Annotated in this window: 210 protein-coding genes and 5 pseudogenes (1 of these 215 running past the window's edge); 120 read left to right on the forward strand and 95 right to left on the reverse strand. The window is 67.7% G+C overall.

Annotated elements, in window-relative coordinates; all coding sequences use genetic code 11:
- Nucleotides 1-425 precede the first annotated feature (425 nt).
- Both ACIRRA_RS15150 and ACIRRA_RS15155 read right to left on the reverse strand, forming a co-directional pair.
- Entirely contained in the window at nucleotides 426-3,653 is a 3,228-nt protein-coding gene (locus tag ACIRRA_RS15150) for a beta strand repeat-containing protein (protein ID WP_402767650.1), read from the reverse strand.
- Between the two features lie 375 nt (nucleotides 3,654-4,028).
- Nucleotides 4,029-4,232 (reverse strand): recombinase family protein, encoded by a 204-nt coding sequence (locus tag ACIRRA_RS15155; RefSeq protein WP_402767652.1) that lies wholly within the window; start codon nucleotides 4,230-4,232, stop codon nucleotides 4,029-4,031.
- Between the two features lie 471 nt (nucleotides 4,233-4,703).
- On the opposite strand from ACIRRA_RS15155, the gene ACIRRA_RS15160 reads away from it, so the two are divergent.
- From ACIRRA_RS15160 to ACIRRA_RS15185, 6 genes are all read left to right on the forward strand, one after another.
- Entirely contained in the window at nucleotides 4,704-5,516 is an 813-nt protein-coding gene (locus ACIRRA_RS15160) for a GH25 family lysozyme (protein WP_402767654.1), read from the forward strand.
- A gap of 35 nt (nucleotides 5,517-5,551) precedes the next feature.
- Nucleotides 5,552-5,713: a hypothetical protein gene (locus ACIRRA_RS15165; protein WP_402767656.1), complete on the forward strand. Its 162-nt coding sequence runs from the start codon at nucleotides 5,552-5,554 to the stop codon at nucleotides 5,711-5,713.
- 130 nt (nucleotides 5,714-5,843) lie between these two features.
- Complete coding sequence (locus tag ACIRRA_RS15170; protein WP_402767658.1) at nucleotides 5,844-6,188, forward strand: hypothetical protein; 345 nt, start codon at nucleotides 5,844-5,846, stop codon at nucleotides 6,186-6,188.
- 553 nt (nucleotides 6,189-6,741) lie between these two features.
- Nucleotides 6,742-7,182, forward strand: coding sequence for a hypothetical protein (locus ACIRRA_RS15175; RefSeq protein WP_402767659.1), 441 nt, complete (start codon nucleotides 6,742-6,744; stop codon nucleotides 7,180-7,182).
- The gene (locus ACIRRA_RS15180; protein WP_357000110.1) at nucleotides 7,179-7,484 is read left to right on the forward strand and encodes a hypothetical protein; all 306 of its coding nucleotides are present in this window, start codon (nucleotides 7,179-7,181) and stop codon (nucleotides 7,482-7,484) included. The genes ACIRRA_RS15175 and ACIRRA_RS15180 overlap by 4 nt, the downstream gene beginning before the upstream one ends.
- A gap of 777 nt (nucleotides 7,485-8,261) precedes the next feature.
- On the forward strand, nucleotides 8,262-9,878 hold the full coding sequence (locus ACIRRA_RS15185; protein ID WP_402767661.1) for an FAD-dependent monooxygenase: 1,617 nt from the start codon (nucleotides 8,262-8,264) through the stop codon (nucleotides 9,876-9,878).
- A 129-nt stretch (nucleotides 9,879-10,007) separates the two neighbouring features.
- Here the strand turns inward: ACIRRA_RS15185 and ACIRRA_RS15190 are convergent, their stop codons facing one another.
- From ACIRRA_RS15190 to ACIRRA_RS15200, 3 genes are all read right to left on the reverse strand, one after another.
- Nucleotides 10,008-14,675 carry an HAD-IC family P-type ATPase gene (locus tag ACIRRA_RS15190; RefSeq protein ID WP_402767663.1) on the reverse strand — a complete coding sequence of 1,556 codons (4,668 nt, stop codon included), beginning with the start codon at nucleotides 14,673-14,675 and terminating at the stop codon, nucleotides 10,008-10,010.
- Nucleotides 14,676-14,677: 2 nt separating this feature from the next.
- Nucleotides 14,678-15,076 (reverse strand): hypothetical protein, encoded by a 399-nt coding sequence (locus ACIRRA_RS15195; protein WP_402767665.1) that lies wholly within the window; start codon nucleotides 15,074-15,076, stop codon nucleotides 14,678-14,680.
- 250 nt (nucleotides 15,077-15,326) lie between these two features.
- On the reverse strand, nucleotides 15,327-15,593 hold the full coding sequence (locus tag ACIRRA_RS15200) for a hypothetical protein (RefSeq protein ID WP_402767667.1): 267 nt from the start codon (nucleotides 15,591-15,593) through the stop codon (nucleotides 15,327-15,329).
- A gap of 66 nt (nucleotides 15,594-15,659) precedes the next feature.
- Here ACIRRA_RS15200 and ACIRRA_RS15205 point away from each other — a divergent pair, with 66 nt between their 5' ends.
- A complete protein-coding gene (locus ACIRRA_RS15205) occupies nucleotides 15,660-15,785 on the forward strand; it encodes an Rv1535 domain-containing protein (protein WP_402767668.1) in 126 nt (41 codons plus the stop codon).
- A 389-nt stretch (nucleotides 15,786-16,174) separates the two neighbouring features.
- The gene (locus ACIRRA_RS15210; protein ID WP_402767670.1) at nucleotides 16,175-16,552 is read left to right on the forward strand and encodes a hypothetical protein; all 378 of its coding nucleotides are present in this window, start codon (nucleotides 16,175-16,177) and stop codon (nucleotides 16,550-16,552) included.
- 350 nt (nucleotides 16,553-16,902) lie between these two features.
- Here ACIRRA_RS15210 and ACIRRA_RS15215 read toward each other — a convergent pair whose 3' ends face one another.
- Nucleotides 16,903-18,102, reverse strand: a complete 1,200-nt coding sequence (locus tag ACIRRA_RS15215) for a glutamate--cysteine ligase (RefSeq protein WP_402767672.1) — start codon at nucleotides 18,100-18,102, stop codon at nucleotides 16,903-16,905.
- Between the two features lie 206 nt (nucleotides 18,103-18,308).
- Entirely contained in the window at nucleotides 18,309-18,818 is a 510-nt protein-coding gene (locus ACIRRA_RS15220; protein ID WP_402767673.1) for a transglycosylase SLT domain-containing protein, read from the reverse strand.
- Nucleotides 18,819-19,148: 330 nt separating this feature from the next.
- On the opposite strand from ACIRRA_RS15220, the gene ACIRRA_RS15225 reads away from it, so the two are divergent.
- Nucleotides 19,149-19,820, forward strand: coding sequence for a cyclase family protein (locus tag ACIRRA_RS15225; protein ID WP_402767675.1), 672 nt, complete (start codon nucleotides 19,149-19,151; stop codon nucleotides 19,818-19,820).
- Between the two features lie 164 nt (nucleotides 19,821-19,984).
- On the opposite strand, the gene ACIRRA_RS15230 is transcribed toward ACIRRA_RS15225, so the two are convergent.
- Nucleotides 19,985-20,449, reverse strand: a complete 465-nt coding sequence (locus tag ACIRRA_RS15230; protein ID WP_402767677.1) for a recombinase family protein — start codon at nucleotides 20,447-20,449, stop codon at nucleotides 19,985-19,987.
- Nucleotides 20,450-21,241: 792 nt separating this feature from the next.
- Here ACIRRA_RS15230 and ACIRRA_RS15235 point away from each other — a divergent pair.
- The 4 genes from ACIRRA_RS15235 to ACIRRA_RS15250 are packed head-to-tail and all read left to right on the forward strand — an operon-like array spanning nucleotide 21,242 to nucleotide 24,806.
- Entirely contained in the window at nucleotides 21,242-21,394 is a 153-nt protein-coding gene (locus ACIRRA_RS15235; RefSeq protein ID WP_402767678.1) for a CopG family transcriptional regulator, read from the forward strand.
- A 45-nt stretch (nucleotides 21,395-21,439) separates the two neighbouring features.
- The gene (locus tag ACIRRA_RS15240) at nucleotides 21,440-22,924 is read left to right on the forward strand and encodes a DHA2 family efflux MFS transporter permease subunit (protein WP_402767679.1); all 1,485 of its coding nucleotides are present in this window, start codon (nucleotides 21,440-21,442) and stop codon (nucleotides 22,922-22,924) included.
- A 26-nt stretch (nucleotides 22,925-22,950) separates the two neighbouring features.
- Nucleotides 22,951-23,298, forward strand: a complete 348-nt coding sequence (locus ACIRRA_RS15245) for a VOC family protein (RefSeq protein WP_402767681.1) — start codon at nucleotides 22,951-22,953, stop codon at nucleotides 23,296-23,298.
- A gap of 53 nt (nucleotides 23,299-23,351) precedes the next feature.
- Nucleotides 23,352-24,806: an aldehyde dehydrogenase family protein gene (locus tag ACIRRA_RS15250; RefSeq protein WP_402767683.1), complete on the forward strand. Its 1,455-nt coding sequence runs from the start codon at nucleotides 23,352-23,354 to the stop codon at nucleotides 24,804-24,806.
- 550 nt (nucleotides 24,807-25,356) lie between these two features.
- Here ACIRRA_RS15250 and ACIRRA_RS15255 read toward each other — a convergent pair.
- The gene (locus ACIRRA_RS15255) at nucleotides 25,357-25,851 is read right to left on the reverse strand and encodes a winged helix-turn-helix transcriptional regulator (protein ID WP_402767685.1); all 495 of its coding nucleotides are present in this window, start codon (nucleotides 25,849-25,851) and stop codon (nucleotides 25,357-25,359) included.
- A gap of 94 nt (nucleotides 25,852-25,945) precedes the next feature.
- On the opposite strand from ACIRRA_RS15255, the gene ACIRRA_RS15260 reads away from it, so the two are divergent.
- A complete protein-coding gene (locus tag ACIRRA_RS15260; RefSeq protein WP_402767687.1) occupies nucleotides 25,946-26,455 on the forward strand; it encodes a hypothetical protein in 510 nt (169 codons plus the stop codon).
- A gap of 260 nt (nucleotides 26,456-26,715) precedes the next feature.
- Here the strand turns inward: ACIRRA_RS15260 and ACIRRA_RS15265 are convergent, their stop codons facing one another.
- On the reverse strand, nucleotides 26,716-27,225 hold the full coding sequence (locus ACIRRA_RS15265) for a transglycosylase SLT domain-containing protein (RefSeq protein WP_402767673.1): 510 nt from the start codon (nucleotides 27,223-27,225) through the stop codon (nucleotides 26,716-26,718).
- Between the two features lie 173 nt (nucleotides 27,226-27,398).
- On the opposite strand from ACIRRA_RS15265, the gene ACIRRA_RS15270 reads away from it, so the two are divergent.
- The 19 genes from ACIRRA_RS15270 to ACIRRA_RS15360 all read left to right on the forward strand — a co-directional run bounded on the left by ACIRRA_RS15270 (nucleotide 27,399) and on the right by ACIRRA_RS15360 (nucleotide 47,272).
- Nucleotides 27,399-30,866: a protein kinase gene (locus tag ACIRRA_RS15270; RefSeq protein ID WP_402767689.1), complete on the forward strand. Its 3,468-nt coding sequence runs from the start codon at nucleotides 27,399-27,401 to the stop codon at nucleotides 30,864-30,866.
- Nucleotides 30,867-30,941: 75 nt separating this feature from the next.
- Complete coding sequence (locus ACIRRA_RS15275; RefSeq protein ID WP_402767690.1) at nucleotides 30,942-31,625, forward strand: PAS and ANTAR domain-containing protein; 684 nt, start codon at nucleotides 30,942-30,944, stop codon at nucleotides 31,623-31,625.
- A 108-nt stretch (nucleotides 31,626-31,733) separates the two neighbouring features.
- On the forward strand, nucleotides 31,734-32,855 hold the full coding sequence (locus tag ACIRRA_RS15280; RefSeq protein ID WP_402767692.1) for a HoxN/HupN/NixA family nickel/cobalt transporter: 1,122 nt from the start codon (nucleotides 31,734-31,736) through the stop codon (nucleotides 32,853-32,855).
- A 106-nt stretch (nucleotides 32,856-32,961) separates the two neighbouring features.
- Nucleotides 32,962-33,336, forward strand: a complete 375-nt coding sequence (gene hypA / locus ACIRRA_RS15285) for a hydrogenase maturation nickel metallochaperone HypA (protein WP_402767694.1) — start codon at nucleotides 32,962-32,964, stop codon at nucleotides 33,334-33,336.
- A complete protein-coding gene (gene hypB, locus ACIRRA_RS15290; protein ID WP_402767696.1) occupies nucleotides 33,294-34,151 on the forward strand; it encodes a hydrogenase nickel incorporation protein HypB in 858 nt (285 codons plus the stop codon). The genes hypA and hypB overlap by 43 nt, the downstream gene beginning before the upstream one ends.
- A gap of 126 nt (nucleotides 34,152-34,277) precedes the next feature.
- A complete protein-coding gene (locus ACIRRA_RS15295) occupies nucleotides 34,278-35,333 on the forward strand; it encodes a hydrogenase expression protein HypE (RefSeq protein ID WP_357008970.1) in 1,056 nt (351 codons plus the stop codon).
- Nucleotides 35,334-35,346: 13 nt separating this feature from the next.
- The gene (locus ACIRRA_RS15300; protein ID WP_402767698.1) at nucleotides 35,347-37,143 is read left to right on the forward strand and encodes a nickel-dependent hydrogenase large subunit; all 1,797 of its coding nucleotides are present in this window, start codon (nucleotides 35,347-35,349) and stop codon (nucleotides 37,141-37,143) included.
- A gap of 30 nt (nucleotides 37,144-37,173) precedes the next feature.
- Complete coding sequence (locus ACIRRA_RS15305) at nucleotides 37,174-38,091, forward strand: NifU family protein (protein ID WP_402767700.1); 918 nt, start codon at nucleotides 37,174-37,176, stop codon at nucleotides 38,089-38,091.
- A complete protein-coding gene (locus ACIRRA_RS15310) occupies nucleotides 38,088-38,723 on the forward strand; it encodes a DUF5947 family protein (protein WP_402767702.1) in 636 nt (211 codons plus the stop codon). The genes ACIRRA_RS15305 and ACIRRA_RS15310 overlap by 4 nt, the downstream gene beginning before the upstream one ends.
- A complete protein-coding gene (locus tag ACIRRA_RS15315; protein WP_402767704.1) occupies nucleotides 38,720-39,364 on the forward strand; it encodes a DUF6084 family protein in 645 nt (214 codons plus the stop codon). Before ACIRRA_RS15310 ends, ACIRRA_RS15315 begins: the two co-directional genes overlap by 4 nt.
- A complete protein-coding gene (locus ACIRRA_RS15320) occupies nucleotides 39,364-40,689 on the forward strand; it encodes a hypothetical protein (protein WP_402767706.1) in 1,326 nt (441 codons plus the stop codon). Before ACIRRA_RS15315 ends, ACIRRA_RS15320 begins: the two co-directional genes overlap by 1 nt.
- A 15-nt stretch (nucleotides 40,690-40,704) precedes the next feature.
- A complete protein-coding gene (locus ACIRRA_RS15325; protein WP_402767708.1) occupies nucleotides 40,705-40,824 on the forward strand; it encodes a DUF6893 family small protein in 120 nt (39 codons plus the stop codon).
- 21 nt (nucleotides 40,825-40,845) lie between these two features.
- Nucleotides 40,846-41,304 carry a hydrogenase maturation protease gene (locus ACIRRA_RS15330; protein ID WP_402767710.1) on the forward strand — a complete coding sequence of 153 codons (459 nt, stop codon included), beginning with the start codon at nucleotides 40,846-40,848 and terminating at the stop codon, nucleotides 41,302-41,304.
- A gap of 3 nt (nucleotides 41,305-41,307) precedes the next feature.
- Nucleotides 41,308-41,550 (forward strand): HypC/HybG/HupF family hydrogenase formation chaperone, encoded by a 243-nt coding sequence (locus tag ACIRRA_RS15335; RefSeq protein WP_402767712.1) that lies wholly within the window; start codon nucleotides 41,308-41,310, stop codon nucleotides 41,548-41,550.
- Complete coding sequence (gene hypF, locus ACIRRA_RS15340; RefSeq protein WP_402767714.1) at nucleotides 41,547-43,868, forward strand: carbamoyltransferase HypF; 2,322 nt, start codon at nucleotides 41,547-41,549, stop codon at nucleotides 43,866-43,868. Before ACIRRA_RS15335 ends, hypF begins: the two co-directional genes overlap by 4 nt.
- A 16-nt stretch (nucleotides 43,869-43,884) precedes the next feature.
- Nucleotides 43,885-44,226 carry a HypC/HybG/HupF family hydrogenase formation chaperone gene (locus tag ACIRRA_RS15345; protein WP_402767716.1) on the forward strand — a complete coding sequence of 114 codons (342 nt, stop codon included), beginning with the start codon at nucleotides 43,885-43,887 and terminating at the stop codon, nucleotides 44,224-44,226.
- Nucleotides 44,223-45,335 (forward strand): hydrogenase formation protein HypD, encoded by a 1,113-nt coding sequence (hypD, locus tag ACIRRA_RS15350; protein ID WP_402767718.1) that lies wholly within the window; start codon nucleotides 44,223-44,225, stop codon nucleotides 45,333-45,335. The genes ACIRRA_RS15345 and hypD overlap by 4 nt, the downstream gene beginning before the upstream one ends.
- Nucleotides 45,328-46,398, forward strand: coding sequence for a hydrogenase expression/formation protein HypE (gene hypE, locus ACIRRA_RS15355; RefSeq protein ID WP_402767720.1), 1,071 nt, complete (start codon nucleotides 45,328-45,330; stop codon nucleotides 46,396-46,398). The genes hypD and hypE overlap by 8 nt, the downstream gene beginning before the upstream one ends.
- Before the next feature lie 127 nt (nucleotides 46,399-46,525).
- Nucleotides 46,526-47,272: a DUF6390 family protein gene (locus ACIRRA_RS15360; protein WP_402768157.1), complete on the forward strand. Its 747-nt coding sequence runs from the start codon at nucleotides 46,526-46,528 to the stop codon at nucleotides 47,270-47,272.
- Nucleotides 47,273-47,343: 71 nt separating this feature from the next.
- On the opposite strand, the gene ACIRRA_RS15365 is transcribed toward ACIRRA_RS15360, so the two are convergent.
- A complete protein-coding gene (locus ACIRRA_RS15365) occupies nucleotides 47,344-47,769 on the reverse strand; it encodes an SRPBCC family protein (protein WP_402767722.1) in 426 nt (141 codons plus the stop codon).
- 174 nt (nucleotides 47,770-47,943) lie between these two features.
- Entirely contained in the window at nucleotides 47,944-48,315 is a 372-nt protein-coding gene (locus ACIRRA_RS15370) for a nuclear transport factor 2 family protein (protein ID WP_402767724.1), read from the reverse strand.
- A gap of 602 nt (nucleotides 48,316-48,917) precedes the next feature.
- On the opposite strand from ACIRRA_RS15370, the gene ACIRRA_RS15375 reads away from it, so the two are divergent.
- On the forward strand, nucleotides 48,918-49,691 hold the full coding sequence (locus tag ACIRRA_RS15375) for an SDR family NAD(P)-dependent oxidoreductase (RefSeq protein ID WP_402767726.1): 774 nt from the start codon (nucleotides 48,918-48,920) through the stop codon (nucleotides 49,689-49,691).
- A gap of 28 nt (nucleotides 49,692-49,719) precedes the next feature.
- Here ACIRRA_RS15375 and ACIRRA_RS15380 read toward each other — a convergent pair whose 3' ends face one another.
- Entirely contained in the window at nucleotides 49,720-49,935 is a 216-nt protein-coding gene (locus tag ACIRRA_RS15380) for a three-helix bundle dimerization domain-containing protein (RefSeq protein WP_402767728.1), read from the reverse strand.
- 212 nt (nucleotides 49,936-50,147) lie between these two features.
- On the opposite strand from ACIRRA_RS15380, the gene ACIRRA_RS15385 reads away from it, so the two are divergent.
- Nucleotides 50,148-51,095 (forward strand): universal stress protein, encoded by a 948-nt coding sequence (locus tag ACIRRA_RS15385; protein ID WP_402767730.1) that lies wholly within the window; start codon nucleotides 50,148-50,150, stop codon nucleotides 51,093-51,095.
- Between the two features lie 78 nt (nucleotides 51,096-51,173).
- Entirely contained in the window at nucleotides 51,174-52,166 is a 993-nt protein-coding gene (locus ACIRRA_RS15390; protein ID WP_402767732.1) for an Acg family FMN-binding oxidoreductase, read from the forward strand.
- A 155-nt stretch (nucleotides 52,167-52,321) separates the two neighbouring features.
- On the opposite strand, the gene ACIRRA_RS15395 is transcribed toward ACIRRA_RS15390, so the two are convergent.
- A complete protein-coding gene (locus ACIRRA_RS15395; protein WP_402767734.1) occupies nucleotides 52,322-52,900 on the reverse strand; it encodes a TetR/AcrR family transcriptional regulator in 579 nt (192 codons plus the stop codon).
- 137 nt (nucleotides 52,901-53,037) lie between these two features.
- Between ACIRRA_RS15395 and ACIRRA_RS15400 the strand changes: the two genes are divergently transcribed.
- Nucleotides 53,038-54,432, forward strand: a complete 1,395-nt coding sequence (locus ACIRRA_RS15400; RefSeq protein ID WP_402767735.1) for a flavin monoamine oxidase family protein — start codon at nucleotides 53,038-53,040, stop codon at nucleotides 54,430-54,432.
- 43 nt (nucleotides 54,433-54,475) lie between these two features.
- Here the strand turns inward: ACIRRA_RS15400 and ACIRRA_RS15405 are convergent, their stop codons facing one another.
- Nucleotides 54,476-55,030 carry a flavodoxin domain-containing protein gene (locus ACIRRA_RS15405; protein WP_402767736.1) on the reverse strand — a complete coding sequence of 185 codons (555 nt, stop codon included), beginning with the start codon at nucleotides 55,028-55,030 and terminating at the stop codon, nucleotides 54,476-54,478.
- Between the two features lie 344 nt (nucleotides 55,031-55,374).
- On the opposite strand from ACIRRA_RS15405, the gene ACIRRA_RS15410 reads away from it, so the two are divergent.
- From ACIRRA_RS15410 to ACIRRA_RS15440, 7 genes and pseudogenes are all read left to right on the forward strand, one after another.
- Nucleotides 55,375-56,316 carry an ATP-binding cassette domain-containing protein gene (locus ACIRRA_RS15410; protein WP_402767738.1) on the forward strand — a complete coding sequence of 314 codons (942 nt, stop codon included), beginning with the start codon at nucleotides 55,375-55,377 and terminating at the stop codon, nucleotides 56,314-56,316.
- A gap of 373 nt (nucleotides 56,317-56,689) precedes the next feature.
- The gene (gene acsA, locus ACIRRA_RS15415; protein ID WP_402767740.1) at nucleotides 56,690-58,507 is read left to right on the forward strand and encodes an acetate--CoA ligase; all 1,818 of its coding nucleotides are present in this window, start codon (nucleotides 56,690-56,692) and stop codon (nucleotides 58,505-58,507) included.
- A gap of 134 nt (nucleotides 58,508-58,641) precedes the next feature.
- Nucleotides 58,642-59,586: a pyruvate dehydrogenase (acetyl-transferring) E1 component subunit alpha gene (gene pdhA, locus ACIRRA_RS15420; protein WP_402767742.1), complete on the forward strand. Its 945-nt coding sequence runs from the start codon at nucleotides 58,642-58,644 to the stop codon at nucleotides 59,584-59,586.
- Nucleotides 59,583-60,551, forward strand: a complete 969-nt coding sequence (locus tag ACIRRA_RS15425) for an alpha-ketoacid dehydrogenase subunit beta (protein ID WP_402767744.1) — start codon at nucleotides 59,583-59,585, stop codon at nucleotides 60,549-60,551. The genes pdhA and ACIRRA_RS15425 overlap by 4 nt, the downstream gene beginning before the upstream one ends.
- Nucleotides 60,552-62,276, forward strand: a complete 1,725-nt coding sequence (locus tag ACIRRA_RS15430; protein ID WP_402767746.1) for a 2-oxo acid dehydrogenase subunit E2 — start codon at nucleotides 60,552-60,554, stop codon at nucleotides 62,274-62,276.
- 156 nt (nucleotides 62,277-62,432) lie between these two features.
- On the forward strand, nucleotides 62,433-63,317 hold the full coding sequence (locus tag ACIRRA_RS15435) for a slipin family protein (protein ID WP_402767748.1): 885 nt from the start codon (nucleotides 62,433-62,435) through the stop codon (nucleotides 63,315-63,317).
- Nucleotides 63,308-64,092, forward strand: a pseudogene (locus ACIRRA_RS15440) (NAD-dependent epimerase/dehydratase family protein). Before ACIRRA_RS15435 ends, ACIRRA_RS15440 begins: the two are co-directional and overlap by 10 nt.
- Here ACIRRA_RS15440 and ACIRRA_RS15445 read toward each other — a convergent pair.
- Nucleotides 64,023-65,774, reverse strand: coding sequence for an adenosylcobalamin-dependent ribonucleoside-diphosphate reductase (locus tag ACIRRA_RS15445; RefSeq protein WP_402767750.1), 1,752 nt, complete (start codon nucleotides 65,772-65,774; stop codon nucleotides 64,023-64,025). The pseudogene ACIRRA_RS15440 and the gene ACIRRA_RS15445 overlap by 70 nt on opposite strands.
- The gene (locus tag ACIRRA_RS15450) at nucleotides 65,771-66,724 is read right to left on the reverse strand and encodes a universal stress protein (RefSeq protein WP_402767752.1); all 954 of its coding nucleotides are present in this window, start codon (nucleotides 66,722-66,724) and stop codon (nucleotides 65,771-65,773) included. Before ACIRRA_RS15450 ends, ACIRRA_RS15445 begins: the two co-directional genes overlap by 4 nt.
- 312 nt (nucleotides 66,725-67,036) lie before the next feature.
- Here ACIRRA_RS15450 and ACIRRA_RS15455 point away from each other — a divergent pair, with 312 nt between their 5' ends.
- From ACIRRA_RS15455 to ACIRRA_RS15480, 6 genes are all read left to right on the forward strand, one after another.
- Nucleotides 67,037-67,462 carry an Hsp20/alpha crystallin family protein gene (locus ACIRRA_RS15455; RefSeq protein ID WP_402767754.1) on the forward strand — a complete coding sequence of 142 codons (426 nt, stop codon included), beginning with the start codon at nucleotides 67,037-67,039 and terminating at the stop codon, nucleotides 67,460-67,462.
- 50 nt (nucleotides 67,463-67,512) lie between these two features.
- Nucleotides 67,513-68,505 (forward strand): 1-phosphofructokinase family hexose kinase, encoded by a 993-nt coding sequence (locus ACIRRA_RS15460; RefSeq protein WP_402767756.1) that lies wholly within the window; start codon nucleotides 67,513-67,515, stop codon nucleotides 68,503-68,505.
- The gene (locus ACIRRA_RS15465) at nucleotides 68,505-69,428 is read left to right on the forward strand and encodes a universal stress protein (RefSeq protein WP_402767758.1); all 924 of its coding nucleotides are present in this window, start codon (nucleotides 68,505-68,507) and stop codon (nucleotides 69,426-69,428) included. Before ACIRRA_RS15460 ends, ACIRRA_RS15465 begins: the two co-directional genes overlap by 1 nt.
- A gap of 29 nt (nucleotides 69,429-69,457) precedes the next feature.
- Nucleotides 69,458-70,405, forward strand: coding sequence for a universal stress protein (locus tag ACIRRA_RS15470; RefSeq protein ID WP_402767760.1), 948 nt, complete (start codon nucleotides 69,458-69,460; stop codon nucleotides 70,403-70,405).
- A 72-nt stretch (nucleotides 70,406-70,477) separates the two neighbouring features.
- The gene (locus ACIRRA_RS15475; RefSeq protein WP_402767762.1) at nucleotides 70,478-71,476 is read left to right on the forward strand and encodes an Acg family FMN-binding oxidoreductase; all 999 of its coding nucleotides are present in this window, start codon (nucleotides 70,478-70,480) and stop codon (nucleotides 71,474-71,476) included.
- Nucleotides 71,477-71,504: 28 nt separating this feature from the next.
- The gene (locus ACIRRA_RS15480) at nucleotides 71,505-72,404 is read left to right on the forward strand and encodes a universal stress protein (protein WP_402767764.1); all 900 of its coding nucleotides are present in this window, start codon (nucleotides 71,505-71,507) and stop codon (nucleotides 72,402-72,404) included.
- 27 nt (nucleotides 72,405-72,431) lie between these two features.
- On the opposite strand, the gene ACIRRA_RS15485 is transcribed toward ACIRRA_RS15480, so the two are convergent.
- The 8 genes from ACIRRA_RS15485 to ACIRRA_RS15520 form a co-directional block, all read right to left on the reverse strand.
- Entirely contained in the window at nucleotides 72,432-74,144 is a 1,713-nt protein-coding gene (locus tag ACIRRA_RS15485) for a GAF domain-containing protein (protein ID WP_402767766.1), read from the reverse strand.
- Between the two features lie 108 nt (nucleotides 74,145-74,252).
- The gene (gene ppsA / locus ACIRRA_RS15490) at nucleotides 74,253-76,559 is read right to left on the reverse strand and encodes a phosphoenolpyruvate synthase (RefSeq protein ID WP_402767768.1); all 2,307 of its coding nucleotides are present in this window, start codon (nucleotides 76,557-76,559) and stop codon (nucleotides 74,253-74,255) included.
- The gene (locus ACIRRA_RS15495) at nucleotides 76,552-76,728 is read right to left on the reverse strand and encodes a hypothetical protein (RefSeq protein WP_402767770.1); all 177 of its coding nucleotides are present in this window, start codon (nucleotides 76,726-76,728) and stop codon (nucleotides 76,552-76,554) included. The genes ppsA and ACIRRA_RS15495 overlap by 8 nt, the downstream gene beginning before the upstream one ends.
- Nucleotides 76,725-77,204, reverse strand: a complete 480-nt coding sequence (locus tag ACIRRA_RS15500; RefSeq protein ID WP_402767772.1) for a DUF2267 domain-containing protein — start codon at nucleotides 77,202-77,204, stop codon at nucleotides 76,725-76,727. Before ACIRRA_RS15500 ends, ACIRRA_RS15495 begins: the two co-directional genes overlap by 4 nt.
- 41 nt (nucleotides 77,205-77,245) lie before the next feature.
- Nucleotides 77,246-77,800, reverse strand: coding sequence for a flavodoxin domain-containing protein (locus tag ACIRRA_RS15505; RefSeq protein ID WP_402767774.1), 555 nt, complete (start codon nucleotides 77,798-77,800; stop codon nucleotides 77,246-77,248).
- Nucleotides 77,801-77,880: 80 nt separating this feature from the next.
- Nucleotides 77,881-78,759 (reverse strand): DUF302 domain-containing protein, encoded by an 879-nt coding sequence (locus tag ACIRRA_RS15510; RefSeq protein ID WP_402767776.1) that lies wholly within the window; start codon nucleotides 78,757-78,759, stop codon nucleotides 77,881-77,883.
- Nucleotides 78,760-78,914: 155 nt separating this feature from the next.
- Nucleotides 78,915-79,658 carry a phosphatase PAP2 family protein gene (locus ACIRRA_RS15515; RefSeq protein WP_402767778.1) on the reverse strand — a complete coding sequence of 248 codons (744 nt, stop codon included), beginning with the start codon at nucleotides 79,656-79,658 and terminating at the stop codon, nucleotides 78,915-78,917.
- Between the two features lie 2 nt (nucleotides 79,659-79,660).
- On the reverse strand, nucleotides 79,661-81,991 hold the full coding sequence (locus tag ACIRRA_RS15520; protein ID WP_402767780.1) for a heavy metal translocating P-type ATPase: 2,331 nt from the start codon (nucleotides 81,989-81,991) through the stop codon (nucleotides 79,661-79,663).
- 288 nt (nucleotides 81,992-82,279) lie between these two features.
- On the opposite strand from ACIRRA_RS15520, the gene ACIRRA_RS15525 reads away from it, so the two are divergent.
- Entirely contained in the window at nucleotides 82,280-82,726 is a 447-nt protein-coding gene (locus tag ACIRRA_RS15525) for a pyridoxamine 5'-phosphate oxidase family protein (RefSeq protein ID WP_402767782.1), read from the forward strand.
- A 524-nt stretch (nucleotides 82,727-83,250) separates the two neighbouring features.
- Here ACIRRA_RS15525 and ACIRRA_RS15530 read toward each other — a convergent pair.
- Nucleotides 83,251-83,898 (reverse strand): response regulator, encoded by a 648-nt coding sequence (locus ACIRRA_RS15530; protein WP_402767784.1) that lies wholly within the window; start codon nucleotides 83,896-83,898, stop codon nucleotides 83,251-83,253.
- 53 nt (nucleotides 83,899-83,951) lie between these two features.
- A complete protein-coding gene (locus tag ACIRRA_RS15535; RefSeq protein WP_402767786.1) occupies nucleotides 83,952-84,971 on the reverse strand; it encodes an Acg family FMN-binding oxidoreductase in 1,020 nt (339 codons plus the stop codon).
- 118 nt (nucleotides 84,972-85,089) lie between these two features.
- On the opposite strand from ACIRRA_RS15535, the gene otsB reads away from it, so the two are divergent.
- Entirely contained in the window at nucleotides 85,090-89,082 is a 3,993-nt protein-coding gene (gene otsB / locus ACIRRA_RS15540; protein ID WP_402768160.1) for a trehalose-phosphatase, read from the forward strand.
- On the opposite strand, the gene ACIRRA_RS15545 is transcribed toward otsB, so the two are convergent.
- A complete protein-coding gene (locus ACIRRA_RS15545) occupies nucleotides 89,063-89,269 on the reverse strand; it encodes a hypothetical protein (RefSeq protein WP_402767788.1) in 207 nt (68 codons plus the stop codon). The two genes, otsB and ACIRRA_RS15545, sit on opposite strands and share 20 nt — an antisense overlap.
- A 231-nt stretch (nucleotides 89,270-89,500) precedes the next feature.
- Between ACIRRA_RS15545 and ACIRRA_RS15550 the strand changes: the two genes are divergently transcribed.
- Together ACIRRA_RS15550 and ACIRRA_RS15555 are read left to right on the forward strand one after the other, a co-directional pair.
- On the forward strand, nucleotides 89,501-90,439 hold the full coding sequence (locus tag ACIRRA_RS15550) for a universal stress protein (RefSeq protein ID WP_402767790.1): 939 nt from the start codon (nucleotides 89,501-89,503) through the stop codon (nucleotides 90,437-90,439).
- Nucleotides 90,436-92,799, forward strand: a complete 2,364-nt coding sequence (locus tag ACIRRA_RS15555; protein WP_402767792.1) for a phosphoketolase — start codon at nucleotides 90,436-90,438, stop codon at nucleotides 92,797-92,799. Before ACIRRA_RS15550 ends, ACIRRA_RS15555 begins: the two co-directional genes overlap by 4 nt.
- Nucleotides 92,800-93,303: 504 nt before the next feature.
- Here ACIRRA_RS15555 and ACIRRA_RS15560 read toward each other — a convergent pair.
- Complete coding sequence (locus ACIRRA_RS15560) at nucleotides 93,304-94,341, reverse strand: Acg family FMN-binding oxidoreductase (RefSeq protein ID WP_402767794.1); 1,038 nt, start codon at nucleotides 94,339-94,341, stop codon at nucleotides 93,304-93,306.
- A 346-nt stretch (nucleotides 94,342-94,687) separates the two neighbouring features.
- On the opposite strand from ACIRRA_RS15560, the gene ACIRRA_RS15565 reads away from it, so the two are divergent.
- The 14 genes and pseudogenes from ACIRRA_RS15565 (at nucleotide 94,688) to ACIRRA_RS15630 (ending at nucleotide 109,464) form a co-directional block, all read left to right on the forward strand.
- Nucleotides 94,688-95,860, forward strand: coding sequence for an MFS transporter (locus ACIRRA_RS15565; protein ID WP_402767796.1), 1,173 nt, complete (start codon nucleotides 94,688-94,690; stop codon nucleotides 95,858-95,860).
- A complete protein-coding gene (locus tag ACIRRA_RS15570) occupies nucleotides 95,857-99,645 on the forward strand; it encodes a nitrate reductase subunit alpha (protein ID WP_402767798.1) in 3,789 nt (1,262 codons plus the stop codon). Before ACIRRA_RS15565 ends, ACIRRA_RS15570 begins: the two co-directional genes overlap by 4 nt.
- A complete protein-coding gene (narH, locus tag ACIRRA_RS15575; RefSeq protein WP_402767800.1) occupies nucleotides 99,645-101,330 on the forward strand; it encodes a nitrate reductase subunit beta in 1,686 nt (561 codons plus the stop codon). Before ACIRRA_RS15570 ends, narH begins: the two co-directional genes overlap by 1 nt.
- Entirely contained in the window at nucleotides 101,327-101,956 is a 630-nt protein-coding gene (gene narJ / locus ACIRRA_RS15580) for a nitrate reductase molybdenum cofactor assembly chaperone (protein ID WP_402767802.1), read from the forward strand. The genes narH and narJ overlap by 4 nt, the downstream gene beginning before the upstream one ends.
- Entirely contained in the window at nucleotides 101,953-102,714 is a 762-nt protein-coding gene (gene narI, locus ACIRRA_RS15585; protein WP_402767804.1) for a respiratory nitrate reductase subunit gamma, read from the forward strand. The genes narJ and narI overlap by 4 nt, the downstream gene beginning before the upstream one ends.
- A 25-nt stretch (nucleotides 102,715-102,739) precedes the next feature.
- Nucleotides 102,740-103,174: a hypothetical protein gene (locus ACIRRA_RS15590; RefSeq protein ID WP_402767806.1), complete on the forward strand. Its 435-nt coding sequence runs from the start codon at nucleotides 102,740-102,742 to the stop codon at nucleotides 103,172-103,174.
- A gap of 24 nt (nucleotides 103,175-103,198) precedes the next feature.
- Nucleotides 103,199-103,402 (forward strand): annotated as a pseudogene (locus tag ACIRRA_RS15595) (sodium-independent anion transporter); the annotation flags it as partial.
- 130 nt (nucleotides 103,403-103,532) lie between these two features.
- Nucleotides 103,533-104,120, forward strand: coding sequence for a hypothetical protein (locus tag ACIRRA_RS15600; protein WP_402767808.1), 588 nt, complete (start codon nucleotides 103,533-103,535; stop codon nucleotides 104,118-104,120).
- 30 nt (nucleotides 104,121-104,150) lie between these two features.
- On the forward strand, nucleotides 104,151-105,050 hold the full coding sequence (locus ACIRRA_RS15605) for a universal stress protein (RefSeq protein WP_402767810.1): 900 nt from the start codon (nucleotides 104,151-104,153) through the stop codon (nucleotides 105,048-105,050).
- Between the two features lie 20 nt (nucleotides 105,051-105,070).
- Entirely contained in the window at nucleotides 105,071-106,429 is a 1,359-nt protein-coding gene (locus ACIRRA_RS15610; RefSeq protein WP_402767812.1) for a wax ester/triacylglycerol synthase family O-acyltransferase, read from the forward strand.
- 204 nt (nucleotides 106,430-106,633) lie between these two features.
- Nucleotides 106,634-107,416 (forward strand): hypothetical protein, encoded by a 783-nt coding sequence (locus tag ACIRRA_RS15615; protein ID WP_402767814.1) that lies wholly within the window; start codon nucleotides 106,634-106,636, stop codon nucleotides 107,414-107,416.
- A gap of 75 nt (nucleotides 107,417-107,491) precedes the next feature.
- Nucleotides 107,492-108,157, forward strand: a pseudogene (locus ACIRRA_RS15620) (DUF4389 domain-containing protein); the annotation flags it as partial.
- Nucleotides 108,154-108,387 (forward strand): hypothetical protein, encoded by a 234-nt coding sequence (locus ACIRRA_RS15625; RefSeq protein ID WP_402767815.1) that lies wholly within the window; start codon nucleotides 108,154-108,156, stop codon nucleotides 108,385-108,387. The pseudogene ACIRRA_RS15620 and the gene ACIRRA_RS15625, both read left to right, overlap by 4 nt.
- Before the next feature lie 582 nt (nucleotides 108,388-108,969).
- The gene (locus ACIRRA_RS15630; RefSeq protein WP_402767817.1) at nucleotides 108,970-109,464 is read left to right on the forward strand and encodes a hypothetical protein; all 495 of its coding nucleotides are present in this window, start codon (nucleotides 108,970-108,972) and stop codon (nucleotides 109,462-109,464) included.
- Nucleotides 109,465-109,485: 21 nt separating this feature from the next.
- Here ACIRRA_RS15630 and ACIRRA_RS15635 read toward each other — a convergent pair whose 3' ends face one another.
- The 4 genes from ACIRRA_RS15635 to ACIRRA_RS15650 form a co-directional block, all read right to left on the reverse strand.
- Nucleotides 109,486-110,529 (reverse strand): zinc-dependent alcohol dehydrogenase family protein, encoded by a 1,044-nt coding sequence (locus ACIRRA_RS15635; protein WP_402767819.1) that lies wholly within the window; start codon nucleotides 110,527-110,529, stop codon nucleotides 109,486-109,488.
- Between the two features lie 115 nt (nucleotides 110,530-110,644).
- Entirely contained in the window at nucleotides 110,645-111,649 is a 1,005-nt protein-coding gene (locus ACIRRA_RS15640) for a hypothetical protein (RefSeq protein ID WP_402767821.1), read from the reverse strand.
- Between the two features lie 153 nt (nucleotides 111,650-111,802).
- Complete coding sequence (locus ACIRRA_RS15645) at nucleotides 111,803-112,804, reverse strand: Acg family FMN-binding oxidoreductase (protein ID WP_402767823.1); 1,002 nt, start codon at nucleotides 112,802-112,804, stop codon at nucleotides 111,803-111,805.
- The gene (locus ACIRRA_RS15650) at nucleotides 112,801-113,511 is read right to left on the reverse strand and encodes an SRPBCC family protein (protein WP_402767825.1); all 711 of its coding nucleotides are present in this window, start codon (nucleotides 113,509-113,511) and stop codon (nucleotides 112,801-112,803) included. The genes ACIRRA_RS15645 and ACIRRA_RS15650 overlap by 4 nt, the downstream gene beginning before the upstream one ends.
- A gap of 179 nt (nucleotides 113,512-113,690) precedes the next feature.
- Between ACIRRA_RS15650 and ACIRRA_RS15655 the strand changes: the two genes are divergently transcribed.
- The 4 genes from ACIRRA_RS15655 (at nucleotide 113,691) to ACIRRA_RS15670 (ending at nucleotide 117,540) form a co-directional block, all read left to right on the forward strand.
- Nucleotides 113,691-114,452 carry an SDR family NAD(P)-dependent oxidoreductase gene (locus ACIRRA_RS15655; protein WP_402767827.1) on the forward strand — a complete coding sequence of 254 codons (762 nt, stop codon included), beginning with the start codon at nucleotides 113,691-113,693 and terminating at the stop codon, nucleotides 114,450-114,452.
- Between the two features lie 30 nt (nucleotides 114,453-114,482).
- Nucleotides 114,483-114,743, forward strand: a complete 261-nt coding sequence (locus ACIRRA_RS15660) for an SHOCT domain-containing protein (RefSeq protein ID WP_402767829.1) — start codon at nucleotides 114,483-114,485, stop codon at nucleotides 114,741-114,743.
- Between the two features lie 18 nt (nucleotides 114,744-114,761).
- Nucleotides 114,762-115,664 carry a universal stress protein gene (locus ACIRRA_RS15665; protein ID WP_402767830.1) on the forward strand — a complete coding sequence of 301 codons (903 nt, stop codon included), beginning with the start codon at nucleotides 114,762-114,764 and terminating at the stop codon, nucleotides 115,662-115,664.
- A 172-nt stretch (nucleotides 115,665-115,836) separates the two neighbouring features.
- Nucleotides 115,837-117,540 (forward strand): SulP family inorganic anion transporter, encoded by a 1,704-nt coding sequence (locus ACIRRA_RS15670; RefSeq protein WP_402767832.1) that lies wholly within the window; start codon nucleotides 115,837-115,839, stop codon nucleotides 117,538-117,540.
- 19 nt (nucleotides 117,541-117,559) lie between these two features.
- On the opposite strand, the gene ACIRRA_RS15675 is transcribed toward ACIRRA_RS15670, so the two are convergent.
- The 3 genes from ACIRRA_RS15675 to ACIRRA_RS15685 all read right to left on the reverse strand — a co-directional run bounded on the left by ACIRRA_RS15675 (nucleotide 117,560) and on the right by ACIRRA_RS15685 (nucleotide 121,247).
- Nucleotides 117,560-118,711 (reverse strand): site-2 protease family protein, encoded by a 1,152-nt coding sequence (locus ACIRRA_RS15675; RefSeq protein ID WP_402767833.1) that lies wholly within the window; start codon nucleotides 118,709-118,711, stop codon nucleotides 117,560-117,562.
- Nucleotides 118,712-118,739: 28 nt separating this feature from the next.
- Nucleotides 118,740-119,387, reverse strand: coding sequence for a DUF2267 domain-containing protein (locus tag ACIRRA_RS15680; protein ID WP_402767835.1), 648 nt, complete (start codon nucleotides 119,385-119,387; stop codon nucleotides 118,740-118,742).
- A 240-nt stretch (nucleotides 119,388-119,627) separates the two neighbouring features.
- Nucleotides 119,628-121,247 (reverse strand): AAA family ATPase, encoded by a 1,620-nt coding sequence (locus ACIRRA_RS15685; protein WP_402767837.1) that lies wholly within the window; start codon nucleotides 121,245-121,247, stop codon nucleotides 119,628-119,630.
- A gap of 211 nt (nucleotides 121,248-121,458) precedes the next feature.
- On the opposite strand from ACIRRA_RS15685, the gene ACIRRA_RS15690 reads away from it, so the two are divergent.
- Complete coding sequence (locus ACIRRA_RS15690; RefSeq protein WP_402767839.1) at nucleotides 121,459-122,091, forward strand: flavodoxin domain-containing protein; 633 nt, start codon at nucleotides 121,459-121,461, stop codon at nucleotides 122,089-122,091.
- Between the two features lie 40 nt (nucleotides 122,092-122,131).
- On the opposite strand, the gene ACIRRA_RS15695 is transcribed toward ACIRRA_RS15690, so the two are convergent.
- From ACIRRA_RS15695 to ACIRRA_RS15710, 4 genes are all read right to left on the reverse strand, one after another.
- Nucleotides 122,132-123,160, reverse strand: a complete 1,029-nt coding sequence (locus ACIRRA_RS15695) for a TIGR03617 family F420-dependent LLM class oxidoreductase (protein WP_402767841.1) — start codon at nucleotides 123,158-123,160, stop codon at nucleotides 122,132-122,134.
- A gap of 338 nt (nucleotides 123,161-123,498) precedes the next feature.
- A complete protein-coding gene (locus tag ACIRRA_RS15700) occupies nucleotides 123,499-123,720 on the reverse strand; it encodes a hypothetical protein (RefSeq protein WP_402767843.1) in 222 nt (73 codons plus the stop codon).
- A 6-nt stretch (nucleotides 123,721-123,726) separates the two neighbouring features.
- Nucleotides 123,727-123,936, reverse strand: coding sequence for a DUF397 domain-containing protein (locus ACIRRA_RS15705; protein ID WP_402767845.1), 210 nt, complete (start codon nucleotides 123,934-123,936; stop codon nucleotides 123,727-123,729).
- Nucleotides 123,933-124,823, reverse strand: coding sequence for a helix-turn-helix domain-containing protein (locus tag ACIRRA_RS15710; RefSeq protein ID WP_402767847.1), 891 nt, complete (start codon nucleotides 124,821-124,823; stop codon nucleotides 123,933-123,935). Before ACIRRA_RS15710 ends, ACIRRA_RS15705 begins: the two co-directional genes overlap by 4 nt.
- A gap of 228 nt (nucleotides 124,824-125,051) precedes the next feature.
- On the opposite strand from ACIRRA_RS15710, the gene ACIRRA_RS15715 reads away from it, so the two are divergent.
- Nucleotides 125,052-125,444, forward strand: coding sequence for a hypothetical protein (locus ACIRRA_RS15715; protein WP_402767849.1), 393 nt, complete (start codon nucleotides 125,052-125,054; stop codon nucleotides 125,442-125,444).
- Nucleotides 125,431-125,736 (forward strand): hypothetical protein, encoded by a 306-nt coding sequence (locus ACIRRA_RS15720; protein ID WP_402767851.1) that lies wholly within the window; start codon nucleotides 125,431-125,433, stop codon nucleotides 125,734-125,736. The genes ACIRRA_RS15715 and ACIRRA_RS15720 overlap by 14 nt, the downstream gene beginning before the upstream one ends.
- Nucleotides 125,737-126,016: 280 nt before the next feature.
- Here ACIRRA_RS15720 and ACIRRA_RS15725 read toward each other — a convergent pair whose 3' ends face one another.
- Both ACIRRA_RS15725 and ACIRRA_RS15730 read right to left on the reverse strand, forming a co-directional pair.
- On the reverse strand, nucleotides 126,017-126,610 hold the full coding sequence (locus ACIRRA_RS15725) for a hypothetical protein (RefSeq protein ID WP_402767853.1): 594 nt from the start codon (nucleotides 126,608-126,610) through the stop codon (nucleotides 126,017-126,019).
- Between the two features lie 576 nt (nucleotides 126,611-127,186).
- The gene (locus tag ACIRRA_RS15730) at nucleotides 127,187-127,816 is read right to left on the reverse strand and encodes a DUF4232 domain-containing protein (RefSeq protein WP_402767854.1); all 630 of its coding nucleotides are present in this window, start codon (nucleotides 127,814-127,816) and stop codon (nucleotides 127,187-127,189) included.
- A 390-nt stretch (nucleotides 127,817-128,206) separates the two neighbouring features.
- Between ACIRRA_RS15730 and ACIRRA_RS15735 the strand changes: the two genes are divergently transcribed.
- Nucleotides 128,207-129,031, forward strand: a complete 825-nt coding sequence (locus tag ACIRRA_RS15735) for a carbon-nitrogen hydrolase family protein (RefSeq protein WP_402767855.1) — start codon at nucleotides 128,207-128,209, stop codon at nucleotides 129,029-129,031.
- A gap of 378 nt (nucleotides 129,032-129,409) precedes the next feature.
- Here ACIRRA_RS15735 and ACIRRA_RS15740 read toward each other — a convergent pair whose 3' ends face one another.
- From ACIRRA_RS15740 to ACIRRA_RS15760, 5 genes are all read right to left on the reverse strand, one after another.
- Nucleotides 129,410-130,279: a P1 family peptidase gene (locus ACIRRA_RS15740; protein ID WP_402767857.1), complete on the reverse strand. Its 870-nt coding sequence runs from the start codon at nucleotides 130,277-130,279 to the stop codon at nucleotides 129,410-129,412.
- Nucleotides 130,280-130,824: 545 nt separating this feature from the next.
- Nucleotides 130,825-131,388, reverse strand: coding sequence for a hypothetical protein (locus ACIRRA_RS15745; protein ID WP_402767859.1), 564 nt, complete (start codon nucleotides 131,386-131,388; stop codon nucleotides 130,825-130,827).
- A gap of 358 nt (nucleotides 131,389-131,746) precedes the next feature.
- Nucleotides 131,747-133,249, reverse strand: coding sequence for an alpha/beta fold hydrolase (locus ACIRRA_RS15750; RefSeq protein WP_402767860.1), 1,503 nt, complete (start codon nucleotides 133,247-133,249; stop codon nucleotides 131,747-131,749).
- A 460-nt stretch (nucleotides 133,250-133,709) separates the two neighbouring features.
- Complete coding sequence (locus ACIRRA_RS15755; protein ID WP_402767862.1) at nucleotides 133,710-134,540, reverse strand: transposase; 831 nt, start codon at nucleotides 134,538-134,540, stop codon at nucleotides 133,710-133,712.
- 308 nt (nucleotides 134,541-134,848) lie between these two features.
- Nucleotides 134,849-135,052 (reverse strand): cold-shock protein, encoded by a 204-nt coding sequence (locus tag ACIRRA_RS15760; protein WP_402767864.1) that lies wholly within the window; start codon nucleotides 135,050-135,052, stop codon nucleotides 134,849-134,851.
- Between the two features lie 386 nt (nucleotides 135,053-135,438).
- On the opposite strand from ACIRRA_RS15760, the pseudogene ACIRRA_RS15765 reads away from it, so the two are divergent.
- From ACIRRA_RS15765 to ACIRRA_RS15780, 4 genes and pseudogenes are all read left to right on the forward strand, one after another.
- Nucleotides 135,439-136,506, forward strand: a pseudogene (locus tag ACIRRA_RS15765) (RNA polymerase sigma factor); the annotation flags it as partial.
- Between the two features lie 336 nt (nucleotides 136,507-136,842).
- Nucleotides 136,843-137,034: a hypothetical protein gene (locus ACIRRA_RS15770; RefSeq protein WP_402767866.1), complete on the forward strand. Its 192-nt coding sequence runs from the start codon at nucleotides 136,843-136,845 to the stop codon at nucleotides 137,032-137,034.
- Between the two features lie 141 nt (nucleotides 137,035-137,175).
- Entirely contained in the window at nucleotides 137,176-137,379 is a 204-nt protein-coding gene (locus ACIRRA_RS15775; protein ID WP_402767868.1) for a cold-shock protein, read from the forward strand.
- A gap of 938 nt (nucleotides 137,380-138,317) precedes the next feature.
- Nucleotides 138,318-139,049, forward strand: a complete 732-nt coding sequence (locus tag ACIRRA_RS15780) for an SDR family NAD(P)-dependent oxidoreductase (protein WP_402767870.1) — start codon at nucleotides 138,318-138,320, stop codon at nucleotides 139,047-139,049.
- 368 nt (nucleotides 139,050-139,417) lie between these two features.
- Here ACIRRA_RS15780 and ACIRRA_RS15785 read toward each other — a convergent pair whose 3' ends face one another.
- The gene (locus ACIRRA_RS15785; protein WP_402767872.1) at nucleotides 139,418-140,071 is read right to left on the reverse strand and encodes a hypothetical protein; all 654 of its coding nucleotides are present in this window, start codon (nucleotides 140,069-140,071) and stop codon (nucleotides 139,418-139,420) included.
- A 50-nt stretch (nucleotides 140,072-140,121) separates the two neighbouring features.
- Between ACIRRA_RS15785 and ACIRRA_RS15790 the strand changes: the two genes are divergently transcribed.
- The 4 genes from ACIRRA_RS15790 to ACIRRA_RS15805 all read left to right on the forward strand — a co-directional run bounded on the left by ACIRRA_RS15790 (nucleotide 140,122) and on the right by ACIRRA_RS15805 (nucleotide 145,125).
- Nucleotides 140,122-140,685 (forward strand): TetR/AcrR family transcriptional regulator, encoded by a 564-nt coding sequence (locus ACIRRA_RS15790; RefSeq protein WP_402767874.1) that lies wholly within the window; start codon nucleotides 140,122-140,124, stop codon nucleotides 140,683-140,685.
- A 392-nt stretch (nucleotides 140,686-141,077) separates the two neighbouring features.
- Nucleotides 141,078-142,526 carry an FAD-binding protein gene (locus tag ACIRRA_RS15795; RefSeq protein ID WP_402768163.1) on the forward strand — a complete coding sequence of 483 codons (1,449 nt, stop codon included), beginning with the start codon at nucleotides 141,078-141,080 and terminating at the stop codon, nucleotides 142,524-142,526.
- A 394-nt stretch (nucleotides 142,527-142,920) separates the two neighbouring features.
- A complete protein-coding gene (locus ACIRRA_RS15800; protein ID WP_402767875.1) occupies nucleotides 142,921-143,370 on the forward strand; it encodes a hypothetical protein in 450 nt (149 codons plus the stop codon).
- A 114-nt stretch (nucleotides 143,371-143,484) separates the two neighbouring features.
- Entirely contained in the window at nucleotides 143,485-145,125 is a 1,641-nt protein-coding gene (locus ACIRRA_RS15805; RefSeq protein WP_402767876.1) for a hypothetical protein, read from the forward strand.
- A 224-nt stretch (nucleotides 145,126-145,349) separates the two neighbouring features.
- On the opposite strand, the gene ACIRRA_RS15810 is transcribed toward ACIRRA_RS15805, so the two are convergent.
- A complete protein-coding gene (locus tag ACIRRA_RS15810; RefSeq protein ID WP_402767878.1) occupies nucleotides 145,350-145,736 on the reverse strand; it encodes a hypothetical protein in 387 nt (128 codons plus the stop codon).
- Between the two features lie 144 nt (nucleotides 145,737-145,880).
- On the opposite strand from ACIRRA_RS15810, the gene ACIRRA_RS15815 reads away from it, so the two are divergent.
- The 3 genes from ACIRRA_RS15815 (at nucleotide 145,881) to ACIRRA_RS15825 (ending at nucleotide 148,205) form a co-directional block, all read left to right on the forward strand.
- A complete protein-coding gene (locus ACIRRA_RS15815) occupies nucleotides 145,881-146,879 on the forward strand; it encodes an NADP-dependent oxidoreductase (RefSeq protein ID WP_402767880.1) in 999 nt (332 codons plus the stop codon).
- Nucleotides 146,876-147,418, forward strand: a complete 543-nt coding sequence (locus ACIRRA_RS15820; protein WP_402767882.1) for a TetR/AcrR family transcriptional regulator — start codon at nucleotides 146,876-146,878, stop codon at nucleotides 147,416-147,418. Before ACIRRA_RS15815 ends, ACIRRA_RS15820 begins: the two co-directional genes overlap by 4 nt.
- Before the next feature lie 208 nt (nucleotides 147,419-147,626).
- A complete protein-coding gene (locus tag ACIRRA_RS15825) occupies nucleotides 147,627-148,205 on the forward strand; it encodes a ferredoxin (RefSeq protein WP_402767884.1) in 579 nt (192 codons plus the stop codon).
- Between the two features lie 70 nt (nucleotides 148,206-148,275).
- On the opposite strand, the gene ACIRRA_RS15830 is transcribed toward ACIRRA_RS15825, so the two are convergent.
- Complete coding sequence (locus ACIRRA_RS15830; RefSeq protein ID WP_402767886.1) at nucleotides 148,276-148,863, reverse strand: hypothetical protein; 588 nt, start codon at nucleotides 148,861-148,863, stop codon at nucleotides 148,276-148,278.
- Between the two features lie 235 nt (nucleotides 148,864-149,098).
- On the opposite strand from ACIRRA_RS15830, the gene ACIRRA_RS15835 reads away from it, so the two are divergent.
- On the forward strand, nucleotides 149,099-149,686 hold the full coding sequence (locus tag ACIRRA_RS15835) for a GrpB family protein (RefSeq protein ID WP_402767888.1): 588 nt from the start codon (nucleotides 149,099-149,101) through the stop codon (nucleotides 149,684-149,686).
- A gap of 91 nt (nucleotides 149,687-149,777) precedes the next feature.
- Here the strand turns inward: ACIRRA_RS15835 and ACIRRA_RS15840 are convergent, their stop codons facing one another.
- The 9 genes from ACIRRA_RS15840 to ACIRRA_RS15880 form a co-directional block, all read right to left on the reverse strand.
- Nucleotides 149,778-150,089 (reverse strand): hypothetical protein, encoded by a 312-nt coding sequence (locus tag ACIRRA_RS15840; protein WP_402767890.1) that lies wholly within the window; start codon nucleotides 150,087-150,089, stop codon nucleotides 149,778-149,780.
- Nucleotides 150,090-150,273: 184 nt separating this feature from the next.
- Nucleotides 150,274-150,684 (reverse strand): VOC family protein, encoded by a 411-nt coding sequence (locus ACIRRA_RS15845; protein WP_402767892.1) that lies wholly within the window; start codon nucleotides 150,682-150,684, stop codon nucleotides 150,274-150,276.
- 166 nt (nucleotides 150,685-150,850) lie between these two features.
- Nucleotides 150,851-151,780, reverse strand: a complete 930-nt coding sequence (locus ACIRRA_RS15850) for a methyltransferase domain-containing protein (protein WP_402767894.1) — start codon at nucleotides 151,778-151,780, stop codon at nucleotides 150,851-150,853.
- A 219-nt stretch (nucleotides 151,781-151,999) separates the two neighbouring features.
- Nucleotides 152,000-153,298 carry an IS110 family transposase gene (locus ACIRRA_RS15855; RefSeq protein WP_402767896.1) on the reverse strand — a complete coding sequence of 433 codons (1,299 nt, stop codon included), beginning with the start codon at nucleotides 153,296-153,298 and terminating at the stop codon, nucleotides 152,000-152,002.
- A gap of 290 nt (nucleotides 153,299-153,588) precedes the next feature.
- Nucleotides 153,589-154,293 (reverse strand): alpha/beta fold hydrolase, encoded by a 705-nt coding sequence (locus tag ACIRRA_RS15860; protein WP_402767899.1) that lies wholly within the window; start codon nucleotides 154,291-154,293, stop codon nucleotides 153,589-153,591.
- Between the two features lie 874 nt (nucleotides 154,294-155,167).
- Nucleotides 155,168-155,929 carry a lysophospholipid acyltransferase family protein gene (locus tag ACIRRA_RS15865; RefSeq protein WP_402767901.1) on the reverse strand — a complete coding sequence of 254 codons (762 nt, stop codon included), beginning with the start codon at nucleotides 155,927-155,929 and terminating at the stop codon, nucleotides 155,168-155,170.
- Between the two features lie 418 nt (nucleotides 155,930-156,347).
- The gene (locus ACIRRA_RS15870) at nucleotides 156,348-156,830 is read right to left on the reverse strand and encodes a hypothetical protein (RefSeq protein WP_402767902.1); all 483 of its coding nucleotides are present in this window, start codon (nucleotides 156,828-156,830) and stop codon (nucleotides 156,348-156,350) included.
- A 75-nt stretch (nucleotides 156,831-156,905) separates the two neighbouring features.
- The gene (locus ACIRRA_RS15875) at nucleotides 156,906-157,166 is read right to left on the reverse strand and encodes a hypothetical protein (protein WP_402767904.1); all 261 of its coding nucleotides are present in this window, start codon (nucleotides 157,164-157,166) and stop codon (nucleotides 156,906-156,908) included.
- A 485-nt stretch (nucleotides 157,167-157,651) separates the two neighbouring features.
- A complete protein-coding gene (locus ACIRRA_RS15880) occupies nucleotides 157,652-158,479 on the reverse strand; it encodes a DUF4253 domain-containing protein (protein WP_402767906.1) in 828 nt (275 codons plus the stop codon).
- 217 nt (nucleotides 158,480-158,696) lie between these two features.
- On the opposite strand from ACIRRA_RS15880, the gene ACIRRA_RS15885 reads away from it, so the two are divergent.
- A complete protein-coding gene (locus ACIRRA_RS15885; protein WP_402767908.1) occupies nucleotides 158,697-159,257 on the forward strand; it encodes a hypothetical protein in 561 nt (186 codons plus the stop codon).
- 326 nt (nucleotides 159,258-159,583) lie between these two features.
- Here ACIRRA_RS15885 and ACIRRA_RS15890 read toward each other — a convergent pair whose 3' ends face one another.
- Nucleotides 159,584-160,810: an alginate lyase family protein gene (locus ACIRRA_RS15890; RefSeq protein ID WP_402767910.1), complete on the reverse strand. Its 1,227-nt coding sequence runs from the start codon at nucleotides 160,808-160,810 to the stop codon at nucleotides 159,584-159,586.
- A gap of 111 nt (nucleotides 160,811-160,921) precedes the next feature.
- Here ACIRRA_RS15890 and ACIRRA_RS15895 point away from each other — a divergent pair, with 111 nt between their 5' ends.
- From ACIRRA_RS15895 to ACIRRA_RS15905, 3 genes are all read left to right on the forward strand, one after another.
- Entirely contained in the window at nucleotides 160,922-161,899 is a 978-nt protein-coding gene (locus tag ACIRRA_RS15895; RefSeq protein WP_402767912.1) for an acyl-CoA thioesterase, read from the forward strand.
- A 91-nt stretch (nucleotides 161,900-161,990) separates the two neighbouring features.
- Nucleotides 161,991-162,848 (forward strand): helix-turn-helix domain-containing protein, encoded by an 858-nt coding sequence (locus ACIRRA_RS15900; protein WP_402767914.1) that lies wholly within the window; start codon nucleotides 161,991-161,993, stop codon nucleotides 162,846-162,848.
- Between the two features lie 50 nt (nucleotides 162,849-162,898).
- Nucleotides 162,899-164,008 carry a serine hydrolase domain-containing protein gene (locus tag ACIRRA_RS15905; protein WP_402767916.1) on the forward strand — a complete coding sequence of 370 codons (1,110 nt, stop codon included), beginning with the start codon at nucleotides 162,899-162,901 and terminating at the stop codon, nucleotides 164,006-164,008.
- Nucleotides 164,009-164,112: 104 nt separating this feature from the next.
- On the opposite strand, the gene ACIRRA_RS15910 is transcribed toward ACIRRA_RS15905, so the two are convergent.
- The 3 genes from ACIRRA_RS15910 to ACIRRA_RS15920 form a co-directional block, all read right to left on the reverse strand.
- Entirely contained in the window at nucleotides 164,113-164,259 is a 147-nt protein-coding gene (locus ACIRRA_RS15910) for a DUF1059 domain-containing protein (protein ID WP_354845559.1), read from the reverse strand.
- A 98-nt stretch (nucleotides 164,260-164,357) separates the two neighbouring features.
- On the reverse strand, nucleotides 164,358-165,602 hold the full coding sequence (locus ACIRRA_RS15915; RefSeq protein WP_402767918.1) for a cytochrome P450: 1,245 nt from the start codon (nucleotides 165,600-165,602) through the stop codon (nucleotides 164,358-164,360).
- Nucleotides 165,603-165,646: 44 nt separating this feature from the next.
- The gene (locus ACIRRA_RS15920) at nucleotides 165,647-166,999 is read right to left on the reverse strand and encodes a cytochrome P450 (protein ID WP_402767920.1); all 1,353 of its coding nucleotides are present in this window, start codon (nucleotides 166,997-166,999) and stop codon (nucleotides 165,647-165,649) included.
- 352 nt (nucleotides 167,000-167,351) lie between these two features.
- Here ACIRRA_RS15920 and ACIRRA_RS15925 point away from each other — a divergent pair, with 352 nt between their 5' ends.
- Nucleotides 167,352-168,347, forward strand: a complete 996-nt coding sequence (locus ACIRRA_RS15925; RefSeq protein ID WP_402767922.1) for an alpha/beta hydrolase — start codon at nucleotides 167,352-167,354, stop codon at nucleotides 168,345-168,347.
- Between the two features lie 380 nt (nucleotides 168,348-168,727).
- Here the strand turns inward: ACIRRA_RS15925 and ACIRRA_RS15930 are convergent, their stop codons facing one another.
- From ACIRRA_RS15930 to ACIRRA_RS15945, 4 genes are all read right to left on the reverse strand, one after another.
- A complete protein-coding gene (locus ACIRRA_RS15930) occupies nucleotides 168,728-169,102 on the reverse strand; it encodes a carboxymuconolactone decarboxylase family protein (protein ID WP_402768165.1) in 375 nt (124 codons plus the stop codon).
- A 221-nt stretch (nucleotides 169,103-169,323) separates the two neighbouring features.
- Nucleotides 169,324-169,908, reverse strand: a complete 585-nt coding sequence (locus ACIRRA_RS15935; RefSeq protein WP_402767924.1) for a hypothetical protein — start codon at nucleotides 169,906-169,908, stop codon at nucleotides 169,324-169,326.
- A 251-nt stretch (nucleotides 169,909-170,159) separates the two neighbouring features.
- Nucleotides 170,160-171,875, reverse strand: coding sequence for a GAF domain-containing protein (locus ACIRRA_RS15940; protein ID WP_402767926.1), 1,716 nt, complete (start codon nucleotides 171,873-171,875; stop codon nucleotides 170,160-170,162).
- Nucleotides 171,876-171,989: 114 nt separating this feature from the next.
- Nucleotides 171,990-172,868 carry a DUF302 domain-containing protein gene (locus tag ACIRRA_RS15945; protein WP_402767928.1) on the reverse strand — a complete coding sequence of 293 codons (879 nt, stop codon included), beginning with the start codon at nucleotides 172,866-172,868 and terminating at the stop codon, nucleotides 171,990-171,992.
- A gap of 215 nt (nucleotides 172,869-173,083) precedes the next feature.
- On the opposite strand from ACIRRA_RS15945, the gene ACIRRA_RS15950 reads away from it, so the two are divergent.
- The 5 genes from ACIRRA_RS15950 to ACIRRA_RS15970 all read left to right on the forward strand — a co-directional run bounded on the left by ACIRRA_RS15950 (nucleotide 173,084) and on the right by ACIRRA_RS15970 (nucleotide 175,534).
- Nucleotides 173,084-173,566, forward strand: a complete 483-nt coding sequence (locus ACIRRA_RS15950) for a pyridoxamine 5'-phosphate oxidase family protein (protein WP_402767930.1) — start codon at nucleotides 173,084-173,086, stop codon at nucleotides 173,564-173,566.
- A 96-nt stretch (nucleotides 173,567-173,662) separates the two neighbouring features.
- Complete coding sequence (locus ACIRRA_RS15955) at nucleotides 173,663-173,794, forward strand: hypothetical protein (protein WP_402767932.1); 132 nt, start codon at nucleotides 173,663-173,665, stop codon at nucleotides 173,792-173,794.
- Between the two features lie 156 nt (nucleotides 173,795-173,950).
- Nucleotides 173,951-174,874 (forward strand): universal stress protein, encoded by a 924-nt coding sequence (locus ACIRRA_RS15960; protein WP_402767934.1) that lies wholly within the window; start codon nucleotides 173,951-173,953, stop codon nucleotides 174,872-174,874.
- Between the two features lie 106 nt (nucleotides 174,875-174,980).
- Entirely contained in the window at nucleotides 174,981-175,139 is a 159-nt protein-coding gene (locus tag ACIRRA_RS15965) for an ArsR/SmtB family transcription factor (protein WP_402767936.1), read from the forward strand.
- A gap of 5 nt (nucleotides 175,140-175,144) precedes the next feature.
- A complete protein-coding gene (locus ACIRRA_RS15970) occupies nucleotides 175,145-175,534 on the forward strand; it encodes a VOC family protein (protein WP_402767939.1) in 390 nt (129 codons plus the stop codon).
- 9 nt (nucleotides 175,535-175,543) lie between these two features.
- Here the strand turns inward: ACIRRA_RS15970 and ACIRRA_RS15975 are convergent, their stop codons facing one another.
- Entirely contained in the window at nucleotides 175,544-176,503 is a 960-nt protein-coding gene (locus tag ACIRRA_RS15975; RefSeq protein WP_402767941.1) for an acyl-ACP desaturase, read from the reverse strand.
- A gap of 252 nt (nucleotides 176,504-176,755) precedes the next feature.
- On the opposite strand from ACIRRA_RS15975, the gene ACIRRA_RS15980 reads away from it, so the two are divergent.
- Together ACIRRA_RS15980 and ACIRRA_RS15985 are read left to right on the forward strand one after the other, a co-directional pair.
- Nucleotides 176,756-177,529, forward strand: coding sequence for a sigma 54 modulation/S30EA ribosomal C-terminal domain-containing protein (locus ACIRRA_RS15980; protein WP_402767943.1), 774 nt, complete (start codon nucleotides 176,756-176,758; stop codon nucleotides 177,527-177,529).
- 115 nt (nucleotides 177,530-177,644) lie between these two features.
- Nucleotides 177,645-178,157 carry a DUF2231 domain-containing protein gene (locus tag ACIRRA_RS15985; RefSeq protein ID WP_402767945.1) on the forward strand — a complete coding sequence of 171 codons (513 nt, stop codon included), beginning with the start codon at nucleotides 177,645-177,647 and terminating at the stop codon, nucleotides 178,155-178,157.
- Between the two features lie 51 nt (nucleotides 178,158-178,208).
- Here the strand turns inward: ACIRRA_RS15985 and ACIRRA_RS15990 are convergent, their stop codons facing one another.
- Together ACIRRA_RS15990 and ACIRRA_RS15995 are read right to left on the reverse strand one after the other, a co-directional pair.
- Nucleotides 178,209-178,487 carry a hypothetical protein gene (locus tag ACIRRA_RS15990; protein ID WP_402767947.1) on the reverse strand — a complete coding sequence of 93 codons (279 nt, stop codon included), beginning with the start codon at nucleotides 178,485-178,487 and terminating at the stop codon, nucleotides 178,209-178,211.
- A 132-nt stretch (nucleotides 178,488-178,619) separates the two neighbouring features.
- Nucleotides 178,620-179,648 (reverse strand): hypothetical protein, encoded by a 1,029-nt coding sequence (locus tag ACIRRA_RS15995; protein ID WP_402767949.1) that lies wholly within the window; start codon nucleotides 179,646-179,648, stop codon nucleotides 178,620-178,622.
- Between the two features lie 691 nt (nucleotides 179,649-180,339).
- Between ACIRRA_RS15995 and ACIRRA_RS16000 the strand changes: the two genes are divergently transcribed.
- The gene (locus ACIRRA_RS16000) at nucleotides 180,340-180,690 is read left to right on the forward strand and encodes a hypothetical protein (protein ID WP_402767951.1); all 351 of its coding nucleotides are present in this window, start codon (nucleotides 180,340-180,342) and stop codon (nucleotides 180,688-180,690) included.
- Between the two features lie 539 nt (nucleotides 180,691-181,229).
- Complete coding sequence (locus ACIRRA_RS16005) at nucleotides 181,230-182,210, forward strand: helix-turn-helix domain-containing protein (protein WP_402767953.1); 981 nt, start codon at nucleotides 181,230-181,232, stop codon at nucleotides 182,208-182,210.
- A 196-nt stretch (nucleotides 182,211-182,406) separates the two neighbouring features.
- On the opposite strand, the gene ACIRRA_RS16010 is transcribed toward ACIRRA_RS16005, so the two are convergent.
- Entirely contained in the window at nucleotides 182,407-182,895 is a 489-nt protein-coding gene (locus ACIRRA_RS16010) for a MarR family transcriptional regulator (protein ID WP_357009397.1), read from the reverse strand.
- Nucleotides 182,896-183,098: 203 nt separating this feature from the next.
- Here ACIRRA_RS16010 and ACIRRA_RS16015 point away from each other — a divergent pair, with 203 nt between their 5' ends.
- The 4 genes from ACIRRA_RS16015 to ACIRRA_RS16030 all read left to right on the forward strand — a co-directional run bounded on the left by ACIRRA_RS16015 (nucleotide 183,099) and on the right by ACIRRA_RS16030 (nucleotide 188,535).
- Nucleotides 183,099-185,309: a hypothetical protein gene (locus tag ACIRRA_RS16015; protein ID WP_402767955.1), complete on the forward strand. Its 2,211-nt coding sequence runs from the start codon at nucleotides 183,099-183,101 to the stop codon at nucleotides 185,307-185,309.
- A 262-nt stretch (nucleotides 185,310-185,571) separates the two neighbouring features.
- A complete protein-coding gene (locus tag ACIRRA_RS16020) occupies nucleotides 185,572-186,228 on the forward strand; it encodes an arsenate reductase ArsC (RefSeq protein ID WP_402767957.1) in 657 nt (218 codons plus the stop codon).
- 46 nt (nucleotides 186,229-186,274) lie between these two features.
- Nucleotides 186,275-187,234 carry a LysR family transcriptional regulator gene (locus ACIRRA_RS16025; RefSeq protein WP_402767959.1) on the forward strand — a complete coding sequence of 320 codons (960 nt, stop codon included), beginning with the start codon at nucleotides 186,275-186,277 and terminating at the stop codon, nucleotides 187,232-187,234.
- A gap of 176 nt (nucleotides 187,235-187,410) precedes the next feature.
- Nucleotides 187,411-188,535 (forward strand): PLP-dependent cysteine synthase family protein, encoded by a 1,125-nt coding sequence (locus ACIRRA_RS16030; RefSeq protein ID WP_402767961.1) that lies wholly within the window; start codon nucleotides 187,411-187,413, stop codon nucleotides 188,533-188,535.
- A gap of 50 nt (nucleotides 188,536-188,585) precedes the next feature.
- Here the strand turns inward: ACIRRA_RS16030 and ACIRRA_RS16035 are convergent, their stop codons facing one another.
- Both ACIRRA_RS16035 and ACIRRA_RS16040 read right to left on the reverse strand, forming a co-directional pair.
- Nucleotides 188,586-189,299 (reverse strand): VIT family protein, encoded by a 714-nt coding sequence (locus ACIRRA_RS16035; RefSeq protein WP_402767963.1) that lies wholly within the window; start codon nucleotides 189,297-189,299, stop codon nucleotides 188,586-188,588.
- 204 nt (nucleotides 189,300-189,503) lie between these two features.
- Nucleotides 189,504-190,703, reverse strand: a complete 1,200-nt coding sequence (locus tag ACIRRA_RS16040) for an erythromycin esterase family protein (protein ID WP_402767965.1) — start codon at nucleotides 190,701-190,703, stop codon at nucleotides 189,504-189,506.
- Nucleotides 190,704-190,815: 112 nt separating this feature from the next.
- Between ACIRRA_RS16040 and ACIRRA_RS16045 the strand changes: the two genes are divergently transcribed.
- Entirely contained in the window at nucleotides 190,816-191,535 is a 720-nt protein-coding gene (locus ACIRRA_RS16045; RefSeq protein ID WP_402768168.1) for a MerR family transcriptional regulator, read from the forward strand.
- A gap of 410 nt (nucleotides 191,536-191,945) precedes the next feature.
- Here ACIRRA_RS16045 and ACIRRA_RS16050 read toward each other — a convergent pair whose 3' ends face one another.
- Both ACIRRA_RS16050 and ACIRRA_RS16055 read right to left on the reverse strand, forming a co-directional pair.
- Nucleotides 191,946-192,347 carry a nuclear transport factor 2 family protein gene (locus ACIRRA_RS16050; protein ID WP_402767967.1) on the reverse strand — a complete coding sequence of 134 codons (402 nt, stop codon included), beginning with the start codon at nucleotides 192,345-192,347 and terminating at the stop codon, nucleotides 191,946-191,948.
- A 50-nt stretch (nucleotides 192,348-192,397) separates the two neighbouring features.
- Nucleotides 192,398-192,976 (reverse strand): TetR/AcrR family transcriptional regulator, encoded by a 579-nt coding sequence (locus ACIRRA_RS16055; RefSeq protein ID WP_402767969.1) that lies wholly within the window; start codon nucleotides 192,974-192,976, stop codon nucleotides 192,398-192,400.
- 42 nt (nucleotides 192,977-193,018) lie between these two features.
- On the opposite strand from ACIRRA_RS16055, the gene ACIRRA_RS16060 reads away from it, so the two are divergent.
- On the forward strand, nucleotides 193,019-193,876 hold the full coding sequence (locus ACIRRA_RS16060) for a phytanoyl-CoA dioxygenase family protein (RefSeq protein ID WP_402767971.1): 858 nt from the start codon (nucleotides 193,019-193,021) through the stop codon (nucleotides 193,874-193,876).
- 3 nt (nucleotides 193,877-193,879) lie between these two features.
- On the opposite strand, the gene ACIRRA_RS16065 is transcribed toward ACIRRA_RS16060, so the two are convergent.
- From ACIRRA_RS16065 to ACIRRA_RS16095, 7 genes are all read right to left on the reverse strand, one after another.
- Nucleotides 193,880-194,044, reverse strand: a complete 165-nt coding sequence (locus ACIRRA_RS16065) for a hypothetical protein (protein ID WP_402767973.1) — start codon at nucleotides 194,042-194,044, stop codon at nucleotides 193,880-193,882.
- Nucleotides 194,045-194,254: 210 nt separating this feature from the next.
- The gene (locus tag ACIRRA_RS16070) at nucleotides 194,255-195,895 is read right to left on the reverse strand and encodes a DEAD/DEAH box helicase (RefSeq protein WP_402767974.1); all 1,641 of its coding nucleotides are present in this window, start codon (nucleotides 195,893-195,895) and stop codon (nucleotides 194,255-194,257) included.
- 128 nt (nucleotides 195,896-196,023) lie between these two features.
- Nucleotides 196,024-197,379, reverse strand: a complete 1,356-nt coding sequence (locus tag ACIRRA_RS16075) for a M1 family metallopeptidase (protein WP_402767976.1) — start codon at nucleotides 197,377-197,379, stop codon at nucleotides 196,024-196,026.
- The gene (locus ACIRRA_RS16080; RefSeq protein WP_402767978.1) at nucleotides 197,379-201,275 is read right to left on the reverse strand and encodes a Pls/PosA family non-ribosomal peptide synthetase; all 3,897 of its coding nucleotides are present in this window, start codon (nucleotides 201,273-201,275) and stop codon (nucleotides 197,379-197,381) included. Before ACIRRA_RS16080 ends, ACIRRA_RS16075 begins: the two co-directional genes overlap by 1 nt.
- Before the next feature lie 141 nt (nucleotides 201,276-201,416).
- A complete protein-coding gene (locus ACIRRA_RS16085) occupies nucleotides 201,417-202,361 on the reverse strand; it encodes an alpha/beta hydrolase family esterase (RefSeq protein WP_402767980.1) in 945 nt (314 codons plus the stop codon).
- Nucleotides 202,362-202,408: 47 nt separating this feature from the next.
- Nucleotides 202,409-202,945, reverse strand: a complete 537-nt coding sequence (locus tag ACIRRA_RS16090) for a gluconokinase (protein WP_402767982.1) — start codon at nucleotides 202,943-202,945, stop codon at nucleotides 202,409-202,411.
- An 8-nt stretch (nucleotides 202,946-202,953) separates the two neighbouring features.
- Nucleotides 202,954-204,363: a GntP family permease gene (locus tag ACIRRA_RS16095; protein ID WP_402767984.1), complete on the reverse strand. Its 1,410-nt coding sequence runs from the start codon at nucleotides 204,361-204,363 to the stop codon at nucleotides 202,954-202,956.
- Nucleotides 204,364-204,485: 122 nt separating this feature from the next.
- On the opposite strand from ACIRRA_RS16095, the gene ACIRRA_RS16100 reads away from it, so the two are divergent.
- The gene (locus ACIRRA_RS16100) at nucleotides 204,486-205,223 is read left to right on the forward strand and encodes a FadR/GntR family transcriptional regulator (RefSeq protein WP_402767986.1); all 738 of its coding nucleotides are present in this window, start codon (nucleotides 204,486-204,488) and stop codon (nucleotides 205,221-205,223) included.
- A gap of 8 nt (nucleotides 205,224-205,231) precedes the next feature.
- Here ACIRRA_RS16100 and ACIRRA_RS16105 read toward each other — a convergent pair whose 3' ends face one another.
- Complete coding sequence (locus ACIRRA_RS16105; protein ID WP_402767988.1) at nucleotides 205,232-205,675, reverse strand: hypothetical protein; 444 nt, start codon at nucleotides 205,673-205,675, stop codon at nucleotides 205,232-205,234.
- Nucleotides 205,676-205,927: 252 nt separating this feature from the next.
- Between ACIRRA_RS16105 and ACIRRA_RS16110 the strand changes: the two genes are divergently transcribed.
- The 3 genes from ACIRRA_RS16110 (at nucleotide 205,928) to ACIRRA_RS16120 (ending at nucleotide 210,063) form a co-directional block, all read left to right on the forward strand.
- Nucleotides 205,928-207,430 (forward strand): serine/threonine-protein kinase, encoded by a 1,503-nt coding sequence (locus ACIRRA_RS16110; RefSeq protein ID WP_402767990.1) that lies wholly within the window; start codon nucleotides 205,928-205,930, stop codon nucleotides 207,428-207,430.
- Between the two features lie 178 nt (nucleotides 207,431-207,608).
- Complete coding sequence (locus ACIRRA_RS16115; protein WP_402767992.1) at nucleotides 207,609-208,823, forward strand: cytochrome P450; 1,215 nt, start codon at nucleotides 207,609-207,611, stop codon at nucleotides 208,821-208,823.
- Nucleotides 208,824-208,833: 10 nt separating this feature from the next.
- The gene (locus tag ACIRRA_RS16120) at nucleotides 208,834-210,063 is read left to right on the forward strand and encodes a cytochrome P450 (RefSeq protein WP_402767994.1); all 1,230 of its coding nucleotides are present in this window, start codon (nucleotides 208,834-208,836) and stop codon (nucleotides 210,061-210,063) included.
- A gap of 94 nt (nucleotides 210,064-210,157) precedes the next feature.
- On the opposite strand, the gene ACIRRA_RS16125 is transcribed toward ACIRRA_RS16120, so the two are convergent.
- Nucleotides 210,158-211,576, reverse strand: a complete 1,419-nt coding sequence (locus tag ACIRRA_RS16125; RefSeq protein ID WP_402767996.1) for an amidase — start codon at nucleotides 211,574-211,576, stop codon at nucleotides 210,158-210,160.
- Nucleotides 211,577-211,843: 267 nt separating this feature from the next.
- Between ACIRRA_RS16125 and ACIRRA_RS16130 the strand changes: the two genes are divergently transcribed.
- Nucleotides 211,844-212,251 (forward strand): hypothetical protein, encoded by a 408-nt coding sequence (locus ACIRRA_RS16130; protein ID WP_402767997.1) that lies wholly within the window; start codon nucleotides 211,844-211,846, stop codon nucleotides 212,249-212,251.
- 51 nt (nucleotides 212,252-212,302) lie between these two features.
- Here ACIRRA_RS16130 and ACIRRA_RS16135 read toward each other — a convergent pair whose 3' ends face one another.
- Nucleotides 212,303-212,524: a hypothetical protein gene (locus ACIRRA_RS16135; protein ID WP_402767999.1), complete on the reverse strand. Its 222-nt coding sequence runs from the start codon at nucleotides 212,522-212,524 to the stop codon at nucleotides 212,303-212,305.
- Between the two features lie 47 nt (nucleotides 212,525-212,571).
- Here ACIRRA_RS16135 and ACIRRA_RS16140 point away from each other — a divergent pair, with 47 nt between their 5' ends.
- The gene (locus ACIRRA_RS16140) at nucleotides 212,572-213,597 is read left to right on the forward strand and encodes an alpha/beta hydrolase (protein WP_402768001.1); all 1,026 of its coding nucleotides are present in this window, start codon (nucleotides 212,572-212,574) and stop codon (nucleotides 213,595-213,597) included.
- A gap of 10 nt (nucleotides 213,598-213,607) precedes the next feature.
- Here ACIRRA_RS16140 and ACIRRA_RS16145 read toward each other — a convergent pair whose 3' ends face one another.
- Entirely contained in the window at nucleotides 213,608-214,132 is a 525-nt protein-coding gene (locus tag ACIRRA_RS16145) for a PadR family transcriptional regulator (RefSeq protein WP_402768003.1), read from the reverse strand.
- A gap of 119 nt (nucleotides 214,133-214,251) precedes the next feature.
- On the opposite strand from ACIRRA_RS16145, the gene ACIRRA_RS16150 reads away from it, so the two are divergent.
- Complete coding sequence (locus tag ACIRRA_RS16150; protein ID WP_402768004.1) at nucleotides 214,252-215,556, forward strand: carotenoid oxygenase family protein; 1,305 nt, start codon at nucleotides 214,252-214,254, stop codon at nucleotides 215,554-215,556.
- 225 nt (nucleotides 215,557-215,781) lie between these two features.
- Here ACIRRA_RS16150 and ACIRRA_RS16155 read toward each other — a convergent pair whose 3' ends face one another.
- Together ACIRRA_RS16155 and ACIRRA_RS16160 are read right to left on the reverse strand one after the other, a co-directional pair.
- On the reverse strand, nucleotides 215,782-216,408 hold the full coding sequence (locus ACIRRA_RS16155; RefSeq protein ID WP_402768006.1) for a hypothetical protein: 627 nt from the start codon (nucleotides 216,406-216,408) through the stop codon (nucleotides 215,782-215,784).
- Between the two features lie 238 nt (nucleotides 216,409-216,646).
- Nucleotides 216,647-216,883: a DUF732 domain-containing protein gene (locus ACIRRA_RS16160; protein WP_402768008.1), complete on the reverse strand. Its 237-nt coding sequence runs from the start codon at nucleotides 216,881-216,883 to the stop codon at nucleotides 216,647-216,649.
- Between the two features lie 464 nt (nucleotides 216,884-217,347).
- Between ACIRRA_RS16160 and ACIRRA_RS16165 the strand changes: the two genes are divergently transcribed.
- On the forward strand, nucleotides 217,348-218,979 hold the full coding sequence (locus tag ACIRRA_RS16165; RefSeq protein ID WP_402768009.1) for an ABC-F family ATP-binding cassette domain-containing protein: 1,632 nt from the start codon (nucleotides 217,348-217,350) through the stop codon (nucleotides 218,977-218,979).
- A gap of 130 nt (nucleotides 218,980-219,109) precedes the next feature.
- Nucleotides 219,110-219,355 carry a helix-turn-helix domain-containing protein gene (locus ACIRRA_RS16170; protein WP_033087059.1) on the forward strand — a complete coding sequence of 82 codons (246 nt, stop codon included), beginning with the start codon at nucleotides 219,110-219,112 and terminating at the stop codon, nucleotides 219,353-219,355.
- A 156-nt stretch (nucleotides 219,356-219,511) separates the two neighbouring features.
- Here the strand turns inward: ACIRRA_RS16170 and ACIRRA_RS16175 are convergent, their stop codons facing one another.
- The 4 genes from ACIRRA_RS16175 to ACIRRA_RS16190 form a co-directional block, all read right to left on the reverse strand.
- On the reverse strand, nucleotides 219,512-220,471 hold the full coding sequence (locus ACIRRA_RS16175; RefSeq protein ID WP_402768012.1) for a hypothetical protein: 960 nt from the start codon (nucleotides 220,469-220,471) through the stop codon (nucleotides 219,512-219,514).
- 11 nt (nucleotides 220,472-220,482) lie between these two features.
- On the reverse strand, nucleotides 220,483-220,947 hold the full coding sequence (locus ACIRRA_RS16180) for a hypothetical protein (RefSeq protein WP_402768013.1): 465 nt from the start codon (nucleotides 220,945-220,947) through the stop codon (nucleotides 220,483-220,485).
- A 192-nt stretch (nucleotides 220,948-221,139) separates the two neighbouring features.
- Entirely contained in the window at nucleotides 221,140-221,556 is a 417-nt protein-coding gene (locus ACIRRA_RS16185) for an acyl-CoA thioesterase (protein ID WP_402768015.1), read from the reverse strand.
- A 341-nt stretch (nucleotides 221,557-221,897) separates the two neighbouring features.
- On the reverse strand, nucleotides 221,898-222,395 hold the full coding sequence (locus ACIRRA_RS16190; RefSeq protein WP_402768017.1) for a cupin domain-containing protein: 498 nt from the start codon (nucleotides 222,393-222,395) through the stop codon (nucleotides 221,898-221,900).
- A gap of 71 nt (nucleotides 222,396-222,466) precedes the next feature.
- Between ACIRRA_RS16190 and ACIRRA_RS16195 the strand changes: the two genes are divergently transcribed.
- On the forward strand, nucleotides 222,467-222,973 hold the full coding sequence (locus ACIRRA_RS16195; protein ID WP_402768019.1) for a MarR family winged helix-turn-helix transcriptional regulator: 507 nt from the start codon (nucleotides 222,467-222,469) through the stop codon (nucleotides 222,971-222,973).
- 80 nt (nucleotides 222,974-223,053) lie between these two features.
- Nucleotides 223,054-223,221: pseudogene (locus ACIRRA_RS16200) on the forward strand (SfnB family sulfur acquisition oxidoreductase); the annotation flags it as partial.
- A 36-nt stretch (nucleotides 223,222-223,257) separates the two neighbouring features.
- Here ACIRRA_RS16200 and ACIRRA_RS16205 read toward each other — a convergent pair.
- Nucleotides 223,258-223,836, reverse strand: a complete 579-nt coding sequence (locus ACIRRA_RS16205) for a TetR family transcriptional regulator (RefSeq protein WP_402768021.1) — start codon at nucleotides 223,834-223,836, stop codon at nucleotides 223,258-223,260.
- Between the two features lie 86 nt (nucleotides 223,837-223,922).
- Here ACIRRA_RS16205 and ACIRRA_RS16210 point away from each other — a divergent pair, with 86 nt between their 5' ends.
- Nucleotides 223,923-224,246 carry a hypothetical protein gene (locus ACIRRA_RS16210; RefSeq protein ID WP_402768022.1) on the forward strand — a complete coding sequence of 108 codons (324 nt, stop codon included), beginning with the start codon at nucleotides 223,923-223,925 and terminating at the stop codon, nucleotides 224,244-224,246.
- A 43-nt stretch (nucleotides 224,247-224,289) separates the two neighbouring features.
- Here ACIRRA_RS16210 and ACIRRA_RS16215 read toward each other — a convergent pair whose 3' ends face one another.
- Both ACIRRA_RS16215 and acnA read right to left on the reverse strand, forming a co-directional pair.
- Nucleotides 224,290-224,856 carry a TetR/AcrR family transcriptional regulator gene (locus tag ACIRRA_RS16215; protein ID WP_402768023.1) on the reverse strand — a complete coding sequence of 189 codons (567 nt, stop codon included), beginning with the start codon at nucleotides 224,854-224,856 and terminating at the stop codon, nucleotides 224,290-224,292.
- Nucleotides 224,857-225,058: 202 nt separating this feature from the next.
- Nucleotides 225,059-226,925: the 3' portion of an aconitate hydratase AcnA gene (gene acnA / locus ACIRRA_RS16220; protein WP_402768024.1), read on the reverse strand. Its footprint extends 926 nt past the window's final position; the window shows 1,867 of its 2,793 coding nt (coding positions 927-2,793); its start codon lies off the right edge, out of view; it ends in the stop codon at nucleotides 225,059-225,061.

Below are 226,925 nucleotides of genomic sequence, written 5' to 3' on the forward strand. Positions count from 1 at the left end.
AGTTGGCGATCGGCTTGGTGACGATAGGTCAGCTCGCGATCGGCGTCGTGTGGGTCGGGGGAATCGGGATCGGCGCTACCCGCGGATTCGGCTTGACGCTCGGCCTGTTTCCTGAGACGGCGGTGAATTCCGCACGGGCGCACCTGCGGTGGCGGTGGAACCGACTCCGCGGGATTCCAGACGACCGGCCCGTCATAGAACCAGTTCCGCCTTGGCGAATCCTCGCCGCAACCCTGGGAACTGCCGCACTGTCTATCATGTGGTGGTTCATCGCGGGCCGGGCCATGATCGAGGCCGCCCGGGGTTGACCCGAATTGGTCACCGTCGACTCCAAGGGCTGGGACAGTGCTGACTGTGGGTTCGATCGCGGCGCGGCTGAGCCGCCGGCAGGCCATGGCCCACCGACGGTCCAGCCGCATTCGCTCTCAGACGTAGGTGAAGGCGACACCGTTGCTGGTGCCACCTCCGGTCGTGGCGGTGATCTGCACCGTCCCGGCCACCTCCGCCGGGGCGACGGCGGTGATCTGGATTGCGGAATCAACCGTGAACGAAGTCGCCGGTGTGCCACCGAAACTCACTGCCGTCGCACCGGTGAGGTTCGTCCCGGCGAGCACGACCGTCGTCCCGCCGGCCACCGAACCGGTGGTCGGCACCGCCGCGGTCAGGGTAGGAAGCGCGACGTAGGTGTAGGCGACGCCGTTGCTGGTTCCGCCTGCGGTGGTGGCGGTGATCTGTACCGTTCCCGCTGTCCCGGCCGGGGCAACCGCGGTGATCTGGGTGGCGGAGTTGACGGTGAACGAGGTTGCCGGTGTGCCACCGAAACTCACCGCCGTGGCGCCGGTGAGGTTCGTCCCGGTGAGCACGACGGTGGTTTCGCCGGTCGCCGGACCGACGTTCGGTACCGCCACCGTCAGCGTGGGTACCGCGACGTAGGTGTAGGCGACGCCGTTGCTGGTTCCGCCTGCGGTGGTGACGGTGATCACTACGGTCCCCGCTGTCCCGGCCGGTGCGATCGCGGTGATCTGGGTGGCGGAGTTGACGGTGAACGAGGTTGCCGGTGTGCCACCGAAACTCACCGCTGTGGCACCCGTGAGGGCGGTGCCGGTCAGGACGACCGATGTCCCGCCGGTCACCGGACCGACGTTCGGTACCGCCACCGTCAACGTGGGTACCGCGACATAGGTGAAGGCGACACCGTTACTGGTGCCACCTGCGGTGGTGGCGGTGATCTGCACCGTTCCCGCTGTCCCGGCCGGGGCAACCGCGGTGATCTGGGTGGCGGAGTTGACGGTGAACGAGGTTGCCGGTGTCCCACCGAAACTCACCGCTGTGGCGCCGGTCAGATTCGTCCCGGTCAGCACGACCGACGTCCCGCCCGTCACCGGACCGACGTTCGGCACCGCCACCGTCAACGTAGGTACCGCGACATAGGTGAAGGCGACACCGTTACTGGTGCCACCTGCGGTGGTGGCGGTGATCTGCACCGTTCCCGCTGTCCCGGCCGGGGCGACGGCGGTGATCTGGGTGGCGGAGTTCACGACGAACGAGACCGCCGGTGTCCCACCGAAACTCACCGCCGTCGCGCCCGTCAGATTCGTCCCGGTCAGCACGACCGTGGTTCCGCCGGCCACCGGTCCCACGTTCGGTACCGCCACCGTCAACGTAGGTACCGCGACATAGGTGAAGGCGACACCATTGCTGGTCCCACCCGCGGTGCTCACGGTGATCTGCACCGTCCCCGCCGAACCCGCCGGGGCGACGGCGGTGATCTGGGTGGCGGAGTTGACGGTGAACGAGGTTGCCGGTGTCCCACCGAAACTCACCGCTGTGGCGCCGGTCAGGTTCGTGCCGGTCAGAACGACCGTGGTTCCGCCGGCCACCGGTCCCACGTTCGGTACCGCAATGGTCAGGGTAGGAACCGCGACGTAGGTGAAGGCGACACCGTTACTGGTGCCACCCGCGGTGGTGACGGTGATCAGCACCGTCCCCGCTGTCCCGGCCGGAGCGACCGCGGTGATCTGGGTGGCGGAGTTGACGGTGAACGAGGTTGCCGGTGTCCCACCGAAACTCACCGCCGTCGCACCGGTCAGGTTCGTCCCGGTCAGCACGACCGACGTGCCGCCCGTCACCGGACCGACGTTCGGCACCGCAATGGTCAGGGTAGGAACCGCGACATAGGTGAAGGAAACACCATTGCTGGTCCCACCCGCGGTGGTGACAGTGATCTGCACCGCTCCGGCCCCCTCCGCCGGTGCGATCGCGGTGATCTGGGTGGCGGAGTTGACGGTGAACGAGGTTGCCGGTGTGCCACCGAAACTCACCGCTGTGGCACCGGTGAGGGCGGTGCCGGTCAGCACGACCGTCGTCCCGCCTGTCACCGGACCGACATTCGGAACCACGGTCGTCAACGTGGGTACCGCGACATAGGTGAAGGCGACACCGTTACTGGTGCCACCCGCGGTGGTGACGGTGATCAGCACCGTCCCCGCTGTCCCGGCCGGGGCAACCGCGGTGATCTGGGTGGCGGAGTTGACGGTGAACGAGGTCGCCGGTGTGCCACCGAAACTCACCGCTGTGGCACCGGTGAGGGCCGTGCCGGTGAGCACGACGGTGGTTCCGCCGGTCACTGGACCGATGTTGGGTACCGCGGTGGTCAGTGTGGGTACCGCGATATAGGTGAAGGCGACACCGTTACTGGTGCCACCCGCGGACGTGACGGTGACCTGCACCGTTCCGGCCGCATGGGCCGGGGCGACAGCGGTGATCTGGGTATCGGAGTTGACGGTGAACGAGGTTGCCGGTGTCCCACCGAAACTCACCGCCGTGGTGCCCGTGAGGGCGGTGCCGGTGAGAACGACCGTGGTTCCGCCCGTCACTGATCCTGAAGCGGGGGCGATGCTGGTCAGGGTTGGTACCGCGGCATAGGTGTAGGTGACACCGTTGCTGGTTCCGCCTGACGCGGTGACGGTCACCTGCACCGTCCCGGCCGCATGGGCGGGGGCGACGGCGGTGATCTGGGTGGCGGAGTTGATGGTGAATGTCGTTGCGGTCGCGCCGAATCGGACGGTCAACGGGCCGGTGAATCCGGTGCCGGTGATCGTCACGTTGTTGCCGCCCGTGGTGGGTCCGGAGGCCGGGGACAGGGAGGTGATGGCCGGAACGACGACGTAGACGTAGGTGACCGGATTGCTGGTGCCACCCGGTCCGGTGACGGTGACCGACACGATCCCGGTGCCCGCGGGGGCGACGGCGGTGATCTGGGTATCGGAGTTGACGGTGAACGAGGTCGCGGGTGTGCCACCGAAATTCACCGCGGTGACGCCGGTCAGACCCGACCCGGTCAGTGTCACCGTCGTCCCGCCCGCGGTCGTGCCTTGGCTGGGACTGATGCTGCTCAGCGCGGGCACCGCGAGGTAGGTGTAGGGCACCCCGTTGCTGGTGCCCGCCGAGGTGGTGACGGTGACCTGCACGGTACCGACCGAGCCGGCGGGGGCGATCGCGGTGATCTGCGTCGCGGAGTCCAGGGTGAAAGTCGTTGCGGTAGTGCCGAACAGCACGGTGGTCGGCCCCGTGAACCCGGTACCGGTGATGGTGACGCTGGTTCCCCCGGTCGTGGGCCCGGAGGTCGGGGACAGGGACGTGATGGTAGGCATGATGCTTGCCTCCTTACTGCTTGTGGTAATTCCTCGGTCGCAGCCGTGTGGTTGCCCGAGTTCTCATGGCGGCCCGCTACTTCCATTAACAACCCTGAAACACGCCGCTGACCGGCCCGGGGCGTTCGCTTTCGTTCGTTATCGGATTCGCTGAAGGATTCCGGTCGGTCGTCAAGCACCACCGGTCCTGCGTCCGCGTGCCGTGATCACGATGGCCGCGGGCTCGGCGAGGTTGGCGGTTCCGGATCGGGGACGTCCGCCGTCGTCAGTGGGGTAGAGGCGTACCGCGTTCGACACCGAAGATGTTCGTGACCCGCCGCCCGGTATGGCGGCCCTCGTCGTAGAGCCGCCGCGCGGTCTCGATCTGACCGCCGGTCAGCTTCGGCTGGTGCGGCCGCGCGCCCGGGCGGCGGCCACGCCGTTGCGGATGCCGGCGATGATCAGCTCGCGCTGGGATTCCGCCAGCACCAAGAGCATGCCGAACATGGCGCGGCCCCTGCGGTATCGGGGGAGCAGCGGGTGGTGGATCGGGTCGGCGGGATCGAAATCCGCATGAGCGTTTCGTCGACCCGGCGGCACCGCCGGTGTTGTTGATCATGGGTGCGGTTGTGCGGATCGACAACTGGCCGGAGGGCTTGCGCGCCGAGCTGATCGAGCGCGGGTTTGCATGTCATTCGGTTCGACAACTGTGACGCTGTGCCGAACGCGCCGAACATGGGGCGGCCGCGCAGCTGGGCGCTCAGGACGAAAAGCTGTGGGGGACAAGAACTATCACGATCGATGCGCCCGAGCTCGCCAGTGCCCGGGCCGGGCGTGATGCGGGCGATCACCGCCGATACGCGATCGCGCGCGGGCGGATCCGTGGGCGCGTCGATTGCATCGTCTCTCGGCCGGTGTCGGTGCGGCAAGGATCCGGAAAACGGACAAGAAAGGACCAGCAAAGGCGTTGCCAGGCCACCGGTTCGGGTCGTCAATGAAAGCAGCGGGTCACCAAGGTATTCCAGAGCATTCGAGCGCGAGAGGCGGTCGAGTTCGATGACTTTGTATGGGGTGGATATCTCGAACTGGCAGGCCGGTATCAGCATCCCGGGGGTCGCGGCTGCGGGTTTCTCGTGGGTCGAGGCCAAGGTGTCCGAGGGTGATTACCTGCAAGATCCGGCGTGGCCCGGATTCCTGGCCTCCGCGCAGAGGATCGGGTTGCCGATCATCGGCTATCACTACGCCATGGCCGACTGCGGCCCGGTGGCGCAGGTGCGGGCGTGGCTGGCCAACAATGGTGGTGCGGTCGTGATGATCGATTTCGAGGGTGGTGGGGGTGATATCGGCGATTTCTGGGCATTGGTGCGGGCTTTCGATGATGTCGGGGTGAAGGTTGTGCTTTCCTATCTGCCGCAATGGTATTGGGAGCAGATCGGGTCTCCTGATCTGTCGCAGGTGCCCGGGCTTGTCGCGTCGATGTACCCGGGTGGCAGTGGCTGTGCCCGCGACCTGTATGCCGCTGCCGGTGGCGATTGCGGCCAGGGATGGACACCCTACGGGGATGCGCAACCGCTGATCTGGCAGTTCAGCGATCAAGCCTCTGTCGCCGGGATGAGCGTGGACGCCAACGCATTCCGCGGCGACATCGACGACCTCACCGCATTGATCGGAGACGACATGACACCACAGCAAGCCCGGCAATTGCAAGACATCTGGGACCAGTTACGCGGTCCGGACGGTCAGGGCTGGCCGCAGCTCGGCCACAACAGCGAAGGCCAGAACCTCACGCCCGTCGATGCGCTCGCCGGGCTCATCGAGACTGTCAACGGTTTGGTTGCCGATGTGCGAGCACTGAAGGGAGCCACCAGCAATGAGCCTGGGTAGATATCAGCAGGCGATGGTGACCGTCCTGGGGTGAGGTGATCACCTTCGGTACGGCAGCGACGACGCTGTTGCTGACGGTGCAGCAGCAGTGGCATCCGGCGGCGGCCGTGGTCGCGGTCATGCTGGGCGTGCTGGGGATCGCCAAGACTCTGTACGCGGCACTGACCGGTCACCCTGCGCCGAGGCGCCGTATGTGACCAGGTCCGGCGACCTCGACCCTGCGAAATTCTGGTGGCGGGCCGAGGCCGCGATGCCCGCGCGTGATCGTCACGTCCGTTACATGGGCCGAATTTGCGGTGATCCAGGCGCACGGTCGGTGACGAATGTATGGTCGTGACCGACTTAGTTTTCGCTGACGCGAGCCCGATGCTGCTCGACCTCGACGACCTCGGTGCCGAAAGGCACCGGCATCTGCTCGACACGGCTGCGCATTTTCATGCCGCGGCCTGCCGGGTGATCGGTCGGCTGGTCGACCTCGATTCCGAAACAGACCTGCAGACAGTGCTGTTCGACGAGCTGGACCTACCGCAGACGCCCGACCGTGCCACCGACACGGCCGCGCTGTATGCCCTGCGGGACGAGCATCCACATCTGTTCCTGACCCATCTGCTCGCCTACCGCGCCATCCGTGCAATCAGCACCGCGCAGTGCCCAGGTGTCGGTCGCCTTTGAGCCGATCCGGTTTCGGCCCGTTGTCCGGATGCGCTGCCGGGAAGCCGAAGCCGGCACCGGGCGACGTGTAGTGCCTGTGCTGGCGCTGGTGCTGGTCAGCCGGACGACCTGCCATCAGCGGATCATTGCCGACAATGACCGTCGGGACGACGCAAGCACCGATGGGTTTCTCAGCAGTGAACGCGTGCCGGATGCGGTGGTGGTTGGGGTGTCTGGCAACAGGTGTGCGAAACCGGACGAAAGCGGATCGGCAGATGCGTTGCCGGGCAGCCGGTTCAGGAGTGTTAATGAAAGGGCCGGAGCCTTCGGCAGCATTCCACACCCTCTGGGGTGTGGGGCATCGATCGGACGCAGCAATCAGGAGGCGAGCATCGTGGCTACCTTCGCGTCGTTTTCTGTGTCGTCAGGACCTGCCGGCGGGAGGTCTCCGTGCTGGATGGGCTGTCCGCCGATGGGGTCGCTGACCGAAATCGGTTGGCCGTGTGGGCATCTCTACGGTCGTATTCGTGGGCGGGGCCGGTCGGGTTGCTGCTCGAGGTGGCGGTGACCCGGTATGAGGAGCGTGAAGCCGCCGACCCGCCACGACCCTTTCGAGGTTGTCCTGTGTGCTGTGTTCGGTATGTCGGCACTGGTGCAGTGTTTCCACGCTGGGCCTGCGAATTCCGCGGTCGCGACCCTGCCTGCGGGATTGCGGGTGTTGTGGCTGGGGTTGACGCTGGCGGGTGCTGTGGCGACTCTGGTCGGTGTATTCGCCCGGCGGGTATGGGGTTATCTGGTCGAGCAGATCGGTTTGGGGGCGCTGGGCTGGTCGCTGGTGGCCTCCGGTGTGCAGCTGTCGATGATGCAGGTCCATCGGCAATCCATCAGTGCGGCCGCGGTCGCGGGTGGTGTGCTGCCCGTCGCGGTGGGTGTCGCGTTTCTGTGGAAGCGTCGGCAGCTGTTGCAGGACCTGAAGGCGTTGCACGCGATCCGTGACAGGAGGGCCGCCTCGTGAATGCGTTCGCGTCCTCACCGTTGTTCTCCGCACTCATGCTGCTGGCCAGCTCTTCGGCGTTGTCGGCGGCGGTGACGGCGTGGTTCAAGCGAGGCGATGTCGATGCCAGCATGACCAAGAAGAAAGCCGACGCCGCGAAGGTGCTCAGCGACCTCGCCATCTCCGAAACCCAACGCATGTCGGAGCAGATGGGCGAATTCCGGATGGCGCTACGCGCGCATCGGGAGTGGGACCGGAAAATGGTCGCCCGCGCACGTCAAGCAGGCATCGACTTCGACGACCCTCCCGAGCTGTACCTGTAACGAACCACCAGGTGGACGGCAACAGACCAGCAATGCACGCCAAAGAGCTTCCGGCAGATCGACACCACGTATCTCTCTGGTCGCCGATTTCGCCGAAGCCCCGTGCTTCTGTTTTTGCTCGGCCGGCTCGGTCACGGGCCGAACGATTGCCGGGCTCCGAGCAGGGCCCACGGTCCATCGACCGTTGATCCGGACTCCAGCGAGCGACTCGGTTTCAAGGTCACAGTCGACATCCAGCTCTCTGACAACGGCCCCACGCCACAGCTAATCCGGAGATATCTGCGACCTTCCGTGCCTCGGCACTCTCGATTCGTGCCACCAGCGCGTATTCGGGCGCTCCGGCACAGGATCTCAGTAGGGTGCGGTGTGGGTGAGCTGATCGTGGAGCGTGGCGGGGACCTGGTTGCGGTTATCGCGCCGCATTCTCATTTCGGATCATCCGGCCGGGGTCAACGTGGACGCCCCCGGAATCGGTGGGCCGCTTCGCCAGCGCGAGCGGTGCATCGCGCTCGGCGGCCGGGTGGATCGGCCCCCTTTCGATCCACCCGGCCTGAGCAGCAGTGGACCGTCACAGTGGAAATGGTCGTTTGCTAGGGCAGGTTTGGATGCGCTGCGGTCGCTGGCCGGCCCGCTGCCGATCGACACCGCCGACGAAGGCATGGGCCGAGCCGGCGACACGATTCTTACCGGTGCTCGACCTTCGAAGAACGCGCCGCTGGGCAGCGGCGAATGTACCGTAGGTGAGGGGTTCAATTCGCTTGCGAGAGAAGCATGTTCATGACCGATGCGGCAAACGCTCCAGTTCTGATCGTCGGTGCCGGTGGGGCCGGTCTGTCGCTGGCGCTGCTGCTCGAGCAACACGGCGTGTCCTCGATATTGGTCGAGCGGCGGGGTGATGTGTCCTGGTTCCCCCGAGCGCGCAATCTCAATTTCCGTACGCTGGAGATCTTTCGGGGTCTCGGGCTGGAGAAAGAGGTTCTGGCGGCGGGCACGCAGGTGTCCCGCACCCTCCGCAAGGACAGCCTGGCCGCGTCCGGGCATCAGGACTTCCCGTCCATCGAGGACGCCCTGCGGATCACCGACCATCCCGAGGCGCTCAGTCCCGAGCCGATGTTCTGGTACTGCCCGCAAAGCGTGACCGAGCCGCTGCTGGGTGCGGCGGCCCGCGAACGCGGGTGCGATATCCGCTACGGGTTCGAACTCGAGTCGTTCACACAGGATTCGGCGGGCGTGACCGCCACGGTGAGCGATCGCGCCACGGGAGCGCGGACGGTGCTGCGGGCCGACTACCTGGTGGCGGCCGACGGCGCGCACAGCCATGTACGCGAGCAACTCGGCGTGCCCATGGTGGGGGAGGGCGTGCTGGAGGAGTACTACATCTTCGTCTACTTCCGTGCCCCCTGGGCCGACCTGGTTCGCGGCTACGAATCCGACGCCGTGTTCATCGACCGCCCGGGCGTTCGCGGGTTCTTCCTGATCACCGACCCCGATCGCGGCATGTTCCTGATCCAGCAGAATTTCGAGCAGGAGTACACACCCGAACGCTGCCGCGAATTGATCCTGGACGGCATTGGCGTGCCGGACATTCCGGTCGAGGTCGTCGAGATCGCGCACTGGCGTCCGGCCCAGCAAGTGGCCGAACGGTTCCGCGTCGGGCGGGTGTTCCTGGCCGGGGATGCGGCACACACCATGCCGCCGAAACTGGGCATGGGCGTGAACACCGCCATCGCGGGCATGCACAACCTGGCCTGGAAACTGGCAGCGGTCCTGCACGGGCAGGCGGGCGAGGCGCTCCTGGATACCTATGAGGCCGAGCGTCATCCGATCGCCGGTCTGATCTCCCGGCAGTCGCTGGTCGGCCCGGCCGCCACCTTGATCACCGGTGGCGAGGATGACGCCCTGCTCCCCGCCGAGGAGCGCGTGTCGATGTTCTCGTTGACCATCGGCAACCGCTATCGCTCCCGCGCCGTACTGTCCGAACACCCTGCGCCGGAGGGCCTCGAACTCCTGAACGGACCCGAGGACCTCTCCGGCACCCCGGGCACCCGCATCCCGCACGGCGGCCTGGCGCGCAACGGCGAGTCCATCTCGCCCCTGGACCTCTTCGACGGCAGATTCGTGCTGCTGACCGGCCCGCAGGGCGCGCCGTGGACCACCGCCGCATCCGAAGCGGCGGCCGCCACGGGCGTGCGCATGGCGGCCTACCGCCTCGGCCCCGATGCGGACCTACGCGATCCGGACGGAAAGTGGTGGGCGGCAACGGGTCTGCCCGCCGACGGAGTCCTCCTTGCCCGCCCCGACGGCATCGTCGCCTGGCGCACCGACGCCCTTCCCGCCGACCCCACCTCGGCCCTGACCGCGACCCTCACCGCCATCCTGGCCCGCGACACCTGATGTGTGGGCCTGTTCTGTCAAGTGGCAGGTGAAAGCGGTCCCGGCAATTGTGGGCGGCCCGCGCCGCCGAGGGTTTGCACCCACATCATGATTCGCGAATTTCGGGGTCGGCTGGGCGCCCGTGACTGCTCAGGGTGCGGCAAGCGCTGATTCCAGTTCGTGCTGGCGGGAATCCGAGACATTGTCGGGCCTGCAGATTGCCCGGTCCGTGTCAGCACTCTGCGAAAAGCAGGCCACGTCGGGCCGCGGCCCGGACAGCGCGCGGCCGGTGAGCAGGGCCGCGCAGGTGCCGGTTGCGGCACAGCCCAGCACGATCGACCACGCTACCGGCCCCAGTGGTACACACCCGAAGAACCGGTTCACTCCCGGCGCCATGATGATCACGGCGAGGAGTACGGAGCTGCCTGCCACAGTCGCCCAGACCAAGCTGCTGTGCCGGCCGATCACCAGGGTCTGCCCGAGCTGCGTGCCGATAAGGGCGGCCAGTGCCATCGTTTCCGCGCGGCGGCGCCGGCCGGTGGCGCGGCCGAGCAGCCAGGCCGCGCCGGCGCCGATGGTGGTGCAGGCGCCGCGCACGGCGACGGCTTGCAGGAAGTCGCTTCCGATCCCGGGCGGTGGCCCGAGTGTCCTGTCGGCCGTTTCGGTGTCGTCGGCGGGCCGGGTCTCCGAGAGTGTGAGCGCCATTGCCGGACCGAGGTCGGTGAGCAGGTTCACCACCAGGAATTGCCGGGTGCCGATCGGGGCTCGGCCGGACAGCAGCGTGCCCAGGACGGTGAACGCCACCTCACCAGCGTTGCCGCCGACCAGTACACCGATCGCGTCGCGGACTCGCTGCCACATGCCGCGGCCCTCGGCCAGTGCCTCCTGCAGCACGGTGAGGTCGAGGACAGAGCCGGTGTCGGTGAGGATCAGGTCCGCGGCCTCGCGTGCGGCGACCGACCCTCGAGCGGCCAGCCCGATACCGACATCGGCGGTGCGGATGGCGGCCGCATCGTTGCTGCCGTCGCCTGCCATCGCTACCGTGTGCCCGCGGCGCTGGAGCGCGGATACGATGCGCACTTTATGTTCGGGCGATACCCGCGCGAAAACTGTTGCCTGCTCGATGAGTTCGGCTTGGCCCTCCTCGTCCAGCAGGTCCAGATCGGCGCCGGTGACCACCGTGTCGGCGGGGATGGCGAGCTGTTCGGCGACCGCGCGCGCGGTGATCGGGTGATCACCGGTGATCATCCGCACGCTGATGTCGTTGCGGGCCAATTCGGCAAGTAGTTCCAGTGACTGTGGGCGCGGGCTGTCGGCAATGCCGAGGAAGCCGAGAAGGGTGAGTTGCTCGATCTCTTCGGTGAGGTCGTGCGGAGCGGAGGCGAAATCGCGCCGCGCCACCACCAGCACCCGCAACCCCTGCGCGGCCAGCCGTCGCACCGCCTCCTCCGCGTCGGCGCGGCACTCGGGCGTGAACGGCCGAGTCTGCCGCCGGCCTTCGTCATCGGTGCGCAGGACCTGATCACAATGTGGCAGCAGCACTTCCGGTGCGCCTTTGACGGCGAGCCGGATTTGCTGACCGGTGTTGCCCACCGCCGCGGAGTACCCGCGGAAGCTCTCGAACGGCAACTCCTCGATGGGAGCCCAGGCATGGGGCTGTCCGTGCCCCAGATATGCGTGTGCTGCCTCGACGACAGCTCGGTCGGTGGCGTGTACCAGTGGGGCATCGTCGGGGTTGGGGCAGGCGTAGGCGGCGGCGCGCAGGAGCCCGCGCGACTGTGGCGTGCTCGCGAGATGGTCGCTGTCCCACTTCTGATCGAGATCGGCAACCGCGACCAGCCGCAATTGTCCCTCGGTGAGGGTGCCGGTCTTGTCGAAGCACATGGTGTCGACGCGGCCGAGTGCCTCGATGGTGCGGCTGGAACGGACCAGCACGCCGCGGCGGGACAGGCGGCGGGTAGCGGCCAGTTGGGCGACCGTCGCCACCAGCGGCAGTCCCTCGGGGACGGCGGCGACGGCGACGGCCAGCCCGTCGGCGAGGGCCAGGCGCAGCGGCAGCCCACGCAGGAAACTGGTGACGGTAACGGCGGTTCCGCCGCCGAGGGTGAACGGCAGCACGCGTTCGGTCAAGCTGTGCAGCTGTTCCTGCACGCCGCCGCTGGGGGGCGGCCCGGCGGCGGCGAGGGCACGACCGGCCTCGGTTGCGGTTCCGACTGCCACCACTACCGCGGTCGCCTCGCCGCTGACCACGACGCTGCCCTCGAACACCATGCCGGTGCGTTCTGCGAGCAGGGCGCCGGGTGTGGCGGGGGTCTGCTTTTCCACGGTCACGGTCTCGCCGGTGAGGCCGGACTCGTCCACTTCCAGCCCATCGGTCTCCAGCAGCCGCGCATCCGCAGGGACTACCTCGCCGGTGGCCAGAGCGATCACGTCACCAGCCAGCAGACCATCTGCCGGAGTCTCGATTTCGCCGCCTTCGGTGAGCCGCCGAGCAGTCAAGCGCTCGCCGAGCAGGAGTTTGTCCAGCGACAGCCGGGCGCGGCGGCGCTGCAGGGCCGACACTGTGGCATTGAGCCCCAGCACCGTGCCGACGAGCACGGCGTCGGTAGGCGAGCCGAGCAGCGCGGAGGCGACCGCGCCGACACCCAGCAGTGGAGTCATCGGATCGGCTAGCTCGCGGCGCACATCTGCGACCAGACCGGCGAGACTCGTTGCGGGCGTGGCCAATCGCTGCGATATACGGCTGGCGACGGTGGTGACGTGCGAGCGCGGTGGCGCCGCCGCCCGGCGCGGGGCGGGTAGTCGGGCCAGCACCTCGTCCGGTTCCAGGGCATGCCACGGCACCAGCCGCACCTCGGCCGGCCCGGTCGCGCGGGCGGCCCGGCGCCCGCAGTTCAGGCCCGTTGTCAACCCCATCAGAGTGGCCGCCGTGACCGGGCTGGTGGCCCGCGCCGCCCGAGACCCAGCGGGACCGGACGCGAGCAACAGACCGCTGAGCGTGGCCGCCGACAGCGTCAGGACCCGGCCGCGCTCACTGACACTGCGTGCCTGGCCGGTAGCGGCGATGATCTGCCGTGCCGAACTCAGATCCGGGCACACCACATCCGCCTGCCAGGGGATCCGTGCCGAAGCGCCGGGAGTTCGGGAGGCGATACCGATGCCCAGATCGGCGGCACCCAGGGCGCGATGTGCCTCGCCGCTGACCACCGCCACCACATGCCCCTGCCGCTGCAGTCGCCGTACCAGCCCGGACACCGACCCGCCGGCCAGCACGAATTCATCGGCACTGCGCCGCAATTCGCCGGTGCCCTCGTCACCGATGAGTACCACCCGCAGGCCCGCCTGCCGGGCTGTGGCCAGCAGCCCGGCGGCGCCCGGATGTGGCTCGTTCCCGATCAGCACCCGCCCGACCACATGTCCGTGCTCATGCAGCAGGTGCCAGCCCGGGCCCGCCGGATCGCTTCCGGGGTCGGGAGGATCCGCGTCCATGCCGAGTCGCGGGCCGGCGTCGGTATCGATGGCCAGATGCAGATTCTCACGCTGATGCTCAGGTGGTGGTGGGATGGGTAGTTCCTCACCATCGCACCAGAGCAGTCGCTGGGCGGCGCTCCACACGTGTTCGACCGGCCAGCGGTCGTCGTGGGATTCGGCGTCGAGCACCATGGCCCCTTGACCGCGCACCGCGTCCCGGTCGACGACCACCGCGGAAACCCGGTCCAGGCGGCGCCACATGAACGGATCGAGGGTCAGTACGCCGCGCGCCGCCATGAGGGTCGACAGCGCACCGGCGAAGGTCTCGCGACCGGCCCGCGCAGCCTTCGGCACGCCCGCCGCCACGGCGTCGGCGGCATCGGCGACCGTGCGGCCGCCGGCCAGCGTTGCCGCCGACGCCAGTGCCGCAGCCGTACTGACCTGTTCGGTGCAGCGCTCGATCGGTCCATGCGGCAGCGGTACCGGCCGCGGCTCGGGCGCATCGTATACGTCGACGCCCGGCAGGTCCGGGTCGGCGATCAGCTGTTCCCAGCGCCGCCACTGCGCGAAGCGAGCGGCGGCCTCGACCAGCCGCACCGCCCGCTGCACCGCATCGGCGCACAGGCCGGTCACTTCCGAGTCCATGGCCTGGCCCAGGGCATTTCCGATCGCGATCACGGTATCGGTGCGGTGGCGGCCGAGCTGGGCTTCCAGTGCGCCGCGCAACCGCGGCTGTCCGTCCACCAGAGCCACCGCCCCCCGGACTACATGGGCCGGCGGTGGTGCCGGGAGCAACCGCCCCGTGACGGCCACACCGATCCCGATGAGATCGCCGGTCAGCTGCAGCGCCGAGGTCAATACCGGCTCCCGATCGGAGGGGTGCTCGACCCCGCGGCTCCACGGCTCCGCACTGGTTCCGGCGAGATCCTCGACGCGTTCCAGGATCGCTTCCAGCTGTGCGGGAGACAGGCGTTGCGGGTCCGCGGCCACCACGACCCGCCCGGTGGCGGCATTGACCTGGAACCAGCACACCTCCGGTTCCTGCTCGAGGTGTTTGCGCGCCAACTCGGCTACCCGAGCGCTCTGTGCCGACTGCAAGCCGCGAACCTCGGCGTGAATCCGGTTGGCATGCACCGTGAGACGCCGCTGCGTACGCATGCGCCGCGGGTCCGCAAGTGCGCTCAGTTCCCGGCCGATGCCCTCGGTGAGTTCGGCGACTGTTCGAGCGACTACTGGGTCCCCCAGCCGTGACGCTACCGCGACCGGCCGCCGGAGCAATCCCAGCGTGGCTCCGGTGGCCGCGAGGGGCAGCCGGACCGGCGCAGTGGCCAGACCGCGCAGGGACACCACTACTTCGCGGCGGTTCGCGACGGTCGCGAACCCGCGGTGGACTGCTTTGGCCGAGTACTCTTGCGCTGCTGCGGCTTTGGCCGTTCGGACGTGTCGTGATTCCCGGTCTCGGTCCTGCCGCGTCGCAACAGGTGCACCGCACCCGCGACGCCGCCCACCGCCACGGCCACCGGCCAATCGATCAGACCCGTCAGACCGGCTGCAACGACGCCCAGCACAGTGGCGGCAGGAATGTCCGTCCCGCTGCGAGCGCCGGATACGGCGCCCTCGACCGTGCCGCGCGCGGCGCCGGTCGCCGCGCCGATGATGGCTCCACCGGCCGCCTCGACCGCATGGACCGTCGCTGATGCCGCAACCTCGAGCGTCCTTACAGTGCCCGATGCAACGCTCATCATCACACCCCAGTCGTCGTAGGTAGTGCAAAGAACTTCCTGCGTAAACCAGTGCTTTGCCAGGATACTCCGCGATGTCCGAATCGGGGTCCTGTATGACCGAGATGAAAAGCGGCGCGTTCAAGTTGTCCGCAGGGCGAAGAGGCGGAAAAGAGCAGCTACAAGCGGTGTTGACACCGGTTCGTCCGTTACGGCGATGACACTTCCGTTACCCGGGCCACCGAAATAGCCAACAAGTCGCTAATGCAAATTGGATCTACGCCTCTTCGAGGGCTTCGCCGATCTGGTGGGCGATACGATTGTGCTGATCCTGTATCAGCCAATGACCCGTTGCGAGGATCAGTGCGACCGGCCATTCGATGATCTCCGCTGCGGCCAGCACGCCGAGTGCGCCGTAGTACGCCAAGTGCTCGGGCCGGGGGATGCGAACCCGACCGATCACCGGCAGATCTACTGCGAAACCCTGTGCAGCCAGCACACGGTCGACGGCGTTCCGGTGGCCGGTTGGTGATCTTTCGGCCATTTGTTGCCTCCCGGTCATGGTGTGTTCGAATGGTCGACGCCTGGGATCCGCAGGGTGGCGAGCGTGATGAGTACTGGTGTGGGTGGCGGGTCGGATCCATTGGCGGGGGCCCTGACGGAGGTGCTGGCAGTGCCGATGCGTGAGCTGTATGCAGTCCTGCTGCGCCTAGGTTTCATCGAGATCGTCGACTGATCATCCCGCTCGCAACCGCCGGTGGCGAATGGCCCAGGGGCGACGGCAGTAGCGGCAGCGACTATGGATAGCGTCCAGCAGCAGCCGGATCCGCATACTGGCCCAGTCTCACGGCAGCGGTCAACGTGTGGTCTGCGCGCGTCGTGCCTGTGCCGCGCTCTTGGGAGCGGGGATCACGCGATCGTCGCCTCGTAGCGCCGATCGATCACTTTCCGGCTGTGGTTCTCAGTCGCCGACACGACCGCTGACGCCGGGTGTCGGCAGTCTGCCCGATCGCTGCCCGAGCCGCTGGACCAGCAGAGCACGCCACCGGCGCCAGCACCAATTCGGACACGAACGAGCAGACCAGAGTTTACTCCCCGAGCAAGTCGTCTCGCCGACATCTGCCGATGCTCGAATACCTCATCGCACAAATCCGGTGCGGCGGCGTCGAGGGGCAGTGCGCGCCCGATTCGTTTCCGGAGGAAGTCGTTGCGGCCCTTGCGTATGGGAATTCCGTTGCGTTGGCGGATCAGTCATTGCATGGACTGCTCGGTGAGCGTTCGGCCGTTGCGGGTGGTGGGCGTGGGATCGAAGTGGGTGATACCGAGTTCGGGGTCGTTTCAGCCATGTCGGGCAACATGATTGATCTGGGCCAGCAGGTCGCTCGGGATGGCCCGTCGGTTCGAAGGTTGTTCATCGAGTCGCTTCTCCGGCCACAGTTTCAGCCGGCAGCGCAGATACATGTCGCGGGTGGCTGTCGCGGGCATGGCCACATCGGGATGTAATCAGCGAAGGTCGGTACTTGCCGCGATGCGGTTGCGGCGCTGGGCAATTCGTCGAGGGTGATGCCGAGGCGGTCGAGCAGGAGAACTGCCGCGGCGACGTTGTCGGCTGCTGTGTTCGTCATGCGTTAGTGCTGTCGGTCTGCGGTCACGAGTAGGCGGTCGTCGGTGCGATTCCGGCGATGCGCCGATCGGGTGCGGGGATCCGTAGATGGCAATGTGCAAGCACGCGGAGGCGTTGCGGTCAATCAGGATCAAACCTTCGAGTGCTCGATACGTCGCTTCCCACCCGGGCGCGTCGATCAGCGGCCTTGCCATGTTCCGGGGTTCATGCCGTCACTGTCCGGCCCAACTCAACGTGGGATCTGAGGCCTGCCTTCACCGGTTGATAGGTGGGAACAGTGGTGATCTGCGGTCGGTATGGCCCACGGATGAAAGTCGGCGGGGTGCCGGTGGCAGCCCTCCAAGGTAGCGGTCGCCAACTCGGTGATGACATCGCTGACATCTCGATGCTTGCGGAAGGCTTCGAGCTGGCGTCGGGCGCCGTTGCCGCGGGTGAGAACGGCCTTGATGGCACCGGTGACGAATTCGTGGTCGCCCAATTCCTCGAGTGCCGGCCCGATGTGATCGACGAGTTCGGTGAGCAGCACGCGAACTGGGATGACACGGCCGTCCGCCGGGTGGACACCATCGCCGTCGATACCGGTGCGGGCTGCCTTCCAGTACGCGGCGCGCAGCATCTCATCCTGGATCGGGGGCGCGATGATCCCTTGCTCCAACGACATTCGTGCGGTCATTACCGTGGCCCGCACCAGCGTGGCGAGCAGCGCCGTCTCCTCGACCGTCGCGGGTATATCGCTGACCCGGATCTCCACGGTGGGATACCTCGAGGAAGGGCGGACGTCCCAATACACCATCGTTTCGTCGAGAATGTTGCCGCTCGACAACAGCATGGCGACCATGGCGTCGTAATCGTCCGTCGACGCGAAATAGGGGGGAGGTCCCGCGCTGGGCCAGCGTTGCCACAGGATGTTTCGCCAGCTGGCGAACCCGCTGTCGGTATTACGGTAGATCGCGGAATTCGCCGTCAATGCCAGGAACAGCGGCAGCCAGGGGCGCAGGTGGTTGCTGACCTGCAGGGCGGTTTCCCGATCCGGAATCGCGACGTGAACATGGCAGCCGTTGAGTCCCTGTTCGTGGGCGAGCAGGCCGAAATTTTCCTCGATGCGCCGGTAGCGGGGTGTATCGGTGACGGGGAAATGGTGCGGCACGGTCGGCGGAATCGCCACCGCGAGCAGGCGGGCGTCGTTCTGCTCGGCGCAGGATGCCACACCGAGACGCAACTCGCGCAATTCCTGAATCAACTCGGCAGTGCTGGAGTGCACTCGGGTATTCGTCTCCACCTGGCAGCGGGTGAGTTCCAGCTTCAGGTTGATCCCGCTCTCGGCGGCAGTTCGTGCCACCTCGGCATTATTCGAGGCGGGCGCGCCTGTCCCCGGGTCCGCAAGCAGGAATTCTTCCTCAACACCGACGGTCGACGAGGCCGCGTCCATTGCCATGAGGTTACTCGCGGACCCGGTGCGGGAAGTCCGCGGGCGGATATTGACGGAGGGGACGTGAACGCCGACCTTCCGACCCGGTGAGGAGTGTGGACCCCGCCCGCGACACCGGTGGCGCTGATTGCGGGGCACACCCTTTGTTTTCCATGCGGGCCGGATCGGGAATTCGAGCTCGAACCACCGAGTCGGGTTTTCGGGGGTCAGTATGCGGAGTTGACGTTGTCCATTGATCCGTAGCGGGCGGCGGCGTAGTTGCAGGCGGCGGTGATGTTGGCTACGGGGTCGTAGATGTCCCAGGAGGTTCCGGTGACGTGGTAGGCCTGGAAGGTGGGGTCGATGACTTGGAGTAGGCCTTTGGATGGGGTGCCGTTGGCTGCGTTGGTGTCGTAGAGGTTGATGGCGGCGGGGTCTCCTCCGGATTCGCGCATGATGTTGCGGTGGATGGCGTCGTAGCTGCCGGGGATGCCGTGTGTGGCCATGATGTCGAGTGCTTGGCGGATCCAGTTGTCGAGGTTGGAGCCGTTGATGGTGGAGTCTGCGAGGATTTTTGTGGTGGGGAGGTTCGTGGCTGCTGGGGTGGTTCGTGCCGGCGGTTCGGGGACGAGTGCTGTGGCCTGGGCGGTTGCCGCGATCGACAGGGATGCGGCTACGGCGAGGTAGACGGCGAGACGGCGGGCGGTCCGGGTGCGGGGGCGGGGGCCGGTGGCCATGGAGTTCCTCCTCAGGAATTTCGTTGCCGAGTGCATGTCGCTTCGTTGCGGCGTGCGGGGTGTGTGGGGCCCTGGCGGTGTTTTCGGGTGCGCTCGGCAGTGGTGACAGCATCGGTTGCGGGGTTGTTCGGGCACGACGGCCGATCTCCCGCAGACATACCTATTTCTGCTTTTGCGGTAGAAGAGGGACGGCGGTATACGTCCCAGTGCTCGGCATCGCAGCGACGGCGCCGGGTCTCATCGTCGGCGATCATGCGGGTGAGCCGGCGTTGCCGACGAGCACCCTGCCGACGTCACCGTGAACAGCGGGATGGAGGTACGGTTCCTGGCATGAGCAAGACAACTGTGGAGTTGTCCCATCCGATCTCGGACGGCATGCTCACCTACCCGGGATTGACTGGACCGCGGGTCACCACAGATATTTCGCGTCAGCAGTCGCCACTGATCGGCATGGCTTATGACATCGCGCGGGTGGATATGGTCGGCAACACCGGGACGTATATCGATGCGCCCTTCCATTTCCATGCCGATGGCGCCGATATCGCCGAGTTGCCGCTGGAGCGGCTGTTCAACATACCGATCGTGATGATCCGCGCGGCGGGCCTTCGCGCGGTGGGACCGGATCTGCTCGGTGACCCGGCACGGCTGTGGGGCAAGGCGGTGCTCGTGCACACCGGTTGGTCGGCTCGGTGGGGGTCGCAGGCGTACCGGGGCCCCGGGCATCCGTTCCTGATCGGTGAGGTCGCGGATGCGCTGGTTGCCGCGAATGTCGCGGTGGTTGGAATCGACTCGCTCGATATCGACGACATCTCCCTGCCTACGCGTCCGTGTCACCACGCATTGCTCGGGGCGGGAATCCCGATCATCGAGCAGATGACGAACCTGGACGTGGTCCCCGACATCGGTGCCAGGCTGGTCGCACTGCCGGCGCCGGTGCGCGGGATGGGCTCGTTTCCGCTGCGCGCTATTGCCTGGACCGATCACGGCGGCACTATCAGCTGATCGGGCCTCGCTCCACGATCAGCGGGGACACCGGGTACGCACGCCAGTTCGACGACGAGATCCACCGCACCACTACGTCGGATGAAAAGCGCGGTATCGGCCCGGAAATCCTGAAGCTGGCCCCAGCCCCAAGGTAGAACTGTCGGTGGTCGACGGGGTGTGAGTCAGTTCGGGATTGCCGCCGGGTCTGTGGTGCGGTCGTGGTCGCGGAGCATACGTTGGACGGTGGCCGGGGAGGGGTGTTGGCCTTTCTTTTTGACCTTGGCGATGACGAGGCGGGCGGCGATGTCGCGCAGGCTGAGTTCTTGGGCGCGTAGGTGCACGGCGTGGGTGAGCGTGTCGTCGCCGACGACTGTGGCTCCGCCGATGGTTTTGCCGCGTTTTCGGGCGGATTCGTGGCCTTCGAGGGTGCGGTCGCGGATGTATTCGCGTTCCATCCCGGATAGTGCTGCGAGCACGGTGAACACGATCCCGGACGGGTCGTGTTGTCCTTGCAGCTCGCCGGTGAGGAAGTCAAGGCCGATGCCGGATCCCTTGAGCTGTTCGGCGAGTGCCGCCAGTTCGATGCCGCGGCCGAGCCGTTTGTGCTCGTGGACTACCAGGGTGACCGCGATCCCTGCCACACGCATCTCGCGGGCGGGAGCGACCGCGGCGTAACGGGCGGTGCCGTTTCATAGGCGACCGCCTATGAAACACACAACGCATCCAGGCGACGCCGTGCGACCGCGTGTCGTTTGCTCCCGTTGCGAGACCGCCACCTCGCCGGGTCGCGGGACCAGAGACCGCAGTGTGTGGAAATGGAACAGGTTATCGCGCAGCTGATCGGCCTTACGCTGAGTTCCCGAACGACCGGCATACGGCCAGTTGCGGACGTTCCGCCGGCGTCACCGGCATGAGATGACCTCGGGCTGTTGATCTTCAAGTCACGGCGTCTGGCCGCTTCGAACCGGTCTGGGCATCATCACGGGTTCCGGTAGAAGTCGCCGAGAATCCAACGAAGTTCGGCATATCCCCTGGCGGAGATGATCTATCGGTGGCGACGCCTCTTCGGGCCCGGCACCACGACCGATAGTGCCCTCAGCTGCGGTTACTCCGATATCTGACCGATTCTCGGCGAGTACTCCGGCAACTCCCCACTGGCGTGGCGACCTGTCGCACAAATAGTCGAAGTCGACCAATCGAATTCAACTTAAAGGAGGAGCCTGCCGCCCAGGCCACTGTTCAGTCCTCCCGCCCTGGCCATGCTGGGACTCCTGGCGGAAAGCGCGCGGCACCCGTATGCGATGCGAACCCTGTTGGGCTCGACCGCACTCTCAAGCTCAAGCGCGCGACGCTCTACGACCTGCTGCCCCGGCTGACGGCGGCCGGACTGGTCGAGAAACATTGCGTTGCTAGGTTGCTAGCATGCTAGCATTGGTCGTGTGGGTGAGAAGAATGTCAAACAGTTCAACGTGTATCTGCCGGTCGAGCTGATCAAGCAGGTCAAGTTCCGCTCGATCGACACGGGGCTGTCGCTGTCGGCTCTGGTCGAAGAGGCCTTGCGGGCATACCTCGCTGAAGACACCCGACGCTGAAGACCCTGGTCTTCGGTCGTATCGACACCCGGGATTGGAAAATCTGTGACTGGACAACGCAATCCGTGGCCGGCGCTGGGCGCGCTGATCATCGGATTCTTCATGATCCTGCTGGACTCGACCATCGTCTCGGTGGCCAACCCGATCATCATGCGGGACCTGCGCGCCGACATCACCCAGGTCATCTGGGTGACCAGCGCCTACCTGCTCACCTACGCGGTGCCCCTACTGGTGACCGGCAGACTCGGGGATCGATTGGGCCCCAAGAAGATCTATCTGATGGGTCTGGCGGTGTTCACCGCGGCATCGTTGTGGTGCGCGAGGTCCGGCAGCATCGAGATCCTCATCGCGGCCCGCGCCGTGCAGGGTCTCGGCGCGTCCATGATGACGCCGCAGACCATGGCCGTCATCACCCGCACCTTTCCGCCGGACCGCCGTGGCGCCGCCATGGGCGTGTGGGGTGCGGTGGCCGGCCTGGCCATGCTGGTCGGCCCGATCCTGGGCGGCGTGCTCGCCGACGAACTGGGGTGGAGCTGGATCTTCTACATCAACGTACCGATCGGGGTGATCGCCTTCGCGCTGGCGTGGCGGCTGGTACCCACCCTGGAAACCCATCCGCACCAATTCGATCGGGTCGGGGTCGCGCTGTCGGCGGCGGGCATGTTCCTGCTGGTGTTCGGCCTCCAGGAAGGCAACGGCTGGCACTGGAATGGTGCTATCTGGGCCATAATCGCTGCGGGACTGGCGATTTCGGTGCTGTTCGTGAAGAGTCAGGCGCGGACGACTGCCGAACCCTTGGTGCCGTTGCGGTTGTTCCGTGATCGCAACTTCGCGCTGTCGAGTGTCGCGGTCACGGCCATGGGCGTGGCGGTCACGTCGATGATGACCCCGTGGTACTTCTACCTCCAGGCGGTGCGCGACCTGTCGCCGATGCGGTCGGCACTGGTCTTGGCCCCGATGGCCATCGTCACCGCGATCACCGGACCGCTGATCGGCAAGGTCTCCGACCGGGTGCCGCCCCGCGTCGTGCCCACCGTCGGTTTCGCACTGTTCGCCACGTCGGTCTTCGGAATCGCCGCCGCGATGCGACCGAGTTCGCCGATCACGGTATTCCTGGTGGCGGGTGTGGTTGCCGGCCTAGCGAATTCCTGCATCTGGGCGTCACTGGCCTCGGTCGCCACCCGCAATCTGCCGATGCATCAGGCCGGCGCCGGGGCGGGTGTATACAACACCACCCGCCAACTGGGCTCGGTATTGGGTAGCGCGGCCGTCGCCGCGCTGATGTCCGCCCGCTTGACCGCTGCCGGCTTGGGCGATGGAGCCCTGTCCATCGGCGCCGCCGGACATCTGGCGCCCGGCGCGCTGGATCGGTTCAGCACAGCCCTCGGCCAGGCGATGATCCTCCCGGCCGCCGCCTTGGTGGTCGGCGCGCTCGCCGCGGCACTGTTCACCGGTTCGACGCCAACGCCCCACCGCGAGGCGCCAACAGAACTCCCTGTCCCGGTCGCCAATTCGAACGACCGCAACTGAAACATTCGGCAAGAAGGAGAAAATCCATGAGCACCAACGGTATCGAAATGATCTTCCTCGAGACCCACAACTGGGGCAAGGCGGCGAAGTTCTTCCAATCACTGGGCTACGAACTGGAATTCGACACCGGGCACAACTCCGGCCAGCTCCGGAACACGACCGGCCCCGCCATCTTCATCGCGGAGGTACCCGAAAGCAGGGAACCCGGGATGCAGTGCGTCCTCGGCGTAGACAACCTGGACGAGCTGCGAGTCGACCCCGACATCGACGTGGTGTCCCCGGCCGACGACACCCACTACGGCACCCGGGAGATGATCATCCGTGATCCCGATGGACGGACCTGGACACTGTCGTCTCCGCTGAAGAACGACTAGCCGCCGCCTGGCCGGGCATGCCACCGCCTCCATCGACATCAAAGGAGCCAGCTATGTCCGCTGACGCGAACCAGCCACTGGACATGAGCGCCGACCTGTTCATCGGCGGCTCGTGGATCAAGGGCAACGGAGGCAGCCGACCGAACGTCGATCCTGGCAACGGTTCGACCGTCGGCACGGTCACCACCGCCGACGCGGAGCAGGTCAAGAATGCTGTCGATGCCGCATCGGCGGCGTTCCCCTCCTGGAGTTCGACCATACCCAGCAAGCGGGGGTCGATCTTGAAAGAGGCGGCCCGGCTGCTGGCGGCGCGCTCGGAGGCGAGTGCGGTCTTGCTGGTCGAGACCGGCAAGACCCAGGCCGACGCCCGTGGCGAGATTCAGCGCGCCATCGACACGCTGCTGTGGAATGGCGAGCAGGCAGGACGCGTGCACGGGACCATCTTCCCGGGCATCTCCGACGCAAGCACCCGCCGCTCCACGCCGACCTCACTCGGTGTCGTCGTGGCCATCACCGCATGGAACTTCCCTGCGGTCCTGATCGCCCGCAAACTCGGCGCAGCTCTCGCGGCCGGCTGCACCGTGGTGTTGAAGGCATCGGACTTCTGCCCGGCCACCGCCAGGATCCTCATCGAAGTTCTCGTCGAGGCGGGGCTGCCCGACGGTGTGGTCAACCTCCTGTTCGGCGAGTCCCCAGCGGTGGCCGAGCAGCTGCTCGCCTCGCCCAAGGTGAAGGCGCTGACCTTCACCGGCTCCACCGCTGTCGGCAAGAAGCTTGCAGCCCTGGCAGCACCGAACCTCATCCGCCCGGTCATGGAGCTCGGCGGTCACGCACCCGTGATCGTGTGGGAGGACGCAGATGTCGAGCACGTCATTGCCACGACTTCGCGGGCAAAGTTCGGCTCCGCGGGGCAGTCCTGCGTTGCACTGAGTCGCTACTTCGTGCACGAGAGCCTCTACAGGGACTTCGTCGATGCCCTTGTGAAGAAGGCCGAGTCGTTCACACTCGGCCATGGCAACGACGGGGGCGTCACACTGGGGGCCGTCGCCCACCAGGGCCGGATCGACGTGCTGGACGCTCTGGTCCGCGATGCCGAAGCCAGGGGCGCAGTCGTCGAGACCGGCGGGGGCCGAGTGGACCGTCCGGGGTTCTACTACCGTCCGACCGTCCTGTCGGGGGTGTCCGCGGACGCCGAGATCATGTTCGAGGAGCCGTTCGGCCCCATATGCGCCGTTGTCCCGGTCTCCGATCTGGACACGACCATCGAACTGGCGAACTCCGCGCAATACTCTTTTGCCGCATACCTGTTCACCGATTCGCTGGCCGTAAGGAACGCCGTGGTCACAGGGCTGGATGCCTCCAACATCGGCATCAACCAGCTTGCTCCGTCCCTTCCCGACGTCCCGCTGGGGGGCCTGGGGAACAGCGGGTACGGGTACGAGGGCGGCCTCGAAGGCATCCTCGCCTTCACCCAGCTGCGCCTGGTCAGCGAAACCGCTCACGGCTAAAGCGTCACATCGAAGAAGCCCGCAGTGACACTTTCCCTCCAAGGGGATCCGCTGAGCATCCCCGTACCGGGGATGCTCGGCCTCGACGATCATGCCGCGGGCCTGGACCTGGGCCGCGCCCGCTCCGCTGGCGTCCTTCGGTCGCCTTCCGCCTGCGGTGGAGACCGCTATCAGCACCACATGGCATCCCACCCACCAGGAAACGCACAGACGTCGTAACCGAAACCGCCGCTGCGGCCCTGCACGATCTGCTGGACAACGCAGGCCAGAGCCACGCCGCGGCGATCAGCTACCGCGCAGACATCCCGGAATCGGCAATCCGGTAGGGAAACGGCCCTCGAGCTCGAAGAATTTCAGCAACAGACTGAAACCCAGGCGAGTCGCACCCGATTTGTTGCCCACCAACCGTCAGTCCTCGCCGACCAGCGTCCACGACCCGACCAAATCCTCGGTCGACCACTCCTGGCGCACGCCCGGCAACAGTAGACGCATCGGCTTGGGCGCGAAGCTGCTTTGGGGCTGGGGCCAGCTTCAGAATTCCCGGGCCGTATCAAGACGATTTCACGAATTGTGCGCCCGGGCCGGGGGTGCGGTGAATGGCCGATGGGGGTAGGTGGGCATGGCCCGCGGCGCATTCCAGGAAGAGTCGGACCGGGGCTTCGCAGTCGTGGTCGGCGCCGGGGGTGTGATGGCGGATCACCACCGACGGCCCCTGCGGGTCGGCCAGATACTTGTCGCCCCACTCCAGCAACGCCACCAGGGTCGGCCGCAGGTCCAGACCGCGCTCGGTGAGGCGGTACTCGTAGCGCTGCCGGGAACCCGGCTCCTGGTATGGGATGCGTTGCAGCACACCGGTTTCGACCAGACTGTCGAGCCGGGCGGAAAGCAGGTTGCTGGCGATACCCAAGCGGTCACGGAAGTCGTTGAAGCGAGTCGCGCCATCGATGGCCTCTCGAACGATCAGCAATGACCAGCGTTCCCCGACTACCGACAGCGCGCGTGCCACCGAGCAGTTGGCGGTGTCGATTCGACGATCCGGGTCCATGTGGCCACCCTATCGGTCTAGGTTGACAATCTCCACTCAGCGGCATTAGCGTTCGTCATCTGAGTTTAGAAATTAAATCTAGGAGGTAGTCGGCATGCCGATGCTCGATGTCTACATTCCGGAGGGCACCTTCACTGCCGAGCGGGAAGCGGCGCTGATGAACCAGATCACCGAAATCCTCATCCGCCATGAGGGATTCGACCCCGCCGATCCGGTCACGCGCTCGGTCTCATGGGTGTTCCTGCACCGCCCGGCAGCGGTCTACGTCGGCGGTGCACGTGCAGACATGCCCCGGTACAAAGTGGTCCCGTCAGTGCCGGAAGGACAACTGGACACTGCCAAGCGAGCCGGCGTCATCGCAGAGGTCACCGAGGCGATACTCGATGCGGAGGGCGGCGGGTGGCCGCGTGATCCCGGCCGAATCTGGGTGTTCCCCACCGAGATTCCCGAGGGACACTGGGGCGGATTCGGTGAGGTCAGGCCGTTGAGCCGTATTCTCGGCCGGCTGACCGGTGACGATGCCGAACGGGCCGCCCGGCTGGCGGCCGAGCGGATCGCCGCCAGCCGCGTCGAACGCACCACGCTCCCGCACAGCGCGCGCTGACCGTCCGGCAGCGGCGCCACCATATCGAGGCCGAACCGGCATCGACGGCCTGCCGCAACCGCTCGAATTATGGTGCGGCTTGGCCCGATTCGAGGCGGGAGCGCACGTCGGCCGGGGTGATCATCGGCAAAACCTTGCTCTTCGTCGGCTTCGTCAGCCAGAACTCCAGGCGAAACCAGCCGGCGCGGTCCCGCCGAGCCCGAACCCGCGCGCGGAGATATTTCATCCGGGCGCGGGTGTGGGAGTCGGGTTTTCGGGGGTCAGTATGCGGAGTTGACGTTGTCCATTGATCCGTAGCGGGCGGCGGCGTAGTTGCAGGCGGCGGTGATGTTGGCTACGGGGTCGTAGATGTCCCAGGAGGTTCCGGTGACGTGGTAGGCCTGGAAGGTGGGGTCGATGACTTGGAGTAGGCCTTTGGATGGGGTGCCGTTGGCTGCGTTGGTGTCGTAGAGGTTGATGGCGGCGGGGTCTCCTCCGGATTCGCGCATGATGTTGCGGTGGATGGCGTCGTAGCTGCCGGGGATGCCGTGTGTGGCCATGATGTCGAGTGCTTGGCGGATCCAGTTGTCGAGGTTGGAGCCGTTGATGGTGGAGTCTGCGAGGATTTTTGTGGTGGGGAGGTTCGTGGCTGCTGGGGTGGTTCGTGCCGGCGGTTCGGGGACGAGTGCTGTGGCCTGGGCGGTTGCCGCGATCGACAGGGATGCGGCTACGGCGAGGTAGACGGCGAGACGGCGGGCGGTCCGGGTGCGGGGGCGGGGGCCGGTGGCCATGGAGTTCCTCCTCAGGAATTTCGTTGCCGAGTGCATGTCGCTTCGTTGCGGCGTGCGGGGTGTGTGGGGCCCTGGCGGTGTTTTCGGGTGCGCTCGGCAGTGGTGACAGCATCGGTTGCGGGGTTGTTCGGGCACGACGGCCGATCTCCCGCAGACATACCTATTTCCGGGACTTGCCCTTTTCCGGCTCTTGCCTCGATCCGCCGATCCGCCGGCACCCGTGTCGGGCATGGCAGACGTTGTCACCCGGGAACCAACAGCATTCTCGGAGTGCGGTCACGGCCGGTCGCGAGCATTTTTTCGCAATGGTCCGACCACCCGCGTGGAGATATTCTGGCTGGTGTCCGCTGCTGGCGATTTGCGAGTTATCGATGTCTGAAAGTGATCCATTCGAAACGCAGCGTGATGCCGGTCCCGACGTCGTCACGGAGTTGAGTGCTGCCGGGTTCGTCGACGCCCACCAGATCGGCCGGGGTGGTCTCGGGGCTGTTTACCGGTGCACCCAAGTTGCCGCTGACCGCACGGTGGCGGTGAAGGTCCTCACCGGTGAACTGGAGGAGGACCGGGACCGGTTCCTTCGCGAGCAGCGGGCGATGGGTCCTCTCACCGGGCATCCGAACATTGTCAGCATGCTGGAGGTCGGGCAAACGGGCAGCGGCCGCCCCTACCTGGTCATGCCGTACTTTTCCCGGGGCTCGCTGGGTGGACGTATCCGGGACGACGGTCCACTGTCTCTCGCGGAAACGCTTCACATCGGGGTGAAGATCGCGGGGGCGCTGGAATCCGCACATCGAGCGGGAGTTCTCCACCGCGATATCAGGCCGGCGAACATTCTGCTCACCGACTACGACGAGCCGGTGTTGACCGACTTCGGTATCGCCCACGTCTCTGGCGAGTTCGAGACCGAAGCCGAGATCACCACCGGCTCGCCGGTCTTCACCGCGCCCGAGGTGCTGGGTGGACAGGCCCCCAGCCGTGGCTCGGACGTCTACGGGCTGGGAGCCACATTGCTCTGTGCGCTCACCGGCCACGTCGCGTTCGAACGCCGCAGTGGTGGGCAGGCGGTGGCCCGGTTCGTGCGGATCACCACCCCTTCGAATCCCGACCTCTGTGCAATCGGTATCCCCTGGGACGTACGCGCAGTGATCGATGCGGCCATGTCTCCCGACCCGCACAACCGTCCTGCCGCGGCGGTATTGGGCGAGCAACTGCGTCGAATACAGCTCGAGCACGGTTTCGCGGTCGACGACATGGCGGTGCGCGACGAATCGGGCTCCGAACCCGAATCGTTGGTGAGTTCGAAAACGTCCGTGCCGCAAGGAGTTCCGCGTATCCGCAGCGACGGATTGCACGAGGGCACCGGAAATCTGCCGCTCGAGCTGACCAGCTTCGTCGATCGACGGACCCAGTTGTCCGAGGTCGGCAATCTGCTGGCCGGGTCACGTCTGGTGACCTTGACCGGGATCGGCGGGGTCGGAAAGTCAAGGCTCGCACTGCGAGTCGCTCACAAGGTTCGGCAGAAGTTCGTGAACGGCGCGTGGCTGGTCGAGTTGGCGGAGCTGCGCGATGACGCATTGCTGCCCGATGTGGTGGCTGCTGTCTTCGGACTACGAAGCCAAGGTGTGATATCCGTGCTCGACACGCTGGTGGAGGCGCTGGCACCGCATGATCTGCTGGTGGTGCTGGACAACTGTGAGCACGTGATCGACGCGGCCGCGAAGCTGTCGGAGACGCTGCTGCTGGCGTGTCCGAATGTGCGAATTCTGGCGACCAGTCGCGAAGCACTGGGGATCGGCGGGGAAGCCGTGTATCCGCTTCAGCCGCTCGGGATTCCCGATTCGACCAATGAGCGGGCGCTGGCTCACAGCCACGCGGTGGCACTGTTCGTCGAGCGGGCCGCCGCGGCGGTGCCGGGGTTCGAGATGACCGAAGCGAACCAGCGCGGCATTGCCCAGATCTGCGCCAGGCTGGACGGATTGCCGTTGGCGATCGAGCTGGCCGCGGCGCGTCTGCGCACGATGTCGGTCGAGCAGATCCAGACCCGGCTGAGAGACCGGTACGCCCTGTTGACCCGGGGTGGCCGGGGAACGCCGAAGCGGCAGCAGACGCTGTGGTACTGCATCAGCTGGAGCTACGACCTGTGCACACCCGACGAGAAGCGGCTGTGGGCTTGCTTGTCCGTGTTCACCGGCGGCTTCGAACTCGACGCCGTCGAGCAGGTGTGCGCCGATGACATGACCGAGTCCCAGGTGCTCGATACGTTGTCCGCGCTGGTGGACAAATCCATCCTGGTCCGGCAGGAAGCCGGTGGGGCGGTGCGTTTCCGGATGCTCGAGTCGGTGCACGAATTCGGCCGGGAGAAGGCCGAGGAGTCCGGCCAGTTCCCGGGCCTGCACCGGCGGCATCGGGACTGGTGTGAACGACTGGTACGCGAGGCGGACGCCAATTTGATCGGTCCGCATCAACTGGCTTGGGTTGCCCGGCTCGAGCGGGAACTGCCGAATCTTCGAAAGGCCTTGGAATTCAGTTTGTCCGAGTCCGACGAAGGCGGGCTCGGGATGGTCACGAACCTGTACCTGTTCTGGGGCCTGCGAGGGCGGCTCCATGAGGGCCGTCGCTGGTATGAGCGCGTGCTCGGCCATTCGGTCGACGGCCGGACCACGGATCGAGCCAGGGCACTCTTCGCCGCCGGCAACATCGCGGGTTTGAACGGCGACCTGCAGACCGCGAGCGACCGGTTCGCGGAACTCCGCGTACTCGCCGAGCAGACGGTGGAGCCGCTGGTCGGAGCGTTGGTCAACCACGCCGAGGCAAATCAGGCGCTCGCCCGCGGCAACGTCGGTGAGTCCGACGCGGCTGCCCTCCTTACCGATGTGGTCCGCAGTTACGAGGCGGGCGGTGAGTTCGGAATGGAGTTGGATGCCCGACTCTCCCTCGGCTGGGCCTACGCCCTGGGGGGCGATGCTGCCCGGGCCGTCGCCTGCCACGAAAAGACGCTCGCCACGACAGCGGCCTGCGGCGAGACGATCTATCGATCATGGGCGTTGTTCGCGGCGGGCTTCGCCGTGTGGCGCTCCGGCGATGTCGAACGCGCCAAGCGCCTCTTGGAGGAAGGCGTTCGACTGTCCGCTCTGCTGGCCGATCCGCTCGTCGCCGCGGGTTGTCTGGAGACGCTGGCCTGGATTGCTGCCGACCGGCACGAAGCCCGCCGTGCGGCTGTCCTGGTGGGCGCGGCCGACAAGTTGAGGCGCCTCGCCGGCACCGCGACGCTCATGATCCGTGATCTGCTCGCATACCGTGCCGAGTGCGTGCGGAGCAGCCGCGATGCGCTCGGCGTGCGTGCCTTCGACCGGGCCCGCCAGGAAGGTTCCGCGATGAGTCTCGACTCGGCCGTACGGCTCGCGCTCGACGAACCTTCCCCCACGGCCGATAGTGCGCCGCAGCAGCTGACGAAGCGTGAACGGCAGGTCGCCGACCTCGTCGCGGAAGGTCTGACGAACAGGGCGATCGCGACCCGTCTTGTGATCTCACAGCGCACCGCACAGGGGCACGTCGAACACATCCTGGTCAAATTGGGATTCACCTCGCGCGCGCAGATAGCGGCCTGGGCGGCAGAGCATTCCGGCGGCAGTCCGGGATGACCGCCCGGCGTATCGCTGTGGTGTCGGTCGCGCCGAGTTGTCCCCCGAGTCGGTGGTGCGGCGAATAATTCGGCTGTGACACAAGGCGGTGAGCCTGCTCCGGACAATGCGCAGATCCTCGAACGGGTGATGGGCGCGGGTCGCCCACAGAGCGTCGGCAGCTTCCGCTTCTGGTTCGGTGACCAGCGGTGGGAATGGTCCGATGAGGTGGCCGTGATGCACGGGTACCAGCCGGGATCCGTGCTGCCGACCACTGATCTGCTGCTCTCACACAAGCATCCCGAGGATCGTGTCCTGGTCGCCGGTACGATCGCGCGTTCGGCGAACGATGCCATGCCGTTCTCGAGCCGGCACCGCATCATCGACACCGGGGGGAGCGTGCACGACGTGATCGTGGTGGGCGATCGGATGGTCGACGGCCAGGACCGAGTGGTCGGATCGGCCGGCTACTACATCGACGTGACCGAGGCTCTCGCCGAACACCGTCAGGAGGCCCTCGACGACAGCCTGCACGAGCTGTACGCCGCGCGCGCGGTGATCGAGCAGGCCAAGGGGGCGATCATGCTGGTCTACGGTGTCAGCGCCGAGGCGGCGTTCCGCGTGCTCACCTGGCGATCGCAGGAGACCAATACCAAGCTGCGCACGCTGGCCGCGCAATTGATGGAGGACCTGCAGGCCCTGGCGGATGGGGCGAAGCCGATTCGCACCCACTTCGACCATCTGCTGCTGACCGCCCACGAGCGAGTACCCGGGCGATGAACCCTGGCGGTTCCCGGGCCGCACCACGCGGTACGCGCACCATCGGTTGCTCGAACGGCGAGCGCGGGTTTACCGTCAGAGGATTCGGTTTGCGTCGATTGGCAGATCGTGGCATCAACAACGCGGCAGCGCAGGCCCTTTCGCTCGTTGACGAAGCGCCTGGCGCTGACCCGGCAGGAATCGCTGCGACTGGTGGCGATGGCCGGGGTGATCGTCGGCCTGCACGTGCTGGGCTGGTTCACGCTGGTCGCGTTCGTGGCCCCGCAGCATCTCAGCGTCGGCGACCGCACCCTCGGTATCGGAGTCGGCCTGACCGCATACACCCTGGGCATGCGGCACGCGTTCGACGCCGACCACATCGCCGCCATCGACAACACCACCCGCAAGCTCATGCACGATGGGCAACGGCCGCTGTCGGCGGGATTCTTCTTCTCCCTCGGACATTCCACGGTCGTCTTCGGGCTGGCCCTGCTGCTCTCGCTGGGCGTGCGGGTCGTCGTCGGGCCGGTCGAGAACGACTCCTCGGCGCTGCATCACTACACCGGACTGATCGGCACGACCGTATCCGGGATGTTCCTCTACCTCATCGCGATCCTGAATCTCGTTGTGCTGGTGGGTATTCTGCGGGTCTTCGGGCGGATGCGCGGCGGCTACGACGAGGCCGAGCTGGAGCAGCGGCTGGCGCAGCGCGGCCTGGTGAATCGGCTACTCGGGCCGATGACGAGGTCGGTGACCAAGCCCTGGCAGATGTATCCGATCGGGCTGCTGTTCGGTCTCGGCTTCGACACCGCCACCGAGGTCGCGCTGCTGGTATTGGCCGGCACCAGTGCGGCGGTGGGCCTGCCCTGGTACGCGATTCTGTGTCTGCCGATCCTGTTCGCCGCTGGTATGAGCCTGCTGGACACCATCGACGGCGGCTTCATGAACTTCGCCTACGGGTGGGCTTTCGCCAAACCTGTGCGCAGGGTCTACTACAACATCACCGTCACGGCGCTGTCCGTCGCGGTCGCGCTGATCATCGGCACCATCGAGCTGCTCGGCCTGCTCGTGGGCCAACTCGGGTGGACCGGTGGCGTCTGGGATTGGGTCGGCGGACTCGACCTCGAGCTGGTCGGGTTCCTGGTGGTCGGCCTGTTCGTCCTCACCTGGGCCATTGCGCTGCTGGCCTGGCACTACGGCCGCCTCGAGGAGAAATGGACCAGCGCGCGGCAACCGGGCGCCGAGGAATGAACCGCGAGGGCGCCGGTGGGCTGGGGTGGTGTGCGGGGAAAGGCTCGGGAGTAGCTTGGGAGGGGTCCTTCTCGGTAGGGGTCCTTCTCGACGAGACGAGTTCGTTGTGCACGAGATGGCGATTACCCAGAGTGTCATCGATGCCGTCGGCGAACACGCGGCCGGCCGCACCGTTCACAGCGTGACGCTCGAGATCGGCGAACTCTGTGCCGTCGTCCCCGATGCCCTGCGTTTCTGTTTCGAGCTGGCCGCCGAGGGAACCGTCGCGGCGGGCGCACGTCTGGATATCCGTCTCATTCCCGGCATGGCCCGGTGCCGGGCCTGCGGCCGGGACTTCGTTCTGCCCGATCCTGTGCTGCTGTGCCGTTGCGGCAGTGCGGATGTCGAGGTGACCGCCGGGCGGGAGCTGCGAATCCGATCCATGGAGGTGAGCGACCCATGTGTGCTACCTGCGGATGCGGTGGCGAGACGGGCGGACTGATCACCGTCCCGCACCAGCACGGCCCGGGCGACGATCACGCCCATGACGATCACGCCCATGACGACCATGCCCATGACGACCATACCCATCACGATCATGGGCACCCGAGGCACGACCATGCCGGACACGAACACGGCGCGGACCATGTGCACCTGCCGATCACCGAGACCGTGACGCTGGAACAGCGGGTCCTGGCCAAGAACGACCGGCAGGCACAGGAGAACCGGGCCTGGCTGGCCGAACGCGGCATCCTCGCGCTCAATATGACGAGTTCGCCGGGCGCGGGTAAGACCACGCTGCTGGTGCGTACCATCCGTGAACTCGGTGCGGGGCCGATCGCTGTCATCGAGGGGGATCAGGAGACCCTGCTCGACGCCGAGCGGATCATGGCCACCGGATGCAGGGTGGCACAGATCAATACCGGTGCCGGCTGTCACCTGGACGCGGCCATGACCCGGCGCGCCCTCGACATGCTCGCACCGGAGTCCGGCAGCCTGCTGTTCATCGAGAATGTCGGAAACCTGGTGTGCCCGGCGCTGTTCGATCTGGGGGAGAGGGGCAAAGTCGTGGTGATCTCGGTGACCGAGGGCACCGACAAGCCGCTGAAGTACCCGCACATGTTCTCGGTGGCGACCCTGGTGCTGATCAACAAGATCGACCTGTTGCCCTACGTCGACTTCGATCCGGTCCGCTTCGGTGAGCTCGCGCGATCGGTGAATCCCGGAGTCCGGATCCTGGAGATCTCGGCGTCCACCGGGGCGGGTCTCGGGCAGTGGTACGAATGGCTGTCCGCACAGCGCGTGCCGGTCCGGTGAACTCTTGAGGCGGTCTCGGGCCGGGCCTAAACTTACGTGATCAGGCTCACATCCCGGCCGGTCGTTTTCGAGAAAACGGCGACGTCCGACCGCCTTGCATTTCGCTTCGAAGGGTGGCACCTTTTCATGCCGACTAAAGAAGCAGTCAATGCGGAGCAGACGCTGATTCACGTTCTCTGGATCAACGCGGGACTCAGTTGTGATGGCGATTCGGTGGCCCTGACTGCCGCCACCCAGCCCAGTGTCGAGGAGATAGCTCTCGGATCCCTGCCTGGCCTGCCCAAGATCGCCGTTCATTGGCCACTCATCGATTACGAATGTGGCCCGGCCGGGGGAGCCGACGACTTCCTCGAGTGGTTCTTCAAGGCCGATCGGGGCGAGCTCGAGCCCTTCGTCCTGGTCGTCGAGGGGTCGATCCCGAACGAGCGCTTGCACGTCGAGGGCTACTGGTGCGGGTTCGGCAACAATCCCGAGACCGGTCAGCCCATGACCACCAGCGAATGGCTCGATCGGCTGACCCCGAAGGCGACCGCGGTGGTCGCGGCCGGCACCTGCGCGACCTACGGCGGCATCCACGCCATGGCCGGCAATCCGACCGGCGCCATGGGCGTCCCCGACTATCTGGGCTGGGAGTGGAAGAGCAAGGCCGGCATACCCATCGTGTGTGTGCCGGGTTGCCCGATTCAGCCCGACAATCTCTCCGAGACCCTGACCTACCTGCTCTACATGGCCACCGGCCAGGCCCCGATGATCCCGCTCGACGAGGCACTGCGCCCCAAGTGGCTTTTCGGTGCGACGGTGCACGAGGGCTGCGATCGCGCGGGCTATTACGAGCAGGGTGATTTCGCCACCGAATACGGCTCGCCGAAATGCATCGTGAAATTGGGCTGCTGGGGGCCGGTCGTGAAATGCAATGTACCCAAACGCGGTTGGATAAACGGCGTCGGCGGTTGCCCGAATGTCGGTGGCATCTGCATCGGTTGCACCATGCCGGGATTCCCGGACAAGTTCATGCCTTTCATGGACGAGCCACCCGGCGGCAAGCTCTCCTCCACCGCGTCGGGTTTGTACGGCTCGGTGATTCGCAGTCTGCGGCACATCACCGGTCGCACCGTGGACAAGGAGCCGAGCTGGCGGCACAAGGGAGACAAGCTGGATTCCGGCGCGGTCCGGACCTGGTAGGGAAGGCAATCCGATGACCGAGATCATTCCCGAGCCCTCGCACCGCACGATCGAACCGGATTCCCTCGTCGAGATGGCATGGGATCCGATCACCCGCATCGTAGGCAGTCTGGGCATCTACACCAAGATCGATTTCGAGAACCGGGAGGTGGTCGAGTGCCACAGCACCTCCTCGATCTTCCGTGGTTACTCGATCTTCATGCGCGGCAAGGATCCTCGTGACGCGCACTTCATCACCAGCCGCATCTGCGGCATCTGCGGTGACAACCACGCCACCTGTTCGTGCTACTGCCAGAACATGGCCTACGGGGTGAAGCCGCCGAATCTGGGCGAGTGGATCGTCAATATGGGCGAGGCCGCCGAGTACATGTTCGACCACAACATCTTCCAGGAGAATCTGGTCGGCGTGGACTTCTGCGAGAAGATGGTGTCCGAGACCAACCCGGGCGTGCTGGCCCTGGCCGAGAAGACCGAGGCGCCGCACGCGCAGGCGCACGGCTATCGCACCGTCGCCGACATCATGCGGGCGCTCAACCCCTTCACCGGCGAGTTCTATCGCGAGGCGCTGCAGGTCAGCCGCTACACGCGAGAGATGTTCTGCCTCATGGAGGGCCGGCACGTGCACCCGTCGACGCTGTACCCCGGCGGGGTCGGCACGGTCGCCACCATCCAGTTGATGACCGACTACGTGACGCGGCTCATGCGCTACGTCGAGTTCATGAAGAAGGTCGTGCCCATGCACGACGACCTGTTCGACTTCTTCTACGCGGCGCTGCCCGGCTACAACCGGGTCGGCCTGCGGCGCACGCTGCTGGGCTGCTGGGGCTCGTTCCAGAATCCGGAGGTGTGCAACTTCGCCTACAAGGACATGGAGAACTGGGGTAACGCGATGTTCGTGACCCCCGGCGTCATAGTGGACGGGAAACTGATCACCCACTCACTGCTGGACATCAATCTCGGTCTCCGAATCCTCTTGGGCAGTTCGTATTACGAGGACTGGACCGACCAGGAGATGTTCGTGAAGAACGATCCGCTGGGCAATCCGGTGGATCGCCGCCACCCCTGGAATCAGCACACCAACCCCAGCCCGCAGAAGCGCGACCTGGACGACAAGTACAGCTGGGTGATGTCGCCACGGTGGTTCGACGGCAAGGATCATCTCGCGCTCGACACCGGTGGCGGACCGCTGGCACGACTGTGGTCCACCGCCCTGGCGGGGCTGGTCGATATCGGCTATGTGAAGTCCACCGGCCACAGCGTGCAGATCAATCTGCCGAAGACGGCGCTCAAGGGTCCGGTCGAATTGGAGTGGACGATACCGACTTTCGGCAGCAACACCATCGAGCGCAATCGCGCCCGCACCTACTTCCAGGCCTACGCCGCGGCGTGCGCGTTGCACTTCGCGGAGAAGGCGCTCGAAGAGATCCGGGCCGGGCGGACCAAGACCTGGGAGCCGTTCGAGGTTCCGGACGCGAGCATCGGCTGCGGTTTCACCGAGGCCGTCCGCGGTGTGCTGTCGCACCACATGGTGATCCGGGACGGCAAGATCGCCAACTACCACCCGTATCCGCCCACACCCTGGAACGCCAGCCCGCGCGACAGTTTCGGAACCCCGGGACCGTACGAGGACGCGGTACAGGGACAGCCGATCTTCGAGGAGAACGATCGGGAGAACTTCAAGGGCATCGACATCATGCGGACCGTCCGCAGTTTCGATCCCTGCCTGCCCTGCGGCGTCCACATGTACCTGGGTGGTGGCAAGTCCTTGGACCTGCTCCACTCACCCACCCAGGCGCTGACCGCTGAGTAGCGGTCGAGCCGGTACCGGAAGGCGAGCGCGGTGAACGACCGATTCGACGACCACCGCGCTCAGGCCGCGGACACCGATCGCTGGCGCGAGGCCGGCGAGCGGATCGACACCCTGCTGGGTGCGATTTCCGCCGCCGGGCCCGTGGCGCGGGAGCGTGCCGAGGAACTGGTCGGCGAGATCGTCGGCCTGTACGGCGCGGGGCTGGAGCGGACCATCCGGCTGCTCGATCCCGAGACCCTCGAACGGCTGGCGGCCGACGAGCTGATCGCCAGCCTGCTGCTGGTGCACGGACTGCACCCGCACGACACGCTCACCCGGGTGCGTGCGGCGCTGGACGGGGTGCGCCCGTACCTGGGCTCGCACGGTGGCGACGTGACGGTGGTGGCGGTGACCGGCGGCGTGCTGCGGCTGGCCTTCACCGGCAGCTGCCGCAGTTGCCCGTCTTCCTCGGTGACCCTGGAGCTGGCGGTCGAGGACGCGGTGCGCGCCGCCGCGCCGGAAATCGAGACCATCGAAGTGGTTGCGGCCGAACCGGATTCGAATGCCGGGGTGATTCCGGCCGAGTCGCTGCTGGCCCGCGTCCACGGCGGCGGCGAGCACGGCGGACACTGGATCGGGGCGCCCGAACTGGCTCTGCTCGGCGCGGGCGAGGTGGGTGGTTTCGCGTTGGCCGGCGCGGCCGTCCTGGCCTGCCGGGTCGGCGACGAGCTGTTCGTCTACCGCGATCGCTGTGCGTCCTGCGGGAATTCGATGGCCGGAGCGGCGCTGCATCGCCGGGCCGGGTTCGGGGCCGGCGCGGCCGTGCTGCGCTGCCCCGTCTGCCGGGCACACTTCGACGTCGTGCACGCCGGTGCGCGCCTGGATGGTGACGGTCATCTGGAACCGCTCCCGGTCTTGATCCGTTCGGGCACACCGCAGGTGGCGGTGCCGGTGGAGGCGGCCGGATGAATCCCGCCTTCGGCGTGCTGCGCAGGCTCGCGACTTCCCGGCCCGTCCCGGCGCCGGCGGGGGAGCGGTGTGAGATGTGCGGTGAGGCCATCTCCGACACGCACAGCCATGTCGTGAATATCGAGGGCAGGCAGCTCATGTGCGTCTGCCGGGCCTGCTATCTGCTGTTCACCGACCGCACCGCGAACCTGCGGTATCGGGCGGTCCCGGATCGCTGCCTCGCCTTCCCCGGGGTCAGCATCGGCCCGGGGGAGTGGGATGCCCTCCAGATTCCGGTCGGCCTGGCCTTCTTCTTCCGCAACTCCGCCCTCGGGCGCACGGTGGCGTTCTATCCGGGTCCGGCCGGTGCCACCGAATCCGAGCTGCCGATGGACCAGTGGAGTGCGATCCTGGACCGGCATCCCGAACTCGCACAGGCCGACGACGATGTCGAGGCCGTGCTGATCCACCTGCCCGAGCGTGGCGGCGCCCCGACCTGCCTGCTGTTGCCGATCGACGCCTGCTACGAATTCGTCGGGCGCATGCGGTTGCTGTGGCGCGGATTCGACGGCGGGCAGGAGGCCCGCCGCTACATCGAGGAGTTCCTCGCCGCCATGACCGCCCGGGCCCGCGTCGCGGGAGGAACGTCGTGAGCCCGGCGTACTCGATCACCTTCGCGGTCCTGGGCATCCGGCCCGAACCGTATGCCGTGACGCCGACCCTGTCGGCGCGGATCGGCATCGCCGCGCTGTCCGAGGAGCCCGTGCACGCCATCGCCCTGCGCGCACAGGTGCGTATCGACCCGAACCGGCGCTCCTACACCGACGAGGAGGGTGCAGGCCTGACCGATCTGTTCGGTCCCCGGGAACGCTGGTTCGACACCCAACGCTCTTTTCTGTGGATGCATTGCGCGACAATGGTTCCCGGCTTCTCCAGCGGTGGCACCGAGGTGGATCTGCCGATGCTGTGCACCTACGACCTCGAGGTCGCGGGTTCGAAGTACCTGCACGCGCTGCGCGACGGCACGATACCGCTGTCGTTCCTGTTCAGTGGCACCGTGTTCATCAAGGGCGCAACCGGTTTCGCGGTGCAGCAGGTGCCCTGGGACCGCGACGACAGGTTCGACATGCCGGTGTCGGTGTGGCGGGATCTGATGGCCGCGCACTTCCCGGACACGGGCTGGGTGCGGTTGTCGCGCGAGACACTGGATGCGCTGTCCGCCTTCAAATCCGGTCGCGGCCTGCTCGGATACGACCAAGCGGTGCGCGAGTTGCTCGCCGCGGGAGGTGCGTGATGAGCGTCGACGGCGCGGCACGGGCGGCGGCGCGCGCGGTGGCCGACGCGGTGCTCTACGAGGGGTACCTGCTGTACCCGTACCGGGCGAGCGCCCGGAAGAACGTGTGCCGCTGGCAGTTCGGTGTGCTCGGGCCCGAGCGGGCGGCCGCCGACGGGCTCGGCGAGGATTCCGAGCTCGTGACGCAGTTCCCGGTCACGGCCGGCGAGTCGGCACGGATCAGCGTCGCGGTGCGGTTCCTGCACCGGCAGCGGCGCACGGTCCACAACCCGGACGGCGCCGCCGTCGCGGAACTCCATGCCGCCGGGCGGTCCTGGCTGAGCTGGGACGAGGCCGTCGAATACGAGCACGACATCGGCCCGATACCGCTGGTACACAGCGTTTTTCCGTTCACCGTCCCCGGCGCCGAGGAGAGTGCGGCGATCAGTGACGACACCGGTGGCGTGGTCGGCACGATGTCACGCACCCGGGAACCGCTCCGCGGCGAGCTCGAACTGTCGGTGGACGCCGTCGGCGGCTACCGCCGAGTGGGTATCGTCCTGCGCAACACCGGCGCGGCCGCCACGGATCCCGATGACGCCCTGGCCCGCTCGCTGCTGGGCGCGCACCTGATCGCCGAGCTCGACGGCGGGCTGTTCCATTCGCTCACCGATCCGCCCGCCGACGCCGCGGCTGTTGTCGAGAGCTGCTGCCACCACCGCTGTTTCCCGGTGCTGGCGGGCCCGCCCGGCCAGCAGGAGCTGCTGCTGGTCTCCCCGATCATCCTCTACGACCATCCCGAGATCGCCCCGCAGAGCCAGGGCCCGCTGTTCGACTCCACGGAGATCGACGAGATCCTGGCGCTGCGCGTGCTGACCATGACCGACGACGAGAAGCGGGAGGCGCGCGCCACCGACCCGCTCGCCGCCGAGATCATCGATCGCTGCGACAACCTCGACGCCGAGCGACTGGGATCCCTGCACGGAGTGCTGCGGGAGGACCCGTCCCCGCGGGTGCTGCCCACGCTGGCCGACGGTGTCGACTGGTGGGATCCGATGGCCGACGGTGCCGTCTCGCCCGACACCGACGCGGTGGCGGTGGCCGGGGTGCTGGTGCGCAAGGGCAGCCGGGTGCGGTTGCATCCCGGGCGCCGCGCCGACGCACAGGACCTCTTCTACGCCGGCCGCACCGCCAGGGTGGTCACGGTGCACGAGGACGTGGACGGTGGGGTGCACGTCGGCGTGGTCACCGAGGACGACCCCGCGGCCGAATTGCACCAATGGTACGGGCGCTACCTGTACTTCGCCCCCGATGAGATCGAGCCGCTGGACGGCTCGCCCGAGTGAAAGGAAGGGCCGAAGATGGCAACGGTAGGAGTGGTGGCGATAGCGATCGTCGCTGCGGCCGCGGTGGCCGCGGTCGCTGTGGGTGTCGTGTCCATCCCCGATATCCGCAGGTACTTCCGGATACGGCATATGTGAGCGGGTGATCGCACGACACGGGTGCTGGTCGCCGGGATCGGCAATATCTTCCTCGGCGACGACGGATTCGGACCGGAGGTGGTCCGGCGGCTGCCGCCGGACCACCACCCTGACGTGTGCGTCACCGACTACGGCATCCGGGGCCTGCACCTGGCCTACGACCTGCTCGACGGGTGGGACGCGCTGGTGCTGGTGGACGCGATCCCCGACCGCGGCGAACCCGGACGCGTGGAGGTCCTCCGTGCCGAATCCGGCGGCGGCGCTGCCGGATTCGACGGCCACGCCATGCATCCGGAGGCCGTCTTCGAGGCCGTGCGCGCACTCGGCGGCGGGGTGCCGCCGACGGTCGTGGTGGGCTGTCAGGTGTGCTCGGTCGCCGAGCGTATGGGACTGACCGAGGTGGTCGCCGCCGCCGTGCCCGCCGCGGTCGCCGCGGTCGGCGACGTACTGGCCGAACTGCTCGCCCGGCAGGAGGTGTGACCCGTGTGTCTCGGAATTCCCGGCCTGGTGGTGGAGATCCTCGAGGGCTATCACGACCAGATCGCGCTCGTCGACGTTTCCGGGGAGCGGCGGAAGGTGAATGTCGGCCTGCTGGACCAGGATCCGGTCCGGCCCGGTGACTGGGTGATCATTCACATGGGCCTGGCGGTGGAGAAGACCGACGCGGCCGGTGCGGCCGCGGCCCTGGACGGGCTGCGGCTGCTGCGCCAGGGGGACGCGCCGTGAGCGCCGGGCGCCGCCGCCGCCGCCGCGTGGTGGTCCGCGGCGTGGTTCAGGGCGTCGGCTTCCGGCCGTTCGTGTACACCACCGCCGCCGAACTGTCGCTGACCGGATCGGTGTCCAACGACAGCTGCGGTGTGATCATCGAAATCGAGGGCGCGACAGCGGATCTGGCGGAGTTCGTGCGGCGGATGCGGTCGGATCCGCCGCCGCTGGCGGTCGTCGAATCCGTCGAGTGCGCCGAGATTCCGGTGCGCGGCGGCACCGGCTTCCGTATCGCCGCGACCAGCCGGGACGGGACGGGGCGCACCCTGGCCTCACCCGATGTGGCGATCTGCGCCGAGTGCGTCGCCGATCTGTGCGATCCGGGCAACCGGCGCTACCGGCACCCCTTCGTGAACTGCACCAACTGCGGTCCCCGGTTCACCATCATCGCGAGCCTGCCCTACGACCGCGACCGCACCAGCATGGCCGGCTTCCCGATGTGCGCGCGGTGCGCCCGCGAGTACGCCGACCCGGCAGACCGGCGCTTCCACGCGCAGCCCATCGCCTGTCCCGACTGCGGTCCCCGGTTGTCCTACACCGGCCCCGGCGCCGGCGAGCCCGTCGCCGCCGCGCGAGAGCTGTTGCGCGACGGCGGAATTCTCGCCGTCAAGGGCATCGGCGGGTACCATCTGGCCTGCGACGCCGGGAACGAGACGGCGGTGGCCGAGCTGCGCCGCCGGAAACGCCGCGGGGACAAGCCGTTCGCCGTCATGACGCCGGACCTGGATACGGCACGGCGCATCACCGAGATCGACGAGACGGCCGCCGGGCTGCTCACCGGGCCCGCCCGGCCCATCGTGCTGCTGCCGCGCGCGGATCACACCGCAGATATCGAAATCGGTGGGCGCACTCCGGAATTCGCCATCGCGCCGTCGGTCGCCCCGCGCAACCCCGATCTCGGTGTGATGCTCGCCTATACGCCGCTGCATCTGCTGCTCTTCGGCCTGCCCGGCGACCCGCCCGGCCCCCGGGTGCTCGTCATGACCTCGGCGAACCTCGGTGGCGAACCCATCTGCTATGACGACACCGACGCCCGAACCCGGCTGACGGGTCTGGCCGACGCCTGGCTCGCGCACGACCGTCCCATCCTGGTGCCCTGCGACGATTCGGTACTGCGGGTGGTCGACGGCACGGAACTGCCGTTGCGTCGTTCCCGCGGCTTCGCTCCGCTGCCCCTGGCCCTTCCGCTGCCGGTCCAGCCCACGCTCGCGGTGGGGGCGGATCTCAAGAACACCTGTGCCGTCGGGGACGGGCGCTACGCCTGGCTCAGCCAGCACATCGGCGATATGGACGATCTGGCGACTCTGCGCGCCTTCACCGAGGCCGAACACCACCTCGAGGAGCTGACCGGCGTGCGACCGGTCGTGCTGGCCGCCGACGCCCACCCGCGCTACCGCTCGACCGCGTGGGCCCGGGAACAGGCGGGCGAGCGGCCGGTGCGCACCGTGCAACACCATCACGCGCACATCGCGGCGGTCATGGGCGAACACGGGCTCGATCCGGCCGCCGCCGTCCTCGGAATCGCCTTCGACGGCACCGGATTCGGGCCGGACGGCGCGATCTGGGGCGGTGAGGTGCTGGCCGCCGGATACAAGGGCTACCGGCGGCTGGCGCACCTGCGCTACGTACCGCTGGCCGGCGGCGATGTGAGCGTGCGCCGCCCCTACCGCATGGCGCTGGCGCACCTGCGGTCCGCCGGAATCGAATGGACCGAGGATCTTCCCGCGGTAGCTGCGTGCCCGCCCGCCGAGCGTGCCGTGCTCGCCCACCAGCTGGACACCGGATTGGGCAGCGCGCCGACGTCGAGCATGGGCCGGCTGTTCGACGCCGTCGCGGCACTGGCCGGGGTCCGGTTCGAGGTCGACTACGAGGCGCAGGCCGCGATCGAACTGGAATGGCATGCGCGCGGGGTCGATCCGGGGTCCGGACGTTACCGGTTCGCGAGGCCGGATCGAGACGGGGACGGTCCGTCGGTGTTCGACGCCGCCCCGGTGATCGGCGCCGTGATCGGCGATGTGCGGGCGGGCGTCCCGGTGGGGATCATCGCGGCGCGTTTCCACGACGCGGTCGCGCGGCTGGTCCTCGGCCTCGTGGCCGACTACGCCACCCCGGCCACCCCGATCGTCCTGACCGGCGGCGTGTTCCAGAACGCGCTGCTGCTGTCTGTCACACGTGGACTGTTGTCGGACAACGGTTTTCGAGTCTTGACCGCTCATCGGTTGCCGCCCAACGACGGCGGCCTGGCATTCGGGCAACTACTCGCCGCCGAGGCGGGTTGAGCGAAGGGAGCAGCAAATGTGCCTGGCAGTCCCGGGAAGGATTCTCAGCCTGCAAGAGCGCAATGGCACGCTGATGTCGATCGTGGATTTCGGCGGTGTGCAGAAGGACGTGTGCCTGCAATACATCCCCGACGCTGCGGTCGGCGACTACGTCGTCGTCCACGTCGGCTTCGCCATTCAGCGGCTCGACGAGGAATCCGCCCTGCGGACACTCGCCGAGTTCGAGCACCTCGGTGTTCTGAAGGAGGAATTCGGTAACGGATTCGCGATCGCGGCCGCGCAGGCGGGCCAGGCGAATCCCGAAACAGCGCAGGAATCGACAGGGCAGGAGTCGGATGAACCGGAGGTGGGGTCGTGAAGTACCTCGATGAATTCAGCAACCCGCAGCTCGCCGGGGTTCTCCTGGAGCGCATCCGGGAGAGCGCAACTCGCCGCTGGGCGATCATGGAAGTCTGTGGCGGGCAGACGCATTCGATCATCCGCCACGGCATCGACCAACTGCTGCCCGAGACGATCGAAATGATCCACGGCCCGGGCTGCCCGGTCTGCGTGACCCCGCTCGGCATGATCGACAAGGCCCTCGACATCGCCGCGCAGCCCGGCGTGATCTTCTGCTCGTTCGGCGACATGCTGCGGGTACCGGGCAGCTCCAAGGACCTGTTCCGGGTCAAGAGCGAAGGCGGGGATGTCCGGGTGGTGTACTCGCCGCTGGACGCGCTCGAGTTGGCGCAGGCCAATCCCGATCGGCAGGTGGTGTTCTTCGGCATCGGCTTCGAGACCACCGCGCCCGCCAACGCGATGACCGTGTACCAGGCGAAACGACTTGGCATACACAACTTCTCGCTGCTCGTCTCACACGTGCTGGTGCCGCCCGCCATCGCCGCGATCATGGAATCACCGTCGTGCCGGGTGCAGGGGTTCCTGGCCGCCGGACATGTCTGCACGGTGATGGGGACCCGCGAATACCCGCCGCTCGCCGAGAAGTACCGGGTTCCGGTCGTGGTCACCGGGTTCGAGCCGCTCGACATCCTCGAAGGCATCCGGCGCACCGTGATTCAGCTCGAATCCGGACGCCACGAGGTGGAGAACGCCTACCCGCGCGCCGTCGCCGAAGCGGGCAACCCGGTCGCGAAGGCGATGCTCGAAGACGTCTTCGAGGTCACCGACCGAGCCTGGCGCGGGATCGGCGTGATACCGAGCAGCGGGTGGCGGCTCTCGGATCGGTATCGCGAGTTCGACGCCGAACGGCGGTTCGCCGTCGGCGACCTGCACACCGCCGAGTCCTCGATCTGCCGTTCCGGTGAAGTGCTGCAGGGGCTGATAAAGCCGCACGAGTGCGCGGCCTTCGGCAAGCAATGCACGCCACGTAACCCCCTCGGAGCCACGATGGTCTCCTCCGAGGGCGCGTGCGCCGCCTACTACCTGTACCGGCGCCTGGACCTGCCCGCGGAGGTGGCACATGCGTGAGGAGATCTCGGCGCCCGTCGACCTGGCGAACTGGGTGTGCCCCATGCCATTACGGGATTCACCCACCATCGTCATGGGGCACGGTGGCGGCGGCGCGATGTCGGGCGAACTGGTCGAGCATCTGTTCCTGCCCGCGTTCGGCGCGGCCGCCGAGGCCGGCATGGGGGACTCGGCGGTGCTCACCGTCGGGGAGTCCAGGCTCGCCTTCAGCACCGACTCCTTCGTGGTCAAACCGATGGTGTTCCCGGGCGGATCGATCGGCGAGCTCGCGGTCAACGGCACGGTCAACGACCTGGCCATGGTCGGTGCGCGACCGCTGGCGCTGTCGACGGCGTTCATCCTCGAAGAGGGCACCCCGCTGGCCGAGATCGCCCAGATCGCCGGGGCGATGGGTACCGCTGCGCTCGGCGCGGGTGTCACCCTGGTCACCGGTGACACCAAGGTGGTCGACGCCGGGCACGGCGACCGGGTGTACATCAACACCACGGGTATCGGCGTGATCGACGAGGGTGTGGACATCCGTCCCCAGCGTGCGAGTGTCGGGGACGTGGTGATAGCGAGCGGCGATATCGGCTTGCACGGCGTCGCGGTGCTGAGCTGTCGCGAGGGACTGGAGTTCGGTACCACGGTGTGCAGCGATACCGCACCGCTGCACGGCCTGGTGGCTGCCATGCTGGCCACCGGCGCGGACGTGCACGTGCTGCGCGACCCCACTCGCGGCGGCCTGGCCGCATCGCTCAACGAGATCGCCCATACCGCGAAAGTCGGTGTGGCACTGGAGGAGAACAATATTCCCATTCCGGCCGAGATCCGCGACGCGTGTGGGCTGCTCGGGCTGGACCCGATGTACGTTGCCAATGAGGGCAAGCTGGTCGCCTTCGTCGCGGCCGAGGACGCGGACCGGGTGCTGGCCGCCATGCACGCCCATCCACTCGGGACGCGGGCCGCTGCGATCGGTGCCTGCGTGTCCGAGCATCCGGGCATGGTGGTGGCCAGGACCGCCCTCGGCGGTACCCGGGTGGTGGATCTGCCGGCCGGGGAACAGCTACCCAGAATCTGCTGAGGAGGAAGGGGATTCGCCCGCCATCGGGATACCGGGAGGTGACGTCATGGTCGGCATGGACCCGGACCGGATGAACATGGACCCGGTCCGCATGGATATGGACCCGGTCCGCATCGACGGGACCGAGATGTTCGCGCGCTACGCCTACGCGCCGAACGCGCTCGGCTACTGCGGGCCGCCCGACGCCGCCGGGCTGCGTGGCGGGTCGAGCGCGGTCGTGCGGGCGACGGCACCGCTGTTCTCCGGTGCGTGGCCGTACCTGTGCGTGATGGCCGCGCTCACCGGGATCGAGGATCCACTCGACGCCCGGCTGGTCGAATCCTATTGGCTCGGTGGCGGAGTCGGCGCCGCGCTGGATCCGGCCGAGTTCGGCGCCGCGCTGCTCGCTCGCATCGGGCCGGTGGCCGGACAGTATTGGGCGCACCTGGGCGACCGCCTGGCCGCGGAGGCCGCCCCGAACCACAGCTTCCACGTGCTCGGCGTCTATCCCTGGTCCCGGCTGCTCGATGCGGCGGGTGAAGGCCCGGCTCTGCGCATTCTCGACGACTGCCGGATCAGCTGGGCACGAGTGATCGACCGGAGCGGCTCGCAGGTTCTGGTCCGGTCCCGCCGGTTGAGCTGGAATGGGCTGAGCCTGGGCCTGTCCAGGACAGCGGACCGGAACCTGTCCGTCTGGCAGGACGGGTACGCCGCCGTGCCGGACGTCGAGGTCGGCGACATCCTCGCGGTGCATTGGAATCACCTGTGCGGGCGGCTGTCACCCGCGCAAGCCGCCGCGCTCGCTACCACGACCGTGCGCCAGATCAGGGTGACCAACGAGCGGCTGGCGTTCGACCGTTCCGCCGCGACGGTGGGCTCGAGGCCGGACGGGTGAATTCCCATCCGGACCTCGGCCACGTCGGCCTCCGTCGAAATTCGATGAGTGTCAGCGCAACTGGGACCTGATCAGAGCCGACCGAGGCGTTCGGCCAGGATCGTGGCGCGGGCCAGCTGGACCTTGCGGGCCTGGCCGGAGGCGAAGGCCGTCAATCCGATTGGGGTCCGGAGTTGGAGTTCGTCCTCGATACGTGTGCCCTCCGAGTCGGCGGTGAACTCGAAGCGGTAGGCCATGTGAACGCCGCCGGGGCTCTCGACCTCACCCCAGACCGCCTTGCCGGGTGTTCCCTGAAGCGACACCCGGATGCGGTTGTCGTACTTCAGCCCGAGGAGGCGGAACCGTTCGACGGCTACATACGAGCCTTCCTGGACGTCCTCGACCGCCACGACCAGCGGCGACAGACCGATGTAGTTCTCGGGCCGGATCAGATGCTCGAAGGCCGCTTGCACGGGAGCGGGGACGGTGAACGTGTTACGGAGAATCTTTTCCGGCATTCCCGAACTCTAGCGGTCGGGCTGGTATGGGCTCGGCGGTGACGATCAACCAGCAGGGCGAGGTCAGGCAGCACGCACCGGGCAAGATCCTGGTGTTCCGGAAACCGGAGTCGCATTCCGACCCGGCGGACCGATGACCCGGTGACCGTGCGGGCTGCCTCCCCGGAGCGCCGGTCAGGCCGGCGCGTGGATTTCGGTGACGATGGTGTACAGCTCGATGATGGTGCCGTGCTGGGTGCGGGCGATGTCCATGCCGACGATCACCGGGGACTGGCCCGCGGGACCGTAGTGGAAGCCGAGTTGGCCGATGTCGTCGAGTTCGAAGGCCGGGCCCGCCGGGCGGAAGACCCAGTCCGGGTTCTCGGCGCGCAACTCCTCGGCGCGGCATTCGAGTTCCTTGCGTCCGTGCATGATTTGGTCCGCCTCGTGCCAGATCACGTCCGCGGCATAGGTTTCGGAGATGGCCGCGGCGCGCCGCGCCGGGTCGGGCTCGTTGAAGACGTCGAGGAGATTGCGGCGCATGAGATCGGCGGGGGAAGGTATCACGGCGGGTCCTCTCATACGTGGTGGACATTGCGATTCGAGATCGAGTGTGCCCGTGCGGACCGATCCCGGGCCTCGGGTGCGAGCTCGGCCGGGGCGGTCTCACGACCCGGTGCGGCGGTGCCGGCCAGGAGCTGTCTGCCCGACGCTCGCTGCACGTCGAAGGCCTGGTGGATCATTTTTCCGACCCCGTTCGAGCCGGTGTGGTAGTCGGCGCTGACACCGGTGAGTACGGCGGCCTCTTCCGCGCGGAAACTCGGCCAGTTCGTTGCCGGTCATCATGACAGCCTACGCAGCGGACCGATCGGATCTGTCGTGACGCCACGCCACGGTTTCGAATCCCATCCCGGTCCGCCGTTGATCGGCAGGTATCCGGTGTCGAAGACGTCGATCGTGAGAGACATGGCAATTGCTTTCGCTCGCAAGGGGCAATCGGTGGTCCGGACGACCCGGAAGCCGGATCACGGCTCGAGCGTCCGGAGTCGGCTCCGGACGCTCCATCACCCGAATGTGACCCCGCCGCAGGGCCCTGATGGTGGTTCGAGAGCCGGCAGATCGAATGCAGGCTAATATGACCAAGCAGTTGCTTGGTCTAGGGAGGAACAGTGAGCGATGACTTCCGGGGACGCGACGGTGCCGCGCTGGTCGCGGGTGGCACCGGCGGGATAGGTGCCGCGGTCGTCCGCCTGCTGGCGCAACGGGGCAGCGATATCGGACTCACCTATCGCGCGAATCGAGACGCGGCCGAGCTGCTGACGAAAGATGTTGAGCGGGGCGGACGCTCATGCTGCGCCTGGGCGCTGGATCTCTCCGATCCGAGTGCGGTCGCGGATGTCGTCGCGCAGTTCGAGCAGCGATTCGGCAGTCTGCACACCGTGGTCTACGCCGCCGGACCCCACGTCCCGATGGTTCATCTGAGCAGCGTGTCGCCGGAGCAGTACCGGGACCAGTTGAATGCCGATGCCGCGGCGTTCTTCAACCTGATGCACGCCACGCTGCCGCTGCTACGCCGGTCGCGCGGCTCCGTCGTCGCGGTGACCACCGCCGCAACGCGACGCTATCCGGTCCGGGACGGGCTTTCCGCCGGCACCAAGGGCGCCGTGGAAGCCGTCGCCCGCGGTCTGGCGGCCGAGGAGGGTCGCTACGGCATCCGCGTCAACTGTGTGGGTCCGGGCATGCTGACCGACGGGATGGCCGAACGCCTGATCAATTCCGGCGACCTCGATCGAACCGCGCTCGACGTCGCCCGGCGCAATATTCCATTGCGCCGCTTCGGGAATGCGGACGACATCGCGGAAGCGGTCGCATTCCTCGCCTCGGACCGAGCGGACTTCATCTCCGGCCAGACCCTGGACGTCGACGGCGGTTACACGGTCTGAGGGCCGCACCGACCGAAAGCGGGCGGAACTACAGGGTCAGGATCGCGCCGGAGGTGACAGCGGACAGTTCGATGCGCGCTCGGCGTTCGACGAGCAGGGGTACGAATGTGCGTACCCTCGCGTCGGTCAGCGCTGCCTGGGCCCGCGCGATGATCTCGGCGATGATGCCCGGTGACACCTGCGGATAGTGCTCGCTGAGCCGGTCCCGCACGAATCGGATCTGAGTGGCCTCGTCGTTGCGCATGCAGAAATGGTCGGTCCGCGACGTATGAGCTTTGAAGGGGCGTTGTGCCCCAATCGGCCGGGAAGTCCGACCCTGGTGACGACCGGTGTGCGGTTCGCGGTATCGGGCATCGCGCGGGTGGGGGAGGATGGCCCGCCGAGGGATGACGTTGTTCTCTGTGGCCGGGGGCGCCCGTGCGCGATGCTCGGGGCATCGCCGAATCAGGAGACTTCATGGAAGAGAATGCTTTTCCCGCAACGGGTTTCGAGCACCCCGAGCACGAGGATCTGGGGATTGTCGTCGGCACCGACGGGTCCGAGATCTCCTATCAGGCGGTGGCGTGGGCTGCCGTGGAAGCCGGCATGCGGGGCTGCCCGCTGCATATCGTCACCTCGTATGCGAGCCCGATCGTGCCGGGGGCCCCGGAACTCGGCCCGGAGGACCTGCGTGATCTGCGGCTGCAGGGGCAACAGGTGCTGGCCGACGCCGCGAGCATCGCTGCCCACGCCGTACCGGGCGAGAGCTTGCACATCAGAACCGAACTCATCTTCGACATGATCACCGGTGCGCTGATCGAGCGCTCCCGCCGGGCCAGGCTGCTGGTGGTCGGCAATCGGGGGCTCGGCGCGATCCGGCGCGCGGTGCTCGGGTCGGTGAGTACCATGCTGGCCCGGCACGCGCACTGTCCGGTCGCGGTGGTGCACGGCGTTTCGGAGACGGACCCGGCGTCGGTGCCGAAACCGGTGGTGGTCGGAGTGGACGGGTCGCTGAACAGCGTGCCGGCCATCGAGCTCGCCTTCGAGGAAGCATCGCAGCGCAAGGTCGAGCTGATCGCGGTGCACGCCTGGAGCGATACCAGCGGCTTCGACCTGCCCGTGATGGGCTGGGACGCGATCCGCAAGACTCAGGATGTGGTGCTGGAAGCGGCGCTCGCCGGGTACGCCGAACGGTATCCCGATGTCACGGTGCGCCGGGTCGTCGCCTGCGATACGCCGGTGCGCGCGGTATTGGAGCAGGCCGAGAACGCGCAGCTCGTGGTGGTCGGCAGCCACGGCAGGGGCGGATTCGCCGGGATGGTGCTGGGGTCGGTGAGTACCGCGTTGTTGCATCTGGCGCAGTGCCCGGTGCTGGTGGTCCGTCGGCCATCGCAATCACGGGCCGAAGAACCCGCCGGACAGTGACTTTCGGCCGTCACCAACGGCCACCCATCGAGACATGCTGAACAGTACGAAGGTGCGAATCCCGAGGAAGGAATAGCGATGTCGAGGACGCATCCCGATACCGACACCATCCGCGCGGCACTTGCCCTGGCCGTGCGCGCCCCGTCGGTACACAACACGCAACCCTGGGAGTGGCGTATCGGGGAGAGCACCCTGCATCTGTACGCCGACGACACTCGCTGGCTGAAGCACACCGACCCCGACCGCCGCGAACTCGTGATCAGCTGCGGCGCGGCACTCCATCACCTGCGAGTGGCGATCGGCGCGTCCGGATGGGAGACGATGGTGCATCGGCTCCCGAATCGCGCGGATCCGCGCCATCTGGCCGCGATCGAATTTCACTCCGGGACCACCGATATCACGACGGTGCAGCTGGCGCAGGCCATCGCTCGACGCCGCAGCGACCGGCGGCACTTCACCTCTTGGGAGGTGCCCGCCGCGCACGCGGACAAAGTCATCGCCGCCGCCCGTGTCGTGGGCGTGGAAATTCGCGACGCCGACACCCTCGAGGCGCGTGAGGCACTGGCGCAGGCGTTCGAGCAAGCGTCGGCGAGCCACGCCCAAGACCCGGACTACATCGCGGAATTGCATGCCTGGAGCGGCCACCACGCCGCGGCATCCGGCGTCCCCGCCCGCAACGCCGTGGTCCCCACGGATCCGTCCGTCCGTCCGTTCTCCGACCCTCGGCTCCCTGAAGCCGTAGTCCGCGACACCGACGAATTCTCACGAATGCTGTTGCTCAGCACCGGATCCGACGATCCCCTGGCCTGGCTGCGCGCCGGCGAATCCACCAGCGCCGCCCTGCTGACCGCAACCGTCCGCGGCCTGGCCACCTGCGCTCTCACCGAACCTCTGGAACTGCCGGCCATCCGAGAACAGATCCGCACGAACATCCTCGGCGGCTTCGGCCACCCGCAACTGATCATCCGAATGGGCTGGGCGGCGACCAGCGCCGACCCGGTCCCGCCCAGCCCCCGCCTCGCGCTGGACGAGGTGGTCCACCCGCTGCAACCGGCAGAATCGGCCGACTGATCGCACTGACCACCGCCGGGATGGTCATTCCGCTCTGAGCTGTTCGCCCTGTTCTGGCGTCCGGTACGTCGAGTGTTCCGCCGGCGATGGCGATCCCACGTGGATGGCTGATGGGCGGCTCGGCCGTGATGGTAGGGCGGCGGTGTGCGATGTGGTCACCGCTTCCGTGACCTTCCGTGACGCGGCGACGCGGCCGGCGTGGTGAGGCCGTGCCGCATCACGGCGCTGAGGAAGTCGGGGGCTTGGCGGGCTCCCATGTGACCTTCGAGGGTGAGCTCCCACGCGGTTTCGGCCAGCCCGCAGAAGGTGGAGGCCAACCAGGTAGCGGGCATGTCGGCGCGGAGCACGCCCGCTTCCTGTCCGGCGGCCATCAGTGTGACGGTGTGGGCGAAGATCTCCTCGGCGCGGTCGGTGGCCTCGGGTGCACCGAGCACGTCGGGTTCGACGTAGACCAGATTCCACAGCTGGGCGAACGGGACGTATTCGGCGACGAGCCCGGTCAGGACCTCGTCGGTGACGCCGGGGTGGGCTCGAGCGCGGATCAAGGCCATTTCGCAGTCATCGAGGATCTTGGCGGCCATGGCCTGCACGAGTACCTGGCGGGTGGGGAACATGCGGGTCAATGTGGCGCGGCTGATACCCGCGCGGGTCGCGATAACCTGCATCGACGCTCCGCGGTCCTTGGCCAGGACCGGGATCGCCGAATCCAGCACCCCCGCCGCATCGGTACGCATCTGTGTATGAACTCCGTAAGCCTCGTTTGACACATTGATGTCTCAAAGTATTCTCTGATGTATCAAACATCTATTCTACGAGGTCGCAGCGACTCGCCCTGTGGGGCGCACGGTCGGCGACAGAGGGTTCGGTGGCCATGACGATGCACCGTCGCCGGTTCCTGCAGGCAACCGGATTGTCCGCACTGGCATTGCTGGGCGCGTCGGCCTGCGACGACGACTCCACCACCACACCGGCAGGCCAACGGCAAAAGGTGATCGTGGTCGGTGCCGGGATCGCCGGTCTGGCCGCCGCCCGCACCCTGGCCGACCGAGGGCACGACGCGGTGGTGCTCGAGGCGCGCGACCGTATCGGCGGCCGGATCTGGACCGACCGTCGATGGCCCGATGCCCCGGTCGATCTCGGCGCGTCCTGGATCCATGGCGTCGATTCCAACCCCATCGCCGAACTGGCTCGCAAAGCCGGGGCGCGCACCGTGTCGACCAGCTACGACAACGGCACCGATTACGGCACGAACGGCCATCGTCTCGACGAGGACGCCACCGACCAGATCGGACACTGGCGCGACACGATCGCCAAAGCCCTCACCAACGCCCAGGACGACGCAGACAACAACGATGACGAGCGGGATGCGTCGCTGCGGTCGGTGGCCGAGCGCGCCGTGAACTGGCCCGCACTACCCGGGGCGGACAAGGTATTGGTGGCTTCGGTGCTCAACGATTACGAACACGAGTACTCCGGCAGTGTCGATGATCTGTCGAGCCTGTACTTCGACGCCGACGCCAAGATCAAGGGCGCCGACGTGCTCTTCCCCGGCGGCTACGGAGCGATCACCGACTACCTGGCCAAGGGTCTGACCGTGCGCACCGGGCAGGTTGTCACCCGCATCGACTGGAACGACCACGGAGTCACCGTCACCACCAATACCGGCGCCGTCGCCGGTGATCACGTCGTGGTCACCCTCCCGCTCGGTGTGCTGCAAAGTGGCGCAGTCGAATTCGGTCCTGGCCTGGCCGAGGACAAGTCGGCCGCGATTGCGAAACTGGGCATGGGGGTACTCGACAAGTGCTACCTGCGATTCCCTGCCGAGTTCTGGCCCGACACCGACTGGCTGACCTACGCGCCGGGCCTCGACAAGGCCGGGCAGTGGAGCCAATGGATCAACTACTCCCGCGCCGCCGACCAGCCGATCCTGCTCGGATTCAACGCCGCCGACTTCGGCCGCACCAGCGAAACCTGGTCCGACGCCGACCTCGTCGCCGGCGCCATGAACACGCTGCGCACCATCTACGGGCCCACGATCCCCGCACCGACCGACTACCGGATCACCCGCTGGTCATCGGACCCCTATGCCCACGGCTCCTACTCGTTCAACAAACTCGGCTCCACCCCTGACATGCGCGACCACCTCGCCGCGAGCATCGACGACCGCGTCCATTTCGCCGGCGAAGCAACGGATCGCAAATCCTTCGGCACCGTCCACGGCGCCTACAACTCCGGCCTCCGCGCCGCGGGACAGATCACCGGGTGAGAACCCGAGCGCTCGGTGAGGCGGTCCGGCCACCGCGCGGCCGTCAGGGATGGATCGGAATGATGTGCGGTGCGTGCAGATTCAGAGCCTGCGCGATGGAATCCGAAAAGGTGCTGATGGCGGTCCAATCCCGCAGGTCGCCGTAGCGACCGCCGCCGAGCAGGCGGTAGAGGATGCGTGCGCCGAGGGAGACGCCGACGCGTTCGTAGTGCCCAGCGAAGGCCTGGTACCCACGCGGACTGATCGAGTCACGCACGGCGGCAATGCGTTTCGGCACCATCCGGCCGATCCGATGGCCGATCGGTCCGCGCAGCGCCGGCCCGATGCCGACACTGAAGAGCCAGACCGGCCGAGCGCTGAGTTCGTCGCGGTGGTACGCAACGTACTCCGCGACGGTGGGCAGCAGGGCCATATCGTGCACAGCGCTGCCGATGACCACGGCGTCGAAACGCGACAGATCCGGTGCGTGCTCGGCGTCGGCGACCTCGACGGTCGCACCACGGGCGGCGAGATCGTTGCCGATGTACTCGGCGATCGCCCGGGTCGACCCCTGAGCCGAAGCGAAAACGATGCTGACTGCGGGCTTGCGATTCTCCATATGCCGAGCGTGCGCCCCGTGGCGGTCCAGAATCAGAGGCCTCATACCCGGCCGGAGGGGACGATGGTCACCAGCCCGACGGCGGGACACGGAAGTCCCGCTCCTTCGGGACGAACGAGGGTCCCCGCGCAGGTACGTGAGGCACCACCGATTTCAGGCCGCGGCCCATTTCCGGGATTCGCCGCTGCCGGTGCGGGGGGCACAAGGTTCCGTGACCGGCGGGCCCAGGACCCGGGGACCGTCGACCCGGCCGGCAACTGATTCGACGACATTGGCCCATGGCCGGTGCCGGGACCGGAGCCGAGAATGGGGGAGCATTCCATCGCCGGTCGGAGGTAAGGACCATGGGTGTCATCGAGGCGCACGCAGTTACCAAGCGGTACCAATCCACTCTCGCGCTTGATCGTCTCGAACTCGACATCGAGGCAGGGGAGATCTACGGCTTCCTCGGCCCCAACGGCGCGGGCAAGACGACGACGATCCGGCTGCTGCTGGGCCTGCATCGTCCGACCTCGGGCACGGTGCGCATCGCGGGCCGGGACGCCTGGGCCGATCCGGTTGCCGCGCACCGGCATTGTGCGTACGTCGCCTCGGAAACGTTGCTGTGGCCGTCACTGACGGGCGCGGAAACCTTCGAATACCTGGAGAATCTGCGCGGCGGCTGCGATCGCGCATACCGCGACCGGCTGATCGAGCGCTTCGATTTCGATCCTGACAAGAAGGTTCGCACGCTGTCGAAGGGCAACCGGCAGAAGGTGCAGCTGGTGGCGGCGTTCGCGACCCGCGCCGAGATTCTTGTTCTCGACGAACCCACCTCCGGGTTGGATCCCTTGATGGAGGCCGCTTTTCGCGAGACCGTCGGTGAAGCCCGCGACCGCGGGCAGACGGTATTCCTGTCCTCGCACGTGCTCAGCGAGGTGGAGGCCCTGTGCGACCGGATCGGCATTCTGCGGGCGGGCCGGCTCATCGATGAGGGCACCCTGGCGCAACTGCGGCACCTGTCGGCGCGGACGGTGGAGGTGAGCTTCGCGCGGGACGGCGTCGATATCGCTCCGCTGCGCGCGGTCGCCGGGGTCGAGGTGGTCGATGCGAGGGATCACCATGTGGCACTGGAGGTCCGCGGTGAGATGGGACCGCTGCTGGCGGCGCTCACCAGGCTGCCGGTGACGACGATCGACAGCCGGGAACCGAGCTTGGAGGAGATCTTCCTGATCCATTATCACGATGGCGCGGGCGGCCGTACCCGGACCGGCCGGGCCGGGAGCGCAGCGGTGGCACGGCGATGAACTGAACGGCTACCCCTACGACATCGCCTCGCCCGCCGGTTGGGTGGCGTGGCGTGGCGGAGCATGACCAGCGTCGGGATCGTCATGGCCGTGTGGGCGGCGATCATCGCGACCGGTGCGTTGTGCCCGGTCGCTGGAGGTCTCGCCATTCCATGGCTTCGCCCGGATGCCCCTGCAGCATGTCGCCGTCGCGCCCGTCGCCGTGCTCACCACGCTCGGCCTGAGGTCGTTCGCGCTGGCGCTGCTCATCTTCCGCCGCCGCGATCTCGCGCTCGCCTGACGACCGGGCGGCGACGGAGGTCCTCAACGCGATGGACTTTGCGCACTGCCCGTCGCGGGGGGCGGCGTCGTTGACTGGGAGTGGGAGGTTTCCATGAAGACCGTCAACCATGAGAGCTCGCGGCCGTACCAGCCGACGCACTGGGACCCGATCGACAAGTCCGCGCTCGAGCGCGCCGCGGCCAATGCCACCGACTATGAGCTGTCCTGCCGGGAATTCACCTGGGAACTGGCGCGATCGAGTCTCGCGGGATTGCCCGGCGGCGGGCTGAACATCGCGTACGAGGCCGTGGATCAGCATCTGGGCACGCCGCTGGAGAACGCGCCCGCCCTGCGGTGGCTGGCCGTCACGGGCGGTGACACCACCCTCACCTACGCTGACCTCGCCACGCTCAGCAACCGGTTCGCCAATGTCCTGCGCGGGCTGGGGGTGCGACGCGGGGACCGGGTGTGTTTGCTACTCGGCCGCACACCCGAGCTCTACATCGCGGCGCTGGGCGCATGGAAGGCCGGATGCGTCGTTTCCCCGCTGTTCTCGGCCTTCGGCCCGGAACCGGTGCGGCAGCGCCTGGAACTGTCCGGCGCGACGACCCTGATCACCAGCTCGGACCTCTACCGCCGCAGAGTCGCATCGAACCGCTCCGCACTGCCGGCCCTGCGGCACGTGGTGCTCACCGACGCCGGAATCGACGACGACCCGATCGACGACACCGTTGGGCTCACCCTCGCCATGGCCATCGCCGATGACGAATTCCCGATCGTGCGAACCGGTCCCGAGGATCCCGCCCTGTTGCACTTCACCAGCGGCACCACCGGCCGGCCCAAGGGCGCGGTGCATGTGCACGGCGCGGTGCTGGCGCACCGGATCACCGCTCACTACGCCCTCGACCTGCGACCCGGGGACGTCTTCTGGTGCACGGCCGATCCCGGCTGGGTCACCGGCATGTCCTACGGGGTCATCGCTCCGTTGTGCCTGGGGGTCACGGTGATCAGCGACGAGGCAGAATTCGACGCCCAGCGCTGGTACGACATCCTGACCGCCGAGCGGGTCTCGGTCTGGTACACCGCACCGACCGCGTTGCGCATGCTCATGCGCCGCGGCGATGAACTGCCCGCCGGCACCGACCTGTCGTGCCTGCGCTTCGTCGCCAGTGTCGGTGAACCGCTCAATCCCGAGGCGGTGGTGTGGGGCGATCGGGTGCTGGGCCATCCGGTCCACGACAACTGGTGGCAGACGGAGACCGGCGCGATCATGATCGCCAATCTGGCGGCCGAACAGATCCGCCCGGGCTCGATGGGTCGGCCGTTGCCCGGTATCGAGGCCGCCATCCTGCGTCGCGGGCCGGACGGGCGTGCGGTCATCGCGGATGGCGATGTCGAGCACGCGGGCGTCGACGAGGTCGGCGAGCTGGCGGTGCGGGTGGGCTGGCCGTCGATGTTCCGCGGCTACTGGCACGAATCTGAAAGGTACGCACGGGCTTTCGCGGCGGGATGGTATCTCAGCGGCGATCTGGCCCGCCGCGACCCGGACGGCTACTACTGGTTCGTCGGACGTGCCGACGATGTCATCAAGTCCGCCGGGCATCTGATCGGGCCCTTCGAGGTGGAGAGCGCGTTGATGGCGCACCCGGCGGTCGCCGAGGCCGGCGTCATCGGTGCGCCGGATCCGGTCGCGGGGGAGCGGGTGAAGGCATTCGTGTTGCTGCGCCCGGGATTCGAACCCTCGGAGGAACTGCACGACGATCTGATCGCCTTCGGCCGGCGGCAGCTGGGCGTGGTGGCGCCGAAGGAGATCGTCTTCGCCGACAGTCTGCCGCACACCCGCAGCGGCAAGGTGATGCGCAGGCTGCTCAAGGCTCGCGACCTGGGGCTACCCGAGGGTGACGTGTCGACCCTGGAAGGTGTGTCGTGATGGCCGGCCGTCGGCCGGTGCGGCCGAAGAGTGCAGCCCAGACCACCGCGACGCCGGGGAACGGAGCGCGGCCGGGGCCGGCGCGCACGGGCTCCAAGGGTAAACGTGCGACCGAGCTGCCCGCGGACGAGCGAATGTCACTGTTACAGGACATGATTCGGATCCGTCGCTTCGAGGAGCGCTGCGTGCAGCTCTACAGCGCCGAGGCCATTCGCGGCTTCCTGCACCTGTACATCGGCGAGGAGGCGGTGGCGGCGGGCCTGCTCGGCGTTCTCGAGCCCGGAGACGCGGTGGTATCCACCTATCGAGAGCACGGTCACGCACTGGCGCGCGGCGTTCCGATGAACGCCATCATGGCCGAAATGTACGGCCGGGCAACCGGATGCAGTCACGGCCGGGGCGGATCCATGCATCTGTTCGACGCCGAGCGCCGTTTCTACGGCGGCAACGCCATCGTGGGAGGTGGCCTGCCGTTGGCGGTCGGGCTGGCGCTCGCGGACACACTGAGCAAACGGAATGTGGTGACGGTGTGCCTGTTCGGTGACGGCGCGGTCGCCGAGGGCGAGTTCCACGAGTGCCTCAATCTTGCGGCGCTATGGCAGCTGCCCCTGCTGTTCGCCTGCGAGAACAACCAATATGCGATGGGCACGGCGCTGAAACGTGAGCACGCCGTCACCGATCTGGCCCTGCGCGCCGCGGGGTACGGGCTGGCGTCGTGGCCGGTGGACGGCATGGACGCGGTCGCGGTGCGCCAGGCCGCCCGGCGCGCCGTGGAGTCCATCCACGGTGGCGGGGGACCGTGCTTCCTGGAATTGCGCACGTACCGCTTCCGGGCGCATTCCCTCTACGACGCCGATCGCTATCGGGACAAGGCCGAGATCGAATCATGGAAGGCACGCGACCCGATTCCGAGGCTGTTCGACGAGCTGTGCACGACCGGGGGCGCGAAGCCCGAGGATCGGGCGGGCCTCGAGTCGGCGGTCGATGCGGAGATCGACGCGGCCATCGCCGCCGCCGAGGCCGCACCTCTCGAACCGGTCGCCGATCTGACCCGGTACGTCTACGGAGGCTCGGCATGACGACCTATCGCGACGCGATGCGGGAAGCCCTGCGCGACGCCCTGATTCGCGACGACCGGGTGTTCCTCATGGGTGAGGATGTCGGGGCCTACGGTGGCTGTTTCGGCGTGAGCCGCGGGCTGCTAGAGGAATTCGGGCCCGTGCGGATCCGGGACACGCCGCTGAGTGAATCCGCGTTCGTCGGCGCGGGTATCGGTGCGGCACTGGGCGGGCTGCGCCCGGTCGTGGAGATCATGACCGTCAACTTCAGCCTGCTCGCTTTGGACCAGATTCTGAACAACGCGGCCACGCTGCGCCATATGTCCGGCGGGCAGCTCGGCGTCCCGCTGGTGATCCGCATGGCCACCGGTGCGGGCAGGCAACTGGCAGCACAGCATTCACACAGTCTCGAGGCGTTCTACGCGCACATCCCGGGACTGCGGGTGATCTCCCCGGCAACGGTGGCGGACGCCCGCGGCATGCTCTGGACCGCACTGCAGGACCCGGACCCCGTGCTCATCTTCGAACCGATCGCGCTCTACAACAGTGAGGGCGACCTGCCGCCCGACGCCGGCCCGGTCGATATCGACCGGGCGATCATCCGGCGCGCCGGAACCGACGTGACGCTGGTCGCCTACGGCGGAACGCTGCGGGTGGCGGAGGCCGCCGCGGACGAACTGGCGGGCGACGGCGTCGCCGCCGAAGTCATCGACCTGCGCAGCCTGCGCCCGCTCGACGAGACGACCGTGCTGGAGTCCATCGCCCGGACACACCGGCTCGTCATCGTGGACGAGGGCTGGCGCAGCGTCGGCATCGCAGCCGAAATCGCCGCCCGCGCAGCCGAACACGCCTACTACGACCTCGACGCGCCCATCGCGCGGATATGCACCGCCGAGGTGCCGATTCCCTACGCCCGCCAGCTCGAGGAGGCCGCCCTGCCGCAACCGGGCACGGTCGCCGACGCGGTGCGCAAGGTGGTGGGCTGAATGGGCGAGTTCCGGATGCCGTCGCTCGGTGCGGATATGACCGAGGGCACCCTGCTGGTCTGGCTGGTGCATCCGGGTGACACCGTGCACACCGGCGATGTTGTGGCCGAAGTGGATACGACGAAAGCCGCGATCGAAGTCGAATGCTTCGAGGACGGAGTCATCGGCGAGATCCTGGTCGACGAGGGCGTCACCGTTCCGGTCGGCACGCCGCTGGCGACGATCGAACCCGCCGGAACCCGGCCGCCGAGGCCGGAAGACGCGGCCGCTCAGCGTGTCTCGCCGGGGAACGGGTCGGGGCCGAAACTGGCCGTCGAGTCGCCGAAACCCGCTGCGGCCGCACCTGAGACGCCGAGAGCGCCGGTCGCGCACGACCACACGCTGCAAAGCGGTATTCGGGCGACACCGCTCGTTCGCAAGCTGGCCGCAGAGGCGGGGATCGATCTGGGCGAGCTGCACGGGTCCGCACCCGGTGGGCGGATCGTGCGTGCCGACGTGGAGCACGCTGTCGAGCGACAGCAGACCAAAACCTCCGCCGCCGCAGTGGCGGCGCCCCGGCAGTCGCCCCGAGTCGGGCGGGCCGGCCGCGCGTCGGGGTATGCGCGCCGGCTGGCCCGAGAGCTCGGTGTGGACGTGTCCGCCATCGTGGGCAGCGGTCCGGGTGGCGCTGTGCGTGCGGCCGATGTGCGAGCCGCCGCCTCGCCGGCCGCCGCATCGGAAACCGTCACCGCTGCTCCCGAATCCGTGCGGAAGCCTGCGGACCTGGCCGGTACCGGTCCGGTTGCCGAAGTGCCGCACCATGATCCGGTACAGGTGCGCAAGCTGATCGCGGCGGCGATGGAGAGATCCAAACGCACCGTGCCCCATTACTACCTGTCGAGCACCATCGATATGGACGCGGCGCTGCGCTGGCTGCGGGAGTTCAACCGTGGGGCTCCGGTAACCGCCCGGATCCTGCCCGCGGCACTGCTTCTGGTCGCGACGGCGCGGGCGGCCAAGGCGGTACCCGACCTGAACGGGCACTGGATCGACGACGAATTCCGTGCCGCCGCCGACGTCCATCTGGGCGTGGTGGTGTCGATGCGGGGCGGCGGCATCATCGTGCCGACGATCCCGGACGCCGACCGGCTGGTTCCGACGGACATGATGGCGGCCCTGCGCGGGGTCGCCGAACGCGCCCGGGCGGTCCGGCTGCGCGCCGCCGACGCCACTCCCGCCACCATCACCGTCACCAATCTCGGTGACCTGGGTGTGGACTCGGTCTACGGTGTGATCGCCGCACCTCAGGTCGCCATTGCCGGTTTCGGCGCGGTGACCGAACGGCCCTGTGCGATAGACGGATTGCTCGGGGTCCGCGCTCAGGTCACCGCCACCCTGTCCGCCGACCACCGCGCCACCGACGGCGCGATCGGCGCGCGGTTCCTGCACACACTGTCCGACCTGCTCCAGATCCAGAGGAGTTGTGAAGCCATGGCCACCACCCTGACTCGAGATGTCGCGGACGGCATCGTGCGCGGCGCCCTGCACGGGTTCGACACCCAGGCGAACCTCGCGGCGCTGGGCGAGGACGAACCGCTGCGCGCCACGCTGAACCTGGACTCGCTCGACTTCCTGACCTTCATCGAACGGCTGTCCGCCGCATGTGACCGCCGGATCGATGAGGACGACTATCCACGGTTGACCACGGTCCGCGCGTGCGTGGAGTATCTCGTTGAAACCCGTTGACGGCAAAGTGGTTTCGCGTGGCGCGACCCGGGGCCGCACGCTGACGGTGTCCTTGCGGGGCAGGGGACGAAAGTCAACGGCCGGCGGACCGAAAGACCGCATCGCGACCGCGCCGATCAGCGGATCGTGAGAGCCATCGGAGAGGAGATTCGAATCATGAACACAGCCGTCGCGGTAGCCGTGCTGGGTACGGTAGCGCTGCTCGTCATCGGAGCGCTGTCGATCCGGGTGGTGTTCCAGTACCAGAAGGGCGTGCTCTTCCGCCTCGGGCGGGTCGTCGCGGTCCGCGAACCCGGCCTGAACTTCGTCATCCCGATCATCGACCAGATGAAACGAGTGTCGATGCGCATCGTCACCATGCCGATCCAGTCGCAGGGCATCATCACCCGTGACAATGTCAGCGTCGACATCTCCGCCGTCGCCTACTTCCGGGTCGTCGACGCCCAGAAGTCGGTGGTCGCGATCGAAAACGTCTATGCGGCAATCGATCAGATCGCCCAGACCACGCTGCGCAAGGTGGTCGGCCAGCACACGCTCGATCAGGCGCTCGCCGAGACCGACGCCATCAATGCCGACATCCGCAAGATCCTCGACACCACCACCTTGGAATGGGGTGTCGAGGTGACACTGGTCGAACTGAAGGACATCCAGCTGCCCGACAGCATGAAACGGGCAATGGCCCGCCAGGCCGAGGCCGAACGCGAGAAGCGCGCGAAGATCATTGCCGCCGAAGGCGAATCGCTGGCCGCCACAGCGTTGGGCGATGCCTCGGACACCATGATGGCCCACCCGCTCGCCCTGCAGCTGCGCAACCTGCAGACCCTGGTGGAACTGGGCGTGGACAAGAACACGACTGTCGTCTTCCCGGCCCCGCTGATGAGCGCGATCGGTGACATCGGGGCCTTCTTCGCCCGCGAGACCGCCGCGGTCGGACAACCGGCCTCCGCGACCCGGCCGCCGATGATTCCGGGCCCGGCTGCCGACGGCTCATCCGCACACCAGCTGATGGCGACCGGGCAGGAGACCGAGACATGCGCGTAGCGGTGACCGGCGCGGCCGGTTTCATCGGTACCAACCTGGTGGACCGGCTGGCCGGGCTGGGTCACGACGTGGTCGCCATCGATCGCGCGGTGCCGGAACATCCGCACGCTCAACAGATTCGGTGGCAGCGCGGCGACGTGCTCGATCCGGCCTCGACGCGGTGATCTGCAATCCGACCGGGGTCTACGGCCCCGCCGATCACCCGCCGCTGTCCCGGATCAACGGGATCCTGCGTGACGCCGCCCGGGGCCGGGTCCCCATGCTGTTGCAGGGCGCGTTCGATCTGGTCGATGTTCGCGATGTCGTCGACGGCCTGATCGCCGCGGCCGACAAGGGGCGGACCGGAGAGAACTACCTGCTGCCGGGATCGATGGTCGCTCTGTTCGACGCCTGCGGCCAGGCTGCGGCGGTGGTGGGGCGGCGCGGCCCCGCCTTCGCGTTGCCGCTGTCGGTAGTCGACGCGGTCATTCCTCTGGCGGAACCGCTCGGTCGGCTCTTCGGCTCCGATCTCGTATCCCGGGCGTCCCTTGGCGCACTGCGGGTTTCGCCGACGGTCAGCGGTGTGAAAGCTCGGGCCGAGCTGGGCCACGTCGCGCGCCCCGCTGCCGAGACAATCCGTGACCTGGTGAGCTTCTTCGTATCGTCCGGACTGCTGGATCGGGCGCGACGGCTGCAGCTCCCCACGTCAGAGGAACGGTTCCCCGGTTACCGGCCCTCACACGACTCGGCGTCGGTACAACGCAGCACCTGGCCGGGGCGGGTACCGGGCCGGTAGACGGTGATGCCCTTCGCGCCGGCCTGCCAGGCGCGCTGGAAGACCCGGCGTACGTCGTCGGGGGTTGCTGATTCGGGGAGGTTGACCGTCTTCGAGACGGCGGCGTCGGTGTGGCGTTGGACGGCGGCCTGCATCCGGATGTGCCAGATCGGCTCGATTTCGTGTGCGGTGACAAAGGTACGGCGGAGCTCATCCGGCAATCCGGTTGCGTCGGAAGCTGTTCCCGTAGAGAGGATTTCGTCTTCCAGGACGGTGGACCACGCCCCTGCGGCCGTGGCGCGTGCCCGGAACAGGGGATCGATGTGCGGGAAGTCGCGTCCGAGAATGTGCTGGGTGTAGGCGAGGCCGTAGAGGGGTTCGATGCCGGCGGAGGTGCCTGCGATCAGCGAGATGGTGCCGGTGGGTGCGATCGAGGTGACCTGCGCGTGGCGCATGGGGGACCCGGTGGCCCAGCGGCTGTGGGGGAAGAGCGGGAACGGGCCGCGCTCGGCGGCCAGCTGCCGTGAGGCGGCGTGCGCCCAGCGGGCGATGCGCGCCATGAGCCCGCCGGTGAAGTGGACGGCGTCGGTGCTGTCGTACCGGAGGCCAAGGGCGGCAAGCATTTCCGCGAGGCCCATGACCCCGAGGCCGATCTTGCGGGTCGCACGCGCGGCGGCGGCCAGTTCGGGCACGGGATACTCGGACACGTCGAGCACGTCGTCGAGGAAGCGGACCGCGATCGCGACGACCTGTTCGAGGCGCTGTTCGTCGAGTCTCTCGCCGGTGACGAAGCGTGCGAGATTCACCGATCCGAGCGTGCAGGACTCGTACGGGGCCAGTGGTACCTCGCCGCACGGGTTGGTGGTCCGCAACGCGCCCAGCTCCGGTACCGGGTTGGCGCGGTTGACCGCGTCGAGGAACAGCAGGCCCGGTTCGCCTCCGCGCCAGGCGGATTCGGCGATCCGATCGAACAACTCGCGAGCCCGGACCTCCCGGACGAGGCGGCCGGAATGCGGATCGATGAGCCGATGCGCGCGATCCTGTTCCGCGGCGTGCAGAAACTCGTCGGTGACCGCCACCGACAGGTTGAACGTGGGCAGGGCCTCCCGGTCGGATTTGGCCGCGACGAACTCCTCGATGTCGGGGTGATGCGCGTCGAGCACCGCCATATTGGCCGCCCGGCGTCGCCCTCCCAGCCGGACCACCTGCGCCGCCGCGTTGTAGAGGCCGATGAACGACACCGGTCCGCTGGCGGTGCCGCCACTCGCGGTGCGTGCGCCGCGCGGGCGTAGTTCGGAGAAAGAGTATCCGGCACCCGCCCCGCTCCGGTGCAGCAACGCGGCGGTACGCAAGGTGGCGAAGATGGACTCCAGCGAATCGGCGATAGGGAGAACGAAGCAGCCCGAGAGCACGCCGAGCGAGGTCCCGGCGTTCATGAGAGTCGGTGAGTTGGGCAGGAATTCGCGAGCACGCAGCACCGCGGAGAAGCGCTCGGACCAGACGGCCGACTCTCCCGGCCGATATTCGTCCTCGGCGCGGGCCACATGGGCCGCCACGCGATCCATCATGCCGCCGGGGGTTTCGCGGACGACGCCGGCGTCGTCGCGGAGCAGGTAGCGCTCGGCGAGCACGGCCTGAGCCGCCGGATCGAGCCCGAGATCGTCGATCAGGGCGTGCGGGTTCCCGGCTCGGAGGTCGCTCATCGCGTGACGATCCGGGGGAAGGCCGTTGCCGTATCGCGGGATACGATCTCGGTTCCGGGCGGGTCCGGGACCACCAGCACCGGGCAGGGCGCGTGCCGGACGAGATCCTGGGTGAGGCTGCCCAGACGCGCCGTACGGGCGGACTCGGGATCATGCCCGATCACCACCAATTGCGCAGTGGCGCCGAGGCGTTCGACCACCGTGGCGGCATCGCCGACCACCGTGACGGGCCGCACCTCCACATCCGGGAAGTCACGCTGATACTGCCGCAGCTGGGCGTCGGGGACGACCGAGCTCGCCGTGTGGTGATCGGGCGGAAGCCCCGACCACATCGCGTAATCGGACGGTGACGCCCACTGCCGCCCCTGCCACACCCGCGCCACAGTGACGTCCGTGCCGCGATCCCGCGCCGCACGGAACCCGGCGAGCAGGGCCGCCCGGGCGGTGTACCAGGTGCCGACCACGACCAGGATCGAACCGTGCTCGGCTGCGGGCCGTCCGACCAGCGCGACCGGGCAACAGGCATCCCTGCTGACCGCCAGCGCGGTGGATCCCAGCACCAGGTGAGAGAGGAACCCGACGTCCCGGGCGCCCAGCGCGATGAGCATCGCCGACCGCGAGAGCTCGACGAGTACGCGATCGGCCTGCCCTCGCAGCATGGCGATGCTGATCTCGGGCGGGTCCGCATCCTCACCGGCGTGGTGCCGCGCGAGTATCGCGGAGCGCGCGTCCTCGAGTGCCGCGTGGGCCTCCCGGTACCGCTGCCCGCCCGGCCGGAATGCGGGCTTGTCGATCGCGGGCACGACAGAGACCAATCGCAGCGGGGCACGCCGGGCGGCGGCCTCGGCCGCGGCCCACTCGGCGGCGCGCACGGCCACCCGGGAGCCGTCGATGCCGGCGACGACCGGACCGGCTTCAGCGGTCACCGCGGTGGGGATGTTCGTCTCCATATAGCCAGGGTTCGCCGCGTCGCTCCCGCCGACTAGGGACCCCGCACCCGGGATCGCGGGACCAAAGCCCTCGGAACAGGAGGCTGGGTGACCCTCCGAACTGACCTCCCGTCGCGCCGACGAGGTCACCGACCGGCCCGAGACAAGGTCGCCGCCGTCGCCAGTACCCGCTGGCGGCCGCACCGAAGGACTTCCGTCACCGGCGAAAGGACCACCGTCCCCGGCAGCGACGACTCGATGCCCTACAGAACCGTTGATCGGGAGCGTGAAATCTAGTGTGTCAGAACAGTTTACCTCTCGAAAGGAGGGATCATGAGCCTGCTGTCCGTACATCGTCAGCCCGGTTCGCTGCTGCCCGACCTCGCCGAACTGTGGAACGCCGTGGCGCCGCCCGCCGTCCCGATGTTGGGCACCCACCTGATGCGCGTCGAGGACACCCTCGAGGAGGGTCGTTACCTGGTGCGTGCCGAGATTCCCGGTGTGGACCCGGCCAAGGACATCGAGGTGTCCGTGCATCAGGGGGAGCTGACCATCAAGGCCGAGCGGACCGAGAAACACGAGGCGAAGGGACATTCGGAGTTCACCTACGGCTCCTTCGTCCGCACTGTCGTACTGCCGCCGGGGGCTCAGGAGGACGGTATCGACGCGAGTTACGCCAAGGGCATCCTGACCGTCAGTGTTCCGATCGGTGAACCCGAATCCCCCGTCAAGACCGTCGAAGTCAAGTCCGCGGAGTGACATCCCGGCCCCGCGAACCGGACGGGCCCACACCCGAAAGAAGGCGGCCGATGCCGATCGTGACCCTGACCATGAATCCGGCGATCGACATCGCCGCCGGTGCGGACCATATCCGGCCGACCTCCAAGACCCGCTGCACGCCACCGCGATTCGATCCCGGTGGTGGCGGAATCAACGTCGCGCGAACCGTTGCGGCTCTCGGCGAGCCGGTGACCGCGATCTTCCCGGCGGGCGGCCCGCCGGGGCGGCAGCTCGAGGATCTGGTCCGTGACGCCGGAGTCCCGATGCGATCGATCCCGATCTCCGGCCATACCCGGGAGAACCTCGCTGTCACCGACAACGGAACCGGCGACCAGTTCCGTTTCGTGTTTCCGGGACCCCGGGTGACGGCGCCGGAACTGCATCTCTGCCTGAGTGAAATAGAACGCGAGGCAGCCGGTTCCCGCTATGTGGTCGCAAGCGGCAGTCTGCCGCCAGGTGTCCCGGACGACTTCTATCAGATTCTCGCCGACCTGCTGCGCGACCTGGGTGTCCGTCTGATCCTGGATACGTCGGGCGCGGCGCTGCGCGCGGTCCGGCGCGGGGTCCACCTCCTGAAACCGAGTGTGCGCGAGCTCGCCGAGCTCGCCGGTGACCCGCTGCCCGATCGCAAGTCGCAATTAGCGGCCGCGCGGGAGCTCATCCTGGCGGGAGTCTGCGAGATCGTGGTCGTGTCGCTGGGGGTGAGCGGCGCGCTCGCGGTGACGCGCCACGACGACGAGTGGTTCCCGTCGCTCGAGGTCACCGTCCGCAGCGGTATCGGGGCCGGCGACGCCATGGTGGGCGCCATGACGGTCGGCCTGTCGCGCGGCTACCCACTCGACGACGCGGTGCGGCTGGGCATCGCCGCCGCCACCGCCGCCCTGACCACGCCGGGTACCCGGCCCGGCCATCCCGCCCGCATCGCCGAGCTGTACCAGCAAGAACGTGAGACCCGGCCGAGCTGCCTCTCACCGGCCGACTCGGGCGGCCCCGAAACGCCTGTCCCACAGAGGAGGACGTGATGACACACGAGGACTATGACGATCCGCACCGATTGGCCTCGGCCGGTGTCGTGGTCGGAGTGGACGGATCGCTCGGATCGGAGCTCGCCCTGCGCTGGGCCGCGAGCTATGCCGCTCAACGGCGCCGGGAACTCCAGATCGTGCACGCCCTCGATCTGGGCGGAGTCAGTAGTTCCGGAAGCCCCTCCGGGGTGGTGCCGCCGTCGCTGATCGACACGGTGCGGGCGCGGGGGCAGCAGCTCGTTCGCGAGGCCGAGGAGATGGCGCTGCGGATCGAACCCGGATTGCGGACCGCGACACGGATTTCGGTGACCAATGCGAGCAGACTGCTGGTGGAACTGAGTTCGGCAGCCTACGCGGTCGTGCTCGGAGCGACCGGAAACGCTGGGACATTGATCCATCTGGGATCCACGCTGTTCGCCGTCACCTCCCATGCCCACAGTCCCGTGATCGTGGTGCGCCCGGATCCGGATGCGCACGATACCCTCCGCGAGACCGGACCGGTCGTCGTCGGCGTCGACGGCAGCCCGGTCAGCGAGGCCGCCATCGCCACGGCCTTCGCCGAAGCCGCCGAACGTCACGCCGACCTGGTCGCGGTACATGTCTGGAGCGATTGGGATTTCGGCGAATACCTCGGTGACCGAGCCCCCGCCGACCTCGTCGAGGTGGACGGACTCGAGCAAGCTCTCCTGACCGAACGACTCGCGGGCTTCCAGGAGAAATACCCGGACGTACAGGTGACTCGCCGCATCTATGTGTCCGCCCCGGCCGACAAGCTGCAAGGGTGGTCGAAACACGCGCAACTGGTGGTGGTCGGCAACCGCGGCCGCGGCGGCTTCACCGGCATGCTCCTGGGTTCCACGACGCACACGCTGGTGCAGCACGCCCATTGCCCGATCATGGTTGTCCGTCCGGCGGAGTGAGCCGAGTAGCCGCCGAATCAGGAGACGTCATGGAAGAGAATGCTGTTCCCACAACGATTTTCGCTCACTCGGATCACGGTGATCTGGGGATTGTCGTCGGCACGGATGGATCCGAGATCTCCTATCAGGCGGTCATGTGGGCCGCGATCGAAGCCGACATGCAGGGCTGCCCGCTGCATATCGTCACCTCGTACGCGAACCCGATCGTGGCGGGGGCGACGGAACAGAACCCCGATGACAGGCGTGACCTGAGGCAGCGAGGACGGCAGGTGCTCGCCGACGCCGCGCGTATCGCCGCCCACGCCGTGCCGGGGGCGCGCCTGCACATCAGGACCGAACTCATCTTCGACATGATCATCGGCGCGTTGATCGAGCGTTCGCGGCGTTCGCGGCTGCTGGTGGTCGGCAATCAGGGGCTCGGTGCGATAGGGCGGGCCGTGCTGGGGTCGGTGAGCACTGCGCTGGCCCGGCAGGCGCATTGTCCGGTCGCGGTCGTGCACGGTGTTTCGGAGACGGACCCGGCGTCGGCGTCGAAACCGGTGGTGGTCGGGGTGGACGGATCGGCGAACAGCGTGCCGGCCATCGAGCTCGCCTTCGGGGAGGCATCGCGGCGCAAGGCCGACCTGATCGCGGTGCGGGCGTGGCGTGATACGGGTGGCTTCGACCTGCCCGTGATGGGGTGGGGCGCGATCCGCGAGACCCAGGATGTGCTGCTGGAAGCGGCCCTCGCCGGCTACGCCGAGCGCTGTCCGGAGGTCACCGTGCACCGGGTCGTGTCCTCCGATACGCCGGTGCGCGCGCTGCTGGAGCAGGCCGAGAACGCGCAGCTCGTGGTGGTCGGCAGCCATGGCCGGGGCGGATTCGCCGGGATGGGGCTGGGCTCGGTGAGCACCGCGCTGCTGCATCTGGCGCAGTGCCCGGTGCTGGTGGTCCGTCGGCGACCGCAAAACCGGGCCGAAGAACCCGCCGGGCAGTGACTTTCGGCCGTCACCGGCGACCTGTCGCACTTGCCATGCTGAGGGCACGAGAATTCCGAGGAAGGACAGGCGATGTCGAGTCTCCCCGATCACGACACCATCCGCGCCGCCGTGGCGCTGGCGGTGCGGGCGCCGTCGGTGCACAATACCCAGCCGTGGCTGTGGCGGGTCGGCGACACCACGGTGCACCTCTACGCCGACGACAGCCGCCGGCTGCCCTACGCCGACCCGGACAGCCGGGAGCTGGTGGTGAGTTGTGGTGCGGCGCTGCATCATCTGCGCGTGGCATTGCGCGCGGTCGGCTGGGATACGGTCGTGCACCGGTTCCCGAACCCCGCTGAGCCGCGACATCTCGCCGCCCTGGAACTCCACCACGCCGAGCCCGACGCGTCCGCCACGCGTCTGGCGCGCGCTATTGCCCGGCGGCGCAGCGACCGTCGCCGGTTCACCTCATGGGAGGTGCCGCCCGCGCAGGTATCCGCGGTCGTCGCCGCGGGCGCGGCAGTACCGGGGGTGCAGGTCCGGGAGGTCGACACGACCGGGGAGCACGCGCGATTGGTGCGCGCTTTCGTCGACGCCGCGACCGCCCACCGCGGTGACGCCGGCTACAACGCCGAGCTGACGCAGTGGAGCGGTCACCACGCCAGCGCGCAGGGCGTACCCGCGCGCAACGCGGTTGTCCCCCCGGATGCGACAGTCCGGCCGTTCGGTGACCCCCGCCTGCCCGAGGCGGTCGTGAGCGACACCGAGGAGGCCGCGCGAATGCTGTTGGTGTGTACCGCCTCGGATGATCTGTGGGGCTGGCTGCGCGCCGGCGAGGTGGCGAGCGCGATACTGCTCGAGGCCACCGCGCGGGGGCTGGCCACCTGCGCGCTGAGCGAACCTCTCGAAGTCACCGGTGTGCGGACCCGGATCCGCCGGGATCTGCTGGGCGACTTCGGTTATCCGCAGCTGATCATCCGGATGGGCTGGGCGGCGACCAGTGCCGCACCGGTACCCACCACACCCCGGCTCCCGCTCGAGGACATCGTCCGTCCGCTCGAATCCCTGAGCCTGTCGGGTGAGCAATAGCGAAGACACCAGAGTCAGGAGCGAACAAATGACTGAAAACCTTGCCCCGCAGGTGGATCCGAATCCACCGATCGTCGTGGCCGTGGACGGTTCGGCCGTCTCCTACCAGGCGGTGGCCTGGGGGGCGCTGGATGCCGCGCGGCACGGGGCCCCCTTGCACATCGTCACATCGATCTGCACGCCGGCCGGGCTGCCGCCGACCGCCGTGCTCGATGCCCCCGACATGGCTTCGCTCGAACTGGACGGCGAACGCATCGTGGGTGAGGCGACCCGCATCGCGTCCGAGTCGCTGCCCGGCGAAGGGGTCGAGATGTCCTCGGAAGTCACCGAGGAGCCGATCATCACGCGCTTGATGGACCTGTCGCGGGACGCCCGGATGGTCGTGCTCGGCAGTCGCGGGCTCGGTGCGCTCCGGCGTGGGCTGCTGGGGTCGGTCGCCACCGCGGTGACCCACCACGCGCACTGTCCCGTTGCGGTCATCCATTCGACCGCGGCGGCGGACCCGGTATCGGCGCGGCAGCCGGTGCTGGTCGGTGTCGACGGCACGCCGAACAGCGTGGCGGCGCTGGAGCTCGCGTTCGAGGAGGCGTCGCTGCGCAAGACCGGCCTGACCGCACTGCACGCCTGGAGCGACGTCAGCGGACCCTACCTGCCGATGTCGGGGTGGGAGACCATCGCGGAGCAGGAGAAGGCGACCTTCGGAGAGGAGATGGCCGGATACGCCGAGCGGTATCCCGATGTCCCGGTGCGGCGAATCCTGGTGAAGGATCGCCCGGTTCGCTCGCTGCTGGACGAGTCCGAACACGCGCAGCTGGTGGTCGTCGGGAGCCATGGACGGGGCGGCTTCACCGGCATGCTCCTGGGTTCGACCAGCAGTGCCCTGCTGCACGGCGTCGACTGCCCGATCGTCATCGTGCGTGGCCAGTGACCGGATCACTCGGCGGCCGCCGCCGGTTCACCCCAGCGGTACCGCCCAGTGCAGCAAGGTTCCCTTTCCCTCGGGGTTGCGGCCGAAGGAGAAGGTTCCGCCCATCTCCTCGGCCCGGCGCTGCAGGTTCTGCAGCCCGCTCGGGGTGATGTTCTCGGGGATCCCGCAGCCGTCGTCGGCGACCAGCACGGTCAGATCGTCGGAGACGTCGATGGACACCGCGACGGTCTCCGCGGCGGCGTGCCGCACCACGTTGGAAACCGCTTCGCGCACAACGGCTTCGGCATGGTCGGCGAGTTCGGCCGCCACCACCGACAGCGGCCCGGTGATGCGCAACGAGGTGCGCAGGCCGGTATCGGCGGTGTGCGTGCGGATCACCTCCTCGATCCGCTGCCGCAGCCGGGTACTGTTCGCCGCGCCGCCGTGCAGGTCGAAGATCGAGGTGCGGATCTCCTGCACCACGTCCTGCAATTCGTTGATGACGTCCGAGATCCGGTCGCGCACTTCGGCCGAACGGGCGCGGGCGACGGTCCCCTGCAGGCTCAGACCGGCCGCGAAGAGCCGCTGGATGACATGGTCGTGCAGGTCGCGGGCGATGCGGTCGCGATCGGTCAGCACGTCGAGTTCGCGCATGCGTTGCTGGGCTTCGGCCAGCTGGATCGCCAGCGCGGCCTGATCGGTGAAAGCGCCTGCCAGTTCCTGTAATTCGTCCGCGAACGGGGGAGCGCCGGCCGGGCGGACCATGACCAGCACGCCGAAGGTCGACTCCTGGGCGTTGAGCGGCAGAATCAGCGCGGGTCCGGCGTCGAGCGCGGTGTCGAGGCCGAGTTCGTCGCTGTCGTCGAGGCGCAGGGCCACACCCTTGCGGAACGCCTGTCCGATCGCCGTCCCGGATGTGTGGACCAATCCGGTGTGATGGTGACCGTCCGGCCCGGCGCATTTGCTGATCCGCAGCCCCTCGGCGTCGGTGTGGTTGCTGTCGGGTTCCTCGTCGACGGCGAGGAACGCCCATTCCGATTCGGTGAGCGTGCGCGCGTGCGTGACCATGTGGGCGAGCACTTGCTCGGGATCCGTTCCCGCCAGGAATTCGGTGGCGATATCGCGGGTGGCTTCGATCCAGGCTTGGCGAGTGCGAGTGGACTGATAGAGCCGGGCGTTGTCGATCGCGGTTCCGGCGGCCGCGGCGAGGGCCTGCACGATGACCTCGTCGTCCTCGGTGAACGGCAGTCCGCCGGACTTCTCGGTGAGATACAGGTTGCCGAAGATCTCGTCGCGGATCCGGACGGGCACGCCGAGAAAGGTCCGCATCGGTGGATGGTGATCCGGAAAGCCGACGGACGAGGGGTGATCGCCGATGTTGTCCAGGCGGATCGGCTTGGGCTGGCTGATCAGCAGGCCCAGCACGCCGCGGCCCTCCGGGAGATCGCCGATCCGGGCTCGCATCTCCTCGTCGATGCCCTCGTAGATGAACTGTTCGAGCTGATCGTCCGCGCGGACGCCGAGCGCCCCGTAGCGGGCGTCAACGAGGCTGATGGCAGTGTGCACGATGGTGCGCAGGGTCTGGTCCAGATCGAGCCCCGAGGTCACCGACAGCATCGCCTCGACCAGGCCGTCCATGCGGTCGCGAGCGTCGATGATCTGTTCGACACGGTCCTTGACCTCGGTGAGCAATTCCCGCAGCCGCAGCTGGGAGAGAGTGTCACGTACCGAGTAGGAGCCGTCGGGAGGCTCAACGGTCATCTCGTGTTTTCCTGTACTCGTGTCGGGCGCGCGCGACCTGTTCTGTTACGGCTGTTCCATTTTAGGCGTGCGCCCGACGACGATGGTGCAGGTTGGTGGTCGGCAGTGTCACCGCCGGTCCGGCTGGGCAAGTGCGCGGTCCAGGAGCACGCGCCGTTCGGCGGCTGCGACGGCGTGCCGGGTGCGCTGGACCGCATCGGGCGAGACAGACACCGACGTGATGCCCGCGCGCACCAGATGCGCCACGAATTCCGGATGGGTGGAGGGCGCCTGGCCGCACAGCGACGAGGTGATGCCGAGCGACCGGGCGGTGGTGACGATCTGCTCGATGGCGTTCAGCACCGCCGCATCGGATTCGTCGAACAGTTCGGCGCACTCTTCGGAATCGCGGTCCACGCCCAGCATGAGCTGGGTCAGATCGTTGCTGCCGATGGAGATTCCGTCGATCCCCAGTTCGACGTACTCGGGTAGCCGGTAGATCACCGACGGCACCTCGGCCATGATCCAGCGGTGCAGGCCGCGCTGGCGTCCGAGCGGGCTCGCGTCGACGAGCTCGAGGCACTGCTCGAGTTCCCAGCGGGTGCGGACGAAGGGGATCATCAGGTGCACGTTCGGGGTCTGTTCGCGCACGCGTGCGAGCGCGGCCAGTTCGAGCCGGAACATCTCCGGCTGGCGTACGTAGCGGTAGCAGCCCCGGAACCCGATCATCGGGTTGTGCTCCCGGGGCTCGTAGCGGCTGCCGCCCTCGAGTGCCCGGAACTCGTTGCTGCGCATATCGCTTGCCCGATAGACGACCGGGCGCGGCGCGAAGGCGGAGCTGATCCGGTGTATTGAGGCGGTCACGCTCTCGATGAACTTCTCGTCCTCGCCGCGGGCGATGAGATCGCGAGGATGGCGGCCGCCGAGCGCCTGGGTCAGCAGGACCTCGGCGCGCAGCAGGCCCACTCCGTCGGCGCCGGTGGCCGCGACGCGTTCGGCGGCTTCGGGCAGCCCCAGATTCACGTAGACGCGGGTCCCGGTGGCCTCGGGTGCGGTGGTCTCGGGGACCGGGCGCGGGACCGCGGTGATCGTGGCCGGAAGCGGGTTTCCGTCGTACACCTGGCCCGCGGACCCGTCGACGGTGACCTCCTGACCCGTGGCCAGTTGCGCCGTGGCCGTGCGCGCTCCGACGATGCACGGGATACCGAGTTCGCGGGCCACGATGGCCGCGTGGCAGGTCATGCCGCCGCTGTCGGTCACCACCGCGGCGGCCCGCGACAGGGTGGGCAGCCAGTCCGGGTTCGTCATGGGCGCGACCAGGATCTCGCCGTCGCTCAGCGTGGATCCCTCTGCGGGCGAGCGTAATACGCGCACCGGACCGGTGGCGCGGCCGGGCGCCGCGGCCAGGCCGCGCACCAGCGCCCGACCTTCGACGGTGTGCGCTACCGGAGGTTTCGCCGCGGAGTCGCTGGGCAGCGTGGTGATCGGCCGCGCCTGGACCAGCCAGAGGTGCTCGTCGTCGAAGACCCATTCGACGTCCTGGGGGCGGCCGTGGTGCGCCTGCACCTCGAGCGCGAGCCGGGCCACGGCGACGGCCTGGTCGTCGCTGAGCGCCGGCGCCTCGGCCTCGGATTCGGAGAGCTGAATTCGCTGATCGCCGTCCGCGCCGGGCACGATGGCGAAGCTCTGGCTGCCGACCTGGCTGGTGAGCAGTGTCGGTCCGGCCGCGTCGAGGACATAGGTGTCGGGTGTGACGGCGCCGGACACCACCACCTCGCCCTGGCCGCGCGCTGCGTCGATGACGATGTGATCGAGCGAACCGGTGGCAGGGTCGGCGGTGAAGGCCACGCCGGCCGTGCGGGCGGCCACCATCCGCTGCACCACCACGGCCATCTCGGGTCGATTGTGCATGCCGCGCCGCGCCCGATAGGTCAGCACGCGCGGGGAGAACAGCGATGCCCAGCAGTCGGTCAGCGCGGTGATCAACTCTTCGTCACCGTGAATATTGGTGTGGGACACGTTCATTCCCGCGAACGACGCGGTCGCGCTGTCCTCGCCGACGGCCGAGGACCGTACGGCCACGGTAACCGCGTCGCCGAGCCGGTGGTAGGCCGACAGCACGGCGTCACGGACCGCCGGCGACATCGGGGTGTCGTGCACGAATTCCCGCATGCGGCGGCACAGCTCGTCGAGCTGCTGTGCCTCGTCGCGGGTCGCGCCCTGCGCCGCCGCGAGCCCTCGGGTGTGCAGCTCGTCGAGTTCCGGGCCGTGCGCACCCGCGCAGATCACCTCTTCGTAGGCGGATTTGAGCACCACGAACCCCGGCGGCACGGGCAGGTGCGCCGCGACCAGTTCGCCGAGATTGGCGCCCTTGCCGCCGGCGCGGTCGGCATCGGTCAATCGCAATTCATCGAAGGTGGCGACATAGTCACCCATGACGGCTCCAGTTCTTTTTCGACCCGGGCAGCATGAGCAGCAACAGGATCGGGAGGGCGAGGATGAACAAGGCGGACAGCATCGCCAGCGGCGACGCGCCGCTGAGTTCGAGGCCGGTGACCACGAAGGGGAGTGCGATGACGAACAGCGGGGCGTGGCGGATCGTCACTGCTGTGCCTCCGGAGTCTCGAAAATGCCTGCGGAGGTGAGAACGTCACTGAAATCGGCACCGAGCAGCACGCGCCGCAGGGGTCCGGGAAGTTGTGCCAGCACGTGGTCGAGCTGGCCGGGGGAGAACAGCTGGGCCAGCGCGTCGGTGACCGCCGCCGACATCCGCCTCGCTTCCTCTGTCGACACGTCCGCCGACCGGGCGAACTGGTGCAGGAAAGACTGTGGATCATGGCGCACCGGAACACGTCCCGGCGTCCAGCCCTCGTAGAAGACACCGCGCAGCAGCGTGGGCAGCTGGGCGCTCAGGTGTGCGGCCGCGCCGATGTCGAGGCGGTCGCGCACGGTGTGCAGCCAGGCGCGCAGGGCCCGATGCGCCTCCATCCGGTCGTTGGTGTCGAGCCGGTCGGCGACGGTGCGCAGCCAGATATGGCCGGTATGGATCGCCGGGGCGAACGGATCGGTGTGATGGCTCATCGGCGTGCCTTTCGCGAAGACGGGATGACCGGGGGTGCGGGTCAGGGGTGGGTCGGAGTGGCCTGTGCCTGCTGCAGGTGAAGAGCCTGGGCGATGGTGTCGGTCCAGATCGTGATGTCGGACCAGTCGCGCAGGTCCCCGTAGCGGGGGCCGCCGAGCAGGCGGTACAGGGCACGCGCGGGCAGCGAGACCCCGGCGCGTTCGTAGTGGCCGGCGAACGCGTGGAAATCACGCGGGGTGATCGAATCACGCAGGGCGGCGACCTTTCTCGGGACGACATGGCCGACGCGGCGCCCGATCCGACCGACCAGGGCCGGCCCCAGCCCGACGCTGAACAGCCACACCGGGCGGGCCTGCAGTTCGTGGCGATGCGAGCGGACGAATTCGGCCATCTCCGGCAGCAGGGCCAGATCGTGCACGGCGCTGCCCAGCACGATGGCATCGAAGGGCGTGATTTCGGGAGCGTGTGCGACGTCTGCGACTTCGACGGCCGCGCCGCGGGCCGTGAGGCAGGCGCCGATGAAATCGGCGATCTCACGGGTGGATCCCTGGGCGGTGGCGTAGATGACGGCGACGCGTGGAGTGGCGGTTCCCATGCATCGAGCGTGCTCGCGCGGCCGGATTTCGGTGAGAGGACTCCTACCCGTGGTGACCGGGACCATGGTCCTCGACCGCCTCAGCCGGCCGCCGCGGCGGGATGGGACAGGTCGGCCAGAGCGGCGGCGAGCAATCGACGGGCCTCCTCGGCCGGTCCGGCGAGCTCGGGCCTGGCCAGGACTTCGGCGAGCAGCGTGGGATCGGTGGCCTCCACGAGCACGCCGGTCCGGTCGGCCCGCACGACGACGTTGCAGGGCAACAGCAATCCTGCCTCCCGGTCGATGTCGAGGGCGCGACCGGCGAGCTGCGGGTTGCAGGCTCCGAGGATCAGGTACTCCTCGATGTGCTCACCGGCCCGCTCCCGGAGGGCGGCCTGGACATCGAATTCGGTCACGACGCCGAATCCGTGCTCCCGCAATGCGATCCGGGTGCGGTCCACGGCGTCGGGAAACGTCGTGTCGAGGTGGACGGCAATGGCCGCGGCGGGTGCTACCGGAATGCGGATCTCGGTGATCAGCAGACGGGGATCGCTCACCTCGTCGGGGCCGATGAGATACGCCTCCGTCGGCGGTCCGATGGGGCGATAGCCGTTGCCCTGCAGCCATTCTCGTAATGCGCGGTACGCGGCGTCGATGGCGTGATAGCTGCCGCGATGGCAGGTTCGGGCCACCAGCACCGGCGACTGGATGGTCAGCTCCGCACCGGAACTCGGGCCGAGGGCGGGCGCGGCCTCGATCGGGAGCCCGAAATCGACGACGATGGCATCCTCGGCGGGCAGTTCCCGATGGAAGGTGATCGTCGGCGCGCCGTTCGCGACGAGCCCGGCCTGCTCGGCGACCTCCGACAGCCGGTTCATGCCGCCGACTATGCCGTCGCTCAACAGGTCCGGGCGGATCTCCAGCGGTATGCGCAGCACTGCCTGCGGCGGCGTCTCGCACACGTTCACCCGGTACTCCATGACGCGCCTCCTTCGATAGTTCGTGCGTTCAGCGTGCGTCCGGCCGTGCGGGTGCCACAGAGGACAAGGTCACGGTGGTGGGGGAACAAACGCACAGCCGTGTGGGGCGATCGGCCGGGAGGGGACCAAGGTCCCGAGATCCGACCATCGCGGCGTCACAGGCAGGGGCGCGATCGACGACGGCGTCGTCCCGGCGAGTGGTCCCGCCACAGAGGCGTGGCCGCGGTACCCGCGACAATGACGAACCCGGCCCAGGACGCGCCCAGTGCCCAACCGGCAACGATGTCGCTGGCATAGTGGACGCCGAGATAGACCCGGGAAGAACCCACGGCGACAACGAGAACGACCGCCGCCGCCCAGACTGCGAGGCGGGTCCGCCGGGACCACCGATACGCGCTGTTGAGCATCCACGCCGACACCAGGGCGACCACGGCGATGCCCGCGGCATGACCGGACGGGAAGGACGATCCGTCGACGGCGATCGCCCGCTCCGCATCCGGTGGGCGGGGCCTTCCCACCGCCAGCTTCACCGTCACCACCATCAGCCCGAACCCCGCGAAGGCGGCCGTTCCCAGGACGGCCGGTCCGAGCGTGCGAACTCGGATGGCCGTCACAGCCGCTGCGGCGGCGATCGTGGTGGCCAGAACGGGCGGATTGCCCAGGTCGGTCAGCCCGCGCATGATCGCGGTGAGTGCCGGGTCGCGATGTGCCGCAATCCATGTCGATATCGGCCGATCCCATGCGGTGAATCCGTCCCCGTCGAGGACATTATCGAGGATCGCCGCGAACAACGCCGCCAGTGCGCACACGGCTGCCGCGCCCGCTGCGGTCACGAGTACCGCGATACCGCCCGCAGTGAACCCCCGGCCCGGTCGGAGGTGGTCGGGAGGCCGGGTCATGATCACCGCCGTTCGTCGGCGGCGAGGGCGAAGTAGTTCTCCTCCTCCTGCACGAAGTGCAGGCGCAGCACGGCGTGCAGGCCGTAGAGGCAGGCCAGCAGGTCATCGATCTGATCCGGGTCGAATCCGCCACGCGCGTGGGCTAGTTCGAGATGGGTGCCGATGCGGGTGGCCAGCCGCTGGATCTCAGCGTGCGCGCGGCTCATGGTGGCAGTTGCCTCGGGGCCGCCGAGCGGCCCGGCGAGCGCGGGATAGAGCTGGGTCTCCTCGGCCACCTCATGGGGCAGCAGGTCCTCGATCAGAAAGCGGTGCACGCTGTCGAGTGCGGCGAGTGCAGCGTCATCGGGGCGGTCCGCGACCCGGTCGGCGACCGAGCGGAGCTTCGCGAGGGCGTCCTGCAGGGCATCGTGTTCGGCGGCGAAGCGGTGGAGCAGCTCCTCGGTGTCCGCCGACAGGTCGAGACTGGCGGCCGGATTGGCGCGCAGTGCTCGCAGTGCGTTCAGGATGACGGCGACGTCGATGGCTTCCTGAAGGAGTGCGCCCGCCGCCGGCGGCAGCCAGCCGACGGCGGCGACGACCATGGCCGCCAGCGAGAGGGTCATGCCGACGGTCGCGCTCTGGACCGCGATGCGCCGCGACCAGCGGGCGATGTCCATGGCGTCCGCGAGCCGGTCCAGCCGATCGGTGGTGAGCACGATATCGGCGGCCTCGGAGGAGGCGGTCGAACCTCGCGCTCCCATGGCCACCCCGACCGTGGCGGCGGCGAGGGCGGGCGCGTCGTTGATGCCGTCGCCCACCATGACGGTCACCTGCTGCCGGCTCTCCCGGCGCACCGCCTCGACCTTGTCGGCCGGGCTCTGGCCCGCGTAGACCTCGTCGAGGCCCAGCACCGTCGCGACCTCGCGCGCGGGCTCGGGGCGATCGCCGGTGAGCATGACGAGGCGGTTCAGCCCGGCCTCACGCAGCCGGCGCAGGGTACGGGGCGCCTGCCGCCGCAAGGGATCACGCAGCAACACGACACCCCGGGGGTCATCGTCGACGACGATCCAGGCGACGGCGGCGGAGTCCAGCCGTGCCCGATTCATCACCGGCCGCGCCCATTGCGGGGTGATCATCGACTCCGGCAACTTCCCCACCTGCACGCGATGACCGTCGACCGTGCCGGTGACGCCGCGCCCCGCCTGCTCGGAAACCGCTGTGGCAACGGCGAGTTGGAGCTTGCGGGCCAGCGCCTCGGTCACGATCGCCTCGGCCAGCACGTGCGGCGACAGCTGATCCACCGAGGCGGCCATCTGCAACAGCCACGCTTCATCCGCGCCCGGAGCGGCGGCGACCTCCGTGACCACGGGCCGCCCGGCCGTGACGGTACCGGTCTTGTCCATGACCAGAGTTGTTGCGCGACCGAGATTTTCCAACGCCCCGCCGTCGCGCACCACCACGCCGACCCGCGACGCGCGTGACAGCCCCGACACGATGGCAACGGGTGCGGCCAGCAACAACGGGCACGGTGTCGCGACCACGAGCACCGCCACCGCGCGCACCAACGATCCACTGAACCAGTACGCGGCACCCGCGACGACCAGGGTCAGCGGGAGAAACCACACGGCATAGCGGTCCGCCAACCGGACCGTGGGCGCGGTGGCGGCTCCCGCCTCGCGTGCCAGCCGCACGATCCCGGCGTAGGTGCTGTCGTCGGCCGTCGCGGTGGCCCGCATCTCGAACACGCCGCCGGCATTGAGCACGCCGCTGCGCACCGGCTCCCCGCGGGCGCGCTCGACCTGGAGCGGTTCACCCGTGAGTGCCGATTCATCGAGCGCCGCAACGGTATCCATGATCCTGCCATCGGTGGGAACCACCTCGCCGGCGGCGATCACCAGGATGTCGCCCGGAACGATCTCCTCGAGATCGACGACCCGCACCACGTCCCCTCGCCGTCGCCGTGCCGACCGCGGCGCCCGCTCGAGCAGGGCCCGCAGATCCCGGGCCGCGCGCCGCTCGGCGGCGGCATCGAGCGCGTGCCCGCCGCTGAGCATGACCGCGATCAGTGCGCCCGCGAGGTACTCGTGCACCCAGAGCGTGCCGGCCAGCGACAACACCGCGATGAGGTCGACTCCGGCGCGCCCGCGCCGCAGCGCCGCGACAACCCACCACAGCGCCGGGACCATGGCCACCACCGTGCCCGCGGCCCAGCACCGGTCGGCCACTCCTGTCGCCCCGGCGGCCCACGCGACGCCACCGGCGACCAGCGGTGCGATCGTCCCGGCCAGCAGCGCCGTTCCGAGGATGCCGCCGGCTCGATCCAGCCAGGCGTGGAAACGTGAATCGGCCACCATGGCTCTCGTCCTTTCGCCGGGTGTGCCTTCCCGATCAGTGCATCGCAGTCGTCCGAGGAGCGGCAGGGCCGCAGTCCCCGAACACCACGGCCCTTGGTCCCGGCCGTGACCGGCCCACGGCTCCTGATGCGGTGTGCCGACAGGGCAATCCGACACCGGGATCTCGCTTCTGGTGGGCTGTGCCGTGTCCGAAGGATGTCCGAGACAGGACCTTCGGCCCTGTGGGGGCGCTGGTGCGGGTGTTGACATGGATCGAGGGATGCAGTTCCGGGATCAGGTGAGAAGGGTTTGCAGTTGAAACGTGGGTATCAGTTCGCTCCGCGCGCCACCGTGAGTCTGGGGCGTGCGGAAGCACTGCGGCTGCTGGGCAGTGTTCCGTTCGGGAGGGTCATCTTCACCCGCGACGCGCTGCCCGCGGTCCGGCCGGTGAACCATCTGGTCGACGAGGGCGAGATCATCGTCGTTCGTACCCGGCTCACGTCTCGGCTGACATCGACCGTGCGCACGGATCCGAATGTGGTGGTGGCGTACGAGGCCGACGACATCGACCCCGTCGCGGGGCTGGGATGGTCGGTGGTGGTGACGGGGATCGCCCGCACCGTGACGGATCCGGAACGGGTCGCACGGTACGAGAGCCTGCTGCAGCCGTGGGTCGACGGGGCGATGGACACCATCGTCGCCATCGAGCCGACTCTGGTGACCGGGGTGCGGCTCGTGGCGAAGCAGGCGGGGTAGCCGGGTTCAGGGTGCCGAAGTGCCCGCCGCCCGAGGGGGTCCGGTCGTGGCGGGTATGGGCCGAACCGTATGCGGCAGCGTGCGATTCGTGGCCGAGACCGGCGGCTCGTGAACGTACATAAGTCGAGGGTTCCGCTGGCCGGGCCGATAGGGCCTGCTCGCATCCGGGGAGAGGACCAAAGGCCTTGTAGCCGAGGACTTGCCGCCGCTGTGGGCCGTGGTGCGCAGCGGCAGACTGAAGGTGTCGACCCCCGAGTCCAGGGGTGATTCCAGCAGCGGATGACGAGTGAATGGTATTCCCGATCACGCTGTGTGCCAGTCGATTCGAGCTCCGCCGCGAAACGTGACACCTGCAGTCACGGGGGCCGACCGTTGGCTCGGCGCATTCGGGTCCGGACGCCCGCTATCGCCGCGGCTGGATAGCCCGGGCCTCGGGGGTCGGCCTGTCGGGTCGGTGCGGGCGCAGGCGGAACACACGACCGCCGCGCCTTCGGACGAAGACGCGGCGGGGAGTGCGGTTCGCTCTACATCGGACGCGGATGGTCACCACGCAGTTTGGACGCGTAGACCGCGGCCTGGGTGCGCCGCTCCATGCCGAGCTTGGCGAGCAGTCTGGAGACGTAGTTCTTGACTGTCTTCTCCGCGAGGAACATTCGCTCGGCGATCTGCCGGTTGGTCAGCCCGTCGCCGAGCAGGTCGAGAAGTTTGCGCTCCTGGTCGGTGAGCCCGGCCAGCGGGCCGTCGGACTGGGTGCTGCGGCGCAGCCGGTCCATCAGGGCCGCTGCGGCGCGGTTGTCCAGCAGCGAGCGGCCGGCGCCGACCTCCTTGATGGCCTTCGCCAACTCCATGCCCTTGATGTCCTTGACCACGTAACCGCTTGCTCCGGCGAGGATCGCGTCCATCATGGCCTGCTCGTCGGTGAACGAGGTGAGGATGAGGCAGCGCAACGCATCGACGCGCGAGAGCAGATCACGGCAGAGTTCGATGCCGTTCCCATCCGGCAGCCGGACATCGAGGACCGCGACATCCGGTTTCAGCGCCGGGATTCGGGCCAGGGCCTGGGCCACATCGGAGGCCTCACCGATGACGGTGAGTTCCGGGTCGCTCTCGAGCAGGTCGACGAGTCCCCGGCGGACGATCTCGTGATCGTCAACGAGAAAAACCTTGATCATGGCCGGTTCCCAATCTGTAGGTCGTCGTGTTCGAACATAGTGCTCCAGGCGGATTATCGGGGATGGTCGGAAGGAGGCGGGCCGCCGGGGGTGGCGGGAGCGGTGACCTCCAGGATCTGTTCGACGGGCAGCCGTGGGGTATGGGTCGGCTGCCGGTCGGAGGCGGGAACCGTGCCGACCCGCACCAGCACCTGTGGCTGTTCCACGCGGCCGGTGAGCTCGCGGATGACCGCTCGGCTCCGCGGCACTTCGGTGACGTGGGTGATCGGACAGGTCGCATAGCCCGCGACCGTGCATTCGAGCAGGATGGTCGACAGCGCCTCACCACAGCGCACCAGTTCGGCGAAGCTGTTGCCGCTGGACACGACGAGCACCACGGACCGGTCGTCCTCGATCTCGGTCCGGCGCGGCTCGTCGTCGACGGCCGGGAGTATGCGGCTCAGATCGACCCGCTCGCGCTCCTCGGCGGACACGCGGGCCGTCGGCGGGATACCCTCCACGGGGAGTGAATGCCCTGTCCACCACTGCAATTCGGCTTGATAGCCGGAATCGTAGCGGCGTATCGCCGCGGTCAGCCGCGAGGCACGGGCGAGTTCGGTGCGGGCCTCGGGCGCCAGCACGGTGATCACCGCGTCGAAGGGGTCGACGATCACCGGCAATACCGGTTCGAATTCGCGCCAGTCCGCCGGTTCGGCGAAGGGGAGCCGGTCGGTGTAGCGAACCGTGATGGCGGCGGCCCGGTCTCGGTCGGCGTCGGTCACGATCCGCGCCGGCTCGAAGGTCACCGTCGCCAGCTGATCGTGCCGGGTGGGGTCGGGGAAGTACGCGACCTGCGTCTGCCACCCGGCCGCGGCCAGCGCGGCGCGCAGATGTCCCAGCGCGAGACCACAGCTGATCAGCATCTGCCGACCGGAGTGGTCGGTGGCCGGGAGCATGCGCGAGCGCACCGAGAACAGGTGCAGGGCATCGCCGTCGGAGACCCAGCGCCACGGCTGGCTGTTGTGCAGGGAGGGCGCGCGACCGGCCAGCCGGACAGCCTGCTCGATCGTGTCGCCGCTGGGTAGTGGGCTCATGGACTCACGCTAGGACGGGCGGTGGGTGCGCTACAGGGGCCGTTGGTCCTCGTTACGGTGCTACAGGACCCTTGGCTCGGCGCCCGGCCGCACGCAGGCTGAAGCAGTGGACGACAACATGCAGCCCGCGCCGTTGATCGACGCACGGCGCCACGACGCGGTGATCTTCGATATGGACGGCGTGGTGACCGACAGTGCCCGCGTCCACGCGGCGGCCTGGAAGGAGATGTTCGACGACTTCCTCGCGCATCGGGATCCGGCGCCGGGCGAGAACCTGTCGCCCTTCACCGACGACGACTACCTGCGGTGGGTGGACGGTGAACCGCGCTACCGGGGAGTGTCCGATTTCCTTGCCGCACGCGGTATTTCACTACCCGACGGCGATCCCGCCGACGCCGAGGACGCCGGAACGGTGTGCGCACTCGGCAACCGCAAGGACCGGTTGTTCCTCGAACGGCTCGCCCGCGACGGCGTCCCCGCGTTCGACTCCACCGTGGCCCTGGTGCGGCGCCTGCAGACCGCGGGTATCGGTGTCGCGGTGTTCTCCGCCAGTCGCAACTGCGCCGACGTGCTGCGGGCCGCCGGCATCGGAGACCTGTTCCCGGTGCGGGTGGACGGCATCGTGGCGGCGGAGCTGGGGCTGGCGGGCAAGCCCGACCCGGCGATGCTGCTCGAGGCCGCGCGCCGGCTGGGTGCGGAGCCGGAACGAACCGTCGTCGTCGAGGACGCGGAGGCCGGTGTCGCGGCGGGCCGGGCCGGCGGATTCGGCCTGGTGATCGGCGTCGATCGGGGCGGGCACGGCGATCGGCTGGCCGAGCGCGGGGCCGATGTGGTGGTGCCCGACCTCGTTCGGGTACGGCTGCGCAACGGTTTCCGGCGGATGTCGGAGGTGCCGGAGACGGTCGCGGGGCGGCTCGGTGACCTGCTCGACACCGAAAAGGCCTCCGTCCTGCTCGATTTCGACGGCACGCTGTCGGCCATCGTCCCCGATCCGGCGGCCGCGACCCTGGTGGAGGGGGGCGCGGTGGCCCTCGCGCGGCTCGCGGCGCAGTGTCCGGTCGCCATCGTCAGCGGGCGTGAGCTGGAGGATCTGCGCGGCCGGGTGGGTGTCGACGGACTCTGGTACGCCGGGTGCCACGGCTTCGAGTTGCGGGCCCCGGACGGCACGACGTACGTGCACGATGCGGCCCCGGGCGCCGAGCGCGCGCTGGCGGCGGCAGCGGAGGAGCTGACGAAGTCATTGAGCGCTGTCGAGGGGATTCTGGTGGAGCACAAGCGCTTCGCGGTCGCCGTGCACTATCGGCGGGTCGCCCCGGAACAGGTCGGCGCGGTGACGGCCGCCGTGCACGCGCAGGCGCACCGGCGCGGCCTGCGCGTGACGGGCGGACGCAAGGTGATCGAACTGCGGCCGGACATGGACTGGGACAAGGGCACCGCGCTCCAGTGGATTCTCGGCCACCTCGTCACGCCGAGGCTGCCGATCTACGTCGGCGACGACCTCACCGACGAGGACGCCTTCGATGCCGTGGAGGCCGAGGGCATTTCGATCGTGGTCCGGCACGACGAGAACGGCGACCGGCGGACCGCCGCCCGCTTCGCGCTGCCCGGACCCGAGGGCGTGCGCTCCTTCCTCGACGATCTGGCCGTCCTGCTGGCGGCCGAATCCGCTGGGGCCGTGTCGGATTCGTGGGTATTCGCCTTCGACGGGTACGACCCGGCGCACGAGCGGCTGCGGGAGGCGCTGTGCACCGTCGGAAACGGATATCTCGCTACCCGCGGAGCCGCGCCGGAGTGCGCGGCGGGGGAACATCACTACCCGGGTACCTACGTCGCCGGGATCTACAACCGGCTCTTCGATCGGATCGCGGGGCGCACGGTCGACAACGAGAGCCTGGTGAACCTGCCGAACTGGCTACCGGTCACCTTCCGCATCGGCGACGGCGACTGGCTCGATATCGACACCATCGAATTGCTGTCCTATCGCCAGGAATTCGATCTGCGCCGGGCGGTCCTGCTGCGGCACTTCCGCTTCCGGGACGGCACCGGTCGCATCACCGCGGTGCGGCAGCGGCGGTTCGCGGCCATGCACGCGCCGCACCTGTGCGCGCTCGAGACCGCGGTGACCGCCGAGAACTGGTCGGGGACAGTGGTCTTCCGCTCGACGGTGGACGGCGCGGTGAGCAACGGTCTGGTGGCGCGGTATCGGGACCTGTCGGGGGAGCACCTCGAGCTGGTTTCGACGCGGGAGCTGTCACCCGAATCGGTGCTGGTGGTGGTGCGCACCGGGCAATCCGGGACTCCGGTTGCGACCGCGGCGCGCGGCACACTGCACCGAGAGGATGTGAAGCTGTGTCCCGCCACGGAACTCGTCGAGAGCGGCGGGTCGATCGGGCACGACCACGGCGTCGCGCTGGCCGCGGGCGACACGGTCGTGCTGGAGAAGATCGCAGCCGTGGTCACCGGCCGCGACCACGCGGTCTCGGCCCCGGACGACGAGGCCACGCGCGCACTGCGCAGTGCCGGCCGGTTCGCCGACCTCCTCGAATCGCACACGGCCGCCTGGGAACACCTCTGGGAACGGCTTCGCATCGACCTGGGTGGCGGTGAGCAAGCGACCCGAGTGATCCGGCTGCACCTGCTGCATCTGGTGCAGACCCTCTCGCCGCACACCGCCGATCTGGACGTCGGGGTCCCCGCGCGGGGTCTGCACGGCGAGGCCTATCGAGGACACGTCTTCTGGGACGAGCTGTTCGTGTATCCGGTTGTGAATCCACGCTTCCCGCGACTCGCTCGTGGTCTGCTGCGGTACCGATACCGGCGGTTGCCGGAGGCGCGGCGCGCGGCCGCCGCCGCCGGGTTGTCCGGCGCGATGTTCCCGTGGCAGTCCGCCTCCGACGGCCGCGAGGAAAGCCAGCTCATGCATCTGAATCCGCTGTCGGGGCATTGGAATCCGGATCCGAGCCCGCGCGCCCACCACATCGGCAGTGCCATCGCCTACAACGTCTGGCAGTACTACCAGGCGACCGGTGACCACGAATTCCTCACCGACTACGGCGCCGAGCTCATGGTGGAGATCGCCCGGTACTGGGCGAGCCTGGCCGACTACGACCCCCGCCACGACCGGTATCACCTGCGCGGGGTCATCGGGCCCGACGAATTCCACACCGGTGCGCCGAGTGCCCCCGGATCCGGCGTGGACGACAATGCCTACACGAATGTGATGGCGGTGTGGACACTGCTGCGGGCGCGCGACGCGCTGGAACGGCTGACGCCCCGCGCACGGGCGGAACTGCTCGAATCGCTGCGGGTCTCACCGGTGGAACTGGCGCGGTGGGAGCATGTCGGGCGGCGGATGTACGTACCCTTCCACGACGAGGTCATCAGCCAGTTCGACGGTTACGAGCAACTGGCCGAACTCGATTGGGACGGCTACCGGCAACGCTACGGCGAGATCCAGCGGCTGGATCGCATCCTCGAAGCCGAGGGCGACGACGTCAACCGCTACCGGGCCGGCAAACAGGCCGATGTCCTGATGCTGTTCTATCTGTTCTCCGCCGACGAATTGCGGGACGTGTTCGGGCACCTCGGCTATGACCTTCCCGGGGAGATGATTCCGCGGACGATCGACTACTACCTGGCCCGCACGTCGCATGGTTCGACGCTGAGCGCGCTGGTCCACGCCTGGGTGCTGGCCCGCGCCAACAGAGCGCGGGCGATGGAATTCTTCGACCGGGTCCTGGACTCCGATATCGCCGATATCCAGGGCGGGACCACGCAGGAGGGAATCCACCTCGGCGCCATGGCCGGGACCATCGACCTGGTCCAGCGGTGCTTCACCGGAATGGAGATCCGGGCCGATCGCCTCATCTTCAACCCCTGCTGGCCCGACGAGCTGGGGGAGCTGCGGTTCGCGATCGTCTACCGCGGGCACCGGCTCGCGATCAGGGTCAGCGCCTCCGCTCTGGAGGTCGCCGCCGATCCGGGCGTGGCGGACCCGGTGGAGATCCATTGCAGCGGGTTCACCGAGCTGCTGCGGGCGGGGGCGATGATCCGAATTCCGGTGAGCCGCAAGGTATCCGATCCGGGTCCACTCACGACCGCAGCTGACTGACGCCCCATCGGGCGAGCCCGATCGCGACGGCCAGGTATTCGACCAACGCGAGATACACCAGCACCGCGCCGTACAGCCGAGCCCAGAGCGAGATGTAATCGGTGGCGGCGGGAACCGCGACCACCATCGCCGCGCCGAGGACCAAGGCCACGGTCGCCACGGCATGCGGTGTCGCGGGAGGGTTCATGCCAGCAAGTTTTGTCGCGGCTCGCGCGAATCAGCAGGGCCGATGTTCCCGACACCGGTGGGACCAACGGCGGGCCGAAGTCCCACCCGCCCAACCCGGCCGCCGCGCAGAGGTCTTTGGTCCTCGTACCGAGGACGATCGCCCGCAGAGGGCGGTCAGGTCCCATTTCTACCGTGAGAGTACGAGCCCCTCCCCGGGCGCCGACGATTTCACCTCACCCCGGAGGTCAGGATGACACACCAGGAACTCGACGATCCGCATCGGCTGGCCTCGGCGCCGGTCGTCGTCGGCGTGGACAATTCGGAAGGTTCGGCGCGGGCGGTGCACTGGGCCGCGAACTACGCGGCGCAGCGGCGGCGGCGACTGCACATCGTCCACGGCCTGGATCTGGTGGCGGTCAGCCGTGGCGCCGGTCCCTACGCGGTGGCGACGCCGTCGCTGGTCGATGCCGTCAAGGCCGCCGGTGCGGCGGCCATCGCCCGGGCCCGGGTGGCCGCGGGCGACTACGAGCCGGAACTGACGGTCTCGTCCGCGGTGTCGACCGATAGTCCCGCCCAGGTGCTGATCGATCTCAGCGAGTCCGCCTTCGCGGTGGTGATCGGGGCGACCGGGACGGCCGGCACGCTCTCGCATCTGGGATCCACCCTGTTCTCGGTGACCAGTCACGCCCGGGGCGTGGTGGTCGTGGTGCGGCCGGATCCCGACGCGGCCAATGCGGTTCGCGGCTCGGGTCCGGTCGTCGTCGGCGTGGACGGCAGCCGCGTGAGCGAGGCCGCGATCGCCGCGGCATTCGCCGAAGCCTCCGCGCGGGAGGTGGGATTGGTCGCCGTACACGTCTTCAGCGATTGGGACACCGGGCAATTCGCGGGCGCGGTGATCCCGGTCGTGACCGCGGAGCTGGCCGCCGTCGAGGAGGCCGTCCTGGCCGAGCGGCTGGCCGGCTGGCAGGAGAAGTATCCGGATGTCGAGGTGACCCGGGAGGTGTTCGCCTCCGGGCCCGCCGGGCGGCTGGGGGAGCTGTCGAAGACCGCGCAGCTGGTCGTGGTCGGCAACCGTGGTCGTGGCGGATTCATGGGAATGCTGCTCGGATCCACCACCCATTCCCTGGTGCAGCACGCGCACTGCCCGGTGATGGTCGTGCACGCCGATGACGAGGAGACGAAGCGATGACGCTGACCATGCCCGGCGCCGGAACCGGAATCCGGGACGACCTGATCGATCTGGACGCGTGGTGGCGGGCCGCCAACTATCTGGCCGTCGGGCAGATCTACCTCATGGACAACCCGCTGCTCACCGAGAAGTTGCGGCCCGAGCACATCAAGCAGCGACTGATCGGCCACTGGGGAACCGTGCCCGGGGTGACCCTGACCTACGCCCACCTCAATCGGGTCATCATGCGGACCGGGCAGCAGATGCTGTTCGTGCTGGGCCCCGGTCACGGTGCAGCGGCGCTCACCGCCGCGACCTGGCTCGAGGGCACCTATTCGCTGCGGCACCCGGAGGTCGGTCAGAACCTGGCCGGGATGCGAGAACTGTTCCGGCAGTTCTCCTTCCCGGGCGGAGTGCCCAGCCATGCCTCACCGCATCTGCCGGGTTCCATTCACGAGGGCGGCGAACTGGGCTATTCGCTCGCGCATGCCACCGGTGCGGCGCTGGACAATCCGAATCTGGTGGTGGCGTGCATGATCGGTGACGGCGAGGCCGAAACCGGGGCCCTGGCCACCAGCTGGCACGGGTCGCTGTTCCTGGACCGCGTCACCGACGGCACCGTGCTGCCGATCCTGCACCTCAATGGCTACAAGATCGCGAATCCGACCCTGCTGGCGCGCATGTCGCGCCGCGAGCTCGATGCCATGCTCAGCGCGCAGGGCTGGGAGCCGATGTATGTCGAAGGCGACAATCCGGCGGAGGTCCACGAACGGTATGCGACCGTGCTCGACGAGGCGATGGAGCGGATCCGGGAGATTCGCGAGTTCGCCGAGCACGGCCTGGGTCCGCGCGACCCCTGCCGTCCGATGATCGTGTTGTCGACTCCGAAGGGATGGACCGGACCGATGATGGTGGACGGCGTACGCGTCGAGGGCACCTTCCGGTCGCACCAGGTGCCGTTGCCGGGCGTGCGGGAGAATCCGGAACACCTTGCGCAACTGGAGGACTGGTTGCGGTCCTATCGACCCGAGGAGCTGTTCGACGACGAGGGCCGTCCGGTGGACCGGATCGCGCGCCTGCATCCCGAGCACCTGCAGATGAGCGCCAATCGCGCCGCGCACGGTCACGACAGCGTCGACCTGCAGCTACCGTGCCCGACCGACTACGCCCTCGAATTCCCGGCGCCCGGAACCGAATCTGCGGAGGCGACCCGGGTGCTGGGCGGGTACCTGCGCGACGCGCTGGTCCAGAATCCGCACAATCTGCTGTTCTTCTCGCCGGACGAGCACACCTCCAATCGCCTGGACGCCGTCCTCGAGGTCACCGGCCGGCGCTGGCGCAGCAGGCGGATCGCAGGCGATGATCGGCTGTCACCGGACGGCCGCGTCTTCGAGGTGCTGTCGGAGCATCTGTGCCAGGGCTGGTTGGAGGGCTATCTGCTGACCGGCAGGCACGGTGTGTTCTCCACCTACGAGGCCTTCGCGCACATCATCGACTCGATGGTGGTGCAGCACGCCAAATGGCTGCACATGGCGGCGGAATTCCCCTGGCGCGAGCCGATTCCCAGCCTGAACTACCTGATCACCTCGCACGTGTGGCGGCAGGATCACAACGGCGCGTCCCATCAGGATCCCGGCTTCATCGACCATGTGCTCAGCAAGCGGCCCGAGGTCAGCCGGGTGTACCTGCCGCCGGACGCCAACTGTCTGCTGCACGTCTTCGACCACTGCCTGCGCAGCCGCGGCCGGGTCAATGTCGTGGTCGCCGGGAAGCAGCCCGCGCTGCAATACCTCGATCACGAGGCGGCGCGGCTGCACTGCGACCAGGGTCTGGGCGTCTGGCACTGGGCGAGTTCGGATTCCGATCGGCCCGCCGATGTCGTGCTGGCCTGTGCCGGGGACGTCCCCACCCAGGAAGCCCTGGCCGCCGTGGCGCTGTTGCGAGAGCTGGTGCCGGACTTGGCGATCCGATTCGTGAATGTGGTGGACCTGGCTCGCCTGTTCCCGCCGGATCGCCATCCGCACGGCGTCTCGGACGAGGAATACCGCGCCGTCTTCACCGACGCCCCGGTGATCTTCGCCTTCCACGGCTACCCCTGGCTCATCCACCGCATCGCCTACCGACGCCCCGGCCACGATGTCATGCACGTCCACGGATTCACCGACAACGGCACCACCACAACACCTTTCAGTATGTGTTGCATGAACGGCATCGACCGCTTCACCCTGGCGGCCGCCGCCCTCGCCGAGGTGCCGCGCCTGACCGAGCAGCTGGCCCCGCTCACCGAAGAGCTCACGGCACGCCGTGAGGCCGCCGACGCCTACGCCCGCCGCTACGGCATCGACCCACCGGAGATCGCCGACTGGCGCTGGCCCGCTTAGCGCGGGACGACCGAGGCCACCCGCTGCACCATCGGCAAGGGATGTGCAGCGGGGCCTGCGGGAGGTGCGGCTCCGAGCGTCCTCCCGTGGCGCACTAGGGTACTGATCGGTTGCCCAGTCGGTTTTTCCCGCATTGAATGGTCGGTTGGTCTCATACTCCCCCCGGTGGGTTTTCTTGCCGTCTCGCCAAAATGCGCTGATCAGGTGTGTTAATTGAAGTAACACATATCACCCCCTAATCGGAGGCCGAGCTGGTGGATATTGGCGGCGCGCTCGATAGGGTTCCAATCATCCACTACAGCAGGAGTTTTCGATCCCGGGTCGTGGCACGCGGAGAGGATCGAGGAGACGTGAGCCGCTCACCCCCTTCGCGGCGGCTCACGGTCGTCCCGCGGGTTGCCTGCAACGATCCCGGTGACGACGTCAAGGTCGACGCCCGGGCGCGGTCGGTTTGCTACCTGCCCGGGCGTCGGCCCCGGCCTGCGCCGGGGGAACCCCTGAAGGTCAGCGGTTTTGCCGATCCGGAGGTGCCGGGGCAGCCCGGCCGGTGAGGGTGAGTATGTCCGCTACCGGGCGGCGAGGCGTAGGGGGCGGTATGTGCGCGTCGGCCGGTGGGGTGCCGATGCGCACTACCACCTGCGGAATGCCGGGGCTGGAGATCATTCCGGTGAGCAGGTCCCGCCCGGCGGGTAGCTCGGTGATGTTGGTCAGGGTGCAGGTGGCCAGCCCGGCCACCGTGCACCCCAGCAGTACCGCGGACAGCGCCTCGCCGACACGAACCCATTGCGGCACCGAGTCCCGCACGGCGCTGAGCACCACGAGCCGGGCGCGGTCGGCGAAGCGGTCGCGGTGGGCGGTGCGCGGACCCGGGGGAAAGACGCGGCCGACGCCGACCCGTGCGAACTCCGCCTCCGATGCCAGCGCCGTGCGCGGAATGCCTTCCTGCCCATCGGAATGTCCTGCCCACCAGTGCAGTTCGGTGTCGTAGAACATGTCGTGGCCGCGCAGTGTCGCAAATTCCCGGGAGAGGGCCGCGAGCTGCGGCCGGACGGATTCGTCGAGCACGTCGAGCCGCACATACTGTGCCGCTGCCAGCGCGCGCAGTCCGGGCAGGAGCTCGGCCCACCCGTGCGGCTCGTGCAGGGCCAGCCGATCGGTGCGGCGGTGTTCGACGGCACGGGCCAGGGCGCGGATGCTCGCCGGGGGATTGCTCCACGGCCGGAACTCGATGGCGGCCAGTCGATCCGGGTGGCGTTCATCGGGTACATGCAGGATGTCGGTGTGCCAGCCATGGTCGGCGAATACGGTTCTGACGTGGTGCAGCATCGCGCCACAGCTGATCACCAGCTGGCGGCCGAGCGGATCGGTCGAGGTCAGCTGCCGTTCGGCGCCGGCATACAGGAAGAGGCGTCTGCCATCGAAGCGCCAGCGCCACGGCTGAGTGTTGTGCAGAGACGGCGCGCGCGCCGCCACCTCGACCATCGCCGTGATCGTCGCCGGATCGGGCACCGGCCGGCCGCGTACACCTTCGTCGCCGCTCATACCGAAAGTCTGCGGTTTTCCAGCAGCTCGGACATACGGTCGTTGCTCCTGTGGCACAGGGTATTTGGTCCCTGTTGTGCGCCTACGCAGATGGCACCGTGATCGCCGAGGCCGGATACCTAGGGGAAATGGTCATCTCGAGTACGACCTGTCGACTCTGCTGAACCTGCCGGTGGCTGCGCGAGGCTCGGGAAGGCCCGCCGGATCGATGGCGGGCGCGAGCTGCGACAAGTGGATGAGGGACCTGATGATGACTACGGCACATGAGCCGGCGGAACCGGAAGTCGCGTCGGCTCGGCGTGGTGCTCACGGGGATCGTGAACCGGGCACCGGGCGGCGTGTCCTGATGCTGGTTCTGGCCACCACCGGATTCGCGGTGAACTTCTGGGCCTGGGCGCTGTTGAGTCCGCTGGGCCCGCGGTTCCAGGAATCGCTGGGGCTCACCGCCTTCGAGCAGGCGCTCGTGGTGGCGGTGCCGGTGGTGGTCGGGTCGCTCGGACGGATCCCGGTGGGGGCGTTGACCGACCGGCTCGGTGGGCGGGTCATGTTTCCGCTGGTCTCGGCGGCCACCATTGTGCCCGTGCTGTTCGTGGGCCTGGTCGGTCACGATTCACTGGCGGCGTTGCTGGCCGGCGGATTCTTCCTCGGCATCGGCGGCACCGCGTTCGCGGTGGGGGTGCCGTTCGTGAATGCCTGGTTCCCACCGGAGCGGCGCGGGCTGGCGATCGGAGTGTTCGGCGCGGGGATGGGCGGCACCGCGATCAGCGCGCTCACCACCGTGCGACTGGTGAAGGCGGGCTCGCTCGCCACACCGTTCCTGGTGACCGCGGCGGCGCTGGCGCTGTACGCCGTGGTGGCGGCGCTGGTGCTGCGCGACGCCCCGGATCGGGTTCGACCCGGAGAGTCGTTGCCGCGCAGGCTGTCCGCGGTCGGCCGGATGGCGGTGACCTGGCAGGCGGCGGTACTGTACGCGGTCGCCTTCGGCGGATACGTCGCGTTCTCGGTGTATCTGCCGGCTTATCTGAAGACGGCCTACGGCCTGTCACAGTCGGACGCCTCGATGCGCATGGCCGGATTCGTGCTGTTGGCCGTGCTCATGCGCCCGCTGGGCGGGTGGGCGTCCGATCACGCGGGGCCCGTGCGGGTGTTGTCCGCGGCGATGACAGTGGTCGGCGTGGCCGCTGCGGTTCAGGCGACGACGCCGGTCCTCGGGCCGGTCGCGACGATCGCGTTCCTCGCCATGGCCGCCGCGCTCGGCGCCGGCACGGGCGCGGTGTTCGCGCTGGTGGCGCAGCTGGTTCCGGGCCCACGGGTGGGCGCGGTGACCGGTGTGGTGGGCGCGGCCGGCGGGCTGGGCGGCTTCGTGCCGCCGTTGGTCATGGGCGCGGTGTACGGCCACTACGGTTCCTACGCGGCGGGTTTGGCGGCCCTGGCCGTCGTGGCCGCCGCGACCGGACTGTTCACCCTCACAACGGTTCGGCATCGCGTCCACCTCGCCCGTCCGGTGCGTGCGGCATGAGGCGGCGCACACAGCACGATGACGTGCCCGCGCCCGCCGAGTCGGGCAGCGGGACCCCCGGACTGGACGACGGCCTGACCGACGCGCTGGTACGGACGCGCCGATTCTTCACTCGCGCCGACATTTCCGACGACGGGCGCACCCTGTTCCAGATCGGCGGCCGCCGAGCCGACGAGTTCTACCGCGACCGATGGGCGCACGACAAAGTGGTGCGCTCCACCCACGGTGTCAACTGCACGGGGTCCTGCTCCTGGAAGGTGTACGTCAAGGACGGCATCATCACCTGGGAGACCCAGCAGACCGACTATCCGACCGCGGGACCCGATCGGCCCGATTACGAACCGCGCGGATGTCCGCGGGGTGCGGCCTTCTCCTGGTACACCTATTCGCCGACCCGGATCCGCTATCCCTACATCCGCGGTCTGCTGCTCGAGATGTATCGAGAAGCCAAGGCGCACACCGGAGATCCGGTGCTCGCCTGGGAGCGGATCGTGACCGACCCCGAGGCCGCGCGCCGCTACAAGTCCGCGCGTGGCAGGGGCGGCCTGGTGCGGGCCTCGTGGGAGGAGGCCACCGAACTGATCGCGGCCGCGCACGTGCACACCATCAAAACCTATGGCCCGGACCGGATCGCGGGCTTCTCACCGATTCCGGCGATGTCGATGGTGTCGCACGCCTCCGGGGCCAGATTCGTGTCGCTGCTGGGCGGGACGATGCTCTCGTTCTACGACTGGTACGCGGATCTGCCGGTGGCCTCGCCGCAGGTGTTCGGCGACCAGACCGACGTGCCCGAGTCCGGAGATTGGTGGGACGCGGGCTATCTCATCATGTGGGGCTCCAACGTACCGGTGACCCGTACACCGGACGCGCACTGGATGGCCGAGGCACGCTATCGCGGGCAGAAGGTGATCGCGGTCGCGCCGGACTATGCCGACAATGTGAAGTTCGCCGACGAATGGCTCGCCGTGCATCCCGGCACCGACGGCGCACTGGCCATGGCGATGGGCCACGTCATCCTGCGGGAGTTCTTCGTCGACAAGCGCACCGGCTACTTCGACGACTACGTCAAGCGCTACACCGACCTGCCCTTCCTGGTGCGGCTGGTGCCCGAGGGCGACGCCTACCGGCCCGGAAAGTCGCTGACCGCGGCCGATCTGGACGGCTTCGCCGCCGAGGAGAACGCCGCGTTCAAGACCGTCGTGCTCGGTGCGGACGGGCGCGTCGCGATCCCCAACGGGTCACTGGGCTTCCGCTACGGCGATCAGGGGGCGGGGAAGTGGAATCTCGACCTCGGCGACGTCGATCCCCTGCTGACGCTCGCCGGTGGCGAATCCGTCGAAGTCACGTTGCCCCGCTTCGACATTCCCGACGCCACGCTGCGGCGTGGCGTTCCCGTGCGCCGGATCGGGGGTCACCTCGTGACGACCGTGTACGATCTGCTGCTCGCGCAGTACGGCGTGCACCGGGCCGGCCTGCCGGGCCGATGGCCGACCGGCTACGGCGATCCGGCCGAACCCGGCACGCCCGCCTGGCAGGAACCGATCACCGGTGTCCCCGCCGCCGCGGCCGCCCGCATCGCCCGTGAATTCGCCGCCAACGCCGAGGAATCGCGGGGGAGGTCGATGATCCTGATGGGCGCGGGCACCAACCACTGGTTCCACTCGGACACCATCTACCGGGCCTTCCTCGCGCTGACCACCCTCACGGGCTGCCAGGGCGTGAACGGGGGCGGCTGGGCGCATTACGTGGGCCAGGAGAAGTGCCGTCCGGTGACCGGCTGGGCGCAACTGGCTTTCGCGCTGGATTGGGCGCGGCCGCCGCGGCAGATGATCCAGACCGCCTACTGGTACCTGCACACCGATCAGTTCCGTTACGACCGGTTCGGTGCGGAAACGCTGGCCGCGCCGGGCTCGGGCGGCGCACTGGCGGGGATGACGACCGCCGATGTGATCGCACAGGCGGCGCGGCTGGGATGGATGCCGTCCTATCCGACCTTCGATCGCAACCCCCTGGATCTGGCCGACGACGCGGACCGGGCCGGACAGCCGATCGGGGAATACGTAGTAGCCGAGCTGAAGTCGGGCCGGTTGCGCTTCGCCTGCGAGGATCCTGATGCGCCGCAGAACTTTCCGCGCGTGCTCAGCGTCTGGCGCGCCAATCTGCTCGGCTCCTCGGCCAAGGGTAACGAGTACTTCCTGAAGCATCTGCTGGGGGCCGATTCCGCGCTGCGCGCCGGCCAGGCCGAGCCCGGGACGCGTCCCCGGGATGTGGTGTGGCGCGAGGACGCACCGGTCGGAAAGCTGGATCTGCTGCTGAGCGTGGACTTCCGGATGACCAGTACCACGATGTTCTCGGACGTGGTGCTGCCCGCGGCGACCTGGTATGAGAAGCATGACCTCAACACCACCGACATGCACCCGTTCGTCCACTCGTTCAATCCCGCCATCGCGCCCCCGTGGCAGACCCGGACCGACTGGGCGGCGTTCCAGGCGATCGCGGCGGCCTTCGCCCCGCTGGCCCGCCGCCATCTCGGCGTCCGCCGCGACGTGGTGGCCACGCCGCTGCTGCACGACACTCCGGACGAGCTGGCGACTCCGCACGGTGTGGTACGCGATTGGAAAACCGGTGAGTGCGAACCGATTCCGGGTCTGACCATGCCTCGGCTGACCGTCGTGGAGCGTGACTACGGGGCCGTCGCGGCGAAGCTGTCCGCACTCGGGCCGCTGCTGGACACCCTCGGCGCGACCACGAAGGGCCTCACCTACCGGGTCGAGCGGGAAATCGACTACCTGGCCCACAAGAACGGCGTGGTCCGCGGGGGACCCGCGGACGGGCGGCCTGCCCTGCGCCGGGAGATCGATGCGTGCGAGGCGATCCTCGCGCTCTCGGGCACCACCAACGGCCATCTCGCCACCCAGGGATTCCGGACACTGGAGCAGCGCACCGGAACCCGGCTCGCCGACCTGGCCGCCGAACACGAGGGCAAGCAGATCACCTTCGCCGACACCCAGGCCGCGCCGGTCCCGGTGATCACCTCGCCGGAGTGGTCCGGAAGCGAGTCCGGCGGACGCCGGTACTCGCCGTTCACCATCAATGTCGAACGCCTCAAGCCCTGGCACACCCTCACGGGCCGCCAGCACTTCTACCTGGACCACGACTGGATGATCGAACTGGGCGAACAGCTTCCGGTGTTCCGGCCGCCGTTGAACATGACTGCGCTCTTCGGCGAGCCGAAGGTTGGGCAGAGCGGCGAGCCGAAGGTTGGGCAGAGCGGCGAGCCGAAGGTTGGGCAGAGCGGCGAGCCGAAGGTTGGGCAGAGCGGGGCGAGTGAGATCACTCTCCGCTATCTGACTCCGCATTCGAAGTGGTCGATCCATTCCGAATATCAGGACAACCTGTTCATGCTCAGCCTCTCCCGCGGCGGCCCGACCATCTGGATGTCGGACCGTGACGCCGCGAAAATCGGGGTAGCGGACAATGATTGGATCGAGGCGGTGAACCGCAACGGTGTCGTCGCGGCCCGGGCGGTGGTCTCGCACCGCATGCCCGAGGGCACCGTGTACATGCACCACGCCCAGGACCGGCTGATCGACGTGCCGCTCACCGAGACCACGGGCAAACGCGGCGGAATCCACAATTCGCTCACCCGGCTGCTGATCAAACCCAGCCACCTGATCGGCGGCTACGCCCAGTTGTCGTTCGCCTTCAACTATCTCGGCCCGACCGGAAATCAGCGCGACGAGGTCACCGTGATCCGTCGCCGCGGCCAGGAGGTGACCTACTGATGCGTGTCATGGCTCAGCTGGCGATGGTGATGAACCTCGACAAATGCATCGGTTGTCACACCTGCTCGGTGACCTGCAAACAGACCTGGACCAATAGGTCCGGCACCGAGTACGTCTGGTTCAACAATGTGGAAACCCGTCCCGGACAAGGATATCCGCGCGGCTACGAGGACCAGGATCGGTGGCGCGGCGGTTGGATGCTGAATCGCCGCGGCCGATTGCGCCTGCGTGGCGGCGGGCGTTGGCGCAAACTGGCCACCATCTTCAGCAACCCGACCCTGCCCGGCCTCGACGACTACTACGAACCCTGGACCTACGACTACGCCGAACTCACCACCGCGCCATTGCAACCGAACACCCCGGTCGCGCGGCCACGGTCGTTGATCAGCGGCCGACCCACCAAGATCACCTGGTCGGCCAACTGGGACGACGATCTCGGCGGCGCACCCGAACACGGCCGGGACGACCCGATACGCAAGGGCATCGAGGACAAGGTCCGCTTCGAGTTCGAGCAGACATTCATGTTCTATCTGCCGCGCATCTGCGAGCACTGCCTCAACCCCGCGTGCGCGGCCTCCTGTCCCTCCGGCGCGATCTACAAGCGTTCCGAGGACGGCATCGTGCTGGTCGACCAGGACCGCTGTCGCGGCTGGCGCATGTGTGTGTCCGGATGCCCCTACAAGAAGGTGTATTTCAACCACCGCACCGGCAAAGCGGAGAAATGCACGTTCTGTTTCCCACGTGTCGAGGTCGGGCTGCCGACGGTGTGCGCGGAGACCTGTGTCGGCCGGCTGCGCTACATCGGACTGGTCCTCTACGACGCCGACCGGGTGCTCGAGGCCGCTACCACTCCCGACGACACCGATCTCTACGACGCCCAGCGTGCGCTGCTGCTCGACCCGAACGATCCGGCCGTCGTCAGTGCGGCCGAAGGATCCGGAATTCCGGCCGACTGGATCGCGGCTGCCCAGCGGTCACCGATCTACGCCCTGATCAACACCTATCGGGTGGCACTGCCGCTGCATCCGGAATACCGCACCATGCCGATGGTCTGGTATATCCCGCCCCTGTCCCCGGTCTCCGACATCCTGCGCGATACCGGCCACGACGGCGAGGATCACCGCAACCTGTTCGCCGCCATCGAAGCCTTGCGCATACCGGTGGAATACCTCGCCCGATTGTTCTCCGCCGGCGATCCGGCGCCGGTGACGGCCGTACTGCGGCGGCTGGCCGCCATGCGGTCCTACATGCGGGACATCACCCTGGGCCGGGAGCCCCGCGAGGAGATCGCCGCGGCCGTGGGCATGAGTGGCGAGCAGATCCACGACATGTACCGGCTGCTGGCCATCGCGAAATACGAAGAGCGATATGTGATTCCGCCCGCGCACGCGGAACAGGCGCACAGCCTCGAGGAACTCGCCACCGATTGCAGCCTCGACTACGACGACGGCCCGGGCATGGGCGGCTCCGGACCGTTCGGCGAGAGCTCCGGGGCCGCGTCGCCGCTGGCGGTGGAGAACTTCCGGATGCTGCGCGCCCGGCAGACCGATGACACCATCGCCGCACCGGTGGACAAGGGAGCGCGGGTCAACCTGCTCAACTGGGACGGCAAGGGCCGGCCCGCGGGCCTGTTCGCGCCCCGCCGCACTCCGGCCGGCGCGTCGACCGAGGACACGACATCATGACCGAAACCTCCCGCACGACGGCCCGGCAGCTCCAATCCCTGCTCCTGAGCTACCCGGACGAGACACTGACCGGCCGGCTTCCCTTGGTGCGCGGAGGTATCGGGACCTTGCCCGCGAGCTGGCGGCCGTCGCTGGAGTCCTTCGCCGACCACGTGGCGGCGACACCGCCGTTGGATCTGGCCGCCGGGTATGTCGCCGCGTTCGACCACCACAAGCGGCTCAGTCCCTACCTGACCTACTTCACCCAAGGCGACACCCGCAATCGCGGCATGGCTCTGCTGCGCCTCAAGAACACCTATCGCGGCGCCGGATTGGTCCTCGACGAGGGCGAACTACCCGATCACCTGTCGGTCGTGCTCGAATTCGCCGCGACCTGCCCCGTCGCGGGGGAGCGCGTGCTCGGGGAGTTCCGCCCGGCGATCGAACTGTTGCGGGCAGGTCTGGCCGACGCCGGTTCCCCGTGGGCGAGCGTGCTCGACTCGATCACGGAAACCCTGCCTGCCCTGAATTCCCGTGAGCGACGACGAGTTGCCCGGCTCGCCGCCGCCGGACCGCCCCTCGAGTCCGTGGGACTCGCGCCTTTCGCCCCACCCGGCCACACCTGCGACGGAGAAGCCCGCCCATGACCGCCCCGCTCTGCGCGCCCGCCACCGATCCCGTGAGCACGCTCGACCTGCTGCTGTGGGTCGCGGCGCCGTACGCGGCTCTCGCGGTCTTCGTCGTCGGCCATGCCTGGCGCTACCGCTACGACAAGTTCGGCTGGACCACGCGATCCTCGGAACTCTACGAGCACCGTCTGCTCCGGCTGGGCAGCCCGCTGTTCCACTACGGCATTCTGCTCGTGGTTCTCGGGCACATCGGTGGCCTGCTCGTGCCCGAGTCCTGGACGGCCGCAATCGGAATCACCGAGTTCGCCTATCACAGCGTCGCGGTCGGGCTCGGTACCGTCGCGGGCGTCATGACCCTGGCGGGCGCGGCGATCCTCCTCTATCGCCGCCGTACCGTGCGACCGGTGTTCTCCGCCACCACCCGCAATGACAAGGCCATGTACGTGCTGCTGATCGGCACCGTCGCACTCGGGCTCGGCACCACCGTGCTCGGCAATCTCACCGGTCACCCGCACGATTACCGCCAAACGGTGTCGCCCTGGTTCCGGTCCCTGTTCTATCTCCACCCGGATCCGGCCCTGATGGCCGCCGCCCCGATCGGATTCCGGCTGCATGCCCTGTCGGCGCTGCTTCTGTTCGCGTTCTGGCCGTTCAGCCGGCTGGTGCACGTCTTCTCGGCCCCGCTCGGCTACCTGACCCGCCCCTATATCGTCTATCGCTCCCGTACCGACCGACTCGGTGCCCGCGTCCCGCGCCGGGGCTGGCAGCGATCATGATCACCAGCCGGAGAGGACCGATCCCATGACCACCGCCCGTGCCTTCATCACCGCCGCCGTCTTCCTCTGGCTGGGCATGGTGCTGGCCATCTCGTTCATCGAGGCGCCACTGAAGTTTCGCGCCCCGAATGTCACGCTCGCCATCGGACTCGGTATCGGCCGCCTGGTCTTCCGCGCCCTCAACGGCGTCGAATCCCTGCTCGCCATCCTCATCCTCGCCGCCGTCTGGGCCGATCCCCCCGGTGTCGCGACGACCGGCGTCCTCGCCGTCGCGATCGGCGCACTGGTCGTGCAACTGGTTTTCGTGCGTCCCCGGCTGACCCGGCGCAGTGATGCGGTGCTGGCGGGCCACGAGGGACCGCGATCACGCAGCCACTACGCCTATGTCGCCCTCGAAGCCCTGAAGGCGATCGCCCTCCTCAGCGCCGGCGTGCTCGTCCTGGACAGTGCGATGCGCTGACTTCGCGCGCTCCGGTGCTCTGCCGCCGAGGTCAATGTCGAGGCCGATCGGACCGCACTGGACGCCGTGGACCAGCTCCGCGCCGAATTGGCCTCTCGTGGAGTGGTTTTCGCGATGGCGAGGGTCAAGAAGGATCAACGGTCGGCGCTCGACGCTGCCGGGCTCACCGCCCGCATCGGCGCCGATCGGCTGTTTCCGGCGCTGGCCGACGGCGCTGGCCGACGGCGCTGGCGGCCTATCGGCACCAGACCGGCGACCTCGGACCGGCGGATCGGTGACTTTCGGCCGTCACCGAGCGGCCTCGGAAGCGGGATGCTGAACGGGCAGACCAGAAACTCCAGGGACGAGGTGTAAGGCCATGTCGCACAATTGCTCACTGCCGTGGCGGGTGTGGCGGATGCGGCCGTGGAACACGAATCCGCTCATGCGGGCATCCGACCGCTGGGAGTCGGTGCTGCGTGTGCTGGTGGTCGTCCTGCTGCTGCTGGCCGTGCCGGTGGCCGCCGCGGTCGGCACCGAGACGTACACCCGCAGCGCCGCTCACATCAGCGTCGCGAACGCTTCGAAGACCACGGTCCAGGCGACGGTTCTGACCGCGCCGAAGGAAGTCCAGCCGGCCGGTCCGGCGCAGCCGGCGAGTTTCGAGTCACAGGTGCAGTGGCAGCACGACGGGAACCTCGCGACCGGAACGATCGAGATCCGGCACGATACGAAGGTCGGTGACACGGTGCAGATCTGGGTCGGCCCCGACGGCCTGGTCACCGACCCGCCGCGGCAACCCGAGATGGCGATGTGGGACGGCGTCGGTACCGGTGTCGCGCTGCTCATGGGAGCCGGATTGGGAGTACTCGCGCTGCTCTGGTGCGTCACGCAGCTGCTGGAACGTCTGCACGCCGCACGCTGGGAGGCGGAGCTGCGCGGGCTCGGCCGTCCCATCGGCACGTAGTCACCACAGACCATCGGGAGGATAGCGATCATGAGCACGGATCCCAGTTCTGTTGCCGGGCAACCGATGTCGCGCATCATTGCCGCCGTCGACGGCTCCGCGACCTCGTACCAGGCGGCGGTGTGGGCCGCGGTGGCCGCGGATCTGCACGGCTGCGGACTGCACCTCGTCACCTCCATCTCGCTGCCCGTCGGCGAAATCCCCGGCGAGTTGCTCGGAGACACCGACCTGGCGCTGCTGGATCGGGACGGTCAGCGAATCGTCGACGAGGCCGGCCGCGTGGTGCGCGCCGCGGCGACGAGTGTGGGCGTGCCGATCACGACCGAGGTGATTCGCGAACCCATCATCGGCTATCTCCTCGATCGGTCCCGTCACGCTCGTGCGATCGCCATGGGCAGCCGTGGACTGGGCGCGATCCGGCGCGGACTACTCGGCTCGGTGGCCGACGCGGTCACCCGGCACGCGCACTGCCCGGTAGCGGTGATCCACGCGACCGCTGCGGCCGATCCGCTGTCGGCGGAGAAGCCGGTGCTGGTTGGTATCGACGGCTCACCCCACAGCGTGCCCACACTGGAATTCGCGTTCCAGGAGGCCTCGGTGCGCAAGGTCGGGGTGACCGCGCTACACGCCTGGACCGACGTTCTCGGGTCATACGTGCCGCTGATCGGCTGGGAGCCGCTGCGCGCGCAGGAGAACGAACTGCTCTCCGAGCGGCTCGCCGGGTTCGGCGAACGCTATCCCGACGTGCCGGTCCGTCGCATGCTGGTGACGGAACGCCCGGGTCAGGCTCTGCTCCAGGAATCCGAGCACGCGCAATTGGTCGTGATCGGCAGCCGCGGCCGCGGCGGCTTCACGGGCATGCTGCTCGGTTCCACCAGTTCCACCGTGTTGCACAACGTCGAGACCCCGACGGTCGTCGTGCGCGCGTAATCGAAGATCAGGTGTCGGTCATGACCGAATTACAGCCGCTGGACGTGGGATTCATCGAACTGGAGGACTCCGACCGGCATATCAGCCTCGGTATCGCCGCAGTCGCGATCCTGGCCGGTGCGCCTCCCGATCGTGCGGAGTTCACGGCGATGCTGGCCGCGCGGGCTTCGGCCAACGACCGCCTGCGGCAACGTGTCCGGCGTGCGCCACTGGATCTGGCCGTACCGGTATGGGAGGACGACCCGAATTTCGATCTCGCCCACCATATCCGGTGGAGCGCGCTGCCCGCGCCTGCCGACGAGCCCGCCTTACGCGAATTCGTCGCCGGCGAGCTGGTGGAGCGCCTGGACCGCGATCATCCGATGTGGGAGTGCGTCGTCATCGACCACATCGCGGGCGGGCGCTGGGCCGTGATCGTGAAGGCGCACCACAGTCTGGTCGATGGTGTCTCCGGCGTGAACCTGTTCGAAAGCTTCTGTGATGAAACGGAAGTGGAGAGCCGGGAGGAGGGGGCGCCGGACACCGATGCCGCCGGAGGCGGGAATTGGTTCGACTGGGCGGTCACCGGGCTCCGATTGCCCGTGGAGGTGCCACGCTATGCGTTGGGCCTGGTCCGCAGCTTGGTTCCGGTGGCGGCCGCTCTCGTCTCCACGCCCGCGGCCTCCTCGCTCAACGGTCCGATCGGCAGGCAACGGCGCTATGCGATCGCGCGAGCCTCGCTCAGCGAGATCCGGGAGATCGGCCACGGCTTCGACGCGACGGTCAACGACGTCGTGCTGGCCGCGGTGACATCGGCGTATCGGGCTGTCCTGCTCGGGCGCGGGGAAGAACCCACCGGGAACAGCGTGCGGATCCTCGTGCCGGTGTCGATGCGCGCTGCCGATGCGAAAACGTTTCTCGACAACCGTGTCTCGGCGGTTCTGTCCCTGCTGCCCCTGCATCTGGACGACCCGGTCGAACGGCTCACCACCATCCACCGGCGGATGCTGCGACACAAGTCCGGCGGGGCGGCGCAAGCCGAGAAGTCGCTGCTCGCCCTCGCCGGCCGGCTCCCGTTCGCTCCGGTCGCCTGGGGCATGCGGCTGTGGTCGCATCTCCCGCAGCGCGGCGTGACGACCATAGCGACCAACGTCCCGGGCCCGCGCCGCACCCTCACCATGCTGGGTCGCGAGGTCCTGGAGCTGATACCGGCCATTCCCATCGCCATGCGTCTGCGCACCGGCATCGCGATCCTGAGCTACGGCGATCAGCTCACCTTCGGCATCACCGGCGACTACGACTCCACGCCGGACCTCGAGGTGCTCGCCGACGGAATCCACAGCGCCATAGCCGAACTGCTCACCGCGGTGCGAGCCCGGCAGCAGCGCCCGGCCGAGTAGGTCTGCGGTGCTCGGGGCCACGGTCGGGCAGCCAGAGATCACGCCACCTGCGGGACCAAGGTCCTGCCCACGGTGTCGCCGACGGTGGACCGGCAGCGGCGAAAGACCGTCGGGCGTGGGACTTCGGCTTCTGTCCGGGGTGCCCGGTCGCGGCGGACGATCGGATCGGCGGGCGGATCGACGCGCTCGCGGACGGAGGACACAATGGTTACCGAGTACGGGCGCCACGGCATCGGGGCGGCGGCCGTGCGGCTGCCGAACGGACTGCGACATGCGCTGGGGGCGGACAGGACACGGCCTTCCGGCGCGGTGATCGAGCCGACGGCGCCCGTGTCGGCGGTGCCCGCGGCGCGCGAAGTGCGCGCACGGTGGTTCGCCACGGTGACCGCCGGAGAATTCCTCGGGTTCCTCGTGCCGGCACTCGCGGGTGCGCTCATCGCACACGCGAGTGGGGCGACTGTTGCCGCCGTCATGCTGACGGCGGGGGCCGTCGAAGGCGCCGTCCTCGGGTACTTCCAGGCCCGGGTATTGCGAACACTGTTGTCCTGTCTACGAATTCGCGAATGGATAGCGGTCACCTCGGCCGGGGCGGTGGCGGCGTGGTCGATCGGTGTGCTGCCCATGCTCTACGGCGAGCGATTCGGCGCGTGGCCCACATGGGCACAGGCTCCGGTGGCCGTGGCGGGCTCGCTGATCGTGGTGTCCTCGATCGGCGTCGCGCAGTGGACGGTGTTGCGCCGCTTCAGTGATCGGTCCGCACTGTGGATCCTGGCCAACGCGGTGGCATGGATCGGTGGGCTCATCGCCTTCACGGTGGTGGCGCCGCCGTTGTGGCAGCCGGGTCAGCCGCCGATTCTCACCGCCGCCATCGGAGCGCTGGGCGGTGCGGCCATGGCCGCCGCCATGGCGTGGGTGACCGGCGCCTTCCTGACCCGGGTACTGGCCGACGGGCATCGCAGGGCGCCGCGCACGGAGCGCCGATCCTGAAGTCCGGCACCGGATTCCCTCTCGAGACCGTGCTCGACCCTTTGTTCCGAACAGGAGACCGACATGAACCCCGAACCCTCCACCGTCCGCTCCGTCCGACTGCGCGGCGACCTGGACGAACCGCTCTCCCGCTGGCTGTGGCTGGTGAAATGGATCCTCGCGATACCCCACTACATCGTGCTGTTGTTCCTGTGGATCGCCTTCTGGGCGGTCACGGTGGTGGCGTGGTTCGCGATCCTGTTCACCGGGCGCTACCCGCGCTCCCTGTTCGACTTCAGCGTGGGTGTGATGCGCTGGTCCTGGCGGGTGCAGTTCTACACCTACGCGGCACTGGGCACCGACAGGTATCCGCCGTTCACCCTGCGGCAGACCGACTACCCGGCAGATCTGGAGATCGATTACCCCGAACAGCTCTCGCGCGGGCTCGCTCTCGTGAAATGGTGGCTGCTCGCCATCCCGCACTACTTGATTCTGGCCGCCCTGTTCAGCGGCGGCGTGGTACTCGGTAGTGGCTCGGGCAACGGCAACAACACGATTCCGCTGATCGGCGTGCTGGTGCTGATCGCCGCGGTCGCCCTGCTGTTCACCGGCCGCTATCCGCGCGGGCTGTTCGGTTTCGTCCTCGGCGTGAACCGGTGGTTCTACCGCGTCCTGGCGTATTCGGCGCTGCTGACCGACGACTATCCACCCTTCCGGCTCGACCAGGGACCGCGGGAACCGATCGAGGATGTCGTGCCGTGACAACGAGATTCCCTCGGGTGCCGGACCGCTGGGCAATCATTGCCGTGCTGCTCGCGGTCGCGGTGGTGCTGGCCGCCGCGGCGCTGGTGGCGATCCTCTTCGATCGCAATGACCAGTCCGCGCCGCCACCACCGCCCACCGCTAGCTCATCGGCCCCGGCCGGGCCGAGTGCGACCACGGCAACGGCGCTCCTCGCCACCTCATCGGCCGGCGCCGACTTTCGCTACTGACACCTCTGGATCTTCCACAGCCTCGCCGAAGCCGCGTCCTGGCAGCAGGACGCCGGCCCGAGCGGTGCCGCTCAACCGCACAGCACGACGGGGCAGGGGGAGTGATGCAACAGATCCCGGTTCGTGGAGCCGAACAATGCGGCGGTCGCTGACCCTGATCGCGGTGACGTTAGACCATCCGCTCGCGGGATCAGCCGGGCGACAGCCCGGCCACCCGCCACCAGGCTCCCGCGTCGCCACGGACGTCTCGAGCGGGGACGGCCGCGAACATTGTTGTTCGCTAACGCTCGGGGCGGTTGCGTAGATGTATCAGTTGTTGCGGCTGTGTCGCCGATCGGTTTGCGGCAAAACGGAATACGGCGAGGATGAGGGAGTGGGCGGATCATGGAGCGAAATATCGTGGGTACGGTGGTATTGGCCGGCGTGCTGGTGGCGGTGACCGCTGGGTGCACCGCGAACGGAAGTGGGTCACTGGCGGTTTCGCCCGGTCCGGCCACCGCCTCGAGCTCGGTTCCGGCCGAGGGTCCGACGGGTTCGGGCGGGGGGCAGCCATCCGGCGGAGATAGCGGCACAACCTCGACGGTGGCCGCCGCACCGCAGGACGCATGGTCGGCGGCAGACCTGACCAAGGCGTTGGATGCAATCGATGCAAAGATCGGTGCGCCGCCTGCCGACTGCATGAATGTGACGGCCCAACTCGCGGCCGTTAACCACGACCAGGAACGATCGGTCGTCGTGGGGATGCTCACCCCCGGCAAGGACAAGAGCATGACCACCTACACCTATGACCCGCAGTCGCAGGCGGTCTCGGTGGCCGAGGCGTTCGTGGCGCTCACGCCCGAGCAGGCGGCGCAGCGGATCTTCAAGTGTGACACGGTCTCGCCGCAGGTGTTGGTGAGGGTGCAGGGCGCTGTGCTCGGCGATGCGGGCACGCCCGGCGGCTCCCTCATGGGGGTCGGCGCCGTCAAGAATCTGAAGGACACCACACCCGTCATCGAGGCCGTCGTGATGGTCGACAAGGGCAAGGGTCTCTCGAAGACCGTGCGTTACGACCTCACCGGAAAGCTCGTCAGCTGACCGCGGTCGATTCTGTCGGACCTACTCCGCGGTGATCACGACCTTGAGCGCGCCGGTCTCGCCGGCGCGCGCGAAGGCGTCGTATGCGGAGGGGAATTCGTCCATCGTGAAGCGGTGGGTGATCATCGCGGCGGGGTCGAGGCGGCCGCTGGCCACCAGGTCGATGAGCCGGGGTGTGGAGTAGGTGTCGACCAGGCCGGTGGTGATGGTCAGGTCCCGGATCCAGATCTTCTCGAGGTGCAGGGTGGCGGGCTTGCCGTGCACGCCGATATTGGCGACGTGACCGCCCGGGCGGACGAGATCGACTGCGGTCTCGAAGGTTTCGGGGACTCCTACCGCCTCGATGGTGACGTCCGCGCCGAGGCCGCCGGTCAGCCGCGCGATCACGTCGGAGGGATTGTCGCGACGGCTGTTGACGATCACATCCGCGCCCATTTTCGCGGCGGCGTCGAGTCGGCTGTCGGCCAGGTCGATGGCCACGATGTGGCCGGGGCTGTAGAGCCGCGAGGTGAGGATCGCGGCCAGCCCGATCGGACCCGCGCCGATGATCGCCACCGTATCGCCCGGCCGCACAGCGCCGTTGAGGACGCCGACCTCGTAGCTGGTGGGGAGAATGTCGGCGAGCATGAGCATCTGCTCGTCGGAAATGCCGTGGGGGATAGGATAGGTCGAGGTATCGGCGAAGGGGACGCGCACCGATTCCGCCTGCGTGCCGTCGATGAGATGGCCCAGGACCCAGCCACCGCCGCCGAGGCACTGCCCGTAACGGCTCTCACGGCAGAATCGGCATGCGCCGCAAGCGCTGATGCAGGAGACCAGAACCCGCTCGCCGACCTTGCGGGTGCGCACTCCGGCGCCCACCTCGACGATGGTGCCCACGGCTTCGTGACCGAGAATCCGGCCGGGCGCGAACTCGGGTACGTCACCCCCGAGAATGTGCAGATCGGTGCCGCAGATCGTCACCGCCTCGACGCGGATGATCGCATCGGTCGGTTGCGTGATGATCGGGTCGGGAACCTCATCCCAGGATTTCTGTCCGGGTCCATGAAAAACCATTGCTCGCATGGGAATACCTCCTGTGGGCGGACATCTCGACCGTATTCCCGTTCAACAGCCCGAGACTGGTGCCATAGGTCCCGAATCCCAGGGTCGAAGGCAGCGTTGCGGGTGGCGGGTCGGACTAACGGTCCGGTGTCGCGGCGGTGCGTGATCGGCGACCGTGCGAATCGGTCGCGGCATCGAGGGAATCGGCGAAATCCATGAGCTGGTGGACCTGTTCGCCGTGCCGGGCCAGGAAGTCCTCGCGGGCGCGGCCGCGGCGGAAGGTGAGGAAGGAGCGGCCGGTCTCGAGCTGCCAGGTGTACCAGAACAGGTAGGGGATGGTGAGGACGAAATTGACTACGCCCCAGACGATCCAGACATCATTGTTGAACCACCCGTCCGACGGCATCACCTTCGGGAAGATGTTGTAGATCGCGATCACCAGCATGAGCACGGGCAACGTGTAGATGCGCGCCATGATGTAGAGCTCGGGGCGGCGCTTGACCAGCGGATAGATCTCCGCGACCGCGAGAATGCAGATGCTGGCGGCGAAATGCTCTTCCTGCGGGGGATATCCACCGAAGGTGAAGCACAGATTCCAGGTGGTGTAGAGGAAGTTCCACGCCATGGTCGTGTAGGCGACGAGCTCGGCGTTGCGGCCGGGCAGCACTTCCCAGAAGCGCGGGCAGTAGGGGATCGTGAGGCACAGTCCGAGCCCGACCGCGGCGTTCCAGTAGTTGCCGATCTGGGCGTCGCGCAGGGTGGCCTCGGCGATATTGAGGAACAGGATCGCGTACGGGAACCACAGGAATCGCGGATTGCGCAGGATCTCCCACACCCGCCCGGGGCGTTGCTCGGCCACGGAGATCCGCATCGCGCCGACCAGGGTGAGCGGGATCAGCACCGACAGGATCTTGGCCCACGAGAACCAGTTGATCAGGCCGATATCTCGGCCCGGTCCCCAGATCCACAGCGGGAAGGTCAGCAGCGACAGTCCCCACACCCACATCGCGGGCCGTGGACGGGTGCGCATGTAATCGACGATGAGCCACAGGATTCCGCAGAACACCAGCATCGAAACCGCCGTCACCCAGGTGAACGGGGCCGGGTTCCCGGACACCGCCTGCGATGCCGCGCTGATCATGGTGGATACCGCCTTTCGCTGACTTCGGGAGAGAGTGATCGGGCAACTGACGAGCAGGCTGATTCCGCCCATCAGGAGCCGACCGCGTGGGCAGCCGCGGACGGCGCGTCGTGCGGCCGGGGAGCGGCGTCACGGCCGGGTGCGCCGCCTGCGTCAGCCCTGTTCGATCGTGAGGATGTCGGTCAACGGGCGCCGGGGAGTCGGCGGCAGGGGCGGTTCGTCGGCCGGCACGGTGCCGATCCGCACGACGATCTGTGGTGTGCCGGGATGCCGCAGCAGATTGGTGAGAATATTTCGGGCCGTGGGCAATTCGGTGATGTGGGTGAGCGCGCAGGTCGCCAGTCCGGCCACCGTGCATTCGAGCAGGACCGCCGAGAGGGCCTCGCCCGTCGCCAGCCACTCGGGTAAGGAATCGGCTTCCGAGCTGAGCATCACCACCCCGGCGTGGTCGTCGGTCTCCGCGCGCCGCATGGAGTGCGCCGCGGACGGGAAGACCCGGCCCACCCGGACCCGGGCGAATTCCGCGTCCGAGACCAGCGCCGCGGTCGGAACGCCCTCGGGAGCCCCGGAATGCCCTGCCCACCAGCCGATCTCGGCCTGGTACATCATGTCGTGGCGGCGCAGCGCCGCAGTCTGCTGGGACACCGCGGCCAGCCTGGCCTGGACCGCGTCGTCGAGCGTGTCCAGCTCCAGATAGTGCGGCGAGACCAGCATGCGCAGCCTCCGCTGGAGGTCTTCCCAGTTCTCGGGCGCGCCCAGCGGCAGCCGGTCGGTGCGGCGGTGCTCGATGGCGCCCGCGCGGGCCACCAGACCCGGTGGGGGTTCGGGCCAGGGCCGGAAGCTGATCTCGGCCAGGCGGCCGGGATCCAGCGGGTCCGGGACCCGGGTGGTGTCGGTGTGCCAGCCCTGCGCGCCGAACGCGGTGCGGACGTGGTGCAGCATGGCGCCGCAGCTGATCACCTGCTGGCGGCCGTGCGGGTCCGCGGCGGTGAGCAGCCGGTCGGGATCGGTGTGCAGGTGCAGCCGCGCGCCGTCGAAGCGCCAATGCCAGGGCTGGGTGTTGTGCACCGAGGGCGCGCGCGAAGCCAGCAGCATCGCGGCCGTCAGCGTGCGGTGATCGGGTACGGCGAGCGGGGTGGCGTTCATTGCGGTCATACTTCGAGTGTTCGCGTCGGCCAGTTCGGAACATACGGGCTTTCCGCCTGCTGACCAGGGACGTTGGTCACCAGGGTGAGCGCCGGCACGGTGCGTTCGGCACGCTCCTTGATGCCCTGCAGCATCTTGGCCTCCATGATGAGGCTGCCGGGCTCCATGATCAGCATGTAGAAAAGCCGTTGCAGCAGACCGGCATCCGGGAGCGCGATGCGGTTGCGGCTGATCAATCGGGTGCCCTCGACGGTCGGGTAGAGGCCGAACGCCCACACCCAATGATGGTCGGTCGAGGCCAGCACGAGGGCGCGCGGACGGTCCAGCACCGCCACCCGCATCGCGGGACCGGACTTGCCCATCGGCAGCACATCGTCCACGGCGAGTTGCTGATACTGCGGCAGGATCTGGTCGGCGCTGTGCATGTCCAGCCCGAGCAGGTGCTCGATCCAGTCATAGGTGTAGGCGCCGGCCCGGCCGGGTCCCATCTGAACCAGCCACGGCCAGATCTGCTCCGGCGTGGCGGCGACGGTGATCGCGCGCGTGGTGACCGTGCCGGCCTCTGCCAGCAGGTCGTCACCGGGCATCGTCCGCCCGACCTCCTCGGCGGTCGAGCCCCAGGTCACGCACTTGGTGCGCGCGAAGAGCCGGTATCCGGCCGCCAGCCCGGTGAGGGCCGAGGCCACGCCGATCACGGTCGCCAAGGGTGCCTTCATGGGTTCTTCCTCTCGGTAGGACGTCGATGTCGATCCTCGGCCGTGCGGCCGGATTTCCGCAGGGACCGATGGCCCGACATCCGCCCTCGGAACCGGTGACTTTCGGCCGTCTCGCCGCGGCTCGCCCGCGCGGGATGCTGTGAACGAACAGCGGATTCGCACGGATCGGAGGACAGGCCATGACGGAGTTCGCGGACATGAGCGCGATCGTCACCGGCGGTGCGCGGGGAATCGGCGCGGCGGTGGTCGCGGAGCTGGTGAAGGCGGGCTTCGGCGTCGTCATTGCCGACCTGCGCACCGACGCCGGGACGAAGCTCGCCGAAATCCATGGGCCGCAAGCACGATTCCATCATCTCGACGTCACCGACGAGGATGAGTGGCAGCAGGTGCTGGAGAAGACCGAGCGACAATTCGGCCCGCTGGGCGCACTGGTGAACACCGCCGAGATCCTCGACTTCGGGACCGTCGAGTCCGAGTCGCCCGCCCTGTTCCGGCACGTGCTGGACGTCAACCTCTACGGGCCCTGGCTCGGCATGCGGCTGGCCGCGCCGCGCCTGCGTGCCGCGGGCGGCGGCACGATCGTCAATATCTCCTCGACCGCGGGCCTGATGGGCTACGCGGGCATCAGCGGATATGTCGCCAGTAAGTGGGGACTGCGTGGATTGACCAAAGCCGCGGCGCTGGAACTGGGTTCGTCCGGCATTCGCGTGTGCTCGGTGCACCCCGGGCCGATTCATACGGCGATGACCACCGGCCTGGCCGAGTCGATCGCCGCCACCCAGCCGCTGTCGCGATTCGGCGAACCCGAGGAGGTCGCGGCCATGGTGCGGTTCCTCGTCACCGAGGCGACCTTCTCGACCGGGTCGGAATTCGTGGTCGACGGCGGCGCGACCACCGGTCAGGCCGGGCTGGTCGAAACGTCTGGCGCAGACCAGCGGTAATGGCGACACGAAAGAACTGGAGGCATCGCCATGATGTATTGGTACGGCCATGACATGAGTGGCTGGGGCTACGCCGGGATGGGCGTGGGCATGCTGGTCTTCTGGGCCCTGCTCATCGTCGGGATCGCGCTCGCGGTGCGGTTCGCGGTATCCGACCCGGGCCGCTCGGGCCGCTATGAATCCCCGTCCCCGCAGGAACTGCTGGCCCAGCGTTTCGCGCGCGGTGAGATCGACGAGACCGAATACGCCAATCGCCTTGCCGCACTGCGGGCCTCGGGCGCGCGGCAGTAGAACGACGGGAGTGTGAGCATGTCCGAGATTTCCGAAACCACTGGCGGGCAATTGAATCCGCCGGTCGTCGTGGCAACCGACGGATCGGCCGTCTCATACCTGGCCGTGGCCTGGGCGGCCGTGGATGCGGGATTGCACGGCTCGCCGCTCGAGATCGTCACCTCGGTGGCGGTCCCCGGCGGATGGGGACCCGGTGCGATGCTGACCGATACCGACACCGACTGGCTCCGGCTCGACGGCGAACGGGTGGTCACCGAAGCGACTCGCGTGGCGCGCACCGCGGCCGTCGGCGACGGCCTCTCCATTCACACCGATGTCACCTTCGACACGGCGATTCCGTGTCTGATCGAACGGTCGAGGCACGCTCGCCTGCTCGTCGTGGGCAGCCGCGGGCGTGGCGCGCTCCGGCGCGGCCTGCTCGGATCGGTCAGTACCGCGGTGACCCGGCATGCCCACTGCCCCATCGCGATCGTGCATTCGACAGCGGCGATCGACCCGGTCTCCGCGGAGAAGCCGGTGCTCGTCGGCGTCGATGGCACACCCAACAGCGTGCCCGCGCTGAGGCTGGCTTTCGAGGAGGCATCCCGCCGCAAGGTCGGGCTCGATGCGCTGCACGCCTGGAGCGACACCAACCAGGCCGGGCTGCCACTGTCGGGATGGGACGCCGTCCGCGAACGCGAAACCGAATTGCTCGCCGAACGGCTGGCCGGATTCGGGGAGCGCTATCCGGACGTCCACGTCCGCCGGATTCTGGTCCGCGACCGCCCGGTCCAGTCCCTGCTGGATGCGGCGGAGAACGCCCAGCTGTTGGTGGTCGGCAGTCACGGCCGCGGCGGTTTCGCCGGTATGCTGCTCGGCTCGACCAGCAACACGCTGCTGCACAGCGTGGAATGCCCGATGATCGTCGTGCCGACCCGCTGACCGGGCCGACCGACATGGTCTCGGCGCAGTGCCAACTGCAGTCGCCGCCCCCGGCAAGGGGGGGTGCATGCTCGCCATTGATTGCACGTTTTCTAAACTAATAACCTAGTTTATTGGTGAAGGAGAACGTTGCCATGGGCGATCAGACCACGGCGGAGCGGTCGGCGGCAGTGTGGGAGCAGTCGGCAGCGTTGAAATCGGCTCTGGTGCAAGAACTGTGAGCGTGCGGGCACTGTTGCCGGTCTGGTCGGACTGGCGTGCGGGCGTGCGTGCTCCGGGGGCGGATCTGCTGTCCGGGCTGATCGTCGCCCTGGTCGCGCTGCCGTTGGCGCTGGGCTTCGGGATCTCCTCGGGCCTCGGCGCGGCCGCCGGGCTCGCGACCGCGGTGATCGCGGGCGCGGTTGCGGCGGTCTTCGGCGGATCGCGGTTCCAGGTGTCGGGGCCCACGGGGGCGATGACCGTGGTGCTGGTGCCGATCTTCCATCAGCACGGTGCGAGCGGGGTGCTGGCCGTGGGGCTGCTGGCCGGGCTCGTGCTGGTGGTGCTCGCGGTCGCCGGGGTCGGGCGTGCGGTGCGCTACATGCCCGCCCCGGTGATCGAGGGCTTCACCGCCGGAATCGCGGTGGTCATTGCGCTGCAACAGGTCCCGGCCGCGCTCGGTATCGCGCACGTGCACGGGGACAAGGTGTGGCAGGCCGCCGCTGACGCCGTGCGCCAGTACCTGGGGCATCTCGACCCGCTGCCGATCGCCACCGCCCTGCTGGTGGCGGCACTCATGCTGGTCGGTGGCCGTTATCTGCCCCGCTGGCCGTTCGCGCTGCTGGCGGTGGCGCTGGCGACAGCGGCGGTGGCGGTGTTCGATCTGCCATTGGCCCGGATCGGCGCCATCCCGTCCGGTCTGCAGGCTCCCGCCCTCGGCTTCCTCCATGCCGACCAGCTGGGTTCGCTGCTGGCGCCGGCGTTGGCGGTGGCCGCGCTGGCGGCATTGGAGTCGCTGCTGTCGGCCACGGCCGCCGACGCGATGGCCGTGGGTACCCGCCACAACTCCGACCGCGAGCTGTTCGGCCAGGGCCTGGCCAATATCGCCGCACCGCTGTTCGGAGGTGTCCCGGCCACCGGCGCGATCGCACGCACCGCGGTGAACGTCCGCTCGGGCGGTCGCACCCGGCTGGCCGCGCTCACCCACGCGATCGTGCTCGCGGCCATCGTCTTCCTGGCCGCTCCGCTGGTCGGGCAGATTCCCCTCGCCGCGCTGGCGGGGGTGCTGCTGGCGACCACGGTGCGGATGGTCGAGACGGCGTCGCTGGCGGCGATCGCCCGCGCTTCGAAGGGGGACGCGGCGATCATGGGCGTCACGTTCCTGGTCACCGTCGCCGCCGACCTGGTGACCGCGGTGGCGGTGGGCGTGGGGATCGCGGTGGTGCTCGCCTTGCGCGCGGTCGCGAAAGAGGCACGCCTGCAGCAGATTCCGCTGGACGAGGGAGATCATCTGGTCGAGGAGCACGAGCTGCTCGACGAGCACATCGTCGCCTACCGGCTCGACGGGCCGCTGTTCTTCGCGGGCGCGCACCGATTCCTGCTGGAGCTGGCCGAGGTATCGGATGTGCACGTGGTGATCCTGCGCATGTCGCACGTCACCGCGCTGGACACCACCGGTGCGCTGGTTCTCAAGGACGCGATCGGCAAACTCGAACACCGCCACATCATCGTGCTCATGTCCGGGCTTCGCCCCGATCACCAGCGCCGTCTCACCGCGATCGGGGCCTTGCCCGCGGGCGGCGCCGACCACCTGTTCACCCACACGCCCGATGCCATCACCTGTGCGCGGCAGCTGGCGCCCGCGGTGGCCGGGGACGGTCATCGAGCGGGCGCCTGACATCCTTTGCCCGCGTTGTTCAGTGCGTGTTGGTCGAGGGGTGGGTCGGGAGCCCCAAGGCGGAGCGGTTGCAGGCCAGGGCGAGGTCGGTAGCGGTCACGAGGCCGGTGAGGCGGCCGGTGGGGTCGGTGACGGCGACGGCATCGAGGTTGGGGCGCAGGACGATTCGGGAGATGACATCGGCGAGCAGATCGTCGGCGCGAGCGATCGCGGCCGGGGGGAGTGGGCGGGCGATGTCTGCGACCCGGAGGCCGGGGTGCGGACGTGTGCGGGTACGCAGGAGATCGGCCCAGGCCAGTACGGCGCACGGGTGGCCGTTCTGGTCGACGACCGGGAAGACGTGGTGGTGGGTGTAGACGAGGTCGGATCGGAGGAGCTGGTCGAGGGTCCATGCGGCGTCGGCCATCCGCGGTGCGGGGGTCATGATGTCGCCGATGGTGATGGCGCCCAGACGATGTCGCAGGCCCGCCAGGGTCAGCTCGCTGTTGGCGGCGCTGTAGAGGAACAAGCCGAGCAGTATCAGCCACAGGCCGCCGAAGTCGCGGAACGCGATGATCTCGGCGCTGCCGATGCCGCCCAGGGTCATGCCCAGGACCTGGCCGGTGCGGGCGGCCGCGGTCTCGGCGCGCAGGCGGTCGCCGCTGCGCCACCAGATCACCGCCCGGACGACGCGCCCACCGTCGAGGGGCGCGCCCGGCAGCATATTGAACACGGCGAGAACCACATTCACGGTGCCGAGCCAGACGAGGGTTTCGGTGACCGGGCCGCCGGGGGAGAAGACCGACGACACGGCTGCCGCGCCGTAGATCATCACGCCGAGAATCAGGCTGGTGGCGGGGCCGACCAGCGCGACCCGCAGGTCGGTCCGGGCATCCTTGGGCTCGTCGGTCAGCTCGGACGCCCCGCCGAGCAGCCACAGCACGATGCGTTCGACATGAACCCCATTGCGGGTGGCCACGATCGAGTGGGCCAGCTCGTGTGCGAGCAGACAGGCGATCAATCCGAGCGCGCCGACGATCGCCGCGGCCCAGATGATTCCGGCGCCGGCGGTACCACGGAGGAAGGTGGCGAGTATCCACGTGAAGAGCCCCACGGTGACGGCCGCCGACCAGTGCGCGCCGATGCGGATGCCGGCGATTCTTCCGAGTGGGACAGTGGATCGGATCTGCATGGTGTCCTCGTCAGTTGTGCCGGTCGGATCAGTGTTCGGACCCGGTCAGCCCCTGAGCGAGCAGGATCCGGTGGGCCTGCTGTGCGGCCGAGAATCCGCCGTGGTCGTCCGGTCCGGCGTCCGCGGGAAACTCGAGACCGTGCACGAGTGCGGTGACGGCCTCGGTGAGCGCGGTCAGGCGCCGTTCGAAGTCTTCGGTCTGCGTCCGGTCCGGCTGTGTGAGGGCCGCCGCGCCCCCGTAGACCGCCGCCAGGTCGGTGCCGAGCAGGACGAAGCGCAGCGCCACCGGTAGCTGCGCCAGCACATGGTCGAGCTGACCGGGAGAGAACTGGTCGGCGAGGGCATCGGTCACCACCCCCACCAGCGGCACGGCCTCCTCGGGAGTGACGCCAGCGGCATGGGCGAACTGGGCGAGAAATGACGGCACATCGCGGGGGACCGGCACGTGAGCCGGCATCCAGCCCTCGTAGAACATGCCGCGCAGCAGCTCGGGCAACTGGGCACTGAGATGCGCGGCGGCATTGACGCCCAGGCGGTCGCGCACGGTGTGCAGCCACGCGCGCAGGGCGCGATGGGCGAGGAATCGATCCTCGGTGTCGATGCCCTGGGCAACGGCCGCCAGCCATTCGTGGGCGGTGTGCACGCTCGGTGCGAACGGATCGGTGTGATGGCTCATGGCGACACGACCTTTCGGGAGATGAGTGGGCACTCGGGTGATAGGTCGAGCCTGCGCTCTCCGCAGGTCCGATGGCAGAGGACTGGTGCCACCGCGCCGACGACAGAGGTCACCGCCGCGATGGTCTTTGCGCCCTGCCGGTTCCGGGGTCGCGATCGCCGGATCCGGCGGACCTGCCGACGCTGGTCACGTTGCCGGGTGTTCCGGCCGCGCGAGCATCGGTGTCGGTTCTCGTGCGGATCAGCGGCCACGGTTCGGCAGGTCGATGGGATCCGATTGCGCGTCGGGTGAACTCGCGGAACGTCCCACCGCATTCCACCCGCGCAATGCCTGGGCGAGGGTGGCATCGATCGGGGTGGTCGTATCCACGGTTGTCGCGTCCGGCCATGGAGAGCTGGTCGTGGCCATTGCATGGGCGATATCGGGGGTGGCCTCGGAATCGCCGGGACGGCGCGTGCGGATGCGCGTGGCGGACATCTGTGGCGGGCACTCACAGCGCAGCGGGATCAGCTCGGCGTGGGCGCGCGCCGCGAGTGTGTGGGCGCGGGCCCGTTCGGCGGCATCGATCCAGGAGGCGTCGAGTATCACCGAGACACCGAGCGCGAGGCGCTGTCGTGCCAGTTCCAGCATGTGGGTGTACACCAGTGATCTCGCGTCGGGCCGGTAGGCCCCGGCGTCGAGGACGCCGCCCGCACCGGTGATCGCTCCCGAGGCGCGGAGCCGGGCCCGCACGGTGTCGCTCGAGATCACCTCGGCGCCGGTGATCTGTGCGAGACGAGTTGCCACGGTGGACTTTCCGGTCCCGGGCAGGCCGCCGACAAGTGCCAGCCGTACCGCGCCGAGCGCCAGGTGCCGCACCGCGAGATCCAGGTGCCGGACAGCGTGACCGACGAACCTCTCGTCGCCCTGCGCGGCCCGGATGTGGTCCGTCTTGGCCCGCACCATGGCCCGGTAGGCGATGTAGTGGTGACGCAGCGAGGCCGGCGGCGAATCCCCGGCCGCGTTCAGGTAATCGGTGAGAAAGTCCTCGGCGAGCTGCGGCCGGCCGAGGAACTCCAGATCCATCGCCAGGAAGGCGGCATCGTCGAGGCCGTCGACAGCGCGGAGGGAATCGTCGAAGTCGAGGCAGTCCAGGATCCGGAAGCCGTCGGGGAGCGCGAAGATGTCTTCGGTCAGCAGATCGCCGTGCCCATCCAGAATCCGGCCGTCCACGATGCGTTCGGCCAGCAGCGGCGCCCGGCCGTCGATGAAACGCATGGCCAGCCGCTCGATACGGTCGACCAGTAGGGGATCGAGCGCGCTGAGCGGATGGGATCGAGGTCCGCGCAACAGGATTCGCCAGCGCTGCCGCAGGGCCTGTGCCGTTCCCGCCTGATCGATCGTGCTGCTCCGAATGGCAGTGCGATGGAATTGGGCCACCACCGTCGCCAGCTCGGACAGTTCCGCCCGGCCGATCTCGCCGCAGGTGGCCAGCGTGCTCAGCCGCCGAGATTCCGGCATACGCCGCATGATCAGCACGGGTTCGCCGGGACCGTCGAGCGGACCGGTGAGATGTGCCAGGCCCAGGTAGACATCGGGCGCCCAGCGCCGATTCAATTCGAGTTCGCGGCGCAACGCATGTTCGCGGGCCTCGGTCGTCGCGAAATCGAGGAAGTCGGTGACGACGGGCTTCTTCACCTTGTATGCCCGATCCTCGAACAGCACTACCAGCCCGGTGTGCGTTTCCCGCAGCTCCGCGGCGAGCGCATCGTGGAGGGTCCCCCTGCGCGGGTGCTCGGCGGCCACGGCGCGGCTCGCCGCCCGCTGTCGCATGTCGTCGGGCTGGACGACAGGACGTGAGGTGGAGGCGTTCGTGTCCATGCCTCCAACGCTCCGCGCGCCGGGCCGGGGGAAACAGAGGACTTCGGTCCCCACCGAGACGACAACGGTCCCGCCGCCGGACTACCCGATGCCCTATCGAATGGCGCCCGATGCACGTGAAATCAGCTGTGTCAGAACCCCCTACCGAACCGGGGCCGCCGATGTCGATCGTGACGTCGACGACGAACCCGGCGATACCAGGGAGAACATCATGAAAGGCCGGATTCTGGTCGCCTACGCGACCCGCTACGGCGCCACCGAGGAAATCGCCGAGCAGATCGCGAAGACACTGCGCGAGTCGGGATTCGACGTGGACTGCCGCGCCATGCGCGACCTCCGCACCATCGACGACTACCGCGGCGTCGTCCTCGGCGCCCCCTTCTACTACGGCCGCTGGCCACGGGCGGCCCGTCGCTTCCTCAGCCGATTCGGTCCGACACTCGCGCACCGTGATGTCGCCGTCTTCGCGATCGGGCAGGTCGAACCGAGCCGGCCCGAAACCGAGGTCCGTTCGCAGCTCGACAGCTTGCTCGCACGCTATGACTGGCTGAAGCCCTTCGGTGTCGCGTTGTTCGGCGGTCGCTGGGAGCCCGGCGCCCTGCGCGGCCTCGACCGCTTGATGCGGAAACTGCCCGGCTCGCCCTTGCATGTGCTCCCGGCCACGGACCTGCGGAATTGGGACGACATCGGCAAATGGGCCGCCGACGTGGCCGGGGGATTCCATGCGCGTTCCGCACAACCGAAGCCGTCCGCCGCCGAACCCTCCCGCATCTCGCGGGCGGGCGCCTCGCTGGCGATCATCCGCGACTACATCGCCGATCAGCAAAAGGCGCGGCGGTTATAGCGCTGCGGCGGTTATAGCGCACGGGCACGCGGTGTCGCGATCACCGCCGAGCCGACGATGCTCGGAGAGACTCGATCGCGTGCATCAAGCGGGTGTTCTCGGGGTCGGCTGTGGGTGCCGGTAGGACGATGCCGTGGACGAGGCCGGCGTAGCGGTCGGAGACGAGGTCCGGCAGGGCGTCGTAGTCGCCGCAGATGAGCAGTGCGTCGAGGACGTCGTCGGTGACCACGTCGTGGAGTTGTTCCCAGCGTTGCGCTTTCACCAATTTGCGCAGGCGGTCGAACAATTCGGGCAGACCGAGGCGGATCAGCGTTGGCCGGTACGAAGGGGTGGAGTAGAGGAAGGCGAGCAGCCGCCGCTGCCGCTCACGGTCGCGTGCCACCTCGGCTGGCGTGGCGCCCGTGGCGATCGGGACCGCGGCGATGATTCCGGGGACCTGGCGTGAGCGTTCCGCGGCGCCAGTCTGCAATGCGGGCTGGACGATGTCGCGCAGATACCCCGGATCGGAGTTGGTGGAGTGGGTGATCACGCCGTCGGCGAGTTGTCCTGCGAGGCGGCACATGCCGGTATTGACCGCACCGAGCAGGATCGGTGGCGGGGCGATGTCGTCGGGACCCGGGTTGAAGTAGGGCTGCAACCGGGTCAACCGGTAGCTGTCGCCCTCGAAATGGATCGAATCGCCGGATGCGAACGCGGCGAACAGCTCTCGCAGCACGGTCAGGTACTCCCCGATCCGGGCGACGGGTTCGGTCCACGGCATCCCGAAACGGCCTTCGATGTTCTGCTTGATCTGGGTTCCGAGCCCCAGTTCGAAGCGTCCGCCGGAGAACTTCGCGAGATCCCAGGCGTTGTACGCGACCAGGGTCGGGCTCCGGACGAAGGCCAGCGTGATCGCGGTGCGCACGGTGATCCGGCTGGTGTGCTCCGCCGCCAGCAGCGCGACTGCGAACGAGTCGTGGATCGTCTCGGGGATGTGAAGCCCATCGAATCCGAGGTCCTCCACCCGCCGCGCCACTCGTGGCACCTCGGACAGCGGCAGGCGCGGATCCAGGGCTGCATAGACTTTCATCGACCGTCTTCCTCGGCGTCGGTGCGTTCTCACCGCAGACGGTAGCGGGCGCACCGCTTCACCGGCCCTCGGGCCACTTCGACGCATTCGGTGTGGCCGCTCCTTCGAGCTGCATCGTCCGGAGGCGCGCAGCAAGCGCCCGGCACATACTGTCGCATGAGCGGCACTGTGCGTCATCGATGGAATACAACTGCCGCGATAGGTTTCTCGGTGCCGACACCCCAAACAACACCGCGTCGGCGCGCAAAGGGTAGCGCCCGCTCGGGCGGCACTTTCTTTCAGTACGGCCCGGGCGGGTATCCGCTACCCGCGGATGATGATCACAATCGCTTCGGGATTCACGCCGCAGATGGCGGCGCGGCCGGCCTTCGCCCGAGCTTCGGGTCATCGAGGCTGATACCCAATTCCTTCAGTGACGTGTAGCGGACAGGTTCCGCCGGCCACCCCCACAGGTGTTGGTAGTCGATGCGCGCGTATTCGCCGATCTCGACCATCCACCGGTCGGGAAGGGGCTCATACAGGGCGTTTCCACCGCAGGCGTAGCGGGTGTACCGCTTCATCTCCCCTCAGGCCGGGCCGTTGAAGTCCCCTCGAATGATGCCGGTGGCGAACGCATCCCATTCGCCGGGGGCGAAGACGAGGGCGGGGCCGGTGGGATTCTTCGAATCGCGAACTCCGACCGTGCCTCCGGTCAGCCAGGCTACTTCGACGCATTCGGTTTGGCCGCTGCTGTGGCTGCTCTTGAACCAACGCGCTCCGGACAGGTCGATGTTCATGCGGTGTGTCTCCTTGCTACCCGTCTGAGCAGGTCTCGCGTTGCTGTCTCGTTCAATGCGGTTTCTCTTATGGCCGAGGCGATTTCATGGTAGCGCTGCACGTCGTCGCTGCTTTCCATGTAGATGTCCGGTTTGCCCGCTCCTTCGAGATAGACGAGAGGCGGCTCGATCGGGCGAGATTTGGCATCCTCTCCGAACTCGAGAATGACGAAGGGGCCATGCAGCAGACCTCGGCTGCACCCGCTCGCGAACGGCTGAACGCGCAGCGTGATGTTCGGCAGCTTGCCGATCTCGGCCATGTGCTGTAGCTGGGCAGCCATGACGCGCGGTCCGCCGATCATGCGGTGCAGTGCCGACTCGTGAAGCAGCAGCTCAAGTTTCACCGGATCGGTCTTGCGAGTGATGATCGTTTGCCGTTTGAGCCGCAACTCGACTCGGCATTCGATGTCTTCCCGGCTGCTGTCGACATAGAACGCGCTGATCAGGGCGCGGGCATAGTCGGTGGTTTGCAGGAGGCCCGGAACGATCTCGTGGTAGGTGATCAGACGCTGGGCCGATGCCGCCAGTCCGACAAACATATTGAACGTCGTATCGCTGTAGAGACCGCCGAATGCGGTGTACCAGGAGGTGACCTGTGCTTGCTTGGCAAGTTCCACGGCCCGATCGGTGTCGGTGGGAGTGACCTCGTACAGCTCGCACAAGGCTCGGATGTCGCGGATGCGAAGCTTTTTCACGCCACCGGTCTCGATGCGGTGCAACGCGGTCTTGCTCAGCTCCACCAGATGAGCCGCACGATCCATCGAGAATCCACGGCTGTCGCGGGCCTCGCGCAGGAACCGGCCCAGTTGCCGCCTGGGCAGTGTCGAGGGTTCGTCATCGCTGGTCATGTGTGCATCCTGTGAATTTTCGGAACGGAACACGCGCCATCGCGGAACAGACTGTACGCCGGGCGCGGACCCGCTCCTGGCCAATTGGACCAATCGCGTTCGGAACGTCCGAATTCGCTGTCCCCCCAGGACATCGGTGGTGTCCTGATCTCACGCCCGGCAAGGAATCGCATCACCTCGTTCTCCAAATGCTTGGCGCGACATAGCCGCCCGACGAGCAGGGGGTCGATGATGTCCAGAAGCAATCCGTGGTCGGTGCAGGCGATCATCGACCGCATCGAACGTGAGAAGCAGCAATCCGCTGACACAGAGCACGCCGAGGCCGAGATCGGCACGGCCGGGTATGCGGTGCGTGGGCTGTGGTCGTGCTACGACGATCCCGGCACATTGACTGCCGGACAAGCGCATACCGCAATGCAGCTGCATCTCGGATGCGGGGTGGACAGCTGCTGGGTGCGGTGGCGGGCGCGGACCGCGCTGGTCGTGGCCGGGCGCATGGTTCTCGATCCGCGTGCGGCGCGGGTGCCGGTCGGTCACCGCAGGTCGCTTTTCACCGTGTTGCGGATGGCCGTGTTCGGGTGTGGCGCACTGTTTTTCGGGGGTCGTCATGCCCTGCGATGACCCCGACCGGATTGAGATCCAGGTCATTCAGGATGTGCTCGACACCGTCGAAGCCCGGCTGCGCGACCGCGAGCGCCGCGGGTGGCGGTTGACCGCGCCCCGTTCGCTCATCTACGCGGCCGTCCTGCACTTGGTCATCGTCAGCGCCCGTGCCTCCCACCGCATGCCCGCCACCCTCGACCACGCCGCAGTTCTCGACGCCATCTTCGACGGCGCCGAACCCGCGGATCCCGGTGAACGCGGCCGCCCGGTCGAGGACGTGATCGAACGCCACACCACGAACATGAACTGAACCGGCTTCGCCGACGAGGCGGCTCCCGCGGCGAGGCCGCCATCACGGTCGGCAACCGGTCCTATCCCGCCGCCCCTCCCGAGCCTTCGATCCCAGTGCGTGGTGGGCCTGCCCGAGCAGGCGGGCGATGTCCCCGGCGTCAACGAATGTGCCGACCGAATCGGTCGCCCGCGCAGCGTAGTCGCCCGAACTGGTTGAAGATCAGATGTCTCTGCTCGATACTCTGGCGGCCACGGGCGCGGGCGCGGTGTGAACACCCGTGGTATCCCGCATATCTCGTCTAGACCCTGCCCCCGATGTCCCGGCCCGCAGCATGCTCGTGGTGCTGCGGCGCTTCCAGGTCGGTCTGCGCTCGAAGCTGGGTGGTTAGACGGTGCCGAACCTCACTGATCTCGGCAAGGATGGAGGCTCTATTCGCAAGATCGGTCTCCGAGGCCAGCTTGGATTGCAGCTCGGCCAGGGACGTTGCCGAGTCGGTAATGGCTTCGGCAACAAGGCCACGGACGAGGGGCAACTCCCGTAGAAGCTCCCGTTCGCGGGCATCCAGGTCACGCTCGTCTTGGGCGTTCAAACGGGCAGCCCTTGCCCGATAGCGGTCTGCCCGAGCGTCCTCGAGTTTCCTTAGCTGCTCTACAAATCCGACCACTATCGACGGAAGGTAAGCGCCGAGAGCCCTGGGGTTTCTGATGAGCCAGCGCACGCTGATTCCGAGTATCGGCAAGAACGTCGCGGCTTCGACCAACAGAGATTGCGGCGGAGCCCCGCTCGGCGACCTGTCTTCGTTGTCTGCCGATCTCCTCGAATTTCGGGGTGCCTCAAACGGTTTCGGTGAGGCAGCAGGCTCTTCGCGCGATTCGTTCTTCTCGTCGGGCACCTTCGAAGTGTGCTGAGTCAGTTCATGTTTCGCAAGGAGAGGGGAGTTGTCGTGCTGTCCCGAGTTGAGGGGGGTTATCCAGCTTCCCGACGACCGATTCCGCTGGTCCTGCCCTTGCTTGGTCTCTGACGCATTCTCCCGGCGAGGTGCCGGGGCACCAATCACGGCATACGACTCGATAGCGCTCGCCGGGCCGGGCGTGCCGCCGAGACGGCCGCACGCCTCGCCCGGACACACCGATACGGCAGTGCTGTTGCGGCGCAGGACTTCTCGAACGCTGCTACGGCTGGCGTTCCACATCGACGGATCGCAGCCCCCGCCTCGGCGATCGGATCGAGCCGGTGCGGCGCGACCTGGCGTCAGACCGGCGCGGCCTTGCAGGTGGCGACGCTCTGCCGGGCCCGGAACTGCATGGCCGATTGATCTTCCGTCGCCCCGCGCCGGCCGGTTCGGTCGGTGCGGTATGCGGCAGTGGCGTTTCGCAATTTCGATCGTGGGTGTGTTCCGGGGTCCGGCCGCCACTGAACGAGTGATCGGCCGGACCGGCGGGCTGTGGGTCACGTCTACAACTGAAGGTCAGTTCCCGGTCTCGCCCGGTACGAGCGACGAGATCTCCAGCAGGTGGACATCGGTGTTGGCACAGGCGCTTGACTCCCAGGTCAGGAAGAACGACTCCGTGTTGTCCGGCGGGTAGACCCGCAGGCCGGCGGCAGTGACCTGCTGGCATTTGTCGCCGTAATTCCCGGCATCGGTGATGCGGAGTACGGCGGAGGCCTTCTCGTTGATCCCCAGGGTGACCGTCGGCTTCGGCTTGTCTCGATCGGCAGGCGCTCCGATCGGGTCGCCGGTGCGGCTGTTGGCGAATGAAACGCCGGGGAATCCGGTCAGCGTGCAGGGATGCATTCCGGCGTTCTTGAAGATGAGCGGGGTGTACGCGCTACCCGCTGCTCCGTCGGACCGGCCCGTGGACAGCTTCAGATCGGCGGCGCGGCACAGCGCGGGGCCGGTCGGCGTACCGCCCGTTTCCGCGGAAGTGGTGGTGCCCGGGGCAGGTGTGCCGCCGTCGACTGCGGTGGTGGTCGCAGTCGTGGTTTCAGACGCGGTGACAGTCGACGGGGAGGCACCGGTGTTGTCGGGCCCACATCCCGCCAGTGCCAGTGTGCCGACCGCGAGCAGTGCTGCGGTGGTGGTCTTCAGGGCTTTCATCGGTCCCTCCACATCTGATCATCACCACCACAACGTGATTCGGATCCCATGTACTGTCAGCACCGCGAATGACGGTGCTGTACCTGGCTATCGAACGATGCGCCCGTGAACGTAACACCGCGTCAGCGAAATGGGGACGCAAGCCGGCTGCGATTCGACCACCCGCACTCCGTCGGCCAGCGGACAGGCTTCGGCCAGACGGAGTGGACGAAACCGCCGAGGCGCCCCGGGCGAAGCGGCCACGTCCAAAGCTGGTGCTCACAGGCCGAGCCGAACAGTGCCGCCGCCATGCACTGAACACCATCAGCGAGCATTCTGTAATCGGTACAATATGGTGCGTTCGGCCAGGCTCAGATCGGCAGTCCCAGTTGATCTTCCAGGCCCCAGGACTTGACCCTGTCGGGCCGGTGCGCCGAGGCCGGAGAGGGGCCGGCGCACCCGACCGGGGAAGGCATCGACCGCGTAGGCCACTGCGTTCACATTGCGCGGCGTAGTCTGCGGCGCATGAGAGTCGCTGTAGCACAGCTCACCTGCACACCGACCGATGTCCGGGCCAATATCGGGCAACTGGTCAGGCTCGCCGAACAGGCAGGTGCAGACTCCGCCGAGCTTATCGTGTTTCCGGAGCTGGCGGTGACCGGATACGAACTTGCCGCCACCGCAGCCGATGAGAGCTTGTGGCTCCGCGCCGATGACCCTCGCCTGGATCCGTTGCGCGCCACCGGGATAGCGACCATTGTGAACTGCGCTGCCCCCAGCCTCGACGGTCACCGTCCCGTAATCGCCACTTACGTCTACAGCGCCGCCGGCGATCTGCTCACCACCTATCACAAACAGCATTTGTTTCAGGAAGAGCAGCAGTTCTTCACCTCGTCGGACAAAGACGGCCGCTTCGAACTCCAGGGTTTACGTTTCTCCCTTGCCACCTGTTTCGACAACCATTTCCCCGACCTGGTCGGCCGAATCGCGGAAGATGGTTGTGACGTCCATCTGGCCAGCGCCCTGTACGGCACCGGTTGCGGCATTGCCGAACGTGCGTCGATATATCCCAGCATCGCCGACCGTGCGAACGTCTACGTGGCCCTTGCCAACCACGTGGGGCCTGCGGGTCCGGTCACCGGGTGCGGCCGCGCAGCTCTGTGGGACACCTCCGGAACCCTGCTGGCAGAGGCCGACGAACAGACACCGATGTTCGTCGTCGCCGATATCGGCTAGCAATGGCCACACGGCAGTGACCGGAGTGCGAAACGATCGCCCTGAAATCGCATGGGCAGATGTCCCCGCGCGGCGGTCGGTCTCGCAGACGGCCCCGCGCTGGCTGGTTCGGTCAGCGCGGTGTGCGGCCCGAGTTGCGTCGATCAGCATACGATGCGGTGTGGGCGAACAGCTTTGAGGACTCGAAGGCGAATCACACGCGCCTGATTCCGTTCCAGGTGGAGTTCCAGCAGTGCGTCGCAAAAATATTGTCGTCGCTCTATTGAGACGGGGATCGCTCCACCATCGTCGGTAAGACCCCGGATAGGGTGCTCGCACCTGCAGTACGCGGTCAGCGGCAGAATAGTGTGTTCGGTGGAGGTCTGGTGGCCGTGGCAGCTATGTGCGGGGTCCGACCGATCTGATGGCCTCGGTAACGGCGGCCAAGGCCATTAGTCTGACGATGTCGACGTCTGCGTCGGTCTCTCCGGTTGCGGCGGCAATGAATCCGTCGCCGTCGTAGCGGGTATGGGGAGGCGTGAGCGCGCGAGAAAGGCCATCGTGTGCGCCCTGGGCAACGATTCGGCAGCCGACCTTGTCCAGCCGCGCATTGGTGACAACGGCGCCGATCGTTGTATGAGTGCGGGAATCTGCGAACTCGAAGGGCCGGGTCAGCTGCGCTACAGCGTCCAGCGAGATCTCGGTAGTGCCGTGGTCGATATCGCCGAAGGCGTTGACCGCGCACAGCGCGCCGACCACTAATTCGCCCAGTTGCTTTTCGGCGTAAGCGATCCCGCCGGGACGTCGTGACTGCGTGCCTCGCCAATGCGCGACGTAGGCTCCTGCTCCGGCGCCGATCCGCCCGCAGAGCAGCTGGTCGCCAGCGGCCGCTGCTGCGGCGGCGTATCCGTGTTCGGCGGTCGGGCGTGCGGCTGGACTTCCCGTATCGAGGTCGAACAGCGCGAGTGCCGGAACAATGGGTATCTTGCCGCCGGAAGTGGCCACGCCACGGTTGTGTTGCTCGAGGTACCGCATCACCCCGTCTGCGGCGGCAAGCCCAAAGGCCGAACCGCCTGTCAGCACAATCGCGTCCACCTGGAGGACAGCTTTGTCAGGTGCGAGAGCATCGAGCTCGCGGCTGGCCGGTGCGCCACCGCGGACCTCGTACGACGCCGTTGTTCCTTCCGGCAAAATCAGTACACTGCAGCCGGTCTCACCGACCAAGTCGGTCCAGTGGCCCACACGTACGCCTCGAATCCCGATGACCATATCCAGATCCTCCGATCCCCCTGCGGCACACGCAACTGCGCCGAATTCCGTATTCGGAGCCGATCATCCCACTCGTCCCACGCCTCGTATTGCGGCCGGGATACCCCGCGTTCGGCATTCCGGGATGTTCGACTCGCGGCGTCACCCGACGGGAGCGTCGTTCGAGTAGGCGATCACGCTGAAGTCCCCGGGGGTGGCAATGTCGGTGCTCCTCGCGGCAGGTGCTCCGGAGGCAGTTGGCGAATCTCCGGACGCACTATTCTGCCGCATGTCGCACGGTTCGAAGCGGCCACGCAGCAAGCCCGAAGATCAACGCGCCGAGATCATCTCGGCCAGCCGAGCACACTGGACTGCCGCATACCGCGCTGACCGAACCGGCAGCGCGAGGCGTCGACGGCCGAAACCTGTTGCGGTGCAGAATGTCCGCTATTGCCGATTTCAGTGCCCGTCAGCACGCAACGCCCCCATAGCAGGTTGTGGTGGCTCTGATGACACGTCGGATTCGGCTGGGAAGAGATCCAACGATATGGCGATGGCGATTGCAGTCAGAGGGGCAGGGCAATGCACAGTGACGGATGGCTCCAGGCGTACACGCACACTGGTACAGCCAGGGCGATACCGATGAAGACACCGACCATCAAGGCCAGCGACGCCTGCCAATGCCTCACCGGGACGACGTGTTTCGACCGGCCGCGCAGGTCGACTCCGGCGACAACGAGGGTGTGTACCACCGCGGCCGTGCCGAGAGCGATCGTGGCCGCCCACATCGCATACAGTGCGTACATTCGGGTTTGGGGGAGATCGTCGTAACGAATGTACCCGAGGAACGGTGCGATCCCGGTGTCCTGCAGCGCGATCAACCCGAACGACGACCACACGATCCCCACCGACCGCAACGGTCGTAGGATCGGCAGGGATCCAGGATCCTCGGCGAGATCGCCTTGCTGTCGGGGACGTTCGGTAACGACTACCGCCAGCGCCAGCGCCGCCGCGAGCACGAGTTCCAGGACCAGCAGTCGTCGGGTCGCCGCATCGGCATGCGGGTAGAAAGTGCACTGTGCCTCGACGCGAGCGGGAACGGTGAACAGTCCGTAGACACACCCGACCATCCACACTCCGCTGGCCAGACCCAGCAAACCGCGGCGACATTGCCGTAGCCACCGCCAGACACCGGCGGTCCCGGTCTGCGTATCGATAATCAACTCCACCCCCGAGACGAATGAAAATATTTGCACTGTCACCGATTTCACGCCGGCCGATCCGAGCCTAGGCCGCGGTTCGCTTTCGCTCCCGTGAACCTATCGGTGCGCTTCGGGTCCGGGTTGGTCGGCGGCGATAACCCAGCGACCGGGCTGAGCGTCGAGACTCCGCCCCGTCCTGTCGTGCCGAGTTGAGCACACTCGATCGCCGGACGCGTCGCTAGCGGTCTGTACATGGCCGTCGGCGATTCCGCGCCGCCAGAACCAGTTAGTCCGGATCGCAGACGCTGTCGGTGGGCGGAAGGGTTCCCTCGGCGAGGTAGGCGTTGACCGATGCTTCGATACAGCGGTTAGGGATGTTGCCGAATAGGCCGTGTACGACCGTGTTGCGGAGGGTGAGTAGTCGGGACGCGGACAGTGCCTGATGCATGGCGACCGCGCCGGCGTAGATCGTGTGGATATCACCGTCAGCCTGGACGATCAGTGCAGGCGACGCATTGGCTACTGATGTGGCGGGCTCGCGGGGCGACGGCCAGAAGGCGCACGGGTTGATATTGCCGAACAGTGGCCCGAAGATCGGTTGGGCGGCGCGTACGTTCTGGATGCTGCGCCAGTATTCGGCCGGATCTCGCGGGGCTGGGGCATCATCGCAGGTGATCGCAGTCAGGGCGGATAGGTCGTGCGGCTGAGCGGTGAGGATGAGGGCCAGTTGCTGTTCCACGTCCGGGTCCAGTTCCACTGTTGCGCCGTTCGCACTGTCGGCGAGCTGACGGATCTGAGTGGCTAGGTCTGGGTAGCGGCGGGAGTCGCCGATCCCGAGAAACAGGACGACGGGCAAGGAGTGGTCGTCGATCAGAAACGGGCCGAAGGGAATCGGCGTCTCGGCAGACCGTTGGAGCAGTCCCTCGACGCGGGCGCGAACCGCCTGGCCGGTGGCGCCGAGGCCGTATTCGGCATCGTGGGTGGCAGCCCAGTCGGCCCACTGGCCGAGCGCTGCTTCGCCGGGTGCGCCGTTGTCGGATTGCAGGGCACTGGCACCGTATTGCCGGGGGTCGATCGCGCTGTCGAGGACGATACGGTCGGTGTGTTCGGGGAAGAGCTGGGTGTACACCGCACCGAGATATGTGCCGTAGGACGTTCCGAAATAGTTGATGGTCGGCTCGCCCAGCGCGGAGCGCACGACGTCGATGTCACGTGCGGTGTTGCGGGTCGAGATGTACGGCAGCAAATCACCGTGCCGTGCCCAGCAGCGGGCGGCGAGTTCACCTTGCCTCACAACGGATCTCGCGTAGCTGGACACGTCGATACCGGCCGCCTCCACACCGAATCCGACGGGCCACCCGCAGTCGATCCCGGAGGATCGGCCGACGCCGCGCGGATCCATGCCGATCAGGTCGTATCGGGCGCGCACCGGTGCGGTCATGGTTGCGCGAAGCGCCAGCGGGAACTCGAGACCGGATTCCCCGGGCCCACCGGGATTCGTCAACAGCACGCCACGTCGCTGCTCCAGCGAGGTGGCGCGCACCCGCGAGATCGCCACCGTGATCGTACGACCGCCAGGATCCGTGTAGTCGAGCGGCACAGTGACATCAGCACACTCGGCCACGTCGAGTTCCCTTGTGTCACAGGACTTCCAGTCCAGCCGCTGACCGTAGAACTGCTCGAGCCCCGCCGTTACGTCCGCGATGGCTGCGGCAGATGTCATGCTCACCGCCGCGAGCAGTGTCGTGACGGCGGTCAACACGAAAAGTCGGTTCCGCTCCGGCAACATATGACACCCTCCACACTGCGGTCGTCGATATGCGTCACCGTAATAGTCCGCGCCGACCCGAGGCATCAGGGAAATCCCCCAGACGAAAGGGGGACCGTTAGCTGCAGTTTGCGCGGGTCGGTGGTGATGGCGTGGAGAACGCACACTATTGCCGCATATCGCACTGACCGAACCGGCCAGCGCGAGGCGCTGGCGGCCGGAACCTGGTGCGGTGCAGAACGTCCGCATCTGCCGAGTTTCGCGCGACCGGCATAGCCTCGCACTACTGATCGCAAATCGCGCGAAATTTCGCTAATTCCTCGGTGGTTGTGCGTGATTAGACCGGTCGACTGCAACATCGGCTGGCACATTGCTGTGCACTATCCTGCCGTGCTCAGCGCTGACCGAACCGGCCGGCGCGCAGCAACCGGTGGCCGGAACCCGATGCGGCGCAGAACATCCGCTATGGCACCCCTCTATGTCAAGACATCGGTGTGGGTGCAGAGCTAGCCTTGAGCGTGGGTCCGGGATGTGGCCTGTCCGAAGGGCCGGTGTGCGGGTTGGAGCCGGTCGCGCTGGAGTCAGTAGTCGTCCCCGATTGCCCTCCCGGGCCTGCAAGTTCACGGCGCTGCTGGTCGGCGAGCATCCGGGCGTAGACGGTGTTCGATAGGCGGCGTTTGAGCGCCCGCAATGCTTCCATCGAGGTTTTCCCGCCGGCTCTGCGCGTGTCGTAGTAGACGCGGCCGGGTGTGTGGTTGCGCAGTTGGACGATTGCCATGATGTGCAACACCCGGTTGATCTTGCGGTTGCCGGCGCGGGAAAGCCGATGCCGCTGCTGATCACCCGAGGACGCATCCAGTGGTGCGGTGCCATTCCAGGACGCGAACCGGTCCCGGGTGGCGAATCGACCGATATCGCCGGTATCAGCCAAAAGCCTTGCCGCCGACGATGGCCCGATCCCGTGCAGGTCCATCAACGTGGAACCACGCTCGGTGACCAGCTGCCGCAACTCGGTGTCCGCGGCCCTGGTCTTGCGGTCGATGGTTTCCAGATCCTCGATCAGCTCGGTGACCAAACGCAGCCGGACCCGGGCAGCGGCATCCTCGGGCGTGATCGTGGCGATCAGGTCGCGGACTTGGCGAGCCGACAGAAACGTCTTGGCGCCACCGGGAACCAACTCCAGCAGCAGTCGGTGCAGCCGACACAAGGTCTCGGTGCGGGCCCGGCCGAGCTCGTCGCGACGATCGGCGAGCATGCCCAGGGCGATCAGTTCCGGATCAGCTTCGACGCGGCGCAGATTCGGTGCGCGCAAGGCTGCCAGGGCGACCGAGTGAGCATCGACGGGGGTCGGTTTTGCGGCCGTTGCCGGTGGCGAACACCCGTACCTGAGCCGACAGTTTCGGGGCGGTGCTCACCGTCCGCCCGTGGAGAGGACTAATCGGCCATGTCTCGGATGAGCTGGTCGGGTTCGTCGAGAACTGTGGCGCTTGCCGCGCTCGTTGTACATCTGCCGCCAGCGCCATCTGGCGAGGGCCGGGTTTGGGTTCTGCCCCGCCGGCCCGATGAAAAGAGCTTCGCACCGACCTCGGTGCGAAGCTCTTCAAGACCAATCGCGCTGAATCAGATGGCGCGGACGTCCGTGGCCTGGGGGCCCTTCTTGCCCTGCTCCACCGAGAACTCGACACGCTGACCCTCGTCGAGGGATTTGTAACCCGCGCCGCTCACGGCCGAGTAATGCACGAAAACGTCAGGTCCGCCGCCGTCTTGGGCGATGAAGCCGAAGCCTTTTTCACCGTTGAACCATTTCACACTGCCTTGAGCCATGTTTAAAGCAACTTCTCTTCTGTAGCGAGCCGGGCAGATTCTTGGTGAAAAGCCCGTTCTCGATCGCCAACTATGCCACGAGGGTCCGTGATCGCTCGCATCACGCAGCGATGAGGGCCCCGCCCGGCGCGGTCCGCGCTCCGGGTTATCTCCGCTCATGGTGCGGACGGTTCGGTGCCTGGGCGCCGATGGTGCGGCGGTCCTGCACACCGATCGCGTGGCAGCTCGGCTCGAAGCGAACTGGAACGCATGGGCTGGAGGCCGGTCGTCGCCTCAATCCGCCTGTTTACCAGTACGCTGGTCAGTGGTTCTGGTGCTTGCCGAGCCGCTCGAGGCCTCTCTGCGGTCCTGTTTCTCGAATCGCGATGCCGCCCGAATCTCTCGGAGAGGCGAATGTGGCAACGACCGCAGGCGAAACGAACGACCAAGACTCCTCTGCCGCCTTGGCGGAGCACGATGACACCGCGGACGACATTTGGGATGAGAATGAGTCGCCGGCGCTGCGCCGGGCACGCAAGGAGGCCGAGCTCACCGCCGCTGGGGATTCGACACGAGCGTATCTGAAGCAGATCGGGCGAGTTCCGCTGCTCTCCGCGGCCGAAGAGGTCGACCTCGCGGTCCGGATCGAGGTCGGGTTGTATGCGGCGGAGAAGCTGCGTGCCGAGTCTTGCGAGCATTTGGGTCTCACGGTCGCACGCCGCCGGGACCTGACCTGGGTCGTGCAGGACGGCATCGCGGCCAAAGATCATCTGCTCGAGGCGAACCTGCGACTGGTGGTATCGATTGCCAAGCGCTACACCGGGCGCGGTATGGCGTTTCTCGACCTGATCCAGGAGGGCAATCTGGGCTTGGTGCGTGCGGTCGAAAAGTTCGACTACAGCAGAGGATTCAAGTTCTCGACCTATGCCACCTGGTGGATTCGCCAGGCGATTTCTCGCGCCATGGCCGACCAGTCCCGCACCATTCGGATCCCGGTGCACATGGTGGAGATCATCAACAAGCTCGGGCGGGTGGAGCGCGAACTGTTTCAACAGCTGGGCCGCGAGGCAACGGTCGACGAGCTTGCCGCGGAATTGGATATCCCGCCCGCGAGGGTTCTCGAGATTCGGCGAATCGCACGGGAACCGATCTCGTTGGACCAGACGCTCGGTGACGAGGGCACCACCCAGTTCGGTGATCTCATCGAAGACTCCGAGGCCGTCGTAGCCGTCGAGGCAGTGGCGTTCACCCTGCTGCAGGAGCAGTTGCGGGCGGTGCTCGACACGCTCAGCGAGCGCGAATCCGGTGTCATGCGTCTGCGTTACGGCCTGGACGATGGGCAGCCCCGAACCCTCGACGACATCGGGAAGATCTACGGCGTCACCCGCGAGCGGATCCGGCAGATCGAGTCGAAGACGATGTCGAAGCTCCGTCACCCATCGCGCTCACAGTTGCTCCACGACTACCTCGAATAGCGAGCCAGGGTCATGCAAACGGGTGGGTGAGCGTCGGCAGGACCCTGCCGCAGTTGTCCAGCGCTGTTGTAAACGAGCACCGCGGCTCACACCGTTGGCCGCGCCGAGGATGGACCGATCTTGCTCACAGTTCGATTGACCAAGTCCACCGCGGAACAAGAATTGAGGACTGGCCGGTATGTGGGTAATCGAGTACCGCGGCGGTTGAGCGGGTAATGTCGGCATCAGCCGGATTCGATCATCGGCCGTCACACGGGATGCGGCGGGTCGTGATCGGTATCGGCCCTCGATCGCAGGCGTTCGGTGTTCGGTCGGGGCTACCCGCAAGGAGCCTTCATGACCTCGGCCCGAAGCAGCTGTTTCACCGGTCCGGCAACCGTGTTCGCGGATGTCCGCGCCGCTGAGAAGGCGGCACACCTCGAAAGAAATGCGCTGGCCGCGAAGACAGTCGCCGATCACGCACTGGATGCCGCCGATTGCGTGCATCTGCTGGCCATGCTCGGCCTCGATCTGTCCGAATTGCAGTGAGCTGGTGAAGAATCCGGCCTAGCCGTGCGGGTGCTGCTGATCGAGCCGTTTCCGGCTGACTCACGAGTATGTGACATGCTGATGGGGAGGACGGTTGTCGATGTGATTGCTCGGCTCGCAACAGGAAGTAACAAACCAAATATGTCGCAAGGCAGTGTGAAGTGGTTCGACGGCGAGAAGGGCTTCGGGTTCATCGCGCAAGACGACGGCGGACCTGACGTTTTCGTCCACTACTCCGAGATTTCCGGCTCCGGCTTCAAGTCCCTCGACGAGGGGCAGCGTGTCGAGTTCGAGATCGGCCAGGGCCAGAAGGGCCCGCAGGCCCAGAGCGTCCGCGCGATCTAGGAGCCGACAGCATGAAACCCGCGCCGCCGAGGCGGGTTTCATGGTTCTCGGGACCGTGGGGCGAGGTCGTGCGGGGACCGCGATATCCATCGCACCGCGAACCCTGACCCCTGGTGAGGCGCATTGCGCGGATCGGCACGAGCCGCGTGAGACCCACATACAACAAACGAGAGAACCCAATTGTGAGCGACGAGCAACCCATTCGGGCCCAGCTGTTCAGCCATGAGGACAAGGCCACCGAGAACGCACCCGCCACCACGGCCCGCACAGATCTACGGCCGACATTCCTGGCGGTGTCCGACGATACGGCCAGAACAGACTCTAGCCCCATGCCGAGCCGAGGTTTTGAAGGAACTCGCTGAGCAGGTTGAGCGGGAAGAGATCCTTCCGGTAGTTCTGGAAGACGAAGCGCCCTGGCTGTGGTGGTCAGGTAGCCGGCGCTCAACATCCTGTAATGCTCCCGCGCTGTCCGAACCGGCCAGCGCGGTGCGGCCGGCGGCGAGACCGGCGGCGGCCCAGAGACATCCTGAGCCCACACCGCGTCCCGCGTTGACCGATCCGGCCAGCGCGAGGCGCCGGCGGCCGGAACCTGGTGCGGTGCAGAACGTCCGCTATTGCCGATTCCAGCGCATCCGCGAGAATGCCGGTCCACCCCAACGCGACTCCGATGGCGATCTCGGCGAACTGGATCGGATCGGCCGTTCGGCCCTGTGGCCGCGGTCGGGACGGAGACGTTTCTTGCTCCTGTTCCCGGGTGGACCGAGATGTCGAGAAACGGTGTCGCGCGTTTCCCGTAGCCTCCGAATCCAGCCGACGTGTTGACGGCACGATGCGGAGAGCGGAGCGTCAGGTCGGTTTTCCGCCGGTGCTAGGTGGTCCTTGCACGCCATCCTCGGAGGGAAGGTCTTTCGAGACAAGACGTCCGGAGAGGAATAGGTGTGGCGGACATTGCGGTGGTGACGGGCTCGACTCGTGGTATCGGGTTCGAGACGGCGCTGGCATTGGGATTGTCTGGGTACACGGTCGTCGTGACGGGCCGGTCCGAGGAGGCGGCGGCGGCCACGGCGCGGCAGCTGGGCGAGCGGGGTGTCGACGCGCAGGGGCAGGAGCTCGATGTCGCCTCGTTCGAATCGGTGCAGCGCCTGGCCGACATCATTGCGCGGGACCATGGGCGGTTGGATGTGCTGGTGAACAATGCGGGCATCGCTGCCGAATGGGATGCGCCGAGTCCCAGCCGGTATGCGCATCCGGAGTCGGTGCGGCGGACGCTGGAGACCAATGTGATCGGGGTGTTCCATACGGTGGAGGCCTTGCTGCCGTTGCTTCGGCGCAGTGACTCGGGTCGGATCGTGAATGTGTCGTCGTTCATGGGATCGCTGACCCTCCAGGCGCAAGCTGATCCGGCCGATATGGTGGTGCCCGCCTATCAAGCCTCCAAGGCGGCACTCAACAGCCTGACCATCACGTTGTCGAAGGTTCTGGCGGACACGGACATTCGGGTGTTCTCCGTTGATCCGGGATTCGTGCAGACCGACTTCTCACCCATCAACCGCGCGCAAGCGCCGCTCACCGCCGCCCAAGGCGCCGAGCCCGTGGTCGAGGCCGCGATGCTGAAAGTCGATGCCACATCCGGCTCGTTCATCGGCCGCGACGGCGTGGTGCCCTGGTAGCGGCCATCGTGGCGCTGGGAAGATCAACAGGCAGAGACGCTGCGACGAGTGGCCGAGCCACCCCAGCTAGAGCACGAACACACCAGTCGGCAATAGCGGGTGTTGGCCGGTGCGGTGCCTGCCCGCGGCGCGGAGCGCGCTCCGGCGTCACTGGCGTTGTCGGGGGCCGGATCAGGGGTAGCGCGATCTCGTCGATGATGGATGCGATCACCTCGTCGGGTATCGGGCGCTGGGTCATGAGAATTTCGTGGCGGAGCAGGTCGAGGGCGATGGCCGGAACCCGCGGGCACGCCATCTACAGGATTGTGATCGCAGCGCGAACCCGAACGACGAGCGGGAGACTCGCCGTTCGGGTGGACCGGATCCGGTCAGATCGTCCAGTTGATCGGGTAGTCGACGATCGGGTGGAAGGTCAGGGCGTCGAGCTGCTGGAATTCCCCACGGGCGACGGTGACCATTTCGTGCAGCGAATCCATCTGCACCGCATGGTCACTGGAGTCCCAGACGCTGATATTGGCGATCGCGCCCACCGGCGACACGGCCGTATACCAGTGCACGAGTCCAGGCAGTCGTTCGATGGCCGGGATCAGGTACTCGGCCTGCTTGATGGCCAGGGTCTCGACCTCGGCGAACCGGTCGGCGTCGAAGCTGCCGCGGGCGACATGGATGACCGCGGAGGCCGACACCGATCCGGCGATGGTCCAGTTGATGGGGTAGTTGATGATCGGGCGTTCGAAATGGCCGCCGATCGCCTCCATTTCGCCGCGGGCCACAACGGCCATCAACTTCAGGTCGTCCATCTGCTTGGCGTGCGCTTCCGTGTCCCAGATGCTGATCTGCACCATCGAACCCTCTGGCGAGACGCCGGTGAACCAGGAGATGAGGCCCGGCAATTCCTTGATGGCCGGGACCAGGTAGTCCGCCTGCTTGGTGACCAGGGCGCTGAAGTCCGTGAAGAGGCTCGGGTCGAAGGTGGCGCGTCCGACGCGGATCACCGCGCTCACCGGCAACGACTCCGTCATGATGGGTCCTTCCATCGATCAATTACGTTCCGATGTACTATCGCAATGTAATGAGCACCCCGCAACCGAAAGCCGGACGACCGAGGAACCCGGCCCTGGACCAAGCGATCTTGGCGGCCGCCGCCCACTCGCTCGGCGAGCTCGGCTACGCCCGCATGTCGCTGGAATCGGTCGCGGCCGCCGCGGGCACCACCACCCCCAGCCTGCGCCGCCGCTACCGAAACAAGGCGGAATTGGTTGCGGCGGTGATCAGTTCACTGCGGGCCGTGGAGCCACCCGCCACCGCCTCGACCCCGCGCGCCCACGCCCTGGCGATCCTGGAGAACTTCCACGACAACCTGCGGGCCGGTCCGGCCATGGCCATTCTCGGCTCACTACTCGCCGAAGAAGGCCGCCACCCCGAACTGCTGGAATCGTTCAAGACCCGCATAGTCGAGCCGCGCCGCGCCCTGCTGCGAAAAGCCCTGGCAGCGGGCGATTTTCCCGCGTCCACCGATCTCGACGTCCTCACCGGCATGCTCATCGGCTCGTTCTACGGCAGTTACGTCACCCTGGCCGGCATTCCCGATGACTGGCCAGGCCGCGTGCTGAGCGCCATCTGGCCACCCGAATAGGCAGGCCTACGAGTGCCCGACCGACAATGCCCACGACGGATTCCATCATGACAGGGATATCGAACAGACCCTCGTCTCGGTCGATTTGAACAGAAGTCCTCAGGACGAACTCGGTCACCAGAGAAACGCACCATAACGCCGCTGATCGCGCTGACCGAACCGGCCAGCGCGGGGCAGTGGGCGGCGAGAGTGACCGCGGCGCTTGAACATCCACTAGCCGAATTGAGTTCGTCTGGCTGACGGATCGGTGCAACATCAAGGGTGGGCAACGGACCGAGGGTATTTCGCGCGGCGTGGATCGGCTTGGCGCTGATCGGTATGGCGGTCATCGTCTTCGGGGCCGTCACTCTCGTGTCTAACCTGTCCGGTCAATCGATCTGGTGAAGAGCCGGATGTCGAGGAACGGGAAATCAGCCGCTACGGTGGCGGACGTGCATTTCACGAATGGGGGATCGGTGATTGATCAACGTCCGCTGGCTGGCTGGAGCCGTACCGCACCGACTGTCGCGCAGGTACTTTCCACTCCCGACATCGACACGGTCGCCAAGGCCGTCCGTGAGGCGGGACCGCGTGGTGTCATCGCGCGTGGGCTGGGTCGCAGCTACGGAGACCCGGCGCAGAACGGTGGTGGTCTCGTTGTCGACATGACCGCGTTCGACCGCATCCACATGATCGACCCGGACAGCGGTGTGGTCGACGTCGAGGCCGGCGTCAGCCTCGACAGTTTGATGCGGGCTGCACTGCCGCGTGGCCTGTGGGTTCCGGTGCTGCCGGGCACTCGGCAGGTGACTGTCGGCGGTGCGATTGCTTCCGATATCCATGGCAAGAACCATCATTCCCAGGGCAGTTTCGGCAACCACGTGCTGTCGATGGATCTGCTGACCGCCGATGGCGAGGTTCGGACAATCGGGCCCGACGGGGTCGATGCGGATCTGTTCTGGGCGACCGTGGGCGGGATGGGCCTGACGGGCATCGTTGTGCGTGCCCGAATCAGGATGAAGCACACCGAAACCGCGTACTTCTTCGTCGACAGCGACCGCACCAACAATCTCGACGAAACGATGAAGCTGCTGACCGGCGGCTCCGACGACGGCTACGAGTACTCGGTGGCGGTGCCCGACACGATCAGCACCGACACGAGACTCGGTCGCGCGGGGTTCAGCCGCGGCAACCTCGCTACCCTCGACCAGTTGCCGGCCAAATTGCGCAAGGATCCGCTGCATTTCAATGCGCCGCAGCTGTTCACGGTTCCCGATATCTTCCCCAACGGCATGGTCAACAACCTGACTACCCGGATCGGCGGCGAGGTCACCCACCGCACGTTCGCGAAGCAGGGCCGGGGGCTGATCCAGAACATCACTCAGTTCCTTCATCCCCTGGACCTGCTTGGGGAGTGGAACCGTGGGTACGGTCGGCGTGGTTTTCTGCAGTATCAGTTCTCGATGCCCTATGGCGCCGAAGACCAACTGGCCGAGGCGGTCCGGGCGATTGCTCACTCGGGTCATCGATCGTTTCTCAACGTCTTCAAGCGCATGGGGTCGAGCAGTCGGGCCCCGCTGTCGTGGCCGCACCCGGGGTTCATGCTGAGTCTGGATTTTCCGCTGAAGGCAGGGCTGAGCGAGTTTTGCGCCGAGCTCGATCAGCGGGTGCTGGCGGCCGGGGGTCGCCTCTACTTCGCCAAGGAGTCACGCACCACGCCGGAGATGATTCGAGCGATGTATCCGCGGCTCGAGGAATGGCGACGGATCCGCGACGCCGCCGACCCGGAACGGGTATTCGTCTCGGATCTGGCCCGGCGACTCCGGCTGGTCGACGACGAGCCGGTTCCTGCCGGTTGCTGACAATCTGATCAGCACAAACGCATAGACAGTTTCCGCATGCCGCGACGCGGCGAGGCGCGCCCCGAGTTCGCCAACTCTGGGCGCGCTCCGAATGTTCTATGTCGCATACCGCGCTGACCGGACCGGCCAATGCGGGGCGCCCGCGCCCGGAACATGGTGCGGTTCAGAACGTCCGCCAGCCGATGAGTGCGCACTGGCCAACGCAGCGGGCAGCGTCTGGCTTTGCCAGATGCGCAATCGCGGATTACGGTGAGGCCGTGATCATTTCTCGTGGGAAAGGCGCTGTGCGCCTGAGCCGGTGACCCCCGGAAAGGCCTCGGCTGCCGACGTGCGTCGTCGTGCGGGCGCGGTCAGGCCACGTGCCCGGGATCGGAAGCGCTTCCAGCGTCGGCGCGTGACTACCGCCAGCGACATCGGATTCGACTACCGTCCCGGACCGCCCGAAGACGGGCGTGTTTTCCAGGTCGTCCCCTGTATCGACACCATCGCCTTGACTGATCTCACCTTCGGGATCAGCGCGGGTATGCAGCCTGCGGGCGGTCGCTATGGCGGTCTCGTTCCACGTTTTGTCCTGTTCGGGCGAGCGATGAACCATTTCCGCAGATCGTCTCCCTTCCCCCTGGGACACAAGACACCTGTACTCGTGTGCATTTGCGGGGAATTTGGCTGCTGGGGGCTGCTGACCCGCGTCGCCCTGACCGGCAACGTCGTCGTGTGGGATTGCTTCGAACCGCCCTACCGCACCGATCGTGACGACACCCCATTCGGCCCGTTCCTGTTCGACCGCGGTCAGTACGACAAAGCTGTCCAGGCTCTCAGCGCCGAAGTCGACGTCGACGAATGATCGTGTCTGGCAACACCTATCCGCCGAGCAAGCGTCTCGAGGCGTCCAACCGGCAGGCAGGTCGGGTGGACTGACACGAGCATGATTTTTCTACTAACTAGGAGCTATCGCTACATGTCCGGTCTGCTGACCATTCGCCGCATACTCGGTGACCACCCCTTCGCCGAGATCGGCGCGCCTTCGACTGTCGCCGTCCACGAGGAGCGTGACCTCGTCGCCGTAGGCGGCGACCTGGGGTATCTGATGTGGTCCGGTTGCACGACCGCCGACAGGCGCTGGCGACAGTACCGGGTGGGAATCTATGGCGCGCAGGATCTTCGGTGCCGGTTCGTCGTGGAGTCCAGGTGGCCCGTGCATTCGGTGGCCTTTCACCCGACGCTGCAGGTAGTCGCGGTCGGGACCGGAGCGTACGACGGGGGGTACTCCTTCGAGGGCGAGTTGCTGATCCTCGATCTACGCTCGGGGCAGTCGACCTCGGTGCTCTGCTGGGCACGGGAGGTATTGCACGTCGAATGGGCCGGCGAGCGGGCTTTGCGGGTCGTGGTGGCTCCACCTGACGACTTCCCTGACGGCCACTACGACGCCAAAGCGCACTCCTACGCGTTCTCGGCGGTCGTCGAACGGTTCGACTGGAGCAATGTCGCGGGTGGCTCGGTGCAACCTGGAGAGCTCAGCGGGCAGCAAGTCGAATTCCAGCGCCCCGCAACAGGAGTGGAGGCCAGTCGGGGCATCGAGTCGCTTGCAGCCTTGATCGGGCAGCGGTGGCAGCCGCGCCTGCGGGTGTGGGATGTCCAGGAGCTGCCGGACGGGCGAGTGCTGGCCTGCGGGGAAGGTGTTCTGGCCGAATCATGGCTGCCCGACGGGCAACTGGAGTGGCGCGTGCGGGACGAGGAAGGCGGCCGGCAACTCGTGGTCCGTGCCGGTCAGCTCGACGCCTGGGTCAACGTGGAGCGGGGGCAATGGCGCTGGGTGGACGAGGAACGGGTCACCGAGTCACCGCTCGTGGTCCGGGTGTCGCTCGCGGACGGGAAAGTGCTCGACTCGCTACGTCTGGACTCGTCGGTCACGCTCACCACACGCGACGACGGTTGGCTCGCACTACGTTCCACGGACTCGCACCGACAGGGCTGGCTGGCGCTGATCCGCCCTGCGGGCCAAACACCCGAAGAGCGTGTGCCATTCGGCGGATTCGACGCGGGCAACCATGTTTTTCCGATCCGCCACAGCACCCAACTCCTCTTCCTACAGGGCAAGGACCGTGAGGAGCCATGGCAGGGCAAATGCGTCGTTACCGTCGACCCGGCCGGTCGCGACGGTGAGTCCCGGGTGCGGGAGCTGTTCCCCCTCGAGTGGGACACGGAGCGGGCTGGACACCTTTTCGGTGGGCCCGGCATCGAGGTGGGCAGTGCGGGGAACCGGGACTTGGTGCACGCCGGAACTGTGCACGACGGTGCCGGTCTGCTGCCCGGCAACGTCTTCGTTGTCCGGCGCAGCGGCCTGTACGGAGCCGTGCGGTGGGTATTCACCGCCGACTTCCCGGCCACCGCCCTGGACGGGGACGAGAACACGGTCTATGTCGCGTTCAATTCCGGTGAGCTGGTCGCCCTACACACCTGCGACGGGACAGTACGGTGGCGGCAGTACCTGGAAGTCGGCGGCCAACCCGTGGTGCCCCTATCGCTCACACTCACCAGACCGGGGCGGCTGCTGATCGGAACCGTGGACGGACGGATCCTCGACTGTTCGGTCGAGTAGGGCTTCCCGCAGAAACGCAGATTCCTCATCCGTCGAACACCGTGCCGCTACGGACCCTGTCTCCACGCATGCTGGCCGCCAGTCGATCTCGCGAACGCACGCTATTGCCGCGTGGCGCGCGGTTCGAACCGGCCAGGGCCGCATCCGAATGATGAACGGGCTGAGGTTATCTCGCCTCGTCGGGCACGCTGATCTGCCGATGGTGGGCCTTCGGGTGACGCGCGTCAGTGGATGTACTCGAAGGCGGCCTCGCCCGGTCGCCAGCACATCCATGCTCTGTCGACGAACCCGGCGAGGGTAGCGATTTCCGGGCCAACGAGCTTGTCATAGGTGGGACGCAGCGTGATCGCGCCGCTCGGGGTGAGGTCTACCAGTACGTCAAGCCAGCTGTACGAGGTGGTCATCAGCACGTGCACCAGCAGCAGGTCCGGACCGGTTCCGATGGTGCGATATCGGACGCGGATCGGGCCGTCTACCGCGGAATTCAGCTCCAGGTCTATGGGTATGCGGCTGAGGAAGGGATGCGGTCGCCGTGGCCGGGCGGGCGCTCGTGTGTCCGGGTGGTCGATGGTGTCATAGTGCCCCCACGTGCTGCATCCCAGTCCGTTCACACACTCACCGGCCGGGCGGCTGCGACGTCGGGCGCGTTCCGATTCGGCATGAACCGGGCGGCAACAAGCTTGACCGATCGGTCAGCAAGACCTGTATGCTGACAATGCTGACCGATCGGTCAGGGTAATGCGAAGGAGAGATGCGTGAGTTCGACGGTGATGCAGGCGGCGATGGTGTTCACCTCGGGCGGTCCCGAGATGGTTCGGGTGGCGGAGATCGACCGTCCGGTAGCGGGCAGGGGCGAGGTGTTGCTCGAGGTGCATGCCGCCGGATTGAATCCCTCGGATCTGCGGGGTCGCAGCGGCTTCGCGGACCTGCCGGTCCAGTATCGGCCTGCGCTGCAGCGGCCGTCGGTTCCCGGGGCCGACGTCTCCGGCGTGGTTGTCGCCGTAGGTTCGGAGGTCGCGGAGTTCGCCGTGGGCGACCAACTCTATGGTCTGGTGCGTTTCCCGCCGTTCGACGGCCGCGGACACGGCCGTACGCACGCGGAGTATGTGAATGCGCCGGTCACCGATCTGGCACCGAAACCGCAGCGGCTCAGCCACATCGAGGCCGCGGCCGTGCCGATGGCGGCGCTGACCGCCTGGCAGCAGATCCACCGGCAGGGCGCGGTCGAGCCCGGTGAGCGGGTGCTGATCGTCGGCGCAGCCGGAGGAGTCGGGCACTTCGCTGTGCAGCTGGCGCGGTTGCGCGGCGCCAGGGTCGTCGCGGTAGCGTCGAGCCGCCACGAGAAGTTCCTGACCGAACTCGGAGCCGAGACGTTTGTCGACTACACCACCGGGGATCCGATCGCGGCCGTCGGCGCGGTGGACGTGGTGATCGACTGTGTCGGCAGCATCGGAGGGCTCGATGCCGGACGTTGGTTGCCCGCTCTCGTCGACGGCGGTCGCCTGGTTCCCATCACCTTGGCGTTCTATCCGCCCGAGGAGCTTGCGCGACGCAATATCGCCACGGTCGGCCACCAGGTGCAGTCCAGCGGGGCGGACCTGCGCCAGTTGAACGAACTGTTCGATACCGGCGCACTGACCGTTGGCATCGACAGCGTTTACCCGCTGCAAGAGGCCTACCGTGCGCACCAGCGTGCCGAGCAAGGGCACCTACAGGGCAAGATCGTCTTGACCATGCGGGCGAGCGAGCGGTGACCGTCGACCGGCGGGCCGAGATCCTAGCGGCGGCAAGGCTCCTGTTCCTGCGCAAAGGATATGCCGCGACCTCGATCGCCGATATCGCCGCAGCAGTGGGCGCCAGCAAGGCCACGGTGTTCTATCACTTCGGAACGAAGGAAACGATCGCCGCGGAGCTGCTCGAGGCACCGTTCACGGCGGTGACCCAGCTGATCGAACGGGCCCGAACCCGACAGCTCAGCCCTGCGGAGATCCTCAGCGACTACATCGACGGCGCGGCCGAAACCGGTGCTGTGTTCGTAGCTTTCGCCATCGACCCCTCAACGGCCGGCCTCATCCCACAGCACGACGTCGATGCCGCCTGCCGCCGGATCATCGAGCTCCTCGCCGGCCCGGACCCTACACCGGCAGACCGTATTCGCGCACGAGCAGCGTTCGCCGCCGCCCAGACCGTGGTACCCGCGTTGCAGGAACACCAGGGCTTGCTCGACGACGGTGCGCGGGAGGAGATCCGCGCTGCCGCCCTTCGAGCGCTGAATGCGGACCCGAGTCCCTGACCTGTTCTCGGCGACCATCGGACAGAACCGGAATCTGTTCCGCTCGGTCAGGTGCCGGGCAGTGTATGCCTGCTCTATGCCGCATACCGCGCTGACCGAACCGGCCAGCGCGAGGCATCGGCGGCCGAAACCTGCTGCGGCACAGAACGTCCGCTTCTGCCGAATTGAGTGCACTGCGGACGGTGATTGCGGCCGATACCGTGGCTTCGTGTATTGGGATCCGCTGCCGACTGTCATTGCCTCGCAAACGCTTCCGAGCGCAGGCTCCGAGCAAGGTTGCCAGCTTGGCCCGCCGGGTGACTATCTGCGAGGTGAGTGGGCAGAACGGGATTGGCGCAATGTTCCCGGTCCGTTCTACGGGGCTGGTACCGATTCGTGCTGGGCCGGGCGGCTCGTTGCCCCGGAGCACATCGTGTACGAGGACGACTTCGGGAGCGAAGTGGTGTTCCGCCAACCCCGTAACGTGCGAGAGACGCAGTTGGTGCTGACAGCAGCGGCGAGTGACCCATTTTGCGCCTATGCCTACGACGGTGATGACCACTGGACCCTGGAGCTGATCCGCCGCTGGTGGGCTGAGCGTGCACGTCTGACGGAATGGATCGACCGTGTCGATCATGCCTGGTCGGCCAGCGAGCGTGAAGACGAACGCGAGAATGCCCAGGGCCTACGCACCTACCGCCGCTACGTGAACGACGGACTCGAAACGTACCTGCGGGAATACGGGTTCTGGCTCGAGCATCGGCGCGCACCCAAGCCTGCCGAAATTCTCCCCGACCTGAACCATTGACCCAGGCCGCGCTCCTAACCAGCCGCTTGACGCGTAGCTCGAAGTGGCCACCGCGCAGCAGGTCTGAAGATCAACGCGCAGAGACGATCGCGTCCAGGCGTTTCGCCCGCTGAGCCTCGCTGGGTACGGACAACTTCGTAATAATGCCGACGACGCCTCGGGGGTGGGAGGGCCTGCGGAGGGAAAGGGCGAGCATCAGGTCCACTGACGGCCGCCCCATCACTTCCGCCACCTTGTGATCCATGCGATATACGACACGTCGAAACCACAACATGTGCGCGACGGCACGGCCGATCGCGTACGACGCCAATGCCGCCGCGATCACCTGCCAAGGCGGTGTGCCGTGCTCGCCCGCGACGAATCCCACCACCATCACCGCTGGCAGCAGCGAAAGGCTGACAGCGAGCGGGACCCTGCGCGCCCCTGTCTTGATGAGGTCCAGGATCACCATGGCACTCGCTAGCGCGCCGTCCTTCTCGGCTGCCGAGAGCTTGCCGAAGGTGGCCCCGACCACGATGACCGGTTGCCTTTTCCTCAACAGCGGCCGTATCCCGTCCGAGCTCCACTGCGGCACGTTCCCTGACTCGGCGTGCGGGGGCTGTGCACCGAGTTTCTCCGCAAGTTCCTCTGTGCGCGTGTTGATTTGATCGAGATCCATGCGGCCATGATCTTCCGCCCCGCGGGGCGCGGCAAGCCGTGGGCGTCATCGCACAACCTGATCGCTCCGCAGAGGTCTCAGCCGAGTATCCGGAACTGCCTCTGACCGCGCTGACAGAACCGGCCAGCGCGGGGCGCCGGCGGCCGGAACCTGGTGCGGTGCAGAACGTCCGCTATTGCCGAGTTGAGGGCGTTTATGCCAGTTCTCACCGCCGTCCTACCGCTAGGTTCGGCTGATGCCCACCTTCGAGGAACTCCGCCGCCACCGCGAACCAATGCCCTCCGAAAATCCGTGGGTCAACGGCCCACCCCCACCGGAAACGATCACGATCGCCCCGTATAACCCCGAGTGGCCGAGCCGTTTTCAAGGCATGATTGCCGATATCCGCGCGATGCTCGGCGATTCGGTCCTGGATATCGAACACGTCGGGTCCACTTCCGTTGAAGGCCTGGCCGCCAAAGATGTCATCGACATGGTTCTCACCGTCGCCGATCCACGCCAGGAGAGCGCCTACGTTCCCCTGCTCGAACGCCTCGGTTACGACCTCACGGTTCGAGAGCCGTCCTTCCACGAGCATCGGTGCCTGCGGCTGGCCGACCCTCGCGTGAACCTGCACGTGTTCGGCCCGAACTGCCCAGAGACCATCCGAATGCGTATGTTCCGCGACTGGCTGCGCACCCACGCCGAAGATCGCGCACTCTACGCGGACGCCAAACAAGCGGCGATCCCCGGCGGCGGCAACGTCATGGACTACAACGCGCGTAAACAGCAGGTGATAAACGAGATCTACGAACGCCTCTTCCATGCTGCCGAGGTGCAATAGACAATCTCCGGACCGACGTCCGCAAAGGCCGCATACCGGGCTGATCTATTCCGCCGACCGCACGGCTCGGCTCGTCCGGTTGTGTGCCGGTTCAAGCAGATGGAATGGACAGATCGCGGCCATCGAGCACTTCGATCCCGGTCACCGATCTGTCTTCGGGATCGAAATTCAGCAAGGCGATTGTCTCGCCATCACGTTCCAGCTCAATGATTCCCGGGCTGGGAGAGCCGGCCGGTGCGGTCAACAGGACCGGACAGGTGGGTGTGCAGGTGCGCCGACCGTAGAACCACAGATCCTGGATGGTCCGGGCGAGCCGAGCGTCCTCGTCCATCAACAACTCGGCGACCTCGGTGGCCAGGACGGGAAAAACCTCAGCCAGGCGCGGAAACTGAACCGCCGTCATGCCCGAACGATACAGCGATCAGAGCGCGAGAGATCTATATCTGCTCACCGAGACCCGAACGACAAACATCCGTTACTGCCGCATACCCGCTGACCGAACCGGCCCAGCGCGAGGCGCCGCCGCCCGAAACCTGCTGCGGCACAGAACGTCCGCTATTGCCGAATTGAGGCTGTTCAGGCTTGGCTCACGATCGACCGTCTGCTGGTCGGTTCGATGTCGGGTCGGCGATCCGCCATGGCGGGTTGAGCCGATTGTCTCCGGCGTAGAACAGGCACAGCCGATGGCCGTCCGGATCGCGCAGCCATGCCTCTCGCCACAGCCACGACATGTCGGCCGGCAGGCTGTCGAACACCACGCCCGCACCGGCTAGCCGAGCGCATTGGTCGTCGAGGTCATCGGACTCGAAATAGATAGAGACCTGTTCGCCGTCGGGCACGGATTCGACCAACTCGACCGAAAACGTGCTGCCGCCATCAGGACATTGGAACCGCAGATAGTTGTCGGTCTTGACGATCAACTGCATTCCGAGCAGTCCATAGAACCGCTCGGACCGGCCAAGGTCGGTGGAACCGATCGTGATCTGATTCAGCCGCATCCAGCCACTGTGCAACCTCAACCGCGCTACAGGTCAACCTATCGGGCGAGCCACGCTCGCCGAAGATAAGCCGGTCGCCCGATTCGAGGCCGGCCGAACGCACCATAATGCCGATGAGACGATGTCCGGGTCTCGTACTTGTTCATTGCTGCAATGATCTACCCGGTCAGGGCTTTCGAATGGCAGTCACGATGAACAGGGTCGCCGAGGCGAAGAATGGTTCGCTGGCGAGGCCGCGGAGCCAGCGGTCGGCCTGCTCTCTCGTCAGGTAGTCCGCGGCGACCGCACGCTCACAGACTCGTCCGAACCCGAATACTCGGTCCGCACTACGGATGTCGCGAAAGACTGTCGTGATCGGCAGCACGTCACTGACGTCGAAGCCGGATTGCAGGGCGAGAGCGGGCAGCTTTCGACCGATCGCGCCGTTGCGGACAGCGATATCGGCGACGAAATGGGTGTAGGCGCGCGAGAGCTCCTGGTCGTGATGGTCGACGACCAGGGTTTCCCAGTCCGGTTCTGCGAAGACTGCCCTGGCGTGGGGCCGCAGGACCCGGCGTATCTCGTGCAGAACGACCGCAGGCTCTGCCACGTGCTGCAGAACTCGATCGGTGCGGGCACGATCGGCGCTGACGTCGGGCAGGAAAAGCTCATGGATATCGTTGTGGTACAGCTTGATTCGCGAGTCGGCGGAATGCTGGGCGGATGCTTCGGCGACAGCCGCCGCATCGATGTCGATGCCGATTACAAGCCCGTCTGGTTCGGTCGCGTCTGCGAGTGCCGCCAAATCGGCTCCAGGACCACATCCGAGATCGACGACGGTATCTCCCGGCCGAGCCTCTAGTTGTGCCAATGCGATCGCCTTGTAATGACGGCCGATATCGGAATCGGCGAGACGGCGCAGGTAGTTACTCGGACGGTGTGTCTCGAATACGAAGTTTTCCACCGGGTCGAGGCTACGTGCGGCGCGACGGCGGCAACGCCATTCACGACCTTCCTCTACAACAGCTTCATAATATCCGCACATGCCGTATACCGCGCTGACCGATCCGGCCAGCGCGGGGCGTCGGCGGTTGGAATGTGATGCGGTGTAGAACATCCGCTCATCAGCGTAAGTCGTTTTGTGTCAAGCGGTTCGGTCGGTTGTCCTCGGTTTGTCGTCGTCCCGGCATAGCGGTAATGGGGTTGGTCACCCTGCAGCGTGTAATCGGGTTGTGGTGACGACAGGCCGGGGCTGCCCATGATGAGCGGCGAGATCACCGGTGTGTCTCGATGCCGCGGAGGGCTCGCCCCGACCGACCGCTCGACGCGCCGCCGCTCAGGCGGCGGTCGAGATCTTGGCGCGTGTGGTGCCGTGGGTGGCGATATGGGGGTCCCAGGGTTGTCGGGTGGTGATGACGGCGTGTAGCTGGCGCAATATTGCTGCGGCGATCACGGTTTGGGCTTGGGTCGGGGTGAGCCGATTGGTCTCGCGGCTGGTCAGATGCTTGTAGCGGGCGGCATAGACCGTGTTGGCGCGTTGGGTGCCCCAGACCGCGCGCCAGGCGGCCACTCGCAGGCCGGGGTGGCCTTGGCCGGTGAGCTTGGTGCGGCCGGTGAAGGTTCCCGATTGCCGCTCGCGGGGCGCCAGACCGGCGTGTTCGACCATCGAGCGGGCGGTGGGAAACCGTGTCGGGTCACCGGTTTCGGCCAGCATGGCAGCGGCTGCGACCGCGGACAGCCCGGGAATCGAGGTGACGAGCTCGGTCAGTCGCAGCTCGTCGAGCACCGCGGTCATGCGCTGCTCGACCTCGGCCAGCCGCCGCCCGGATTCGCACCAGTCGCCCAGCAACAATTGCACACGTTCGAGCGCGCCGCGTCGATGCGCGCGCACTCCGGCTGAATCACTCAGGGCCGCAAACAGATTCCGGATGATCCGCAGCGACGGGCGCTGCCCACCGGTGCGCGCGATTTCGCGCCGGACTGCCTGTTCGAGGCGGGCCTGGCCGAGCCTGTGAGTGCGGGCCAGGTCCCCGTTGTCGCGTCCGCAGATCACCCGCAGCATCGCCACCCATGATCGCGATCGGAACGGTTGACGCGCTGTTTCCAGCGCGGCCGGCCACACGCATTCCAGCAGGGCCCGAATCTGCTGGACCTGGGAGACCATCTCCACCAGCAATTGTTCGCGGCGGGCCCCCAGATGCCGCAACCGGCCCCAGGTCTCGTCGACCGGCTCGGGCACATAGCAGCGCAGCTGCGCGGTCAACCGGGCGATGAGCACCGCATCCTTTTCGTCGGTCTTGTCGCAGGTGAGATCCTCGGCGCGGCGTGACCATGACGTCATCGCCGGTTGCACGCACACGAACGCCATGCCCCGATCGGCGGCCAGCTGGCCCAGCACCCGCCAGCGATGCCCGGTCGGCTCGCATGCCACCGTCACCCCGGCGAACCCGGCCGCCGAGGCGCGCTGCCCGGCCCAGTCCAACGCCACACCCATATCCCAGGCGCGGCACCGGAATGTTCTGCGGGCCAGCACTTTCGAATCGTGGTCGGTCACTACGACCATCTGCTTGCGGTCGGCCAGATCGACACCGACGATCGCATTCGAGGTCGGCACCAGCGCCCGCAACCTGCTCAAACGCGCATTACGGTTGCGATCACCCCGCGACAAGCGACTACCGTTACCCAGGGAACGTCCTCCTACCCGCGATGGGACACCAAGCCCGACAAGCGCATCAGGAGGACGTTCCCCATGTCCAGACACCCGAGGCGCAGAACGTCTTTCTATGCCGATGAGCGAGTGGCGCATCTGGCGTTGGTTGCGGCTATGCGCGACCGGCGTCGGATGGGAGGAGGCGGGCCGGCTGACGGGCGGCGGCATCCATCGGCGCCTCACCCGGCGACCAGATGGCGGCAGCCGAAGCGATTTCAGATGGTGGCCTTGGCTGCCGCGATGATCAGGTTGGCCACGGCGTCCGGCTGTGAGATGGACACTGCGTGGGATGCTTCCACGCGGACCACCGAAGATCCGGCACGCGCGGCCATGAACTCCTGGGCTTGGGCCGGGATCGCGTTGTCCTGCGTCGCGATCAGCGCCCACGACGGCAGGCTGCGCCAAGCCGGCTCACCCGACAGCTGGGCCGTAACCGCTTGCTGGCGCACCGGGCGCTGAGTGACCGCCATGATGTCCGTGGTCGCTTGGGGGAGGTCTCCCGCAAGGAGGTCCTGGTAGTGCTCGGGCAAGATCCGCAGCTCCACCTGGCCGTCGGACTCGATCACGCTGAAGGTGTCCGAGCCCATCTTGGCACCGGGGAAGCGGGTGGCGTTTTCGAGCGTGTCCTCGCCCTCGTCTGGCTGGAATGCGGCGATGTAGACCAGGGCGCTGACGTTTGACACCTCACGCGCGGCGCGGGTGATCACGGCGCCGGCGTAGGAGTGGCCCACCAGGACGACCGGGCCGTCCTCGGCCCTGGTGACAGTGGCGACGTACTGTGCATCGGATTCCAGGTCGCGTAGCGGATTGGCCGCGGCTATGGCGCTGTAGCCCTCCTTCTGGAGTCTGGCGACGACGTCGCACCACATGGAGGAATCGCCGAACGCGCCGTGCACCAGGACGATCGTGGGTGTAGTCATGGGTAGCTCCTTGCTGGTAGAACGATCGGTCTGTCTGCGAGACATACCGCCTACCCTGTTGCAACTCACGGTCGGGCGTCCAAGACTGATCGGGTGGCCGGCGATACCGCACGGGTATCGGTCGTGGTCAGGGGCTGGACACGATGGGCTGGTGGAGACGCGGGAGTTGCGATACTTCGTCGCCGGAGACCCCTAGTCGCGCGGTCTCCACCGATGAACCGCTCGTCCGCCAGGTTGTAGAACGCAACATTCGCTTCTGCCGCATACCGCGCTGACCAAACCGGCCAGCGCAGCGTACCGGCGGGTTGGGTGATTCATCCTGGGTCAGGCTGCGCACTGACCAATCGGCCGGGCGACAGGTGGTCTTGTACGGTGACTTCATGGGGGAATCGTCGCCATCCCGGCCGCGCTCAACACAATTGACCTCGCCACTTGGCATGCCGGACCGTTCACCGGCCCGGAAACGCCCGGTATGGCCGTGGATCGCGGTGATGGCAGTGGTGCTGGCCGCCGCAATCGGCGCCGCGGTAATCGTCTTGGCCTGATTCGGAAACGGGCCAGCGGCATGAGCCCGCGGGGACCGGGGTCGTGCAGCCGCCAGGGAGCCGACCTCCAGTCACTGCCCGAACGCACTCTATTGCCGCATACCGCGCTGACCGAACCGGTCAACGCAGCGCGGCTGATCGCGAGACCGCCCATGCCCAAAGGGCGCGGAAGATCAAGTGGCGGTCGCGGTTTCGAGGCGAAAGAACACCACCATGTCTGAACGCCAGAGTCAAGTTGACTGCTCGTACTCGAGCTGGCCCTGACTGAACGCGAAGCACCGGCCCGCCGCCACCGACGTCGGCTTGTGGTGATCTCGCCGGACCGTCGCTCAGTAGGCCGCGACCGCACCGTCGAGAGCGGCCTGCAACTCCTCGCGAACCAGGCCCGTGATGTCGGCGGGTTGTGAGGGCAGTTCGCCGACCGGCCTCCCGAAGTAGAAGCTGGCCGACCGGACATCCGCCTTGCTCAGTTCGGCGGCGGGATCCTCCCGGGGGCCATAACTGAGTCCGAGACTGACCAGCACCGGGTCCGCACCGAGTTCGCGAGCACGACAGACGATGTGCCCGATACCACCGCCCAGTTCCAGCACCCGCGTGTGGTCGACGTAGTTGCAGGTCCCTTCGGGGAACAAAGCGATGCTGTCGCCCCGCGCCATGACCTCCGCACAGGTGTCGATCAACCGCCGCGACGCGGCGTTGACCGAGGAGCTCTCATGGTCCTTGCTGCGAAATACCGGCATGCCGCCCATCATGTCGAGCGTGCTCCGCAGTTTGGGTTCGGCGAAGACCTCATGCTTGGCCAGCACCCTGGTGTGCCCGATGACGGGCCGCAATGGACTGCGCCAGGCCGCCGCGCTCACCGTGTAGGGGTCCTTCTCCGACAGATGATTGATCGAGATGACCAGCGGCCGACCTTCGGAGATGAAGTCCCGCAATTCTTTCCGCGCCCCCGCCGCGAAGCCCACCCGCGGCTGGAAGCGACGCCCGAGCAACCAGTACGCCGCCTTCGCCTTCAACAGACTCTGTCGATGATCGCGGTAGTAGTCGTACACGGCGTCAAAGTTTTCGAGGGCGACCTCGGGCGGTTGCATGCCAACAGCGTATCGCCGGCATACCACGGCCGATCACAGCACAGCTGCTACACCCACGCCATCCACCAGCGCAAACTGCTGATGATTAGCACCTGGTGGATCGTTTCCATGTGGGCGGCGGCGATTCGCCCATCTACGCCTTCGACCCGAACCAACTTGAGGTCCCAGCACTGACAGTGGACACCAGCAACGGCTATCAAACCAGCCATCGAGGTGATGGCCCAATTCATCGCCCGCCCCAGCGGCCGTGGCGACGGTACTGATCGCGCCCCAGTTGGGGCGACGCCGGACCGCCCGGCATCCTTCGAAACCGCGCTCATCGACGACGACATCATCGAAAGGCGTTCGGTGCTCCCTCGTAGACGGGCCTGGTCGTGGACTGATCTGAATCGACGCCGCTCGACTGGCCCCGTTCGGTTCAGAGACCCAGCTGGCTCAGCATCGGTCCGATGATCGGCAGGGAATCGGCGCTGCCCGTGCCGCCGGTGGCCGGATTGCAGTTCTGCCCAGCGGGCGCCTGGTCGACCACAGTGATTTCCTGAGGACCGATGATGCCCCCGCCGCCGGCTTGAATGCCTCGCCACCACAGGGTGTGGGTGCCGCTGGTGGTGGGGGTCCAGGAAGCCGTGGCATCCTGGCCGTGCTGGATGGGCTGCTCGCTGCCGATCATGGTCGCGGTGTTCAAGTTCTTGCCGTCAAGGAAGTAGTAGGACGAGATACCGGTCTGAATCTTCGATGCCGGCACGGTGAGTGTGTACGTCTGGTTGACGCACTGGACCGTACCCGAAACCTGGATCCAGTCGTCGGCGGCGGCCGTCGAGGCCATCGACACCGTGGTCGCGGCCAAGACCGCTATGCCGGCGGCGCACGAGCCCAGACGCGTCAGGCTTTGATACTTCAAATCGCACTCCTTGCCCTGGATGTTCTCACCAAATGTGTTGTTGCGCTAGAAAGATCGGTTCGTCGTTCGGCAAAGTCACGGCATCAGATTGCAGGATTGACCCGACATGAGGCCCAGGGGGCACAACAGAAGCACTCGCAGTATCGCGAGTTCCGATGAACTGACCGACCCAGTTGCCGCTGAACCGGAATCGTCGCCGGTGGCGATGGCGGCCGCGCTGGACTGCTCAGGGTCGAGAGCGACAGGTGCGGCCTGCGCGGTGCCGACGGCGAGCACGCCAGCAATAAGACAGCTGACCAGTACTTGTGGGAGTTGACTTCGCAGAACCGTTTTCATCGTCGTCTCCTTCGGATTGCGCTGCGTAGAACTCTAGGAGGAGTCCGTCTCACAGGACTGCCGCGAATTCTGGGGGCCCGCAATCACGTAACGAGCTCGATCGACCGTTGGATAACCAACCCCCGTCGGGCCGTGGCCGGCTCGCCTGCCACGGTGTTCTCGACGCAAGCCCCAGAAGTATGAGCGTCCACGCCCGTGCGCGATGCCGAATCGGGGCCGCTGCCGAACCATCATGCCGCGCAGCGGATCCCATCCGACCCATGCAAGCCCGGCAACGCCCAACCAAACGCACTACATTGCCGCATACCGCGCTGACCGAACCGGCCAACGCGGGTACGTGGAAGATCAACTGGCCGTGCCGATCCGAGGCCGAAACGTCCGCTATTGCCGATGAGCGGAAGTCGGACGAGCTGCGCGAGCAGGGTGCCAAGTCTCAGCTTGCGCGCAGGGAGCGTCGGACATCTCTGCTCAGGGGGCCGGATCGGTTACCACAGGAATCTCCACAGCGGTGCGGGCACACGCCTTTTGAGTTCATCGAGACTTCCCCAGCCCTTGTAGACGAGGTTGGGGGCGTACAGAAACCATTCCAGCGCAACAGTGAGCGCTTCGTTATCGTCTTGCGGCGGGTTAGCTACCCGCAACACCAACTCGTACTCGCTCAACGCGATCAGCTCCGCGCCCCAATGCCCTGCCCACCTGCGCAACAACGTTGCGTGGTCCGCGCCGTCGAGATCGAAATCGCGCGCGCCGCTCCAATTCAACAGATGCGGCACCAGCCATGGATTCGGCGCGGGCACCAGCGCCAATCGATCGGCCTCCTCGAGTTCGTCAACGGCGATCCACGCATCAGCCCAGTCGAATCCCTCGTAGTCGCGATCTTCCTCGGTGAGCACATAGGTACTCAGAAGAATCGGGTCCTCGTCGTCGCACGGCCCTTCGGCGTCGCGCGGCCCCTCGACCTGGGCACGTTCGAGCCATGCTCGTCCATCCTGCACAGCTGCCGCGGCGACCTGCTGGTCGCCTGGAGCATTCAAACTTGCCTCGATGAGTCCCAGAAGCACAGGCCATAGTCCTGTGCGCTCGTATACCCCACGCGCACGCTGCCACAAATCGGTGGCCGGATACCCCGGTTCGACCTCGCACATCCACACCGTGCAACCACCGACCGTCCTGGTCGCTCGTGTCAGCGGCGGCAATTCGACCCCGAGCGTGGCGAAAAATGCAGTCGGATCTTCGTCCCCGACCACCACATCAACGGACGCAGCCGCAACCGAGTCCGGTCGAAATTCGGCTGCCCCAAGCGCATTGGACATGGCTCGATCCAAGCACACCACGACCGTCTGCCGCTGATCACACGGCTCGACCAGCCAGGGACACCGCCTCGAAAGGTCCACGGATCAAGGCCATCTCGGATCGCCGAGCGTACTGTTCTAGCCGAGTTGAGTACCTCAAACCTGTCGCAGCCTGCCTTCATCAGCCCGAGTGTCGTTGTGACTGCTTACGATTCGCTGCGTGTCACATTGCTTGCAGGTGTACCTCGCCGATTTGACGGAGCTCGAGGCGGTCATCGGGTCCAACGACGAGGAGTTTCTCAACCGACTACTGGCCACACTCCCCGACCATGATCCGGACGACGGCTGCTGCGAACCGTGCGAGTCTCCCGACTGCGAGGGCGCCGATTGTGAGGAGTGCTACCGCTGCGAGGAGGCGCAGCATCCGCAGGCGCTTCGGACGATCTTTGCAGGCGGCCCCTTAGACGAGGACTACGCCCACGCCTACGTCTCAGCGTTGGAATTGATCTGTGAAAACCTTGGCCGGGGCATCGGCGGTGTGAACTTCTGGTTCGGTTACAAGGGTCTTCCTGATGTGATTCTGGATCTGGCCAGCGACATGGACGGTGATCCGTTCCCATCTACCGACTCGAACGGGTGGGGGCATCTCGGCAAGGAAAGTTGCGCGGAGTTGCTGGCCAAGTGGGAGGCCATCGCCGCGGGACCCGACGACCACGGCGGCTACGCCGACTGCATCGTCGAGTGGTTCCGTCAATCCACAGCCGCTGAAAAGGATCTCATCGGTTTCTGGGCTGGTTAGCGGTCAATCGATCTCGGCGGCGAAAACATCCGGCACGCATATCCGCTCATGCCGCATACCGCGCTGGCCGAACCGGCCGGCCCGGGGCATCGGAAGATCATCGGGCAGAGCGTCGTATAGCCGGCGGCAGTGCTCGCCAATGCTGATGTGAGATGGGTTGTGGTGCAGGCCATCCGGAATGTCGTGAGGTATGCCCTTGTTTGGTGAAAGACACCGCCTCATGTCACGTGGACACCAGAATCGCACTCCTGGACAGGATCTCCGGGCACATATCGAGCGAACGCTGTCGAACGATCGACGCTCGCCGCGTGGTCGGCTCTGGCGTTTCAGCTCGGATTGTCGGCGTGGGTGAGGGTTTCCCACATGGAGAACATGTCCAGCCCGGCTGGGCGTTGCTTGTCGGTGAGGCGCTCGGTATCGGGGAGGTCCAGGTGCATGCGGTTGTGCAGGGCGTTGTAGGCGACTTCGGTGATCGGGCCGAGTTCGCGTTGTAGCTGCCCTCCGCAGAGCCAGGTCGGCATCGGTTGGCCGAGTTGGTATTTCGAATGTAGTTCGAGGGCGACGCGGAGGCGGTCGGCCACTTGGGGGTAGAGGTCGTGTTGTTGGATGCGGCTGGTTTCGGCGATGTGGGCGATGGCTGACAGGCCGTATCCGGTGTGCGCGAAGTCGCGGCAGGTTTCCTGTGCGACGCCGTCGACGAGCGTCGATTGGCCCCACCAGTATTTGGTGATCTGATCCGGGGTGGAGGCGTGGGTGCGGACCGAGATCCGCGGTTGCGGACCGTCCGAGGTGAGGTAGATATAGGCGGGGACGCGATCGAGGTACATCGTTGCCGCCGTGTCGTAGGCGTGGCGATCTTCGAGGAAGACGCCGATGCCCTGGGCGGCCTCGATCATCGACAATTCCCAGTTGCCGTTCGAGGTGGAGCCGGTGATTACCTTGGGCAGGTACACGTTTCGCAGCAGGTCCTGGAATCGAGCCAGATCCGGCCAGCTGCCCGAATAGGTGTAGCGGACGATCTCGGCCGCGCGGGTCCACACCGAGGCCGCCCAGCCACTCTGTAGTGGGGCGTTGCTGCCGGTGTGATCGGTGAGCGTCGCCGACCACGCATCCATGACCTGAATCGACTTCCGCGCATAGCGCTCGTCACCGGTCAGATACCACGCCAGCGCGCTGGTGTAGGCGGCGTCGGCGTCGCGCCGCTCATCACTGCACCCGTTGTCGGGGTGGTCGTAGGGTCCGCAATCAACGACTGCCCGCGGCTTCGCCACATACCCGAGGCTCGCGTACTGGCTCGCCATCATCGCGTCGAAGGCCGCCTTCCACGGCTGCGCCTGCGCCCGCACCTGCTGCCGCACGAAATCCAATTGCCCCCGCGACTCCAACACTCCCGGATGCACGAACCCCGCGGCGTCGGCGACAACGGTCGACGTCTCCGCCGAATGTGATGTCTCCGAGGGCGATCCGCATCCGATGAGCGAGCCGACGATCACAACGACGGTCAGAGCCAGCCGGAGGGTCCGGACCTGACGATTGACACGAGACGACCTCACCGCATCCCCAATCAGGCAGCATTCAACGACAATTCGGCCGTTCGGGTCCCGAAGGGCACGCCTGGATCGACCACGCAGACAGTACACCCGGTCGCCTCCGACCCACGGTGAATGACCGAGCCCGGCCTCAGTGCTGTGGATCGAGCTGAATATTTGTCACCACGGATCCACGGGTCGAACACTTCGTCGTGCCGCTCATCGGGAATCGCCGACCGCGCGCTTTCCGGCGTGTGCAAATATTTCGCAATGGCTGGTGGAACGCATATGTGGCCGGTGGTCGACCTGGCAGATCTGCTCGACGTCCTCGATCTGACGGAGGTCGACGCGGGTCGGTTCCGTGCTCGCAATGTCACCTCGACGCTGCCGACGACGCTCGGCAGTCAGACGCTCGCGCAGGCCGTGGTCGCCGCGGAGCGCACGGTGCCGCGGATGGCCGTGCAGTCGCTGCACGGTGTCTTTCCGCGCGGTGGGTATGCCGACCGCGACGTCGATGTGGCGGTCGAGGTGGTGCAGTCGGGGCGGGCGCTCGCGACGGTCCAGGTTTCGTTCTCCCAGGAGGGGCGCGAGCACGCGCGGGTGCTGACGATGCTCAGTGCGGAGGAGCCGGACTTCCTCGGCCACGGTGCGCACCTGCCCGAGGGGGTGCCGGGGCCGGAGGAGTGCGAAGAACTGCCGTGTGCGCTGTTGCCCTGGGAGGTACGGACATTCGGCGGAGCGGACGCGCTCGCGGCCGAACTGTCGGGACCACCGGCACTGGATGTGTGGATGCGCTGTGACAAGGCGCCGGATCTGCCCGGCCTCGGTCGCGCGTTGCTGGCGCACGGCAGCGAGGGCTTCCTGGGCCCGGTCGCGATGCGCCCGTACCCGCAAACCGAGATCGCGCGCCGCGGCGGCCGCGGCACGGCCGCCATGCTCGCCCAGACCGTCACCTTCCATCGGCCGTTCACGATGCACGACTGGTTGTTGCTGCACTGCGAGAGCCCCTTCGCCGGTGGCAGCCGGATGTACGGCCGCATCCAGATCTTCACCCAGGCCGGCGATCTGGTGGCGTCCGTCTCCGCTCAGGGCCTGATGCGCCAGGCCGGCTGACCAGCCGCCTCGAACGCGCGCACCGGCGGCCGCTACTCGAGCCCACCCTGTCCAACCCAGGTGAGGCCGCCGGGTTTGTAGCCTGGACGGGGTGGATGCTGTGGACTTCGGTGACGAGCCCGGTGCGGCGTGGGACTTCGCGGGTCCGGACGATGCCGGACGGCCGGGCGGCGCGCTGATCGGTTACCGCGATATCGGCGGGGCCGGACTGGACCTCCGGGTTGCCGGGACGACGGCAGTCACCATGGTGATCGGCTTCGGTGCCGGCGCGGTGCTGGTCGACGACGTTTTCGGGCGGCGAACTCTCGACGGGTTCGCTGCAGGGCTTGCCCTTTCGGCCATGCGCGTACGCAGCGAACGAGCCGCGTGTATCGAGATTCGCCTGTCGCCGATACAGGCGTACTCCCTGTTGGGTCTTCCCCCAATCGATCTGGGCTGCGGCGCAGTCGCCCTGGAGGATCTCTGGGGACCGCGGGTTCGGGTACTGCGCGAGCAGCTCGCCTCCGCCCCGGCTTGGGGCGAGCGTTTCGCACTGACGAAATCGTTTCTGGCACAGTGCGATACCCCGAGTCGTTCGCCGGACCCGGAGGTGCTGGAGGCCTGGTTTCGAATCGAGTCCGCGCACGGCCGGTTGCGGATCGGCGAACTCGCCCGATCGCTCGGCTGGAGTCATAAGCGGCTGGGGTCGCGTTTCGAGTCCCAGATCGGACTCACCCCCAAGCGGGCGGCGATGCTGGCCCGATTCCGGTATGCCGCCGACAAACTGGTGGCGGGGTCCGCCGCCGATGTTGCGGTGGAGTGCGGGTACGCCGATCAGGCTCACCTGTGCCGGGATGTATCGATCTTCACGAATGGCACCCCGAGGGCTCTGACCGCACATCATCTGCCCGCCATCGCCCGGCACCGGTACCGGGCCTGGGGAGAATTCTTCCAATACCGGGCCAGGTAGCCCGGTCGATAGTGGTGGCCTCCGACATCGACAACGAGAGGACACGTGTCGTGACGACCACCCTCGATTCCACGCAGCTGCGCGCCGCCCTGGATGCCGTCCACCGTGCGGGCATGCCGGGAATCTTCGCGGAAGTCCGCGCCGGCGACCAGATCTGGTGTGGCGCAGCCGGAGTCGCCGACATAGCAACCGGCCGACCCGTCTCCAGCGATATGCGCCACCGCGTCGGCAGCATCACCAAGACGTTCACCGCCGCCGCCGTACTGCGGCAGGTCGACAACGGTGAGATAGAGCTCGACGCACCGATCGGCCGCTACCTGCCCCGCCAGGTTCCCGGGGATCGGGGTGCGGCGATCACGGTACGGATGTTGCTCAACCACACCAGCGGCCTGGCCGAATACCTGCCCTATGCCTACCCGTCGCTCGCGGCCTTTCCGGACCTGGCGAGGACGACGCCGGACAGCCTGGACGACAACCGATTCACCTGCTTCCACCCGGTCGAGCTGATCGAGATGGGTGTCTCGGCGCCCGCCACTGGGGCCCCGGGTGGCACTCCCGGGATCTACTCGAACACCAATTACCTTCTGCTGTGCGAACTTCTGGAGTCGGTGTCCGGCGCCTCGGCCGAGAAGTGCATCACCGGCGACATCATCGAGCGCGCCGGGCTGCGGGACACCGAGTTCCCGGCCGGATCGCACATCGACGGGCCGCACTCCCTGCACTACGAGTCGTGGTTCGGCATGATCGAACCGCCGCGCGACTACAGCGTTTTCGACATGTCATGGGTCGGACCGGCGGCGTCACTGATCTCCACCGTCGCGGACCTGAACCGCTTCTTCGGCCTACTGCTGGCCGGCGAAATCATCAGCCGCCCAGCCCTGGCGGAGATGCAGCGCACCGTTCCGGTCATCTCGTTCGAGGGCAAGACCCTCGACTACGGTCTCGGCCTCCACAGGCTGCCGGCTCCCGGCCCCGCCGCCTTCTGGGGCCACGACGGCTCCGTCTGGGGCGGCGGCGCGATCTCGATGACCAGCGTCGACGGCACCCGCCAACTCTCCGCCGCCGTGAACCTCCAACGCTGGAACCGTCCCGCCATCGCATCGCGGCCCCATCCCATCGACGCCGCCCTGCAAGCTTTCATCCACCAGGCGCTCGCGTAGCGGCGTGTCCCGCCATCGGAAGTAGCGGGGGAGCCCGGCTCGTTCGGAGCCGGGCGCACCTCCCGCGCGGGAATCTCGGGGCAGACGCGCCCGCTCGAACCGGATCAGTACGCGAGGAAGAGGATCTCGTCGCGGGAATAGTCGTGATCGGGGTGCCGCTCGGCGAGGTGGGCCTGGGTCTTCTCGACCAGGTCGTCCTCGTTCTCGCCGCGAATGTATTCGCCGCACGGGCAGCTCAGGCGGGTCTTCATCATCTACTCCCAATGTGATTGCGGGGGACGGCTTCTCGTCCGATCCGCGCCCGATCGAGTATGCACCGGGCGATCCGCCCGGCGATACGGTGGCCCGGCTACCCGTACCGGACCCGCCAGTGCTTGATGCCGTTGATCCATCCCGACCGCAGCCGCTCGGGCGCGGCGACCTCGGACAGGTCCGGCATCGCGTCGGCGATGGCATTGAACATCAGATCGATCTCCAGCCGGGCGAGATTCGCGCCGACACAGTAGTGTGCGCCGGTGCCGCCGAAGGCCAGGTGCGGATTGGGGTCGCGGAGAATGTCGAACCGGAACGGGTCGTCGAAGGCGTCCTCGTCGAAATTGGCGGAGCTGTAGAACAATCCGAGCCGCTGGCCCCGCCGGATCGGCTGCCCGCCCAGTTCGATGTCCGCGGTGGCGGTGCGCTGGAACGCCGTCACCGGGGTCGCCCAGCGCACGATCTCGTCGGGCGCGGTGCGCGGGCGCCGGCGCCGGTAGAGCTCCCACTGTTCGGGATGATCGATGAACGCCTTCATCCCGTGAGTGATGGCATTGCGGGTGGTCTCGTTGCCCGCCACCGCCAAAAGGATGACGAAGAAGCCGAATTCGTCCGAGCCCAGGGATTCCCCGTCGAGATCGGCGTGCACGAGCCGGCTGACGATATCGTCGAGCGGGTCGGCGCGCCGCTGTTCGGCCATGGTCCAGGCGTAGCCGAGGATCTCCATCGACGCACTGGTCGACGAGGTCGTGCCGGTGTTGTCCCCGTATTCCGGGTCGTCGTAGTTGAGCATCTGATTGGACCAGTCGAACAGTTTGCGCCGATCCTCCTGTGGCACGCCAAGCAATTCGGCGATCGCCTGCAACGGCAACTCGCACGCCACCTGCTCGACGAAGTCGCCGCCGCCGGTTTCCCGTGCCGCGCGCACGATCGCGGCCGCCCGCTCGGCCAGTGCGCCGCGCAATCCCTCGATCGCGCGCGGGCTGAAGCCCTTCGATATGATGCGCCGGATCTTGGTGTGCTTCGGCGGATCCATGTTCAGCAGCAGCGCGCCGGTGAGCTCGATCTGCTCGGGCGTGATCTCGCCGGGCAAGCGGATCACCGCGCCCTTGGACCGGGCGGAGAACAGCTCCGCGTTGCGCGAGATCTCCTTGATGTCCTCGTGTTTGGTGACCACCCAGTAGCCGCCGTCGCGGAATCCGCCGGACTGGGCGTCGGTCTGGGGGTTCCACCACACCGGGGCGGTGCGGCGCAGCCGGGCGAATTCTTCGACGGGGTTCCGGGTCTCCCACAGCGCGGGATCGGTGAAATCGAATCCGGGGGGAATGGACGGCGCGGACACGGCTGCCTCCTGACGGGCCGACATCGGTGTGGACCGGGACGGACTCAGCGACGGCGGCGCCGGTAGCGGACGCGGCACGGCTGTTGCAACTGCACCACCATCTTGGAGTGGTCGTTGCGGTAGGTCTCCGACGGCTGCGCCAGTTCGAATTCCCAGTCCCGCAACAGGATCGAGAAGATCGCCTTGAGCTGCATGAGCGCGAACGGTGCGCCCACACAGCGGTGACGGCCCGCGCCGAAGGGAATCCAGGTCCAGCGATTGACCAGATCCTCCTGCCGCGGATCCAGATAGCGGCCCGGGTCGAAGGTGTCGGGGTCCGGGAAGTCCTCCGGTATCCGGTTGGAGATGGCGGGCGTGGCGGCCACCATGTCGCCCGCCTCGATCCGATGCCCGCACACCTCGAACCGGGCGCGCGCGATACGCATGAGGATGATCAGCGGCGGGTGCAGGCGCAGCGCCTCCTTGAGCGCGGCCTCCAGATTCGGAATCTGGCGCAGCGCATGGTGACTGACCTCCGCGCCGTCGGCGTAGAGCTCGTCGAGCTCGGTCACCACCGTGGCCAGCGTCTCCGGGTGGCGCAGCAGTTCGATGATGGTCCAGGCCGCCGTGCCGGAGGTGGTGTGGTGCCCGGCGAACATCATGGAGATGAAGATGCCGGTGATCTCGCTGGCCGAGAAACGCGGCACGCCGTGCTCGTCCTTCACCGAGACCAGGACGTCGAGCATGTCGCGATCGTCCTTGCCGGTCGGCGGATTCGCCTCGCGCTGATCCATGATCGCCTGCACGAGCTCGACCAGGGCGGCGCGGGCCTCGTCGCGGCGGCGGAAGCTCTCGATCGGCGCGTAGGGGTCGACGTAGGCCAGCGCGTCGGTGCCCTGTTCGAGTTCGTGATAGAGATGGGCGAACCGGGAGTCCAGCTGCTCCCGGAATTTGGAGCCGATCAGGCAGGCCGAGGACGTGTAAATGGTCAGCTCGGCGAAGAATTCGAGCAGATCGATCTCGCCCTCATCGGCCCAGCCGGCCAGCATACGATCGACCTCGCGGGCGATGGTGGCCGCGTGCCCGCGCATGTGGTCGGCGCGCAGCGCCTGATTGTGCAGCATCTCCTTGCGGCGTTCGGGCGGCGCGTCGAAGACCACGCCCTCGCCGAAGATCGGCTTCATGAACGGGTAGGCCGCACCCTGATCGAGGTCCTCGTCGCTGGCGCGGAAGAAGAACTCGTTCGCCTCGGCTCCCGACAGCAGGATCACATCACGCCCCGCGAGTTCGAAGGCTCCGACATCGCCGCATTCGGCGCGCACCCGCCTCATCAGCGCAATGGGATCGGTGCGGAACTCCTCCAGGTGTCCGTGCTCATCCGCGCCCCCGGACACTCGCTGCGGCTTGACCAGCGTCATTGGAAATCCTTCCAGGAATACCCGTTCAGACACGTGATGGACATGTGTCCGGACGGTACTACTGTTGGTGGCGTGCGACAAGGTCTGCCGACGGCTTCGGACGTTGAATCGGATCGACGGACGCCTGCTGTTGCGGCGTGCGCGCGGGCCGATGGCCAAGGGCTGCTTGGTCATCGGCTGCGCGCGGAGGTGGCGAGCCTCCTCTCGGTGAGACGCCGCCGAGTTGTCTCGATACCGGTGGATGCGGGTTCGGACATGTGTCTAGGTGATACTTGCGCCCTCAAACCTGGACTAGTGTCCGTATTGGCTTCCAGGTCTGTGATAGCGTCGCTGCACCTGCGAAAGGGCCGGCATGCAGATCAGCGACGCGATGATGGACGGCCAGCTGCGTACAACCGGTGTGTGGTTGCGGCGCATGGGGTCTCGGCACAGTGAAAGGCGTTTGCGGGTCATCAGCGGCGTGATCGACGGACTGCTGTGGCTCGCGCGGGCTCGCCGCCCGAAGACCCTGCGGGTCGGGGAGTTCGGAATCGATCGCGGCGACGGAACACGCCTGCGGGTGGTCGTCTATTCACCGCTCGCGTCCACCACCGCGGCGGCCGGACTGCTGTGGCTGCACGGCGGCGGATACTTCCTCGGGCGACCGGAACAGGATCTGCGGATCTACCGGCTCCTGGCCGAGCGGACCGGATGCGTGGTCGTCGCACCCGACTATCGGCTCAGCGTCGCCCACCCGTACCCCGCGGCGCTCGACGACTGCTACACGGCCTTGATCTGGATGCGCGACAACGCGATCCGGCTCGGCATCCGCGAGGATCAGCTGGCGGTCGCGGGGGAGAGCGCGGGCGGGGGATTGACCGCCGCGCTCGCTCTGCTGGCGCGCGACCGGGAAGAGGTGAACATCGCCTTCCAGATGCCGATCTACCCCATGATCGACGACCGGCAGTCCACCGAATCGGCCTGCGACAATGACGCGCCCCTGCTGGATTCGGACACGCTGGCCTCGGCGTGGCAGCTGTATCTGCGGAATCTGGATGGGACGCAGCGGGTTCCGGTGTATGCCGCGCCCGCGCGGGCCGGTGATCTGCGCGGGCTGCCGCCGACCTTCACCTACGTCGGGGGCCTCGAGCCGTTCCGGGACGAGACGATCGCCTACGTGGACGCACTCCGATCCTGCGGCGTATCGGTGGACTTCGAGATCTACCCCGGCTGCTGGCACGGCTTCGACCGTCTCGTCCCGCGCGCCGAGGTGAGCAAGCGGGCCTTCCGCTCGCGGGAACGGTGGCTGCGGCACGCGCTGGACACCTATTTCGCACCGCAACCCGGAGCGAATCGGGACCGAGCCTGAGGGCCTCCGCCCCTGGCCTTCGCCCTGATCGCCACGACCCGCGATCCCATCGAATCCGCTCTGCCGCAGGCACTCCAGCCCAGCCCGCGGCCGATCGTGGGCTGATGTGACGGTCAACGGTGTCGGCGACGTGGCGGTGGTCTTCGAGCGCCGCCATGTGGCACTGTCTCGATGACGCGTTGAGCAGTCTGCGGTGGATCAGCGGTTGAGGATTCGCCGAAACCAGCTGTCGCGGTCAGTGTCCTGATGACCCGGGCACCACTGGTCGGCCGGTACGGCGGCGCGGACCTGAGCGACGTGGGCGCCGCAGCCGGACCAGGTGGTCTTGCCGCAGGTCCGGCATCGGGCGGGATGACACATGCGTGGTTCCTCCGGGGTGGTCAGGCGGGGGAGTCGCCGGATTCGATGGCATCGGCGAATTCGCAGAACGCCTCGTAGGCACGGGCGCCGTGAATGGTGGCGGGGCCGCCGTGCATGAGGAAGGTGACGCCGATGGCCTCGGCCGCCTCCTGCCTGGTCGCACCGGCGCGCGCCGCGGCCTGACCGTGCGAGGCGATGCAGCCGTCGCAGCCCTCCACCACCCCGATGGCCAGCGCGATCAGCTCCTTGGTCTTGCGATCCAGCGCGCCCGGCGCGAAGGCCGCCTTGCTGAGCTCGCCGAAACCCTTGTAGACCTCGGGGATCGCACGCCGCAGCTCCCGGTGCAGCGGAGACAACTCGTTCAGGACGGCCTTGCCGTGCGGCGAGGCGTGGATGACATCGGTCGGGGCGGACATGGCTACTCCTTCGGCTGCTTCGGCGAAGCGTGGCATCGTCCAATCGGCCGCGTCGCGGATACCCCATGGGGTATGTACCCAGGCTAGCATACCCCCAGGGGTATATGCCCGCGATGTGCCTCACATCTGTCGCCCGAGCGGGGTGTCCCGACTGCGGTCGTCCGGCTTCGGATCGGTTCCGAAGAGCCGGGCGCTGACGGTCAGTTCAACCCGAGGACCACGGCGTTGCCGTCGTGATCGCCGGTAGAGGCGGTGGCGGTGTTGTATGTGTTGCCCAGCGGCACCGTCCCGAGATCGGTCCCGCCCTTGGCGAGCACCGCGGTGTGGACATTGTCGCGGGCCTGGGTGAAGGACACGTAGGCATGGGTGACCACTTCGAACTTCTCGCGACTGAAGGCCGCGGACCACACGAATCCGCCGCCGGGCAGCGGGGCCGGGCCGAAAACCCTGCCGTGGTCATTGGTTTCGATCGCGATCGCGTCGGAGAAGGCCGAGTCGCTGCCGTCCGGCGGCTGCTGGGCGTAGAGCTGACCGTTGATGCGCCCCTGATATCCCGTGCTGTGCAACCAGCGCACCGGGAACCCCGCGGCCGAAAGCTGGTTCGTCAGCTTCGAAGTCGCGGCGTCGGCCGTCGTGGAGGTCCGATCGACCAGCAGCACATCGATGGGCTCGAACAACGACTTGCCCTGATACTGCTGCCCCAGCCAGTCCGCGACCTCGCCGTTCGACTGCAACATCCACACCCCGATCGAGCCGTACGCCGTCGAGACGCTCGTCCCCGCCACCGGCGGCGTCCCCGTCGAACTCTGGGACGTCCCGGTGGGCAGATCGGACGATCCGCTCGGCAGCGCAGCGGCCCCCGGCGCCATCACGACAACCGCCGCCGCAGCCGCCGCCAACGAAATCGACCGAGCCCGAATGACAGAGCGAGACAACAACTTCACCTTTCACCGACGATCCACAGGTCTTAGCAGAGAAAGGCCGACAAAGAGACCGTTACGCCCGATTCGCCCTGCCCGTGGTTCCGGGCGGCCCGTCAGTGGAGCGGGGCCGACCAGCGCAGGCGGGTGCCGGTGTCGTCGGGGTTGGGGAGGATGGTGAAGGTGCCGCCCAGTTCCTGGGCTCGGCGGGAGAGGTTGGAGAGGCCGCTGGGGGTGATGTTGTCGGGGATGCCGGTGCCGTCGTCGGAGACGGTGATGGTGAGGTCGTCGGCCACGTCGAGGGCGACGGAGAGGGAGTGGGCGTTGGCGTGCCGGACGGCGTTGGAAACCGCTTCCCGGACAACGGCTTCGGCGTGGTCGGCCAGGACGGGGGCCACGACGGAGAGTGGGCCGGAGGTGCGCAGGGAGGTGCGCAGGCCGATGTCGGCGGTGTGCTGCGCGATGACCTGTTCGAGGCGTTGACGCAGGCCCGGGGATTGGCCGTTGGTGCCGTGCAGGTCGAAGATCGAGGTGCGGATCTCCTGCACCACGTCCTGGAGGTCGTTGACCACATCCGACAGGCGCTGCCGGATTTCGGGGGCGCGGGTGCGGGCGACGGTGCCCTGCAGGCTCAGTCCCGCGGCGAACAGGCGCTGGATCACGTGGTCGTGCAGGTCGCGCGCGATGCGGTCACGGTCGCTGAGGATGTCGAGTTCACGCACACGCTGCTGGGCCTCGGCCAGCTGGATGGCCAGCGCCGCCTGCTCGGTGAAGGCCGTTGCCAATTCCAGGGTTTCGGCCGAGAACGGGGGAGCGGAGATCGGTCGGACGATGACCAGCACGCCGAAGGTGGCGCCCTGGGCGTGCAGCGGGAGGATCAGCGTCGGGCCGGGGTCTGCGATCGGCTTGCCGAGATCGATATCGCTCGCGTCGTCGAAGCTCAGCGGCGTGCCCTCGGCGATCGCCCGGCCGATCGTGGTGCCGGTGGTCCGGACGACCAGGCTGCTGGGCCCGGCGCCGGGCCCGGCCCAGCGCGCGATCCGCAGCTCCCTGGTCTCCTCCGCCGGAATATCCGGATCGTCCTCGATGGCCAGGAACGCGCGTTCGGCCTGCGTCAGCGTGCGGACATGCTCGACCACCTGCGCGAGCACCTCGTCGGCGGCGGTCCCGGCCAGGAACGCGGTGGCGGTGTCGCGGGTGGCCTCGATCCACGCCTGCCGGGCGCGGGCCGATTCGTACAACCGCGCATTGTCGACGGCGATGCCGGCCGCCGCGGCCAGCGCCTGGACGATCACCTCATCGTCCTCGTTGAACGGCAGCCCGTTCTTCTTCTCGGTCAGATACAGGTTGCCGAAAATCTCGTCCCGGATCCGCACCGGCACCCCGAGGAAGGTGTGCATGGGCGGGTGGTTGGCCGGAAACCCTACCGACGCAGGATGACTGCCGATGTTGTCGAGCCGGATCGGCTCGGGCTGATGGAACAGCACCCCCAGCACACCGCGCCCGGCCGGGAGATCGCCGATGGCATCGGCGGTCTCGTCATCGATGCCCTCGTGCACGAACTGGGTGAGGTTCGTGTCCACGCCGCGTACGCCGAGCGCGCCGTAGCGGGCGTCGACCAGGCTGATGGCGGTGCGCACGATGGTGCGCAGGGTCTGGTCGAGATCCAGCCCGGCGGTCACCGACAGCATGGCCTCGACGAGTCCGTCCATCCGGTCGCGTGCGTCGATGATCAGATCGACCCGATCCTTGACCTCGGTCAGCAGTTCGCGCAGTCGCAACTGCGACAACGTGCTTCGCACCGAGTGCTCGGCATCGGAGGGGGGAGTCATCTGATGGCATCCTGGGGCTGTTGCGGGCGAATCCGAGCTTTCGCTCGCCCACAGTGTATTGGCGCTGCGCCGGATACCGCCTCCGGAGCCGCAGGCGCCGGGGCCCGGATCAACTCATCCCGCCACCGCGGCCGGGTGGTGCAGCGCGGCCAGCGCCGCACCGAGCAGCCGGTGTGCTTCGGCGGCAATACCGTTGAGCGCGGGTTGTGCGAGCGTTCGTACCTGAACCTCGGGATCGGCCGCCTCGATCAGCACTCCGGTCTCGTCCCCGCGCAGCACGATCCGGCAGGGCAGCAGCAGACCGGCCCGCCGGTCGGCTTCCAGCGCTCGCGCGGCCAGCCGCGGATGGCACACCTCGAGAATCAGGTGGTCCCCGATGTGCTCACCGGCCTTCTCCCGCAGCATCGCCTGCATGTCGATCTCGGCGACGACTTCGAACCCCTGCCGGTGCAACGCTTCTCGCGTCCGGGCGGCGGCGTCGGTGAGGGTGCCGTCGAGATGTACGGCGATCGCGGGTGCGGGTGCGACCGGGACCCGGATTTCGGTGATCAACTGCCGCGGATCGCTGACCTCGTCGGGGCCGACCAGATATGCCTCGGTCGGCGGTCCGATCGGTGTGCAGCCTGCCTCACGCACCCACTCGCCCAGCGCGCGGTAGGCGGCGTCCAATCCGCCGTAGCCGCCCCGGTGGCAGGTGCGTGCGACCAGTGTCGACGGCAGCACCATCAGCTGCGCCCCGGAGGCAGGCCCGAGATTGGGCGCGGGCTCGATGGGCAATCCGAAATCGACCTTGATGGAATCCCCGGCAGGCGACTCGTGATGAAACGTGATGGTGGGTGCGCCGGAAGCCGTCAGGCCGGCACGGTTGGCCACCTCCGCCATCCGCTCGACGCCCGCGACAATGGCGTCGCTGAGTCGATCGGGCGGGATCTCGAGGGGTATCTGCACAACGGTCTGCGGCGCCGTCTCGCACAGACCGATTCGATAGTTCATCGCGTGCCTCCTGTTCGACGGGTGTCTCCTCAGACTCCAGCTCGGGCCGGGTCCGCCACAGAGGCGAATGTCCCCGCGACCGAGGCAGAAACGCAGTGCCGCGGGGGACCAGGAATATTGTCGAGGACCTTAGGCCCTGCCGGGCAGGAGAATTCAATGGTCCTATGGAGATCGAATGCCCATCGAATCGATGAACCACGACGGGAGACGACGGCATGAACCGTTTCCGGGCCGAGGAGGCCGCGCGGAGCATGGTCGAGGAGGCCTCGCACAGTGTGGTGAACCTCTCCCGGGCCGAGTCGATGCGCCTGCTGGCCAGTGTCCCGTTCGGCCGGGTGGTCTTCACCCGCGACGCGCTGCCTGCCATCCGGCCGGTGAATCACATCCTCGACGGCGAGACCCTCATCGTGCGGACCCGGCTGACGTCGCGACTGACCTCGACCGTGCGGGCCGCCTCCGACGTGGTGGTCGCCTACGAGGCCGACGATATCGATCGGGTGACCCGATTGGGCTGGTCGGTGGTGGTGACCGGCCTCGCGCGGACCATTACCGATCCGGAGCTCGTGGCGCACTATGACGCTCTGGTGCGCCCGTGGGTGGACGGGGTCATGGACACCGTCGTGGCCATCGAGCCGACGCTGGTGACCGGCATCCGGCTGGTCGAGCGGCAATCGATCGGGGTCGAGCCGCTCCGGTGAGCGCCCCTGCGGCTACCATCCACGCTGCCGCGTCTCGGATGGTGTGCCGATCCGGCGACGCCGTCCGACCCGACCGATCCCGAGAGGAACACCATCATGTGTCAACCGACCCCCTGCGACTGCGGCAAGATCACCTGGGCCGGCTGCGGCGAGCACATCGACCAGGTCAAGGTCACCGTCCCCGCCGAGCAGTGGTGCGACGGCGAGCACGAGACCGCTGGCAGGTAGCCGCCGATCGCCTCCCGCGACCATGGGCCCGCGGCGGGGCGGTCTTTGGGCCCCGGGTCCCATGACCATCGGCCGCAGTGCCGGCACCCCGGTGATTCATACCGTGAGGGTGGGCGGCGATCCGCCGCCCGGTAACCGCACCGCCGGGAGATGGCAATGACTGAGCAGGAATTCGACGATCCGCACCGACTGGTTTCCGCGGGAGTGGTTGTCGGCGTGGACGGGTCGCCGGGATCGGACATCGCGCTGCACTGGGCGGCCGACCTCGCGGCGCGTCGGGGCCGCACGCTGCAGGTCGTCCACGGGCTGGACCTGGTGGGCACCAGTGCCGTGGTGGGCCCGTACGCGGTGGTGACACCCGAGGTGATCGATACCGCACAGGCCAAGGGCCGGGCGGTGGTTCAGCATGCGGTCGAAACCGCGCGGGCCGCGCACCCCGGTCTGGCGGTGACGGCACACCTGTTCAACGATTCCGCCGCGGGATTGCTGATCGACTTCAGCGCCCGCGCCTACGCCGTCGTGCTCGGCGCGACCGGGACCGCCGGAACCTTCGCACATCTGGGTTCGACGCTGCTGTCGGTCACCTCGCACGCGGCGGGCAATGTATTCGTGGTGCGCCCGGATCCCGAGGCGGACAATACCGTTCGTGATTCCGGTCCGGTGGTGGTCGGCATCGATTGCGGCCCGGTGAGCGAGCCCGCCATCGCCGCCGCGTTCGCCGAGGCGTCGGAGCGGGGCGCGGACCTGGTGGCCGTGCACGTCTGGAGTGACTGGAGCGCTGGGGTGTTCGCCGGCGATCAGCCGACTCCGATGCTCGACGACGTCGAAGCCGTCGAGGAGTCGGTCCTGGCCGAGCGGCTCGCCGGGTGGCAGGAGAAGTACCCGGACGTGACCGTGGTCCGCCGCGTCCACTTCTCCGCCCCGGCGGCATACCTGCAGGAGTGGTCGAAGCACGCGCAGCTGGTCGTGGTCGGTAATCGCGGCCGCGGCGGATTCCTGGGCATGCTGCTCGGCTCGACCGCGCATTCGCTGGTGCAGCACGCTCGGTGCCCGGTCATGGTCGTCCACGCGGCCGGCTGACGCCCGCACCGGTGATAACCCTCGGGCGGCCCGCGCTAGTGTGAAACCCGTTCGGCAACCATCATTCCGCGGGATCGGGCGCATCCCCGCCGTCGGCGGGTTTCGAGTGAGTTCGACGCGGCAGGCCGTGTCGCGGCATTCGGCGGTGCTGGAGGAGGCCGGGCTGATCGAGACGCAGAAGCAGGGCAGGTACAAGTTCCACTACCTCGATACGACGCCGCTGGCCGCCGTTCTGGAGCGGTGGCCGGTGTACAGGAAAGGGTAAGGGCCGTGCGGATTTACATCACCAGCGTGTTCGTCGACGACCAGCAGAAAGCGCTCGACTTCTATACCGGGGTGTTGGGCTTCACCAGGAAGCATGATGTGCCGCTGGGCTCGGGGGCCCGCTGGCTGACCGTGGTGTCGCCCGAGGACCCGGAGGGTGCGGAGCTGCTGCTCGAGCCGGATGGGCATCCGGCGGTCAAGCCGTACAAGGACGCCCTCGTCGGCGACGGCATTCCGGCCGCCTCGTTCCGGGTGAAGGATGTACAGGCCGAATTCGAGCGGCTCATCGGCCTCGGGGTGACGTTCACGCAACAGCCGCTGGAAGCGGGACCCGTCACCACCGCCGTATTCGACGACACGTGCGGGAATCTGATCCAGATCGTCACCCCGGTCTGACCCGTTCGCTCAGACGCGGGCGCGCTCACGGGCGAGGGAGCGGTCGCGCTGCTCCTCGAAACGCGGAATCTGCACCTGGTTCAGGTTCTCGAGGTAGCACGCCAGCCGCTCCCTCGCCTGTTCGCCCTGCGGCCCGAAGTCGGTGCGGCCGAAGACATTCCAGTGCCGCAGCACCGGCATCAGCACGTCCTCGTAGTGCTGGCGCAGATCGTAGATCCCGTGCTTGGCCATGAGAACGCCGTGGCGGCGGAAGTTGGGCATGCCGGTGCCGGGCATGCGGAAGTTCTCGACGATCAGGTCGATGGCCGTCATGGCCTGGTCGGGCACGAGATCCAGGGCCGCGCCGCACAGGGTGCGATAGAAGATCATGTGCAGGTTCTCGTCCAGGGCCAGCCGCTGCATGATGCGGTCGGCAACCGGGTCCGCGCAGACCTCGGCGGTATTGCGGTGGCTGATCCGGGTGGCCAGCTCCTGAAAGCTGACGTAGGCCACCGAGTAGAGGAAACCGGCGTGCGCGGCCGCGGTGCCCGGATCGACGGGCGCGGCGAAACCATTGGTCATGTGGGTCATCCGGTCGTTCTCCAGTGCGACCGGATCGACTCCGCGGGTGACCACGAGATAGTCGCGCAGGACCACGCTGTGCCGGTTCTCCTCCGCTGTCCAGCGGCCCACCCACGTGCCCCACGCCCCGTCACGGGAGAAGTTCTCGGCGATCTCGCGGTGATAGGAGGGCAGGTTGTCCTCGGTGAGCAGATTGGTGATGAGCGCCGCCTTCGCCACCTCGGAGAGCCGGGATTGTTCGGGATCCCAATCGATTCCGCCGAGCTGCGCGAAATTGCGGCCGTCGTCCCAGGGCACGTAATCGTGCGGGTGCCAATCCTTGAACACCGATAGATGCCGGTCCAGCGCCTGCCCGGCGACCGGCTCCAGTTCGACGAGAATCTCACGCTGGGTCAGCTCACGCGCCACGAGTACTGTCCGCCTTCCTGTCCGATGAGTGGGGGCCGTGCGGCCATCGCCCACCGTTCCGTGCCGCCCCGTGTGGCGACAGAGCCGAAAGTCCCCACCGGACCGGGACTTCGATCTCGAAATCGGGAACCCACCGAAAGGTGCGCCTCGCCACCCGATCCCGGGACCTTCGGCTCTGTTTGCGCCGCAGTGACCGGTGCTGACATGGACGCGTCGACATCAGGGTCGATCACCACCAGGAGGTCGTGCAGCGTGCATGCGAACGAGGTCGCCACCATGCCGGGACCGGTCGTCGAGGTGATCGTGGACGGGACGATCTCCGCGCAGGAAATGCACCGGGCTCGCGCTGAGATCACGGAGGTACTGCGCCGCCACGGCCTGGCCGGCCGCGCGACCGTGCGGCTCACTCGCGGCGCCCGCGCCGACGGCACATCGGTCGCGCAGATCAACCTGTGCGTCGCCGGGACTCCGGTGCGCTGCCAGATCGACGGTCCCGGCACTCTCGCCCTGCGCCTCGCCGCCGAACGCCTCGATCGCTCGCTGAATCGCCAACTGGCGCAGGCACCCCCGCGCTGGGCGCCCGACCCCGCCCGCGCGCCACTGGTCACCATCGGCGAGGAACGACCTATCGTCCGCCGCAAGCACTGTGTGCCACACCGGTGCGACCCGGCGACCGCCGTCGCGACCATGGACGCCCTGGACTACGACGCCCACCTCTTCACCGACCTCGACACCGGCGAGGACGCCATCGTGTATTGGGCCGGACCCCTGGGCGTCCGGATGGCTCGCCAGCGCCGCCTATGCCCGCCCCGCGATTTCGAGCACCTCCCGCTGACCATGAACCCCCACCCGACCCGCATCCTCACCGAGTCGGCCGCCGCCCTCCGCCTGTGCGGGCACGGCCTGCCCTTCCTCTTCTTCACCGACGCCGACGACGGCCGCGGCCGTCTGCTCTACCGCCGTTACGACGGGGATCTCGGCCTCGTGATCGCCACCCCGATGGGTCCGCTCAGCCCCTCCGCGTGAGCCCTCCTACCCGGTCACAGCGTTTTCTCAGCGATGATCGGCTATTCCTCGAGCATCGGCTCGTAAGCTGCGCGAGCCGCAGACCGACGCTCGAACAGGAGAGTTACCGATCATCATGGGACCCAATACCATCAATGGGCTGCCTGCCCATGTCCTGCTCGTTCACGCTGTGGTGGTGCTGGTGCCGCTCACGGCATTGCTGGTTGGGCTCGCCGTCGCGTGGCCCGCGGCGCGGCGGCGGATCGGCGTGCTGCTGCCGGTCGTCGCATTCGTCACCCTGGTGTTCGTGCCGCTGACCACTCACTCCGGGGAATGGCTCGAGCACCACACGTCGCGAGATCCGCTGGTGCGGATCCATACTCACCTCGGTGACGATCTGCTCGTGTGGTCGGCGGCGACATTCGTATTCGCCACCGTGTGGTGGGCGATGCACAGTGCACGCGCGCGGGACCTCCTGCGGCGGCGAGTTCCTCGGGTCGATGCTGTCTCGGGTCGCCGGGCGGTCGCGGTCATTGTCGCGGTGGCGGCTCTCGCCGTGGCGGTCGGATCCGTGGTGCAGGTCTATCGCATCGGGGACAGCGGGGCAAAGGCCGCCTGGCACGATCGAGCCGCCTCCCAAGCCCGGTGATCTCCGACGGCCCGGCCGATCATGACGACTCCAGGGTGGATCGAGGCGATGTCAGGGTCCGGCACGGCCGGAGAGGACGGGCTCCATCAGTCGGATCACCCACTGGCGCGGGCAGATTCGCTCGTCGTCGCCGAAGACCCGGCCGTAGTCGACGACCAGCCCGAGGGTGGCGTGGACAAGGATGTGCCCCTCGGCGGGGGTGAGCTCGGGGCGGCCTCGACCAGCGCCCAGCAGGCCGAATTCAGCAGGGCGGCCGTGGCTTTCGCGCCGAGGGTGATGTGGTGATCGCCGCCGGGCGGGCCAGGCCGCGGCCTGCTCCGGCAGGCGCACCGCGGAGACGGGTCAGTGCGGCGCCCAGCCGTACAGTTCGCTGGCGAACAACGCGTACCTGATCGGGTAGTGCCGGTACAGCGCGGCGTCGGCTACATCCTCCGGGAATCCGCCCAGCGCGGACTCCGGCGATCACACCCGATCGAGGAAACCATTGCCGTAGCCGATGTTCCGGGCATCACGCAGGTTCGCGTCCGGGGTGAACCGCACGGTGTCGGTGCGATCCCACAGTTCCATTCCGGCCATGGCGGACTGGCAGTCGCGAATGCAGCGCCGGACGCCATTGCGGATTTTCGGGGGCAGCTGCAACGCATCCATTTCGGCCGTAATCGCCTGGGCCGCCGCCTGATTGTCGGCGATCCGGACGTCTATCAAACGGCGGACTTCCGTGACCGCCTGCGGCAGATCCATTCCCAGATGATGCTGCAGAGTCGTCACCAGATTGATGGTGTCCTCGGAATCGGTTTCGATTGCCAGCGAATGCAGATCATTGGTCAGGCACATGATATCGGCGGTGGTGGCGATGATCTCCTGATACGCGGGACCGTAATACAGGGCGTCGGGCATTTCGGTGTGCTCGATCACCTCCGCCAAATCCACCGTGGGCAATACCGTGCACGCGTCCCGGCGTAGTCGCGGATATTCTTCCGGACTCGGCGACTTGCTCGCCTGGCGAAATGCATTCTCGCGCGCGTGACCGACCAGCCACAATTCCAGATTCGACGCGAATCGGCGCGCCCAGGTCTCGGAACTACGCGGGAAGGTGCGAGTGCAGAGATTGGACAGAGCTGCGATGACGGGTGGCACCGGACCCGCGACCCCGCGCTCGTGCACCACCTGCAAGGCGGCGTGCCGGAGGCGGTCGTAGTCGTCGAGCCGGCCCGTGGCGATGGCCAGATCCTGCAGATCGTCGAAGACGAAGAATACGGTGATCCATTCGGCGACCAGGAGCATGTCGGCGAAGGACGCGGTGGAGCACCAGTACGCCGAGAATCGCGCGTAGCCGAGCGACTCGAACTTGCGAGCCGCCGCTTCGTTCTGGAGTAATCCGAACCGCTGTGCCCAGATCTGAACTCTTTCCTGCGCTCGGTCGCTCATCGAATGCCGCTGCGGCGGGAACGGAAGCGGGATCTCCAGGTGCCGCAAGTCGTGTTCGTTCATCGGTAACACTCGGGTTCACTCGGGCGGAGGCGGGATCCTTCCGGCGATCAGGGTAGCCGACATTTCGGGAAATATTCGCGGATTTGCAAGATCCGCAGGGCGGCAACCAATTTCGCCGGGTCGGCGGACGGCCGCGCACCGGCTGCCGGAGGTGCGGTGAAGGGGGTCCCATCTGGTCCGCAAACCGCTGCGAGTCATCGGGAACGAGGAATCCACCGCCGCGGTCCGCAAGCGCGCCCTGATGTCGTTGTGGCAGTTGATCAGGGTCGTCGACGAGGACCCCGACGGCATGATCAGTGGGTCGCCGTACGCCACCGCCGGGCGTGGTCGCCCGGCGGTGGCAAACACCCCGAGTGCTGCCCGCGACGTTGGCGCGGCCGGGGCTGAATGCGTTGGCGCGCACGCAGAACGACTGCCCAGTCTGGAGGCGATCGAGTGCACGATTCCGACACTGCTGGAACGACTCGCGAAGACGTCCCGTGCCGACCACGATCACTACCGCCCCCGCGCGAGGCCCGAATGTTCCAGCAGGCCAATGCCGAACACCGCGCACGCTGCGGGCCAGCGTCGCGGTCGGTGATCGTGCCGCCTGGCGCGAAGTCCCCTCGAACTGCTCGATGCCCCGCCCCGGGGATGGACTGTCGACCCGCACGCGGCGCCGAATTCGCCGGAGCCGAGCGGTATCTCCGCCGTGAGGGCGTGTGCCGACAGGGTCTGTGGCCCCGTACTCGCGCCTGCGGTCAATTTCGAACAGGCCACGGCGGCGGTGCTTTTCGCGCGCTTCGGCTTCCCGTTGCCGCCCGGGCTCACCGCATCGTCGAGCGCCTCGCTGCGGTCGGCCCTCGGCGCGGACGGCATGGCATTCACGCCCGGCCTGCCCCCGGACGCGGACGACACGGCGAAGGCCGTCTTCACCCCGGACTCCTCGGACGATCGAGTGGATCCACGCTGCCTGCTGCGCTGCTCCGGTGCGGCATCGCCGCTTGTCACCGCGGATCTCCTCGAGGCGCTGAGGCGGGTGGGGCTGCGATTCGTACTGTGACAGACAGGTCGCCGCGGTACGCATGCTCGTCGAAACCCTGGAACTGGACGGTCGTTGGGACGACCGGACGGCCGCCTCCCCGTATCCGCCGACCGCCGCTGCGGCCAGGGCGCCGATTCGCGCGATCGAATCGGAATTCTCCGCCGATGCCTCGCCAGGCGGCAGCCCGGGCGATCGCTTGGTTCTCGCGACCCGGCGGCCGGGCGGATCCTGGGGCGTGTGGCATCCCACCGCGGAGGAGACGGCGCGCGCTGTGTGTGAACCCCTCGGCCGAGCGTTCAGTGGTCCTCGCATTGCGCCGGTCTCACATTTCTTGCCGATTGCTATGACGCCGGGACGGCCGATTCGACGCGAACCCCATTGTGGCACTACAAAGATCTTGGATCGCCGCTTAGAATCGAGCGTCCGTATACATTGACCGCCCGCTCATGAGTGGTTCACCGCTGCGGTGAGGCCAGTGGAGATCTTGGTCACCGACCACGGACGGAACTCGGTCGAAACGTGGTTGCTGAGAGATATGTGGTGGGAGGATTACCGACGTGGAGCAAGCCGTTTTCGGCGCTGTCGAGATCTCGTCGTCCTCGACCCTTTCGCCACGTCAGGCGTTCGAGCAGTGGGAAGCCCTGATGGCGGATGCGGTCGCACCATCGGTCATCGAGCCATTGCGCACAGGTCACTGGCACGGACAAGTCACCACAACTCAATTCGACGGATTCGCGGTGTCGCGCATGCAGGCCAGCGCGCAAAGGGCATTGCGGACAAAGAAGATGGTGGCGCAGTCGGCCGGTGAGTTCTTGCTGGTGAATATCGTGCTCGAAGGAACGAATTGGACCGAGCAGCGCGGCCGGACGGCCGAATGCCAGCCCGGCACCATCTCGTTCTTCGACAGCGGCGTGCCGTTGGAGAGCCGCACCACGGACAATTGCCTGTCGACGCTGGTGCGCGCCCCGCTGCAGCTGGTGCTCGAGCACTCCGGCCTCACCCGCGACCAGCTACCGACCGCGACCGCCGTCCCCACGACGGGGGCGCTGGGCGTGGTCGCCGGCTTCTTCCGCAATCTGGCCGACCTACCGCCCGACGATATCGCCCGGGCGGTCACCGTCTTCGGCAGTGACGCAGCTGGCATGATGGCGTCTGCGCTGCTGCTGGCGAATGGCGAAAGCTCGCCCGGCCCATCGGATTCGCTCTACACGCGGCAGCAGGTGCTGGCCTACATCCGCAAGAACTTCACGAGCCCCGACCTCACGGTCGACGAGATCGCGCATGCCTGCCTGATCTCGCGGCGCACGCTGTACCGGGTCTGCGAGGGCTTCGGCGAGCCGGGCGCGATCGTCCGCCGTACCCGGATCGCCCATGCCCGCCGCCTCATCCGCGCCGACCCCTCCCGATCCCTGGCCGCCGTCGCAGCCGCCTCCGGTTTCGCGACGGATCGCCACTTCTATCGGGCGTTCCGCGAGGAAACCGGCCTCACCCCAGGCCAATTCCGCGATCAGCTCGGGCACCGCAACCGGACGCGTTGAGCCACAACAGGTTGGGCGGCCGTTACCGTGCCTGAGCTCGAATCTCCTTTCCCCGATCCTGGTTCGTGATCAGGGACGGGGTCGGGCGAGGGTGAAGGTGTCGACCGGGGTGGATTCACTCGCCGACGCCGCGGGATGACCCTTGCCTGCCGTGGTGAGATTCCGTGCGGCCGAAGGGGAATGCCACGGCGCCGGATCAGAGTTGGTAGCTGTCGATATCGAGGTCGGCCGGGGTCTCGCCGCCCGCGTGGGTGAAGGCCGTCAAGGCGTGAATCAGGCCGGAGCGGTCGGCCTTGGGCATCTGCTCCACCACGGCGGCGAGCTCGCGGCGGCGGTGCGCGGTCACCGCGTCGACGACTTCGCGTCCGTGACCGGTCAATTCGATGATGAGCTCGCGGCGGGAGTCCGGATTCGGTTTGCGGTCCACCAGGCCCGCGCCGACCAGCCGGTCCACCATGCGGGCCGCGGTCGAGGGCTGCACATCCAGTGCGGTGGCCAGCGTGACGACCTTGGACGGCCCGCGGGTCGAGAGGATCATCAGGGTGCGGAACTGCGGGATGGTGATGGAGTCGTCGACCAGTGCCAGCGAGCGCGCCGAGAGCGCGACGAGCAATCGCGACGCGCCCAGCAGGGCATCGGTGATCTCGTCCACCGACTCCGCGGCCACCGCATCCTTCGCCGCCACCACTACCTCCACACCTGCTGCCGCTGCCTGATTGCTCCTATCCTGCCGGTTGCATCGTGGGCGTGTGCACCGGCATCGGCTTCGTGATGGAATCGAACTCACGCATATAGCAACTGTTGCATACTGCTTGTATCGGGTAGGGTCTTCGAATCGTGGGAGATCGTGCTGCACTCCGTCTGCGAACCGACGGGTGCCGGTGGGGAATGGTCACGTTGATCGGCGTGGTCGCGGGGTATGCGTCGGTGCTGCTGGCCAATCCCCGCCACTTCTATACCGATGACACCGAATCGCAGTACGCCCCGATGTGGGTGATGCTGGGAAGGCACCTGCACGACGGGCGCTTCCCGGCACTGGTGCCGTGGGAATGGATGTCGGGCAACTACTCCATGGAGGAGGCGGGGCTCTACAACCCGCCGCAGCTGCTGGTCGACTGGTTCGCGCCGACGGTGGACAATCTGGCGCTCTACGTGACGATCGTGAAGCTGATCTTCTCGATCATCGCGGCGCTCGGCGTGTTCCGGGTGTGCCTCGCCTACGGAGCGCGCGGATCGTGGGCGGCGCTGGCGGCCATCGCCTTTCCGCTGTCGGGCTGGTTCCTGTTCTTCGACGAATCCAGCTGGGCGACCTCGCTCACCGGTACCGCGTGGATGCTGAACGCATGGGCCTCCGCGATCCGGTACACCCGTACGCCGGCAGACGAGCGGCGCTGGACCACAGGGCCGATACCGGTGTTCGGGTATCTGTACCTCGCCATTTCGGTCCAATATGTCTTTCCCGCAGTCGAATCCGCGCTGATGATCGGCGCGGTGGCGGTCGGTGAGGTGGTGCGGCAGCGCATCTGGCGGCCCGCGCTGCGGCTGCTGGCGGTGGCGGCGTGCGCGGGGGCGGTGGGGCTCGAGACGTATCTGCCGGGCATGCTGTCCTCGCCGGTCACCTGGCGCGGCAACGAACGCATTCTGTCCGAGGACTTCCTGACGGTGCCGTGGTCGGAGTCGCTGAATGCCAGCCTGCCCAGTACGGTTCCGGCGTTCACCGGCTGGTGGGGATACGTGCAGCCGATCCCGATGGTCTACATCGCGTGGTTCCTGATTCCACTGCTGGCCTTCATCGATTGGGGTGCGGTGCGGCGGTCGGCGCGCGAATATACCGGACCGGTGTTGTTCGCGGTCATCTTCCTGATGTGGACCGCCGGGCCCGGGCGGATCGGCCCGCTGCGCTGGCCCGCGCGGGTCCTGCCCATGCTGGCGGTCGGGTTGCTGGTGCTGGTGTGCCTGTGGCTGAGCCGCCACGGACGTTTCGGGGTCCGGTGCCGTGTCGTGGCGGCGGCGGTGCTGCTCGGGCTGCTGTTCGTCCGATCATTCTGTGCCGCACCGCATCTGGTGGTCCGGCATCTGATCGCGGTCGCGGCGGTGGCCGTCCTGACCGCCGCGTTCGCATGGCTGATCCGCACCCGCGGTCCGGCGGCGGCTTGTGCGCTGGCGATCGTGGCCATGTTCCCCATCGCCTACGGCCAGGTGCGGTGGCAAGCGCCGACGCCCATGTCCTATCACTTTCCTGAGCGGCGATCGCAGATGACCGCGGCCTTCCCGCATTTCGACGGCGTCACCCTGCAGCTCGCCGACCGGGCCCTGGTGCCGCCGGGCGAGCAGAGCGCGGCCGCGGCCTGGAATTCCCTGGCATTCGGCAACTACGCCAAGAACCTGCGCTTGAATTATGTGAACGCCTACACGCCGATCGGGTACCGGGAGTTCAGCAGGCTGCTGTGCATGGGCTGGGACGGGAGCACCTGCCCGGCCGCGTTCGGCGCGGCCTTCGCCATCGAACCCACCACGGGGCGACCGTATGTCGACCTGATGAAGGTGGATCGCGTTGTGCTGCAACGCGCCCAGTACCCCGATGCGGGCGAGCACCCCGCGCCGCCGGGCTGGACGTGGGTGGACTATCCCGGCCACGAGCGCTACATCTGGGTGCTCGAACGCGAGAACGGCCCGATCTCCACCACACCCGGCCCCTCCGACGCGCGTGACGTCACCGCCACCCAGATCGGGCGCGACAGTGTCAGCAGCCATCTGCGCGTCACCTCGCCCGACGGCGGCCGCCTGGTCTTCGCGCGCCTGGCGTGGCCCGGCTACCGCGTCACGCTCGACGGCCGGGACATCGGCTTCCATACGGTCGCGGATACCTTTGTGGCCGTGGATATCCCGCGGGGCACCCGGAACGCCGACCTGGTGGTCGCCTGGCGTCCACCGGGCTGGAAGATCGGCATCGCCACCGCACTCGCCGGATTCCTGGGACTGGCCCTGCTGCACCGGCTGTACCGCCGCGAGCGCCGAGACGACGACGATCTCGAAATCGGACTGCCCGCGGACGATTTCGATCCGCTCACCGAGCCGCTGACACCGGTCCTGGTCTGATCGGCCGGGATGTGGCCCGCGTGGAGGGCGCGCTCGGGTGTGATCGGTTCCGCCTCGATGCCCAGGGCGTGGCCGTGATCACATTCGCCCGTTGTGCCCGAATGTTCGCTGTGCGCGAAGCCGTTCGGCGAGCGGTGCCGGGCTGAGGTTTGATGGTTGCCTACCGGTAGCGGTTGCCTATCACCGCGAGCTGGTGGCGTTTCGCGGTCCAGCGGCGACCGGGGGACGGGGATAGGCTGACCAACGTGCAGAGGGAGCGATCGTGAACGAGACATCCGCCGCCCTGCCTTCCACCGCTCCCGATGCGGACCGGATGATCCCGGACGAGGCCTCGGAACGGCTGAGGGAGGAATTCGGCTCGATGGTGGACGCCGCGACCGTCGAACGCATCCTCGACAGCTCCTTCGCGCACTTCGATGCGATCGGCCTCGACCACGAACGCCTGGCCGGGGTCGCCGAGCGGTTCGCGCGGGAACGATTGACGGCCTTGGCCCACGCCGAGGGACGCGCCATCCGGACCGGTCCGACCGTGCTGTTCGTCTGCACGCTCAATGCCGGGCGCTCGCAGATGGCGCTCGGATTCTTCAAACGACTGGCCGGGGACCGGGCGTCCGCGTGGTCGTGCGGCTCGGCGCCGGGCGTGGCGGTCAATCCACTCGTGGTGGCGGCCATGGCCGAGCGCGGCGTGGACATCGCCGACGAATTCCCCAAGCCGTGGGCCGACGAGTTGATGCGGGCCGCCGACGTGGTCATCGACATGGGCTGCGGTGACAGCAATCCGATCATCGCCGGTCACCGCTTCGAGCAGTGGCCGCTGCCCGACCCGGCCGGTGAGGGCATCGAGGAGATCCGGGGCATTCGCGACGCGATTGAACTCCGGGTTCGCCGCCTGGTCGCCAACCTCGGCCTGGCGGCCTGACCCGCGCCTTCCCAGCCGCCTGACCTGGTGTGCCTAGGATGGGGACATGCTGGAGATCAGGCAGCTGAAGATCTTCAGGGCGGTCGCGCGGACCGGGTCCTACTCCGCCGCCGCCCGGCAGCTCGGCTACACCCAGCCCGCGATCAGCCAGCAGATCAAGGCCATGGAACGCGTGCTCGGCACCCCGCTGGTGACCCGGTCGGGCCATCAGCTGCAGCTCACCGAAGCCGGTGCGGCACTGACCCGGCACGCCGCGACCGTGCTCGGCAGTCTCGACGCGGCCGAGGCCGAGATCCGGGCGCTCACCGAATTGCGGGCCGGGACAGTGCGGCTGGCGGCGTTTCCGAGCGCGTGCAATCTGCTGGTGCCCAAGACCATTGCGCGCATCCAGGCCGCGGAACCCCGGCTGAAGGTGGCCCTGATCGAGGCCGAGCCGCCGGAATCGGTGGCCATGCTGCGGGCGGGGGAGTGCGAGATCGCGATCGTCTTCGACTATCCGCACGGCAAGGTGCCGGACAGCGAAAGCTCCTGTGACGCAGCCAGTCCCGACCTCTCCGAGCTGAATGCGCGCACCCTGCTCACCGATCGGCTGCGGGCGCTGCTGCCGGTCGGGCACCGCCTGGCGGGGACCGCGCGGACCACCCCGATGCAGCTGTCGGAACTGGCGAAGGAGACCTGGATCGCGGGCTGCCCGCAGTGCCGGGGACACCTCGTCGACGCCTGTGCGGATGCGGGTTTCCATCCGGACATCGCCTATGCCACCGAGAATCCGGGCGCGGTCGCGGGCTTGGTGGCCGAGGGGCTGGGGGTCGCGCTCGCCACCGAACTCGCGCTGTCCGGTGTGCCGACATTGGGGGCGGTGCGCTCACTGCCGGTGGAACCCGCCATGGAGCGGCGCGTGCTGGCGGTCACCCTGCCCAAACTCGGGGCCGTTCCGGCGGTGCGCACGGTCATCGACGAACTGCAGGAGTCCGCGCGGCTGGTGGAGGCCGCCGTCTCGCACTAGCACCGATGACGGCCTCGGCGTACGGGTTTCCGCTCCGGGCCATTAGCGGTGCTTTCACCCCCTATTACAGCTGGTTGGGAAATATCGCCCCAGGTCACACTGGGAAACCGGGTTTTCCGGCTAGCGTCGGAGGTGCCCTGCTCCGCTTCGCGGGCCTGAACCGGAAGGACACCGAGATGGCTGTGACCCAGGACAACTCGCTCGTCGGCGAGACCGACATCGACCGCTACGACCCGGAGTATCGGAGCTGGCTGCGCGAGGCCGTCCGCACGGTGCAGGCCGACGGCAACCGCTCCGCCGACACCCACCTGCTCACCATCCCGCTACCGCCGGAATGGGGCATCGACCTCTACCTCAAGGACGAATCCACCCATCCCACCGGCAGTCTAAAGCATCGGCTGGCGCGGTCGCTGTTCCTGTACGCGCTGTGCAACGGCTGGCTGCGGCCCGGCCGCCCGGTGGTGGAGGCGTCCAGTGGATCCACCGCGGTGTCGGAGGCGTACTTCGCCAAACTGATCGGCGTGCCGTTCATCGCCGTCATGGCGCGCTCCACCGTGCGGTCCAAGATCGACCTCATCGAATTCCACGGCGGCGTCTGCCATCTCGTCGACGACCCCAGCGAGGTGTATGAGGTCGCGGCCCGGCTCGCCCGGGAAGAGGGCGGCCATTACCTGGACCAGTTCACCTACGCCGAGCGTGCTACCGACTGGCGGGGCAACAACAATATCGCCGAATCGATCTTCCGCCAGCTCGAACAGGAGCGTTACCCCGAGCCGAGCTGGATCGTCGCCACCGCGGGCACCGGCGGCACCTCCGCCACCCTGGCCCGCTACGTCCACTACACCCAGCGCGACACCGGCATCTGCGTCGCCGACCCGGAAAACTCGGCGTTCCTGGAAGCCTGGCGCACCCTGGACCGGAACATCACCTCCGACAAGGGATCCCGCATCGAGGGCATCGGCCGCCAGCGCGTCGAGCCCAGCTTCCTCCCGCACGCCATCGACCGCATGATGCGCGTCCCCGACGCCGCCTCGGTGGCCACCATCCACCTGCTCGAACGCCTCCTCGGCCGCCGCTGCGGCGCCTCCACCGGCACCGGCGTCTGGGCCGCCTTCGGCGTCATCTCCGGCATGCTTGCCCGCGGCGAAAAGGGCAGCGTCGTCACTCTGCTCTGCGACCCGGGCGAACGATACCTCGACAAGTACTACAGTGACGCCTGGCTCGCCGAACAGGGCATCGACTCGACCCCGTATTCCGTTCGGCTGGAACGCTTTCTACGCACAGGTGAGCTCTCCGCCTGATAGCAGCTCGGCAACTTCGCGGGTGACCGATGTCGGGTTGGCCGTATCCGTCAGATACCGGTGACGTGGACCAGCTGGCCGACCAGGGCGGTGACGGCCATGGCGAGGCAGCCGCCGATGACCACTCGCAGCGCCGGTCGAAGGACGCTGGTTCCGGCGACCCGTGCACCGAGGATGCCGGCGACGGCCAGTCCGAGCACGGTGACGAGAACGATGAGCACCAGCCGGGTGAGGCTGGTGGGTGCGGCCAAGCCCAGCAGCGGGATCAGCCCACCGACGAAAAAGCTTGTGGCCGAGGCCATGGCGGCCTGCAGTGGGCGGGCGGCGGTGATGTCGGTGTGTCCGAGTTCGTCGCGGAGGTGGGCGGCGAGCGGATCGTGCTCGTGCAGTGCGATGGCGACTTGCTCGGCGAGTTCGGCGGACAGGCCGCGGTCGCGGTAGATGCCGGCGAGCTCGGTGAGCTCACCGCGGGGGTTGGTGGCCAGTTCGTGGACCTCCTTGGCCCGGTCGCCGCGTTCGACGTCGACTTGGGAGCTGACCGATACGTATTCGCCCGCGGCCATGGCCATCGACCCGGCGGCGAGCCCCGCCAGGCCGGCGGTGAGTACCGCGCCGACCGCAGCGCCGCTGGCGGCGACACCGACCATGAGGCCGGCCGTCGACACCAGACCGTCGTTGGCGCCCAGTACCGCCGCTCGCAACCAGCCCGCGTGTTCACCGCGATGCCGTTCGAAATGCGGGTTCACCATGTCGAGCACGCTCATCGGCCACATCCCTCGGGTTGATCCGGAACCGGCTCTCACCGGCATCTCAGCGGTGATCATTCCCTCGGCCATGTGTGGCGGGCAGGGCACAACGGCCCTGATGGCTGCCTCATGGTCCCCACCCCCGGCGTCAGCTGGTCCGGTGGCGGTGGGCACCGGTCCCGGGGACCGCCGTCTCTGACGCCGTATCCGCCGAGTCGGGCATCACCAGTATCGATGGCGTTTGCCGTCGGTGTCGGTGAGGAAGATGACGGCATCGGTGCCCGGGAGGTCAGCGGGGGTGAGCGGAATATGGCCGGGCACAATCGGTTTGCTCGTGCCGGTCGATGCGGGGAGTACGGCGCGCAGGGACGCTGCCGGGAAGAGGGAGCGGTGGGGCGTCGCTGCCGCCAGCGCGTGCTGGAGGGTGTCCGGGTGGGGGGTGGGGCTCGCGTCGCTTGCCGCGAACAGGTAGCGGTCCGCCAGGGTCAGGTGGACGAGCGCACCGGCATTCGCCCAGTTCTCGGCATCGTCGTGGACGGGGTTCAGGTGGGCGTTGTGGGCGAAGACCAGGGATGGGCCCCGGTGTTGCTCCCGGGCGACTACGGCGAGGAGGTTGTCGGCCATCATTTCGGCCCGGAGGCTGAGAACGGTGTCGATGCGGTCGGGGGTGTCGGTGGCCATGGCGGCGTGGTAGCGGAGCAGGCCCTGGGCGGTGCGGGCGTGGGACACGGCGCGGTCGTAGGCGACGGGGTCGGTGGGGCGCAGGCCGGGGGAGGCGCGGTGCAGCGCGCTGACGAGGTCGTCGGCGAGGAGGCGGAGGGTGTGGGCTCGGGGCGAGTTGCCGATGGATGCCGCTGGGTCGTACATGGCGGCCGGGTTGGTCCAGTCGGCATCGTCACCGGCCAATTCGTCGAGGTTGCGGGCTGATTCGGGACGCAGGGCGGCGGGGAGGCAGTCGGCGGCCCGGGAGAGGGCGTGGCGTGGGCCGGGGGCGCCGGCGTACTCCACCGGGGCGTCGAAGCCGTGGAAATGCACCCGATCCTCCGGCGCGCGGGCGGCATTGTGCGCGCGGAGCCATTCGATGAGTTCGCGATTGCCCGGGATCGCGCCGAAACCGTGGCTGAACCCGATGGCGAGGACGGTGTCGATCTCCGTGGCCGCGCCGCACACATAGTCGTCGACAATGGACGCGGCGAAGTAGTCGGTCTCCAAAATGATTGACCGGTAACCCCGTTCGACGAGGTGACGGAGAACGTCGTTGCGCAGCAGCGGGAATGCGGCGATGCCATGTGTCGGCTCACCGAGCGCGAACAGGGCGGGCGGCTCGGTGTGGGTGTCGAGCAGGTCGTCGAGGGCGAGGCCCAGGTTTTCCGGCCCGTCGATCGGGCGGCCGATGGCCGGCAAAGCGGTGGCAGTGGACATGGAGACCCCTTCCAGAAGGACTTACCTTCGACACTATCGTTGAAGGTTCGGGTGAAACTTGCCCGCTTGTGACCTGTAATGACGTATCCAAACCCTCAATCGGAGGTGCGATCTGCGACCCATCGATCTCGCGCGGGAACACGGATTGTCCGCACAGGCCATCCGGAATTACGACGAGGCGGGCGTCCTCCCGCCCACCGAACGCAGCGACACGGGCTACCGGCTCTACACACCCCTGCACGCGCAGGCCCTGCGCGCCTTCCTGGCGCTACGTCGTGGCCACGGCCATCAGCCGGCCACCGACATCATGTGCGCGATCAACCGCCGAGACACCGAAGCCGCCTACCGGCTCATCGACGCCACCCACCTCGCCCTGCGCACCGAACGCGCCACCCGCGCCGAAGTCGCGAGGGCCCTGCACAGCCTGTCCGTCCCGATCCCGCCGGGTACCACGGGCAGGCCGCTGACCGTGGGCGAACTCGCCCGCCGCCTCGATGTGCACCCCGCGACCCTGCGCGCCTGGGAAACCGAAGGCATCCTGCATCCCGACCGCGACCGCGCCACCGGCTACCGCCACTACGGCCCGGACTGCGTTCGCGACGCCGACATCGCCCGCCAACTGCGTCGCGGCAACTACCGGCTGTCCCAGATCACCCAATTCCTCGACGCACTCCGAACAGCGGGCGGCACAGCAGCCCTGACCGTCTTCCTCGACGCCTGGCAAGAACGCCTGACCACCCGCAGCCGCGACCTCCTCACCGGCGCAGCCCAACTCGACTCCTACCTCACCCTGCTCGATCAGCGCGGCCCCGAGGCGATTCGGGATCGATGATGGCCATGTTCCCGGGGGACAGGGACTTTCGGCCGTGATGGAATCCCGCGGCGCGCGGCATGCTCGACGGCACTGATCGGAGCACGGGCGCATCGTCCGGTGGAGCGGAAAGGAGGTGGTCGATCGGACGGATCCACAGCGGTGACCCCACGCCCCCGTTGACGCACCCCCCGGTGTTATCAGACGTCCGCTCAACGGGGGCATCCGCTCGCCCGGACGACAGGTCACAGCAGGGGCGCGGTCCGATGGGCCCCGGTGCGAGCAGATTGCGGGCGATCCGGTCGCGCTCGGATAGGGCATCGGACCGCCCGACATGCGGGGGATTCTTCCACTCCGGCGAATTCGCACGCGACGGAAGCGCAAACATCGCAAGCGGTTCGAGGAGCGAGCGTCCCGGGTTTGCCGCCGTGTCAGGGCTGGAGGGGTTGCCGGCGCGGGACGACGCGGCGATGACTGATGCGCCAGCCGGAATCGGTGCGGACGACGAGGTCCTCGTAGGTGACACTGGCGGCGGTGTTGTCGGTCGCGACCGCGAGGCCCTTCGACAGGGCCTGCACGGTATCGGATGTGGTGGGCGAGACCACGATATTGGTGACGTGATGCCCCAGCGGGTTGCCGTCGCCGAGTTGAAGCGCCATATCGCGCAGGGCGTCCCGGCCGGTGACCACGCCCGCGCCATAGGCGGTCAGGTCGTAGGCGATGTCCTCGGTGAAGACCTCCCCGAAGCGGTCGAAGGCGCCGGCATCGCTGAGATGTCCGTGCAGGGCGAGCAATTCGTGAATGGCCAGCCGGTCGGCCGTGGAGATCGACATAGCACGCAGTGATACGCGGCCGCGGGCGCGATCGCCAGTTCTTTTGCGGATCAGGACAGGGACAGCGACGCGGCGGTGAAACGCCAAAGGCGTTCGGCGGCAAGGTCGACGGCCGGGCGGGGGTGGACGCGCAGCTGCTGGCCGATGCCGTGACGCAGGCCGCCGATGACATACGCGCCCGCGCTGTCCGGGTCGAGATCGGCGGGGATCTCGCCGGTGGCCTGCCCGCGGCGGATGTTCGTGGCGGCCGCATCGCCGAGATTGCGGATGTAGACGGCCTCGATCTCGGTGAGGCCCGGATCGGGCGCCGCACGGTTGAGCAGCAGCGCCGCGAGCGGATGCTCGAAGTGGAAGGCCACGAAACAGTGGGTGCGGGCGCGCTCGCGGGTGGCCCAGTCGCAGTCGGCTGGAAGCCGGTCGTCGGCGATGGCCCGGCTCAGGCCCTCGTAGAAGTCGTCCCAGATGGCCGCCAGCAGACCGACTTTCGAGCCGAAGTGGTGGTACAGCGCGCCGGTGCTCAGGCCGGTGCGGCGGGTCAGCGCGCTCAGCTCGAGGGTGCCGTTGGCGTGGACCAGTTCGTCGCGGGCGGCGTCCAGTAGTTGTTGACGTCCGATCGGTGCTCGTGCCACAGTCGAACAATAACAGAACTCAGTTATGTAAAGGATGGCGGGATGAACGCGAAGGTGACATCGCTACGCGATCTGGACGGCGATCTGGCCGGAACCTACCGGCGCACCGAGAGCAGCGGCGTGAGCGTGGATCCGGCGGTGGCCGAGGCGGATCTGGCCGCGGTCGAGCGGGACGGCTACGTGATCCTGCACGATATGCTGACTCCGGCCGAGCTGGACGAGATCCGGGAAAGTGTTGTGCCACTGCTGGATCGGATCGGCCGGAACAACTTCGAGGGGCACTCGACGCAACGCATCTACAGCGTGCTGAACAAGACCCGTGCCTGCGACCGCATCGCCGACCACCCGCGGGTGCTGGCCCTGCTGGATCGGCTGTTCATGCCGAACTATCTGCTGTCCATGCTGCAGGTGATCAATATCCTGCCCGGCGAGCAGGCGCAGATGCTGCATGCCGACGACGGCTTCTACCCGCTGCCGCGGCCGCGAAAGGCGTTGGGGGCGGCCACTATCTGGGCCATCGACGACTTCACCGCCGAGAACGGCGCGACCGACATCGTTCCGGGCAGTCACCTGTGGGACGATCGCCTGCCCGGGGAATCCGACCGTCGTGAACCCGTGGTGATGCCGGCGGGTAGCTGCGTATTCTTCGTCGGCACCCTGTGGCACGGCGGCGGCGCGAATCGCTCCGCGAATCCCCGCCTCGCCCTCACCGCGCAATACTGCGAACCGTGGCTGCGCCCCCAGGAGGCGTTCACGCTCTCCATGACCCGCGATACGGTCCGCGCGGTGTCCGAGGACATTCGCCGAATGCTCGGCTACAGCATCCACCCGCCGTTCATCGGACAGGTCGACGGCATGCATCCCAAGCGGCTCCTGGAACCCGGGGCACCCGCCCTGTAGTGCTCAGCCGGCCAGTTCACGGGCCAGCTGCACGGCCGCTTTCATATCCGGCGCGTATCCCACCCGCCACTGCAGCCGGTCGATCGGCGTCACCGAGACCCGATACCGGTTCTCGACCCGCTCGAACTTGACGATGACCCGCTCGCTCAGTGGGCCGTCGGTCGTCATGACTTCCTCTCCTGACCCCTGTAAAAGCGCCCGAGACGACAGCTGAGAATTCACGAGGTAAGAGCGGGTAGCCGCTTGCTATCCAATAACTGTAGAAAAATCCGCGCCCGCTAGATACGGGCAATTGTCACATTCTGGACGCACTCTTCCGAGCGTCGATCCGCCGCGGGCACACCGCTGACGTGGCCGCGGCGTCGGACGTCGAAGGTGTCAGTTGCCGCGACGACGGCGCGGGGCGCCGTCGGTGCGCGGGGATGCGGTTCGGCCGGAGGCGCCTCGGGTACGCGGATCGGCCCCGGCACCCTGCCGCGGATCGGCCGTGCCGCGGCGCTCGGTCCGGGCGCGGGTGCCCTGGTTCTCGTCACGGGCGACGCCGGCGCGCGGGTTGTGCCCGTTCGCGGTGGCCGAGGTGCGAGGCTTTCCGCCGGCGCGGCCTCCGGTGCGGCGGGTGGGCCGGCCGTCGGTGGCGGCGTCGGGCTTCCGGGCCGCGGGGCGGTCGGGGGTGCGCGCGTCGTCGGTGTGCTGGGCGCCCTGCCTGCGGCGGTTCCGAGGTGCGGTCTGCTTCGTGTCGGTCGCTGCCGGGCGGGTCCGCTTCTTCGGCGAGCGGGATCCCCGTGCGGGGGCGGCGGCAGTGTCGACACGGTGCTGTGCGCCGGCATCGACCGCGGGGAGGGAGACCAGCGGGGCCACCTCGCCGATCAGCTGCGTGACCGCCGGGGAGTCGGGGGTGACCGATTGCGGGGTGGCAGTGATATTGGCCTTGCGCATGAGGGCGGCGAGGTCGGTGCGCTGGTCGGGCAGGACCAGGGTGATGACGTCGCCGTGGTTGCCGGCGCGGGCGGTGCGGCCGGAGCGGTGCAGGTAGGCCTTGTGCTCGGCGGGCGGATCCACGTGGACCACGAGTTCGACGCCGTCGACGTGGACGCCGCGGGCCGCGACGTCGGTGGCGACCAGGACCTTGGCGGTGCCCGAGGCGAAGGCGGCGAGGTTGCGGTCGCGGGCCGGCTGGGTGAGATTGCCGTGCAGGTCGACGGCGGGGATGCCGGCGGTGGTGAGCTGGCGGGCCAGCTTGCGGGCCTGATGTTTGGTGCGGGTGAACAGGATTCGGCGTTCGGACCCGGAGGCCAGGCGGTGCACGACCGCGCGCTTGGCCTCCATGCTCGGCACCTCGAACACATGGTGGGTCATGGCGGCGACCGGCGAATTCGCTTCGTCCACAGCATGTTTCACGGCATCCGGCAGGAACCTCTTGACCAGCTTGTTGACGCCGTTGTCCAGGGTGGCCGAGAACAGCAGGCGCTGACCGTCTTCGGGCGTGGCGGCCAGGATGCGGGTGACGCCGGGCAGGAAGCCCAGATCGGCCATGTGGTCGGCCTCGTCGATGATGGTGATCGCGACCGAGTCCAGGCTGATCAGGTCCTGCCGCATCAGATCCTCGAGGCGGCCGGGGCAGGCGATGATGATGTCCACGCCCCGCTTCAGCGCCTGCACCTGACGATGCTGCGAGACGCCGCCGAAGATGGTGGTCACCGACATGCGGTAGGCGGCCGCCAGTGGTTCCAGGGTGGCCGCGATCTGGGTCGCCAGTTCCCGGGTCGGCGCGAGCACCAGCCCGGCCGGGTGATTCGGCGCACACCGCCCGCCGCGCGCGCCCAGCCGATCCACCATCGGGATCGAGAAGGCGAGGGTCTTCCCGCTGCCGGTCCGCCCACGGCCGAGCACGTCCCGCCCGGCCAGCGAATCGGGCAGGGTGTCGGCCTGGATCGGGAACGGCTCGGTGATACCGGCGGCGTCGAGCGCGCGGACAAGCGGTTCACGCACGCCGAGCGCGGCGAAGGAGGGCGAATTCATCGGTGTGGCAGTGCCTTCGAAAAGTGCTGGTCGCGCAGCGGAAACACTGCTTTGCGAGGAGTTAGCGAAGTCTGGCGCTCGATGTGGCCGTGCCACATCCATGATCAACTTCTGGGTTCGCCCGAAGTCTACCCGGTGGGTGTTTCCGTCCGGTATGCGGGGAGGGGCGGCAATGCGGGCAGCGGCCGCGTCGACAGCCAGGCGTCCCAGAGCGGACGCAGTGAGGCCACGCTGTAATGCCCTGCCAGGTCGGTGAATTCGTCGGTGGTGATCGATGCGTGGCGATACCGCGCGGTCCATGCGCGCAGGAGATCGAAGAAGGTGGCATCACCGAGTGTGAGCCGCAACACATGCAGTGTCAGTGCACCGCGCTTGTAGACCCGGTCGTCGAACATGTGGTCCGGTCCGGGGTCGGCGAGCAGGAGGTCCTGCGGGAGCCGGGCCAGATTGCGGTGCGCGGTGCGCGCCAGCTGGTCCGCGCTCGGCCCGCCCGCCTCCTCCGACCAGATCCATTCCGCGTAACAGGCGAAGCCCTCGTGCAGCCAGATGTCGCGCCACCGCGCGATGGTCAGGCTGTTGCCGAACCACTGGTGGGCCAGCTCGTGCGCGACCAGCCGCTCGTAGCCGCGCCGCCCGTCGCAGTGATTCGCCCCGAAGACCGAAATGCCCTGCGCCTCAATGGGAATCTCGAGATCGTCATCGGTGACCACCACCGTATACGCCTCGAACGGGTACGGCCCGAACTTCTCGGCGAAGACCTCCATCATGCGCGGCTGCCGCGCGAAGTCGTGCTCGAAGGCCGCGCGCAGCCGCGGCGGCAGCACCGCCTGCATGGGCACCGCGCCGCGCGGAGCGTCGACCCGCTGCTTGCGGTAGTGGCCGATCTGGATGGTGGCCAGGTAGGTGGACATCGGCTCGGGCTGCTCGTACACCCAGGTGGTCTGGCTGGCCTTGGTCTGCTTGCGCACCAGGGTGCCATTGGCCTGCGCGTAGTACGGCGAGTCGGTGGTGATCGAAATTCGGTAGCTGGCCTTGGAACTCGGGTGATCGTCACACGGGAACCAGGAGGCCGCGCCATTGGGCTGGCTGGCCACCAGCGCGCCGTCGGTGAGCTCCTCCCACCCGACCTCACCCCACCGGCCGCGCACCGGCCGGGGCGGGCCCGCGTACTGCACACTGAGCGCCAGCACCCCGCCCGCCGGAATCCGCTGCCGCGGCGTGATCACCAATTTGCCGCGCTGATGGGTGAACTTGGCGGGCTTGGTCCCGTTCACGAACACCTTGGACACCGCCAGTTCCTGAGACAGGTCCAGCGCGAACCGATCTCGCACCCCGGTGGTGACCGCCGTGATGTCTGCACGCCCGGCCAGCCGGTTGCTCGCGACCTTGTACACCAGCTCCAGCTCGTAGCGGGAGACCCGGTAGCCGCGATTCCCGTTCTGCGGCAGGTAATCGTCGATGGGCTGGTCGAGTCGGTCGGGCATCAGCGGGGGCCCTCCGGCCAGGGGGCGATGGGGTTGCCCCACCAGCGCGTGGACGGCGGCACACTGTCGCCGCGCATGACCAGCGATGCCGGTCCGATGGTGGCGCCCGCGCCGATCACGCTGGCAGGCAGGGCGACACAGTGCGGTCCGAGGGTGGCGCCCGCTCCGAGGGTGACGGTGTCCATGGCCATGATCCGGTCGTGGAACAGGTGGGTCTGCACCACGCAGCCGCGTTCCACGGTCGCGCCGTCACCGAGTGTCACCAGGTCAGCCTCCGGAAGCCAATAGGATTCGCACCATACCCCGCGGCCGATGGTGGCGCCGAGTCCACGCAACCAGACATTCAGCACGGGCGTCCCGGTCGCGGCACGCGCGAACCACGGTGCGGCGACATGCTCCACGAAGGTGTCGGCGACCTCGTTGCGCCACACGAACGAGCTCCACAGCGGATGCTCCTCGGTGTGAATCCGGCCCACCAGCAGCCATTTCGCGAGCACCGACGCCGCGCCGGCCACCGCGCCCGCCGCCAGCAGCACCACACCGCTGAGCAGTGCGGCGGGCAGGTGGCCGAGGGTCCGGGCCAGCCAGGCCAGGGCGAACAGCACGCCGAGGCCGATGGCGAAGGTTACGAACACCGGGATCAACCGGCAGGTTTCCACCACCGCGCGGGCCACGCGCAGACGGAACGGCGGATCGAAGGTACGTGCGGTGTCACCGGATTCGGCGGCGCGGCGCAGGCGGGTCGGCGGGCTGCCCAGCCACGAGGAACCGGCCTTCGCCTTCGATGGCGCGGCCGACAGCACGGCGACCAGGCCGTTCTTGGGCACCCGCCGCCCGGGCGCGGTCATGCCGGAGTTGCCGAGGAATGCGCGCTTGCCGACCTTGGCCTCGCCGATGCGCAGCCAGCCGCCGCCGAGTTCGTAACTGGCGACCATGGTGTCGTCGGCCAGGAACGCGCCGTCGGCGACCACGGTGAACTTCGGCAGCAGCAGGACGGTCGAAACCTCCACGCGCTTGCCGACCTTCGCGCCCAGCAGGCGCAGCCACACCGGGGTCAGCAGGCTGGCGTAGAGCGGGAACAGGAAGGTGCGTGCGGAATCGAGCAGCCGTTCGGTGGCCCACGCCTGCCAGCCCTGGCGGCTGCGCACGGGGTGATGGCCCTCGGTCAGCCCGATGCCGAGCAGCCGCACGGCCACGATGGTGACCGCCGCGTACACGGCCAGCACCAGCAGCATGGCCACCGGTAGGACGGCGAAGGCGCGCTCGAATCCGGCTGCCAGCGTCCGGGTGTCACGAATCCACCAGGCGATGAGCAGACCGCCGGTGCCCAGCGCGAAGATCGGCACCGAGGCCAGCACCATCGAGGTGATGCCGAAGATCGCCACCCAGTGCGCGGCCCGCGCGGGCGTCTCGTCGGGCCAGCGGTGCTGTGCCCGGCCGACTTTCACGGCGGGGGAGCCGGCCCACTCCTGTTCGGCCTTCACCTTGCCCGATACCGAGGAGCCGGGCGCGATCTCGGCATTGCGGCCGATCCTGGTGCCGGGCAGCAGGATCGAGCGGGCGCCGACCACCGCGCCCGGCCCGATCTCGATCGGCCCGATGTGCACGAGGTCGCCGTCGATCCAGAACCCGGACAGGTCCACCTCGGGTTCGACGCTGCAGCCGTCGCCCAGTTCCAGCATGCCGGTGACCGGCGGCAGCGTGTGCAGGTCGACGCCCCGGCCCACCTTCGCACCGAGCGCCCGCGCGAATGGCACCATCCACGGTGCGCCGGACAGGTTCTCGGCGCCGCTGGCCTCGGACAGTCGCACGGCCATCCACAGCCGCAGGTGCACCCGCCCGCCACGCGGATAGGTGCCCGCGCGGACGCCGCGCAGCAGCAGCCGGGAACCGGCCACGCACAGCGCCATCCGGCCGGGCGGGGAGATGAAGAGCAGGAACGCCAGCAGCATCCACCACCACGACAGGTGCGGCAGCCACGGCAGCGAACCCGACCAGCCGGCGACATTGCCGACGATCGACAGCCAGGTCAGCCATTGCAGGCCGGTCAGGGTGGTGAGTGGAATCGTTGCCAGCACCTGGAACAGCTGCGCCGACCGGGGGACCGGCCGGACCAGTCGCTCCTCGACCGCGGCGGTCGGCGCGAAGCCGTCCAGCAGGGCGGCCAGGGCGCCCAGCCGCGGATGGTCGTAGAGGTCCGCGACGGCGATGCGCGGCTGCCGCTCCCGCAGCGCCGCCACCAACTGGGCGGCCGCGAGCGAGCCGCCGCCCAGATCGAAGAAGTCGGCGTTCGGGTCGGTGACCTCCGCACCGAGAATCGAATCCCACAGTCCCGCGACCCACCGCTCGGTCTCGGACAGACCGCTCTCGGGGGTGGCGGCGATGGCCTTGGGCAGCGGCCAGGGGAGCGCGTCGCGGTCGACCTTGCCGGAGGTGCGGGTCGGCAGTTCCCCGACCACGGCCAGTCGCGGCACCAGCGGGGCCGGAAGCTGTTCGGCGAGAATGTTTCTCGCGGCGGTGAGGTCGTAGCCGGCATCAGGTCCGGTCAGGTAGCCGACCAGGATCTTGTTGCCCGCGTTGGTGGTCCGGATCGCGGCCGCCGCGCCCGTCACACCCGGCAGATGCTGCAGCGCATTGTCGATCTCGCCGAGCTCGATGCGGCGGCCACCCAGTTTGATCTGATCGTCGGCCCGGCCCAGGAAGACCAGTCCCTCGCGATCGTTGCGCACCAGATCGCCACTGCGGTAGGCGCGTTCCCAGCCGACCGACGGCAGCGGCGCGTACTTCTCGGCGTCCTTGGCCGGATCGAGATAGCGTGCCAGCCCGACACCGCCGATGACCAGCTCACCGGATTCGCCCTCGCCCACCGGATCTCCGGTCGCGTCGACGACGGTCAGGTCCCAGCCGTCCAGCGGCAGCCCGATCCGGATGGGGAAGCCGCCGTCCAGCAGCGCCGCGCAGGCCACGACGGTGGCCTCGGTGGGGCCGTAGGTGTTCCACACCTCGCGCTCGGAATGCTGGTTGCCCGCAAGCCGTTCGGCCAGCTCGGGCGGCACCGCCTCACCGCCGAAGATGAGCAGCCGCACGGGTTCGAGCGCCTCGGCGGGCCAGGTGGCCGCCAGCGTGGGCACGGTCGAGACGATGCTGATCTCCCTGCGGACCAGCCACGGCCCCAGATCGGCGCCGGTCCGCACCAGCGCGCGCGGGGCCGGGACCAGGCAGGCGCCGTGCCGCCACGCCAGCCACATCTCCTCGCACGAGGCGTCGAAGGCGACCGACAGTCCGGCCAGCACCCGATCCCCGGGCCCGATCGGCGCATTCTGCAGGAACAGCCGCGCCTCGGCATCGACGAACGCCGCGGCATTGCGATGGGTCACCGCAACGCCTTTCGGTGTTCCGGTGGACCCGGAGGTGAAGATGATCCACGCGTCGTCGCCAGGGGTGGGCGTGGCGGTCGTCACGCGATCGCCGGATTCCCTTGCCACTCCGGTGGATTCGATCCCATCCGCGGTCACGATGGCCGAGACCCGCGCCTCCCCGAACACCAGCCGGGCGCGTTCGTCGGGATCATCGGCGTCCACCGGCACGTACGCGGCTCCGGCGTGCAGGACCGCCAGGATCGTGATGTACAGCCCGCGCGTGCCGGATGGCATCCGGACCCCGACCCGGTCGCCCGCCCGCACCCCGGCCGCGGCCAGGCGCTCGACCTCGAGCGCGATCTCGGTGAGCAGCTCCGCGTATCCGAGTTCCACCTCACCGTCGTCGAGGGCGGGTGCGTCGGGGTGCGCCGCGGCGGTGGCGGCGAGAATATCGACCAGCGTGCGGGCCTGCGGTGCGAGGGCGGCCCGCAGCATCGGGTTCGCGTCTATCGCGGTATCGGCCTGCTGTTGCGGCATTAGGTGCTGCCCACCTCTCGTGGAACCATCCGGCGCTTCTGCGTTGGTTGTTTCATACGAGAGTTACCGACAGGCAAACTGTGAGGCGGCCATTGGCCCACGGTACCGGTACGTCCTGGTCGTCCGGTGTTCACCTGGCGGCTATGCGTGGAACTGTGCGAAGAATCGCCAGATCACGTCGGTGGCGTCGAACTGGTGGGTGACCTTGCCGACAATCGGCTGCGGCAGGTACTGCGGGCCGTCCGGCCAGGTGTGGCCGCCCTCGGCGATCGAATAGAGCTGGACCTTGGCGCCGTTCGCGCAGTCGGAGGATTGGACGGTCACGGTGGTGCCGTCGTCGATGCGCTGCGGGAGCGTGGTCGTGGTGGCCGCGTCGCAGGAGTTCTTCTCGCGCCACAGCTGCTGGGTGGCGTCGACCGAGAGCACCGGGCTCGAGCCCGCGCCGTGGTGGCCGGAGGTGATGCGCACGACACCACCGGCGTAGGGGACGATCGGGTCGGAGGTGCCGTGGACCTCCAGAACCGGCAGGGAATGGGTTGGGGCACAGGCGGATACGTCGTCCTCGGGGAGCGGGCCCGCTACCGGGGCGATGGCCGCCAGCTTCCCGGACAGGCGGCAGCCGAGGTCCTCGGTGAACATGCCGCCATTGGACATGCCGGTGGCATAGACGCGGGCGGGGTCGACGGAGTCGTCCGCGATGATCCGGTCGATCACGGCCGCAACGAAACCCACGTCGTCGATATTCGCGGCGCCGGCGTGGGTGTCGTCGCCGCGGCCGTCGTTCCAGGACTTCCCGTAGCCGTTCGGGTAGACGGCGATGAAACCGTCGGCGTCGGAGGCCATGTCGAAGCCGAAGGAACCGGCCATGTTCTCGGCATTGCCGCCGCCACCGTGGAAGGCGAGCACGGCGGGCAGCAGGCCCTGCGGTCGGTTGGCGGGGTAGTGGATGATGTATTGCCGCTGCAGTCCGCCGTATTCGAGGGTGACGGTGGTGTCGCCAGCGGCGCGGGCCCGCGGGTGCCCGCACCCGGCGGCCATGAAGGCGCTGAACAGCACGATCGCTGCGGCGAATCTCGGTGCGTTCACCCGAGTGATCGTAGAGAGGCAGCCTGAAGCTGAGCTGAAGCTTCGTGTCAGCTGTGAGCCCGGATGGCGGCCAGTGCCGTGGCGGCGACTTCGTGTGGTGGAGGACCTATTTCGATGCTGAGAATATGCTCGTCGGGACCCGGCGCCTCCAGGGTGCCGAGCTGGGAATCGAGCAGGCCCGGCGGCATGAAATGGTCCATGCGCGCGGTGAGGCGGCGCTGCAACTCGTCCCGGGATCCGGTGAGATGCAGGAAGGTCAGCACCGCGCCGGGGTGCCCGGCGAGGCTGCGGCGCAGCACGTCCCGGTAGGAGCGCTTCAAGGCCGAACAGGTCACGACCGCCGAGCGGCCCGCCGTGAACTCGTTGGACATCCAGGTCGCGATGGCCTCCAGCCACGGCTCCCGATCGGCGTCGGTGAGGGCGTGGCCCGCGGCCATCTTCGCGATATTGGCGGGCGGGTGCAGGTCGTCGCCTTCGAGGAGATCCCAGCCCAGGCTGCTCACCAGCATGCCGGCGACCGTGGATTTCCCGGATCCGGAGACGCCCATGAGCACTGTGATCTGCGGTCGCGCGGGGGTTGCCATCGCTGCTCCTAGACGACCGCGCTGAGGGCGAGCACGCCCGCCAGCCCGGCCACTGAGATCACGCATTCCATGAGGCTCCACGACTTCAGCGTCTGCACGACGTCCAGGTGCAGATACTCCTTGACCATCCAGAACCCGGCGTCATTGACGTGCGACAGGAACAGCGAGCCCGACCCGATCGCCAGCACCATGAGCGAGACGTGGGAGGTGCTGAGCCCGGCCGCGACCGGAGCGAGAATGCCCGACGCCGTCACCGTTGCGACGGTGGCCGACCCGGTGGCGACGCGGATCAGCGCGGCCACGAACCAGGCCAGCAGCAGCACCGGCAGGCTGCTGTCGCGAATCGCGTCGGCAATGGTGCCGGCGATGCCGGTGTCGACCAGCACCTGTTTGAAGCCGCCGCCCGCGCCGACGATCAGCAGGATGCCTGCGACCGGCGGCAGCGCGCTGTTCATGGTGTCCGCCAAGGCGTCCCGCGTCATGCGGCCGCCACGGCCGAGCACGATCATGCCCACCATCAGTGCGATACCCAGCGCGACGACCGGGGTGCCGAGCACATCCAGGACCTTCTTCACCTCGGACCCGGACCTCGGCGAGACCACGTCGAAGACCGCGCTGCCGAGCATCAGCACGACCGGCAGCAGGATGGTGGCCAGGGTGGCGGCGAAGCTCGGCCGCGGCCCCTTCTGCTCGGCGGGTTGCCCGGCGGCCCCACCGGTCGAGAACAGTTCCGGCACCGGCACATTCACCCACCGCGCGGCCAGCTTGCCGAACAGCGGCCCCGCGATGATCACCGTCGGCACCGCCACCAGCACACCCAGACCCAGCGTCAGTCCGAGATCGGCCTCGAGCGCCGCCACCGCGACCAGCGGACCCGGGTGCGGCGGCACCAGGCCGTGCATGGCCGACAGGCCCGCCAGCGCCGGAATCGCCACCGCCATCAAGGGAAGTCGCGACCGGTTGGCGACCAACAGGATGATCGGCATCAGCAGCACCACACCGATCTCGAAGAACATGGGCAGGCCGATGATCGCGCCCACCAGACCCATCACCCACGGCAGCGCCCGCGGCCCGGCCCGGTTCACCACGGTGTCGACCACCTGATCCGCGCCGCCGGAATCGGCGAGCAGCTTGCCGAACATGGCGCCGAAGCCGATCAGGATGCCGACGCTGCCCATGGTCGAGCCGAAGCCCTTGACGAAGGAGGTCACGGTGTCGGTCGCGCCCAGCCGGGCGATGAGCCCGACCGCGACCGCGCCGATGGCCAGCGCCAGGAACGGATGCATTTTCAGCCAGGTGATCAGGCCGACGATGAGCGCGACACCGAGCACGGCCGCGGTGATGAGCTGGGCGCTACCGGTATGCCGGGTGGCCGCGTCGGCCAGGTTCGCGACAGCGAGTGGTTCGAGGTTGGGCATGACGCTTCTTCGAGTCGGGTGCAGTGATCCAGGGCACAGAGCCAAATACGGACGACTATAACAAGCATATGCTCAAATAAGTACTACGTATTTCACTCTGGATGTCGATAGATATGCCTCGGATGTGTGACACTGAAGCCATGGTCGACCGCGCCGAGTTCTTGCCCCTGCACGAATCGGTGCTGGATCGGCTCGGCGCCGACATCGCCTCCGGCGGCATCGCACCCGGCACGCGCATCTCCTCCGACGAGATCGCCACCCGCTTCCACGTCTCACGCACCGTCGCCCGCGAGGTCGTGCGCGTGCTGGAATCCCTGGGCATGGTCAGCATCCGGCGGCGTGCGGGCATCACCGTCCTGGACCCCGCGCACTGGCATGCGCTGGACCCCAAACTGATCCGCTGGCAGCTCGCCGGCCCCAACCGCTTCGCCCAGCTGGCCTGGCTGGCCGAACTCCGTTCCGGCATCGAACCACTGGCCGCCCGCGCGGCCGCCACGCACGCGACACCCGAGCAGTGCGCGGCCCTGACCGCGGCGGTCATGGGCATGTCGGCCACGGCCCGCGCCGCCAACACCGCCGCCTACCTCGACCACGACATCGCGTTCCACGCCACCCTGCTGGCCGCGTCCGGCAATCCGCTGCTGCAGGTCTTCGCCCCGATCATTCGCGAAGTCCTCACCGGCAGAACCGAACACGAGCTCATGCCGGTACAGGCCAATCCGCAGGCCCTGCAGCTGCACGCCGCCGTCGCCGCCGCGATCCAGTCCGGTGACGGACCCGGCGCCGAATCCGCCATGCGCGAGATCGTGTCCGAATCCGCCACCGCGATCGCCTGCCTGCGGCCGACGACGCCCGAATAGCGCTGCCGCTAGGGCACGATCAGATACCACTCCGCCCACGGGCCCTGCAGCGGCCAGCTGTTGGCGAACAGCTTGGCCAGTCCCATCCCGACCCACAGGTCGACCGTCTGGGTTTCACCCGGACCAGCACCGGTGCGGACATACACGTCCCGCGATCCGCCGCCCGCGGACCCCAGCCAGCCCAGCACGATGTGATTGCCGCACGGCCCACCCAGATACCCCAGCGGTGTCACGTGCGCGGTCACATGGCCGGGCATGCCGTGCGTGGCCTCCAGACCCACCGCGATCTGCCCCGCACAGAAATTCGCGTCCCCGAAGGTGAACACCGTGGTGCCGAACGGCGCCCACTGCGGCAGCCAATCCGCCTGCGCCGGGGCCGCGCCCACCCCGCCGACGCCCAATGCGAGCCCGGCGGCCGCGATCACCCCCGCCAGCATCCGTACAATCCTCATAATCGGATGTCCTTCCTGCCGGTCGAATTCCACGACCGCACAGCCCGTCTCCCGCCATCCGGCCCGAGACGACCCCCGACGACTAGCCTCGTCGCGCGCGGAAGCCGTTCCTCTCCAGCCTATCCAATCCGCACACCGCGCTTACCCCGTTTCGTGCAGGACGCCGGGCCGCGGAATCGGTTGGGGCGGGCGGCGGACTCGGCCCCGGGTGCCCGGTATTGTCTGCGGTGCACGTGGATCGGGAGGATTTGGTTGGCTGAGCAGCTCCGAACCGGCGTGGTCTTCGCCGGATATCGGGTCGAGCGACTACTGGGCGCCGGTGGGATGGGCGAGGTATATCTGGCCCACGATCGGGACCTACCCAGGTTCGTCGCATTGAAGCTGCTCAATCGCGTGGCCAGCGATGACGACGAGACCCGGCAGCGTTTCCTGCGGGAGGCGAACATCATTGCCCGGCTGTCGCATCCGAACATCGTCACCATCTACGCCCGGGGCGAGGAACAGGGACGGTTGTGGCTGGCCATGGCCTACGTCGACGGCTCCGATCTGGCCGCCGAACTGCTGGACGGGCCCCTGGAGCCCGAACGCGCCGCTGCCATCACCGCCGACCTGGCACGCGCCCTGGACTACGCCCACGAGGCGGGCGTGCTGCACCGCGACGTCAAGCCCGCCAATGTCCTGCTGACCGCTCAGCCGCGAGAGTGGGCGCTGCTCACCGACTTCGGCATCGCCGAGTCCCGGCACGAGGTGCGCGGTATCACCGAGAACGGCGAGGTGGTGGCCAGTTTCCAGTACACCGCGCCGGAGCGTTTCCACGGCGAGGCGCGGGTCGACCGCCGCGCCGACATCTACTCCCTCGGCTGCACGCTGTTCGAAATGCTCACCGGTGTACCGCCGTTTGGCGACTCGGATCTGCCGCGGCTGATCTACCAGCACGTCCGGGCCCCGGTGCCCTCACTGCGGGAACGGAATCCGGCGCTGCCCGCCGCCCTGGATCCGGTGCTGGCCCGGGCGATGGCGAAGAATCCCCGGGCCCGATTCGCCACCTGCACCGAGCTGTCGGTCGCGGTGAGCGAGGCGATCGCCGGCGCGCGGCCCCCGACACCGGCGCCGCCGCCTCGGGAGACGCACAGCCACAAGGCGATTCCACCGAGTCGCCAGTGGACCCGCTCGCGCACCCTGCTGGTGTTCCTGGCCGTGGCGCTGCTGGCCGGCGCCGCGGCCACGGCGGCCGGAATCCTCACGACGCTCGCCGATTCCAGCCCGCACAGCGCGGCCGGGTCCTCGACCAGCTCGACGGCGGCAGTACCCACTCGCCGCAGTACGAGCGCCGTCCCCACCTCGATCAGTACGTCCGCGGGCGCGGGCGCGGCCGCGGACGGGTGCCAGTCCCGCCGCACCCCCGACGGAGTGACCGGCACCGATCCGGGCGGCATCGCCAGCGGCCCCGACGCCGTCCTCGCCTTCGAGTACGCCTACTACGTACTCCGCTCCGGCAGCGTCGCACGGGAATTCGTGGCCGAGGACGCGGCGAATGTCGCGGACGCCGCCAAGATCCAGAGCGGCATCGACTCCCTGCCCGTCGGTACCCGCTATTGCGTGCAGGTCAGCCGGATCGCCGCTGCCGACGACGACCACTGGGCGGTGAAGGTCGCCCAGCAGCGTCCCGGTGAACTTCAGGACGTCTTCACCCAGACCGTCACCACCCGCACGGTCGGCAGCCGCACCCTCATCACCTCCATCGTCGAGGAGTAGTGCCTGCGGTTGCCGTTTCACAAAAGGGGTGGGTGTGCTGCGAGGCTGCTAGGGTGCGAAGCGTTGACTCGACGGGGACGACCCGGTGGGTCCGGTGAAAGTCGTTCGTCGGTAGGGAGTTTCGGACTTGGAGTCGACAGGATCGTGGAGCGGGGTCTCGGGGTCCGGGGGATGCCCGGTGCGCGGCGGGTCGCCGGTCGGGGTGGAAGAGCTCCGGATTCTGTTGGGGACGCCGGAATTCGCGGCCGATCCACACCGGGCCTACCGCGAGATGCGCCGGCAGTACGGCTCCATGGTGCCCATCGAGCTGGCGCCCGGGGTGCCCGCGACGCTGGTGGTGAACTATCGGACAGCGCTGCGAATCCTCAATGATCCCGAGCACTTTCCGGCCGATCCGAGGGTCTGGCAGGAGGGCATCCCCGAGGATTCGCCGATCCGGCCGATGATGCAGTGGTACCCCAACGCGCTGCGTAACGCGGGCGCCGAGCACACCCGCTACCGGCAGGCCTACACCGCCGGTATCGACGGGATCGACCTGCACGCCGTGCATTCCACGGTCGAGGAGATCGCGGGCCGGCTGATCGCGGGCCTGGCCGCCGCGGGCGGCGCCGACCTGGTGTCGCAGTACGCGCTGCCGCTGGTGTTCGAGGTGCTCAACCAATTGGTCGGCTGCTCAGCGGATATCGGCCAGCGGGTGGCCACCGGCATGGCCGCGTTGTTCGACACCGTCAATGCCGCGTGGGGCATGCAGACCCTGGCCGAGGCGCTCATGGAGCTCATCGCCATGCGCCGCGCCGAGCCCGGCGACGACGTCACCTCGCGCATGGCCCATCACCCGTCCGCGCTGAACGACGAGGAGATGCTGTACCAGCTGGTCAGCTTCTACGGCGCGGGCATCGAGCCCATGCAGAACCTGATCAGCAACACCCTGCTGCTCATGCTCACCGACGACCGTTTCGGCGGAGACATGCTGGGCGGCAGCCTCTCCACCCGCGACGCGCTCGACGAGGTGCTCTTCAACGACCCGCCGATGGCCAACTTCTCCATCAGCTACCCCCGTCAGCCCATCCTCATCGACACCACCTGGCTGCCCGCCCATCAGCCGGTCCTGATCAGCCTCGCCGCCTGCAACAACGATCCCGAGATCGCGGGCGGCGACCGCACCGGCAACCGGTCGCACCTGGCCTGGAGCGCGGGCCCGCACGCCTGCCCCGCCCGATCGGTGGCCTACCTGGTCGCGCAGACCGCCATCGACCAGCTGCTGGACGCGGTGCCGGATCTGACACTGGCCGTCCCGAAACACGACATCTCCTGGCGACCGGGTCCGTTCCACCGCGCCATGGTGGCACTGCCGGTCGAATTCCCGATCAGTCCCGCGCCGCGCGCGGTGTAAGGAGCGCCCCATGTCCCAGAGCCCGATCGTGCTGGATGTCACCGGCACCGACATCCAGGGCGAATCCGCCCGGATTCGCGAGCAGGGCCCCATCACGCTGGTCGAGCTGCCCGGCGGCGTGACGGCGTGGTCGGTCACCGACCAGGCCGTGCTCAAGACCCTGCTGGCCGATGCCCGCGTCTCGAAGGATCCGCGCCAGCACTGGTCCGCGTTCATCAACGGCGAGATCACCGAGGCCTGGCCGCTGCTGCCCTGGGTGGCGGTGGAGAACATGTTCACCGCGTACGGCGCCGACCACCGCCGACTGCGAAAGCTGGTGTCCCCGGCCTTCACTCACCGCCGCACCACCGCCATGCGCGAGCGCATCGAGGCCATCGTCACCGAGCTGCTCGACGAGCTGGCCGCGCTCCCGGCGGGCTCGGTCGCGGACCTGCGCTCGCTCTACGCCTACCCGGTGCCGATCCGCGTGATCAGCGGCCTCATGGGGGTGCCCGAGCACCTCGACGCCGCGATCCACAAGTGTGTCGACGGCTTCTTCGACGGGTCCCTGACCGCCGAGGAGTCGATGGCCAACTTCCTCGAAATGTACGAGCGGGTGGGCGAACTCGTCGCCTACCGCCGCGACAACCCGGGCGACGACATCACCAGCGCCATGATCGCCGCCCGCGACGACGAGGACGGCTCGCAGCTGGCCGACAAGGAACTCGTCGAAACCCTCATGCTCGTCATCAATGCCGGGCACGAGACCACCGTGAATCTGCTCGACCAGGCCATCGTCGCCCTGCTCACCCACCCGGAGCAGCTGGTCGCGGTCGTCGCCGAGCAGGCGTCGTGGAACGACGTCATCGAGGAGACCCTGCGCTACCAGTCGCCGGTGGCGCACCTGCCGCTGCGATACGCGGTGGAGGACATCGAGATCGACGGCTTCACCATCCCCAAGGGCGAGGCCATCCTTGCCTCCTACGCCGGCGCCAGCCGCGACCCGCGGATCCACGGTGCGACCGCCGACAGCTTCGACGTCCGCCGCGACACCAAGGATCAGCACGTGGCCTTCGGGCACGGCGCCCACCACTGCCTGGGCGCCCCGCTGGCCCGGCTGGAGGCCGCCATCGCGCTGCCCGCCCTGTTCGAGCGCTTCCCGAACCTCCGGCTGGCCACGGACGCAACGGAATTGACCCCGCTGGGCAGCTTCATCTCCAACGGGCACACCAGCCTGCCGGTGCGGCTGGGCGGCGAGTAGTCACGACCGTCGTGGGCCGGGTTCGTGCCCGGCCCGCCGAACGCGACTCCGCGGCCAGCCTCGAGAGCGGCTCCACCCCGGGCAGGGGAGTGAATCAGCCCGCGGCGACGGGTGGCCGCACGGTGCCGAATCCGGTGGCCTGCTCGAACGCGTGTCCGACCTCCAGAACCAGGCGGTCGGCACGATGCGGGCCGACGATCTGCAATCCCACCGGCAGCCAGGCGGTGGTGAATCCGGCGGGCACCGACAGGGCCGGACACCCGGTGGCACTGATGAAATACGCCGACCGCATCCAATCCAGATAGGTGTGCATCGGCTCGCCGTCCACCGTGTCCGGATACTCGAGCTCCACATCGAACGGCGGTACCTGGCTCACCGGCAGCAGCAGCACGTCATAGCGCTCGAAGAACTCCCGCATCCGATGGAACAGCATCGTATGCAGCACTTCGGCTTCGGCGATGTCGCGCCCGCTCAACGCCAGCCCCTGCTCGATATTCCACACCAGTGACGGCTTGACCCGATCCCGGTGTGCCAGTACCGGTTCCAGCGCCAGCGCGAACAGCCACGCGCGCAGCGTCCGGAAAACCTGTTCTGCCCCCGACAGATCCGGGCAGTCCTCGGTCACGACCGCACCGAGCTCGGAGAACACCCGGACCGCCGGTTCGAGCACCTCCCGCACCGCCCGATCGACCGGCACCGCCCCGCCCAGATCCGGCGACCACGCCACCCGCAGCCCGCGCAGGTCCCGGTCCAGGGATCCGGCGAAGATCGACCCTGGTTCGGTGATCGCGAGGGGACTGCGCGGATCCGGGCCCGCCAGCACCGACAGCAGCAGCGCCGCATCGGCCACCGTGCGTGCCATCGGCCCCTGCACCGTCAGCGTTCCCCACGCGTACGGATCCGGCCAGGTCGGCACCCGGCCCGGCGACGGACGGAAGCCCACCACATTGCAGAACGACGCCGGATTGCGCAGCGACCCGCCCATATCGCTGCCGTCGGCCAGCGGCTGCAGACCGCACGCCAGCGCCGCCGCGGCGCCACCGCTGCTGCCGCCCGCCGACTTGCCGAGATCGTAGGGATTGCGGGTGGCACCGAAGATCGGATTCACGGTGTGCGAGCCGGCCCCGAACTCCGGCACATTGGTCTTGCCCACGGTGATGACCCCGGCCGCGTGCAGCCGCTCGATCAGCAGCTCGTCGCGCTCGGGGATCTGCTGCGCCAGCAGCGGGCTGCCGTAGGTGGTGCGGATGCCCGCGGTGTCGTGGGTGTCCTTGTGCGCCATCGGAATTCCGTGCAGCGGACCCGGTTCGGCCCCGGCGGCCACCCGCTGGTCGGCGGCGCGGGCGGCGTCGAGCGCCTGCTCGCCCACCAGGGTGACGATGGCATTGACCTTGGGATTGATCCGCTCGATCCGATCCAGGTGGGCGCGCACCACCTCCACGGCCGAGACCTGGCGGGCGCGCAGCCAGCCGGCCAGCTCCCGTGCGGACGCGTAACAGATGTCGGAATCCACCGGCGCTCCTCATGATCCGGATGCGATTGCCTCGGCTCCCATAGTGACGCCCACAGCCCGAATCCTCGACCCCTGTCGCGCATCGGCACACGCGGCTCGATGGCCGCCGCGCGTTTGCGGGGTGGATGCGGGACTTGTCGCGCGATGCGGTTCTCCCGCCGGCCGGGGGCCGGGGGTTGGACGATGGAGCTCAGGCGCGATACTGGCCCTGCGTCTTTCCACGTGTGTTCAGCGATCCAGATCCGTCACACAGGAGGAACGAACAACATGGTCATTCTCCGGAAACAGCACCGCTCGACCGTCACCGCCGCTGTCGTCGCGGCCCTGGGCGCGGGGGTGCTGCTCGCCGCGGCGCCCGCGCTGGCCGCCAACTCCATCACGGTCGAATCGGCGGGAGCATCGTCGATCGACATCGATTACACCTGCGAGGCGTCCGCGGGCGTCGTCGGCATCCTGGCCATGGTCGGCGATCCGAACGCGGACCGGCCGGCCGCCACCGGCGCGCAGGACTCGTTCACCTGCGACGGCTCCCAGCGCGCCGCGACCATCGCGCTCACCGCGGTGGCGGGGGAGGCGCCGCTGGTATCGGGTGCCCCCGTGCAGGTCCGGGTCGCGCTGGTCGATCAGAGCCAGACCGTCGTCTCCGGGACCGCGAGGTTGCTCACTCTCAGCTGAGCCTTCGGTGCGCAAGCTGTTTTCTGCCCGACAGCATTCGGAAACCTGCCGTTAGAAAGCGGCTGCCAGACTCGCCGCCGCGCGCCCGACGAGCATCCCGTCGGGCCGCGGACGGCCATCGCCGTCGGAGCAGAACAGACGGCCATCGCCGTCGGAGCAGAACAGACGGCCATCGCCGTCGGAGCAGAACAGACGGCCATCGCCGTCGGAGCAGAACAGACGGCCGTCGCCGTCGGAGCAGAACAGTCGCCCGGTCGTGTGCGCGGGCGGCACGCGAGAACCAGGACCCGGACGTGCGATATTGCTCGATTATGTGCAGCATGGCAGTAATGGCTGCGGCGGGGCTCGTCGCGCTGTCCTCGACGCCCTTCGATCCGGCGGCGCGCGCCCAACCGGATGTGATGACGCCGGCCGACCCGGGGACCGCGCCGGCGGCACCGGACGGTTCGGCCATTGTCGGCACCCGGCACGTCGACGACCGGCACCTCGAAATCACCGTGCACTCCGCCGCCATGAACCTCGACTTTCCGGTGGAGGTGCAGCTGCCCGCCGACCGGTCCGCGCCCCGCCCGGTGCTCTACATGCTCAGCGGCGGCAGCGGCGGCAAGGGCGCGGCCTCGTGGGATCGCCGCACCAATGCCTTCGACTTCCTGGCCGACAAGGACGTCAATGTCGTGCAGCCCATCGGCGGCGCGGCCTCCTATTACGCGGACTGGCTGCAGCCGGACCCGCGGCTGGGCGTCATGAAGTGGACGACCTATCTCACCGAGGAGCTGCCCCCGCTCATCGATGCCGCGCTGGGCACGAATGGCGTGAACGGCCTTGTCGGAGTATCGATGTCGGGGACGTCGGTCCTGCAGCTGCCGATCGCCAAACCGGGCCTGTACCGGTCGGTGGCGGCCTTCAGCGGCTGCGCGCGGATCGCCGATCCGGTGGGAGAGATGTATGTCCGGATCACGGTCGGGTTCGGCGGCGGCGACGCCGGCAATATGTACGGCCCGCCCGGTGACCCGATGTGGGCGGCCAACGACCCCTACCTGCACGCCGAGGCACTGCGCGGGCTCGACCTGTACCTGTCCAGCGGCAATGGCATGCCCGGGCCGCACGACAAGGCCGGCGACCGCCACTTCGCCGGTGCCGGAGACAGTCTCGCGAACCAGATCCTGGTGGGCGGCATCCTCGAGGCCGCCGTCGACCAGTGCACGCACGCCATGGCCGGCCGGCTCGCGGACCTGGGAATCCCGGCGACGGTGGAACTGCACCCCTACGGCACCCACTCCTGGGGTTACTGGGACGACGAGCTGCCCGCCTCCTGGCCGGTGCTGGCCCACGGGCTCGGTGTGTAGCGCAGGCCGGTCAATCCTGTTCCGGCGGTAGCTGTTCCAGCGCCCATCGGGCCCAGTCCCGGTTCATGGCGGTGGCCCGGGCGCCGTATTCCAGCGCGAGGTGGCCGTAATGTGACAGATTACTGTCGGTCCAGTCGATGTTCTGCTCGAGTTTGCCCAGTTCGGCGTGGGCGTGTTCGGCGCGTTCCGCGATGCCCGCCAGATAGGCGCGGGCCTGCTCGGGCGACAGGATGCCGAGGAAGAACACGCGCAACAGCATGTCATTGCGTGTCACTTGTTTCGGCTGGGTGGTCGTGAGCCAGCTGCGCAGGTCGTCCAGCCCGGGGTCGGTGATGGTGTATTCCTTGCGGCCGCGCGGTCCTTCGTCGCTGACGGCGATGAATCCGGTGTCGGCGAGTTTGGTGAGCTCGGTATAGATCTGGCTCTGCGTCGCGGGCCAGACATTGGCCAGCGAGTGCTTGAAGGTCCGCAGCAGGTCGTAGCCGCTGGCGGGACCGTCGGACAGCAGCCCGAGCAGGGCGTACCGGAGACTCATGCACACATCTTACATTCCAGTATTGACATGTCGAGCATGGAGGCTCAGGCTTGGACATGTCAGAACTGGAATGTCGCGGCATCGAGGAGCTCCGCTCCTCTGGCAGGCAGGTATCGAACATGACCACACCTCCCCACCTCACCGGCAACTACGCACCCGTCGCCGACGAGCTCACCACCCACGACCTACCCTGCACCGGAACGATTCCCGAGGAACTCACCGGCTGGTACCTGCGCAACGGGCCCAACCCGCACGCGGCGGCCTCCAAACACTGGTTCCTCGGTGACGGCATGGTGCACGGCGTGCGGATCGAAGGCGGGCGCGCGGTGTCCTATCGCAATCGGTGGGTGCGCACCAGCACCTTCACCGACGGGGTCCGGGGCATGGACGCGCAGGGCCGGCGGGATTTCACTGCGGGCGTGGCGAATACGCACGTCATCCGGCACGCCGGACGCACGTTCGCGCTCGTGGAATCCTCGTTTCCCTACGAATTGACCTGCGATCTGGACACTCTGGGACCGCACGATTTCGACGGCAAGCTCACCACCGCCATGACCGCGCACCCGAAGACCTGCCCGGTCACGGGGGAGCTGCACTTCTTCGGCCACGACTTCTCCGAGCCCTACCTGACCTATCATCGCGCCGACGCGGCCGGCACGCTCGACGTCAGCCGCGGGATCGACGTCCCGGCCGCGACCATGCACCACGACTTCGCGCTCACCGCGAACCACGTCGTATTCATGGATCTGCCGGTGGTTTTCGACCTGCCGACCGCCATGGCCGGTACCGGCATGCCGTTCCGTTGGAACGACGACTACCAGGCGCGCCTCGGCGTGCTGCGCCGCGACGACCCGCACGGTGAGGTGCGCTGGTTCGCCATCGAACCCTGCTACATCTTCCACACCCTCAACGCGCACGAGGAAGACGGCCGGATCGTGCTGCACGCCATGCGCTATCCGAGCATGTGGCGCACCGAATCCCGCGACTTCGACGAGGGCGCGACACTGTGGCGCTGGACCATCGATCTCGCCACCGGGGCGGTCCGCGAGGAGCAACTCGACGACCGCGTCGCCGAGTTCCCGCGCATCGACGATCGCCTCGCGGGCCTGAATGCCCGCCACGGCCACGTGTCGGTCTCCGACGGCGGCACCGGCGCGCTGCTGCGCTACGACCTCCACACCGGCTCGAGCACCGCCCACACCTTCGGCCCCGGCCGCCTCCCCGCCGAGGCCTCCTTCGCCCCCGCCGACGAAACCCCGGGCGGCGCAGGCTATCTCATGACCTACGTCTACGACTCCGCCGAGGATCGCAGCGATCTCGTCATCCTCGACGCCACCGACCCGGCGGCCTCACCGGTCGCCGCCATCCACCTGCCCCGCCGCATCCCGTACGGCTTCCACGGCAACTGGCTGCCCGACCACTGAGACGCGCGGGAGCAGTCGAGCCACCGCCCCCTGCCGGTTGCCGGCCCGGCCCGCTGGAGGACAACCTCGGGCGCTCACCGTCGAACTCGATCCGGCCCAGCCGGCCCGGCCGCACGAGGCGACCGCCATCGATCGTGGCTTCCCACACGCTTTCTGGATCTACCCATGATCCGCAGCGTCATCGCAGTGCGGCGAGCACGCCTCGCCGCACTGCGGGTTCGAGCATCACAACCATCCGAGCGAGCCGAAGACGATCAGGGCGAGTACGTCGATCCCCAGAATCGCACCCACGGCAATGGCTTTCGCCCGCACCGTCTTCAGGTCGTGGACGTAGAAGCAGGCGACGAAGAACGGCACGTATCCGAACAGCCAGATGAGATACGGGAAGCCCGCGTGCCACCAGGACCAATCCCAGGTCAGCACACCCGCCTTGTTCAGCAGCACCTCCACGCCGACCGCGGCCGCAGAGTTCGCCGCGATGAGGACCGGCCGGTTGGGCAGGCTCAGGATGCGAACCTCCTTGGGCGGCAGCATCTTCGCCGCGGCCACACCCATGATGGCGAACATGAAGCAGATCTCGATATTGAGGCCGATGAGGATCTGATACGCCGTGGGCCCGCTCGCGCCCCACACCGGCGCCCGCCCGGTGGCGTGGAAGACCAGCGAGTTCCAGATCTCGTTGAACCAGTCCATGCCCCACAGGGCCAGCCCCGCGAACAGCACATTCCAATTCCGTCGTTCGACCTCGGTCGCGTAGACGTAGATGACGACCAGCAGCAGCGGAATCACGTACCACTTGAACTGGCTGCTGTCACGCAACAGCTCGAGCGCGGCCCGCGCGTGATCGGTCATCGCCGAACCCTCCTCGTCACCGTTGAGCCTGGCGAGTGTGTGACAAATCAACGTGAAATGTCAACATGTAAGCCGGAATCGCCGGTGCCGGGATCGGTCTCCTGACCACGGACGCGGCCCGGTTCGCGCTCTCGGGCACCGCGGTCGGTGTCGCGTGTGACAGCTGCCCGCCGCTGACCGAGCTGTGCAAGCAGCTACTGAGATCGCAGCATTCAAGAAACCGGCCGGTGTGTCCGAATTATTTTGCTGCCGTCGGGCAGACGTCCTGTATTGCCAGGCCGACCAATTTGGCCGCATCGTCGTGCGAGAGGTGAATGCCCGAGGTCGTGGATTTGTCCAGCGCTTGCTGATAAAGATCATTGTCCTCGTCGGCCTTGTTCGCGCCATTGTTCAGGTCGGTGCAGACACCGGTCGCCAGTGAGTAAACGGCGGCGGTTGATTCGAAACCTGCCTGGAGATTCACGTCGGCCTTCACATTCGGGGGATTCGACTGCGACCGGGGCGGTGTGGGCCCGGGCGGTGGTATCGGGCCAGGCGGTCGCCCGGTGTGCGGATACCACGTCGAGGGCGTGGGCTGTCCGAACGGGGCGGGACCGGTGCCTGTCACCGGTTGCCGTGGTCCGGTGTTCGACATGGGTGGCGGCGGTGTCCGGCCGGCGATGTGCCTCGCCAGCGGCACCCGTCGGGATTGCCCGGCACGCGCCGACCGGCTCCCGGGCCGGACCCATATCCGACCGCACTCCTGATCACCGGTTTCGGGCGTGGCGGGCCGTCAGAAGTGTGACCGCCGTTACCCGGTGCCCGGCCTCCGGTAGCGAGAGATGTGCTCGATTCGGTCCCAGGCAGCTGGCCCCGGTAAAATCGGTGGTTCTTGTGTGCCGCGATGGCGCACACTCGTCCAGTTAACTACCAGCACGCGCTGTACCTGAGGAGACGCTTGTGATCACCGCGACCGACCTGGAGGTCCGGGCCGGAGTCCGCACCCTGCTGACGGCGCCGGGGTCGGCACTGCGGGTGCAGGCCGGGGATCGGATCGGGCTGGTGGGGCGCAATGGTGCCGGGAAGACCACCACCCTGCGCATTCTCGCCGGTGAGGGTGAACCCTACGCGGGCAAGGTCATCCGTTCTGGCGAAATCGGCTATTTGCCGCAGGATCCGCGCGAGGGCAACCTCGATGTGCTCGCCAAGGATCGCGTGCTGTCGGCGCGCGGGCTCGACGCCCTGCTGCGCGATATGGAGAAGCAGCAGGCGCTCATGGCCGAGGTCGCCGACGACGCCGAACGCGAGAAGGCCATCCGCAAGTACGGCCGGCTCGAGGAGCGCTTCTCCGCCCTCGGCGGCTACGTGGCCGAGAGCGAGGCCGCCCGCATCTGCCACAGCCTGGGCCTGCCCGACCGGGTGCTGAACCAGCAGCTGCGCACCCTCTCCGGTGGTCAGCGCCGCCGAATCGAGTTGGCGCGCATCCTGTTCAGCGCCTCCGACGGCAGCGGCGGCAAGTCCGACACCACGCTGCTGCTGGACGAGCCCACCAACCACCTCGACGCCGACTCCATCACCTGGCTGCGCAGCTTCCTGCAGAACCACGACGGGGGCCTGATCGTCATCTCCCACGATGTCGAGTTGCTCGGCGACGTGGTCAACAAGGTGTGGTTCCTCGACGCCGTGCGCGGCGAGGCCGACATCTACAACATGGGCTGGAAGAAGTACCTCGACGCCCGCGCCACCGACGAGCAGCGGCGTGTCCGTGAGCGCGCGAATGCCGAGAAGAAGGCGTCCGCGCTCAAGCAGCAGGCCGCCAAGCTCGGCGCGAAGGCCACCAAAGCCGCTGCGGCACACCAGATGGTCAAGCGCGCCGAGCGCATGCTCGCCGAGGCCGACGAGATCCGGGTGGCCGACAAGGTGGCGCGCATCAAGTTCCCCGAACCGGCGCCCTGTGGCAAGACGCCACTGATGGCCACGAACCTGACCAAGCTCTACGGGTCTCTGGAGATCTTCACCGGCGTGAACCTGGCCATCGACCGTGGCAGCCGGGTGGTGATCCTCGGCCTCAACGGTGCGGGCAAGACCACCATGCTCCGGCTGCTGGCCGGGGTGGAGACCCTGACCGCCGGGCAGATCGAGCCCGGACGCGGCTTGAAGGTCGGATATTTTGCCCAGGAGCACGACACTCTGGACGATCAGGCCACGGTCTGGGAGAACATCCGCCATGCCGCACCCGATGCGGGTGAACAGGATCTGCGCGGTCTGCTCGGCGCGTTCATGTTCTCCGGCCCGCAGCTCGAGCAGCCCGCCGGCACCCTGTCCGGTGGTGAGAAGACCCGTCTGGCACTGGCCGGCCTGGTCTCCTCGGCCGCGAATGTCCTTCTGCTGGACGAACCTACGAACAACCTGGACCCCGTCTCGCGTGAACAGGTCCTCGACGCGCTGCGCAGTTACGCGGGCGCGGTCGTGCTGGTGACCCACGACCCGGGTGCGGCCGAGGCGCTCAACCCCGAGCGGGTCATCATGCTCCCCGACGGCACCGAGGATCACTGGTCGCAGGACTACCTGGAACTGATCCAGCTGGCGTGAGAATGCGCCTCCCGCACGGAAAAACGCGTGGTCGGCGAAAGTCGGTGACTCACATCACAGCGTTTCGTTGATCACAGGCATCCGAGTCTCTAACCTGGAATGAGGCGCCCACGGCGACTCGGAGGAAGCCATGAGTGACAGGCCCGCACAGGGTAAAGCCGTATTGGGTAAAGGCACGCGCGTCACCGGGAAATCCCGCGATCGCCTGCAATCCCAGTTGAAGAAGCAGTACGAGGCCGGAGCCAGCATCCGGTCCCTGGCCCGGGAGACCGGGCGGTCGTACGGCTTCATCCACAACGTGCTCGTGGAGTCGCATGTGCAACTCCGCAGCCGGGGCGGTGCGAACCGCCGCAAGGCCGCCAAGGCCGGCAAGTAGCGTCTTTCCCTTTCCGGGAGTGGATTGCGGGTTCTCGACCGGCGAAAGCCGGTCGACGACTTGCGATTTCGGACGGCCTGCGGCGAATTCGGGCGATACCGTGCGAATTCGGGCGATACGGTGCGATGTTCGACGATTCGCGATGGCGCGCGGCCGCTAGCGGATCACGGTTCCGTCGCCGAGGACCAGTAGGTTTGCGAGGCTCTGGAAAATCGGCAGACCGGTCTTGATTTCGAGATAGGCGAACTGCCCCTGGGGGTTCACCTCCAGGAAGTAGAACTCGCCGTCGAGACCCACCCGCAGGTCGAGCACGCCGAAGGCCAGTCCCAGCGCGCCCATGAGCGTGGTGAGCGATTTGCTCACCGAGGCGGGCAGGCGATCGGCGGTGAAGGCCACCGACGTGTCCAGGCGCGAATCCACCCGTCCCACACCGGATTGCGAGTCGATGCGCACCACCCACTCGATACCGTCCACCCAGACGATGCGCAGATCGCTCTCGGCCTGGATGTAGTCCTGAAAGATGGTGGGGGAGTTGCGGATCGTGGCCAGCCGGTCGAAATCCGCCGGGGCGAACAGCCGGGTCTCGGTGAACGCGCCGCGCCCGGTGCCGGTGCGCTTGTAAACCACTGGCCCGGGCCGGGATTCGATGAAGGCGCGCGCCTCGTCGGGATCATTGGTGACGAGGGTCTCCGGGACCGCGAAGCCGGCGCGGTAGGCCGTCTCCAGCTGCACGACCTTGCGGCTCGCGGTGCGGTCGGCCCCGGGGTCGTTGACCCACAGGGCCGGGATCGACCAAAGCAGTCCCTGGAGGAATCCGTCGCATTCGGCGCGGCGGTAGGTGTCGTCCTCCTCGGACAGACCGGCCGGTACAGCGCAGGGGTGGGGCCGGCGCCACCATACCGAGGTGACATCGTCGAGCCCGAAGATGTGCGACAGGCTGCGGTAGGAGCCGTCCCCGCCGAGCCGGAAAGTGCCGTTCTCGCGCGGGAAGTCACGCATATCGAGGCGAATCGGGTTGTGCCCGTGGTGTTTGCGCAGGGTGGCGGCGAGGGCGTCGCCGTGGAGGTCCTCGGCCTCGGTGACGATGAGCACCGATCCCATGGTGCGGGCGGCCATGCGCGCTTCCGTCAGTCCAGGCTGTCGCAGGCGATGCCGTCGTCGCTGCCGAGGTGAGACCGGGTCTGGCAGCAGGTCATGGTGGCCCCGCCGGCACCGGGATGAGTCGTGAGATCCAGTCCGCGGGCCCAGATTTCGGTGAGCTCGCGCAGTTCGTCGTCGCCCCGCGCGGGACTGTGGTCCGGCGACAGGGTGAGGGGACGATCGGTGACCTCGACACGACGGCGCTGCGTGAAATCGGCAGTGGCGCCGGACCGTACGCGCACCAGCACTGGGCGACCCTCACAGCTGCCCTGCGCTGTCGCGGCATCCCACCGGGTGATGTCGAGGACATCGGCCCGATGGAAGGTCCAGGTGGTGCCGTCGCCGACCCGCACGCTGATACTTCGCTCGGTGGCTGCGACGAGATAGCCGGGTAGCGGTGGCGAGGTGCTGGCGAGGATCGCCGATACCGTTCGGTGCAGGGCGCCGGTCATGCTGAACTCCGATCTGCTCGGGATTTGCTGCGGGGCCGAGCGTGATCTGAATCATATCCCGCGAGGTACCGAATTCGGTCCGCAACGAAAGATTTCAGCTACTCCGGCAAACTCCGGCGGGGTTTCGGAAACTGCTCCCGCCGAAAGATTTTCGCTGAAAAACCGCGACCGGCCGGTGTGGGCGGCGCCCGATCAGAGACCGAGGATGTCCGGCGAGTCTGCCACCGCCCGCAGGGTCGCGCCGGGATCCGCAATCAGTTTGCGGGCGGCGAGATCGAGAATGCCGGAGACGACATCGATCTCCGCCGACACCGTGCCGTCGAGTTTCACGATCTGCTGGCGCATCCGGAAGATCTTGCCGCCGGTCCATTCGAATTCGCAGCTCACCGCGACCTCGTCGCCAAGATGCAGTTCGCGCAGGTACTTGACCGTCTGTTCCAGCACCACCGGCCCGATCCCCGCGGCCACCATCTTCTCGCCCGGCAGCCCGCCCGCCCGCAGCAGCTCCCAGCGCGCGTGCTCGGCGTACTGCAGATAAACGGCCTGATTCAGGTGCCCATTGATATCGAGCTCGTACCCGCGGACGGTGATGGGGACGGAGAATGTCATGCACCTGCCAACCCGGCACGCGGCAATGATCATTCCGCGTTTCCTGTGGTCTGTGGCACACCCCGCCGGCGACCACCGGGCTACTGGGGAATCAGGACGGTGCTCTCGCGTATAGCGGCAGGTTGCCGTCCCACCGTCGGTGCCGGTGCTGACGGGCGGATCGGTCATGGTGGCCCGGAATGCGAGCTCGGGATCGTGGCGGTGCGACGGGAATCGACCGGTGTAGCCGGTATGCCGCGCAGCCCGCCGCGGGAATCGCGCGATCACCGGTTCGGTTCGGCGGATTCCCCGGCGGCAGTGCGGGTTTCACGGTATCGAGGGTCTGCGAGCGTGAGCGCGGATCAAGCGCGGTTGGCGTTGCGCTCGGCCCACCACTGCGGTGCGTCGATGAAGTGGTTGTCGTACTCCTGCTGGGCGGCTTCGATATCGGCCGGGGTGGCCTCGCCGTGCGCGAGCCGCTCCAGGAAGCGGAAGTAGCCGTGGCGTTCGACGCCGGGCATGAGGGCGATGAGGATGCGGGCCGGGCTGTCGGGGGCCGCGCCGAAGGCGTGCGGCATGAACTTGGGGACGACGATCGCGCCGCCCGGGCCGACGGTGACGACCTTGTCCCCGGCCAGGACCTGGAGTTCACCGTCGGCCACGTAGAACAGCTCGTCGGACAGGGTGTGGTAGTGCGGCATCGCCCCGTCGGCGCCGCGGGTCATGGTGATCTCGACGGTGCTCACCGACCCGCCCGCCTCATTGGAGTCGATGAGCAGCCGCACCGAGACGGGCTCGCCGCCGATGATCTCGGCGTCCTGCGGCTGGCGGATGGCGGCGGGGCGGGAAGTGGTGGTCATGTCGAACTCCATATGATTCGGTGGGAGATAATTCGCTACCGAACTATATGGCATCGAATAGAGTGCTGTCCATGGGTGAGAAGAAGACCGACGCCGTGGACGTGATCGAGGAGCAGTGGCGGCGGGAGCGGCCGGATCTGGACGGCGAGGCCATGGCAATCATCGGGCGGCTGGGCCGGCTCGCGGTGGTCGCGGCCGATCGGATCGAATCCGTGTTCACGGCACACGGATTGCAGCGTGGCGAGTTCGATGTGCTTGCGACACTGCGACGTTCGGGCGAGCCCTACGAGCTCAACCCCTCCGGCCTCGCGGACACCCTCATGATGTCGCGAGCCGGGATGACCGGCCGCCTGGACCGGCTCGAGAAGGCGGGACTGGTCCGGCGGATCGCCGACCCGGGCGACCGGCGCGCGATCAAGGTCGCGCTCACCGATCGCGGCCTGCACCTCATCGACATCGTCGTCACCGAGCATTTCGAGAACGAAACCCGGATCCTCTCCGTGCTTTCCGCGCAGGAGCGCGCACACCTCGATCACATCACCCGGCGCCTGCTGGCCGAGCTCGAACGCGCGGGCTGACCCGGGCGCCGATGCTGGCCGAGCGCGACGCCCGCGAATGGGTAGCGGCGCGCACCCATTCGGCGGCCGACCTGCGTCGGGTGTTGGAGGTCGGCGGAACCCGGAGCGCCGCAGCCGAACTCAACCTCCACCATTTCCGGCGCAATGCCCGGACCCACACCCTGCGCGATCCGGTGCGATGGAAGTATCAGCACCTCGGCCGAGCGCTCCTGCACGATACGGCGCCACCGCTGCACGGCGTGATCTGACCGGGCGGGGTTCCGGACGCGCCCCGGAGCGACCGGTCAGGCGAGGGGGTCGGGCTGGGCGCGGCCGTGGGCGATGTCGTGGAACGCGGCGCGCAGCAGTGCGGTAATCCGTTCCGGCGGTGAGTCACTCAGCCCATCCAGGTGCAACAGATGGCGCCCGATCACCACGCCGACGGTGAGCGCGCCGAGCAGCCCGGCGCGCAACTCGGCCTCGTCCGCGGCGAGGTGCCCGGCGGCCTGGCGCTGTTGCGCGGCCATGGCCGCACGCACCTCGCCGGTGGCGTCCGGATGGGTGAGCATGGACCGAATCGCCGCCAGCGCGTTCACCGGTTCCTCGGTGAGCTTGGCCGCGAGTGCATTCAGCAGCAGTTCGGCGGCCTGCTCGGGCGTTCCCGCGATCGCCTCCGCGTTCCCCACCACCGCGACCTGTGCGAACAAATTCTCCTTCGACCCGAAGTACCTCATCACCAGCGCGGGATCGGTTTCCGCCTCGGCCGCCACGGCGCGAATAGTGGTGCGGTCGTAGCCCGATTCGGCGAACAGCCGCGCCGCGGCCGCCAGGATCCGGTCCTCGGTATTCCGACGTTGCTGTGCGCGAGTGGTGGCGGGATCCATTTGTTCAGTCTACGGATGTTGACTCGGTCCTCCCCGCGAGCGTAGTTTCGGTCTACCGTTGTTGACTGAAACTGGAGAGGTGCCCCATGTGGTACACGGTTCTGCTGTCCGCTCTCGTCGGAGTCATGGGCGCGAATGCCCTCCCGCACTTCATCAAAGGCCTTGTCGGCGAAGAGTTTCCGAATATCCTGGGCAACTCGCCCCTGCGGAACGCCCTCGCAGGCTGGCTCGGACTCATCCTCACCGGCCTGCTGATCTATGCGGCGGACCTGCTCGCACACCCCTGGCCGGACGCCGTCGGCATCTGCGCCGGAGCGCTCGTCATGGCCGTCTTCCACGGCCGCGGTGGTGCCTATCGCCTGAATGAAGTACTGGGCCTGCCCAATCCGCCCCGGCAGGTCGCGGCGTAACCCACCGAGGGATGACCGCAGCGCCCGGCGATCGACGGGTTCGTCACTGCCTGCGGCGAACCGAGGCTTCCACCAGGTCAAGGACGGCTTCGAGGTTGTCGTTGGCGTGGCCGGAGGCGATGCGGGCGATGAGGCCGTCGAGGACCAGGTCCAGGTAGCCGAGGAGGACTTCGGTGGGGACATCGTCGCGCAGGGCGCCGGCGGCCTTGCGGCGTTCGAGGCGGGCGACGGTGGCGGCGGTGAGCTCTTCGGAGCGTTCTTCCCAGTTGGCCCGGAATTCGGGGTCGTTGCGCAGGCGGCGGGCGATCTCCAGGCGGGTGCCCAGCCAGTCGAAATCTTCTGGGCGGGCGAGCATATCGCGCATGACCTGGATCAGACCCTGATTGGCCGCGACCTCGGCCATGCGGCCGGCGTCCTCCTGGGCCAGGGCCAGGAACAGGGCGTCCTTGTCGCGGAAGTGGTGGAAGATCGCGCCCCGCGACAGACTGGTCGCTTCCTCCAGTCGACGCACGGTGGCGCCCTCGTAGCCGAACTCGGCGAAGCAGCGGCGGGCTCCGTCGAGAATCTGGCTGCGCCGGGCGGCGAGGTGGTCGTCACTGACCTTGGGCACTGGCTCCTCCGAAACGTATTGTGCGGGTTCTCCTTAGTCGATCTTGCGACCAATTCGGAGAACCCGCACGAGCGACGAGCGAAGCGGCCCGGGAGCGGGCCGCGCGGCGGGCGGCGGACCTGCGAAAATCGCGAGATCCACCGCCTGCCACCACGTCTCGGCTCCGAAACAGCCCTTCGAAACCGAGACGGTATCGCGGTGACTAGCCGCGAATCATGTTGCGCAGCACGTACTGCAGGATGCCGCCGTTGCGGTAGTAGTCCGCCTCACCGGGGGTGTCGATGCGGACGACCGCGTCGAAGACGACCTTCTCGCCGTTCTCCTTGGTGGCGGTCACCTTCATGGTCTTCGGAGTCACACCCTCGTTCAGCTTGGTGATGCCCTCGATGTCGAAGACCTCGGTGCCGTCCAGGCCCAGCGACGCGGCGGACTCGCCGACCGGGAACTGCAGCGGCACAACGCCCATGCCGATCAGGTTCGAGCGGTGGATGCGCTCGAACGACTCGGTGATGACGGCCTTGACGCCCAGCAGGCGGGTGCCCTTGGCGGCCCAGTCACGCGAGGAACCCGAGCCGTACTCCTTGCCGCCCAGCACGACCAGCGGGATGCCCGCGGCCTGGTAGTTCTGCGAGGCGTCGTAGATGAAGGCCTGCGGGCCGCCGTCCTGGGTGAAGTCGCGGGTGTAGCCACCCGAGACGTCGTCCAGCAGCTGGTTGCGCAGCCGGATGTTGGCGAAGGTGCCGCGGATCATCACCTCGTGGTTACCACGACGCGAGCCCAGCGAGTTGTAGTCCTTGCGCGCAACGCCATTGGCGTCGAGGTACTGCGCGGCCGGGGTGCCCGGCTTGATCGGACCGGCGGGGGAGATGTGGTCGGTGGTGACCGAGTCGCCCAGCAGCGCCAGCACACGCGCGCCCTTGATGTCCTCGACCGGGGCCGGCTCCATCTCCATGCCGTCGAAGTACGGCGCCTTGCGGACGTAGGTCGACTTGTCGTCCCACGCGAAGGTGTCGCCCTCGGGGGTGTTCAGCCCCTGCCAGCGCTCGTCGCCCTTGAAGACGGTCGCGTAGGACTTGGTGAACATCTCCTTGTTGATCGCCGACTTGATGGTGTCGTCGATCTCCTGCGGGGACGGCCAGATGTCCTTCAGGAAGACGTCGTTGCCCTCGTTGTCCTTGCCCAGGGCGTCGGTCTCGAAGTCGAAGTCCATGGTGCCCGCGAGCGCGTACGCGATGACCAGCGGCGGGGAGGCGAGGTAGTTCATCTTCACGTCGGGGGAGATACGACCCTCGAAGTTGCGGTTACCCGACAGCACGGCGGTGACCGAGAGGTCGTTGTCGTTGATCGCGGCCGAGATCTGCTCCGGCAGCGGGCCGGTGTTACCGATGCAGGTGGTGCAGCCGAAGCCACCCACGTAGAAGCCCAGCTTCTCCAGGTACGGCCACAGGCCGGCCTTCTCGTAGTAGTCGGCGACGACCTGCGAGCCCGGAGCCATGTTGGTCTTGACCCACGGCTTGGACGCGAGGCCCTTCTCGACGGCGTTGCGGGCCAGCAGCGCGGCACCGATCATGACCGACGGGTTCGAGGTGTTGGTGCAGGAGGTGATGCCCGCGACCACGACGGCGCCGTGATCCAGCACGAACTCACCGCGCTCCGGATCCGAGACCTTGACCGGCTTGGACGGACGCCCGGCATTGCCGTTGGCGGCGTTCGGGACAGCGGTCTCGTCGGTGGCGGTGCCGGAGGCGACCGGATCGCTGGCCGGGAAGGACTCCTCGAGAGCCTCGTCCAGCGCGGTGTGCGGAACCGGGTCGTTGGTGTAGCTGCGGATGTCCTTGCGGAAGGCGGTCTTGCTCTCCGACAACAGGATCCGGTCCTGCGGGCGCTTCGGGCCGGCGATGGACGGCACCACGGTGCCCAGGTCCAGCTCCAGGTACTCCGAGTACGCGGGCTCGTTGGCGGCGTCGTGCCACATGCCCTGCTCCTTGGCGTACGCCTCGACGAGCGCGAGCTGCTCGTCGGTGCGGCCGGTCAGGCGCAGGTAGTTGATGGTCTCCTCGTCGATCGGG

It is taken from the genome of Nocardia sp. NPDC101769 (genome assembly GCF_044766925.1).
In the GTDB taxonomy this organism is placed as follows: domain Bacteria; phylum Actinomycetota; class Actinomycetes; order Mycobacteriales; family Mycobacteriaceae; genus Nocardia.

What these genes read in the sequence shown, in the direction of transcription:
- ACIRRA_RS15150 (WP_402767650.1), bottom strand. Translation starts at nt 3,653, where the DNA reads ATGCCTACCATCACGTCCCTGTCCCCGACCTCCGGGCCCACGACCGGG.
- ACIRRA_RS15170 (WP_402767658.1), top strand. Translation starts at nt 5,844, where the DNA reads ATGGTCGTGACCGACTTAGTTTTCGCTGACGCGAGCCCGATGCTGCTC.
- ACIRRA_RS15175 (WP_402767659.1), top strand. Translation starts at nt 6,742, where the DNA reads ATGAGGAGCGTGAAGCCGCCGACCCGCCACGACCCTTTCGAGGTTGTC.
- ACIRRA_RS15185 (WP_402767661.1), top strand. Translation starts at nt 8,262, where the DNA reads ATGACCGATGCGGCAAACGCTCCAGTTCTGATCGTCGGTGCCGGTGGG.
- ACIRRA_RS15200 (WP_402767667.1), bottom strand. Translation starts at nt 15,593, where the DNA reads ATGGCCGAAAGATCACCAACCGGCCACCGGAACGCCGTCGACCGTGTG.
- ACIRRA_RS15205 (WP_402767668.1), top strand. Translation starts at nt 15,660, where the DNA reads ATGAGTACTGGTGTGGGTGGCGGGTCGGATCCATTGGCGGGGGCCCTG.
- ACIRRA_RS15210 (WP_402767670.1), top strand. Translation starts at nt 16,175, where the DNA reads ATGCTCGAATACCTCATCGCACAAATCCGGTGCGGCGGCGTCGAGGGG.
- ACIRRA_RS15215 (WP_402767672.1), bottom strand. Translation starts at nt 18,102, where the DNA reads ATGGACGCGGCCTCGTCGACCGTCGGTGTTGAGGAAGAATTCCTGCTT.
- ACIRRA_RS15220 (WP_402767673.1), bottom strand. Translation starts at nt 18,818, where the DNA reads ATGGCCACCGGCCCCCGCCCCCGCACCCGGACCGCCCGCCGTCTCGCC.
- ACIRRA_RS15225 (WP_402767675.1), top strand. Translation starts at nt 19,149, where the DNA reads ATGAGCAAGACAACTGTGGAGTTGTCCCATCCGATCTCGGACGGCATG.
- ACIRRA_RS15230 (WP_402767677.1), bottom strand. Translation starts at nt 20,449, where the DNA reads ATGCGTGTGGCAGGGATCGCGGTCACCCTGGTAGTCCACGAGCACAAA.
- ACIRRA_RS15245 (WP_402767681.1), top strand. Translation starts at nt 22,951, where the DNA reads ATGAGCACCAACGGTATCGAAATGATCTTCCTCGAGACCCACAACTGG.
- ACIRRA_RS15250 (WP_402767683.1), top strand. Translation starts at nt 23,352, where the DNA reads ATGTCCGCTGACGCGAACCAGCCACTGGACATGAGCGCCGACCTGTTC.
- ACIRRA_RS15255 (WP_402767685.1), bottom strand. Translation starts at nt 25,851, where the DNA reads ATGGACCCGGATCGTCGAATCGACACCGCCAACTGCTCGGTGGCACGC.
- ACIRRA_RS15260 (WP_402767687.1), top strand. Translation starts at nt 25,946, where the DNA reads ATGCCGATGCTCGATGTCTACATTCCGGAGGGCACCTTCACTGCCGAG.
- ACIRRA_RS15265 (WP_402767673.1), bottom strand. Translation starts at nt 27,225, where the DNA reads ATGGCCACCGGCCCCCGCCCCCGCACCCGGACCGCCCGCCGTCTCGCC.
- hypB (WP_402767696.1), top strand. Translation starts at nt 33,294, where the DNA reads ATGTGTGCTACCTGCGGATGCGGTGGCGAGACGGGCGGACTGATCACC.
- ACIRRA_RS15295 (WP_357008970.1), top strand. Translation starts at nt 34,278, where the DNA reads ATGCCGACTAAAGAAGCAGTCAATGCGGAGCAGACGCTGATTCACGTT.
- ACIRRA_RS15300 (WP_402767698.1), top strand. Translation starts at nt 35,347, where the DNA reads ATGACCGAGATCATTCCCGAGCCCTCGCACCGCACGATCGAACCGGAT.
- ACIRRA_RS15310 (WP_402767702.1), top strand. Translation starts at nt 38,088, where the DNA reads ATGAATCCCGCCTTCGGCGTGCTGCGCAGGCTCGCGACTTCCCGGCCC.
- ACIRRA_RS15320 (WP_402767706.1), top strand. Translation starts at nt 39,364, where the DNA reads ATGAGCGTCGACGGCGCGGCACGGGCGGCGGCGCGCGCGGTGGCCGAC.
- ACIRRA_RS15325 (WP_402767708.1), top strand. Translation starts at nt 40,705, where the DNA reads ATGGCAACGGTAGGAGTGGTGGCGATAGCGATCGTCGCTGCGGCCGCG.
- ACIRRA_RS15345 (WP_402767716.1), top strand. Translation starts at nt 43,885, where the DNA reads ATGTGCCTGGCAGTCCCGGGAAGGATTCTCAGCCTGCAAGAGCGCAAT.
- hypE (WP_402767720.1), top strand. Translation starts at nt 45,328, where the DNA reads ATGCGTGAGGAGATCTCGGCGCCCGTCGACCTGGCGAACTGGGTGTGC.
- ACIRRA_RS15360 (WP_402768157.1), top strand. Translation starts at nt 46,526, where the DNA reads ATGTTCGCGCGCTACGCCTACGCGCCGAACGCGCTCGGCTACTGCGGG.
- ACIRRA_RS15365 (WP_402767722.1), bottom strand. Translation starts at nt 47,769, where the DNA reads ATGCCGGAAAAGATTCTCCGTAACACGTTCACCGTCCCCGCTCCCGTG.
- ACIRRA_RS15380 (WP_402767728.1), bottom strand. Translation starts at nt 49,935, where the DNA reads ATGCGCAACGACGAGGCCACTCAGATCCGATTCGTGCGGGACCGGCTC.
- ACIRRA_RS15385 (WP_402767730.1), top strand. Translation starts at nt 50,148, where the DNA reads ATGGAAGAGAATGCTTTTCCCGCAACGGGTTTCGAGCACCCCGAGCAC.
- ACIRRA_RS15390 (WP_402767732.1), top strand. Translation starts at nt 51,174, where the DNA reads ATGTCGAGGACGCATCCCGATACCGACACCATCCGCGCGGCACTTGCC.
- ACIRRA_RS15395 (WP_402767734.1), bottom strand. Translation starts at nt 52,900, where the DNA reads ATGCGTACCGATGCGGCGGGGGTGCTGGATTCGGCGATCCCGGTCCTG.
- ACIRRA_RS15400 (WP_402767735.1), top strand. Translation starts at nt 53,038, where the DNA reads ATGACGATGCACCGTCGCCGGTTCCTGCAGGCAACCGGATTGTCCGCA.
- ACIRRA_RS15405 (WP_402767736.1), bottom strand. Translation starts at nt 55,030, where the DNA reads ATGGAGAATCGCAAGCCCGCAGTCAGCATCGTTTTCGCTTCGGCTCAG.
- ACIRRA_RS15410 (WP_402767738.1), top strand. Translation starts at nt 55,375, where the DNA reads ATGGGTGTCATCGAGGCGCACGCAGTTACCAAGCGGTACCAATCCACT.
- acsA (WP_402767740.1), top strand. Translation starts at nt 56,690, where the DNA reads ATGAAGACCGTCAACCATGAGAGCTCGCGGCCGTACCAGCCGACGCAC.
- pdhA (WP_402767742.1), top strand. Translation starts at nt 58,642, where the DNA reads ATGTCACTGTTACAGGACATGATTCGGATCCGTCGCTTCGAGGAGCGC.
- ACIRRA_RS15425 (WP_402767744.1), top strand. Translation starts at nt 59,583, where the DNA reads ATGACGACCTATCGCGACGCGATGCGGGAAGCCCTGCGCGACGCCCTG.
- ACIRRA_RS15430 (WP_402767746.1), top strand. Translation starts at nt 60,552, where the DNA reads ATGGGCGAGTTCCGGATGCCGTCGCTCGGTGCGGATATGACCGAGGGC.
- ACIRRA_RS15435 (WP_402767748.1), top strand. Translation starts at nt 62,433, where the DNA reads ATGAACACAGCCGTCGCGGTAGCCGTGCTGGGTACGGTAGCGCTGCTC.
- ACIRRA_RS15445 (WP_402767750.1), bottom strand. Translation starts at nt 65,774, where the DNA reads ATGAGCGACCTCCGAGCCGGGAACCCGCACGCCCTGATCGACGATCTC.
- ACIRRA_RS15450 (WP_402767752.1), bottom strand. Translation starts at nt 66,724, where the DNA reads ATGGAGACGAACATCCCCACCGCGGTGACCGCTGAAGCCGGTCCGGTC.
- ACIRRA_RS15455 (WP_402767754.1), top strand. Translation starts at nt 67,037, where the DNA reads ATGAGCCTGCTGTCCGTACATCGTCAGCCCGGTTCGCTGCTGCCCGAC.
- ACIRRA_RS15460 (WP_402767756.1), top strand. Translation starts at nt 67,513, where the DNA reads ATGCCGATCGTGACCCTGACCATGAATCCGGCGATCGACATCGCCGCC.
- ACIRRA_RS15465 (WP_402767758.1), top strand. Translation starts at nt 68,505, where the DNA reads ATGACACACGAGGACTATGACGATCCGCACCGATTGGCCTCGGCCGGT.
- ACIRRA_RS15470 (WP_402767760.1), top strand. Translation starts at nt 69,458, where the DNA reads ATGGAAGAGAATGCTGTTCCCACAACGATTTTCGCTCACTCGGATCAC.
- ACIRRA_RS15475 (WP_402767762.1), top strand. Translation starts at nt 70,478, where the DNA reads ATGTCGAGTCTCCCCGATCACGACACCATCCGCGCCGCCGTGGCGCTG.
- ACIRRA_RS15480 (WP_402767764.1), top strand. Translation starts at nt 71,505, where the DNA reads ATGACTGAAAACCTTGCCCCGCAGGTGGATCCGAATCCACCGATCGTC.
- ACIRRA_RS15485 (WP_402767766.1), bottom strand. Translation starts at nt 74,144, where the DNA reads ATGACCGTTGAGCCTCCCGACGGCTCCTACTCGGTACGTGACACTCTC.
- ppsA (WP_402767768.1), bottom strand. Translation starts at nt 76,559, where the DNA reads ATGGGTGACTATGTCGCCACCTTCGATGAATTGCGATTGACCGATGCC.
- ACIRRA_RS15500 (WP_402767772.1), bottom strand. Translation starts at nt 77,204, where the DNA reads ATGAGCCATCACACCGATCCGTTCGCCCCGGCGATCCATACCGGCCAT.
- ACIRRA_RS15505 (WP_402767774.1), bottom strand. Translation starts at nt 77,800, where the DNA reads ATGGGAACCGCCACTCCACGCGTCGCCGTCATCTACGCCACCGCCCAG.
- ACIRRA_RS15510 (WP_402767776.1), bottom strand. Translation starts at nt 78,759, where the DNA reads ATGGAGTACCGGGTGAACGTGTGCGAGACGCCGCCGCAGGCAGTGCTG.
- ACIRRA_RS15515 (WP_402767778.1), bottom strand. Translation starts at nt 79,658, where the DNA reads ATGACCCGGCCTCCCGACCACCTCCGACCGGGCCGGGGGTTCACTGCG.
- ACIRRA_RS15520 (WP_402767780.1), bottom strand. Translation starts at nt 81,991, where the DNA reads ATGGTGGCCGATTCACGTTTCCACGCCTGGCTGGATCGAGCCGGCGGC.
- ACIRRA_RS15530 (WP_402767784.1), bottom strand. Translation starts at nt 83,898, where the DNA reads ATGATCAAGGTTTTTCTCGTTGACGATCACGAGATCGTCCGCCGGGGA.
- ACIRRA_RS15535 (WP_402767786.1), bottom strand. Translation starts at nt 84,971, where the DNA reads ATGAGCCCACTACCCAGCGGCGACACGATCGAGCAGGCTGTCCGGCTG.
- otsB (WP_402768160.1), top strand. Translation starts at nt 85,090, where the DNA reads ATGCAGCCCGCGCCGTTGATCGACGCACGGCGCCACGACGCGGTGATC.
- ACIRRA_RS15545 (WP_402767788.1), bottom strand. Translation starts at nt 89,269, where the DNA reads ATGAACCCTCCCGCGACACCGCATGCCGTGGCGACCGTGGCCTTGGTC.
- ACIRRA_RS15550 (WP_402767790.1), top strand. Translation starts at nt 89,501, where the DNA reads ATGACACACCAGGAACTCGACGATCCGCATCGGCTGGCCTCGGCGCCG.
- ACIRRA_RS15555 (WP_402767792.1), top strand. Translation starts at nt 90,436, where the DNA reads ATGACGCTGACCATGCCCGGCGCCGGAACCGGAATCCGGGACGACCTG.
- ACIRRA_RS15560 (WP_402767794.1), bottom strand. Translation starts at nt 94,341, where the DNA reads ATGAGCGGCGACGAAGGTGTACGCGGCCGGCCGGTGCCCGATCCGGCG.
- ACIRRA_RS15565 (WP_402767796.1), top strand. Translation starts at nt 94,688, where the DNA reads ATGCTGGTTCTGGCCACCACCGGATTCGCGGTGAACTTCTGGGCCTGG.
- ACIRRA_RS15570 (WP_402767798.1), top strand. Translation starts at nt 95,857, where the DNA reads ATGAGGCGGCGCACACAGCACGATGACGTGCCCGCGCCCGCCGAGTCG.
- narH (WP_402767800.1), top strand. Translation starts at nt 99,645, where the DNA reads ATGCGTGTCATGGCTCAGCTGGCGATGGTGATGAACCTCGACAAATGC.
- narJ (WP_402767802.1), top strand. Translation starts at nt 101,327, where the DNA reads ATGACCGAAACCTCCCGCACGACGGCCCGGCAGCTCCAATCCCTGCTC.
- narI (WP_402767804.1), top strand. Translation starts at nt 101,953, where the DNA reads ATGACCGCCCCGCTCTGCGCGCCCGCCACCGATCCCGTGAGCACGCTC.
- ACIRRA_RS15590 (WP_402767806.1), top strand. Translation starts at nt 102,740, where the DNA reads ATGACCACCGCCCGTGCCTTCATCACCGCCGCCGTCTTCCTCTGGCTG.
- ACIRRA_RS15600 (WP_402767808.1), top strand. Translation starts at nt 103,533, where the DNA reads ATGTCGCACAATTGCTCACTGCCGTGGCGGGTGTGGCGGATGCGGCCG.
- ACIRRA_RS15605 (WP_402767810.1), top strand. Translation starts at nt 104,151, where the DNA reads ATGAGCACGGATCCCAGTTCTGTTGCCGGGCAACCGATGTCGCGCATC.
- ACIRRA_RS15610 (WP_402767812.1), top strand. Translation starts at nt 105,071, where the DNA reads ATGACCGAATTACAGCCGCTGGACGTGGGATTCATCGAACTGGAGGAC.
- ACIRRA_RS15615 (WP_402767814.1), top strand. Translation starts at nt 106,634, where the DNA reads ATGGTTACCGAGTACGGGCGCCACGGCATCGGGGCGGCGGCCGTGCGG.
- ACIRRA_RS15635 (WP_402767819.1), bottom strand. Translation starts at nt 110,529, where the DNA reads ATGCGAGCAATGGTTTTTCATGGACCCGGACAGAAATCCTGGGATGAG.
- ACIRRA_RS15640 (WP_402767821.1), bottom strand. Translation starts at nt 111,649, where the DNA reads ATGATCAGCGCGGCATCGCAGGCGGTGTCCGGGAACCCGGCCCCGTTC.
- ACIRRA_RS15645 (WP_402767823.1), bottom strand. Translation starts at nt 112,804, where the DNA reads ATGACCGCAATGAACGCCACCCCGCTCGCCGTACCCGATCACCGCACG.
- ACIRRA_RS15650 (WP_402767825.1), bottom strand. Translation starts at nt 113,511, where the DNA reads ATGAAGGCACCCTTGGCGACCGTGATCGGCGTGGCCTCGGCCCTCACC.
- ACIRRA_RS15655 (WP_402767827.1), top strand. Translation starts at nt 113,691, where the DNA reads ATGACGGAGTTCGCGGACATGAGCGCGATCGTCACCGGCGGTGCGCGG.
- ACIRRA_RS15660 (WP_402767829.1), top strand. Translation starts at nt 114,483, where the DNA reads ATGATGTATTGGTACGGCCATGACATGAGTGGCTGGGGCTACGCCGGG.
- ACIRRA_RS15665 (WP_402767830.1), top strand. Translation starts at nt 114,762, where the DNA reads ATGTCCGAGATTTCCGAAACCACTGGCGGGCAATTGAATCCGCCGGTC.
- ACIRRA_RS15675 (WP_402767833.1), bottom strand. Translation starts at nt 118,711, where the DNA reads ATGCAGATCCGATCCACTGTCCCACTCGGAAGAATCGCCGGCATCCGC.
- ACIRRA_RS15680 (WP_402767835.1), bottom strand. Translation starts at nt 119,387, where the DNA reads ATGAGCCATCACACCGATCCGTTCGCACCGAGCGTGCACACCGCCCAC.
- ACIRRA_RS15685 (WP_402767837.1), bottom strand. Translation starts at nt 121,247, where the DNA reads ATGGACACGAACGCCTCCACCTCACGTCCTGTCGTCCAGCCCGACGAC.
- ACIRRA_RS15690 (WP_402767839.1), top strand. Translation starts at nt 121,459, where the DNA reads ATGAAAGGCCGGATTCTGGTCGCCTACGCGACCCGCTACGGCGCCACC.
- ACIRRA_RS15695 (WP_402767841.1), bottom strand. Translation starts at nt 123,160, where the DNA reads ATGAAAGTCTATGCAGCCCTGGATCCGCGCCTGCCGCTGTCCGAGGTG.
- ACIRRA_RS15700 (WP_402767843.1), bottom strand. Translation starts at nt 123,720, where the DNA reads ATGAAGCGGTACACCCGCTACGCCTGCGGTGGAAACGCCCTGTATGAG.
- ACIRRA_RS15705 (WP_402767845.1), bottom strand. Translation starts at nt 123,936, where the DNA reads ATGAACATCGACCTGTCCGGAGCGCGTTGGTTCAAGAGCAGCCACAGC.
- ACIRRA_RS15710 (WP_402767847.1), bottom strand. Translation starts at nt 124,823, where the DNA reads ATGACCAGCGATGACGAACCCTCGACACTGCCCAGGCGGCAACTGGGC.
- ACIRRA_RS15715 (WP_402767849.1), top strand. Translation starts at nt 125,052, where the DNA reads ATGATGTCCAGAAGCAATCCGTGGTCGGTGCAGGCGATCATCGACCGC.
- ACIRRA_RS15720 (WP_402767851.1), top strand. Translation starts at nt 125,431, where the DNA reads ATGCCCTGCGATGACCCCGACCGGATTGAGATCCAGGTCATTCAGGAT.
- ACIRRA_RS15730 (WP_402767854.1), bottom strand. Translation starts at nt 127,816, where the DNA reads ATGAAAGCCCTGAAGACCACCACCGCAGCACTGCTCGCGGTCGGCACA.
- ACIRRA_RS15740 (WP_402767857.1), bottom strand. Translation starts at nt 130,279, where the DNA reads ATGGTCATCGGGATTCGAGGCGTACGTGTGGGCCACTGGACCGACTTG.
- ACIRRA_RS15745 (WP_402767859.1), bottom strand. Translation starts at nt 131,388, where the DNA reads ATGGTCGGGTGTGTCTACGGACTGTTCACCGTTCCCGCTCGCGTCGAG.
- ACIRRA_RS15750 (WP_402767860.1), bottom strand. Translation starts at nt 133,249, where the DNA reads ATGTTGCCGGAGCGGAACCGACTTTTCGTGTTGACCGCCGTCACGACA.
- ACIRRA_RS15760 (WP_402767864.1), bottom strand. Translation starts at nt 135,052, where the DNA reads ATGGCTCAAGGCAGTGTGAAATGGTTCAACGGTGAAAAAGGCTTCGGC.
- ACIRRA_RS15770 (WP_402767866.1), top strand. Translation starts at nt 136,843, where the DNA reads ATGACCTCGGCCCGAAGCAGCTGTTTCACCGGTCCGGCAACCGTGTTC.
- ACIRRA_RS15775 (WP_402767868.1), top strand. Translation starts at nt 137,176, where the DNA reads ATGTCGCAAGGCAGTGTGAAGTGGTTCGACGGCGAGAAGGGCTTCGGG.
- ACIRRA_RS15785 (WP_402767872.1), bottom strand. Translation starts at nt 140,071, where the DNA reads ATGACGGAGTCGTTGCCGGTGAGCGCGGTGATCCGCGTCGGACGCGCC.
- ACIRRA_RS15790 (WP_402767874.1), top strand. Translation starts at nt 140,122, where the DNA reads ATGAGCACCCCGCAACCGAAAGCCGGACGACCGAGGAACCCGGCCCTG.
- ACIRRA_RS15795 (WP_402768163.1), top strand. Translation starts at nt 141,078, where the DNA reads ATGTCGAGGAACGGGAAATCAGCCGCTACGGTGGCGGACGTGCATTTC.
- ACIRRA_RS15805 (WP_402767876.1), top strand. Translation starts at nt 143,485, where the DNA reads ATGTCCGGTCTGCTGACCATTCGCCGCATACTCGGTGACCACCCCTTC.
- ACIRRA_RS15830 (WP_402767886.1), bottom strand. Translation starts at nt 148,863, where the DNA reads ATGGATCTCGATCAAATCAACACGCGCACAGAGGAACTTGCGGAGAAA.
- ACIRRA_RS15835 (WP_402767888.1), top strand. Translation starts at nt 149,099, where the DNA reads ATGCCCACCTTCGAGGAACTCCGCCGCCACCGCGAACCAATGCCCTCC.
- ACIRRA_RS15840 (WP_402767890.1), bottom strand. Translation starts at nt 150,089, where the DNA reads ATGACGGCGGTTCAGTTTCCGCGCCTGGCTGAGGTTTTTCCCGTCCTG.
- ACIRRA_RS15845 (WP_402767892.1), bottom strand. Translation starts at nt 150,684, where the DNA reads ATGCGGCTGAATCAGATCACGATCGGTTCCACCGACCTTGGCCGGTCC.
- ACIRRA_RS15850 (WP_402767894.1), bottom strand. Translation starts at nt 151,780, where the DNA reads ATGTTCTACACCGCATCACATTCCAACCGCCGACGCCCCGCGCTGGCC.
- ACIRRA_RS15860 (WP_402767899.1), bottom strand. Translation starts at nt 154,293, where the DNA reads ATGACTACACCCACGATCGTCCTGGTGCACGGCGCGTTCGGCGATTCC.
- ACIRRA_RS15865 (WP_402767901.1), bottom strand. Translation starts at nt 155,929, where the DNA reads ATGCAACCGCCCGAGGTCGCCCTCGAAAACTTTGACGCCGTGTACGAC.
- ACIRRA_RS15875 (WP_402767904.1), bottom strand. Translation starts at nt 157,166, where the DNA reads ATGAAAACGGTTCTGCGAAGTCAACTCCCACAAGTACTGGTCAGCTGT.
- ACIRRA_RS15880 (WP_402767906.1), bottom strand. Translation starts at nt 158,479, where the DNA reads ATGTCCAATGCGCTTGGGGCAGCCGAATTTCGACCGGACTCGGTTGCG.
- ACIRRA_RS15895 (WP_402767912.1), top strand. Translation starts at nt 160,922, where the DNA reads ATGACCGAGCCCGGCCTCAGTGCTGTGGATCGAGCTGAATATTTGTCA.
- ACIRRA_RS15910 (WP_354845559.1), bottom strand. Translation starts at nt 164,259, where the DNA reads ATGAAGACCCGCCTGAGCTGCCCGTGCGGCGAATACATTCGCGGCGAG.
- ACIRRA_RS15920 (WP_402767920.1), bottom strand. Translation starts at nt 166,999, where the DNA reads ATGACGCTGGTCAAGCCGCAGCGAGTGTCCGGGGGCGCGGATGAGCAC.
- ACIRRA_RS15925 (WP_402767922.1), top strand. Translation starts at nt 167,352, where the DNA reads ATGCAGATCAGCGACGCGATGATGGACGGCCAGCTGCGTACAACCGGT.
- ACIRRA_RS15940 (WP_402767926.1), bottom strand. Translation starts at nt 171,875, where the DNA reads ATGACTCCCCCCTCCGATGCCGAGCACTCGGTGCGAAGCACGTTGTCG.
- ACIRRA_RS15945 (WP_402767928.1), bottom strand. Translation starts at nt 172,868, where the DNA reads ATGAACTATCGAATCGGTCTGTGCGAGACGGCGCCGCAGACCGTTGTG.
- ACIRRA_RS15950 (WP_402767930.1), top strand. Translation starts at nt 173,084, where the DNA reads ATGAACCGTTTCCGGGCCGAGGAGGCCGCGCGGAGCATGGTCGAGGAG.
- ACIRRA_RS15955 (WP_402767932.1), top strand. Translation starts at nt 173,663, where the DNA reads ATGTGTCAACCGACCCCCTGCGACTGCGGCAAGATCACCTGGGCCGGC.
- ACIRRA_RS15960 (WP_402767934.1), top strand. Translation starts at nt 173,951, where the DNA reads ATGACTGAGCAGGAATTCGACGATCCGCACCGACTGGTTTCCGCGGGA.
- ACIRRA_RS15985 (WP_402767945.1), top strand. Translation starts at nt 177,645, where the DNA reads ATGGGACCCAATACCATCAATGGGCTGCCTGCCCATGTCCTGCTCGTT.
- ACIRRA_RS15995 (WP_402767949.1), bottom strand. Translation starts at nt 179,648, where the DNA reads ATGAACGAACACGACTTGCGGCACCTGGAGATCCCGCTTCCGTTCCCG.
- ACIRRA_RS16015 (WP_402767955.1), top strand. Translation starts at nt 183,099, where the DNA reads ATGGTCACGTTGATCGGCGTGGTCGCGGGGTATGCGTCGGTGCTGCTG.
- ACIRRA_RS16025 (WP_402767959.1), top strand. Translation starts at nt 186,275, where the DNA reads ATGCTGGAGATCAGGCAGCTGAAGATCTTCAGGGCGGTCGCGCGGACC.
- ACIRRA_RS16030 (WP_402767961.1), top strand. Translation starts at nt 187,411, where the DNA reads ATGGCTGTGACCCAGGACAACTCGCTCGTCGGCGAGACCGACATCGAC.
- ACIRRA_RS16035 (WP_402767963.1), bottom strand. Translation starts at nt 189,299, where the DNA reads ATGAGCGTGCTCGACATGGTGAACCCGCATTTCGAACGGCATCGCGGT.
- ACIRRA_RS16040 (WP_402767965.1), bottom strand. Translation starts at nt 190,703, where the DNA reads ATGTCCACTGCCACCGCTTTGCCGGCCATCGGCCGCCCGATCGACGGG.
- ACIRRA_RS16050 (WP_402767967.1), bottom strand. Translation starts at nt 192,347, where the DNA reads ATGTCGATCTCCACGGCCGACCGGCTGGCCATTCACGAATTGCTCGCC.
- ACIRRA_RS16060 (WP_402767971.1), top strand. Translation starts at nt 193,019, where the DNA reads ATGAACGCGAAGGTGACATCGCTACGCGATCTGGACGGCGATCTGGCC.
- ACIRRA_RS16065 (WP_402767973.1), bottom strand. Translation starts at nt 194,044, where the DNA reads ATGACGACCGACGGCCCACTGAGCGAGCGGGTCATCGTCAAGTTCGAG.
- ACIRRA_RS16070 (WP_402767974.1), bottom strand. Translation starts at nt 195,895, where the DNA reads ATGAATTCGCCCTCCTTCGCCGCGCTCGGCGTGCGTGAACCGCTTGTC.
- ACIRRA_RS16075 (WP_402767976.1), bottom strand. Translation starts at nt 197,379, where the DNA reads ATGCCCGACCGACTCGACCAGCCCATCGACGATTACCTGCCGCAGAAC.
- ACIRRA_RS16080 (WP_402767978.1), bottom strand. Translation starts at nt 201,275, where the DNA reads ATGCCGCAACAGCAGGCCGATACCGCGATAGACGCGAACCCGATGCTG.
- ACIRRA_RS16090 (WP_402767982.1), bottom strand. Translation starts at nt 202,945, where the DNA reads ATGGCAACCCCCGCGCGACCGCAGATCACAGTGCTCATGGGCGTCTCC.
- ACIRRA_RS16095 (WP_402767984.1), bottom strand. Translation starts at nt 204,363, where the DNA reads ATGCCCAACCTCGAACCACTCGCTGTCGCGAACCTGGCCGACGCGGCC.
- ACIRRA_RS16100 (WP_402767986.1), top strand. Translation starts at nt 204,486, where the DNA reads ATGTGTGACACTGAAGCCATGGTCGACCGCGCCGAGTTCTTGCCCCTG.
- ACIRRA_RS16105 (WP_402767988.1), bottom strand. Translation starts at nt 205,675, where the DNA reads ATGAGGATTGTACGGATGCTGGCGGGGGTGATCGCGGCCGCCGGGCTC.
- ACIRRA_RS16120 (WP_402767994.1), top strand. Translation starts at nt 208,834, where the DNA reads ATGTCCCAGAGCCCGATCGTGCTGGATGTCACCGGCACCGACATCCAG.
- ACIRRA_RS16130 (WP_402767997.1), top strand. Translation starts at nt 211,844, where the DNA reads ATGGTCATTCTCCGGAAACAGCACCGCTCGACCGTCACCGCCGCTGTC.
- ACIRRA_RS16140 (WP_402768001.1), top strand. Translation starts at nt 212,572, where the DNA reads ATGGCAGTAATGGCTGCGGCGGGGCTCGTCGCGCTGTCCTCGACGCCC.
- ACIRRA_RS16145 (WP_402768003.1), bottom strand. Translation starts at nt 214,132, where the DNA reads ATGAGTCTCCGGTACGCCCTGCTCGGGCTGCTGTCCGACGGTCCCGCC.
- ACIRRA_RS16150 (WP_402768004.1), top strand. Translation starts at nt 214,252, where the DNA reads ATGACCACACCTCCCCACCTCACCGGCAACTACGCACCCGTCGCCGAC.
- ACIRRA_RS16155 (WP_402768006.1), bottom strand. Translation starts at nt 216,408, where the DNA reads ATGACCGATCACGCGCGGGCCGCGCTCGAGCTGTTGCGTGACAGCAGC.
- ACIRRA_RS16170 (WP_033087059.1), top strand. Translation starts at nt 219,110, where the DNA reads ATGAGTGACAGGCCCGCACAGGGTAAAGCCGTATTGGGTAAAGGCACG.
- ACIRRA_RS16175 (WP_402768012.1), bottom strand. Translation starts at nt 220,471, where the DNA reads ATGGCCGCCCGCACCATGGGATCGGTGCTCATCGTCACCGAGGCCGAG.
- ACIRRA_RS16180 (WP_402768013.1), bottom strand. Translation starts at nt 220,947, where the DNA reads ATGACCGGCGCCCTGCACCGAACGGTATCGGCGATCCTCGCCAGCACC.
- ACIRRA_RS16185 (WP_402768015.1), bottom strand. Translation starts at nt 221,556, where the DNA reads ATGACATTCTCCGTCCCCATCACCGTCCGCGGGTACGAGCTCGATATC.
- ACIRRA_RS16190 (WP_402768017.1), bottom strand. Translation starts at nt 222,395, where the DNA reads ATGACCACCACTTCCCGCCCCGCCGCCATCCGCCAGCCGCAGGACGCC.
- ACIRRA_RS16195 (WP_402768019.1), top strand. Translation starts at nt 222,467, where the DNA reads ATGGGTGAGAAGAAGACCGACGCCGTGGACGTGATCGAGGAGCAGTGG.
- ACIRRA_RS16205 (WP_402768021.1), bottom strand. Translation starts at nt 223,836, where the DNA reads ATGGATCCCGCCACCACTCGCGCACAGCAACGTCGGAATACCGAGGAC.
- ACIRRA_RS16210 (WP_402768022.1), top strand. Translation starts at nt 223,923, where the DNA reads ATGTGGTACACGGTTCTGCTGTCCGCTCTCGTCGGAGTCATGGGCGCG.